201 protein-coding genes, 4 tRNA genes and 20 pseudogenes (1 of these 225 only partly in view) are annotated in these 230686 nt (G+C 72.3%); 152 read left to right on the forward strand and 73 right to left on the reverse strand.

Going from position 1 to position 230686, the window contains the following annotated elements:
* Together FF36_RS35800 and FF36_RS00020 are read left to right on the forward strand one after the other, a co-directional pair.
* Window positions 1-694, forward strand: a 694-nt coding sequence (locus tag FF36_RS35800) for a tetratricopeptide repeat protein (RefSeq protein ID WP_044883026.1), incomplete at its 5' end; no start/stop codon positions are given.
* A 383-nt stretch (window positions 695-1077) separates the two neighbouring features.
* Window positions 1078-1626 carry an HD domain-containing protein gene (locus FF36_RS00020; protein WP_044882853.1) on the forward strand — a complete coding sequence of 183 codons (549 nt, stop codon included), beginning with the start codon at window positions 1078-1080 and terminating at the stop codon, window positions 1624-1626.
* Here FF36_RS00020 and FF36_RS00025 read toward each other — a convergent pair.
* Together FF36_RS00025 and FF36_RS00030 are read right to left on the reverse strand one after the other, a co-directional pair.
* The gene (locus FF36_RS00025; protein WP_044882854.1) at window positions 1614-2084 is read right to left on the reverse strand and encodes an NUDIX hydrolase; all 471 of its coding nucleotides are present in this window, start codon (window positions 2082-2084) and stop codon (window positions 1614-1616) included. The genes FF36_RS00020 and FF36_RS00025 overlap by 13 nt on opposite strands.
* A 6-nt stretch (window positions 2085-2090) precedes the next feature.
* Entirely contained in the window at window positions 2091-2939 is an 849-nt protein-coding gene (locus FF36_RS00030; RefSeq protein ID WP_242422201.1) for a helix-turn-helix domain-containing protein, read from the reverse strand.
* 227 nt (window positions 2940-3166) lie between these two features.
* Here FF36_RS00030 and FF36_RS00035 point away from each other — a divergent pair, with 227 nt between their 5' ends.
* Entirely contained in the window at window positions 3167-3451 is a 285-nt protein-coding gene (locus tag FF36_RS00035) for a hypothetical protein (protein ID WP_242422203.1), read from the forward strand.
* 122 nt (window positions 3452-3573) lie between these two features.
* A complete protein-coding gene (locus tag FF36_RS00040) occupies window positions 3574-3918 on the forward strand; it encodes a hypothetical protein (RefSeq protein WP_242422205.1) in 345 nt (114 codons plus the stop codon).
* A 52-nt stretch (window positions 3919-3970) separates the two neighbouring features.
* Here the strand turns inward: FF36_RS00040 and FF36_RS00045 are convergent, their stop codons facing one another.
* On the reverse strand, window positions 3971-4438 hold the full coding sequence (locus tag FF36_RS00045) for a helix-turn-helix domain-containing protein (protein WP_044882857.1): 468 nt from the start codon (window positions 4436-4438) through the stop codon (window positions 3971-3973).
* Window positions 4439-4623: 185 nt separating this feature from the next.
* Here FF36_RS00045 and FF36_RS36610 point away from each other — a divergent pair.
* The 9 genes and pseudogenes from FF36_RS36610 to FF36_RS00080 form a co-directional block, all read left to right on the forward strand.
* A pseudogene (locus tag FF36_RS36610) lies at window positions 4624-4693 on the forward strand (plasmid replication, integration and excision activator); the annotation flags it as partial.
* Window position 4694: 1 nt separating this feature from the next.
* Window positions 4695-4791: pseudogene (locus FF36_RS39820) on the forward strand (plasmid replication, integration and excision activator); the annotation flags it as partial.
* 1 nt (window position 4792) lies between these two features.
* Window positions 4793-5034 (forward strand): annotated as a pseudogene (locus tag FF36_RS36615) (plasmid replication, integration and excision activator); the annotation flags it as partial.
* The gene (locus FF36_RS00055; protein ID WP_044882859.1) at window positions 5031-5345 is read left to right on the forward strand and encodes a hypothetical protein; all 315 of its coding nucleotides are present in this window, start codon (window positions 5031-5033) and stop codon (window positions 5343-5345) included. The pseudogene FF36_RS36615 and the gene FF36_RS00055, both read left to right, overlap by 4 nt.
* A 121-nt stretch (window positions 5346-5466) precedes the next feature.
* Entirely contained in the window at window positions 5467-7038 is a 1572-nt protein-coding gene (locus FF36_RS00060; protein WP_044882860.1) for an FtsK/SpoIIIE domain-containing protein, read from the forward strand.
* Window positions 7039-7161: 123 nt separating this feature from the next.
* Window positions 7162-8747 (forward strand): annotated as a pseudogene (locus FF36_RS00065) (replication initiator); the annotation flags it as partial.
* A 31-nt stretch (window positions 8748-8778) separates the two neighbouring features.
* On the forward strand, window positions 8779-8964 hold the full coding sequence (locus FF36_RS00070) for a helix-turn-helix domain-containing protein (protein ID WP_044882862.1): 186 nt from the start codon (window positions 8779-8781) through the stop codon (window positions 8962-8964).
* Window positions 8965-9108: 144 nt separating this feature from the next.
* Window positions 9109-9405, forward strand: a complete 297-nt coding sequence (locus FF36_RS00075) for a hypothetical protein (RefSeq protein ID WP_044883028.1) — start codon at window positions 9109-9111, stop codon at window positions 9403-9405.
* Window positions 9406-9558: 153 nt separating this feature from the next.
* On the forward strand, window positions 9559-10836 hold the full coding sequence (locus tag FF36_RS00080) for a tyrosine-type recombinase/integrase (RefSeq protein ID WP_044882863.1): 1278 nt from the start codon (window positions 9559-9561) through the stop codon (window positions 10834-10836).
* Between the two features lie 119 nt (window positions 10837-10955).
* On the opposite strand, the gene FF36_RS00085 is transcribed toward FF36_RS00080, so the two are convergent.
* Window positions 10956-11028, reverse strand: a tRNA-Arg gene (locus FF36_RS00085).
* A 223-nt stretch (window positions 11029-11251) separates the two neighbouring features.
* Window positions 11252-12154 carry an aldo/keto reductase gene (locus tag FF36_RS00090; protein ID WP_044882864.1) on the reverse strand — a complete coding sequence of 301 codons (903 nt, stop codon included), beginning with the start codon at window positions 12152-12154 and terminating at the stop codon, window positions 11252-11254.
* A gap of 409 nt (window positions 12155-12563) precedes the next feature.
* Between FF36_RS00090 and FF36_RS00095 the strand changes: the two genes are divergently transcribed.
* The gene (locus FF36_RS00095) at window positions 12564-12767 is read left to right on the forward strand and encodes a single-stranded DNA-binding protein (protein WP_044882865.1); all 204 of its coding nucleotides are present in this window, start codon (window positions 12564-12566) and stop codon (window positions 12765-12767) included.
* Window positions 12768-12925: 158 nt separating this feature from the next.
* On the opposite strand, the gene FF36_RS00100 is transcribed toward FF36_RS00095, so the two are convergent.
* Entirely contained in the window at window positions 12926-13216 is a 291-nt protein-coding gene (locus FF36_RS00100; RefSeq protein WP_044882866.1) for a hypothetical protein, read from the reverse strand.
* A gap of 111 nt (window positions 13217-13327) precedes the next feature.
* A complete protein-coding gene (locus FF36_RS00105; protein ID WP_044882867.1) occupies window positions 13328-13546 on the reverse strand; it encodes a hypothetical protein in 219 nt (72 codons plus the stop codon).
* A gap of 342 nt (window positions 13547-13888) precedes the next feature.
* Here FF36_RS00105 and FF36_RS00110 point away from each other — a divergent pair, with 342 nt between their 5' ends.
* The 4 genes and pseudogenes from FF36_RS00110 to FF36_RS31300 all read left to right on the forward strand — a co-directional run bounded on the left by FF36_RS00110 (window position 13889) and on the right by FF36_RS31300 (window position 17167).
* The gene (locus FF36_RS00110; protein WP_044882868.1) at window positions 13889-15319 is read left to right on the forward strand and encodes an NsdA family TPR-like regulatory protein; all 1431 of its coding nucleotides are present in this window, start codon (window positions 13889-13891) and stop codon (window positions 15317-15319) included.
* 65 nt (window positions 15320-15384) lie between these two features.
* Window positions 15385-15576 (forward strand): toll/interleukin-1 receptor domain-containing protein (locus FF36_RS40535; protein WP_422615055.1); only part of this gene is annotated, 192 nt, incomplete at its 3' end.
* Between the two features lies 1 nt (window position 15577).
* Window positions 15578-16425 (forward strand): annotated as a pseudogene (locus tag FF36_RS40540) (pentapeptide repeat-containing protein); the annotation flags it as partial.
* Between the two features lie 118 nt (window positions 16426-16543).
* The gene (locus FF36_RS31300) at window positions 16544-17167 is read left to right on the forward strand and encodes an endonuclease VII domain-containing protein (RefSeq protein WP_082121553.1); all 624 of its coding nucleotides are present in this window, start codon (window positions 16544-16546) and stop codon (window positions 17165-17167) included.
* 441 nt (window positions 17168-17608) lie between these two features.
* Here FF36_RS31300 and FF36_RS00120 read toward each other — a convergent pair whose 3' ends face one another.
* Entirely contained in the window at window positions 17609-18412 is an 804-nt protein-coding gene (locus FF36_RS00120; RefSeq protein ID WP_128423231.1) for a hypothetical protein, read from the reverse strand.
* A gap of 565 nt (window positions 18413-18977) precedes the next feature.
* Window positions 18978-19262 (reverse strand): hypothetical protein, encoded by a 285-nt coding sequence (locus tag FF36_RS35260; protein ID WP_157866953.1) that lies wholly within the window; start codon window positions 19260-19262, stop codon window positions 18978-18980.
* Between the two features lie 146 nt (window positions 19263-19408).
* Between FF36_RS35260 and FF36_RS00130 the strand changes: the two genes are divergently transcribed.
* Together FF36_RS00130 and FF36_RS00135 are read left to right on the forward strand one after the other, a co-directional pair.
* Complete coding sequence (locus tag FF36_RS00130; protein ID WP_044882871.1) at window positions 19409-19744, forward strand: PadR family transcriptional regulator; 336 nt, start codon at window positions 19409-19411, stop codon at window positions 19742-19744.
* The gene (locus tag FF36_RS00135) at window positions 19741-20202 is read left to right on the forward strand and encodes a hypothetical protein (RefSeq protein WP_044882872.1); all 462 of its coding nucleotides are present in this window, start codon (window positions 19741-19743) and stop codon (window positions 20200-20202) included. The genes FF36_RS00130 and FF36_RS00135 overlap by 4 nt, the downstream gene beginning before the upstream one ends.
* Window positions 20203-21401: 1199 nt before the next feature.
* On the opposite strand, the gene FF36_RS31305 is transcribed toward FF36_RS00135, so the two are convergent.
* The 4 genes and pseudogenes from FF36_RS31305 to FF36_RS00155 all read right to left on the reverse strand — a co-directional run bounded on the left by FF36_RS31305 (window position 21402) and on the right by FF36_RS00155 (window position 26804).
* On the reverse strand, window positions 21402-22994 hold the full coding sequence (locus FF36_RS31305; RefSeq protein WP_052680866.1) for a DUF3987 domain-containing protein: 1593 nt from the start codon (window positions 22992-22994) through the stop codon (window positions 21402-21404).
* 141 nt (window positions 22995-23135) lie between these two features.
* Window positions 23136-23684 (reverse strand): annotated as a pseudogene (locus tag FF36_RS40545) (hypothetical protein); the annotation flags it as partial.
* A gap of 485 nt (window positions 23685-24169) precedes the next feature.
* On the reverse strand, window positions 24170-24466 hold the full coding sequence (locus FF36_RS00150) for a hypothetical protein (protein ID WP_128423232.1): 297 nt from the start codon (window positions 24464-24466) through the stop codon (window positions 24170-24172).
* A gap of 868 nt (window positions 24467-25334) precedes the next feature.
* Window positions 25335-26804 (reverse strand): recombinase family protein, encoded by a 1470-nt coding sequence (locus tag FF36_RS00155; protein WP_199865291.1) that lies wholly within the window; start codon window positions 26802-26804, stop codon window positions 25335-25337.
* Window positions 26805-26840: 36 nt separating this feature from the next.
* Here FF36_RS00155 and FF36_RS00160 point away from each other — a divergent pair, with 36 nt between their 5' ends.
* Together FF36_RS00160 and FF36_RS00165 are read left to right on the forward strand one after the other, a co-directional pair.
* Window positions 26841-27416, forward strand: coding sequence for a single-stranded DNA-binding protein (locus FF36_RS00160; RefSeq protein WP_082121555.1), 576 nt, complete (start codon window positions 26841-26843; stop codon window positions 27414-27416).
* Window positions 27417-27442: 26 nt separating this feature from the next.
* Complete coding sequence (locus tag FF36_RS00165; protein WP_206778957.1) at window positions 27443-29794, forward strand: DUF7846 domain-containing protein; 2352 nt, start codon at window positions 27443-27445, stop codon at window positions 29792-29794.
* Here FF36_RS00165 and FF36_RS00170 read toward each other — a convergent pair.
* Window positions 29728-31062, reverse strand: coding sequence for a DUF1254 domain-containing protein (locus FF36_RS00170; RefSeq protein ID WP_044882876.1), 1335 nt, complete (start codon window positions 31060-31062; stop codon window positions 29728-29730). The genes FF36_RS00165 and FF36_RS00170 overlap by 67 nt on opposite strands.
* Window positions 31063-31257: 195 nt before the next feature.
* Between FF36_RS00170 and ettA the strand changes: the two genes are divergently transcribed.
* On the forward strand, window positions 31258-32940 hold the full coding sequence (gene ettA / locus FF36_RS00175) for an energy-dependent translational throttle protein EttA (RefSeq protein ID WP_044882877.1): 1683 nt from the start codon (window positions 31258-31260) through the stop codon (window positions 32938-32940).
* Between the two features lie 110 nt (window positions 32941-33050).
* Here ettA and FF36_RS00180 read toward each other — a convergent pair whose 3' ends face one another.
* The 3 genes and pseudogenes from FF36_RS00180 to FF36_RS36625 form a co-directional block, all read right to left on the reverse strand.
* Window positions 33051-33485 (reverse strand): globin, encoded by a 435-nt coding sequence (locus FF36_RS00180; protein WP_044882878.1) that lies wholly within the window; start codon window positions 33483-33485, stop codon window positions 33051-33053.
* A gap of 19 nt (window positions 33486-33504) precedes the next feature.
* Window positions 33505-34146, reverse strand: a 642-nt coding sequence (locus FF36_RS36620; protein WP_479686760.1) for an alpha-amylase family glycosyl hydrolase, incomplete at its 5' end; no start/stop codon positions are given.
* A 7-nt stretch (window positions 34147-34153) separates the two neighbouring features.
* Window positions 34154-35265: pseudogene (locus tag FF36_RS36625) on the reverse strand (alpha-amylase family glycosyl hydrolase); the annotation flags it as partial.
* A 485-nt stretch (window positions 35266-35750) separates the two neighbouring features.
* Here FF36_RS36625 and FF36_RS00190 point away from each other — a divergent pair.
* On the forward strand, window positions 35751-38015 hold the full coding sequence (locus FF36_RS00190; RefSeq protein WP_236705698.1) for an ATP-binding SpoIIE family protein phosphatase: 2265 nt from the start codon (window positions 35751-35753) through the stop codon (window positions 38013-38015).
* 79 nt (window positions 38016-38094) lie between these two features.
* Here the strand turns inward: FF36_RS00190 and FF36_RS00195 are convergent, their stop codons facing one another.
* Entirely contained in the window at window positions 38095-39741 is a 1647-nt protein-coding gene (locus FF36_RS00195; protein ID WP_044882880.1) for an SDR family oxidoreductase, read from the reverse strand.
* A gap of 53 nt (window positions 39742-39794) precedes the next feature.
* On the reverse strand, window positions 39795-40310 hold the full coding sequence (locus FF36_RS00200) for an HNH endonuclease (protein WP_009739884.1): 516 nt from the start codon (window positions 40308-40310) through the stop codon (window positions 39795-39797).
* 402 nt (window positions 40311-40712) lie between these two features.
* Between FF36_RS00200 and FF36_RS00205 the strand changes: the two genes are divergently transcribed.
* The 7 genes from FF36_RS00205 (at window position 40713) to FF36_RS00230 (ending at window position 48073) form a co-directional block, all read left to right on the forward strand.
* A complete protein-coding gene (locus FF36_RS00205) occupies window positions 40713-42002 on the forward strand; it encodes a mechanosensitive ion channel family protein (protein WP_044882881.1) in 1290 nt (429 codons plus the stop codon).
* Window positions 42003-42181: 179 nt separating this feature from the next.
* A complete protein-coding gene (locus tag FF36_RS00210) occupies window positions 42182-42913 on the forward strand; it encodes a response regulator transcription factor (RefSeq protein WP_044882882.1) in 732 nt (243 codons plus the stop codon).
* A gap of 59 nt (window positions 42914-42972) precedes the next feature.
* The coding region (locus tag FF36_RS36630) for a histidine kinase dimerization/phospho-acceptor domain-containing protein (RefSeq protein ID WP_242422206.1) at window positions 42973-44133 on the forward strand (1161 nt) is incomplete at its 3' end.
* 99 nt (window positions 44134-44232) lie between these two features.
* Complete coding sequence (locus FF36_RS36635; RefSeq protein WP_339325584.1) at window positions 44233-44721, forward strand: sensor histidine kinase; 489 nt, start codon at window positions 44233-44235, stop codon at window positions 44719-44721.
* On the forward strand, window positions 44718-47189 hold the full coding sequence (gene malQ, locus FF36_RS00220; protein ID WP_082121573.1) for a 4-alpha-glucanotransferase: 2472 nt from the start codon (window positions 44718-44720) through the stop codon (window positions 47187-47189). The genes FF36_RS36635 and malQ overlap by 4 nt, the downstream gene beginning before the upstream one ends.
* Before the next feature lie 58 nt (window positions 47190-47247).
* Window positions 47248-47640, forward strand: coding sequence for a hypothetical protein (locus FF36_RS00225; RefSeq protein ID WP_082121557.1), 393 nt, complete (start codon window positions 47248-47250; stop codon window positions 47638-47640).
* Window positions 47627-48073, forward strand: coding sequence for a DUF5130 family protein (locus FF36_RS00230; RefSeq protein ID WP_044882884.1), 447 nt, complete (start codon window positions 47627-47629; stop codon window positions 48071-48073). Before FF36_RS00225 ends, FF36_RS00230 begins: the two co-directional genes overlap by 14 nt.
* A gap of 326 nt (window positions 48074-48399) precedes the next feature.
* On the opposite strand, the gene pepN is transcribed toward FF36_RS00230, so the two are convergent.
* Entirely contained in the window at window positions 48400-50949 is a 2550-nt protein-coding gene (gene pepN / locus FF36_RS00235) for an aminopeptidase N (protein WP_044882885.1), read from the reverse strand.
* Window positions 50950-51988: 1039 nt separating this feature from the next.
* Here pepN and FF36_RS00240 point away from each other — a divergent pair.
* The 7 genes and pseudogenes from FF36_RS00240 (at window position 51989) to FF36_RS36645 (ending at window position 62057) form a co-directional block, all read left to right on the forward strand.
* Complete coding sequence (locus tag FF36_RS00240) at window positions 51989-53191, forward strand: AI-2E family transporter (protein ID WP_044883036.1); 1203 nt, start codon at window positions 51989-51991, stop codon at window positions 53189-53191.
* Between the two features lie 46 nt (window positions 53192-53237).
* Complete coding sequence (locus tag FF36_RS00245; protein WP_044882886.1) at window positions 53238-53888, forward strand: DsbA family protein; 651 nt, start codon at window positions 53238-53240, stop codon at window positions 53886-53888.
* A gap of 19 nt (window positions 53889-53907) precedes the next feature.
* Window positions 53908-54396 (forward strand): ribose-5-phosphate isomerase, encoded by a 489-nt coding sequence (locus FF36_RS00250; RefSeq protein ID WP_044882887.1) that lies wholly within the window; start codon window positions 53908-53910, stop codon window positions 54394-54396.
* Window positions 54397-55715: 1319 nt separating this feature from the next.
* Complete coding sequence (locus FF36_RS32155; protein ID WP_236705724.1) at window positions 55716-57086, forward strand: dolichyl-phosphate beta-glucosyltransferase; 1371 nt, start codon at window positions 55716-55718, stop codon at window positions 57084-57086.
* Window positions 57087-57448: 362 nt separating this feature from the next.
* The gene (locus tag FF36_RS00265) at window positions 57449-61426 is read left to right on the forward strand and encodes a DUF3367 domain-containing protein (RefSeq protein ID WP_044882889.1); all 3978 of its coding nucleotides are present in this window, start codon (window positions 57449-57451) and stop codon (window positions 61424-61426) included.
* A 64-nt stretch (window positions 61427-61490) separates the two neighbouring features.
* Window positions 61491-61772 (forward strand): annotated as a pseudogene (locus tag FF36_RS36640) (RyR domain-containing protein); the annotation flags it as partial.
* A gap of 42 nt (window positions 61773-61814) precedes the next feature.
* The gene (locus FF36_RS36645) at window positions 61815-62057 is read left to right on the forward strand and encodes a RyR domain-containing protein (protein WP_242422216.1); all 243 of its coding nucleotides are present in this window, start codon (window positions 61815-61817) and stop codon (window positions 62055-62057) included.
* Between the two features lie 12 nt (window positions 62058-62069).
* Here the strand turns inward: FF36_RS36645 and FF36_RS00275 are convergent, their stop codons facing one another.
* Entirely contained in the window at window positions 62070-62717 is a 648-nt protein-coding gene (locus tag FF36_RS00275) for a hypothetical protein (RefSeq protein WP_236705696.1), read from the reverse strand.
* A 539-nt stretch (window positions 62718-63256) separates the two neighbouring features.
* On the opposite strand from FF36_RS00275, the gene FF36_RS00280 reads away from it, so the two are divergent.
* A complete protein-coding gene (locus FF36_RS00280) occupies window positions 63257-64702 on the forward strand; it encodes a condensation domain-containing protein (protein ID WP_242418861.1) in 1446 nt (481 codons plus the stop codon).
* Window positions 64703-64758: 56 nt separating this feature from the next.
* Here the strand turns inward: FF36_RS00280 and FF36_RS00285 are convergent, their stop codons facing one another.
* Window positions 64759-66492 (reverse strand): glycosyltransferase family 4 protein, encoded by a 1734-nt coding sequence (locus FF36_RS00285; protein WP_044882893.1) that lies wholly within the window; start codon window positions 66490-66492, stop codon window positions 64759-64761.
* 143 nt (window positions 66493-66635) lie between these two features.
* Here FF36_RS00285 and FF36_RS00290 point away from each other — a divergent pair, with 143 nt between their 5' ends.
* Together FF36_RS00290 and FF36_RS40295 are read left to right on the forward strand one after the other, a co-directional pair.
* Entirely contained in the window at window positions 66636-68084 is a 1449-nt protein-coding gene (locus tag FF36_RS00290; RefSeq protein WP_044882894.1) for a lipopolysaccharide biosynthesis protein, read from the forward strand.
* Between the two features lie 304 nt (window positions 68085-68388).
* Entirely contained in the window at window positions 68389-70812 is a 2424-nt protein-coding gene (locus FF36_RS40295) for a hypothetical protein (protein ID WP_422615056.1), read from the forward strand.
* Window positions 70813-70829: 17 nt separating this feature from the next.
* On the opposite strand, the gene FF36_RS00300 is transcribed toward FF36_RS40295, so the two are convergent.
* From FF36_RS00300 to FF36_RS39825, 3 genes and pseudogenes are all read right to left on the reverse strand, one after another.
* Window positions 70830-71318 carry a GNAT family N-acetyltransferase gene (locus tag FF36_RS00300; RefSeq protein WP_173667257.1) on the reverse strand — a complete coding sequence of 163 codons (489 nt, stop codon included), beginning with the start codon at window positions 71316-71318 and terminating at the stop codon, window positions 70830-70832.
* A gap of 60 nt (window positions 71319-71378) precedes the next feature.
* Window positions 71379-71567 (reverse strand): type II toxin-antitoxin system TacA family antitoxin (locus FF36_RS00305; protein WP_242422207.1); only part of this gene is annotated, 189 nt, incomplete at its 5' end.
* A gap of 1 nt (window position 71568) precedes the next feature.
* Window positions 71569-71648 (reverse strand): annotated as a pseudogene (locus tag FF36_RS39825) (type II toxin-antitoxin system TacA family antitoxin); the annotation flags it as partial.
* A 75-nt stretch (window positions 71649-71723) separates the two neighbouring features.
* Here FF36_RS39825 and FF36_RS00310 point away from each other — a divergent pair.
* On the forward strand, window positions 71724-72569 hold the full coding sequence (locus tag FF36_RS00310; protein ID WP_044882897.1) for an aldo/keto reductase: 846 nt from the start codon (window positions 71724-71726) through the stop codon (window positions 72567-72569).
* A gap of 20 nt (window positions 72570-72589) precedes the next feature.
* Here FF36_RS00310 and FF36_RS00315 read toward each other — a convergent pair whose 3' ends face one another.
* A complete protein-coding gene (locus FF36_RS00315; protein WP_044882898.1) occupies window positions 72590-73375 on the reverse strand; it encodes an ABC transporter permease subunit in 786 nt (261 codons plus the stop codon).
* Window positions 73372-74550 carry an ABC transporter ATP-binding protein gene (locus FF36_RS00320; RefSeq protein ID WP_052680868.1) on the reverse strand — a complete coding sequence of 393 codons (1179 nt, stop codon included), beginning with the start codon at window positions 74548-74550 and terminating at the stop codon, window positions 73372-73374. Before FF36_RS00320 ends, FF36_RS00315 begins: the two co-directional genes overlap by 4 nt.
* A 518-nt stretch (window positions 74551-75068) precedes the next feature.
* Here FF36_RS00320 and FF36_RS00325 point away from each other — a divergent pair.
* Both FF36_RS00325 and FF36_RS00330 read left to right on the forward strand, forming a co-directional pair.
* Complete coding sequence (locus tag FF36_RS00325; RefSeq protein ID WP_044882899.1) at window positions 75069-76895, forward strand: PP2C family protein-serine/threonine phosphatase; 1827 nt, start codon at window positions 75069-75071, stop codon at window positions 76893-76895.
* A 48-nt stretch (window positions 76896-76943) separates the two neighbouring features.
* Entirely contained in the window at window positions 76944-77648 is a 705-nt protein-coding gene (locus FF36_RS00330; protein ID WP_044882900.1) for a DUF4230 domain-containing protein, read from the forward strand.
* Window positions 77649-77787: 139 nt separating this feature from the next.
* On the opposite strand, the gene FF36_RS36655 is transcribed toward FF36_RS00330, so the two are convergent.
* Both FF36_RS36655 and FF36_RS36660 read right to left on the reverse strand, forming a co-directional pair.
* Window positions 77788-79102, reverse strand: a 1315-nt coding sequence (locus FF36_RS36655) for a thioesterase domain-containing protein (RefSeq protein WP_242422208.1), incomplete at its 5' end; no start/stop codon positions are given.
* Between the two features lies 1 nt (window position 79103).
* Window positions 79104-80619 (reverse strand): annotated as a pseudogene (locus tag FF36_RS36660) (AMP-binding protein); the annotation flags it as partial.
* Window positions 80620-81630: 1011 nt separating this feature from the next.
* On the opposite strand from FF36_RS36660, the gene FF36_RS00340 reads away from it, so the two are divergent.
* Complete coding sequence (locus FF36_RS00340; protein WP_044882902.1) at window positions 81631-82233, forward strand: Hsp20/alpha crystallin family protein; 603 nt, start codon at window positions 81631-81633, stop codon at window positions 82231-82233.
* Between the two features lie 88 nt (window positions 82234-82321).
* Here FF36_RS00340 and FF36_RS00345 read toward each other — a convergent pair whose 3' ends face one another.
* Window positions 82322-83203 carry an exodeoxyribonuclease III gene (locus tag FF36_RS00345; protein WP_044882903.1) on the reverse strand — a complete coding sequence of 294 codons (882 nt, stop codon included), beginning with the start codon at window positions 83201-83203 and terminating at the stop codon, window positions 82322-82324.
* A gap of 59 nt (window positions 83204-83262) precedes the next feature.
* On the opposite strand from FF36_RS00345, the gene FF36_RS00350 reads away from it, so the two are divergent.
* The 5 genes from FF36_RS00350 (at window position 83263) to FF36_RS00370 (ending at window position 88419) form a co-directional block, all read left to right on the forward strand.
* Window positions 83263-84087, forward strand: coding sequence for a RibD family protein (locus FF36_RS00350; RefSeq protein WP_044882904.1), 825 nt, complete (start codon window positions 83263-83265; stop codon window positions 84085-84087).
* Between the two features lie 101 nt (window positions 84088-84188).
* Window positions 84189-85058, forward strand: coding sequence for a DUF1206 domain-containing protein (locus FF36_RS00355; protein WP_082121574.1), 870 nt, complete (start codon window positions 84189-84191; stop codon window positions 85056-85058).
* A 195-nt stretch (window positions 85059-85253) separates the two neighbouring features.
* Window positions 85254-86675, forward strand: a complete 1422-nt coding sequence (locus tag FF36_RS00360) for an MFS transporter (protein ID WP_044882905.1) — start codon at window positions 85254-85256, stop codon at window positions 86673-86675.
* 185 nt (window positions 86676-86860) lie between these two features.
* Window positions 86861-87118, forward strand: coding sequence for a hypothetical protein (locus FF36_RS00365; protein ID WP_055867264.1), 258 nt, complete (start codon window positions 86861-86863; stop codon window positions 87116-87118).
* Window positions 87118-88419 carry an NAD(P)/FAD-dependent oxidoreductase gene (locus tag FF36_RS00370; protein WP_044882907.1) on the forward strand — a complete coding sequence of 434 codons (1302 nt, stop codon included), beginning with the start codon at window positions 87118-87120 and terminating at the stop codon, window positions 88417-88419. The genes FF36_RS00365 and FF36_RS00370 overlap by 1 nt, the downstream gene beginning before the upstream one ends.
* 178 nt (window positions 88420-88597) lie before the next feature.
* On the opposite strand, the gene FF36_RS00375 is transcribed toward FF36_RS00370, so the two are convergent.
* Both FF36_RS00375 and FF36_RS33865 read right to left on the reverse strand, forming a co-directional pair.
* A complete protein-coding gene (locus FF36_RS00375; protein WP_044882908.1) occupies window positions 88598-89194 on the reverse strand; it encodes a helix-turn-helix domain-containing protein in 597 nt (198 codons plus the stop codon).
* Window positions 89195-90316: 1122 nt separating this feature from the next.
* Window positions 90317-91660, reverse strand: a 1344-nt coding sequence (locus tag FF36_RS33865; protein ID WP_242422209.1) for a hypothetical protein, incomplete at its 5' end; no start/stop codon positions are given.
* A gap of 344 nt (window positions 91661-92004) precedes the next feature.
* Between FF36_RS33865 and FF36_RS00385 the strand changes: the two genes are divergently transcribed.
* Window positions 92005-92742 carry an Hsp20/alpha crystallin family protein gene (locus tag FF36_RS00385; RefSeq protein ID WP_044882910.1) on the forward strand — a complete coding sequence of 246 codons (738 nt, stop codon included), beginning with the start codon at window positions 92005-92007 and terminating at the stop codon, window positions 92740-92742.
* Window positions 92743-92867: 125 nt separating this feature from the next.
* Window positions 92868-95570, forward strand: coding sequence for an ATP-binding cassette domain-containing protein (locus tag FF36_RS00390; protein ID WP_110431402.1), 2703 nt, complete (start codon window positions 92868-92870; stop codon window positions 95568-95570).
* Here FF36_RS00390 and FF36_RS00395 read toward each other — a convergent pair.
* Complete coding sequence (locus tag FF36_RS00395) at window positions 95506-95907, reverse strand: DUF962 domain-containing protein (RefSeq protein WP_044882912.1); 402 nt, start codon at window positions 95905-95907, stop codon at window positions 95506-95508. The two genes, FF36_RS00390 and FF36_RS00395, sit on opposite strands and share 65 nt — an antisense overlap.
* 136 nt (window positions 95908-96043) lie before the next feature.
* On the opposite strand from FF36_RS00395, the gene FF36_RS00400 reads away from it, so the two are divergent.
* Window positions 96044-97426 carry an MFS transporter gene (locus FF36_RS00400; protein ID WP_044882913.1) on the forward strand — a complete coding sequence of 461 codons (1383 nt, stop codon included), beginning with the start codon at window positions 96044-96046 and terminating at the stop codon, window positions 97424-97426.
* Window positions 97427-97460: 34 nt separating this feature from the next.
* Here the strand turns inward: FF36_RS00400 and FF36_RS00405 are convergent, their stop codons facing one another.
* The gene (locus FF36_RS00405; protein ID WP_044882914.1) at window positions 97461-98873 is read right to left on the reverse strand and encodes an aminotransferase-like domain-containing protein; all 1413 of its coding nucleotides are present in this window, start codon (window positions 98871-98873) and stop codon (window positions 97461-97463) included.
* A 74-nt stretch (window positions 98874-98947) separates the two neighbouring features.
* Between FF36_RS00405 and FF36_RS35265 the strand changes: the two genes are divergently transcribed.
* The 3 genes from FF36_RS35265 to FF36_RS00415 all read left to right on the forward strand — a co-directional run bounded on the left by FF36_RS35265 (window position 98948) and on the right by FF36_RS00415 (window position 101715).
* Entirely contained in the window at window positions 98948-99124 is a 177-nt protein-coding gene (locus FF36_RS35265; RefSeq protein ID WP_157866954.1) for a hypothetical protein, read from the forward strand.
* A gap of 332 nt (window positions 99125-99456) precedes the next feature.
* Window positions 99457-100704 (forward strand): glycosyltransferase family 4 protein, encoded by a 1248-nt coding sequence (locus FF36_RS00410; RefSeq protein ID WP_044882915.1) that lies wholly within the window; start codon window positions 99457-99459, stop codon window positions 100702-100704.
* A 39-nt stretch (window positions 100705-100743) separates the two neighbouring features.
* On the forward strand, window positions 100744-101715 hold the full coding sequence (locus tag FF36_RS00415; protein ID WP_044882916.1) for a beta/alpha barrel domain-containing protein: 972 nt from the start codon (window positions 100744-100746) through the stop codon (window positions 101713-101715).
* Between the two features lie 91 nt (window positions 101716-101806).
* Here the strand turns inward: FF36_RS00415 and FF36_RS00420 are convergent, their stop codons facing one another.
* Window positions 101807-102367, reverse strand: a complete 561-nt coding sequence (locus FF36_RS00420; RefSeq protein ID WP_044882917.1) for a DUF3291 domain-containing protein — start codon at window positions 102365-102367, stop codon at window positions 101807-101809.
* A 49-nt stretch (window positions 102368-102416) separates the two neighbouring features.
* The gene (locus tag FF36_RS00425; RefSeq protein WP_242418867.1) at window positions 102417-103247 is read right to left on the reverse strand and encodes a L,D-transpeptidase; all 831 of its coding nucleotides are present in this window, start codon (window positions 103245-103247) and stop codon (window positions 102417-102419) included.
* 395 nt (window positions 103248-103642) lie between these two features.
* Between FF36_RS00425 and FF36_RS00430 the strand changes: the two genes are divergently transcribed.
* Window positions 103643-104002 (forward strand): peptidylprolyl isomerase, encoded by a 360-nt coding sequence (locus FF36_RS00430; protein ID WP_339325583.1) that lies wholly within the window; start codon window positions 103643-103645, stop codon window positions 104000-104002.
* Window positions 104003-104250: 248 nt separating this feature from the next.
* Here the strand turns inward: FF36_RS00430 and FF36_RS00435 are convergent, their stop codons facing one another.
* Both FF36_RS00435 and FF36_RS00440 read right to left on the reverse strand, forming a co-directional pair.
* Window positions 104251-106197: a class I SAM-dependent methyltransferase gene (locus FF36_RS00435; protein WP_044883041.1), complete on the reverse strand. Its 1947-nt coding sequence runs from the start codon at window positions 106195-106197 to the stop codon at window positions 104251-104253.
* 401 nt (window positions 106198-106598) lie between these two features.
* Window positions 106599-106669, reverse strand: a tRNA-Gly gene (locus tag FF36_RS00440).
* Between the two features lie 47 nt (window positions 106670-106716).
* On the opposite strand from FF36_RS00440, the gene FF36_RS00445 reads away from it, so the two are divergent.
* The 7 genes and pseudogenes from FF36_RS00445 to clpX all read left to right on the forward strand — a co-directional run.
* Window positions 106717-106789, forward strand: a tRNA-Pro gene (locus tag FF36_RS00445).
* Window positions 106790-106844: 55 nt separating this feature from the next.
* The gene (gene tig, locus FF36_RS00450; RefSeq protein WP_044882920.1) at window positions 106845-108368 is read left to right on the forward strand and encodes a trigger factor; all 1524 of its coding nucleotides are present in this window, start codon (window positions 106845-106847) and stop codon (window positions 108366-108368) included.
* Window positions 108369-108647: 279 nt separating this feature from the next.
* The gene (locus FF36_RS00455; RefSeq protein ID WP_011603085.1) at window positions 108648-109289 is read left to right on the forward strand and encodes an ATP-dependent Clp protease proteolytic subunit; all 642 of its coding nucleotides are present in this window, start codon (window positions 108648-108650) and stop codon (window positions 109287-109289) included.
* An 82-nt stretch (window positions 109290-109371) separates the two neighbouring features.
* Window positions 109372-109762: ATP-dependent Clp protease proteolytic subunit (locus FF36_RS36665; RefSeq protein ID WP_242422217.1), on the forward strand; the 391-nt coding region annotated here is incomplete at its 3' end.
* 2 nt (window positions 109763-109764) lie between these two features.
* Window positions 109765-110025: pseudogene (locus FF36_RS36670) on the forward strand (ATP-dependent Clp protease proteolytic subunit); the annotation flags it as partial.
* 426 nt (window positions 110026-110451) lie between these two features.
* The coding region (locus tag FF36_RS36675) for a ClpX C4-type zinc finger protein (protein ID WP_277912811.1) at window positions 110452-110723 on the forward strand (272 nt) is incomplete at its 3' end.
* Window position 110724: 1 nt separating this feature from the next.
* A pseudogene (gene clpX, locus FF36_RS00465) lies at window positions 110725-111750 on the forward strand (ATP-dependent Clp protease ATP-binding subunit ClpX); the annotation flags it as partial.
* 75 nt (window positions 111751-111825) lie between these two features.
* Here clpX and FF36_RS00470 read toward each other — a convergent pair.
* On the reverse strand, window positions 111826-113118 hold the full coding sequence (locus FF36_RS00470) for a bifunctional folylpolyglutamate synthase/dihydrofolate synthase (RefSeq protein WP_044882923.1): 1293 nt from the start codon (window positions 113116-113118) through the stop codon (window positions 111826-111828).
* 154 nt (window positions 113119-113272) lie between these two features.
* Between FF36_RS00470 and FF36_RS00475 the strand changes: the two genes are divergently transcribed.
* From FF36_RS00475 to FF36_RS00520, 10 genes are all read left to right on the forward strand, one after another.
* Window positions 113273-114730, forward strand: a complete 1458-nt coding sequence (locus FF36_RS00475) for a folylpolyglutamate synthase/dihydrofolate synthase family protein (RefSeq protein ID WP_044882924.1) — start codon at window positions 113273-113275, stop codon at window positions 114728-114730.
* A gap of 104 nt (window positions 114731-114834) precedes the next feature.
* Entirely contained in the window at window positions 114835-115248 is a 414-nt protein-coding gene (gene ndk, locus FF36_RS00480) for a nucleoside-diphosphate kinase (protein ID WP_044882925.1), read from the forward strand.
* 602 nt (window positions 115249-115850) lie between these two features.
* A complete protein-coding gene (locus FF36_RS00485; RefSeq protein WP_009739818.1) occupies window positions 115851-116882 on the forward strand; it encodes a rod shape-determining protein in 1032 nt (343 codons plus the stop codon).
* A gap of 280 nt (window positions 116883-117162) precedes the next feature.
* The gene (gene mreC / locus FF36_RS00490) at window positions 117163-118176 is read left to right on the forward strand and encodes a rod shape-determining protein MreC (protein WP_044882926.1); all 1014 of its coding nucleotides are present in this window, start codon (window positions 117163-117165) and stop codon (window positions 118174-118176) included.
* 6 nt (window positions 118177-118182) lie between these two features.
* Complete coding sequence (mreD, locus tag FF36_RS00495; protein WP_044882927.1) at window positions 118183-118725, forward strand: rod shape-determining protein MreD; 543 nt, start codon at window positions 118183-118185, stop codon at window positions 118723-118725.
* A complete protein-coding gene (gene mrdA / locus FF36_RS00500; RefSeq protein ID WP_044882928.1) occupies window positions 118722-121070 on the forward strand; it encodes a penicillin-binding protein 2 in 2349 nt (782 codons plus the stop codon). The genes mreD and mrdA overlap by 4 nt, the downstream gene beginning before the upstream one ends.
* A 124-nt stretch (window positions 121071-121194) precedes the next feature.
* The gene (gene rodA, locus FF36_RS00505) at window positions 121195-122430 is read left to right on the forward strand and encodes a rod shape-determining protein RodA (protein WP_044882929.1); all 1236 of its coding nucleotides are present in this window, start codon (window positions 121195-121197) and stop codon (window positions 122428-122430) included.
* A 186-nt stretch (window positions 122431-122616) separates the two neighbouring features.
* A complete protein-coding gene (locus FF36_RS00510) occupies window positions 122617-124662 on the forward strand; it encodes a TIGR03960 family B12-binding radical SAM protein (protein ID WP_044882930.1) in 2046 nt (681 codons plus the stop codon).
* A complete protein-coding gene (locus FF36_RS00515; RefSeq protein ID WP_044882931.1) occupies window positions 124646-125407 on the forward strand; it encodes a TIGR03936 family radical SAM-associated protein in 762 nt (253 codons plus the stop codon). The genes FF36_RS00510 and FF36_RS00515 overlap by 17 nt, the downstream gene beginning before the upstream one ends.
* Before the next feature lie 115 nt (window positions 125408-125522).
* A complete protein-coding gene (locus tag FF36_RS00520) occupies window positions 125523-129572 on the forward strand; it encodes a ribonuclease E/G (RefSeq protein WP_044882932.1) in 4050 nt (1349 codons plus the stop codon).
* Window positions 129573-129704: 132 nt separating this feature from the next.
* Here the strand turns inward: FF36_RS00520 and FF36_RS00525 are convergent, their stop codons facing one another.
* Window positions 129705-130301, reverse strand: a complete 597-nt coding sequence (locus FF36_RS00525; protein ID WP_242422210.1) for an MFS transporter — start codon at window positions 130299-130301, stop codon at window positions 129705-129707.
* Between the two features lie 444 nt (window positions 130302-130745).
* On the opposite strand from FF36_RS00525, the gene rplU reads away from it, so the two are divergent.
* The 5 genes and pseudogenes from rplU (at window position 130746) to proB (ending at window position 134312) form a co-directional block, all read left to right on the forward strand.
* Entirely contained in the window at window positions 130746-131063 is a 318-nt protein-coding gene (rplU, locus tag FF36_RS00530) for a 50S ribosomal protein L21 (protein ID WP_041939020.1), read from the forward strand.
* A 5-nt stretch (window positions 131064-131068) separates the two neighbouring features.
* Window positions 131069-131338: a 50S ribosomal protein L27 gene (rpmA, locus tag FF36_RS00535; protein ID WP_009739808.1), complete on the forward strand. Its 270-nt coding sequence runs from the start codon at window positions 131069-131071 to the stop codon at window positions 131336-131338.
* A 188-nt stretch (window positions 131339-131526) separates the two neighbouring features.
* Window positions 131527-132091 (forward strand): Obg family GTPase (locus FF36_RS36680; protein WP_479686762.1); only part of this gene is annotated, 565 nt, incomplete at its 3' end.
* Between the two features lie 12 nt (window positions 132092-132103).
* Window positions 132104-133191 (forward strand): annotated as a pseudogene (gene obgE, locus FF36_RS00540) (GTPase ObgE); the annotation flags it as partial.
* An 8-nt stretch (window positions 133192-133199) separates the two neighbouring features.
* Window positions 133200-134312 (forward strand): glutamate 5-kinase, encoded by a 1113-nt coding sequence (proB, locus tag FF36_RS00545; protein ID WP_044882934.1) that lies wholly within the window; start codon window positions 133200-133202, stop codon window positions 134310-134312.
* A gap of 43 nt (window positions 134313-134355) precedes the next feature.
* Here proB and FF36_RS00550 read toward each other — a convergent pair whose 3' ends face one another.
* Both FF36_RS00550 and FF36_RS00555 read right to left on the reverse strand, forming a co-directional pair.
* Complete coding sequence (locus FF36_RS00550) at window positions 134356-137571, reverse strand: AAA family ATPase (protein WP_044882935.1); 3216 nt, start codon at window positions 137569-137571, stop codon at window positions 134356-134358.
* Entirely contained in the window at window positions 137571-138746 is a 1176-nt protein-coding gene (locus tag FF36_RS00555; protein ID WP_044882936.1) for an exonuclease SbcCD subunit D, read from the reverse strand. The genes FF36_RS00550 and FF36_RS00555 overlap by 1 nt, the downstream gene beginning before the upstream one ends.
* Window positions 138747-138939: 193 nt before the next feature.
* Between FF36_RS00555 and FF36_RS00560 the strand changes: the two genes are divergently transcribed.
* From FF36_RS00560 to FF36_RS00570, 3 genes are all read left to right on the forward strand, one after another.
* Entirely contained in the window at window positions 138940-140199 is a 1260-nt protein-coding gene (locus FF36_RS00560) for a glutamate-5-semialdehyde dehydrogenase (RefSeq protein WP_044882937.1), read from the forward strand.
* A 163-nt stretch (window positions 140200-140362) separates the two neighbouring features.
* Entirely contained in the window at window positions 140363-141250 is an 888-nt protein-coding gene (locus FF36_RS00565) for an AAA family ATPase (RefSeq protein ID WP_044882938.1), read from the forward strand.
* 78 nt (window positions 141251-141328) lie between these two features.
* Window positions 141329-142759, forward strand: coding sequence for a vWA domain-containing protein (locus FF36_RS00570; RefSeq protein ID WP_044882939.1), 1431 nt, complete (start codon window positions 141329-141331; stop codon window positions 142757-142759).
* Between the two features lie 7 nt (window positions 142760-142766).
* On the opposite strand, the gene pgm is transcribed toward FF36_RS00570, so the two are convergent.
* Complete coding sequence (gene pgm, locus FF36_RS00575) at window positions 142767-144434, reverse strand: phosphoglucomutase (alpha-D-glucose-1,6-bisphosphate-dependent) (protein WP_044882940.1); 1668 nt, start codon at window positions 144432-144434, stop codon at window positions 142767-142769.
* A 310-nt stretch (window positions 144435-144744) separates the two neighbouring features.
* Here pgm and nadD point away from each other — a divergent pair, with 310 nt between their 5' ends.
* From nadD to nhaA, 9 genes are all read left to right on the forward strand, one after another.
* The gene (nadD, locus tag FF36_RS00580) at window positions 144745-145317 is read left to right on the forward strand and encodes a nicotinate-nucleotide adenylyltransferase (protein ID WP_173667258.1); all 573 of its coding nucleotides are present in this window, start codon (window positions 144745-144747) and stop codon (window positions 145315-145317) included.
* Between the two features lie 264 nt (window positions 145318-145581).
* Complete coding sequence (gene rsfS, locus FF36_RS00585) at window positions 145582-146049, forward strand: ribosome silencing factor (RefSeq protein ID WP_044883044.1); 468 nt, start codon at window positions 145582-145584, stop codon at window positions 146047-146049.
* Window positions 146046-146747, forward strand: coding sequence for a histidine phosphatase family protein (locus FF36_RS00590; RefSeq protein WP_044882941.1), 702 nt, complete (start codon window positions 146046-146048; stop codon window positions 146745-146747). Before rsfS ends, FF36_RS00590 begins: the two co-directional genes overlap by 4 nt.
* A 79-nt stretch (window positions 146748-146826) precedes the next feature.
* Window positions 146827-146900 (forward strand) — tRNA-Ala (locus FF36_RS00595).
* Between the two features lie 457 nt (window positions 146901-147357).
* Window positions 147358-147558 carry a hypothetical protein gene (locus tag FF36_RS00600; RefSeq protein ID WP_199865292.1) on the forward strand — a complete coding sequence of 67 codons (201 nt, stop codon included), beginning with the start codon at window positions 147358-147360 and terminating at the stop codon, window positions 147556-147558.
* A gap of 251 nt (window positions 147559-147809) precedes the next feature.
* Window positions 147810-148223, forward strand: a complete 414-nt coding sequence (locus FF36_RS00605) for a hypothetical protein (protein WP_044882943.1) — start codon at window positions 147810-147812, stop codon at window positions 148221-148223.
* A gap of 379 nt (window positions 148224-148602) precedes the next feature.
* Complete coding sequence (locus tag FF36_RS36685) at window positions 148603-148932, forward strand: hypothetical protein (protein WP_236706250.1); 330 nt, start codon at window positions 148603-148605, stop codon at window positions 148930-148932.
* 140 nt (window positions 148933-149072) lie between these two features.
* A complete protein-coding gene (locus FF36_RS31315; protein WP_052680869.1) occupies window positions 149073-149300 on the forward strand; it encodes a hypothetical protein in 228 nt (75 codons plus the stop codon).
* Window positions 149301-149325: 25 nt separating this feature from the next.
* Entirely contained in the window at window positions 149326-150675 is a 1350-nt protein-coding gene (gene nhaA, locus FF36_RS00620; RefSeq protein ID WP_479686764.1) for a Na+/H+ antiporter NhaA, read from the forward strand.
* Here nhaA and FF36_RS39830 read toward each other — a convergent pair.
* The 6 genes and pseudogenes from FF36_RS39830 to FF36_RS00645 form a co-directional block, all read right to left on the reverse strand.
* Window positions 150672-150754, reverse strand: an 83-nt coding sequence (locus tag FF36_RS39830; RefSeq protein WP_277912814.1) for a hypothetical protein, incomplete at its 5' end; no start/stop codon positions are given. The two genes, nhaA and FF36_RS39830, sit on opposite strands and share 4 nt — an antisense overlap.
* Before the next feature lies 1 nt (window position 150755).
* A pseudogene (locus FF36_RS00625) lies at window positions 150756-151613 on the reverse strand (acyl-CoA thioesterase); the annotation flags it as partial.
* Between the two features lie 196 nt (window positions 151614-151809).
* Entirely contained in the window at window positions 151810-153309 is a 1500-nt protein-coding gene (locus tag FF36_RS00630) for a class I adenylate-forming enzyme family protein (protein WP_044882946.1), read from the reverse strand.
* Between the two features lie 12 nt (window positions 153310-153321).
* Complete coding sequence (locus FF36_RS00635) at window positions 153322-153636, reverse strand: hypothetical protein (RefSeq protein ID WP_011603124.1); 315 nt, start codon at window positions 153634-153636, stop codon at window positions 153322-153324.
* Window positions 153637-154404: 768 nt separating this feature from the next.
* Window positions 154405-156948 (reverse strand): sensor domain-containing protein, encoded by a 2544-nt coding sequence (locus FF36_RS00640; RefSeq protein WP_044882947.1) that lies wholly within the window; start codon window positions 156946-156948, stop codon window positions 154405-154407.
* Window positions 156949-157100: 152 nt separating this feature from the next.
* Window positions 157101-158099 (reverse strand): NADPH:quinone oxidoreductase family protein, encoded by a 999-nt coding sequence (locus FF36_RS00645; RefSeq protein ID WP_044883047.1) that lies wholly within the window; start codon window positions 158097-158099, stop codon window positions 157101-157103.
* 118 nt (window positions 158100-158217) lie between these two features.
* On the opposite strand from FF36_RS00645, the gene FF36_RS00650 reads away from it, so the two are divergent.
* From FF36_RS00650 to FF36_RS00660, 3 genes are all read left to right on the forward strand, one after another.
* Entirely contained in the window at window positions 158218-158463 is a 246-nt protein-coding gene (locus FF36_RS00650) for a DUF2630 family protein (RefSeq protein WP_041939026.1), read from the forward strand.
* Between the two features lie 73 nt (window positions 158464-158536).
* The gene (locus FF36_RS00655; protein ID WP_044882948.1) at window positions 158537-159316 is read left to right on the forward strand and encodes an SDR family oxidoreductase; all 780 of its coding nucleotides are present in this window, start codon (window positions 158537-158539) and stop codon (window positions 159314-159316) included.
* Between the two features lie 26 nt (window positions 159317-159342).
* Window positions 159343-160680 carry a glycosyltransferase gene (locus FF36_RS00660; RefSeq protein ID WP_044882949.1) on the forward strand — a complete coding sequence of 446 codons (1338 nt, stop codon included), beginning with the start codon at window positions 159343-159345 and terminating at the stop codon, window positions 160678-160680.
* A gap of 17 nt (window positions 160681-160697) precedes the next feature.
* Here the strand turns inward: FF36_RS00660 and FF36_RS00665 are convergent, their stop codons facing one another.
* A complete protein-coding gene (locus tag FF36_RS00665; protein WP_044882950.1) occupies window positions 160698-162179 on the reverse strand; it encodes an ATP-binding protein in 1482 nt (493 codons plus the stop codon).
* Window positions 162180-162222: 43 nt separating this feature from the next.
* Complete coding sequence (locus FF36_RS00670) at window positions 162223-163941, reverse strand: NAD(P)/FAD-dependent oxidoreductase (protein WP_199865293.1); 1719 nt, start codon at window positions 163939-163941, stop codon at window positions 162223-162225.
* 417 nt (window positions 163942-164358) lie between these two features.
* On the opposite strand from FF36_RS00670, the gene FF36_RS00675 reads away from it, so the two are divergent.
* On the forward strand, window positions 164359-165375 hold the full coding sequence (locus tag FF36_RS00675) for a CE1 family esterase (protein WP_236706247.1): 1017 nt from the start codon (window positions 164359-164361) through the stop codon (window positions 165373-165375).
* Here FF36_RS00675 and FF36_RS33870 read toward each other — a convergent pair.
* A complete protein-coding gene (locus FF36_RS33870) occupies window positions 165289-165978 on the reverse strand; it encodes a helix-turn-helix domain-containing protein (RefSeq protein ID WP_052680870.1) in 690 nt (229 codons plus the stop codon). The genes FF36_RS00675 and FF36_RS33870 overlap by 87 nt on opposite strands.
* A gap of 67 nt (window positions 165979-166045) precedes the next feature.
* Between FF36_RS33870 and FF36_RS00685 the strand changes: the two genes are divergently transcribed.
* The 3 genes and pseudogenes from FF36_RS00685 to FF36_RS39835 all read left to right on the forward strand — a co-directional run.
* Window positions 166046-166759, forward strand: a complete 714-nt coding sequence (locus FF36_RS00685; RefSeq protein ID WP_044882952.1) for an MBL fold metallo-hydrolase — start codon at window positions 166046-166048, stop codon at window positions 166757-166759.
* Window positions 166760-166782: 23 nt separating this feature from the next.
* Window positions 166783-167518: nitrilase-related carbon-nitrogen hydrolase (locus FF36_RS00690; protein ID WP_242422211.1), on the forward strand; the 736-nt coding region annotated here is incomplete at its 3' end.
* 1 nt (window position 167519) lies between these two features.
* Window positions 167520-167670, forward strand: a pseudogene (locus FF36_RS39835) (carbon-nitrogen family hydrolase); the annotation flags it as partial.
* Window positions 167671-167812: 142 nt separating this feature from the next.
* Here the strand turns inward: FF36_RS39835 and FF36_RS00695 are convergent.
* Entirely contained in the window at window positions 167813-169015 is a 1203-nt protein-coding gene (locus FF36_RS00695) for an ammonium transporter (protein ID WP_277912812.1), read from the reverse strand.
* Between the two features lie 271 nt (window positions 169016-169286).
* On the opposite strand from FF36_RS00695, the gene FF36_RS00700 reads away from it, so the two are divergent.
* Window positions 169287-169706 (forward strand): pyridoxamine 5'-phosphate oxidase family protein, encoded by a 420-nt coding sequence (locus FF36_RS00700; RefSeq protein WP_044882953.1) that lies wholly within the window; start codon window positions 169287-169289, stop codon window positions 169704-169706.
* A 54-nt stretch (window positions 169707-169760) separates the two neighbouring features.
* Here the strand turns inward: FF36_RS00700 and FF36_RS00705 are convergent, their stop codons facing one another.
* Entirely contained in the window at window positions 169761-170495 is a 735-nt protein-coding gene (locus tag FF36_RS00705; RefSeq protein ID WP_044882954.1) for a TetR/AcrR family transcriptional regulator, read from the reverse strand.
* Between the two features lie 322 nt (window positions 170496-170817).
* Here FF36_RS00705 and FF36_RS00710 point away from each other — a divergent pair, with 322 nt between their 5' ends.
* Window positions 170818-172386 (forward strand): DHA2 family efflux MFS transporter permease subunit, encoded by a 1569-nt coding sequence (locus FF36_RS00710; protein WP_044882955.1) that lies wholly within the window; start codon window positions 170818-170820, stop codon window positions 172384-172386.
* A gap of 44 nt (window positions 172387-172430) precedes the next feature.
* On the opposite strand, the gene FF36_RS00715 is transcribed toward FF36_RS00710, so the two are convergent.
* Complete coding sequence (locus tag FF36_RS00715; RefSeq protein ID WP_220386700.1) at window positions 172431-173534, reverse strand: sensor histidine kinase; 1104 nt, start codon at window positions 173532-173534, stop codon at window positions 172431-172433.
* Between the two features lie 327 nt (window positions 173535-173861).
* Here FF36_RS00715 and FF36_RS00720 point away from each other — a divergent pair, with 327 nt between their 5' ends.
* Window positions 173862-174275, forward strand: a complete 414-nt coding sequence (locus FF36_RS00720; protein WP_044882957.1) for a DUF7715 family protein — start codon at window positions 173862-173864, stop codon at window positions 174273-174275.
* A gap of 281 nt (window positions 174276-174556) precedes the next feature.
* Here the strand turns inward: FF36_RS00720 and FF36_RS00725 are convergent, their stop codons facing one another.
* Entirely contained in the window at window positions 174557-175495 is a 939-nt protein-coding gene (locus tag FF36_RS00725) for a PAC2 family protein (protein WP_011603149.1), read from the reverse strand.
* A 399-nt stretch (window positions 175496-175894) separates the two neighbouring features.
* Between FF36_RS00725 and FF36_RS00730 the strand changes: the two genes are divergently transcribed.
* Both FF36_RS00730 and FF36_RS00735 read left to right on the forward strand, forming a co-directional pair.
* Window positions 175895-176968, forward strand: coding sequence for a hypothetical protein (locus tag FF36_RS00730; RefSeq protein ID WP_044882958.1), 1074 nt, complete (start codon window positions 175895-175897; stop codon window positions 176966-176968).
* 10 nt (window positions 176969-176978) lie between these two features.
* Window positions 176979-177947, forward strand: coding sequence for an NAD-dependent epimerase/dehydratase family protein (locus FF36_RS00735; protein ID WP_044882959.1), 969 nt, complete (start codon window positions 176979-176981; stop codon window positions 177945-177947).
* Window positions 177948-178054: 107 nt separating this feature from the next.
* Here the strand turns inward: FF36_RS00735 and FF36_RS00740 are convergent, their stop codons facing one another.
* Window positions 178055-178966, reverse strand: a complete 912-nt coding sequence (locus tag FF36_RS00740; RefSeq protein WP_044883052.1) for a 2-hydroxyacid dehydrogenase — start codon at window positions 178964-178966, stop codon at window positions 178055-178057.
* Window positions 178967-179897: 931 nt separating this feature from the next.
* On the opposite strand from FF36_RS00740, the gene FF36_RS40550 reads away from it, so the two are divergent.
* The 3 genes and pseudogenes from FF36_RS40550 to FF36_RS00750 form a co-directional block, all read left to right on the forward strand.
* The coding region (locus tag FF36_RS40550) for a hypothetical protein (RefSeq protein WP_422615059.1) at window positions 179898-179955 on the forward strand (58 nt) is incomplete at its 3' end.
* Window positions 179956-180013: 58 nt separating this feature from the next.
* Window positions 180014-181085: pseudogene (locus FF36_RS36690) on the forward strand (LCP family protein); the annotation flags it as partial.
* 397 nt (window positions 181086-181482) lie between these two features.
* The gene (locus FF36_RS00750; RefSeq protein ID WP_082121577.1) at window positions 181483-182433 is read left to right on the forward strand and encodes a phosphotransferase enzyme family protein; all 951 of its coding nucleotides are present in this window, start codon (window positions 181483-181485) and stop codon (window positions 182431-182433) included.
* Here the strand turns inward: FF36_RS00750 and FF36_RS00755 are convergent.
* Window positions 182430-183839 carry an NsdA family TPR-like regulatory protein gene (locus tag FF36_RS00755; RefSeq protein ID WP_044882961.1) on the reverse strand — a complete coding sequence of 470 codons (1410 nt, stop codon included), beginning with the start codon at window positions 183837-183839 and terminating at the stop codon, window positions 182430-182432. The genes FF36_RS00750 and FF36_RS00755 overlap by 4 nt on opposite strands.
* A gap of 138 nt (window positions 183840-183977) precedes the next feature.
* Window positions 183978-184328, reverse strand: a complete 351-nt coding sequence (locus FF36_RS00760) for a helix-turn-helix domain-containing protein (RefSeq protein WP_052680871.1) — start codon at window positions 184326-184328, stop codon at window positions 183978-183980.
* A 503-nt stretch (window positions 184329-184831) separates the two neighbouring features.
* Between FF36_RS00760 and FF36_RS00765 the strand changes: the two genes are divergently transcribed.
* From FF36_RS00765 to FF36_RS36700, 27 genes and pseudogenes are all read left to right on the forward strand, one after another.
* On the forward strand, window positions 184832-185263 hold the full coding sequence (locus FF36_RS00765) for a hypothetical protein (protein WP_128423233.1): 432 nt from the start codon (window positions 184832-184834) through the stop codon (window positions 185261-185263).
* Window positions 185260-185457 (forward strand): DUF6284 family protein, encoded by a 198-nt coding sequence (locus FF36_RS35270; RefSeq protein ID WP_044882963.1) that lies wholly within the window; start codon window positions 185260-185262, stop codon window positions 185455-185457. Before FF36_RS00765 ends, FF36_RS35270 begins: the two co-directional genes overlap by 4 nt.
* 70 nt (window positions 185458-185527) lie before the next feature.
* On the forward strand, window positions 185528-185866 hold the full coding sequence (locus FF36_RS00775; RefSeq protein ID WP_044882964.1) for a hypothetical protein: 339 nt from the start codon (window positions 185528-185530) through the stop codon (window positions 185864-185866).
* Between the two features lie 73 nt (window positions 185867-185939).
* A complete protein-coding gene (locus tag FF36_RS00780; protein ID WP_044882965.1) occupies window positions 185940-186173 on the forward strand; it encodes a hypothetical protein in 234 nt (77 codons plus the stop codon).
* Complete coding sequence (locus FF36_RS00785; protein WP_128423235.1) at window positions 186170-186697, forward strand: Pycsar system effector family protein; 528 nt, start codon at window positions 186170-186172, stop codon at window positions 186695-186697. Before FF36_RS00780 ends, FF36_RS00785 begins: the two co-directional genes overlap by 4 nt.
* On the forward strand, window positions 186694-187797 hold the full coding sequence (locus FF36_RS00790) for a hypothetical protein (protein ID WP_044882967.1): 1104 nt from the start codon (window positions 186694-186696) through the stop codon (window positions 187795-187797). Before FF36_RS00785 ends, FF36_RS00790 begins: the two co-directional genes overlap by 4 nt.
* A gap of 38 nt (window positions 187798-187835) precedes the next feature.
* Window positions 187836-188117 carry a hypothetical protein gene (locus FF36_RS00795; protein WP_044882968.1) on the forward strand — a complete coding sequence of 94 codons (282 nt, stop codon included), beginning with the start codon at window positions 187836-187838 and terminating at the stop codon, window positions 188115-188117.
* Window positions 188117-188362: a hypothetical protein gene (locus tag FF36_RS00800; protein ID WP_044882969.1), complete on the forward strand. Its 246-nt coding sequence runs from the start codon at window positions 188117-188119 to the stop codon at window positions 188360-188362. The genes FF36_RS00795 and FF36_RS00800 overlap by 1 nt, the downstream gene beginning before the upstream one ends.
* Complete coding sequence (locus tag FF36_RS00805) at window positions 188359-190506, forward strand: cell division protein FtsK (RefSeq protein ID WP_044882970.1); 2148 nt, start codon at window positions 188359-188361, stop codon at window positions 190504-190506. The genes FF36_RS00800 and FF36_RS00805 overlap by 4 nt, the downstream gene beginning before the upstream one ends.
* Before the next feature lie 222 nt (window positions 190507-190728).
* Window positions 190729-190947: a hypothetical protein gene (locus tag FF36_RS00810; protein ID WP_044882971.1), complete on the forward strand. Its 219-nt coding sequence runs from the start codon at window positions 190729-190731 to the stop codon at window positions 190945-190947.
* Window positions 190948-190992: 45 nt separating this feature from the next.
* Window positions 190993-191250, forward strand: a complete 258-nt coding sequence (locus FF36_RS00815; protein WP_044882972.1) for a hypothetical protein — start codon at window positions 190993-190995, stop codon at window positions 191248-191250.
* A gap of 42 nt (window positions 191251-191292) precedes the next feature.
* Window positions 191293-191628, forward strand: a complete 336-nt coding sequence (locus FF36_RS00820) for an NUDIX hydrolase (RefSeq protein ID WP_044882973.1) — start codon at window positions 191293-191295, stop codon at window positions 191626-191628.
* 68 nt (window positions 191629-191696) lie between these two features.
* Window positions 191697-191819, forward strand: coding sequence for a hypothetical protein (locus FF36_RS39840; protein ID WP_277912813.1), 123 nt, complete (start codon window positions 191697-191699; stop codon window positions 191817-191819).
* Window positions 191820-191954: 135 nt separating this feature from the next.
* Window positions 191955-192122: a hypothetical protein gene (locus FF36_RS35275; protein WP_157866937.1), complete on the forward strand. Its 168-nt coding sequence runs from the start codon at window positions 191955-191957 to the stop codon at window positions 192120-192122.
* A gap of 63 nt (window positions 192123-192185) precedes the next feature.
* The gene (locus tag FF36_RS00825) at window positions 192186-192563 is read left to right on the forward strand and encodes a RapZ C-terminal domain-containing protein (protein WP_044882974.1); all 378 of its coding nucleotides are present in this window, start codon (window positions 192186-192188) and stop codon (window positions 192561-192563) included.
* Window positions 192564-192641: 78 nt separating this feature from the next.
* Window positions 192642-192821 carry a hypothetical protein gene (locus FF36_RS00830; RefSeq protein ID WP_044882975.1) on the forward strand — a complete coding sequence of 60 codons (180 nt, stop codon included), beginning with the start codon at window positions 192642-192644 and terminating at the stop codon, window positions 192819-192821.
* 35 nt (window positions 192822-192856) lie between these two features.
* Window positions 192857-193312 (forward strand): hypothetical protein, encoded by a 456-nt coding sequence (locus tag FF36_RS00835; protein ID WP_044882976.1) that lies wholly within the window; start codon window positions 192857-192859, stop codon window positions 193310-193312.
* A gap of 20 nt (window positions 193313-193332) precedes the next feature.
* Entirely contained in the window at window positions 193333-193698 is a 366-nt protein-coding gene (locus tag FF36_RS00840; protein WP_052680872.1) for a hypothetical protein, read from the forward strand.
* A 654-nt stretch (window positions 193699-194352) separates the two neighbouring features.
* On the forward strand, window positions 194353-194562 hold the full coding sequence (locus FF36_RS00850) for a hypothetical protein (RefSeq protein WP_044882979.1): 210 nt from the start codon (window positions 194353-194355) through the stop codon (window positions 194560-194562).
* Window positions 194559-194933 carry an RRQRL motif-containing zinc-binding protein gene (locus tag FF36_RS00855; RefSeq protein WP_044882980.1) on the forward strand — a complete coding sequence of 125 codons (375 nt, stop codon included), beginning with the start codon at window positions 194559-194561 and terminating at the stop codon, window positions 194931-194933. The genes FF36_RS00850 and FF36_RS00855 overlap by 4 nt, the downstream gene beginning before the upstream one ends.
* A gap of 21 nt (window positions 194934-194954) precedes the next feature.
* Window positions 194955-195047: pseudogene (locus tag FF36_RS36695) on the forward strand (single-stranded DNA-binding protein); the annotation flags it as partial.
* A gap of 13 nt (window positions 195048-195060) precedes the next feature.
* A pseudogene (locus FF36_RS00860) lies at window positions 195061-195437 on the forward strand (single-stranded DNA-binding protein); the annotation flags it as partial.
* 83 nt (window positions 195438-195520) lie between these two features.
* Complete coding sequence (locus FF36_RS35280; RefSeq protein ID WP_044882982.1) at window positions 195521-195922, forward strand: hypothetical protein; 402 nt, start codon at window positions 195521-195523, stop codon at window positions 195920-195922.
* Window positions 195919-196793, forward strand: an 875-nt coding sequence (locus FF36_RS32190) for a bifunctional DNA primase/polymerase (RefSeq protein WP_131669448.1), incomplete at its 3' end; no start/stop codon positions are given. The genes FF36_RS35280 and FF36_RS32190, both read left to right, overlap by 4 nt.
* Window positions 196794-197017: 224 nt before the next feature.
* Window positions 197018-198522, forward strand: a 1505-nt coding sequence (locus FF36_RS00870; RefSeq protein ID WP_277912816.1) for a YfjI family protein, incomplete at its 3' end; no start/stop codon positions are given.
* A 314-nt stretch (window positions 198523-198836) separates the two neighbouring features.
* The gene (locus FF36_RS00875) at window positions 198837-199061 is read left to right on the forward strand and encodes a helix-turn-helix transcriptional regulator (protein ID WP_044882983.1); all 225 of its coding nucleotides are present in this window, start codon (window positions 198837-198839) and stop codon (window positions 199059-199061) included.
* Window positions 199058-200557 carry a tyrosine-type recombinase/integrase gene (locus FF36_RS36700; protein ID WP_044882984.1) on the forward strand — a complete coding sequence of 500 codons (1500 nt, stop codon included), beginning with the start codon at window positions 199058-199060 and terminating at the stop codon, window positions 200555-200557. The genes FF36_RS00875 and FF36_RS36700 overlap by 4 nt, the downstream gene beginning before the upstream one ends.
* A 99-nt stretch (window positions 200558-200656) precedes the next feature.
* On the opposite strand, the gene FF36_RS00885 is transcribed toward FF36_RS36700, so the two are convergent.
* The 4 genes from FF36_RS00885 to FF36_RS00900 form a co-directional block, all read right to left on the reverse strand.
* Window positions 200657-201820 (reverse strand): acyl-CoA dehydrogenase family protein, encoded by a 1164-nt coding sequence (locus FF36_RS00885; RefSeq protein WP_044882985.1) that lies wholly within the window; start codon window positions 201818-201820, stop codon window positions 200657-200659.
* A gap of 109 nt (window positions 201821-201929) precedes the next feature.
* Window positions 201930-202817: a 3-hydroxybutyryl-CoA dehydrogenase gene (locus FF36_RS00890; protein WP_044883056.1), complete on the reverse strand. Its 888-nt coding sequence runs from the start codon at window positions 202815-202817 to the stop codon at window positions 201930-201932.
* Between the two features lie 301 nt (window positions 202818-203118).
* Entirely contained in the window at window positions 203119-204021 is a 903-nt protein-coding gene (locus tag FF36_RS00895) for an AEC family transporter (RefSeq protein WP_044883057.1), read from the reverse strand.
* Between the two features lie 121 nt (window positions 204022-204142).
* Complete coding sequence (locus tag FF36_RS00900) at window positions 204143-204364, reverse strand: hypothetical protein (RefSeq protein ID WP_044883058.1); 222 nt, start codon at window positions 204362-204364, stop codon at window positions 204143-204145.
* Window positions 204365-204581: 217 nt separating this feature from the next.
* Here FF36_RS00900 and FF36_RS00905 point away from each other — a divergent pair, with 217 nt between their 5' ends.
* Window positions 204582-205745, forward strand: a complete 1164-nt coding sequence (locus FF36_RS00905) for an alkane 1-monooxygenase (protein ID WP_044883059.1) — start codon at window positions 204582-204584, stop codon at window positions 205743-205745.
* Here FF36_RS00905 and FF36_RS35285 read toward each other — a convergent pair.
* The 4 genes from FF36_RS35285 to FF36_RS00925 all read right to left on the reverse strand — a co-directional run bounded on the left by FF36_RS35285 (window position 205742) and on the right by FF36_RS00925 (window position 208979).
* Window positions 205742-206278, reverse strand: coding sequence for a hypothetical protein (locus tag FF36_RS35285; RefSeq protein WP_052680873.1), 537 nt, complete (start codon window positions 206276-206278; stop codon window positions 205742-205744). The two genes, FF36_RS00905 and FF36_RS35285, sit on opposite strands and share 4 nt — an antisense overlap.
* Before the next feature lie 129 nt (window positions 206279-206407).
* On the reverse strand, window positions 206408-207064 hold the full coding sequence (locus FF36_RS00915; RefSeq protein ID WP_052680874.1) for a hypothetical protein: 657 nt from the start codon (window positions 207062-207064) through the stop codon (window positions 206408-206410).
* A gap of 66 nt (window positions 207065-207130) precedes the next feature.
* On the reverse strand, window positions 207131-207706 hold the full coding sequence (locus FF36_RS35290; RefSeq protein WP_044882986.1) for a hypothetical protein: 576 nt from the start codon (window positions 207704-207706) through the stop codon (window positions 207131-207133).
* Window positions 207707-208247: 541 nt separating this feature from the next.
* Entirely contained in the window at window positions 208248-208979 is a 732-nt protein-coding gene (locus tag FF36_RS00925; protein WP_044882987.1) for a lysophospholipid acyltransferase family protein, read from the reverse strand.
* A gap of 268 nt (window positions 208980-209247) precedes the next feature.
* On the opposite strand from FF36_RS00925, the gene FF36_RS00930 reads away from it, so the two are divergent.
* The 3 genes from FF36_RS00930 (at window position 209248) to FF36_RS00940 (ending at window position 212056) form a co-directional block, all read left to right on the forward strand.
* On the forward strand, window positions 209248-209940 hold the full coding sequence (locus FF36_RS00930; RefSeq protein WP_095212088.1) for a M50 family metallopeptidase: 693 nt from the start codon (window positions 209248-209250) through the stop codon (window positions 209938-209940).
* A gap of 120 nt (window positions 209941-210060) precedes the next feature.
* The gene (locus tag FF36_RS00935) at window positions 210061-211065 is read left to right on the forward strand and encodes an SOS response-associated peptidase (RefSeq protein ID WP_052680875.1); all 1005 of its coding nucleotides are present in this window, start codon (window positions 210061-210063) and stop codon (window positions 211063-211065) included.
* A gap of 283 nt (window positions 211066-211348) precedes the next feature.
* Entirely contained in the window at window positions 211349-212056 is a 708-nt protein-coding gene (locus FF36_RS00940; protein ID WP_277912818.1) for a tyrosine-protein phosphatase, read from the forward strand.
* 109 nt (window positions 212057-212165) lie between these two features.
* Here FF36_RS00940 and FF36_RS00945 read toward each other — a convergent pair whose 3' ends face one another.
* The 3 genes from FF36_RS00945 to FF36_RS00955 all read right to left on the reverse strand — a co-directional run bounded on the left by FF36_RS00945 (window position 212166) and on the right by FF36_RS00955 (window position 213731).
* Window positions 212166-212729 carry an HdeD family acid-resistance protein gene (locus tag FF36_RS00945; protein ID WP_044882989.1) on the reverse strand — a complete coding sequence of 188 codons (564 nt, stop codon included), beginning with the start codon at window positions 212727-212729 and terminating at the stop codon, window positions 212166-212168.
* A 120-nt stretch (window positions 212730-212849) separates the two neighbouring features.
* A complete protein-coding gene (locus FF36_RS00950; RefSeq protein WP_044882990.1) occupies window positions 212850-213044 on the reverse strand; it encodes a ferredoxin in 195 nt (64 codons plus the stop codon).
* A 126-nt stretch (window positions 213045-213170) separates the two neighbouring features.
* A complete protein-coding gene (locus FF36_RS00955; protein ID WP_044882991.1) occupies window positions 213171-213731 on the reverse strand; it encodes a YceI family protein in 561 nt (186 codons plus the stop codon).
* Window positions 213732-214120: 389 nt separating this feature from the next.
* Between FF36_RS00955 and FF36_RS00960 the strand changes: the two genes are divergently transcribed.
* The 4 genes from FF36_RS00960 to FF36_RS00975 all read left to right on the forward strand — a co-directional run bounded on the left by FF36_RS00960 (window position 214121) and on the right by FF36_RS00975 (window position 219194).
* Window positions 214121-215236 carry a ComEA family DNA-binding protein gene (locus FF36_RS00960; RefSeq protein WP_095212089.1) on the forward strand — a complete coding sequence of 372 codons (1116 nt, stop codon included), beginning with the start codon at window positions 214121-214123 and terminating at the stop codon, window positions 215234-215236.
* 436 nt (window positions 215237-215672) lie between these two features.
* Window positions 215673-217823, forward strand: a complete 2151-nt coding sequence (locus FF36_RS00965; protein WP_242422225.1) for a ComEC/Rec2 family competence protein — start codon at window positions 215673-215675, stop codon at window positions 217821-217823.
* Window position 217824: 1 nt separating this feature from the next.
* Window positions 217825-218835, forward strand: a complete 1011-nt coding sequence (holA, locus tag FF36_RS00970; protein WP_044882993.1) for a DNA polymerase III subunit delta — start codon at window positions 217825-217827, stop codon at window positions 218833-218835.
* A gap of 80 nt (window positions 218836-218915) precedes the next feature.
* Complete coding sequence (locus FF36_RS00975) at window positions 218916-219194, forward strand: hypothetical protein (RefSeq protein WP_236706243.1); 279 nt, start codon at window positions 218916-218918, stop codon at window positions 219192-219194.
* Between the two features lie 167 nt (window positions 219195-219361).
* Here FF36_RS00975 and rpsT read toward each other — a convergent pair whose 3' ends face one another.
* On the reverse strand, window positions 219362-219631 hold the full coding sequence (gene rpsT / locus FF36_RS00980) for a 30S ribosomal protein S20 (protein WP_044882995.1): 270 nt from the start codon (window positions 219629-219631) through the stop codon (window positions 219362-219364).
* A gap of 324 nt (window positions 219632-219955) precedes the next feature.
* Here rpsT and lepA point away from each other — a divergent pair, with 324 nt between their 5' ends.
* Window positions 219956-221803, forward strand: coding sequence for a translation elongation factor 4 (lepA, locus tag FF36_RS00985; RefSeq protein ID WP_044882996.1), 1848 nt, complete (start codon window positions 219956-219958; stop codon window positions 221801-221803).
* A gap of 84 nt (window positions 221804-221887) precedes the next feature.
* Here the strand turns inward: lepA and FF36_RS00990 are convergent, their stop codons facing one another.
* Together FF36_RS00990 and FF36_RS40555 are read right to left on the reverse strand one after the other, a co-directional pair.
* A complete protein-coding gene (locus tag FF36_RS00990; protein WP_173667334.1) occupies window positions 221888-222052 on the reverse strand; it encodes a hypothetical protein in 165 nt (54 codons plus the stop codon).
* A 63-nt stretch (window positions 222053-222115) separates the two neighbouring features.
* Window positions 222116-222163, reverse strand: a pseudogene (locus FF36_RS40555) (zinc finger domain-containing protein); the annotation flags it as partial.
* A gap of 118 nt (window positions 222164-222281) precedes the next feature.
* On the opposite strand from FF36_RS40555, the gene hemW reads away from it, so the two are divergent.
* From hemW to era, 10 genes and pseudogenes are all read left to right on the forward strand, one after another.
* Window positions 222282-223517, forward strand: a complete 1236-nt coding sequence (gene hemW / locus FF36_RS00995) for a radical SAM family heme chaperone HemW (protein ID WP_044882998.1) — start codon at window positions 222282-222284, stop codon at window positions 223515-223517.
* A 276-nt stretch (window positions 223518-223793) separates the two neighbouring features.
* Window positions 223794-224813 carry a heat-inducible transcriptional repressor HrcA gene (gene hrcA, locus FF36_RS01000; protein WP_044882999.1) on the forward strand — a complete coding sequence of 340 codons (1020 nt, stop codon included), beginning with the start codon at window positions 223794-223796 and terminating at the stop codon, window positions 224811-224813.
* Window positions 224813-225952 carry a molecular chaperone DnaJ gene (dnaJ, locus tag FF36_RS01005; protein ID WP_044883000.1) on the forward strand — a complete coding sequence of 380 codons (1140 nt, stop codon included), beginning with the start codon at window positions 224813-224815 and terminating at the stop codon, window positions 225950-225952. Before hrcA ends, dnaJ begins: the two co-directional genes overlap by 1 nt.
* Window positions 225953-226023: 71 nt before the next feature.
* Window positions 226024-226779 carry a 16S rRNA (uracil(1498)-N(3))-methyltransferase gene (locus FF36_RS01010; RefSeq protein WP_242422212.1) on the forward strand — a complete coding sequence of 252 codons (756 nt, stop codon included), beginning with the start codon at window positions 226024-226026 and terminating at the stop codon, window positions 226777-226779.
* A gap of 148 nt (window positions 226780-226927) precedes the next feature.
* Window positions 226928-227358, forward strand: a 431-nt coding sequence (locus tag FF36_RS36705; RefSeq protein ID WP_479686763.1) for a PhoH family protein, incomplete at its 3' end; no start/stop codon positions are given.
* Between the two features lies 1 nt (window position 227359).
* Window positions 227360-227977: pseudogene (locus FF36_RS36710) on the forward strand (PhoH family protein); the annotation flags it as partial.
* 28 nt (window positions 227978-228005) lie between these two features.
* Window positions 228006-228551 carry an rRNA maturation RNase YbeY gene (ybeY, locus tag FF36_RS01020; protein WP_044883065.1) on the forward strand — a complete coding sequence of 182 codons (546 nt, stop codon included), beginning with the start codon at window positions 228006-228008 and terminating at the stop codon, window positions 228549-228551.
* Between the two features lie 19 nt (window positions 228552-228570).
* Window positions 228571-229932: a hemolysin family protein gene (locus FF36_RS01025; RefSeq protein ID WP_044883066.1), complete on the forward strand. Its 1362-nt coding sequence runs from the start codon at window positions 228571-228573 to the stop codon at window positions 229930-229932.
* Window positions 229929-230333, forward strand: a complete 405-nt coding sequence (locus tag FF36_RS01030) for a hypothetical protein (protein ID WP_044883002.1) — start codon at window positions 229929-229931, stop codon at window positions 230331-230333. The genes FF36_RS01025 and FF36_RS01030 overlap by 4 nt, the downstream gene beginning before the upstream one ends.
* Window position 230334: 1 nt before the next feature.
* On the forward strand, window positions 230335-230686 hold the 5' portion of the coding sequence (era, locus tag FF36_RS01035; protein WP_199865294.1) for a GTPase Era. The gene runs 593 nt beyond the window's last position; the window shows 352 of its 945 coding nt (coding positions 1-352); the start codon lies at window positions 230335-230337; the stop codon falls past the right edge of the window.

The following is a 230686-nucleotide window of genomic DNA, read 5'->3' on the forward strand; positions in this document are numbered from 1 at the left end:
CCTGGCCTGGGTCTTGCAAGCCCTGGGCCGGGCCGGGGAGGCGCTGCCGCTGGTCCGCCACGCCCTGGCCATCGGCGAAGCCGTCTACGGACCCAACCACCCCACGGTCGCCACCCGGCTGAACAACCTGGCCTGGGTCCTCCAAGCCCTGGGCCGAGCCAATGAGGCACTGCCGCTGATCCAGCGTGCCCTGGCCATCGGTGAAGCCGTCTACGGACCCGACCACCCCGAGGTCGCCAAACATCTAGACAATCTGGCCTTGACCCTACGAGACTTGGACCTGGCCGGTGAGGCGTTGCCGCTGTTCCAGCGTGCCCTGGCCATTGACGAGGCCGTCTACGGACCCGACCACCCTGAGGTGGCCAAACAGTTGAACAATCTGGCCTTGACCTTGTGGGACCTGGGCCGGGCCGGTGAGGCACTGCCGCTGATCCAGCGTGCCCTGACCATCGACGAAGCCGTCTACGGACCCGACCACCCCGAGGTCGCCACCGACCTGAACAGCCTGGCCTCGGTACTGCACACCCTGGGCCGGGCCGGTGAGGCACTGCCGCTGTTCCAACTTGCCCTGGCCATCGACGAAGCCGTCTACGGTACCGACCATCCTCGCGTCATGACCATCAAGAACAATCTCGCCGCTGCCAGGGCCAGTCCGAGACAGCGCGGATGGCTGGGTAAACTTCTCCGCCGGTGACCACGAAAGGTCTCGCCGCTAGCAGGCCGGACGGGTCGGGCTGCCCGGGGAGCGGAGCGACCTGGTCAAGTCTCCTGGCCGTGCGCAGGCGTGCCCCCTACTCGTTGTTCATGCCACCCGGCGTGCGCGACGGCACGTCCGGGGTCGGGTTCGTCTTGCCATGGCTGCCCTCCCCCGATGCTGTCGACCGGCAGCGCTCCCTCGAACATCCGGAAGTCGCCTGTGCGGTGCGGGCTGGCGACGCACCGGCGAGCACGGCCGTCCACGGCCGCGCGCAGCCGTCGCGCGGCGCGGCCCGCGCCGCGTCTTGATCCTAAAACGGGGGATTCGGCAGTCTGCGGCACTCGCTGACGGTCTGGGGCTGGGCGCCGTACGGTGATCTGGTGGAGGTAGCGGCTGCTGAGCGGTTGGCGAGCGAGCTTCTGACCCCGTTGGGGGATCGGTGGCGGCATGTGCAGGCGGTGGCCGCTGCTGCTCGCGAGGTTTCGGCAGCAGTCGACCCGGGAGATCGGGATCTGCTGGTGGCGGCGGCCTGGCTACATGACATCGGCTATGCCCCGCCGATCGGCCACCTGCGGTTCCATCCGGTCGATGGTGCGCGCTTCCTCGAAGCCCAGGATGCGCCGGGACGGCTGTGCGCCCTGGTCGCGCACCACTCCTGCGCCCGGTACGAAGCCGAGGAACGGGGGCTGACGGCGGAGCTGTCCGCCTGGGAGCTGGAAGTCTCGCCTGTGATGGACGCGCTGTGCACGGCGGACATGACGACCGGTCCGCAGGGCCAGCGGTTCAGCTTCCCCGACCGCATCGCAGAGATCCTCTCCCGCTACGGGGAAGGATCGATCGTCCACCGGTCGATCAGCCGGGCACGGCCCGACCTACAGGCGTCGGTCGACCGGACCTCCTCCCGGCTGGCGCTGGTTCAGCCGAGATAGGGCGTCGCCCGCCCCTCCAGGTAGTGATCGATGCGCAGGCGCATCGACGGATGGATGTTCAGCCGGTCAAGGTCGGCCGGGGCGACCCACTGGACCTCTTTCGTCTCGCTGGACGTGCGCAGCTCGCCGCCAAGTAGGCGGGTCGTGAAGCAGAGCGAGAACTGTTGGCGGACCTCGCCGTCGTCGTAGGCCAGGACGTGCCGCGGGTTGGTGTAGACGCCGATCAGACCGGTGACCTCGATGTCGATGCCGGTCTCTTCCTTCGTCTCCCGGACAGCGGCGTCGGTGATGGACTCGCCGAGGTCCATGCCGCCACCGGGGAGCGCCCACAGGTCGTTGTCGGTCTTGTGGACCATCAGGATGCGGTCGGAGGCGTCGACGACCACGGCCGTGACCGAGGGGACGACGCTGTTCGCCTTGGGAGCGTTCGGGTCGTTGAAGTAGTCGATCCGCGCCACGAGGTATCAGGCTCCTTCGGTGGTGGCCCAGACCCGCTCGAAGCTCGCCGCGTAGTGGTCGAACAGCCCGCCGGGCTGCTCGCGCAGGTGCAGAACGGGCGAGTGGGCGGCGGGGGCGCCGTAGACGTGAGTGTTCACGAGCATGTCGCCGTCGAACCGGTAGATCGAGTTGTAGAGCGTGGTGCTGTGTAAGCGTAGATCGATCCCGGGGGCGTCCCGCAGGGCAGCGAGGTAGGTGAGGGTGATCCGGGTCCGGGCGGCCAGGCCGTCCCCGATGCCCTCCTCGTCCCCGCGCAGGGCGATGACGGGAGATTCTGGGTTCCCGAGCGCATAGCGGATCTTCACCCCGCTCGCGCCCTTGCGCCGCAGGACGGCCGTGAAGTCGGCGTGTCCGTCGGGCAGGAACAGGCCGGCGATCACGAGGACATCGACCTGATGCGTCGCCTCGGCAAACAGGGTCCGCCACAGATCGCCCGGCACGGCGGTGCGGCTCGGGTAGACCCGAACCATCTCGGCGGGTATCTCCGCGGCCGGCACGCCCGGGGGTCCAGTTCGGGGCTCCGGAACGCTGCCCGGCTTGTCCGCCAGGCCGATGCGTACCCGCGGAATGCCGATGCCGTCGGCGATCCGCTCGAAGATCTCCAGGCTGGTGACCTGGCGGCGGCCGTTCTGGATCTCGCTCACATGCGACTGCGGGACCTCACAAGCGGCGGCTATCTGCGTCTGCGTCGCTCCGGTCCACTGGCGGTAGATCTTGAAGACGGCGCCGATGTCGCGGCGGGCGAGCGCCTCGGACATGTCGGGCCGGTCCCACAGATCGGCCGGAGCCTGCGGGAGGGGGCGGCGGACGGACACCACAAGCGCCTCCGGACGGTAGGAACAGGACCGTCAGTCCTCGATCGACTGCGAGGCAGCATATCCGGTCTCCGTATAGATCGGAAGTCTGGGCGTATACGTCCGGCGGCCTTCCGTGACAACTGTCCCGGCTGGACGGTGGATGGGCACCGGTTCCGCCTGGCGGCGTTCATCCCCCGGCGGCTCCTGGCATCCACTGCACGTTGCCGAGCACGGGAGGGCAGATCGTGATCACATTCGATGCAGGTGGCGGTGAAGACCCGGGCAGGCCGCTGTTCGGGATCGTCCGATTCGACCCCGGCGAGGAACCGCGGGTACGCGACACGCTGATCTCCTTCGACACAGCCACCGCGGCTGACCTCCTCGTGATCCGTGAGCGGTGGACGGACGACTACCAGGTGACTCCGCTGCGGTTCGTCGTCCCCGAGGAGCTGCGCCCACCGGCCGGCGCCCGGCTACCTCTCAACGACATGGCGGCCCGCTTCCCGACCCGTCATCGGCGGCGGGCATGACCTCGTCTGTTTCGCCTGATCGGTCAAGGTCCGCCGCTCCGGTCACCGCCAATGGCGCACAGGGCGACCAAGGCCATCCGCCTGCCGTCGCGCTGCTGCCGTGGGGCGCCGCGGAATGGGCGGTGATCGTTCAGCCGGGCTCAGACTCCGCGGACATCCTCCGGGCGGTGGCCCGGATGCCGGCCGGGCTGACGTTCGCCGAGTCCTTCGGGGACGTGGATATCGTGCTCGTCTACCGCGCGCCGCCCGAGCTGGCCGGCGACATCGACAACGACGACCCGGGGCCGTCCCGACGGGGCTGCGCGGGCGCCGCGCTGCGGATGGCTCTCGACCTCCATCCATGCCGGCCGGATTCGCGGTGGATGACCGGTGGGGAGCGTGCGGCGTTCCAGGCCGGTCAGGTGGAGGCACTCGAATCGGTCCGCCGGGCCATCCTGCATGCCCTCGGTGTCCCACCGGTCTCGTGAGCTGAGCACATCGAACGGTTTCTGATCGGGAACGGGCCGGTCTCGGCGAGTACTACTCCGCCGGGTCCGGCCCGTTGTCGTTGGCCTGTTCCCCGGTGCGGCCGACCCCGGGCACGATGCGTTCCGCGAGGTCGGTGAGCCGCTGCTCGATGCGGAGCAGGACGGCGAGGATCTGGTGGTCGGTGCCCGCGCTTGCAGGGTCGCTCCCCGGTGGTGCTTGTTCCGCCGCGTCGCGCTCCTGGTCCTGGTCCTGGAGCAGGACGCGGATGAGGTGGTCGTGCGGCCAGTCAAGCGCGCTGGCCACGGCGGTGAGCGTGGCGTTCTGGACTCGGCGCCGCTGGGCTCCGTGCTGGAGCTGCCGTATCGTCGCGACCGACACCCCGGATGCGGTGGCAAGCGCCTGCTGCCCGATCCGCAGGGCGGCCATCCGCGCGTTGAGTGCGTCGGCCACGGCCTGCCAGTCCTCGCCTTCCACCCGCCCACGGGCGGTGTATGGCGGAACTCCCCGTCTGTTTGCCACTCGCAAAATTTAGCGTGACACTGAACAGATACTCCAGCCGGTCAGTGGATATTTTCCATACCACGCCCGTATACATCGGCGCGAAAGTACTTGGCGAGCGGTTAGTGAGCGGTTCAGAGTGGGTTCTGCCCGACAGCGGCCGGAACACCGGCGGCGGGGCTGAACCCCACGGAGGATGATCGCCAATGGCGTTGCCGTCGCGTATTCCGGTGCGTTTCGAGGATGTCTTCCCGGCGGGTGCGTTTGTGCTGGGGGNGGAGGCGTCGAACGACTACGACAAGGTGAAGGCGAACCTGCCGGATGTGCAGGCGCGGGACAAGGACACCGGCGAGCGGGTGTGGGTGGTGCGGGTGNTGGACGCGGACCCGGCGGCCCGGCAGGCCGAGGTGAAGGTGAAGATCACGGGTGAGGTGCAGCCGGTTCCGCCGGAGGTGATGCCGGGGACGCCGTTTCGGCCGGTGGTGTTCGAGGGTTTGACGGTGACGCCGTGGGTGGACACCAACGGGTCGCGTCCGCGGCAGGGGTTCGCGTTTCGGGCGGCGGCGATGGTGGCCGTGGGCCAGTCGGGCCGGCGGGCTGCGGCGGTGGCGGCATGAGCGGCGAGGAACGGAAGCCGTCGTACCTGTCGGTGGGTCTGTCTGTCGGCGGGGACTGGCGGGTGACCTGCCATACCTACCCGGACCGCGGGCCGATCCTGGCCGTCGATGCCGCCGGGATGTCGCTGGTCGTCTCGGCTAAGCAGAGCACCCCGGACGCCAATCACCTCGATTTCGCGTACGCGCTGCTGGCCGCGGTGAACGACTATCTCATCGCCTGCGAAACCCACCGGTTCGACGCCGAGGAAGCAGCGAACGCTTCGACTGACGTTACCGAAACGGCGGCTGCGGTGGAGAACCGCGCCGCATAGCACCACCCTTCCCCTTCCGGCCGGCGGCCCGGACCTCTGTTTCCGCTCCGGGCCCGCCCGCCGTTTTCCCCACTCGCATATCCCTGTGGTTCCGTGCGCTCGAAAACAGGTGGTATTTGTCATGTCCAGAATCAGCGGCGACAAGGCGTCGCCGCGCATTCCCACCCGCAACGACAAGATGCGGGTGCCGCTGTGGATGCTGCTGCTCGCCGTCGCCGGGAAGGGCCTGTGGCTCGTCGTCCGCTGGGGCTTCCGCCACCGGGTCGCGGTCGCCGTCGTGGTCGGGCTGCTGCTGTTCGTCCACCGGTTCGGGCTGCTCGGTCTCGCCGCGCTGGCCGGCGGGCTGCTCCTGGTGACCCTGGTGTGGTCGCGGCTGCACCCGCGGTCGTGCGCCTGGGCGGGCCGCTGGCTGTGGGGCCGGACCCGACTCGCGTTCATCTACCGGTGGCGGTGGCGGGCGGCGATGGTCCACACCGACCTTGCCATCCGGATGCCGATGTCGACCGGCGATCAGGTGACGTTCGACGAGTACTTCCCGCGTATCCGCACGATCCGTTCCACCCGGGCTGTGGACGTGCTGCGGGTGGAGCTGCTGCCCGGTCAGACCCCGGAGCAGTGGGCGGAGCAGGGCGAGGCGCTGCGGCATGTCTTCCGGGCCCGGCGCTGCCAGGTGCAGGCCGAGACGTTCCGGTTCGTCCGGCTGCACTTCCACCACCGTGACACCCTCACCCGCCCCGTCACCCCCGCAGACCTCGACCACGCGGATGCCGGTCCGGGCGACGCCGACCCTGACCCGGCCGGCGTCGACCCGGACCGCGGACCCGTCCACGCCGCCTACGCCCGGCTCGTCGCCGGACTGTCGGCGGTCCCGGTGGGCCGCTGTGAGGACGGATCGGCCTGGACGCTGCCCGTGCGCGGGACGCATCTCCTCGTCGCCGGTGCCACCGGCGCCGGTAAGGGCTCAGTGCTGTGGTCGCTGCTACGCGGTCTCGGCCCGGCGGTGCGCGCTGGACTGGTGGAGCTGTGGGTGTGCGACCCGAAGGGCGGGATGGAACTGGCCTTCGGCCGGGCCATGTTCGCCCGCTTCGCCACCACGACGGACACCATCGCCGATCTCCTCGACGACGCCGTGGGCGTCATGCAGGACCGGACGGCGCGGCTGTCCGGCGTGACTCGGCTGCACACCCCGACCACCGAGGAGCCGCTGATCGTTCTGGTCGTCGACGAGATCGCGTCCCTCACCGCCTACGTCACCGATCGTGATCTCAAGAAGCGCATCGGCGCGGCGCTGCCGCTGCTGCTGTCGCAGGGCCGGGCACCCGGGGTCGTGGTCCTGGCCGCGGTGCAGGACCCGCGCAAGGAAGTCCTGCCGTTCCGGGACCTGTTCCCGGTCCGGGTGGCGCTGCGGATGACCGAACCCGACCAGGCCGACCTTGTCCTTGGTTCCGGTGCCCGGGACCGCGGCGCCCGCGCCGACGAGATCCCGCTGTCGCTGCCCGGGGTCGGCTACGTCCTGCACGACGGCAACCCCGACCCGATCCGGGTCCGGGCCGCGTTCATCGACGACGACGAGATCACCCGCACCGTGCACACCTACCGACCCGTGGTGGCCGGCGGTTGGGTGCCTGACCTCGATGCCTTCGCCGGTCACGACCCCGACGACGCCCCCGACCGACTCGACGATGCCGCGTGACCGCGCCATCCCTCGGACCTGACTCGGACGTTCCCGTCCCTTCCCCTGGGGGCGGTGAGCGTCCGGGTTCCCGGGCCGCCCGCATGCGGATGCCCCTGGCTCGTCATGTCGTCGAGGCCGTCNCGGTGGAGAACGGGGTGTGTATCCGGCCGATGCCGATGCGCCGGACGAACCTGGACACAGGCGAAACGCAGATCATCCCCGTGCCCTGCGGGGCCACTTTGGCATCGAAATGCCCTCCGTGTGCGGAGCGTGCACGTCGGCTGCGGATGGCGCAGTGCAAGACCGGCTGGCACCTCGACGACGAACCGGTCCCCGACCCCGACCCGCCGACCGACGACGCCAAAGCCCTGGCGACCCTGCGCGCGGACCTCGAAGCGGCCCGCGCCGACGTCCTGGCGGCCGGCGACACCGGGCAGGCCGGGGAGATCGACGAGCTGATCGGCCAGATCGACGACGAACTCGCCGCGCTCGGCGTCCGCGGCAAGGCCGCCCCCGACAACCGGGACCGGCCACGCCGCGTCCGTTCGACCCGGCGGCGCCAGGATGCCCCCGACCTGCCCCGGCTCCCCGTCGACCGGCGCACCGTCGGGCGGACCTTCACCGCGGCGGACGGGACGGTGTGGCGGCCGTCGATGTTCCTCACCCTGACCTGCGACACCTACGGCCACGTGCACAAGGACGGGACCCCGGTAGATCCTGCGTCGTACGACTACCGGCGTGCCGCGCGGGACGCGATCCACTTCCCGAAGCTGATCGACCGGTTCTGGCAGAACCTGCGCCGCGCGGTCGGCTGGGACGTGCAGTACTTCGCCGCGTTGGAACCACAGAAGCGCCTTGCGCCGCATCTGCACGCGGCGATCCGCGGCACCGTGCCCCGGGCGATGCTGCGCCTGGTCGCGGCAGCGACCTACCACCAGGTCTGGTGGCCGTCGGCCGACCAGCCGGTCTACGACGACCACCGGCAACCCGCCTGGAACGACACCGCCGGCGGCTACGTCGACCCCGACACCGGCACGCCGCTGCTGTCCTGGGATGACGCCCTCGACGGCATCGGCGAGGACGACGAACCCGCCCACGTCGTCCGCTTCGGCCCGCAACTGCGCGCCGACGGGGTCACCGCGAACACGGCCACCACCGGCCGGATGATCGGCTACCTGACCAAGTACCTGACCAAAAGCCTCGACGCCTGCCACGACATCGCCAGCGACCCGCAACGCCGCCACGTCGACCGGCTCGCCGACGCCCTACGCCACGAACCGTGCTCCCCGACCTGCGCGAACTGGCTTCGCTACGGCATCCAACCCCGCAACACCCGCCCCGGACTCGTCCCCGGACGGTGCAAGGGCAAGATCCACCGGAGGGAAACCCTCGGCTTCGGCGGCCGACGCGTCCTGGTCTCGCGACGCTGGTCCGGCAAGACCCTCACCGACCACCGACACGACCGGGTCGCATTCATCCGCGCCCAGCTCGAAACCCTCGGCGCCGTCGGGACCGGCCCGGCCGCACCCGACGGCGAGTCTGACCCGGCCCGGATGGTCTGGCAGCTCCTGCGGCCCGGCGACCCGGCGGCGCCTCGTCGTGAACATCTGCTGTTGCACGCGGTCGCGCAACGCCACGCCTGGCGGGCCCAACTCGACGCCGCTCGTGCTGCGGCCGGCGGCGGCCTGCTTCCGGCAACCGGCCCACCGCTCCCCGACGCCGCCTGAAGCCCTGCCCCGCGAGTCCTCGGAGAGACCCGTGCACAAGCTCTTGCTGACCGTCAATGAAGCTGCGGCCCTGCTCGGCGTCGGCCGGACCACCGTCTATGACCTGATCCGGGCCAACCGCCTTGAGGCAGTCCAGATCGGCCGGTCCCGCCGTGTTCCCCGCGCCGCGGTCCTCGCCTACGTCGATTGGCTGCGCGGCGAAGGAGAAGCCGCGTGACCGGCAAACGACGCCATGCGCAGGCTCGCGGACCACCATCAGCGCGCCCATCCGCTCGGCAATCGAAGCGGTCCCGGTCGGGTGCTACCAACACCCGGCCGGGACCTGAGACCCCACCCTGACATCACCAGGAGCGAGATCCTGATGTCCATCTTCTCGTCCGGCCCACACGGCTCATGGCGCACCCCCGACGACGACCATCCGCTCATCTCCGCCCGGGTCGACCACAACGGCGAACATGAACTCACCCTCCGCCCCGGCGCGGACATCGGCGACTTGGTGGCGCTGCTCACCACCCTGCCGCCGGCGGCCTTCTTCACCGAGCACTTCGGCGACGTCGACGCGATCCTGATCTTCCGTCCGGTCCCCGGACATCCGGCAACCGTCCCGGCCGGCGAGACGAACCCGCCCGACCCTGCGGCGGCACACGCGACGTCGTAACCCACCGTCGCTCTCCCCGTTCCTCCGTCGCGGCCGGAAGACCATCGCCTCGCCGGAGGAACGGGGGGCATCTCGTCCTGGGCCGACACCGCACCCCGCGACCGGCCCCGGCGGCGAGCCCAGCCCATCTCTCGGCAAGGAGCCACGCTCACCATGCCCGCCAACGACGACGCCCCCACGAACGGCCGGCGCAAGACCCGCAAGGAACGGACGAAACGCGCCAACGGACAGGGCTCCATCTACCAGCGCGCCGACGGTATGTGGGTCGGCGCCGCCTACGTCCTCATGCCCGACGGCACCACCAAACGGCGTCCGGTCTACGGCAAGACGGAAGAGATCGTCCGCGGCAAGCTCACGGAGCTACAGGCCAACTCCGACCAGGGCATCCCCGCGGACGCGACCGGGTGGACGGTCGGCCGGTTCCTGCTGGCCTGGCTGGACGGCACGGTGAAGCCAAACCGGCAGCCGAACACCTACGTCGCGTACGAGAAGGCCGTTCGGATCTACCTCGTGCCGGGGCTCGGCAAGAAACGGCTTAACAAGCTGACGGCGGCAGAGGTCCGGCAGTTCATCCGGCGACTTGAGAGCACCTGCCTGTGCTGCGAGCGGGGGAGAGATGCCGCCCGTCCGGCGGGGGAGCGGCGTTGCTGCGCGGTCGGCCGGTGCTGCGAACGACGTCCCTCGAAGCGTCAGGTTCAGGTCGTTCACGCGGTGCTGCGCAACGCGCTGCAAGCGGCGGTCCGCGAGGAACTGATCCGGCGCAACGTCGCCAAGCTCGTGCAGGTTTCGACACCGCGCTATGGCATCGACCGGGGCCTGACCGTGGGCCAGGCTCACATGTTGCTCGACGCTGCGGCCGGCGACCGGCTGTACGCCCTGCTGGTCCTGGCCCTGTTCCTCGGAATGCGCCGTGGGGAACTGCTCGGACTCCAGTGGTCCGACATCGACGAGGAACGGCAAACGCTCACCATCCGCCACACCCTGCAACGGGTCGGCGGGGAACTGCGGCTGCTCCCGCCGAAGACGGACGACTCGGAACGAACCCTTCCGCTGCTGGGTCTGGTGGCCGACGCGTTGACGGAGCACCGCAAGCTCCAGGATGCCGAGCGGGAAACGGCCGGCACGCGGTGGGTGAATACCGGTCACGTCTTCACCACGAAGATCGGAACCCCGATCGAACCGGACAACCTCCGCCGGTTCTGGATGCCGCTACGACGGGCGGCCGGACTCGACAGCGTGGTGTTCCACGGGCTACGGCACACCTGCGTCACACTGCTTCTCGACCTCGGCGTCCCGCCGCACATCGTTCGCGACATCGCCGGACACTCGGCGATTGAGGTCACGATGACGATCTACGCCCATGCGTCCATGGGCGAGAAGCGCCGCGCCCTCGGCAAGCTCGACGGCCACCTGACCAACCCGCGGCCCTGAACACACCCGATGCCCGTTGCTACACGCGTTGCTACACCCGGGGGGTCTCGGGGGGCTCTGCCCCCCGGCAGACATGACGAGGGGATCAAAAGGCGCAGCATATGGGCCCGATCCCCGTGTGCGCCCGGCAGGGATCGAACCTGCGACCTGGTGCTTAGAAGGCACTCGCTCTATCCACTGAGCTACGGGCGCGTTGGTACAGGATGGGCCTACCGGGAAGCTCCACCCAGGGTAGCAAGCCCTGACCAGGTACTGGACACGCGGGGACACGTCGCCGGCCGGTGAGTCGGGGCGACCACGTGGGGGTGCGAGGGAACGGCAGAGGAGTGGCCGCGCCCCGGTTCGCTGGTCCGATCGGGCTATGCCGGGGCCGAGATACCGGGGCGCGGGGTGTTGCGGTGCGGGTGGCCGGGGGTCAGGAGGCGGCCAGGCGGGACAGGTCGGCGAACTCGTCGTCAGTGAGTTCGACTCCGGCCGCAGTGATGTTCTCCTCCAGATGGGCCACTGACGACGTACCCGGAATCGGCAGTATCACGGGGGAGCGGCGCAGCAGCCAGGCGAGGGCGAGCTGGGCCGGGCTGGCGCTGTGGTGCTTGGCGGCGGCGTCGAGGACGCTGCCGGGAAGGGCGAGCCGGCCGGTGTCGACCGGGTTCCACGGAATGAAGCCGATGCCCTCACGGTCGGAGTAGTCGAGGACGTCCTCGGCGGTCCGGTAGGCGAGGTTGTAGCGGTTCTGCACGCTGACGATCGGAACCAGGGTGCGGGCGTGGGCCAGTTCGGCGACGCTGACCTCGGACAGGCCGATGTGGCGAATCTTCCCCTCCTGCTGCAGCGCACGCAGCTCACCGAGGGATTCCTCGACGGGGGTGGCGGGGTCGATGCGGTGGAGCTGGTAGAGGTCGATCCGCTCCAGTTTCAGTCGGCGCAGGGACATCTCCACCTGCTGGCGAAGGTAGGCGGGGCGGGCGACCGGAGCCCACCGGTTCGGACCCTGCCGGGTCAGGCCGCCCTTGGTCGCGATGACGAGCCCCTCGGGGTAGGGGTGCAGCGCCTCGGCGATCAGTTCCTCGCTGACGTGCGGGCCGTAGGAGTCGGCGGTGTCGATGAAGTTCACGCCGAGTTCCACCGCGCGGCGCAGCACGGCGCGGGCCTCGGCCGGATCGGCGGGGGGACCCCAGATGCCGGGGCCGGTGATGCGCATGGCGCCGAACCCGAGCCGGGTGATCGGCAGGTCGCCGCCGAGCAGGAAGGTTCCGCTGCCCGTGGCCGTGGGGGTGCCGTCCGGGCTGGTGGTCGAGCTGGTCGTGGTCGTCGACATCGCTGTCCTCCGGGTACGACGGTGCTGGTGGGGAACCACGTCGGCGAGACGTGGTCGCCGGGCGTCGGGTGGGGCGGGCGAACGCCGGACCGGGCGCCGCATCGTCCGATCGGGCCATGGCCTGGCATCTCGCCGACCCATGGATCGGCAACCGGGCGTCCAGGGATGGTGTTCCCGCTCCGGTCGTCCGTATTGCTCGCCTGGCCCGGATGGGTCCGGGCGGGTCCGGGCGGGTCCGGGCGGAGTGGTCCGAAACGGGGAGGCCTGGGATGGGGAGGGGTGTGGACGGACGCCGGTTATCCACAGCCGGATGGTCGGGGCTTCCGGAGCCGTCCCTGGCGGCCCACAGTGAAACGACGCCGGCGCAACGCCGCGCCGGCACCTTCCTCCCTGACCCGAGGAGCACGCGATGCTCGACACGACCATCACCCTCGTCGGCAACCTCGTCGAGGACCCGGAGCACCGGACGACGACGAACGGTGCCTCGGTGTGCAGCTTCCGCCTGGCCTCCACGCCGCGCCGCTTCGACCGATCCGAGAATCGATGGGTCGACGGCGCGACGTCGCATCGCTTGTATCACTCTTCGGGCAGTTCGCCCTACGACGTCCCCTAACGCAAGATTCACTCGCCGTACGTCGACCTCAGGCGCTCCCGTGACGTGTCGACGTCGCACGCGCGACGTCGCGCGTGCGACGTCGCATCGATCACGCGCCACGAAGCCCCGACCCGATCATGTCGGGTGGGGCTCATGGTCGAAGCGTGATCGATCGGCTACACTGTGACGGGTTCCTCGGCATCAGCGCTCGGAGCCTCGGCGAGCTTCGCCCGGTCCTTGCGGCACTTCGCACGGGCAGCCTTCGTCCGTTCGTGGCTGCAATCCGCGTGGCTGAAGTTCTGCCGCTTCGGCTTGACCTCTTCCACACCACCCCCAGTCGGCGTCTCATCGACCTCGGCTGCCTCGGCAATGTCCTCGTGGGGTGTGGAAACGACGTCCTCGATCGACGTCGCCTCTTCCTCGGCAACGACGGTGACGGGCTTAGGTGCGCGTTTCGTGGCGGTCATTGTTGGGCTCCTCATATTCGGTGGTGGGATCACCGTATAAGACGACGGATGACGATCTCAAGGCGGTTCCATGAGCGGTATTCTCATGCTCCGTCAAGCCCGAACCAGGTCTCACACCACGACCTCCCCCTCCACCACGTTCATGTTGTCCGTGTCGACGTCGGGCGTCTCCTGGCTTTGCCTCTCGAAGACCTGCACCCGACGAGCGTGTGGGAGCGCCGCCAAGATCCGCGCGGCCAGGTGCAACACGTCGCGTCGGTCTAGGGCCTCCCGAGACACGTACGTTCGGGACACGATCCCCGTCGTGTAGTGGATCACTACCACGGACATGGGTGGGCCTCTCTGCTGTCACCGGGGCCCCTGGCGCACCCGCGTTGAGCAGAAGTGCACCAGGGGCCGATAGGGGGCGCTCCGGTAGTTGGTCGCGAGGGAACCGGAGCGCCCAACACAAGTGCACCGGAAAGCTACGGGTCGTTCCACCGTCAACTTCTTGGTAAATCGCAAGGCCAGGGCGGTAGTCCTGCCTCGTCCATAGATACTTTCCATGGTCGTTCGGCCACGTGTTAGGAAAGTGTTAGGTGCGGTCGACAAGACCACATACAAAAGCCCAGATTGGCGTGAGCGATCCGTTACGCTGCCCTCTGTCGACAAACACCGTCCGAAGGGTTCGCGATGCCCCCGCAGAGCAGGTCTACCAAGGTCGAGGAGGCACGAAGCATCGGGCTACGCGCCAAGCATCCCGATTGGAAGCCGGAACGGCTGACCGCCTACCGTAAGTCTCTCGGTTGGAGCAGGGCGACGCTCGTCCGCAAGATCAGGGAGATTGATCCGGCCTCGGTGTCGTTCACGCCGCCCATGGCCGCCGAGGTCCAGATCATGCGCCACGAACGCGGTTGGACCTTCCCCGGAGAGGACTGGCAGGCAGCGTACGGCCACGTCACCGGGGCGACCCGTGTTGACCTGGGCTTTTGCTCCCGACTTTCGCGGGGTGAGGCGACAGTCACCGCAGGTGTCTTGCCGTCCGGGGTGCCCCTCGCGGACGATGGGCTACGCGAGCTCTGGACCTCGCAGGGCTTGACCACCGCGTGGCAGGAGGTGACGACCCTGGAGCGGAGACAGTTCCTCGCCCTCAGCGGCGTTGCGTTGTCCGCCGCTGCGCATGAGTGGCTCGTGGCTGACCCCGCGAGGCTCGCCGCAGCTCTCGACGGGCAGCGTGTGGATGCGGGCGTCGTGGCGGACCTGAACACCGCCACGGACACCCTGCGGCGTCTAGATGACAAGCTGGGCGGCCAGGCAGTCTTCGGGATGGTCACCGAACAGCTCAAGCTCGTGGTCAACCTGCTCCGGAACACGTCCTACAGCCAGGTGGATGGGCAAGCACTCCACGGCATCGCCGCGGAACTGGCTCGTCTCGCCGGGTGGACGAGCTACGACGCCGGACGAAACGGCACCGCCCAGCGGTTCTACCTCGTCGGTCTCAGGGCTGCTCACGAGGCAGACACGCCCGGTGTGGCGGCCAACATCCTCCGGTGCATGGCTCACCAGGCGCGGTCGGATGGTGACCCCCACACCGCCATCGAGCTTCTGCGTTCCGCTCGTGCGGGCTCACGAGGGCGTCTGAGCTTCACCGAACAGGCTGTACTCGCCGCGGGCCTTGCCAGCGCGCACGGCGTCGCTGGAGATCGATCCTCAGCGCTCAGCGCATCCGACACCGCCTATGCCGCGATCGAGCAGGCGAAGACGGATGAGGACCCCCCGTACGTCTACTGGGCTGGCCCCTACACGATCGCCCAATCCGTCGGGGCGTCGCTCATGAGCACCGGCGACCCTGCGGGAGCGATCCCGCACTTCAGGTCCGCAATCGACCTGATCGGTACCGACCTACCTCGTGACCGCCTCGGCTTCGTGCTTCACCTGGCCCTTGCATACACCCAGGCCGGCGACCCCGACACGGCAATCAGCCTGACCCACGACGCGATCACCACGACGGCTGTTCCATCGTCGATCATGGGCGGTCGGATCGCCGACGTCTGCCGAGCGATCTCAGCTACCGGTCATCCCGGAGCAGCCGAGCTAGCAGAACACGCCCGCGACGCGGTCTGAACCTGGCCCCACACCCCGCGAGTCTGGGCGACAAGTTCCGCCCGGGAGAGTCTTAGACTCAACCCATGGCGTCGGGGGATTCCTTCGTGTTCGTGTCGTACACGGCCGCAGACGAGCCGTGGGCGACCTGGGTTGCCACGGTTCTTGAGAGCGCCGGGCTGACTGCTCGCATCCAGGTGTGGGACTCACCTCCCGGCACGAACTTCGTCGAGTGGATGAACAACCAGCTAGCCGGGGCTCGGTGGACGGTCGCGCTCNACTCCGAGGCTTACTTCGCGTCGAAGTGGTGCACAGCAGAGTGGACCGCTTCCCTCGCTCGTCAGACTTTGCTGCCCATCCGGCTCGAACCTGTAGAGCCTCCCGCGGTTCTGCAGATGGTCACGTGGGTAGACCTGTTCGATATTGATGAGAGCCGAGCTAAAGAGAAGATCCTCTACGCGGTCGGTGCGCAGGTTATGCCTCGCCTTGCGAAATTCCCAGGAAAAGCTACCGACCAGGCTTGGCCGCCGTCCACCACCGACGCCATCATCACTAACGGTAGCACCAACTTCTACAGCGCCGTCTCAGAGCCCGATCTCACAGATGCGATAAAGCTACTCGGCTCCGACATGCGCCCCGTTCGCCTTGGAGCCATCCGGCTTCTCGCTCGAATTGCTGACACCTACCCGGACGAGCAAGAGGCCATCATAGGAATCCTATCCTCGTTCGTCTGCGAGCAAACCGAGACGATTCGAAGTCAACACAAAATCGGTCATACAGAAATGGAAATTGGCGTTGACGTGCAGGCTGCCCTCACTGCTCTCGGTCAGTTTCCAGATCAACCAGGGGTCAGTCGAGCAGACCTCCGCAACTCCTATATCTTCGGCGCCAATCTGTGTAGATTGAATTTTAGCCATGCCGATCTGAGCGGCGCAGATCTCACCCACACCCAACTGCACAATACGGATCTTACTGCCACCAGATTTGCTGGCGCAAACCTTTCGAAAGCGATCGATCTGGACGATGATCAAATTAGTGCCGCCTCGGGCGACTACAAGACTCAGCTACCCAAGCATGTCACGCGTCCGGGATTCTGGCCGCCTTATCAGCCAAACTTTCCCTTTTAGTGCACCTATTAAGAAGAAATCGGGCTCCCGACTGAAGATCTTGACCTTTGAGCTTCCCCTCTTCTGGCTCATAGCGTGAATTATCACGCCAGCCCATTAACAAGGAGAGGGGCTAGAAATGTCCCGGCGACTCGACTGCTCATTCTCGTACACCCGGCACTTCACCTCAGAAGCGTTGGTGGCGACCGGTCGGGAACTGCCGCCTACCGATAAGTACCCTTGGACCGAGTGGTGTGACCGGGGTGTGTGGCTGGCAAAGAGGGGCGAGGACTTTGGTGTCGACGTGGAGACTCTCCGCGACATGCTGAGGGTTCGTGCGTTCCGAAAGAGCCTCGCCGTCCGAACGCGCGGTTACTCTGATGCGGTGGTGTTCCAGTTCGAACCGAAAGAGTATAGCGCCAGGCGTCGGAGAGCGAGGCAGGTCTACCAGGCAAAGAAGGCCGCAGACCCTCGGGTTCACCTGGCGAAGAATCTTATGAGTCACTACGGAATTACACTTGAGGAGTGGGACCGGCTACTCCTCGGTTCCTCGGGACGGTGCACCATCTGCTTGCGCCCGTTCAAGAACAGCACCCATGAGCCACACGTGGACCATTGCCACAAGACGGGAATGGTTCGGGAGCTGCTCTGCCGGCGGTGCAACCAAGGCTTGGGGTTCTTCGAAGACGCGGAATTCCGGCGAGGAGTAACGGCCTATGTGCTCCGCCATCGCACGCGGGGAATCGTCGAAATCGCCGATTAAAATGCCGAGAGGTGGCTTTCTGACGCAGTGTAATCAAACGTTATCGTGCGTTAAAGCCCAGATTTAAAGTTGGCTCTATGCATCGTGGGAGCCCCGAGCCCAGGGCGCGTCAGGGTCAAAGGGAGCCTCCGCTAGGCCCTCGCGGCGGATAAGAAGCGCCTGTTCCGATGCGGTGAGGTAGTGCCCATCGGTGGACCGTTGAGTCAGTCCGCCTCGACCACCATACTCGGACGGTTCCATCTCCCGCTTGTTGCTAACCTGCGGTCCAGGGCTGATATCGGGCTTCGGTCGTTCCATGGGATCCTCCTATTGGGGTTGTCGCTATGCGTCGCGCGTCGTGTGCACGTCAGGCGTGAATCAGAGGTGTCCAGCGTCGTCCCTCGGTGAGTGGACAACGCCCCGCGTGTGTCGACTAAGGTGCGTGTCCGGCACAGCCTGGGGTCACCTGGGAGACGGGGTCTTCCATAGCCCCTGGTACCTCTGCATGAGCTTGGCCCGCTCTTCGGCGGTCAGGTTGACCGGGCTGGGCTCCACCCACGGCTTCACCTCGTAAACCGGACGCTTGGGCATCTTCCCCATGTGACGGGGATCTTCGACGTAACCCCTGAGATTCGGATACCGCTTGTGTAGCTCAGCCTCGGTCAGCGGCTTCTCCGGGTCGGTGTCGTCCTCGTCCTCCACACCCGGCTTAACGTAGTGCGTCGTCCCCTGGCTCTTAACCCAGTGAGGTTTCCGCTTCGCCAGGTCAGCTAGGGCTTCTTTCACGCCGGTAACGGTGCCGGTCTCGGGGTCGAACTCCACACCCCCCGCAGACCCGATAGCGCCGAGCACGTCTTCCGTATCGTGCCACTCGTAGCCGCCGGTCTCGAAGATCGCCAGGCGGAACGCTCCCGCTCGAATTCTGGCGTTCAGATCGGCGAGCTTTGTTCCCCGGTCGGCCAACTCGTCGGCGAGCTGCTGTTTCCGGGACTCGACCTCGTCCTGTAGGTTCTTTAGCGCCCGTTCGGCTGATCCAGCCCGCTTATCCGCGGCACGCATCCGAGACCTCATCAGCTCAAGTTCAGCCCTGGTCGCGGGACGGTCGTCCTCGTCGTCGTCGGAATTGACGGCATTGTGGTCGACGTCCTCGGGTGCTCCGCCTCCGATGGGGAAGACCGGGCGACGGGCCTTTCCCACACCCACCCAGCCAATAGGGGTTGACCAATGTGGGTGTGTGGGATCGGTAAGGGGCAGCTCGATACTCATGAGCCCTCGCTCTGTAGGGTCGCGCGCACTCTGTGGGCGCAAAGGTAAAGTCCGAACGCGACTTTGTCGCGATGGCTTTATCGTAACACTCCGTAACGATTCCCACACCTCACGAATAGTGGGCGAGCCTGGCCCGGAACGAGAAGCGCTGAGCGCGTCCCTGACGTTCCCGCAACGCGCTGCATCTGATTCATCGTCTGCGATATGACAAGCGCCCTACGGCGCCGCTAGAGTGCTCTAACGCTGCCCCTCGACTCGACACGTGCGACGTCGTGCACGTTCGACGTGACCGGCGAAGGGGCTCCCCGGACGAGCAGTGCGGCCGACGGGTCGCGTGAGAGTGGCGGGACGGTGAGATCTACCCCACACCCGCAGACAGGACCACTTCCCGACGCCCGGAATCGTCGGACCCGTGGTGAATGCTCGCGCCATGTCACCAACCGGCGATGCTCGCCCACGGAAGGCTCCTCGCAGGTCGAGGTCCGACAGCGATGAAGCGTACGTCCTCGACCTCTGCGGCGAAGTGATCGGAGAGGCCGGCCAGCGTCAGCACCGCTTCGCCTGGCTACTCGGCGACCCAGGCAAGTCGGGCCGGAGAGTCCGTCTGCCGGTCGATGCCTACTGGCCGGACCACGGCCTCGTGGTCGAGTACCGCGAGATCCAGCACGACCGGCCGACTCCCCACTTCGACAAGCCCGACAGGTTGACGGTGAGCGGTGTCCATCGCGGCAAGCAGCGGGCCATCTATGACCGCCGCCGCGAGGAGCTCGTACCAGCCCAGGGTCTTCGGCTGGTCATCCTGCGTCCGGCGGACCTTGTTGCTGACGCCCGCGGCCGGCTCAAGCGTCACCGTGCCCCGGACCTTGAGGTCATCCGCGGCCGACTGGAGTAGTTCCCACACCCCCGAGGGGCGACACGGAGCGCTCCCGGCCTCCAGCTCCGAGGACCTAGCCGGATTGCTCGACATATGTAGGCGACATATGTAGTCTGGGCTACGTGAAGTTGACCAATGTCCTGGAGCGGGTGCTGCGGGTGTTCCTGGAGGACCCGCAAGCCGACCGCTACGGCTACGACCTGATGAAGGCGGCCAAGGTCGCCAGCGGGACGCTGTACCCGATGCTCGCCCGACTGCAAGACGAGGGCCTGGTCACCTCCGCGTGGGAGCAGGCTCGTCCGGACGCCGGCGGTCGACCACCCCGCAAGTACTACCGGCTCACCGGCGAGGGCGTCCGCGTCGCCCGGCTCGAACTCGCCCAAGCGTCCCTCGACCACTCCACCGCCCCGGGAACTCGACGCACCACGGGCCGCCCCGCCACGGGTAGCGCCCAGTGACCCCCGGCTCCCTGATCCTGGGCCTAGCCGAGCGGATGATCCGCCTTGCCTGCCGGCGTCTACCCGAGGACGCTCGCGATGAGCGCTACCGAGAGTGGACGGCCGAACTCCCGGCGATCCTCCACGACCCCGACATCCGCTCAGCTTCTCGCCGTGCACTTCGCGTCCTGCTCTTTGCCGCCGATCAGCACCGCGGCATCCCTTCGGGCCGGGTCTTCATTATCCTCGTTGCCGCCAGCCAAAGTCGCGCCGTCCTCGCCATCCTCGCCGGCGACGCCATTCTCGGACTCATCGGCCTAACCGTCCTTCTCTGGGTCTTCCACCCCGGCCTCAGTTTCGGCCTCGGTGTCCTCTGCGGCAGTGTCGGTGCCCCGATCTTCATGCTCGGCTTCGTCCTAGGCTTGCGTTCCGAGATGCGTGCTCACCGAGGCCGTGGCGGTAAGGCGGATTCTCCGTGAGTACCGCCCTCGCGCTCGCGGGGGGCGCCCCCTGGTGGGCGTACCTGCTCCTCGGTCTCTCCGGACCCGTTGCCTACATATATAGGCTCCACGGGCTATACCGCCTCGCAGGCAAGGCCCTGGACAAGGCCGAAAGCGATCAGGTGGCCGCGATCATGACCACTGTCACGGGGCACTCCGCGCAGGCTCCACCCGACCCCTCGCCGCCCCGTCGTCGTGCTCGACGCCAGGCACGAGGACACTCGTCGGCATCAGCCTGACCCGCTTCCCGCAGGGTCTTCGGGGTCCGGGTCAGCCTCCTGTATCACGACCGGGTGAGCGTCGGTCCCGTCAGACATCACCATGGCGCCGGCGAGAAGCCCGAAGGCGCCCTCGGTGGCATCTACCTCGACCCGGGTCGTGGCCTTGCCGACGATGTTCTCGAAGATGAACTTCGCCGCGTCCAGCTTCACCGAGGGCGGGACGATCGGCTTACCGTGGGCGTCGGTCTCCTCGTTGGTCATGAGCTTGGCGAAGGTCTCGATCGCCTGGCCCAGGTAGCCGGCGAGCTTCTGCTTACCCAGTGTAATCAGTCGACGCTCGGCCTCACGCTGAACCACCGGGGTGAGCCAGGTCGGCACCATGGCATCGAAGCCGCCGTCTCGGGTCCTGGGCCTCCCTCGGGTCAGCTCCTCCCAGTCCCACTGTTCGACCGGCTTATAGAGCTCGGCGGCAACCTCGGCCGCCCGGTCCACGTCACCTCGTGCTGCGGCACGTCGGCCGACCCCTCGCAGGTTCTTTCGGTTCTGGCCGTCGTCTTCCATTACTACCTCCACANCCGCCGGCTGTGTTGCCGGTTCAGCTCTTCTACGTTCGGCCTGGTCAATCCATCACGTGGCCGTATCGGTCCTTCGGGTCGCGCACACAAGGGCTGCCCCTTGCACGGTGTACACTCCGGACGGGGCGCAACATCTGAATCCTCGTTCCACACCCCCCTTTTGATCTCAAGACGCAACCCGAATCGCGAGTCGCAACACGAGTCGCAAGACGCAAGACGCAAGACAGCGCGCGACACGCAACGTCGAAATGTTCCTACGTACGAATGATCAATTCTTTCTTTTTTACTGTGCGTATATGCCTTTTGGCTTTTTCGTCACATTCTGTAATTCTGATCATTCTTGCGCGTTGCGTGTCGCGCGTTGCGTCTTGCGTCTTGCGTCTTACCGTGGCTCGGTCAGCGTCCAGATCAGGCTGTCTTTACGGCTGCCCGGCTTGCGTTCGATCTGCCCCAAGCCTGCGAGCTTCTGCAACGCCGCCTCGCGGTGGTGCTTCATTCGGCTCGGTAGCCTTCTCTTGATTTCACCGTCGGTGATCTCTTCGTCGGCCAGCTTGGCTTTGATCCACTCCATCGTGGCCTCGAAGGCGGCCAGCTCGTTAGACTCGGCCACGCGCTCGATCGCGCGGCTTTTGCCTCGTGCCTGCGCCACGCTGGTCTCTGTGGACGCCAGCACTTGGATTACCCCTTGGCGGGTGTGGTCGGACATGTCGAGGACCCGGCCGGCGAGCTGCCAGTCTTCTTCGTCGACCTCGGTGCGCTTGTCGAGGAGACCCAGGATCGCCGCGATCTTGAGGCGGGACAGGTTCCGGTGGGCATCGAGCGGGGAGACGGTGCGCCGACCCGCGACCCGGTCATGGTGGGTCCGCCGGATCTCGATCTCGATGGGGTGGGCCACGCCGAGTGTGAGGGTCAGGTCGTCCCGGTCGAACGGCGTTCTCCAGGACAACGCCGGGATCGTGGTGGGTGTGGACGGGTCGAACGGCAGTGCGTCGGGGTCCGTCGCGGGCAGCCACAGGAAGCGCTGAGCGAGGCCGCTACCGGCCGTGTCGAGCAACGACCGGGCCCGCTCGGGCTGGACGCCACAGACGAGCGTGAGGCGGTAGGTGTGGGCCTCCATCGGTAGCCGCTTCGACTTATCGACGTAGGCGAAGCCGAGGGGCTCCCCCACCCAGGCGGAGCACAGCGTCGGGACGATCGTCGACCCGGAGCGGGTCTGTAGCGCGGTCAAGCTGTCGACCTCGCTCACGACGAACATCACGGCGGACTCGTACTGCTGGACCCCGCCGTTCGTCCGCTCCATGTACTGGTGGGTGACGCCTTCACCAGAGCCCAGGTTCACTGTCTTGATCTCGACTGGAAGATCAAGACAGTCTCGGGCGGACGACATCGCCGAGCCCTTTCCGCCCCCGGATGGGTCGACGATGTTGATGTACATGTTCAGGCTGGCTTTGCTGCCGATGAGCGGGGGGAGAGTGATGGTTGGGGGAATGGCGGTCGCGACGCGCGCCAGGACGACGCCGAACATCGCCCACGGCGATACGACCCGGGCCCTGGCGAAGTCGCGGATGTGGGAGAGCACTGGCCGCGCGTCCCAGAACTCGCCGGAGGGCACAGCCTCGGTGAGTGTGGGCTCGTCGGACACCGCAGCCACCCGGGCTCGGATTATCGCGCGGTCCTCGTTGACGCTGCGAACCGCGTCGGCGATCTGATCTTGAAGTGCCGCGGGCCGTACGCTCTTGCCGTCGCCGCCGCCGAACTTCGAGATGCCGAGGCCCGAGGCCCAGACGACGGCGAAGACTTCTTCCTTGGTGCATCCGGCCTTGAGCAACTCCTTCTCAGCCGCCCATAGGGCCTTGTGGCGCCCGATGCCTTCGAAGTCCTCTTCGTCTACCTGGCGCACGGGCAGCCGGAGCCACCGCACGACGTTCGCAGGCAGCTTCCCGTTCAGCCGGCCCCAGACGATGTCTGCATCCACCTCGGACGGGTTCCAGGGGCCGACCTCAGAGGGGGGTGTGGGTAGAGGGAGCCCAGCCCAGGCCGGTGAGGTCAGGTCGTGTGTCGGACCGTCGTCCCACAGCAAGATCCCCTCGGCGCCGCCCGGTCCGTACTTGCCCTTCCGGTTCCGTCGCCCCGGTACCCGGATGAAATGGCACGGAGATCGCGCATCTTTAACCCGGAGGTGCTTTTGTAGCCGCGTGTTCCACCTCCGGTGCTCGTCGACCGAAAGGGCATCACCTTCGAGCAACCAGACCGCCTGATATGAGCCCGGGGACGTCTGCCATGCGATCGTAGGCTTGAGTTTTGCAGAAATACGCCAGGGCTTGACTGTATCGAGATCTTGAAAAAGGACGCGGGATGGTAGGACGTCAACGTCCCTCGCGCTCGCTCGACCAAAGAGATTGGGCGTAAAGAACCTATCCCGCGTCCGGCTGCTTAGCCGAAATTCTAGCTCCTGCGTGGTGGGCGGAAAGGGTAGGAACTCTTGAGTTGGCGAAGCACCGGTGCCGGCTTCACCCTTTTCATGCCATGGGATATATAGATAAGCTTCTCCCGCGATCGGATGATTACTCCAGATCCGGAGGAGGATTCGAGCCTGAGCGCGGGAATCGAGCGTACCAAGCCAAGACTTAGAAAAGTCAAGGTAGGTCGGTGTCGGTCGCGTCATTGTGATATGATTCCTTCACTCTGGTTCCACCTGGTAGTTGAATGACCTCGTGTCTGCCCCGGCGCGAGGTCATTCTTTTGGACTCGCTGGCTCTCCTCGGCACGATTCGCACGTCCCGATGACCACAGTCATGGGTCCGCCACCGTTGAATAGCCCGGCTACAAGCTGACCGGGTCGGTGCTTCCGGCAGACATCGCACGTATGCGCCTCAGCCCCTTCCGGGACGGGGATACGCCATGTGCAGCGACCGCAGACGATCAGCGTGGGATCCCAGGCAGCCAGGAAGACCGGCTGTGGTGCATCGCCTCGAAGATGGGAGCAGCCCCGAAGCGGCCGGGTGGGCATCGCTGTCTCGATCGACCTGATAAGCCGACGGATCGGCTCCGTGATCTCCCCGCTTCTGAAGCCCGGAGCCCGGTTCATCCGTTCCCGCATCTCCGCTGCGGCTGCCCGACGCTGATCCTCAACGTGGTTCGGTAGGGGGGTCATGCCTCGTCCTCGTCAGTGTCCCTAGCCGGGCAGGGCACGTAGCCGGGCAGTGTCGCCCCGTCCACACCCTCCACGGGGATGCGGTACTTACCCATGTGCTCCTCGGCGTAGCCGTTCTCAACGCCGACACGAAGTTGCCGCTTCACCCCGTGGGGGCTGGCTGTGCACGACATTCCCCGATTCTTGATCCTCCAAAGCTGGATGGAGGGAACGTCGAACCACTGATCCTTTCCGCCCATCGCTTCCAAGTCGTGTACTGCTTTTGGCACGAGGTTCGGTCCTCCTGCGGGCATGAGAATCTTCCTTCTCTGCGACTGATATGACGTGCGCGAATGCGCATTACAAATATATTGTTCAGAAATGCCGATGTCGAATTTTCCGGCGTCGATGTAGTTGGGTCTGCGGCATTGCTTTCATCCGCCCTCCAACCCCGCGCGTCACGTCACTCACGACGCGCGGGGCGGTGCATTAGGGCGTGCCAGGGTCGACGCTGACGAGCCGAATCACGCCCCGAATGTCATTCGACGTGCGAGTGACTATGGAACGCCGGCGGCGATCTCAAGCGCTCGTTACGCTGCGGGTGCCTCGCGCGATGGGGTGACGTCATCACGTCGAGGCGTTATCGCTGGTCGCCGTGGGTCGATCTGGGACGCTCGACCGTGGACGTTGATAGGCCCCACCACTGACCGCAGGAGGTCAACGGTGCCAGTGGCGATGGGCTTCTCAGCTACCAGCTCACGAGCACGACGCGCGGCAGCCTCGGCAATTTCAGCCGCGAGGGATGGCGCGACCATGCGGGACGCGATGAGAGGTCGAATATCGACCGGCTGATCGGGGGGTGTGGATAGAGACACGGGGAGCGCTCTCCAGGGCGCGCAAATGGTCCACCGCTACGTGCGGTGTACCGGCCCGTTTTGATAGCGCTCCTGGCGTGAGCGATCTCTACCCGTTCCGATGGCGGAACGTGCGCCCCGATATGCCGCGAGGTCGGCCAAAGATGATCCGCAGCCCTCCGTAGGGGATGCGGCCCTCGATAAGCCCCGAGGTGTGGCGGTCGATCGGTCTCCCGATCAGTTGTATCGGTTACCCGATCGCGATGAACGTACGTGTCCGGCCCGGACATCGTCAAAGTGACCCAGCCCACATCCGCCGGGGGGTGCCCTACCTGCGCTCGATCAGGATGTGGTCGGTCGTAGCGGTCCGCCCCTTGCCGACCGGCAGTAGGACGACCCTCAGGAGTGCTGCGACCACAGCGCGCTTCTGAGCCAGGGTCATGACGTACTGCCAGTGGTAGGCGATGTCTTCAACGCCGAGCAGGCCCGCAGCAGCTGTGGCGTTACTCATAGCCGTCTGGCGCTGCCGCAGCGCGTCGAGCTCGCCCCGGATCTTGTCGAGTGCAGACTTCCGTGCGATGGCAAGGATCTCGTCGTCCGGGTCGTCATCTGCCATCTGCTCACCGATGCGGGCCGCTCGGGCTTTGCAGGCTTCGATGCCCTGGGCGATCTTGAGTACCTCGTTGGCGTCGGGTGTATCCGCCATCAAAAGATCTTCGATAACCCCTGCCTCGCCCAGCATGCGGACCACGGTCTCTTCGACGTAGGCGTCCACTGGGTCGCCGTGTCTGCTCAGGCGATTACATCCGCCGCCCAGCTTGCCGGGGCAGAGGTAGATGCGTTTCTTGATCTTCGAGTCGTTCCGGCAGACGACCGGGATGTCCTTGCCATCTGCGAGGCACCTCCCGCACAGCATGATCCCGGAGAGCAGGTGAACGTGCCGGTTCGACCACCCGTGAGGTCTCGACCTCGCGTCCATGAGGGTGATCAAGATCGCCCACTTGCCGGGGTCGATGATCGGTTCCCACGTCGCGGTGCCCACGACCTTGCCCTTGTACCGTCGCTGTCCCGCGATGCCTGGGTTCCTCAGGACAGCCCTGAGTGCCGCCGTCGTCCACACCCCCCCGTGCTGTGTGCGGATGCCTCGCTCGTTGAGCTCCAGGACGATCGAGCGGTACGAGTCGCCCCGCATGACGCGGTACACCATGCCGCACACCACGGCCGACTCCTCCGGGTGCATGAGTCGTTGCTTGTGGTGCTTGGGAGCGAGGGGATCGGAAACGTAGCCGTACGGTCGACCGCCCGAGGGGCGTCCCTCCTCGGCTGCCTGCTTGTGCGAGTCGGATACTCGGGTACCTGCTTGCTCGACCTCGTAGGTATCCGTCTCGCCCAGGATGTTGGCGACTAGTCGACCTGCGGGTGTGGAGAGATCGAGGTCGGTACCCCCGGTGCAAACGATCTTTACCCGGTGCGTCGCGAGCAGCTCGTAAGTCTCCAACCGCTCACGACGGTTCCGCACCAGGCGACCAGTCATGTAGCAGACGATCACCTGGATGTGACCCGCGCGCACGGCTGCTAGAAGGGCCTCGAACCGGGGCCGCTTCACCTTGCCCGTGGTGGCGCTTAGGTCGTTGTCAACGAACTCGCCCACCATGAGCCAGCTCGGATGACGGGCGACCTCGTTCCGCGCGTCCTGGATCTGCCTCGTGACGCCTTTCTGATCATTCCCCGGGTCACGGCTGATCCTCCCGTACGCAGCCACGCCAACCCGGATGACCTGGGCATCTTGCTCGCTCATGCTCAATAATGACATAAGCGATGCGACGTCGCGACCCTGTTTCTTCGCGTGTCCTGCTGGCGGCAGCTTGCCGACAACGTCGCCGCGAGCCTCGTGCGCGGGGACCGGGCGCTGGTCTACGGCCGGCTGCGGCAGCGCTCGTTCGAGACGAGCGAGGGGGAGCGGCGCGTCAGCTACGAGATCGACGCCGATGCCGTCGGCACGGAGCTGACCTGGCACGCGGCGCGCTCCCAGCGGCTTACCCGGCGGCCCGCAGCCGCACCGGTCGAGGCCACCGGGCTCAACCTGCCCGGCGGCGGGCCGCTGGTCGACCTGCGAGAGTCGGCCGAGGTCGGTCCACCGCAGCCGGAGCACGTCGCGTCGGTCGCGGTCACCGGCGGAAGGGAGGAGCTGGCGCACGCCCTGACGAGGGACATGCAGCCGATCGGCGTCGCCGCGATCGGGTCGACAGCGGCCGGCCTGGTGCCGGGGGTGTCGGCGCCGCTGGCTACGGCGGCACCGCGGGCCGACGCCCTGGGCGGAGGGGGAGCGGGGGCGACGCCCTTCCCGTCCGGCTCGGGCGTGGACGGCTCGCCCTGGCGCGCGTTCTCTGCCGCCGCCGAGCAGCACTGATCATCTCATGGCCAACGATGACGGCAATGCGTAAAGGTGGGGTGGACCTGCCGCCGACGCCGTCGGCGGCGCTGGGTAGCGTGCCGGGGGTGAGTAGCCGGCACGAGAGCAGGCGGCGCGCACCCGCGCCCGCCGAGCCGGACTCCGGTCCGGTGCTGCCGGCCGTCCCGGCGCAGCGGGCAGTTTGGGGAAGGGCCCCCACAGGCAGTCCCGCGGGGCCGGGTGAGGACGCCCTCGGTCGGCGCCTGAGGGGGCGCCTCGCCGCTGCTCCGGCGGCAGCGCGGTACGTCGCGGTGCTCGCCATGCTGAGCGCCGCCGCTGCCGTCGTGCTGAGACACACCGTCTTTCCCCTGCTGTCGGTCAACAACGACGAGGGCATCTACCTGTTGCACGCTCGGACGCTGGCCGAGGGCAGGCTGTTCCCGCCCGCGCCGCATCCCGCGCAGTCCTACCTGCCGTGGCTCGGCACCGTCGTCGACGACCATTACGTCCTGAAGTACACGCCCTTCGTGCCCGCGGTCTTCGCGGCCAGCCTGTTCGTCGCCGGCAGCATCGATCCGGCGCTCGCCGTCATTGCGGCGGCGGCGGTCGTCGTCACCTACCTGCTCGGCGTCGAACTGTCGGGCAGCCGCAGGGTCGCGGCGCTGGCCGCGACCCTGCTCGCCCTTTCCCCGCTGGTGCTTCTGCAGAGCGCCATGGTGCTCAGCTACCTGCCGGCACTGGTCCTGCTCCAGGCGACCATGCTCGGGGTGCTGCGAGGCCGGCGGTTACACCGCGCGCCGCCCGTGCTGGGTGCCGGGGTCGCGCTCGGCGTCGCCGCGGCGGTGCGGCCGTACGACGTCGTGCTGTTGCTGGCACCCCTCGCGGTCTGGCTGCTGGTGACCTCGGCCGGGCGGTGCTGGTGGCTGGTGCGCTGGCTGGTGTGCGGCCTGGCCGCGCCGGCGGTGATCGTGCTGCTCACCAACGCGGCGGCGACCGGGAGCCCGCTGCGTCTGCCGTTCGCGCTGCTCGAACCCGACGATCGGATCGGCTTCGGGCTGCGCAAGCTCTACCCGGCCGACGGGCGGCACGACTTCGGCCTCACCGACGGACTGAGCTCCGTCGGGGACCATCTCTGGCTGCTCGGCGGCTGGGCCTTCGGCGGCGTCGTGCTTGCGGCGGCGTCGCTCGCCGCCGGAGTGCGGCGGCGACTGTCCGCGCCCGCCGCGATGCTGGGCCTCGGCGGACTGCTGTTCCTGATTGGGTATGTCTGCTTCTGGGGAGCGTGGAACGCCGCCGAGCTGTGGGGCGGCATCCGCTACCTCGGCCCCTTCTACATGGTCGCCGTCCTCATCCCGCTCGTGCACCTCGGCGCGACCGGATGCGCGTGGGGCGCGGCTGCCCTGGTCGCCCGTGGACGCCGGCTCGGGTTCGCCGTGCTCGTCCCGGTCGTGGCGGCCGTCGTCACCCTCACGGTCGTGGTCCTCACCGGTGCGGTGCGCGACAACCTCGTGTTGACCGGCAACGACCGGGAGCTGCGCGCCATGCTGCGCCGGCTGCCGGATCGCCCGCTGGTGTTCGTCGCGGCGAACCCGGCGTTCCTCGGCCATCCCACCCCCGTGACGGCCAACGGCCCGGATCTCGACGACCCGGTGCTGTATGCGGTCGCCCGCGGCGTCGACGACCTCACCGTGGTCGCGGACCATCCCGACCGGCCTGCCTACCTGCTGCGCCTCGCCCCGGCGTACGACCGGTCGCCCGGGTCGCCGTCCACGGCGCGGGTCGAGCGACTCGCGGTCCGCGCCGGGGACCGGGTGGCGGCGACGGTCGCCGTCCCGGCCGGCGCCACGCCGCCTCGGAGCCGGTCCGCCCGGCTCGTGCTCACCGCCGGCCGCGACCGGCTTTCCATCCCGGTCGACCCGCGGGCGGCGACGTCGCTGACGTTCACCGTCGACGACGACGGCCTCGGCGTGGACGATCTCGCCCTCGATGACGACACGGGGTCGGCTCGCCCGGGCGCGGCGCGTAAGCCGGCCGTCCGCCCGACGGCGACCGTGGTCCGCGGCGGCCGCGGCACCTCCGTCGCCGTGACGCTGTATGCGACGGACCGCCGGGGGCACGAGCACGCCGTCGACCAGCAGATCCTCCCCGTGCGGCTCGCCGCGGGCCGCGCTGCGCCGGATCGGGGCGGGCCCGCGGTCACGGTGCTCGGGTCGGTGGGGCAGGTCGACGAGGTCGGCACGGGTGCCCGGCCGCCGCTGCGGGTCAGCCTCGCGGACGCCGGTGCCGCCCGGGGGGGCGACGTCACGGACAGGCGAGGGGGCGAGGTGACTCAGTCGACGCGGCGGATCGGTGGCGGTGCGTACGTGCCGTCGAGCACGTCCTCGCCAGGGCCGTAGATCCGCAGCGTGGGACGGAAGTCGCCGGTCGCCGCGGGCAGCCAGTTGGCCTGCTCGACCTCGTCGGACGGGGGATCGCTCTGGATGAGGACACGGACCGAGCCGTCCGGGCCGCGGCGCAGGTCGCGGGTTCGACTGCCCAGGGAGAACCGGTGCAGGGAATTGTCCACCAGGTAGTACTCGGGAGCGTCGTACATCGTCACCGACCATTCCGCCGCGGGGGGCGGCGGCGCCAGGTCAAAGATGTAGCGGTGGGCGCCCGTCAGGCGGCGGCCCTCAACGTCCACCAGGCAGGTCGCCTCGATGCTCTCGTAGCCGTGGGTCGCGCCGATCGGCTGACGGGCCGCCATCGCCCGAGCCAGCCGGGCCTGGTCGCGGTCGGTCATCCGCCAGGCCGGCTCGTCGCGGGTTCCCGGCCCCAGGCGGTCGAGGTTGAAGTCGAGGGCGTGCGGGGTGCTGGACCAGCCGTTGCTCAGTGCCCGCCCGGCGTGGGCGACGCGTTCGAGCCCGTCGCGGCCGGCGCGCAACCCGCCGCGCAGCGACCAGGTGAGCGCCGGATCGGGATCGACGTACGGCGAGGGATCGTCGAAGATCCCGAGCGGGGCGAAGCGGCGGGCATAGTCGGCCTCGGCCGGCGGCGGGGGGCAGGCCCGCTGCCAGATCCGCAGCTCCTCCCAGAACCGCAGGTCGTCGCAGACGCTCTTCGAATGCTCCGGCGGTCCCTCCGCTCGGCGCGCGCCCGGATCCAGGGGATGCAACCGGAGCTCGTCCTGAAGCCGGTGGACCGGGCGGGCGTCGGCCGGGTCGTCGAGGCCGAAACGGCCGATCACGGTCAGCAGTCGGGTCGGGACCTCGATGCGGATCAGGTCCGACGGCGTCGGCTCCGTCCAGCCGGGTGGCACGAGCACGTACGACCCGCCGCGCCCGGTGCCGGTCCGTCGCCCCGCGTAGGCGAAGTTGTTGCGCCAGGCGTCGACGAACAGCAGCAGGCTGTACCGGTCACCGCAGTCCGGGACGGACAGGACCAGCGGGCCCGGTGCGAGGTCGACCTGCGCCACCGAGTGCAGCACGTCCGCGTTGACGCTGACGAACGGCGAGCGTGGGCCCGGAAGATCACGCATGTGGGCGAAGGCGTTGAACCCGGCGGGTGCGAGCAGCCCGATCCCCTCGCCCGCGAACCGCCCGCTCAGCCGGACGTTGCTCACCAGCGGGTAGCCGAAGACGTACGCCTCGGCCGCCAGCCCGAACCGGTGGTCATTCGCCCGCATACCTGCCCGCCCGCCACCTCTCGCCGTCTGGTGACGGCTCTCGTACCGTCCGTGCCCGCGATCCGGTGGAGGTATCCCACCGAGGCCGTGAGGGCCGGTGCGGCCGGCGGGAACAGACCGCGAAACGGTGGTGGACGGTCACGCCACCGATCACCGCCGCGAGGGTGGTCGCCGCGATGCCCTAGGGTTGACGACATGGCGCAGTACGTCTTCCAGTTGCGCAAAGCGCGCAAGGCCCACGGTGACAAGGTCATCCTCGATGACGTGACCCTGGCTTTCCTGCCCGGAGCGAAGATCGGGGTGGTCGGTCCCAACGGGGCGGGGAAGTCGTCCCTGCTCAAGATCATGGCTGGGCTCGACCAGCCGAGTAACGGTGAGGCGATCCTGAGCCCCGGCTACTCCGTGGGCATGCTCGCCCAGGAGCCGGCGCTCGACGAGACCAAGGACGTCCGCGGCAACGTCGAGGACGGGGTGCGCGAGATCCGCCGGGTGCTCGCCCGCTACGAGGAGATCAACGAGAAGATGACCGCGCCCGACGCGGACTTCGACTCGCTGCTCGCCGAACAGGCCGAGCTCATCGACAAGATCGAGGCCGGCAACGCCTGGGAGCTCGACAGTCAGCTCGATCAGGCGATGGACGCGCTGCGGCTGCCCCCGGGTGACGCCGACGTGTCGCTGCTGTCCGGCGGTGAGCGGCGCCGGGTCGCCCTGTGCAAGCTGCTGCTCGAGGCGCCCGACCTGCTGCTGCTCGACGAGCCGACCAACCACCTCGACGCGGAGAGCGTCGCCTGGCTCGAGCAGCACCTGGCCCGCTACGCCGGCGCCGTGCTCGCCGTCACCCACGACCGGTACTTCCTCGACAACGTCGCCGGCTGGATTCTCGAGCTCGACCGGGGCCGCGCGCACGCCTACGAGGGCAACTACACGACCTACCTGGAGGCCAAGGCGGCCCGGCTCAAGGTCGAGGGCCAGAAGGACGCCAAGCGGCGCCGGGTCCTCGCCCAGGAACTCGAGTGGGTCCGCTCCAACCCGAAGGCCCGCCAGACCAAGAGCAAGTCACGCCTGTCCCGCTACGAGGAGTTGGCCGCCGAGGCGGACCGGGCTCGCCCGCGCGACTTCGAGGACATCCAGATCCCGCCCGGCCCACGGCTGGGCAACCAGGTCATCGAGGCCAAGGGGCTAGCCAAGGGGTTCGACGGCCGTCTGCTCATCGACGACCTGTCGTTCACCCTGCCGCGTGGCGGCATCGTCGGTGTGATCGGCCCCAACGGGGTCGGCAAGACCACGCTGTTCACGATGCTCACCGGGCAGGCGACTCCCGACGCGGGCAGCCTTGTCATCGGTGACACCGTCGACATCGCCTACGTCGATCAGTCCCGGGCCGGCCTCGACCCGAAGAAGAACGTCTGGCAGGTCGTCTCCGACGGCCTCGACCACATCGTCGTCGGCAAGGTCGACTTCCCCAGCCGGGCGTACGTGTCGTCGTTCGGGTTCAAGGGCCCGGACCAGCAGAAGCCCGTCGGCGTGCTGTCCGGCGGTGAGCGCAACCGGCTCAACCTCGCCCTGACCCTCAAGCGCGGCGGCAACGTGCTGCTCCTCGACGAGCCCACCAACGACCTCGACGTGGAGACCCTGCGGTCGCTGGAGGACGCGCTGCTGGAGTTCGCCGGCTGCGCCGTGGTCGTCTCCCACGACCGCTGGTTTCTCGACCGGGTCGCCACCCACATCCTCGCCTGGGAGGGCACCGACGAGGACCCGGCCCGCTGGTTCTGGTTCGAGGGCAACTTCGCCGACTACGAGGCCAACAAGATCGAGCGGCTTGGCCAGGAGGCCGCCCGCCCACACCGCGTCACCTACCGCAAGCTCACGCGCGACTGACGTTCCGCCGCCGCCCGGGCTGGGAGACCAGCACGGGCGGCGGCGTCGGGACGGCCTTGTCGTCGGACGGCCTTGTCGGCGAACTCAGGCGGCGAACTCAGGCGGCGAGCTCAGTCGGCGCGGTTCTGCAGCGAGTTCGCCGCCATCTGCAGGTAGTCCCAGAGCGTCTTGTACTGATCGGGCGGCAGGTTCAGGGAGTCGACCGCCGCGCGCATCACGACGAGCCAGGCGTCGCGCTGTACCGGGCCGATCGCGAACGGCACGTGCCGCATCCGCAGCCGCGGGTGGCCCCGCAGCTCCTGATAATCGCTCGGGCCGCCCCAGTACTGGATGAGGAACAGGCGCAGGCGATCCTCCGCCCCCGCCAGATCCTCCTCCGGGTACAGCGGACGCAACACCGGATCGTTCGCCACCCCCTGGTAGAACCGCGCGACCAGCCTGCGGAACGTCGGCTCTCCGCCGACCGCATCGAAGAAGGTCGTCGTGGGCTGGGCCGGTGTGCGGGGCTGGCTCACGCCTCCATTGTGCGTCACATTCGCCTGCATCCGGGCCGCCGATGCGCTCTCAGCCCGTACGGGGTGCGACCCACGCCGTGGTGTCCGGTGGCAGGGTCAGCGTCGCGCCGTCGTAACCCACAGGTCCGCTCGCGAGCACCAGTCGGCCGCTCAGGTCGATTGTCACCTCCCGTCCCATCGTCGTCACGCACGTCATACGTGCCGGCCCCACCGAGGTGGGCGCCCCCGGGGTCGCCCGTTCGGCGGTCGTCGGGTCCGCGGTCGTCCGGTCGAAGGCAAGACAGCCCGCGGGTGCGTCGTCGCGCCAGTGCAGCTCGTCGCCGCGCAGGTGCGGCAGGGCCCGGCGCAGCGCGAGCGCCCCGCGGATGAGCAGCCACGTCGACATCGGATCTTCGGCCTGGGCGAGGATCGCGAACCCGGCCCAGTCGGCCGGCTGCGGCAGCCACGGCTCGACGCCGTCCGCGGTGAATCCGTACGGCGGCGCGTCGCCGGACCAGGGCAGCGGCACGCGGGCGCCGTCCCGGCCCGCCACCGTGCCCCCCGAACGGGTCCACGCCGGGTCCTGGCGCGCCGCCGGCGGCACGTCGGCCTGCGGCAGCGCCAGCTCGTCGCCCTGGTAGAGCACGGCGACGCCGGGCAGCGCGAGCAGGGTCAGCAGAGCCGCCCGGGCGCGGCGGGTGCCGACCTCCCCNCCCCCNTAGCGGGTCACCGGACGCACCACGTCGTGGTTGGCCAGCACCCAGGTGGCCGGCGCGCCGACCGCCGTGAGCGCCGCGCGTTCGGCGTCGATCACCGTCCGCCAGTCCGGCGCCGACCACGGGATGGTCAGCAGGGAGAACGAGAACGTCAGGTGCAGCTCGTCGGGGCGGACGTACCGGGCCAGGCGCGCCGGGTCGCGTACCCAGGTCTCCCCGATCAGCACCCGGGGCCGGCCGTCCCGGCGGGTGTACTCGTCAGTGATCGCCCGCCAGCTCCGGTAGATCTCGTGCACGCCGTCCTGGTCCCAGACCCGCGGTTCGCCCTCCTCCCGAAACCCGCTGTCGTCGATCATCCGGCCGGGTGGGTTGTCGCGCAGCTCGCCGTCCTTGACCAGGCCGTGGCTGACGTCGATGCGGAAACCGTCGACGCCCCGGTCGAGCCAGAAACGCAGGGTCGCCTCATGATCGGCCCGCACCGCGGGATGGTCCCAGTTCCAGTCGGGTTGCTCGGCGTCGAACAGGTGCAGGTACCACTGGCCGTCGGCAACCCGGGTCCAGGCCGGACCGCCGAAGACGGACATCCAGTTGTTCGGGGGCTCGCCGCCGTCCGGTCCCCGCCCGTCCCGGAAGATGTACAGCTCCCGCTCGGGTCCGCCCGCCGGGGCCGCCAGCGCCGCCTGGAAGGCCGGGTGCGCCGAGCTGGAATGGTTCGGAACCAGATCGACGAGGACGGCGAGACCGGCGTCGGCGGCGTCGGTGAGCAGCGCATCGACGTCGGCGAGGCTGCCGAACAGCGGGTCGACCTCGCGGTGGTCGGCGACGTCGTAGCCGTGGTCGGCCATCGGGGACGGGTAGAAGGGTGTGATCCACAGGGCGTCCACGCCCAGCTCGGCGAGGGCCGGCAGGTGCTGGCGCAGACCGGTGAGGTCGCCGACGCCGTCGCCGTCGGAGTCGGCGAAGCTGCGCAGATACACCTCGTACAACACGGCCCGCCGCCACCATCCGGCATCCCGGTTGCCAACGCGGGCCGGAGACGAACGGGGGGTTTCCCCCCTGTTACCAGAACTCGATCCAATCGTGGAATAGTCAGTGCTGGAATGATGTATCCCCATGTGATCCTTTCTAAGGCCCCTGGTCCCGCAGTGACCGATACCCACCAGGGCGCCGTCGCCGACGTCGGGACGTTGACAGATCTGCCGGCCGTCCCGGCCTCCGGCGGCGTACCTAGCACCTCGGCCCCGCCCGGTCTGTCCCGTCCGGACCTACCGCCCCGCCGGGACTCGATGCCCCGGGCTGCCCCACCGTCGCGGCCTTCCGGACGCGGGCGGTCGGACGGCCGCGCTGGTGCGACACATGCTCCTCCGGCGACGGCTCGGTGGCGGCAAACCCGGCTCGAGTGCGCGAAGGGATGGCGATGGGGTACCGCTCCCGGCTCGGGTCGACGTTCTCGCGATGCGCGATATCCGGTTACCGAACTAGACTTCCGCGGGTGGACCAGGTGACTGGCCGTTACGGCTCGGTCCCGGTAGTCGGATTCGATCGGGGGCGGGGGGATCCAGCCCCGACGCCCGAACCCGCCACCGGGGCTTCGTCCGGCATGTCCGCTATCGCTGCCGCGGCGGACGCCGGGATCGCCCTGAGTTCGCAGGCGGCAGCCCGGATGTCGCAGCAGGTGCGCCGCTCGGCGTCAGCGGGGCTGCGCGGTGCCCGGGGGATCGCCCGCGTGCTGTGGGGCGGCCCGGGCGGCGACGGCCGGGGCGGCCCGGACGGCTCGCCGGCGTCGTTCCTGGCCGACGCCGGGCTCGTCCTCGGTGGCACCCTCGATCCTGAGCACGTCCCCGACCTGTTGGCCGGGCTGGCGGTGCCCCGCTTCGGCACCGGCGCGATGGTCTGGGTGCGCGACGGCGACGACGTGCGGCTGGGCGCCACCGTCTTCATCGACCCGAAGGTCGACAAGATCATGCGGGCGATCGTCGCCACCCGCCCGCCCACGCTCGCCGACGACTTCCCGCCCGGCGTCGTGCTGCGCAACGGGCAGACCTACTGCCTGCCCGACTTCGACAGCCTGCGAGCCACGCTGTCGTTCCCGCACGAGCTCGCCTACCAGCAGTTCCGCCGCATCCAGGGCGGCCCGACGGCGAACGTGCCGCTGTCGGTGCACGGGCGGATCCTCGGCGCCATCACCGTCGGCCGCCGCGAGGGCTTCTACACCAACGCCGAGGTCACTCTGCTGGAGGACCTGGCCCGCCGCGGCGCCCTCGCGTTGGAGAACGCCCTGCGCTTCAAGGAGGCCCAGGAGTCCGCGTTGACCCTGCAGCGCTCGCTGCTGCCGGCCCATCCGCCCGCTCTCGAGGGCGTCGAGATCGCCATGGAGTACCGGCCGGGGACGGCGGGCACCGAGGTCGGCGGCGACCTCTACGACGTGATCCCGCTGTCCGGTGGCAGGGTGGGAGTAGCCATCGGCGACGTGATGGGCCGCGGGCTGCGGGCCGCCGCGGTGATGGGCCAGCTTCGCGCGGCGCTGCGGGCCTACGCGCTGGAGGACTGGTGCCCCGCGGAGGTCCTCACCCGGCTGGATCGGGTCGTCGGCCTGCTGCCCGGCCTGCAGCTCGCCACCTGCATCTATGCGGTCTACGACCGGCATACCGGCCGGGCGACCATCGCCAACGCCGGGCACCCCGCCCCGCTGGTGATCCTGCCCGACGAGGACCCGGACTACCTCGTGCTCGACCCCGGCCTGCCGCTCGGCGTCGGCGAGGGCGGCGGCTTCAGCGAGACGACGGTGACGCTGCCGCCGGGCTCGGCGTTGGTGATGTTCACCGACGGCCTGGTGGAGTCGCGGCGCCGGCCGCTGGTCGACGGCCTGGAGAACCTGCGGCGCGGATTGACCGAGCAGCGTGCCCGGGTGGCCGCCGCGCGGGCCGGCCAGGCCGCGGCAAACGGCAACCCCGGCGACGCTGCGCGGGGGGGTGCGGCGGAGGGCGACCCGGCCGGCGGCTCTGACAGGCCCGGCGAGGCGTCGACCGGCGCGTGGGTCGACCGGCGGGCGCCCGGGCCCTCCCTCGGCCCGCCGCGGGGCATGGCCGACCGGCGCAGCGGCCGGGACCGGCGCACCGGCCCGGACCGCCGCGCCGGGGGCGAACGTCGCGCCGGGGGGGCCGATCGGCGCCGCCGGGCCCGCGGTGACAGCTTCGCCGCGCGGAGCTGGTTCGGCCCGGACACGGTTGCCGGTACCGGCGAGGGCCCGGCCGAGGAGACGGCCCGGTCGCTGCTCGAACGGTGCCTGATCGCCGCCGACCTGCCGGCCCGCACCGACGACGACACAGCCATGGTGGTGCTGACCACCCAGGCGGTGAACCCGCCGCTGCTCGAACTGGCGCTGCCCGCGGTGGCCGCCTCGGCCGGGCAGGCCCGGATGGCGATGCGCGACGTCATGCTCGACTACGGCATCACCTCGGTCGAGGACGCGACCCTGCTGGTCAGCGAGGTGGTGACGAACGCGGTCCTGCACGCGCGCAGCGACCTGGTGCTGCGGGCGTCGCTGGAGCCGGGCCGGCTGCGGATCAGCGTCGAGGACCGCGAGGGCGGCCACCTGCCGCGTCCGGGCGCGGCGGCGGCGAACAAGCCCGACCCCGAGTCGGGCTGGGGCCTGCTGCTGGTGGAGGCGCTGTCGCTGGCCTGGGGAGTCGAGACGACCCCGGGCGGCAAGCGGGTCTGGTTCGACATCGAGATCCCCGACGTGCCGGGACGTGGCGTCGGGGGCCGGCTGCCAGCCGGATCCGAACCGCCGCCGCTGATGGATCCCCCGGGGCACGGACCGTTTCCCCCCGACCCGCCGGCCCAGGGCCGGGGCTGGACCTGACCCCCGGGCCCGCCTGCCCCCGGGCCCGCCTGCCCCCGGGCCCTCGCTGCTGTCCGGGCTCTCGCTGCTGTCCGGGCTCTCAGCGGCGGGCAGACGCTGCGGGGGACACCTGCGTCGCCTCGGCGGTGCGCACGATGTTGCGCAGCATGCCGCCGAACACGGCCGCATGGAAGGGACTGATCGCCCACCAGTAGAGCTGGCCGGGCAGCCCGCGGGGCAGGAAGATCGCCCGCTGCCGGTAGACCGTGCCGCCGTCGTCGCCGACGGCGGCACGCAGCTCCAGCCAGCCGTCGCCGGGCATCTTCATCTCCGCGCGCAACCGCAGCAGCCGGCCGGGCTCGATCTCCTCGACGCGCCAGAAGTCCAGCGCCTCCCCGACGTGCACCCGCTGCGGGTCCCGCCGGCCGCGGCGCAGGCCGACGCCGCCCAGCACGATGTCCAGCCAGCCGCGAGCCGACCAGGCCAGCGGCCACGAGTACCAGCCGTTCTCGCCGCCGATGCCCTCGATGACCCGCCAGAGCCGATTCGGTGGGGCGGCCACCGGCATGCTGCGCTCGTCGACGTAGAGCGCCCCGCCCGTCCAGTGCGGGTCCGTGAAGGTCGGCTCGCCGGGCGGCCGGGGAGCGCAGGCCACGCCGCCGCGTCCCGCCGCGGTCCCCAGGACCGACGGCGGCAGGGTCCCTGCCGTCACTGCGGTCCCTGCCGTCACTGCGGTCCCTGCCGGCTTCGGCGAGCCGGCCCGCCGCCTGGTTCGGGCGGGTGAGCGGGTCGGCCAGACCGCCGTCGACCAGCGGGTCTCGACGCCGCGTTCGCGGACGCGGGCGAGAGCGTAGGCGGCCGCGGTGTCGAAGGGCATCAGCCCGTCCGGCGGGTCCGGGATCCACCGGCGGACCGCGTGCTCGTCGCGGACGACGACCTCGGTACGCAGCGACCGGACCAGGGGCTTCGCGATGGCCTTGGGTACCGGGGTCACCACGCCGACCCACAGCGAGGACAGCCCGGGGGACAGCACCGGTACCGGAATGATGATCCGTCTGCGCAGCCCCTCCACCGCCGCGAAACGTTGCATCATCTCCGCATAGGTCAGGATGTCCGGGCCACCCACGTCGAAGGACTGGTTGACCTCCGGAGGCACCCTGAGCGCGCCGATCAGGTAGTACAGCACGTCCCGGACCGCGATCGGCTGGATGCGGGTGCGCACCCAGCGGGGGGTCAGCATCACCGGCAGCCGTTCGGTGAGGTAGCGCAGCATCTCGAACGACGCGCTGCCGCTGCCGATGATGACCGCCGCCCGTAGCACGATGGTGGGGATCCCGGAGTCCAGCAGGATCCTCGCGACCTCCTGGCGGGAGCTCAGGTGCGCGGACAGGCCCTCCTCGCCGCCCGCCGGGCTCAGCCCGCCGAGGTAGACGATGCGCCGTACCCCGGCCATGCGGGCGGCGGCGGCGAAGGCGCTCGCCGCCTGGCGGTCCACCGCGGAGAAGTCGCCGCCCGAGTCGATGGAGTGGATGAGGTAGTAGGCGACGGCGACACCGGCCATCGCCGCCGGCAGGGAGGCCGGGTCGCGGGCGTCGGCCTGGACCACCTGCGCCCGGGCCGCCCAGGGGACGCCGCGCAACCGCGCCGGGTCGCGGGTCATCGCCCGCACGTCGTGCCCCTGGTCGAGCAGGCGGGGGGCCAGCCGGCCGCCGATGTAGCCGGTCGCCCCGGTCACGAGGATGCGCACACCGGCTACCTGCCCAGCGCCGACAACGCGTACCCGGGACCGGGTCGGGTGCCTCAGGCCGAGGCGGCCTCGGTCACGTCCGTGCTCAGGTAGGCCGACCAGCGCGGATCCATCCGCCGGGACCCCAGAATGCGCCAAGCGGCTCCGCTCGGCGCTCGGGGAGCCGTGCGGAGCCGCCAGCCAAGATCAGCCACGGCGCGGTCGGCTTTGACATGGTTGCAGCGACCGCAGGCCGCCACGACGTTCTCCCATACGTGAGCGCCCCCACGGGAGCGCGGAATGACGTGGTCCAGCGATGTTGCTGGCGCATTGCAGTACACGCACCGGTGATGATCGCGCGCCAGCACCCCCTTGCGGGTCAGTGGGACCTGCGAGCGGTATGGCACCCGGACGAAACGCGCTAACCGGACCACGATCGGGACGTCGACAGACGTCGTCGAGGACCGAAGAACCTGGCCCGCCGATTCGACCATCACAGCCTTGTCGGTCAGGACCAGGACGAGCGCGCGCCTTTGCGACACCACGCACAGAGGCTCGTACGTGGCATTGAGAACCAGCGCCTCTGCCACGCGCCGACCTCCTGCCCACCGAGGGCCCTTTGCGGGCCGTTCTGCCCAAGCGTCTCCGGTGACAATGGACAGTCAACCGTCTTCGGCGGCAGAACGCGAGCCTGTTTGCATGGTCATCGGCTTTCGTGCCGTGGCGCTGCACATATCTGGTGGCCTTTGTCACTCTCCGCCCATCAATCGGTGAACTTTTAGTCACTCTCCGTCGATCCAATGTGAGCGGGGTCATCATGGCGGCGCGTGGTCGCCCGCCGGCCACGTCCGGGGGCGGGCACCGATGGGCCGTCCCCATGGGCGAGACTGATCTCTGATCGTCGCCCCCCCGGGGTCGTGGGCGCGCCACGCCGCGAAACGGCCGCCTCGGGGGTGTCGCGACCGCCATGACCGACGGAATCGACAGGAAGGATGACCGACGTCGTGACGCCCGCCCCGTCCCTGCTGGCCCAACCGCTCATCCCCGGCCTGGGGATGCTGCTGTCCGCCTCGCCGTCGCCCACCGCGTCGCCGGGCCCGCTGTCCGCCGCCGCGGCGGCCACCCCGCCACCCTCGCCGAGTCCATCGGTGACCACCGATCCGCTGGTCTCGCTCGAGGGGGTCGCGAACGCGCTGCGCGACGCCTGCGGGACCAGCCCCGGGCTGCTCTGTCGCACCGTCTATAACGCTACGCACAGTAACTATCTTGCCTCCGGCGCGGAGGTGTTCCTGGGCACCCCGATCAGGATCATCCTCATCCTGCTGATCGCCCTCGTGGTGCGGGCGCTGCTGCACAGGTTCATCCGGCGAACCACGGAACGAGCTGGTTCCGGCGGCGGTGGGCTCTTCCGCGGTTCCCGCGCCGGGACGCTGCTGGGCGCGTTCGGGGATCCGACGGTGCTGATGGAAAGGCGCCGGCAGCGGGCGGCGACGGTCGGTTCGCTGCTGCGCAGCGTGACCTCCATCTTCGTCTTCGGGTTGGCATTCCTGAGCATCCTGGGCGAGCTGGGCATCAATCTCGCGCCCATCGTCGCCAGTGCGGGCGTACTGGGAATCGCCGTCGGTTTCGGGGCGCAGAACCTCGTCCGCGACTTCCTGTCCGGGATGTTCATGCTGCTCGAAGACCAGTACGGCGTGGGTGACGTCATCGATGTCGGCGCCGTCTCGGGCACCGTCGAGGCGGTGAGCCTGCGGATGACGAGGCTGCGCGATGTCGAGGGGACCGTCTGGTACGTCCGTAATGGCGAGATCACCCGGATCGGCAACAAGAGCCAGCAATGGGCAAGGACCGTGCTCGACGTCCCGCTCGACTACGACACCGAGGTCGGCGAGGCCAAGCGGGTGCTCGGCCGCACCGCCGACGAGCTGTGGGCGGACCCCCGGTGGAGCAGCCTCATCCTCGCCGAGCCGGAGGTGTGGGGTATGGAGACCATGACCGCCGACGGCTACTCCCTGCGTCTCGCGGTCAAGACCCAGCCGCTGAAGCAGTGGGAGGTGGCCCGCGAGCTGCGGGAGCGGGTGCGCACGGCACTCAGCGACGCCGGCATCGCCCTCGGCACCGTCCAGCGCAGCGAGGTGACCGTGGTCGACGACGACGAGGAGGAGCGCAACGACGACGAGGCCGAGGACGACGGCTCGGGGACGGGACTGCCGGGCGGCTCGATCACCGAGGACCTGCCGCGGCCGCGGCTGGACCCGCCGAGCCCGTCGCGCTCCGGGTGAGCCCGTCCGGGGTGCTCGCCGTGCGCCGCCGGCCCGCCGCGCCACCAGGCGGAACCCCGTCGCAGCCGGGGATCCGGGGCCGGCGGCCTGGCTGAAGCTGGCCTGAAGATCGCGGTAGGTGTTCCTGAGACGGCCCGGCGACCATCCACCTGTCCACTGCGCACAGGCAGACTGGAGCCGTGCGGGTACTGGTGGTGGACGACGACGCGGCTGTCCGGGAGTCCCTGGAGCGCTCGCTCCGGTTCGAGGGCTACGAGGTGACGACCGCGATCGACGGCGTGGAAGCTCTCGACGCGGTGTGCCGCAACCAACCGGACATCGTGGTCCTCGACGTGATGATGCCCCGCATCGACGGGCTGGAGACCTGCCGCCAGTTGCGGGCCCGTGGCGACGACGTGCCGGTGCTCATGCTGACCGCGCGTGACGGTCTGGCCGATCGAGTCAGCGGCCTCGACGTCGGCGCCGACGATTACCTGGTCAAACCGTTCGCCCTGGAGGAGCTGTTCGCCCGGCTGCGGGCGCTGACCCGCCGGGCGGCGCTCGCAGCCCGGGCCGCCGGGGCGGGCGGCGCCGGCGGGTCGGGCGCGGTCGCCGACTCGGTGCTGCGCTACGGCGGCGTGAGCCTGGATCAGGCCAGCCGCCAGGTGACCCGGGGCGAGCGCGAACTGACCCTGACGAAGACCGAGTTCGAACTGCTGGAGCTGTTCCTCAGCCATCCGCGGCAGGTGCTGTCCCGCTCAATGATCATGGAAAGGGTCTGGGGCTACGACTTCGGCCCCACCTCCAACTCGCTGGAGGTCTTCGTGAGCTACCTGCGACGCAAGCTCGAAGCGGGCGGCGAACCCCGGCTGCTGCACACCGTGCGCGGCGTCGGCTACGTGCTGCGTGAGCCGGCGGGGGACCGCGGGTGACGCGAGCCGGCGCAGGACCGCCGGCAAGCGGTGCGGCGCCGCCGTCCTGGGGGCGGCCGATGCCGGCCTATCCGGTGCCCGCCGGTGCCGGTGCCGCCGGTGCCGCCGGTGCCGCCGGCGCTGCCGGTGGTGGTGCCGGTGGTGGTGCCGGCGCCCCCGCCGGCGGCGAGTCCGGCCCGCCGAGGGGCGCCGTCCGGCGCGACGGTTTCGCCCGGCGGGTCGGGTCGAGGCAGCGGTCCCGGCTCAGGTTCTCCTCGCCGCTGGGCCGGCTCACTCTGCGGGCGCGGCTCGCGCTGCTCGTCGGCATGGCGGTGGCCGCCGCCGTTGCGGTGGTCGCCGGGGTCTCCCTCGGCGCCACCAGCATCGTTCTCAACCAGGCCATCGACGACCAGCTCATCGAGCAGGCGGAGGCGTCCGCGGACACCATCCAGACCAACTCGCTGGGCCTGGGACTCGGCCTGCAGGCCTTCAGCTTCGGCCTGGAGGGTCAGTTCCTGGATGCCACCGGCAACCCGCTGCAGAACGCCGTGTCGTCCTGGAACAGCGTGCGGATCCCGGTCGACGCCGCCGACGCCGAGGTCGCCCGCCGGGAACGGACCCAGAACCTGCGCACGATCACCGTCGACGGCCAGTCCTACCGACTGGTCACGGTCCCGCTGCAGCGTCCGGCGTCCGGCGGGGCGCTCCAGCTCGCCCGGCCGACCACCGACGTCGACCGGACTCTGCGCGACCTCGGGCTGGTGCTGCTCGTCGTCGGGGTCGCCGGGGTCGTCGGCTCGGCGCTCGCTGGCCGGATCGTGGCCCGGGCGGCACTGAAACCCGTCGACGCCGCCGCCGCGGCCGCCGAGGAGGTGGCCCGCACCCAGGACCTCTCGGCGCTGATCCCCGTCACCGGGGCCGACGAGATCACTCGGCTCGCGGAGAGCCTCAACAGCATGCTGCGCGCGCTGGAAGCCTCCAGAGCCCGTCAGCGCCAGCTCGTCGACGACGCCAGCCACGAGCTGCGCACCCCCCTGACCAGCCTGCGGACCAACATCGAGCTGTTGCTGCGCGCCGAGGCGAACCCGCACCGCGCACTGCCCGCGGCCGACCGCGAGGCCCTGCTGCGCGACGTGGACGCCCAGATGCGCGAGCTGTCCGGGCTGGTCAGCGAGCTCGTCGAGCTCGCCCGGGACGAGCTGCCCACCGAGGACGTGGAGCGGCTCGACCTGGCCGAGATTNTTGCCGCCGCCGCGGAACGCGTGCGTCGACGAGCCACCGGCAAGGGCATCCGGATCGAGGTCGACGCCGCGGGCTCCCCGGTCGACGGCCGGGCGAACATGCTCGAACGAGCCGTCACCAATCTGCTCGACAACGCGGTGAAGTTCTCCCCGCCGGCGTCGGTCGTGCGGGTGCGCACCCGCGACGGCGAGGTCACCGTCGCCGACGACGGGCCGGGCATCGCTCCGCAGGAGCGGGCCCAGGTCTTCGATCGGTTCTACCGGGCCACCTCGGCGCGTGGGCTGCCGGGATCCGGGCTCGGCCTCGCGATCGTCGCCGACGCCGTGAAGACCCACGGCGGCACCGTGACCGCGGAGGGCTCGCCGAGCGGCGGGGCCCTGCTGCGGATGCGGCTGCCGCTGGCGACCCCCGACCCCTCGGACCCCCGGGATGCGCTGACCCTGGCGGGCGGCGCCCCGGGCACGGACGCCGACCTGGTGTGGCGCCCGCCGCCGGCCGGCGCCTCTCCTACCACAGGCTCTCCGGCCCCCACGCCGGCGGACGGTGTGTCCCGGCCGGGTCTCGCGGCGGAGAATCCTGGTCCGTGAGCCCAGACGATCCCGCCCGGTCCGAGCCGTCCCAGCATTCCGTCAGCGCGGTGCCTGGCACGGCGGTGCCTGGTGCCGTGGCGCCTGGTGCCGCGGTCATCGGCGTCGCTGCGGCTGTCGCGGAGCCTGCGGACCCGGCCGGGGATTGGACGGCGCCGCCCGCCCGGGAGCTCGCCGAGCTTGCCGAGGCGTCCGGAGTCGCGACCGCGTACCGCGACGCCGAAGGGGCGCTGGTGCGGGTCGCGCCGCAGACCGTGCGGGCGGTCCTGCGCCTGCTGGGGATCGACCCGAGCGACCCCGCGGCGGCCCTCACCGCGGCCCGGGAGGCGCCCTGGCGGCGTCGGCTGCCGGCCTGCGCCGTGGTTTCGGCCGCCGCGCCGCGCCCGATCATCGTGCACCTGCCGGCGGGTGCCGTGGTGCAGGCCGAACTGGAACTCGACACCGGCCGGCGGATCCTCCTCGACCCGCCGGGCGAGCCCGCCGAACGCCGGACCCTCGACGGCGAGCCGTGGGAGGCCCGGCCGCTCGCCCTGCCCACCGGGCTGCCGCTGGGCGACCACGTGCTGCACGTCGCGGTGGGGGCACAGCGCTTTCGCTGCGCGCTCGTCGCCGTACCGGACGCGGTGCCCGGGCCCCCGGCGCTCGCCGAACCGGCGCGGGCCTGGGGCTGGATGATCCAGCTTTATGCGCTGCGGTCGGCGTCCTCGTGGGGCATGGGCGACTACGCCGACCTCGCCGATCTCGCGGACTGGTCCGGCCGGGCGGGTGCGGATGTGCTGCTCGTCAATCCCCTGCATGCCGCCGCCCCGACGCTCCCGGTCGCCGCGTCGCCCTACTCGCCCGTCAGCCGCCGCTTTGCCGCGCCGCTCTACCTGCGGCCCGAGGCGACGCCCGAGTACGCGCGGGCCGACGAGCGGACCCGGGCCGCCGTCGACGAGCTCGCCCGCGAGGCCCGCCGGGACGGCCGGCCGGACGGCCTGCTCGACCGCGACGCTGTGTGGCGGGCGAAGTCCGCCGCGCTGGAGCTGCTGTTCCGGGCCGCACGCGGCGCCAGCGGCCCCGAGGTCGGCGACCCGGATGGCGGTGCCGGCGGGCCTGGCGGTGCCGGCGGGCCTGGCGGTGCCGGCGGGCCTGGCGGTGACGAGGACACGGCCACCCCGGGGCTGGTCGACTTCGCGACCTGGTGCGCGCTGGCCGAGCGGCACGGGCCGGACTGGCGGGCGTGGCCCGCGCAGCTCGCGCATCCCGGCACACCCGCCGTCGCGGCCGCCCGCGTCGAGCTGGCCGACCGGATCGCCTTTCACACCTGGCTGCAGCGGCGCTGCGACGACCAGCTCACCGCGGCACAGGCCGCCGCCCGAGGCGCCGGGATGGCCGCGGGGATCGTGCACGATCTCGCGGTCGGGGTCGATCCGGGCGGGGCGGACGCGTGGGCCTTGCAGGACGTCCTCGCCGTCGACGCCACGGTGGGGGCCCCACCCGACACGTTCAACCAGCAGGGCCAGGACTGGGGACTGCCGCCGTGGCGACCGCAGGCGCTGGCCGACATCGGGTACGCGCCGTTCCGGCAGATGGTGGCCGCAGTGCTGCGCCGCGGCGGGGGGCTGCGGGTCGACCACATCCTCGGCCTGTTCCGGCTGTGGTGGATCCCGCAGGGTGCCGGGGCGGCGAATGGGACCTACGTCCGCTACGACGCCGAGGCGATGCTCGGGCTCGTCGCCCTGGAGGCCGCGCGGACCGGTGCCGTCGTCGTGGGCGAGGACCTGGGCACCGTCGAGCCGTCCGTGGCGACGACGCTGGCGCGTACGGGGGTGCTCGGGTCCACGGTGCTGTGGTTCGAGCAGGACGACTCCGGCCGTCCGCTGCCGCCGGCGCGGTACCGGGCGGCGACGATGGCCAGCGTCACCACGCATGACCTGCCCACCGCGGCGGGTTATCTCGAAGGCGAGCACGTGCGGCTGCGGGCCGGGCTGGGCCTTCTCGGGCGGTCCGAGCAGGCGGAGACCGCCGGCTGGCGCGCCGAGCGGGACGCGCTGCTCGACCTGCTGCGAGCCGAGGGACTGCTGGCCGGGCCGGTGGGCGCCACCGAGGGCGGCGGCGTGCAGTTCACGCCGGCGGCCCGCACCGAGCTCGCCTTCGCCCTGCACCGGCTGCTGGTGCGCTCACCGTGCCGCATCGTGCTGGCCGCCCCCGGTGACGCCCTCGGCGACCTGCATCAGCCGAACCTGCCGGGCACGGTCGACGCCTATCCCAACTGGCGCCTGCCGGTGCGCGACGCCGACGGCGGGGAGGTCACGGTGGAACGCCTGCGCACCGACCCCGCGGTGGCGCGCCTCGGCGCGCTGCTCGACGAGGTGCGTGGCGTCGACGAGGTGCGTGGTGCATCCGTTGCCGGTGGGGTCTTTCTCACCCCCTCGCGGGGACCGTTGGCACCCCTGAAAGAGGACCCTAGACCCACTTCCCGGTAACCTTCGCTGCGTGACTCCTCGTCAACCGCGCTGGTCCCGCTGGCTGCCTCTCGCCGGTATGATCCATTCGTCGCGAGGGCCGGGCGGGCGCCCGGCGTCGCGGCGCGGCACCTTCCTGCGCCGGGCGCTGACCGTCGGCGGCCTCACGCTCTTCACGCTGCCGGTGTTCGCGGCGGCCGCCTCCGCAGGGGAGATCGGGACCAAGTACAACCCCGATCCGCTCTCGGCCCTGCAGACCTGGGGGATCTACGGTGGCACGATCGTCGGTGGGTTCCTGATCGCGATCCTGCTCGCCGCCTGGTCCAGCCGCAAGAGCGGGCCGGCGCGCTACCGGCCGGGTCAGCCCTGGGAGCACGACGAGGTCTGGATCGGCACCAAGCCGGAGGAGATCGAGGGCGAGCGGGCGCAGAAGGCCGTCCCCGGCGCGGGTGGTGCCAGTGGCAACTGGTGAGGCGTTCACCTCGGAGCAGCTTGAGCGGCTGAACCGGGCGTTGGAACTCGCCCAGAAGCACAGCGGCGTCCGCTTCGGCGTCCGGCTCGGGTCGGTGCGCGGCGACGTGCGGCTCGCCGCGGAGCGGATCCTGTCGACCCTCGTCGAGGACCCGGCCCGGGATCCCGCCGTGCTCATCCTCGTCTCGCCGGGGCAGTGCTTCGTGCGGGTAGCCACCACGCCGGCCGCCCGCAAACGGATCAGTGACTCCGCGTCCGGGCTCGCCGCGCTCACGATGACCTCCAGCTTCTCCCTGGGCGATCTGGTCGGCGGACTTACGACCGGCATCCGCCAGCTCGGCGAGGCGGCCGGCCCGGCCGCCCCCGGCACCGCCGCCCTCGGCAGTGGTGCTCCGGCCAGCCCCAGCTCCGCAGGCAGCCACGCGACCCACTGACGCGGCGCACCTTCGGCGGGCGAGTCTCGAGAGTCGGCCGGCAACCGCCGGTCCGCAACTCGCGTACGCGGATTCCCGCATTGCCGGATGACGCCGTCTTCTGCGATCCGGCGGGCACGGGGAACTGCAGGAGGTGGGTGCCATCCGCAGCGGCGAAAACCGTCATCAACCTCCTGTCACTGGCCCACGCCGGTCGGAGCGGGGTTGACAGGTTGGCGAGGCGGCTCGTGGCGGCCGTGCCGGCGATTCACCGTGACGACTCATCTTGACGACCGACCGGCACGCCCTCGATTCGGACGTGCCGGTCGTAGCGCCGAGCCCGGAGCCTACGCGGCTGCGGCGGCGTCCTTGGTGCGGGCGGCCAGCGCCCGGACGAGCCCGTCGCGGCCCTCGAGCAGGGCGCGGCGCAGCGGCGGCGTCGGGTTGCGGTCGGCGAGGTACGCGTCGACCCTGGCCACCGTCTCCGGCTCGATGACGGAGGACGGGAAGAGCATCTGGGTGATGGTCGAGGCCGTGTCGAAGCTGCGGGTCTCCCAGATCCCGCCGATCTCGTCGAAGTAGCGGGCGACGTAGGGCCGGGTCAGCTCGATCTGGTCGGAGATCCAGAAGCCGCTCATCGTCGCGACGGCCAGGTGGTTGGACAGCTCGTCGGAGTCCATCACCGCGGACCACGCGGCGGACTTCGCCTCGGCGCTCGGGCGGGCGGCCCGCGCGGTGGCCGCGCGCTTCTCGCCGGTGGCGGTGCGGTCGCGGGCGAGCTCGGCGTTGATCTCGGCGTCGCCGTAGACGCCCCGCGCCACGAGCTGGGTCAGCAGCGTCCAGCGCAGCTCGGTGTCCAGGACGAGACCCTCGATGACGTCGGTGCCCTCGAACAGCGCCCGCACCCGGGCCACCTGGTCGGCGTCCTCGGCCCGGGCGAACGTGGTCGTGTAGACGAGCTGCACGTCGCTGCCGGGCGGCGCGGACCGGGCCAGCTCCTCGGCGCGCTCGGTCAGCGCCCGCAGCGCCGGGGTGCGGTTCGCCGGCTCGCCGTAGGCGTCGATGGTGAGGTCGGCCTTGGCCAGCAGCGACTGCACCACGCCGATGTCGTCCTCGGCGGTCACCCCGGACAGCACGAGCCGGACGTACTCCCGCGCGGCGAGCTCCGCGTCGCGGGTCATGTCCCACGCCGCCGCCCAGCACAGCGTCCGCGGCAGCGACTGGGAGATCGCGCCGATCGACTCGACCAGGGTGGCCAGCGACCGTTCGTCCAGGCGGACCTTGGCGTAGGTGAGGTCGTCGTCGTTGAGCAGGACGAGGTCCGGCTGGCGGGCGCCGACGAGCTTCGGCACCTCGGTGAGCTCGCCGGTCACGTCCAGCTCGACCCGCTCGCGGCGGACCAGCGCGCCGGTGGTGTCGCGGTCGTACAGGCCGATCGCGAGCCGGTGCGGGCGCAGCGCCTTCGACGCGGTCGGCGGGGCGCTCGGCGGCTCCTGCACCACGTCGAACGAGGTGAACAGGCCGGAGGAGTCGGTGAAGAAGCGCGGGCGCAGAGTGTTGACGCCCGTGGTCTCCAGCCACTCGGCGGACCAGGTCGTCAGATCCCGGCCGCTGGCGTTCTCCAGCTCGTCGAGCAGGTCGCGCAGGGAGGTGTTCGCGTACTCGTAGCGGCGGAAGTAGGTCCGCAGCCCGGACAGGAACTCCTCCTGCCCGACCCAGGCGACAAGCTGCTTGAGTACCGACGCGCCCTTGGCGTACGTGATGCCGTCGAAGTTCGTGCGCACCGCGTCCATGTCGGGGGCGTCGGCGACGATCGGGTGGGTGGAGGAGAGCTGGTCCTGACGGTAGGCCCAGCCCTTCTCCGCGTTGGCGAAGGTCGTCCAGCCGTTGGTGAACCGGGTGGAGCTCACCTGCGCCAGCACCGACATGTAGGTGGCGAACGACTCGTTGAGCCACAGGTCGTCCCACCAGCGCATGGTGACCAGGTCGCCGAACCACATGTGCGCCATCTCGTGCAGGATCGTCTCGGCGCGGCGCTCGCGGCGGGCCTCGGTGACCTTGGCCCGGAAGACGTACTCCTCCAGGAAGGTCACGCAGCCGGCGTTCTCCATGGCGCCGGCGTTGAACTCCGGCACGAAGAGCTGGTCGTACTTGCCGAACGGGTACCGGTAGTCGAACACGCGATGGTAGAAGTCGAACCCCGCCTTGGTGATCTCGAAGATCTCCGCCGGGTCGAGGAACTCGGCCAGCGAACGCCGGCAGTACAGCCCCAGGTCGATCCCGTCGTGCTGGTCACGGACCTCGTGGTAGGGACCGGCGACGAGCGCGGTGATGTAGGTCGAGATCACCGGCGTCGGGAGGAACCGGATGATGCGCACGCCGATCGCGGCCTCGGCGACCGCCGCGACCGCACCGTTGGAGATGGCCGACCACTCCGCCGGCACCGTCACCGTCAGCGTGAACGTCGCCTTCAGATCGGGCTGGTCGAAGCAGGCGTACATCCGGTGCGCGTCGTACGTCTCGAACTGGGTGTACAGGTAGACGGCCTCGTCGACCGGGTCGACGAAGCGGTGCAGCCCCTCGCCGGTGCGCGAGTACACGCCGTCGCCCACCACGGTGAGCCGGTTGGACTCGGCGAGGTCGTCGAGCCGGATGCGCTCGCCGTCGAACACGGCGGCGGGGTCCAGCGACCTGCCGTTGAGCACGACCTCGTCGACCTTGGCGGCGGCGAGCTCGATGAACGTCGACGCCCCCGGCTCGCGGGCGGTGAACGTGACCGCGGTCGACGTGCGGAAGGTCCCGGGGCCGGTCGTCAGGTCGAGTTCGACGTCGTAGGACGCCACGTTGAGCAGGCGGGCGCGCTCGCGCGCCTCGTCGCGGGTGAGGTTGTTGGGCACCCGGTTCCTCTCGGCAGGCACGGACTTCTCGGCTGGCACTGCATTCCCGCGAAACGTACCCGGGAACGGGTGCGTTCGGCGTGTTGTCGGGCACGCGACCGCGCTGGCCTGGGCCGGCCCGACGCGGCCGCCCGCAGCCCGGGGCCCGCACCCCCGCGATGCGCCGCCGCGCGGAACCCACCGCCGCACGGACTCATCGGCGCCGGTCGGACTCGTCGGCGCCGGTCGGCCCGGGTGGCCGCGGCACGGTCGTTGCCGTCGGCCCAGTCTCCCACGTGACGGGCGGGGTCTCCCACGTGACGGGCGGGTCCGGACGCCGTCGGTGGAGGTGGTCCGCCCGGGCCAGACCGGGCGGCGGTTCACCGAGGCAAGCTCCGGATTGTGGCGATTCGCGCGGGGTAGGTCCTCCGTCCGCGGGGCCGGTGCGGCACGATGGCGACATGTCCCGCACGCGCGGGCGGCGCGGGCGGCGACGTCCGGACAGTCCGGCGCGGCGTCGTGGCCGTCAGGCCGCGTTGGCCGTGGTCGATGTTGGCCGCGGTGGGGTGTGGGGGCGTCGGGATGTGCCGGCGTCCGACGTGTCGGCAGTCGGGACGCCGTGGGTGTCCGGGACGCCGTGGGTGTCTGGGACGTCTGGGTGTCGGAGCCGGAGGGGGCGCGGGTGAGGCGGGTGGCCGGGTTGGGCCGCGTGCCCGTGCGCCGGCGTTCGGGCGGGTCCGGGACGGGTGCCGGGGGAGCGCCGGCCGGCCGGCCGGACCTGGGCGCCGGCGGTGCGCCACCGGACCCGGGTGGGAGCGCAGGCGTCGGCAAGGACGGCGGTCCTGGTACCGGCGGCGGGGCGGCGGCGCACCCGGACGATGAGCCGGGCCGTTCCTCGGCGCATCCCGCCCATCCCACGACGCACCCGGCGGGCCCTGGGACGCACCCGGCGAGCCCTGGGACGCACCCGGCGAGCCCTGGGACGCACCCGGCGAGCACCACGACGCACCCGGCGATCGAAGCTGCGGGCGACCCCGGGTCCGGGGCCACCGTGGCCGGGGTGGGCAGGGGCCCGCGGCAGGGGATCGTCCCGCGCCGGCTGCGGATGCTGCGGGCCGCGCGGGCGGCCGGGCTGGATGAGCCGGGCGAGACCGTACCGCCGCCCGCCCGCGACGCCTCCGACCCGGGGCAGTCGCCCGCGGCCCGCGCCGAGGAGCACATCCCGGTCTCGTTGCGGGTGTCGGCCGGCTGGTCCTGGCGCCTGATCATCATCGGCGCGGCGATCTACATCCTGCTGATGGCGATCGGCCGGGTCCGGGTCGTGGTCATCCCGATCATCGCCGGGCTGCTCATCTCCGCGCTCATCCACCCGCTGGCCCACCGGTTCCAGCGGCTGGGCCTGCCGCGCCTCGGTGCGGCGTTCGCCGCGCTGTTCGTCTTCTTCGCCGTGCTCGCGGGGGCCGCCGTCGCCGTCGGGTTCAACGCCGCCAACGAGATCCCGACGGTCAGCGACCAGGTGAGCGCGGGTGTCGAGCAGATCCGCGGCTACCTGACCAACGGGCCGTTCCACCTGTCGCAGAGCCAGATCGACAATCTCGTCGACGACATCCGCCGCAACCTGGCGAACAACCGGGGGCGGCTGGTCTCCGGGGTGATCTCCGGCGCGTCGGTCGCGGCCGAAGTGATCACCGGTCTGCTCGTCGCGCTGTTCTCGACGTTCTTCTTCCTCTACGACGGCGACCGGATCTGGGACTGGATAGTCACCCGCTTCCCCGAGGGTGCGGAGGAGCGGGTGCGCGGCGCCGGCCGGGAGGCCTGGCTCACGATCACCGGCTACATCCGGGGGACCGTCTTCGTCGCCGCCGTCGACGCCTTCGGCATCGCGATGGGGCTGGTCGGTGTCGGCGTGCCGCTCGTCGCGCCACTGGCGTTGCTGACCTTCTTCGGCGGATTCGTGCCGATCATCGGGGCGACGGTGGCCGGCGTGGCGGCGGTCCTGGTCACGCTCGTTTCGGGCGGGGTGACCGACGCGCTGATCATTCTGGCGGTCGTGCTGGCCGTGCAGCAGATCGAGGGGCACCTGCTGCAGCCGCTGGTCATGCGTCGGGCCGTGCGGCTGCACCCGCTCGCGATCGTGATCGCGCTGTCCGCCGGCGGTGTGCTCGCCGGCATCCCCGGGGCGATCGCCGCCGTGCCGTTCGTCGCCGTGGTGAACCGGGTGGCCGGATATCTCGCGGCGACCGGGAAGCGTCCACCACCCTGATCGGTTCTAGCTGGGCAAACGGAGCTGTCGTTCGAGGAGGCCGTGCATGAGCACCGAGACCCTGTCCACCCCGGCGGTGGCCGAGGACGACCCCGGCACGGTCGTCGCCGACCTCTGGTTCGACCCGCTGTGCCCGTGGGCGTGGCTGACGTCGCGCTGGCTGCTGGAGGTGGAGAAGGTCCGCCCGGTCCGGGTCCGCTGGCACGTGATGAGCCTCGCCGTGCTCAACGAGGGGCGCGACCTGCCCGAGCAGTACGCGGCCATGATGGCGAAGGCCTGGGGCCCGGTGCGGATCTGCATCGCCGCCGCCGAGCGGCACGGTGAGGGCGTCCTCGCCGCGCTGTACACCGCACTCGGTCGCCGCCGGCACCTGGAAAAGGCCGAGTTCGACGAGGCGACCCTCACCGCCGCCCTGACAGAGGCGGGCGCCGATCCCGCGCTCGCGGCCGCGGCGACCTCGACCGAGTGGGACGCGAAGCTGCGGGCCAGCCACGCAGACGGCATCGGCCGCGTGGGCATGGACGTCGGCACCCCGGTGATCGCGGTCGGCGAGAACGCGTTCTTCGGGCCGGTCATCACCCCGGCACCCAAGGGCGAAGACGCCGGCCGGCTGTGGGACGGAGTGCTGCTGGTCGCCGGCACACCCGGCTTCTTCGAGCTCAAGCGCTCCCGGGATGTGGAACCGATCTTCACGTGATCAGGCATGATGACGCATCATGCGCGTCCATCTAGGTTCTGACCATGCAGGCTTCCACCTGAAGGCGGCGCTCGCCGAGCGCCTGGTGGAGCTGGGCCATGCGCCCGTCGACCATGGTCCCGTCGAGTACGACCCCGACGACGACTACCCGCCGTTCGTCCTGGCGGCGGCGCGGGCCACCGCGGCCGAGCCGGACAGCCTCGGCATCGTCATCGGCGGTTCCGGCAACGGCGAGGCGATCGCGGCGAACAAGGTCGTGGGGGTGCGCGCGGCGTTGGCCTGGAGCGAGCAGACCGCCACGCTGGCCCGTCAGCACAACGATGCCAACGTGCTCAGCCTCGGTGCCCGCATGCACACCGTCTCCGAGGCGCTGGCGTTCGCGGAGGTCTTCCTCACGACGCCGTTCAGCGGCGAGCAGCGGCACGTGCGCCGGCTGCGGATGCTCTCCGCCTACGAGCGGACCGGCGAGGTCCCCTCGGCGTCCGGCACGGCGTCCCCGGCGTCCTGACCGGCCGGCCGGTCCGGCGGGGCGGGGGCTGACAGGCGGGGCGCGGGCGCGGGTCGGCGAGGTCCGGCGGACCGCCCATCGGGTCGCCGCGGTGGCCGCGGCCGGCCGCCTTCGCCCCGTCCGTCCGCCGTCGTCCGTCCGTCTGTCGTCGCCTGTCCCTGTTCCGTCGCCTGTCGGTGTTCCGGAGCCTGTCGGTGTTCCGGAGCCTGTCGGTGTTCCGGGGCCGAACCCAGGTCCGTCGCCCGGCCGTACCGCGTCGTAGGGAGATCGGGGTCGGCGGCCGGGGTGATGCGCTGGCCGCGACGCAGCACCATCACCCGTTCCGCCTCGGCGAGGTCGTCCGCGCTGGGCCGGGCGGCGTCGCGCGCCCGCATCGCCGTCGCCGGAGGCAGCCGCGAGCGTCCGGCGCCGACCAGGCCGCGTAGCTGAGCATCGGGATCGCCGGCCTGGGGTGGTCGCATCCGCGGGCGGGCGGCGCGTTCGGATCGCGGCATGTGCCCTCCTTCGGCTGCCGTTCCTGCGGCGCCGCCAGCCGGGCGCGGCGGAGTCGACAAGCGTCGTCCGCCGTCGGCGTCGCGATCGTAGCCCGTGGCGGGTTGATACACCGGTCACATGTGCCGGATCGGGGTCCGATCTGGTGACCCGAATTGATGACGCAGCGCGATTGCACCCGCCGTATTGCGTCCCTTTGCGGGAGTCCCGGCTTACCTCGTGGGTGTCCGGATGCCCGCGCAGGAGACCGCGCCGCAGTCGGGTGCAGCCGGCGCGATCGGGCCGAGTGGCGTCGGTGGAACGGCCGTCCGCGGCCGGCGTCGACGCTGGCCGCGCCGGTCTGCCGGCAAACGGGGCGCCCCGCTGCTGCGGGGGGTGGACGTGGGAGCGGCGGATTCCACAAGCCCCGTCGCCGTGGCGAATCGGGGCCGGAGGAATGCCCGCATAGTGCTCCTGGTGGTCTTTCCTTGTTGTTCGCGAGACCGGGCGGATATCTGACCGTCGGGAGCCCGTCGCTTTCCGTGGTTGATCATTCCCGTCCGCCCGGCCGGTCGCCGTCCACCCGCTGTCCGATCTGTTCCTCGGTGTCCGTATGCTGGGCCCGCCGGGAGAACGTCCGATAAGCCAATGTATGGCCAATAAGTGCCTGCCGCGGAGTAAGGGGACGAAGGTCGGGATGGCGGACTTTGGTGCACTTACATTGACACTCCTGGTGAATCGCCTGAAACTGCATGCTGATCTCGTCCAGCCGTCACCAACCGCTGCGCCCTCGTTGGCGTCTGTCACCGGTCCCGCCGTCGCAGCCTAGGAGTTGAGTCTTGGACAGCGTGCCCGTGAGCGTCATCATCCCGGCCTACAACGAGGCGATGCGCCTGCCCGGTTCGCTGCCCCCGCTGGTGTCGATGATGCGCAAGATTCCCGACGCCGAAGTGATCTTGGTTGATGATGGGAGTACCGACGGCACCGCCGCCGTCGCGGAGGAGCATCTCGCCGGGTTGCCGGGCGGCCGTGTGCTGCGGTTGCCGTGGAACTCGGGCAAGGGCGCGGCGGTGCGTGCCGGTGTGTCGGTCGCGCACGGTGCCTCGATCGTCTTCATGGACGCCGACGGCGCCTCGGACGTCAACGATCTGCCGTTGTTGCTGGCCGCGCTGGAACATGCCGAGGTGGCGCTCGGCTCGCGCCGCATCGGTGGCGGTGCGGTGCGTAGCAGCAGTCGCCGGGTCGGTAGCTGGGCGTTCAACCAGATCACCCGATCGCTGGCCAGCCTGGACGTCGCGGACACCCAGTGCGGATTCAAGGCGTTCCGGGGCCAGGAGGCGAAGCTGCTGTTCAGCCTCGCCCGCTCATCGGGATTCGGCTTCGACGTCGAGGTGCTCTCGATCGCCCGCTCGATCGGATACCGCATCGCCGAGGTCCCGATCCACTGGGCGGAGATCCCCGGCGGCACGTTCCGGGTGACCCGGCACACGCCGGCGATGATCGTCGACGTGGTGCGGGCCCGTCGCTACCTGGGCCGCGCCGCGCCCGGCCTCGTGGTGCCCGCCAGCCCGGTGCCGTCCGTCCAGGCGGTGTCCGCCGTCTCGTCTGACCCGCTTGCCCCGTCTGACCCGCTTGCCCCGTCTGACGCCGCTGCCCCGCCTGACCTGGCTGTTTCACCCGATACGGCGCTCCCGTCCGACTCGTCCGCTTCGCCGACGCGAGGGGGTCCGGCGGGCAGCCCCGACCGCGCCGGAGGGCCTGTCCGGTCGGTTGTCGGCGCAGTCCCGCGGACTCCGCTGTCGCCGCCGCGCCGCCCACGGCCCGAGGCGGTCCAGCCCGCCGCGGCCCGCCGGATGGACCCGGTTCCGGGCGCCTCGGGCGCCGGGCGCTCCCTGGCGGACCCGGTCGTGCGCGGGCCGGCCGCGGCGGCCACCAGCGCGGGCCGCACCTCGGACGCCGGGGGTGCGGGGTTGATCCTTCCGGGTGCCACGATCAGCCTCCCGAACCCGGGTGTGAGCCGGCTCGCGAGCCCGGGGGTCGCCCGCGCGCAGCCCGGGGGGACCGCCGACGAAGCCGTCGTGACCATCCCGTCGCCGGGTGGGGAACCGACGCCGACGGCCACGGCCGCGCTCGCCGCGGTGCTGGCGACGGCGGTGGGCGGCGCCGAGGTGCCGGCGCGCCCCGCACCCGAGCGGGACGGCGCAGCCCGCTCGTCGTAGCGCTCGCCCTCCCGGCCCGCGGACCATGGGCCGCCCGGCCGCCCGGCCGCCCGGCCGCCCGGCCGCCACGTCGGTCGGCGGCTCGTGACCGGACCGGTGTGGCCTCCTCCGGCGGTGGGACGGGCGGGAGGGGACGCATGGGGTGCTATCAGCCGGGGAGGGGTGAGACATCCCGGTTCCGGCACTCTAGGTAAGGTCTGGCGTACCTGTTCTCGACCCTGGAGCCAGCGATCTTCTCCCCCGCCCGCGGTCCCGTCGCGACGGCGACCGGCCCGCGTGTGGCCCGGTCATCCGCCGCATTCACCTCCGCCCCCGCCTCCTCACTGCGTACCCGCCGGACCTCGCGGTGGCCGTTGCTCGGGATGGCGGTGGGGTTCGCGGTGCTCTACCTGCTCCAGGCGCCCGGCCGGCTGACCGCGGACACCAAGCTCGACGTCCCGCTCGACCCGTGGGGCTTCATGGGTCGCGCCACCCATCTGTGGAACTCCCTCGCCGAGTTCGGTTACGTGCCGAACCAGTACGTCGGCTACCTGTTCCCGATGGGGCCCTTCTTCGGCCTGGCCAAGCTGGTCGGCCTGCCGCCCTGGGCGACGCAGCGGCTGTGGATGGCGTTGCTGCTGACCGTCTCCTCGTGGGGCGTCGTGCGCCTCGCCGACGCGCTGCGCCTCGGCGTGCCTGTCACCCGGGTACTGGCGGGGCTCGCCTACACCCTGTCGCCGATGTTCCTCGGCAAGGTCGGGGCGACCTCCGTCGCGCTCGCCGGCGCGGCGATGCTGCCCTGGATCACCCTGCCGCTCATCCTCGCGTTGCGCCCCGACGGTGCCCTCGGCGCGGACACCGGCACGGCGGCGTCCCCCGGCCCGCCGGACGACTTTGGTTGGCGCGAGGCGCACGACCCGGCCGCCGATCCGGCGCGGCGGCTGTCCCCGCGCCGCGCTGCCGCGCTGTCGGGCCTCGCCGTCCTGGGGACCGGCGGCATCAACGCCACTGTCACGCTCTGCGTGCTGCTGTGCCCGGCGGTGGTGCTTGTGTTCGCGGGCGGGACCCGCCGGGCGTGGGCGCTGCGGGCCTGGTGGGTGGTGGCGGTCATCCTCGCCTCGACCTGGTGGCTGCTCGCGCTGATGGTGCAGGGTCGCTACGGGCTGAACTTCCTCCCGTACACCGAGACCGTCCAGACGACGACGGCCACCACGTCGGTCGCCGAGGCGCTGCGCGGCGCGACGGACTGGATGGCCTACCTCCAACTTCCGCGCCCCTGGCTGCCGGCGGCGACCGAGTACGTCTCCCGGCCGGTGCCGATCGTCGGCTCCGCGGCCGTCGCCGCGATCGGGCTGTGGGGGCTGTCCCGGCCGGACCTGCCCGCCCGCCGGTTCCTGCTGGTGACGCTCGCCGTCGGGACCGTCTCCATCGCTGCGGCCTACCCGGGCGATCCGGGCAGCCCGTTGTCGGGCGTGGCGCGCGATCTGCTCCGCAACCAGCTCGGCTTCCTGCGCAACGTCTACAAGTTCCAGCCGGTGGTGCGGCTGCCGATCGCGCTGGGCGTCGGGCATGCGGTGGTCGCCCTGCCCGTCCGGGTCCGCCGCGCGCCCTCGCGGCTCCGCCGCGCCGCAGGCCGACGGGGCTGGGCGCGCCCTCGGGTCGGCGTGACGACGGCGGCCGCCGCCGTGACGGCGGTCGCGCTCGTCTGCGGCATGACTCCCGCGCTGTCCGGCCGCGCGTTGCAGCCCCGCCCGTTCACGCAGGTGCCCGACTATTGGGTGCAGGCCGCCGACTGGCTCGGCGGGAACCCGCAGGGCGGCCGGGCGCTGGTCCTGCCCGGTTCACCGTTCGCCGAGTACGACTGGGGCCGTCCACTCGACGAGCCGTTGCAGTGGCTGGCGAAGACGCCCTGGGGGGTGCGTAGCCTCATCCCGCTCGGCGGAACCGGGGTGACCCGGCTGATGGACGGCATCGAACGCGAGCTGGCCACGGGCTCCGCGCCGGGGCTCGGTGACGCGCTGGCCCGGGCCGGCATCGGCCAGATTCTGCTGCGCAACGACCTGGAGCAGAAGGACTGGGACATTCCCCCGTCCACCGACGAGCTGCACCGGGCGCTGCGATCCTCCGGGCTGACGCTGGCCGCGTCCTTCGGCCCGCAGGTGCCCGCGCGCGCCTCGGCGAAGGAACGGCTCGTCGCGGAGCTGCGCAACCCGAAGCAGAAGGTGCCGGCGCTGGAGATCTGGACGGTGCCGACAGGCGCGAAGCTGGTCCAGTCCTACGCCGCCGACAGGGCTGTCGTCGTCTCCGGCGGGCCCGAGGCGACGGTGCAGCTCGCCGCGCAGGGCCTGCTCGGCGCGGACCGGCCCGTCGTGCTCGCCAGCGACCTCGCCGACCCGTCGGCCTCGGCGACGGCGGCGTCGACGAGCCCGAACGCGATCAAGGCCGCGCCGCGGGAGGTGATCGGCCCGTCGACCGCCTGGGTCGACACGGACACCTTCACCCGCCGGGACAGCACCTTCGGCATCGTCCACGACGCCAACTCCTACCTGCTCGGGCCGACCGGCAACGCGGTGGGCAGGACCGGGGAGCCCAACCAGTGGGCCGAGGACGACGTGGCCGGTCACCAGACCGTCGCCGGCTTCGTCGGCGGCATGTCGGTCACCGCCTCCTCCTACGGCTACGACCTGCTCGCCGCGCCGGACCTCGCGCCCCCGGCCGCCGTCGACGGGTTCGCCGCGACGGCCTGGACGGCCATGCGCAAGAAGGGCACCACCTCCGCCGGCCAGTGGATCCAGCTCGACGTCGGCCGCCGGATGACCGTGCCCTACATCGACATCAGCCTGCTGTCGGAGGGCTCCTGGCGACCGGCCGTGCGGGCGATGCGGGTGACCAGCGAGACCGGTGCGGTCGTGACCGAGGTGTCCCCGGTGGAGGACATCCAGCGCCTCGCCGTCCCACCGGGGGAGAGCCGCTGGTACCGGCTCACGTTCGAACGGGTCGACCGGGAGAACGACGACACCCTCGGTGCCGGCATCCGGGAGATCACCATCCCGGGCGTCGCGTTCCAGCACTACGCGCAGCTCCCCGACGACGTCGGCCGGCTGTTCGCCGGAGCCGACCAGGGAGACGTCGCATTCTCGCTGGCGCGGGAGCGGGTCGACCCGGCGCAGCCGTTCGGCGGCTCGGAGGAGCTGGCGCTGTCCCGCCGCTTCGACGTGCCCCGGGAGATGACGTTCACCGTCAACGGCACGGCGAGCTTCCTGCCGCCTCCCCGGGGTACCCCGCCGGCGGACGACGCGCCGCTGGTCGTGCCCTGCGGCAGCGGTCCCACCCTGGTCGTCGACGGCGAGCGCTACCCATTGCGGATCATCGGGCGCAACAGCGACGTCACCTCGGTGCTGCCGGTGCAGGCGTTGCTGTGCTCCGAGGGCAGCCGCCTGACGCTGCCGGCCGGGACGCACCTGCTTCGCGTCGACCAGGGCCCGACCTCGATCCTCGTCGACTCACTGGCGCTGATGGGTGCCGGGCGTCAGCCGGCCGCGCCGGCGGCGCGCGCGACGGTGGTGGGCCAGTGGGGTGCTGAGCGTCGGACCGTCCAGATCGGCGCGGGCGAGCGGGCGTTCCTCGCCGTCCGGGAGAACGCGAACTCCTCGTGGACCGCGAAGCTCGGCGGCACCACGCTGACGCCGGTGCGCCTCGACGGCTGGCAGCAGGGCTGGATCGTGCCGGCCGGCGCCGGCGGCACCGTCGTCATCGACAACATTCCCGGCGCCGAGTACCGCCGCGGCCTGATCGTCGGGCTGCTGCTGGTGCTCGTGCTCGTCGGGCTGGCTGTGCTGCCGGAGCGCTTCCGGCTGCGGCGCCGCTCCGACGAGAACGGGTACCCGGTCTTCCCGCGGCTGCCGCGGGCGAACCGGTCGCCCGGGGTGGCGCGGCCGGGGGCACCGCCGTCGGGCCGTGCCGTGCGGGTGCTGTGGACCGGGCTGGCGACGGTCGCGCTGGTCCTGGTGGCCGGCCCGGTCGCCCTGGTGGTGCCGGTGTTCGTCTGGCTCGGGCGGTCGCGGCCGCAGGTGCTGGGATGGCTCGCCGCGATCGCGATGCTCGGCGCCGGCATCGGGGTCGCGGTGGAACCGAACAGTCAGCCCGGGTCGGGGCACGGGGCGTTCGGGGTGCCCGTGCAGGTGCTCGGTTCGCTGGCGTTCGCCGCGGTGCTCGCCGCGCTGGCCGTCTGGGTCTGGGAACGGCCCGCGGATCCGGAGATTCCTGAAGCCGACGGTCGTGGTTCCGGCGGTCCTGATTCCCGTGTCGGGCGGCGGACTTCCGGTGGCGGCATGCGGACCGCAAGCAAGAGACTCGACTAGCGGCGCCGCGACACCGGCAGTTCGATCCTTGGCCGCCATCCGTTTCAGAAGGAGTCACCGGGCCATGACAATGGTTGTGAGCGGATCCTCGACCCGGCAGTCCGGAACGGCCCCCGCAGCCGCGGCGGGCACCGCGCCGCTGCTCGACCCGGGGTGCGTCGAGCGGATGGCGCAGGCGATCCACCGCCGCTACCTCGACCACGAGCTCGGCAAGCGGCACGAGGCGGGGTCACGCCCGGGGCTGCGGCCGTGGGCGGAGCTGGCCGAGCCGCTGCGGGAGGCCAACCGTGCGCAGGCCGCCCAGTACGCGGCGATCGTGCAGGCCCGCGACTGGTCGATCGTCTCCNCCGGGCCGGACGGTGACCCGTTCGCCTTCACCGACGCCGAGATCGAGAAACTCGCCCGCGACGAGCACGTCCGGTGGCGCCGGCACAAGGAGCGCCAGGGCTACTCCTACGGACCGCTGCGCAGCGACGCCGAGCCGGACAAGCGGCACCCGTCGATGGTGGACTGGGAGGAGCTCACCGAGGAGGACCGCGACCGCGACCGCGACGTCATCCGCAACATGCCCGCCGTGCTGGCGCAGGCGCGGCTGAGGGTCACCCGCAGGCAGGCCGCCGACGCGAGCTGAGCCGCGCCCGCGTCAGTCGAAGCCGTTCTCGCGCAGCCACCGGCGCCGCTGGCGGGCGGACAGAAGCCGGATGATGCGGGGCCGGCGGGCGTAGTCCTCCTCGAGGATGCGGCGACGGACGGTCGCGTCCCTGACGTAGCGGAAGCCGTCCTCGTCCGCCGACTCGCGAAACCCCATCTCGACCAGATCCTGCAGGTCCGGGGTGCGGTCCACCCAGCCCAGCAGGAACTCGGCGGCGGCGGGGAGTTCCGCCGCCGCGGCGGTGAACTCGTGGGATGGGTCAAGGCGCAGCAGGCTCGCCGTCCGCCAGAGCGGGGCGAGCGCGCCTAAGTCGTCGCGGCGGTCCATGCTGCGCAGGCTGGCGAGGGCGACGGCGAGCAGCCCCAGGCGCAGCAGGTCGGGGTCGGTTCGGCGAACGGCCAGTGCGGCCATCCGGAACCCGAAGGCCCGCAGGGTCTCCGCCTCCACCTCCGGGCGGATCAGGTCCAGTAGCTGTTCGAGACCGCCGCCGCGCCGCGCCTTACCCAACAGTTCGACGATGGCAAGGTCGCGTTCATGGGGAATCGTTTGATCGGTGTAGTGTATTGATGATTCGCCCGTGAGGCAGACGAGGTCCGCGAGTTCAATCCGGCCCGACGGGCACCTCTCGTTGCCGGTCATGGCGCTCCTCTCCGAAACTGGCCGGTCGGCGCAGTCCTCTGGCGCCGTGGCCGAGCGCCCCGATCGCGCAGAGTGTCGTCACGATGACCGGGAGGATCATGGGGGCATCCTCTCAGGTCCCGACGATGCCGACCAGTGGGTAACACTGGGTGACAGGGTGCCCGTTTCGGGACGGGGGGTAGGACGACGGTGCGGGGCGCGGGCGACCTTTGGGATTCGTTACGCCCACAAATTGGCTACTTTGCGTGAGTAGCGGCCCGGTGTCCGGGTGGGTCGTATGCCCCGACAGACACCGTTTTTATGGCCTCTGCCTGCCATATCCCTGTTCGGGGTGACCTTGCGGGGGCGGGTCCGGACGGGCCGGCGGCGGGTGACCTCTCTCCCGAGCAAGCGATTTTCCCTGGTTACGCTGGACCTGCTCCTCGACGGCGACGCGCGCCATCGCCGTGAAAACGCGAAATCCCCTGCAGAGAGGCCGGCCTACGACAATGGGATTGGCGCAGGACGGCGGGGCTCCGGCACCGCCGATACCCGATCGGGTGTTGACTCCGGGTGAGCAGATTCTCGCCGCGTCGGACCGGGCGAGTGCGCCGCTGACCTGCGGGCTATTCGTCCAGACGACGGGGCGGCTGGACCCGGCGCGGCTGCGGGCCGCGGTGTGGACAGCGATCCGTCGTCATCCGATGGCCCGCGCTGTGCTCTACGGATCCCGCCAGCACGCCTGGCGGTTCCCCGCCGAACCCACGGCGGATCCGGTCGGCTTCGTCGACGACGGAACCGACGGGTGGCGCATCCACGAGATCCTGTCCTCGGCGCCGTTCGACCTGCACCGCTACCCGCCGATCCGGGTGGCGCTGATCCGTCGGGCCGACGGCGACCAACTCAGCGTGGTGGCCCATCACCTCGCCTTCGACGGGCTGCGGCTCGCCGCGCTCGTCGCCGAGATCCTCGACCACTATCGCGCGACGGCTTACGCCGCCGACCGCGACGGTGCCGTCGCACCGGGCGAGGGACACCGCGGCGTGCCGGCGGGCGTGCAGCCGCTCGCCCGGGCCGGCGCGCCCGGCTGGGCCACGCTCGTCCGCCACTCCGGGCGCTACATCACGCCGCTGGCGGCGGGGGGCGACGGCTACGGCTTCCATCCGCTGACGCTGCCGGCGCCCACCGGCCGGCGGACGCTGCCGGACGGCCGGCCGATGACCATCAACGATCTGCTGATCGGCGCGGCGCATCTGGCGGTCGACCGGTGGAACTCCCGCCGGGGCGGGGGGTCCAGCCGGCTGCGGATCCGGATGCCGATCGCCCTGGCGTCCTCGCCGTCGTCGGCCGCGGCGCCGTCGGTCCCCGCGCCGGGCGAGATCGGCGGCAACCGCACCGGTCTGACGATCATCTCGAGTGAGGTCGCGGACCGGGTCGACGCACTACAGCTCGCCGTCCGCGTGGTGGAGCAGACCGACCTGGCCAAGCAGGCCATCCCGCCGGTGGTGCCGGGGCTCTCCGGGGCGCTCGGGGTCGCTGCGGCGCGGTTCGTGCCCGGCCCGTGGCGCAGCACGCTGCTGCGCTGCGGAGTGGCCGCGGGGCGCCCGGTGCTCGCCCCGACCGCCGCGGTGAGCAACCTCGGTCGCTTCGACGACCTGGCCGGGGCCGCTGGGCTGCCGATCAGCGCCGTGTACTTCACCGGGACGGCCGGGATGCCGCAGGGGCTGTTCATCGGCGTGCTCGGGATGGGCGACAGCCTGAACGTCACGTTCGGTTACCACCGCCATCTCCTCGGGCCCGGCTCGGTGCCGGCCTTCGCGGATCTGTTCCGAGCCGCCTTCGTCGAGCTGGGCGCCACCGGCGCCCCCGGTGCCACCGTGCCGACGCCGGTGACCGTGCCCACGCCCGCCGTGCCCACGCCCGCCGTGGCCAGGGCCCCGCGGCCGGACCGCGCGGCGTCGCCCGCGGTGACCACCCGCCGCGGCGGGGCCGTTCCGTCGCGTTGACGCGAGGCTGGGCGGCGCGCCGGTGGGCCGCCGCAGGCACCGCCCGCCCGGGGCCCTCACCCGCGGGCGGGCACCCCGGCGGCCACCCGCGAGAAGCCGGGGGCCGGCGGCGCGTCGGCCCCCGACACCAGCTCGCGGCTCGTGGCGAGCAGCAGGTCCTCTCCGGTGCCGGGACGCAGCCGAGGCTCGGCGGACACGCCCGCTCGAGCCAACGCCGCCCGCGCGGCGGCCTCGCCGGCGCCGTAGAGGACGGCGACCACCTCGCCCCCGTGGGGATCCGGCCGGTACACCAGGTCGGTGCGGCGCAGGGCGGGGCGGGGCGCGCCGGCCGGCAGCGTGAACGTGGCGTGGGTGAGCGCGTCGTCGACTCGGCGGCGATCGCGCGCCGCCCTCCCTCCGCGGCCCGAGCCGACCGGCCGCGCCAGCCGGTCGATCTCGGCGGTGACCACCCGGGCGAGCAGCTCGGCGCTGGCGTCCCAGGTGAATCCGGCCGCCCAGGCGCGCGCGGCCGCGCGCAGCCGGGCCGCGGCGGGCGGATCGGCCAGCGTCCGCAGCGCCTTGCCGATCGTTCCCGCCAGCGGCACGCCCTCGTCGACGAGCCAGCCCGTCGTCCCGTCCCGGACCGCGTCGCGCAGCCCCGGCACCCGGAACGCCACCGCCGGCACCCCGAGGGCGGCCGCCTCCAGCACCGACAGCCCCCACCCCTCCCCGTGCGAGGGGTTCACCGTCAGCCAGGCCGAGGCGAGCAGCCGGTCGCGGGTGGCCGCGTCGGTGTAACCATGCCACCGAACCACGTCGCCGCCACGGGAGTCGCCGCCACGGGCGTGGCCGCCCTCCCCGAGGGGGCCGTCCCCGGAGACGGTCGTCAGGCCGAGCGCGACCGCGCGGGCGACCAGCCGCTGCCGATCGGGGCCGTCGCCGACGACATGGACGGTGAGACCTGGATGAGCGGCGACCAGCGTCGGCAGCGCGTCCAGGAGCAGGTGCAGCCGCTTGTGCGGCACGAGCCGACCGACGCACACGATCGTCGGCGCCGCGGCCGGACGCCCCGCCGCCGGGTCCGCCGCATCCCCCGAGGACGCCATGCCGGCGGCGGTCATGGGGGAGGAGACGGCGGCGGTTGCGGGGGAGGGGACGGCGGTGGTTGCGGGGGAGGGGACGGCGGCGGTCACGCCGTTGGGGACGAGGAAGCGCGGGCCGGGCAGGCTCAGCACCTCGCGTGCCTGCGCCCGGGTCGAGGGGGAGACGACGACCACCGGGCGGCGCCGGTAGACCAGCCGGCTGCCCGGTGCCTCGAGCAACTGCCCCACCTTGGCCACCGGACCCGGGAAGTACAGCGGGAACTGCTTCTGGTGGACATGGTGCAGCACCTGGACGATCGGTGTGGACGCCGGCAGCACCAGCGGGCTGAAGAACGGGATCCCGTTCTGGCAGTCGACGACCGCGTCGACGCGGTGTCCACCCCGCCCGAGGCCCGCCAGCCGGCCCAGCACGGACGGATAGACCCCGAAGGTGCCACCGCCACGGCGGACGTCCACCCCGGCCACGTGCTCGGCCACCGGCAGCGCCTGTCCCCCGTCCCCGGCCGGCCGGGAGGTCAGCAGCGTCACCCGCGCGCCGGCTGCGGCGAACCGCTCGGCGATCGACTGGCAGAACAGCTCGGCCCCCCCGGCTTGCGGGTGGTCCTGATCACGCCAGTTGAGGAACACCACGTGCCGGCCGGCGAGGGTGGGCAGGTACCGGTGCTCCCCGAGCCCGGCGGGGTGCGGCGTGCTGGGGCTTCCGATCACCGGTGGCGTTCCTCTCGGTTCGATCGACAGGGCTTAGCATGTTCGCCTGCAACCTACAGATGTCGGAAAAATCGGCGGGCACATACCATGGCCGGTGTTCCGCCACGGGTGATCGACGTGTTCCGTTCCCGATGGGGAGACTGATGGCGAAGCCCTCGCGAGAGGCTGTGTCCGGCCTGCTGGCCGGCCCGGCAGCCCTGGCGGTCGCCGGCATGCTCGTCAACGGCTGTAACCTGCTGATGAACCTGATCGTCGCGCGCGCTCTCGATTCCGATTCCTACGGCGCCGTGTCCGTTCAGGTGAGCATCTTTCTGATCCTGTCGGTCGCCGGGAACGCCCTGCTCATCGCCGTCGTGCAGCACGAGACGTCCGGGACCGGGGACACCCGCCGCGAGCAGTGGTCCTGGATCCGTCGGCTGCGCGGGGCCTGCGGCGTCGGAATCGTCGTCGCCACCGTCGCCGCCCTGGCGCTGTCCCGCCCGGCGGCGGCGCTGATGTCCTACCCTCACCCGGTGGCGATCGCCGAGGCCACGATCGGGGCCGCGCTGTGGACGCTGCTGTGCGTGGAACGCGGCCTGATGCAGGCCCGTGGCGCCTATCAGCGGCTGGCCGTGAACTTCGTGGTCGAGGGCTTCGTCCGGATCGGCCTGGTGATCGTCTTTGTGGTCTCGGGCATGGGGGTCAACGGCGCGGGGCTCGGCATCGTCATCGGCGTGATCGTGGGCGCCGAGCATGCCCGTTGGGCGGTCGCCCGCACCCCGCGGCTACCCCGTCCGGCCGCCGTCCGCACGTGGTCGGCGCCGCTGCCCGACGACGGCACTCCGCCGGCCACCGGCCCGATCCCGATTCCGATCCCGGCCCCGCGCGCCAGCGCCCGCCAGAGTGTCATCGCCGACACCACCGTGGCGCTCGGTGCGCTCATCCCGCTGGCCCTGCTGCAGAACATGGACGTCGTCATCGTCGGCTGGCTGGGCACGGACGGGGTGGGCGGCTACGCGGCGATCTCGACAGCCTGCAAGGTGCCGGTCTTCATCGGGCTGGCGGTGGCCAACTTCCTGCTGCCCGAGGCGGCGCGGCGGCGCAAGGAGGGCCGCTCGGCCGGGGCGACCCTGGCGGTGGCCCTCGCGTTCGTCGTCGCGCCCGGCCTGTTTCTCGCCGCGATCGGCCTGGTCGGGGCCAAGTGGCTGCTGGGCCTGGTATTCGGGCCCCACCTGACCGGTGCGGCCCCCGCCCTGTGGGTGCTGGCGCTGAGCATGACGCTGCTGGCCGTCACCCTCATGTTCACCACCTACCTGCTCGGCGCGGGGGTCCGCCGGGTGGTCGGGGTGCTGGCGGTCGCCACGGTGGCGACGGCGGCGGCGCTGGTCTCGGCGGGCGGCGGCTCGATGGCGACGGCCACGGCGGCGCTCGCCGCCGAGTCGGTGACCGCGCTCGCGGTCGGGCTGCTCGTGGTCCAACTCCACCACGCCGACCGGCAGGCGGCGGGCAGGAGGGTCAGGGACGACGGGCGCGGCGGCGGGGACGCGCCGCCGCTCGGCGCCGCGTCGATCAGCGACGCGCGGCCCGAGGAGGGCTTCCCCGCGCCGGTCTAGGCGCCCCCGGACGGGCGTGGTCCAAAGGCCTTGTCCGATATGTCGTTCTAATCCGTCGGGTACGGTCGTCCTACTCGGCCGGGGCCCCCCACCCTCCGGCCTCGAGAGGGCCCACCGGCGTTGAGAGGCGAGGCCACCGCACATGCCAGCCAAGATCCGTTCGGATGCCGACGGCGGTGAGCGCGGGCGCACCACAGTCGGCAGACATGGCCGTCGTCGCGGCAGGGACACCCCCGACGGTCATGACCGAGCAAGCCGTCCCGACGCCGCTTCTCCGGACGCCCCTGACCCGGACGCCGCCGCTTTGTACACCCCTGACCCGTACACCCCCGACCCGGGCACCCCTGACCCGGGCACCCCTGACCCGGACGCATCTGACCCGGACGCATCTGACGACCCGGCCGCCGCTGCCCCAGGCGCCACCGTTTCGCACGCCACCGTTTCGGGTGCCACTCTTGCGGGTGCCGCGGCCCCGGACAGGCGCGCCTCGGACACCGGCGTCCCGGACCCCGCGACCCGGGACCCCTCGACCCGGGACGGCGCGGCCCCGGACCCCGCGACCCGGGATGGCGCGACCCGGGATGGTGACCTCACCGGTCGGGGCGGTGCCCTCGGCGACGGCACTGATGATCATGAAACTCTGCCTGGCCGCAGCAAGCAGGTCCGGATCGGCAGGCAGGTCCGCTTCGGAAAGGGCCATGCCCCCGACGGCGGCCATGCCCCCCGCGACAACCATGCCCCCCGAGACAGCCATGCCCCCCGCGGCAGCCACACCGCCAACGACGGTGATGACGGCGGCCCCAGCAGCGACGACCACGACACCCTGCCGGGTCGTGCCGGTGCCTTCCTCGGCGGGGACACCGACCAGACCGAACGCGGTCGCCGTGCCCGCCGCCGGGACCGCGCCGGCCGGCGTGACCGTGCCGCCGAGGCCACCTGGATCGGGGCCGCGGACCTGCCCGGCGCCGACCAGCCGGAGACCCCCCCCAAGCCGGCCGCGGAGGACGACAGGGCCGCGGGTGCGCAGCACACCCGGCTCAGTCGCCGCCGGCTGCTCGTGACCGCCGTGGGACTGGGCGCGGCCGCGGGTGGCGGGCTCATCGCCGGGCGGCTGCTGTCGTCGGAGGGGTCGGTGCCCGGCGGCCTGCCCCAGGGCCAGCCGTCCACCCCGGTCGGCGGGGTCACCGCCGGCCCCTCCGTGCAGGCCGGCTCGGTGACGAAGCTGCCCGAGAACCTGCTGACCATCTACGGCGCGCCCGGCAGCTTCGGCAACTTCGACGGCGGCCAGACGACCGTCCGGGTCACCGAGGTGCCCGGGTGGGGCTTCGGCCCCGGCCAGGCCGCGTTCAATTCTGCGGTGTCGGCCGACGGCACCGTGTTCATGACGACCACGCCGTTCTCCGACGACCAGTCGAAGCTGACCGGTACCGACATGGAGATCGAGATCTTCGAGCCGGACATCGAGCGGTTCACCCGGCTGGTGATCCCCTCGACGAAGGGCCGCCTGAGCCTGCCCCGGCTCGATCCGAACTACCGCGGCGTCGGCGGCGGGGACACCTCCGACGTGATCGTCGTGCCCGGCCCGGACGGCGCCCAACGGGTGCTGTTCACCTCGCTGATGCCGTACTACGGCTGGAACACGGCCGTGGACGGGGAGCTGCCGAGCGTGGGCCAGCTCCGCCGGGACCAGCCGACCGCGCGGTGGGTCTATGACCCGCAGGTGTCCTGGACGGCGGAGCAGCTCGCCACGACGGCCTCGCCGTCCCTCGCCGCACAGGCCTTTCCGCCGCTCACGCCGTTGCAGCCGCGTTCCTCGCGCGGGCCGGCGTCCATCGCCCGCCTGCCACGCAGCGGGCACCTGGTCATCGCCCAGTACCTGGGCGCCGGCGGCGGCGGAACCGACAACGGGGCGCTGCTCGTCGTCGACTCGGCCGGCCGGGTCCTGGCGCACTGGCAGTATCCGCAGGTCCGGCCGTTGGGCATCGCGCTGGTCGTCAACCCGCGGGAGGTCGTCGCAGATCCGACCAGCGAACCGGACGACGAGCGGTTCGTCCTGATCAGCGATGTGCGGGGCCTGGACTACAGCACGCAGCCGTTCCCGATCCAGGAGTTCTCCTACTCGGCGTCCCGCGGCACCATCACCCCGTGCAGCACCGCGGTGCGCGCCGTGCAGGACGGTTCCCGGATGGAATCCGCCGTCTTCGGCGCGGACGGCACGCTCTACGTGGCGCGGACGAAGAGTGACGGCCTGCACGCCGAGACCGTGGCCGTCTACCCGAAGCTCGGCCGCGAGCGCGGCCTGGTGACCCGCGCGCCGGCGACCGGCAACTGGCCGACGGACACCTGGGGCATCGCGAACCAGCCCGACTATCTGGTGGCCGGCACCGACCAGGGCGGGCTGGTCCGCAGCATCACCCTCGACCCGCGGACCGGCGCCGTCCTGCTCGCCGGCCTCGACGGCCTGGTGCAGGTCGTGCGGCCGGCGGGGCGCGGCGCACGGATGACCTTCCGCACCGAGCCGCCCATCGACGTGGGCCTGAACATGCTGCGCGGTCCGTCGACCCGCTACGTCGGGGTGCGCCGCGGCGCGGTCGACCCGCTGCGGCGCAGCCTGTGGCTGCCCGTCAACCAGATGGTGCTCGACGGTCTGCCCTGGCCGTACCCGCCGTTCAAGCTCGACCAGTGGCTGATGCGGGTCGACCTGGACGTCCTGCTGGGCGACGACTGAGGGCGACGGCCAAGGGTTCAGCCGCCGGCCACAGCGCGCAGCGGCAGCGCCAGCAGGTAGGGATCGAACCGGGCGTCGCGGAAGCCGACATGGCGGTAGAAGGCGCGCCCGGGTTCCCGCATCGCATGGGCGAGCAGCAGGGGTAGCCCGACCATCCGGTGTACGGTGAGTGAGCGCATCACCGCGTCGCGGACGAGCCGGGCGCCGATCCCACGGCCCTGGTAGCGCAGATCGACGGCGAGCCGGCCGACGAACATCGCCGCGACCGGCTCGGTCGGCCGCCGCGAGCGTCGGCGCGAGCCGGGGATGCGTTCCACGGCGGCCGTCGCCAGGCAGTAGTAGCCGGCGATCCGGTCGGCATCGAGGATCACGAACGTGTTCGTGGTCCGATCCTGCTGATGTTCGAGGGCGCGATGCCGCAGCCAACCGTCAAGCAGGTCGTCCCCGCTGTTGAAGGTCGTGCGATCCATGGCCTCGGTCAGGGCCGCGGGTTTGGTCAGGGGCACTGCGTGACATCCTTCTTGCCGGGTCGGGGACGCGGTCGGGAGGCGGTGGGCGGTGGCGGACTACTCCGCGCCCGGCTCGTCGTCCAGCAGCCGGCGCAGCCTCGGGGTGTCGGCCGGCGGCTCGTTGAGCAGCGCCTCGAACGCGCCCCAGTCCGTGTCCGGCACGCGGAACAGCCGCCGGTCGGCCAGCACCTCCTGGGCGTACCGCTTCATCGCCTCGACGGCGAAGTCCTCGAGGGACAGGCCCTCNCCCTCCGCGGCGGAACGGATGACGCCCGCCGAGTCCTCGGGTAGCTGTACGGCGAGTCTGTCGTCCCTGGCGGCACTCATGCTGGCAGTCTGCTCCCCGCGCGTCCGGGCCCGCTCGCTGGGTCTGCCTCATCGTGACAGAAAGGTCTGCGCGCCGTGCCGCCTTCGCCCGTTCCCACCGTCCCCCTCGCGCACGGCGCCCGGATGCCCCAGCTCGGGCTCGGGACCTGGCCGCTGGACGACCGCGCGGTCCAGGGCGTCGTGGAACAGGCGATCGGGCTGGGCTACCGGCTGATCGACACCGCCCACAACTACGGCAACGAGAAGGGGGTCGGCGCCGGCCTGCGCGCCGCCGGGGTGGCCCGCGAGGAGCTGTTCGTCACCACGAAGTTCAACAAGCGCTCACACAGCGTGCGGGGAGTGCGCCGGGCGGCCGCGGAGAGCACCCGGCGGATGGGCCTCGACTACGTCGACCTGTTGCTCATCCACTGGCCCAACCCGTGGCGGGACCGGTACGTCGCTGCCTGGAAGGGCCTCGTCGACCTGGTGAAGGATGGTCAGGTGCGGGCCATCGGCGTGTCGAACTTCAAGACGACCCACCTGGACCGGCTGCTGGCCGAGACCGGGGTGGCCCCGGACGTCAACCAGATCCAGCTCGATCCGCGGCTGGGTCGGGGCGCGGTCCGCGCCTACCACGCCGAGCACGGCATCGTCACCGAGGCCTGGAGTCCGCTGGGTGCCGGCACCGGCCTGCTCGACGAACCCGTCATCACCCGGATCGCCGCCGCGCACGGCCGCACACCCGCGCAGATCGTGCTGCGTTGGCACGTCGAGCTCGGCGTGGTGGCGGTGCCGAAGTCGGCCAGCCCGGCCCGGCTGGCCGAGAACATCGACGTGTTCGGCTTCAGCCTGACCGCGGAGGAGATCGCGGCCATCTCCGGCCTGGACCGCGGGGCCGCCGGCGAGGCCGACGCCCTGGACTCCGACGTCTTCGGCCACTGACGTCTTCGGCCCCTGACGTCTCAGGCGGTCATGTCTCGCCGCCGGAAGACCATCAGGGCGAGCAGCACCATGACGCCGGCGTAGACCACCCCGCGCAGCAGGGCGTCGGCGTAGGGCATGGGGTCGGCGGCGCCGCCGGTGGCTATCTCCTGCATGAGCTGCACCGGCAGCCACGAGCGCGCCGGGCGGTAGATGCGCGCGATCAGCATCTCCACCGGAAGCGCGTAGGCGAGCGCGACGGCGATCGCGGCCGCCGGCCCGCGTAGCAGGATCGCGGCCAACGCCCCGATCGCCGCGTACCCCAGCGAGCCGAGGCACAGGTTGACGAAGCCGGTGCCGAGCTCGACCAGTCCCGCCCCACTGCTCCAGGCGGCGGTGGACACCCCCCGGGTCGGCGCGAGCAGGAACGACAGCCCCACCGAGACGGCCGTGGCCGCTGCGACGATCAGGACGACGAAGGCCGCCAGGGCGAGCAGCTTCCCGGCGAGCAGCCGGGCCCGGTGGGGCCGGGCGACGAGCTGGTTGCGCAGGGTGCCGTGACTGTGGTCACCGGCCAGCGAGGCGGCGACGACCGACAGCGCCACCACCCCCAGCAGGATGCTGACGGCCTGCACGCCCTGGAGCAGGCCGTCCGGCCGGGACAGGGCGGCGGCGGTGACCGGATCGCCGTCGAAGTCCCGGTGCCCGACCGAGAAGAAGGTCAGCACGGTGCCGAGGAGGGCGCACGCGACCACGGCACCGAGCGTGCCCAGCAGGAACCGGGGCCGCAGCAGGGGCACCCATTCGGCCCGAAATGCCGCGATCATGTGGCACCCCCGCGGCTGTGGGCCGGGTCGAGCCCGGCGCCCACGGGCGGCGGCACGCTCCCATCCGGCTCCTGCCCGGCCTGGGCGGTACGGACCAGGTCGCCGTCGATCTCTCCGGTGACGCGCAGAAAAGTCTCCTCCAGGTTGGGTCGGTGGGTGCGCAGCGAGCGCAGGGTGATGCCGGCGCGCATCGCGAGCCGGTTGAGGTGGGCGGCCAGTCCCTCCGGGGCGTGCGCGGTGACGACCGGCCGGCGGCCCCGGGTGGCCGAGGCGTCCGGAGGACCGTTGCGCAGATCGATCTCGACGCGCAGTCCCTCGTCGCCGAGCAGCCCGGCGAGCCGGCGCGCGTCGGCATCGTGCTCGGGGATCATCACGATGCGGGGATCCTCGGCCGCGAGCAGGTCGGTGACGTGGCCCTGGAACAGCATCCGCCCGCCGTTGATCATGACGAGGTGGTCGCAGATCTGCTCGACCTCGGTGAGCAGGTGGCTGGAGACGAAGACGGTCATCCCCCCGCCGGCGAGCTGGCCGAGCAGCGCCCGGATCTCCCGGATGCCCGCCGGGTCCAGACCGTTGGTCGGCTCGTCCAGGATGAGCAGGCACGGGTCGGGTAGCAGGGCGGCGGCGATGCCCAGGCGCTGCTTCATGCCGAGCGAGTACGTGCTGAACCGGTCGTCGGCCCGCTCGCCCAGGCCCACCTGCCCCAGCACCTCCTCGACGCGGCGCTGTCGGAGGGCCCGTTGCCAGCCCCCGATGCCGCGCAGGATCGCGAGCTGATCGAGGTTGCGCCGGCCCGACAGGCCCGGGTGGAAGGTCGGGCCCTCGATCATCGCGCCGACCCGGTGCAGGTAGCGGTCCGGCTCGGTGATCGGCTCGCCCAGGACGTGGCCGTGGCCGGCCGAGGGCCGGATGAGGCCCAGCAGCATCCGCAGCGTGGTGGACTTGCCGGCGCCGTTTGGCCCGACGAAGCCGGACAGGGCCCCGCGGGGCACCTGGAGGTCGAGATGATCCACGGCGCGCCGGGCGCCGTAGCGCTTGGTCAGCCCGCGGGTCCAGATCGCCGTGTCGGCGCGGGCCAGGCCCGCCGTACCGTCCATGACGGTCGGCGAGGCGGCCGTCCCGTGGGCCGGGTCGTGGTTCGCGTGGGCCGGGTCGGTGGCCGAACCGGAAGTCATCGTGGTGCTGCTCCCACCCTGGGTGTCGGATGCCCGCCGCAGGGGGCGCCCTGCAACGGCGAGCGTCGGGGAGTGCGACCGGGGCAGTCCGTGAGCGCTCGCGGCCCGGTCGGGTGACGCGCACCCGCGAAAGTCAGGGGGCGGCACGTCCACGAATGTCAACGACCAGCCTGTGGGCCGGGTTCCAGCTCCGCGGCTTCAACCTGTGTTTTCCCGCCGGTTGACCTCGTCACGCGCCGAGGCTCGGCGTGGACGAGCAAATCAGCCTTTTTAGCTGGATTTCCTGACCGACTTCGTTTTTCGTACCGCCAGTGACCTGGCCGCCTTTTTGGACGCGACGTGGCGGTACCGCCGGCATGTTCCGGTCGCTCGGATCGCTTTCCTTCGGCTGGCGGGCGCGCCGGACCCGTCGGGTTGCAGGCCGGGGCTGCCCGCCGGACGACCGACAGGACACCAGGGACGCGGGACGCCCGTCACCCGACACAACCCGCCCCCGACGAGTGGACGACAATCCTGGCGTGGGCGAAACGGCTGGCCTCCGGCGCGGCATCCGGACGCTGACGCTGCTTGCCAGCATCGCGATCATCGTGATGCTGGTGCTGGCCGTGGCCTCCGCCCTGCGGTCGCGGCACGCCGCCTCCGAACGGGGAAAGCACCTGGACCCCGCGGCCACGACCACCGCGATGCTCCTCGCCGACTTCGTCGATCAGGAAAGCGCGTTGCGTGGCTACATCGTCACCCGCGACCGCGGCTTCCTGGAGCCGTTCGACGACTCCCGGCGTTCGGTTCCCGCGCTCAACGCGCGGCTGGACGACCTGCTGGCCGACTTCCCCGACCTGCGGGCGCAGCGGACCCGGGTCGACGTCGCCTACGGGACCTGGCGGCGCGAGGTCGTCGAGCCGGAGCTGGCCGCGATGGCCCGCGGCGACGTGGCCGGGGCCGCCGGCATCGTCCGCGCGAACGCCCGCCGCGACTTCGACGAACTGCGCCGCCAGGCCGCCCGCCTCGCCGGACAGATCGACCGCGAGCAGGTCGAGGCGTCCGGCCGGGTCGAGAGTTCGTCCGTGCTGCTGCTGAGCTCCCTGGCCAGCGCGATGTTCGTCATCCTCGGTGTCCTGGTGACGATCATGATCGTGCTGCGGCGCTGGCTGCTGCGCCCGATCGGCGCCCTGCAACGCTCGGTCAACTCCGTGGCGGCCGGGCGATACGACACGCGGATCCCCTCGGTGGGCCCGGCGGAGATCGTGGCGCTGGCGGCGGACGTCGAGACGATGCGTGCCCAGCTCGTGCGCCTCGTGCGGCAGAACGAGCGGTCCTGGGAGGCCCTGGCGCAGCAGGGGCCCGCCGTTATCGCTCTGCGCGACGCGCTCACCCCCTCACTGCTGCGAGCCCGCGGGCTGATGTTGCACGGACGGGTCGATCCGGCCCAGGGGGAGCTTGCGGGGGACTGGTACGACGCCTTCGAGCTGCCCGACGGACGCGTCGCCGTGGTCGTGGGCGACGTCTCGGGCCACGGCGCCGCAGCGGGCGTCTTCGCCCTGCGACTCAAGCAGCTCCTCGACGCCGCGCTGTCCACCGGCGCTGGCCCGGCCGCCGCGGTGGAATGGGCGGTGGAGAACCTCGGCGAGACCGAGGAGATGTTCGCCACCGCCATCATCGCCGTCGTCGATCCACGCAGCGGGGAACTGCACTACGTCAACGCCGGCCACCCGGACGCGCTGCTGCTGCGCCGGGCCGGGCCTGCCTGGGCGATGGCCGCGCCGGCCGCCCCGCCGGCCATTCCCCACCCCGCCGCGCCGCCCGCCCCGCCGGCCGGGGCCGTCGACGATGCCAGGGTCGACGCGGTGGTCGACGCTGCGGACCCGGCCCGCAAGCGGGACGCCGGCGTCGCGGGGCCCCGGCCGTCGGTGAGCGTCAGCGCGATCGTGGGGCCGGCGGCCGGCGCGCGCCGAAGGCCGACGAACCAGGCGCCCGCGCCGAAGGGGAACCGCCGGCACCCCGCCGCCCAGATCGTGCGGCTGCCCCCGACGGGGCCGCTGATGTCGGGCCTGCTCGCCGCGCCCGGCGCGTGGGAGATCCGGACGTTGCACCTCGAACCGGGGGACGCGCTCATCGCCTACACCGACGGGCTGGTCGAGGCGCGCGACGCCGCCGGTCGCCAGTTCGGCGCGCACCGGCTGATCGCGGAGATCCTGCGCGACCCCGGCCGCACCCCGGTGGGCCTGCTCGACGCCGCCTTCGACGCCGTGCGCCGGCATGCCCCGGGCCGGCAGGGCGACGATCGCACCGCGATCATCCTGGCGCGCACCAGCGAGCCGGCGGCGATCACCGGCGGGCGGTCGTAACGCCGACAATCGGCGTGGTTACCGGGGTTTTCGGGTACATCTTGCGCCATGAACGACGAGCCCGGCACGGACCGGCCCACCCGCTCGAACCGGACCCTGCGCTCCCTGCCGTCCCGCTTCAGCCCGCTGCGGCTGATCGCCACCATCCTGCTCGCCGTGCTCGTCGTCGGCCTGATCGCGGTGGTGGCCGGGTGGCGGCCCAGCCTCAACCCGTTCAAGGAGCGGACGATCGACCGCAGCTCCCCGGCGGTGCTGCGCTCGCTGGAGGACCTCAGCTCCTACCACGCCGCCGGCGCCCACTTCGAGGTCGTCGTCGATCTCGAGGACGACACCAGGTGGATCCCGGCGGCGCTGAAGGGGGAGCGCACACTGTTCGTGGGGGTCGGCACGGTCGACTCGACGGTCGACTTCGGCCACCTCGACGCCGACGCCGTCACCGTCTCGCCGGACCGCCGATCGGTGACCATCGAGCTGCCGAACCCGACCCTGTCCACGCCGGTGCTGGACCTCGACCACAGCTACGTGGTCGCCCGCCAGCGCGGTGCGCTGGACCGGGTTGGCGGCCTGCTCGGCGGGGTCAGCAGCGACAAGGGGCTGTATCAGAAGGCCTCGTCGAAGATGACCGACGCGGCCAGGACCGACGGTCAGGTCATCGAGCTGGGCAAGAAGAACACGACCGCCATGCTGCGCGGTCTGCTCGGGGCGCTGGGTTTCACCGACGTCCGCGTGACCTACGCCGCCGACCGCCGCTAGCCGGGCGGCTGGCTGGTGGCCTCCCGGCACCGCCCGGCCACGGGCGGTGCCGGGACCTGGCCACCGGGTGCGGCCGGGGGACACGGCCGGAAGGACACGGTGGTCCCTGACCGTCGCCCGGACGGGCGAGACCGACGGCTCAGCGCCGAGCCGCCTGCTCGGCCACCACTCGGTCGATCTCCGCCTGGAAATGCTCGGAGATCTTTATGACATGCGGTTCCCGAAGCAGATAAAAATGTTCACAAGGGACATAGTGCGTGTCGTGGCTGCCGGTGAGAAAAGCCGACCAGGCGTCCTCCGAGTCCGGATTTTCGGCCGATCGGTAGACGAGGGTCCGGCCGGCCCACGGCTGCGGCCGGTAGAAACGCTCGAGTAGCCTGCCGTGATTGAAGAAGACGTCGAACTGCTCCATTCCGCCGAACTGCACCACTCCGGTCAGCGGAATCTGCACCATTTTCTTCAGCGTCGCGATGTTGGTGAAGTTCGCCCGCTGCTCCGGCAGTAGCCGCTGGGTGAAGCGCGTCAGCCGGTGGCGGTAGGTACGGGCGTGCTCCTGCGCACCGCCGGGCGTCACCGGCGCGCCGGCTCCGTTCGCGGTGTCGGCGGCCGGCGCTGCGCCGTCCTCCTCGCCGGGCGTGATCCGCAGGGAGGACGGCATGTAGGTGTCCATGATCGACAGAAAGCCGACCTCGTCACCGGCCGCGGCGAGCTGCTGGGCGATCTCCATCGCGATCAGACCGCCGAGGGAGTGCCCGGCCAGCAGGTAGGGGCCCCGCGGTGCGATGATCCGGATGATCTCCAGGTGGCGGCGGGCGGTCTTCTCCACGCTCCAGTCGGGGAAGCCGCGCCGTTCCAGACCGTGTGCCTGGAAGGCGTAGACCGGCTGGTCGTCGCCGAGCCGGCGGGCGAGCGAGTGGAAGCCGAGCGCGAGCGCACCGGCTCCGGCGAAGCAGAACAGCGGCGGGCGCGAGCCGGTGGTGCGCAGCGGCACGACGGTCGGGTGGCGGGGGCCGGCCTGCTGGGCCAGCGAGACCGTCCGGGCGAAGGCGCCGAGCGTGGGGGAGTCGACCAGGGCCGACGACGGCAGGGAGACCCCGAGCTTCTCGCCGACGAGGGTGAGCAGCTCGTTGGCGGCGAGCGAGTCGCCGCCGAGCTCCATGAAGTCGTCCTCGATCCCCACCTCCTCCAGGTCCAGGACCCGGGTCCAGATGTCGGCGACGACGATCTCCCACTGGGTCCGCGGCCGGGCGGACCCGGCGGGGGCCGCGGGCGGGGGCGGCAGTGCGCCGCGGTCGACCTTGCCGCGCTCGTTGCGGGGCATCTCCGCCAGCGCCACGATCGTCGTGGGCACCATCCAGACCGGCAGCCGCTCGCGCAGCGCTCGGCGGATGCGCACCGGGGACAGCGTGTTGCCGTTCACCGCTGGGACGACGTAGGCGACCAGGCGGTTCTGTNCCCCGGTGGTCACCGCGGTGACCACCGCCTCGGCGATCTCCGGGGAGTTCAGCAGGGCCGCCTCGACCTCGCTCGGCTCCACCAGGTACCCACGGATCTTCACCGCGGCGTCGCGCCGGCCGAGCAGCACCATCGTGCCGTCGGGCTCGAACCGGCCGAGATCGCCGGTGCGGCAGGTGGTCCGGCCGTCCGGGCGCGGGGTGAACTTCTCCGCCGTCAGCTCCGGGCTGCCCCAGTAGCCCGCGGACAGGTACGCCGAGGTCACCTCGACGTCGCCCGACTCGCCGGGCCCGGCGATGGTGCCGTCCTCGCGGCGGAACACCACCTCCTTGCCCGGCGCGGGCAGCCCCGCCGGCACGGTGCCCGCGGGCACCGGCGCGTCCGGCGCAATCTCGAAGAAGCCCAGCGAGGCGATCTCGGAGGCACCAGACCAGTTCACGTAGGTACAGGACGCCGGCACGTGCGGGCGCAGCGCGGCGATGTCGCGGCCGTACGCGGCCTCCCCGCAGGTGGTGACGATCCGCAGGTCGGCGAGGATCTCGTCCGGTTCGAGCGCGCCGAGCAACGCCCGCAGCAGCGACGGGGTGGTCTGCAACGCCGTCAGGTGCTGGGCGTTGATCCAGTCACCGAGACCGGGCAGCCCCGCCGACCGTGGGTCGTAGGCGTAGAGGCCCGCGCCGTTGAGCAGGCCGAACACGACTACGGTGATCCCCGCCGCGAACGAGTACGGCAGCACCAGCGCCAACCGGTCGCCGGGCCCGAAGCCGAGGCGCTGCGCGCCGGCATAGGCATCGCACAGGAATGTGCCGTGCGTCCAGACGACGCCCTTGGGTGCGCCGGTGGAGCCGGAGGTGAACACGATGCAGGCCGGGTCGGTGAGCTGCGGCTCGGGCCACCAGACCGCGTCGGCCCCGTTGGCGGCGATCCACTCGGCGCCGTCGCCGGCCGCGGCCGCGAGGTCCAGCACCAGCCGGGGACCGTTGCCGGCCAGCAGCTCCAGCAGCGGTTTCGGATCGACCGTCGCCACGGCGGCCGCCTGCGCGTCCGGCGACCCCACCGGCCGCAGGCCCACCGTGGAGCGGGCGACGGAGCCGTCGCTCAGGTCAGTGATCAGCGCGACGCAGCCGGCCTGACGGATGATCTGAGCCATCCGCTCGGCCGGCACCATCGGATCGAGCGGGACGACGGGCCGGCCGGTCTTCATCGCCGCCAGCACGCCGAGCAGCCCGGGGACCCCGTGCGGAAGCAGCGTCGCCACCGGGCCGTCCTCGGTCGCGTCGAGGCGCCCCAGCACGGCCACCGCGATGTCGTCCGTGCGGCGGTCGGTCTCGGCGAACGTCATCGTGACGCCCGGGGACACCACCGCCGGGGTGTTGGGCAGGTGCGTGGCGACCTCGCGGAACCGGCTGACCACCGAGGCCGGTAGATGATCGAAGTCCAACGCGGGGAAGGGGACGTCACCTCCGGGCGTCGCGACCGCCAGAGCCGCGCGCCGATCGCTCTCGTTCAATGCCACTCCTTGTCCTCTGTGCTGCCGGCGCCATCGGTCCGTGCCAGATGACCCTCGACCACGTGACTCTCGCCGATCGTGGGATCGTCAGTCGCGCGCGACCAGGCGGTCCGTCGGAAACGCCCCGAAGGGCCGTCGCCGCGGCGACGGACGGGCGGGGCTGTCGGCGGGATGCCGCCTGACGGGAGTGGGTCGTTCTGGGCGACTCCGCCAACGAAACACGTGCGGCGCTGCAACCGTTCGCTCGAGGTACACGAACAGCCTCCCCAGCATGCAGTCCGGTATAGCGTGGGACTTTATACCACGATGGTGTGGCTTACTTGTCGCCACCCCTCGTAACCTTGACGGAAGTGTCGGTTTACCCGCTCGTAATCGGGGTCGACGTTTCTCCACTCCGTAAGGATTTGCTGGTCTTGCCGGGTATTCCGGCTACGGCGCGAACCGGTCACCCGGTGCTGATCTGCGCTCGTCGGGCATTCTCCCGATGGGCGCGTCACGGCACCCGGGGCCGCCCGGTCGGGGCCTGGCGCTCCAGCCGGTCGGCGTGTCCGCCGGTCGGCGTGTCCGCCGGTCCGGCTCCTTGGAGTCCACCGGCGGCGGGTGATGGGCTTCCGCGCGCCTGACCGGATGCGCGGGTTGTTCCGGGTACGCGGGCCGCGCCGGCGTCCCCTCGCCGCCCCGCCCCCGCCCGGGGGAGGGGCGAGCACTTCTCGGGCAGCCCGAACGGGCCGGGCGCGATGCCGCAGCGGCGGGGTCCGGGTACCCCCGCGGACGATCGTGGAGGTCGCCCCGGCGACCGCGGCCGCGAGATCGCAGCCTCGCTGTCACCTGTGTCACTCTGCACCAGAAGTGCTGCCGAGACTTGCATCCCGAAGCTTGAGCGTCCTAGACTCATGAACTGTGAACGACGGACGAGCTGAAAGCCGAGGCCTCACGGCGAAGGATCGCCGGGATGTGCCTCGGGGCGGCCCGGCCCGCCGTGACACCCAGAGATCGATCAAGACGAGGGAGGCCCTTGTGAGCACCTACCTGTGGGACCCGTTCGCGGCGCTGGGGCGGATGGACCGGGAGTTCGACGAGATCGTTCGGCGCGCGTGGGGTACCCGGCGCCCGGCGCTCGCCGGCCGCTCCCAGAGCGCGGAGCTCGCCGTTCCCTCGGCCGACGTCGTCACCGAGGGCGAGGACGTGCTGATCAACCTCGAGCTGCCCGGGGTAGACGTGGAGCACGACGTGGTCGTGGAGATCGACCGTGGCCGCCTGGTCGTCCGCGGCCGGCGCGGTGGGCAGCACGAGCGGGAACACGCCGGTCGCGTCCACCGCGAGAGCTGGTCCGGCAGCTTCCGCCGGGAGTTCCAGCTCCCCGAGCGGGTCGACGCCTCGCGGATCTCCGCGGGCTACGACCGGGGCGTGCTGACCGTCCGGCTCGCGGGCGCGGCGGTCGAGCCGAAGGCGACCCGCATCGCGGTCACCGCGGCGAGCGGCGGCCACGCGCCGGCCGCCGTCGCGAAGCCGGTCGAGGTCGCGCCGGCCCAGCCGAGCGAGGTTCCGGCCGTGTCGGCGCAGCCCACGGCGCAGAGTGAGGGCGGGCGGGCCGAGTCCGCGAACACGCCGGCCGCGTGACGGCGCACCCGGGGTGCGAGTCCCTCCGCACCCCGGCCCGCCGCGGCGTCGGGCCCGGGGCGCATGACCTCCCGGGCCCGCGTCGGCGTCAGCGGCGCAGCGAGTCGCCGGTGGACGACGAACGGCCGCGGCCCGTCGAGCCGCGGCTCGACGGCGGCGGCACCATGGGGCCCACGTCCCCATCCGGGGCGACATCCAGGTCGACGATGACCGGCGCGTGGTCGCTGGTTCCGGTCCCCTTGCGGGCCGCCCGATCCACCCACACCGCGCGCACCCGGCCCGCGACGTCGGCGGACGCCAGCGTCAGGTCGATGCGCATGCCGAAGTTCTTCGGGAAACAGAGCTGGCGGTAGTCCCAGTAGGTGTAGACGACGTCGTCGGGCCAGCGGGTACGCAGGACGTCGACGAGACCGGCGTCGACGAGCTCCCCGAGGGCGGCGCGTTCGGCCGATGTGACGTGCGTGGCGCCCTCGAACTGCGCGACGTCCCACACGTCGGCATCCGTCGGGGCGATGTTGAAGTCGCCGAGGGTCATCAGCGGGCCCCGGGCCACCTCCGCGGTGACGACGTCGCGCAGCGCGGCCAGCCAGGACAGCTTGTAGGCGTAGTGCGGGTCGTCGACGGTGCGCCCGTTCGGCACGTACAACGACCAGACCCGGATGCCGTCGCAGGTCGCGGCGATCGCGCGAGGTTCGGGGTCGGGGAAGCCCGGCCCGCCCGGCAGGCCCCGCACGACGTCGTCGAGGCTGCCCCGCGACAGGATCGCCACGCCGTTCCACCGGCCGTCGCCGTGATGGGCGACCCGATAGCCACGCCGGAACAGATCCTCGTCGAAAAGCTCGAGGAAGGCGTCGTCCGACAGCTTCGTCTCCTGCAGGCACACCACGTCCGGTCCGGCGCGGTCCAGCCACTCGATCAGCCGGGCCTGCCTGGCCTTCGCGGAGTTGATGTTCCACGTCGCGATCCGCACAGCAGGTCACGGTAGTCCCGTGCCGCGGCAGGCCCGCGGCCGCTCCCGACCGGCATGCCATGCTGACGCGCGTGGACGGCGAGCGCACGGCGGTGGGGCGCCCCTACGTGATCTGTAGCTGCGCGATGTCGCTGGACGGCCGGATCGACGACTGCTCGGATGCGCGGCTGATCCTCTCCGGGCCGGCGGACCTCGATCGGGTCGACGAGGTGCGCGCCGGGTGCGACGCGATCCTCGTCGGCGCCGCGACCGTCCGGCGGGACAACCCCCGTCTCGCCGTGCGCGCCGAGCATCGTCGCGCCGCGCGGGTCGCCGCGGGCCTGCCGCCGACGCCGGTCAAGGTGGTGCTCTCCGGCGGCGGCGACCTCGATCCGCGTTCCCGCCTGTTCGGCACCGACCCGGTCGACACGCTCGTCTACCGGCGCGCCGGCAGCGCCGCACCGCCGCCATCCTGGTCCGTGGCGCCGCCCGGCGCCGCCATCGACCACACCCGAGTCCTCCCGGCGCCCATCGCCGATGGGGCGGCGGGGGCGGGCGGACCTGGTCCCGGCGGGCGGGTGAGCGTCGTCGACCTGCCCGGTCGGCCGCGGGTGGACGTTGCCGAGATAGACGTTGCCGAGATGCTCGCCGACCTCGCCCACCGGGGCGTGCGCCGCCTGCTGGTCGAGGGGGGAACCTCGGTGCACACCGCCTTCCTCACCGCCGGCCTCGTCGACGAGCTCCACCTCGCCGTCGCCCCGTTCTTCGTCGGCGAGCGGGACGCGCCGGCGTTCGTCGGCCCTGGGGCCTTCCCGCAGAACGTCCATTCCCCGCTGCGGCTGGCCGAGGTCCGACAACTCGACGATGTGGTGCTGCTTCGGTATCTGGTGCCGACGTCGGCCTGAACGCGCCTCGTCCGGTTTTGTGCGCACCGGTTTTGTGCGCCCCCGGCCGGGCATCGCTCCACCCGGATCAACCGATCCCATGGTCCGAGGGAGTGATCACTGTGTCGGTGCAGACCGGCGGCCGGCTGCGGCACGCCGTCACCAGCGGCGGCGACGCTGGCAGCCAGGCGAAGGGCGCGGCGCGCCGGGCTCGCCACAGCCGGACGGTCGACATCACGGCCCGCATCGGACTCGCGGGGCGGGGCCTGGTCTACGTCCTCATCGGGGTGCTTGCCCTCCAGGTGGCCTTCGGACTGAGCAACGCCCAGACGAACCGCAACGGTGCGCTCGGGGAGATCAAGGACAAGCCGTTCGGGTCCACGGTCCTGGTCATCATGGTCATCGGCTTCCTCGGGTACGCGGCCTGGCGGCTGCTCGAGGCCGCGGTCGGTGTCCAGGACGAGAACGGCGAGAAGAAGCGGACCGCGAAGCGGGTGGTCTCCGCGGCACGTGGCGTCATCTACCTGGTGATCGCCGGTAGCACGATCAGCTTCCTCGTCTCGGGCGGCGGCGGGTCCGGCGAGCCGGCGCCCTGGACGGCGCGGGTCATGCGCAACGACGCCGGCCGGGTGCTCGTGGGCATCGTCGGCCTCGTGGTCGTCGGCATCGGCATCGGCATGATCATTCGTGGGGCGAAGCGGAAGTTCGAGGAGAAGCTGAAGACCGGGGAGATGGGCGCGCTCGCCCGTAAGATCGCCAAGCCCGCGGGTCTCGTCGGCTACATCGTGCGCGGCATCGTGTTCGGGCTCGCCGGCGTGTTCGTGACCAAGGCGGCGATCGAGTTCGACCCGAAGGAGGCCAAGGGCCTCGACGGCACGCTGAAGACCCTCGCCGGGCAGGCGTACGGCCAGTGGCTGCTCACCGTGTGTGCGATCGGCCTGGCGCTGTTCGGCGTCTACTCGTTCTTCGAGGCCCGCTACCGCAAGCTCTGACCGTCGACGGTCCGCGCGACGGCGGCCCCGGTCGGTGCCCACGGGCGGCCGGCCGGGGCCGTCCTCGCACGCCCGGAACCATGGGCGGCTGACCAACCGGGCACGGTAGCGTGCGTGCTGCCCGGACCGGCGGCCGCCGAGCTGCGGATCGGCGGATCGGCTGAGCGGCGGATCGGCTGAGCGGAGGGGACGCGGGTGCGCGCTGGCCGGTCGTCGGACGGGGCGTCCCCCCGACGGCCCCCGCGCCCGGCCACGCTGCTCGCCGACATCTCCCCCCTGCGTGAGTACCCGGCCTACCGCCGGTTGTGGGTGGGGGAGACGATCTCCGCCCTCGGTTCCCAGATCACGGCCACCGCGGTGCTGCTGCAGGTCTTCGCCGTCACCCGCTCGTCGTTCCAGGTCGGCCTGGTCAGCCTGGTGGCGCTGGTGCCGCTCGTCGCCGGCGGGCTGTTCGGCGGCGCCATCGTGGACGCGGTCGACCGCCGCCGCCTCGCGATGATCACCTCTGGTGGGCTGGCGGTGGTCTCGGCGGCGTTCCTGCTGCTGACTCTCGTCGGCGCCGTCGACGACGCCGCCTGGCCGCTGATGTGCCTGGTCGCCGTGCAGTCCGCGCTGCTGGCCGCCGATCAGCCGGCACGCCGGGCGATGACGCCCAACCTGATCCCGCTCGAGCACCTGCCGGCCGCCAGCGCCCTGGCCCAGATCGGCGGCACCGCTGCCGGGGTGTTCGGCCCGCTCATCGCCGGCGTGACGGTGGCCGCCGGCGGCTTCTCGGTTGCCTATGCGGTCGATCTGGTCACCTTCGCCGCCCCCTTGTACGGGCTGGCCCGGCTAGCGGCGATGCCACCGCGCGGCGGCGGGCGCGGCGCGGGGGTGGCCAGCGTCGCCGAGGGGCTGCGATTCCTGCGCGGGCAGCCGGTGCTGTTGATGACCTTCGTGGTCGATCTCATCGCGATGGTGTTCGGGATGCCGCGGGCGTTGTTCCCGGCGCTCGCCGAGGGCCGCTTCGGTGGGGGGAGCGCGACGGCGGGCGCGATGTACTCGGCGGTCGCGGTCGGCTCCCTGCTCGCCGCCGGGCTGTCCGGCCCGCTCGGCGGGGTCCGCCGCCAGGGGCTCGCGGTGGTGGTCTCGATCGTCCTGTGGGGCGGGGCGATCGCCGGCTTCGGCCTGGCCCATGACATCGCGCTCGGCCTGGCGCTGCTGGCGCTCGCGGGCGCCGCCGACATGGTCAGCGCCATCCTGCGCAACGCGATCCTCAACGTCGCCACCCCCGACGAGATGCGCGGGCGGCTGCAGGGCGTGTTCCTCGTCGTCGTCACCGGCGGGCCACGGCTCGGGGATCTGGAGGCCGGCAGCGTCGCGGCGGTCACCTCGCCGGCGTTCTCCGTGATCAGCGGGGGGCTGGCCGGCATCGGCTGCCTGCTGCTGGTGACGGCTGCGGTACCCGCGCTGATCCGCTACGACGCGAAGGCCGCCCTTGCGCAGGCCCGGGAACGATCCTCGCAGCCGCCTGCGTCCGCCGCAGCTGCGTCCGCTCCGCATGACCGGACCGAGGCGCCGGTGGTACCCCGTCCCTCCGGTGGCACCTCGCGGGACACCCTCGATCCGAGCGCCTAGACCGCGCCCAGACCGGTCAAGGGGCGCAGGGGGCCTGCGCGTCTCGCCGTCGTCCGTCCCGCAGTGTTCCCCGGAGCGGAACGTTACGGGATCGTTACTGCGGCGCCGTTCCTCCGACATCGTTCTCTCGTCGAATGTCAGTTGACGATGGTTCATGTGGTGAGACACATCGGGGGTGGTCGACCGTGACCGGCACGTCGGGCACGTCGGGCACGTCAGGCACGTCGCCTGTGGCCACCTACCTGCGAGCGCTGGCGATGGAGACGACGATGCTCGCCCGCGCCTGCGGCAAGAGCGACGTGCGCCGCCTCGAACCCGAGGACCTCGTCGCGCTCACCGTCGAGGCGGCGGCGCTGGCCGAGGTGCCGCTGGCCGAGGTGCCGCTGGCCGAGGTGCCGCTGGCCGAGGTGCCGCTGGCGGGGACCGACTGGGTCCCCGGATGATGACCGTGCAGGCGAGCGCTGACGTCGTCATCGTCGGCGGCGGCATCGAGGGGGCTGCGATCGCCTGGGCGCTGACCCGCAAGGGCGTGTGCAACGTGCTGGTCCTCGAACGGGCCACCATCGGCTCGGGCGGGACGGGTCGGTCCAGCGGCATCATCCGCTGCCACTACGGAGTGCCCTCGCTGGCCGTGATGGCCTGGCACGGCGTGCAGTTGTTCACCCACGCCGCCGAGATCCTCGGGGTGGCCGACGGGGTCGGCTTCGAGCAGGTCGGCTACATCGTCGGCGTCGGGCCGGGTGATGCCGCGGCGCTGGCGGCCAACGTCGAGGCGGCGGCGGCGGTCGGCATCGACACCCGCCTCGCCGATCCCGCGGAGGTCGCCGAGCTGTGGCCGGCGGCCGACCTCGCCGACTTCGCCGCGTTCGCCTACGAGCCGCGCGGCGGCTACGGCGACGCCTACCGGACCTGCCACGCGTACCTGGCTGCGGCCCGCCAGGGCGGGGTCCGGGTGCGCCAGGGTGCCCCGGTGGCGCGCATCCTGACCTCGGGCGAACGAGCAGGTGGGGGCGAACGAGCAGGTGGGGGCGAACGAGCAGGTGGGGGCGAGCGTGCCGATGGGGGCGAGCGCTTCGATCGGGGCGCGGGGCCCGGCGGGCGGGCGATCGGGGTGGAGCTCGCCGACGGCAGCCGGATCGCCGCCGGCACGGTGGTGCTCGCGGCGGGCGTGTGGTCGGCGGCGCTGGCCGCCGGGGTCGGCGTCGACCTGCCGCTGCGGGCCCAACGGGAGCAGATCCTGCTGGTGGCGCCAGGCGCGCCGGTCGGGAACGTACCGGTGCTGTCCGACCTGGTCGGCCTGCAGTACGTGCGCCCGGAGCGCTCCGGCGACCTGCTGGTCGGCAACAGCGACCACAGCCGCCCGCAGTGGGTCGACCCCGACGCCTACCCGGGCGCCGCGGACCCGCAGTACGTGGAGCGCGCCGTCGGCCGGTTCGCCCATCGCTTCCCGGGTCTGCCCGAGGTGGCGCTGTCGTCGTCCTACGCCGGCTGCTATGACGTCACCCCCGACTACAACCCGATCATCTCGGCAACGCCGGTCGACCGGTTGTTCGTCGCGGCGGGGTTCAGCGGCCACGGGTTCACGATCTCGGTCGCGGTCGGTGAGCTCGTCGCGGACCTCGTCGTCGACGGGGATTCCAGCCATCCGCTCATCCCCGCCGCCGACTTCCGCCTCTCCCGCTTCGCCGAGAACGCCCCCCTGGTCAGCCCGCACCCCTACGCCGCCGCCGGCCAGATGCGCTGAGCCAGGCCGGCTGCCTGAGAGCGGCGCCGCCTGTCTCTTCCGCAGGGATAAATCGGACATCGAATCCTGTGGAAGGACCATGGCGGCTCGCTCCCGCGCATCCGCCGCTGTCCAGGCCCGTCCGCTGCCACGCCACGTCCCGCGAGGACCTCGGCGCCCCGTGATGCGTGGCCGGGCGTCAGGGGCCGTCGTGGGAGCCGTGGGCGGTGACGGACAGGAAGCGGATCGGCAGCTCCAGCAGGCGGACCGGGCCGTGCGGCCCCTGGCCGTCGAACATCAGCGCGTCGCCGGGGTGCAGCACGTAGCGGGCCTCGCCGTGCCCGTACTCCAGCACGCCGTCGAGGACGTAGAGGAACTCGGTGCCCTCGTGCTGGAACAACGGGAAGACCTCGCTGGCCTCCGTCAGGGTGACCAGCAGCGGCTCCATCCGCTTGGCTCCCCCGCGCAGGGTGCCCAGCAGCTCGTAGAGGTGGCCGACCCGGCTGCCGCGGCGCACGATCCGGGCGCCGTGCCCGGCGGGCACGAACACCGCCTCCCGCTCGTCGTCGACGCCGCGGAACAGCGCCGTCACGGGGACGCCGAGCCCGGCGGCGAGCCGGCCGAGGGTGGACAGGCTGCAGGAGGTCTGGGCATTCTCGATCTTCGAGAGCATCGCCTTGGACATCTCGGTGCGCCGCGCGAGCTCCGCGACCGACAGCGCGGCGGCGAGGCGGTACTCGCGGACCCGGGCGGCGATGACCCGTTCGAGGGCCTGCTCGCCCGGCTCGGTGGACACAGCATGCAGCGTAGGGCGTCGAGACCGGGGCACGGTCGGCCCGGCATCGACGTCAGGCCCCGCGGGGACGGCTCGGCCGGGCAGCGCGCGGCGGGCAGCCGTCCCGCGGCCGACGCTCGGACTGGCAGATTCTGCCGGCCGCACCGGTCAACTCGGCAGTCCACGGGAGTCCGTAAGCGTGGCTCGGCCGGCACGCTCGGGACATATGGAACAAATGACGTTCGCGGCCGCCGTCCGCGCGGTCAACGACACCCTGTCCCGCCGGTCGGCCCGCCATGGCGGGATGCCCTGCCCCGCCGGGCCGCGAGCGATCCAGGACGACGTCCTCGCCGCCTGCGACCTCGGGTGCTTCGACGACGCCGTGCCCCTGCTGGAAAGGATTGTCGACCGCCTGGGCCGGCGGGGTCCCGCCGCCCCGCACGGCTACCTCGTCCGGGTGGTGCGCTCGGCCCTGGGTGAGCTGCACCGCGACCGGCGGCGCGCCCACGGCCTGCAGCAGCGGCCCGAACGCGTGCCCGACGCGGCCTGGGCGCATGAGGCGCTGCCCGACCCCGCCGACCGGGCCCTGCTGGCGCACCTGATGACATGGCTGGGCAGCGATGTGCCCGCCGTCGCGGGCACCGGCTGGCCCCTGTCGGCCTGGGCCGACCGCTACGGCACCACCCCGGCCGAGATGGCGGCCTGGATCCGTCGCGTGATGGCCGCCGTCGAGGCGACCTCGCCGCGGCGTCACCGGCGCTACCTCGCGGGGCCGCTGGCCGACAAGGCGCCCGTCGTGCCGCCGGTGAGCGCCTTCACCGGCCGCGACGCGCGGCTCGACGGGCTCGCCCGGGAATCCGGCCGGTGGGACGGCAGGGGTGAGGGTCGTGGTGACGGGCGTGCCGGGCTGGCGTCGGCCCGGCCGCTGTGGCCGACGGCCGGGGGTGCGATGCCGGCCGCCGAGACGGTGCGGCGGGAGGTCGCCGGCTATCGGATCGTCGGGCTCACGGCGACCGTCGCCGGCCTGCACGGCACGGGCGCCGTCGCGGTGCGCGCGCTGCGCGCGGCGCTGGTCGAGGCCTTCGGACCGACAGCCGCGCGGGCCGCCGACGACGACCTCGCCGACGCGCTGCGGCGCGCCGCTCAGCCCGCGGCGCCGATCGCCGACGGGACCGGGCCCGCCAGCGGGACCGGACCCGCCGACTGCGGTGCGGGTGCCGATAGCGGTGCTGGTGCTGGTGCTGGGGGCGGGGTCGTCAGTGCCACCGGTGCCCGCGCCGCGGGATCGCTGCTGCTCGCGGCCTGAGCGCCGCCCGCGACCAGGGCCGCGAACGGGTCGCTCAGCCGGGCCTGCGCCGGGACGAGCGTGCTGACCGGCCGGTCGCCCGCGAGCCGGCGCAGGGCGTCGAACGCCGCGTCGACGGAGGCGTCGAAGTAGGCGTCGAGGAAGCGGGGATCACCGGCCCGTAGCACCGAGCCGTCCGCCGCGCGCGGGGCGGACGCGGGCACGTGCAGCAGCCGGGAATGCGGCGCGAGCAGTTCACCCCAGGCCCGGCACTGCGCGGCCAGCTCCATCGGCGCCGTCCCCGACAACGCCGCGATGATCTCGATGAGCTCCGGCTCCGGCACCACCATGACCACCCGCACGTCGGGCCCCGCGTCCCCGAGCAGCCGCGCGCTGGGCGCGCTCGGCTCCGGTGGCTCGGTGAGCACGTGTGCCCAGACCCGGCGCGGGGAGTTGTCCGGGCGGCGCAGCCAGTCCTGCATGATCTCGTCGGCGAGGGCGAAGTCGAGCTGCGCCCCGCCGTGCACCGACCGGGCCGCGCGGGCGAAGCTGCCCAGGCCCCAGCCGAGCGCCTTGGCCAGCAGTGCCGCGACCGTGTAGGAGCCGGTCCACTGCAGGCCGGTGACGACGATGCCCTGCGCGCCGACCCCGGACGCGTCGGTGGGGGCATGGTGGGCCGTGGGCTCGTGCGGAGCCGTGAAGCGGTGGACGATCAGCGGCGGCAGCGGGCCCGCGGGCAATCCCTCGACCAGCAGCGGCGTGGCGTCCCAGCTCGCCGCGGTCCGCTCGAAGACCTCGGCGAAGTCTCGTTCGGCGTCGGCCCGCTCGCTGATCGCGTCGACGCGTTCGAGCAGCACATGGTCGGCGAAGTGGCAGCGGTGGCGCCGGCCTCGCCAGTGCGGCCGCACGGTCACCGACCACCGTCCGTCGCGGGCTGCCGCCGCCGCGAACAGGGCGCCGCCGGTGGTCCGGCCCTCCTGCGCGGAGCGGGCGCGAAGCTGCCGCTCCCGCTCCTCGGCCTCCTCGGCCCGGCGGACGAGTTTGCTGATGGAGGGACTGCGCAGGCCGTAGGCGGCGAGCATGTCGCTCTCATGGCCACCGACCGCCCGGGCCAGCTCGATGATCGCGTGTGCCGGGATGGTCGTCTCGTTGCTCAGCCAGCGGCGCAGCTTGTGGGTGCCCTGCAGATCGAGCGGTCCGGCNACCCGTTCGGCGAGCGCGGGCAGGCTGATCTGCTCGCGGTTGAGCACCGTCTTCATCGCGTCCGCCCAGCGGGCCTGGCGCGGATCGTCGCCGATCCGCGTCGGCAGACTGTGCGGCTGGAACCGGCGCGCCTGCCGGGCGGAGCCGCGCTGCGGCGCGCCTCTGCCGCTCACCGACCCCGCCCCACCGCTCCCGGCCACCCCACCATTCCCGGCCACTCCTCCCTTCCCGGCCACGCCACCATCGTGACTGATACCACCGGTTTGCCGGCCTGGAGTCGCCGGGTAGCAACCAAAGGGTAGTTAGTCATAATCATTCTGCGATGATGATGGAGGTGGGAGTGATGGCGCTCTCCACCCGAGGCACGCCCGACAGCGGGGTCACCCTGGGCCGCTGGGACCCCTTCCGCGAGATCGAGGAGGCCTGGAGCCGGATGGGCAGCCTGCTCGGCGACGTCGCGGGCGGCTCCGGCCGGCCGCTCGGCGTGCTGGCCGGGGCGGTGCTGCCGGTCGACATCGAGGAGACCGACGACGCCTACGTCGTCGAGCTGGAGCTGCCCGGCGTCCGCCGCGGGGACGTCTCGATCGATCTGCGGGACGACGAGCTCCACGTCACCGGGGAGATCAGCGAGCGTGAGCGGACCGGTGTCGTGCGCCGCCGGTCCCGACGGATCGGCCGGTTCGAACATCGGATCGCCCTGCCCGGCGAGGTCGACATCGAGGGTGTCTCGGCGAACCTGGCCGACGGGGTCCTCACGGTGACCCTGCCCAAGGCGCGTCGCAGCCGGCCACGGCACATCGAGATCACCGTGGGTGACCGGGGTGAGGTCGGGGCTGGTCGCGAGGCCGCTCCGGCTGGTCTGGAGGCGGGCTCGGCTGGTCGGGAGACGGGCTCGGCTGGTTTGGGGACGGGTTCGGCTGGTTCGGAGACGCGGGAGACGGGTTCGGCTGGTCGGGAGACGGGTTCGGCTGGTTTGGAGACGGGTTCGGCTGGTTCGGAGACGCGGGAGACGGGCTCGGCTGGTCGAGAGGCTGGGTCACCTGGCCGGGAGGCCGGTTCCGAGGCGAGGGAGTTCCGCTGATCCGTCGCCCGACGGCTCTGACGGGCGGATGACGGTCGGCTTTCGGACATGTCGCGGAAGGAGGCGGGAAAACGACCCTCGCGCAGGCACACTATGGTGCGTCTGGCGATCGAGGGAGAGTGCTGGTGTCTGGGACCCCGCTGCGCGTCCACACCCCGGCCGGGGAGGTGACGCTCACCGGCGACGAGCCCGCCGTGGTGGGGCGGGCCCGGTCCGCGGACATTGTCATCAACGACGGACGGGTGTCCCGTCGGCATCTGGTGCTGCACCCCACGGCGGTCGGCTGGCGGGTCGAGGACATCAGCGCCAACGGGTTGTGGTGCGACGGTCGCCGGCTGGGCGACGTCGACATCGTCGGTGAGCTGCGGCTACGCCTCGGCGCCGCGGACGGCCCGGAGGTGGTGCTCCTGCCCCGGCCTGCTCGGCCGGTCATCCCAGCGACGGCCCCGACCCGCGGGCCGGACGCGGCGCCCGTCTCCATCGAGGACCTTGCGGCCTTCGCGCCCACCCCAGTGACGTCTGCGCCGGTGGGTCCTGGCGGGAACGGCGGTGTGCCTGGGAACGGCGGTGGGCCCGGAAACGGCGGTGTGCCCGGGAGCACGGAGCCGCCGGTGCCGGTCGGGGCCGGGGTGCCGGGGCAGCCGTCGGGGGCGGCCGGCATCGCGCCGGGGGTTTCGGGGGGCCTGTCGATCGATCCGGCGACCGCGCAGAGTGCGGTCGTGCACGACCGGCGCCGCGTGCATCCCCTCAGGCCCGGCCGGATGCGGATGGGGCGCTCCCGCGACAACGAGATCAACGTCGGGGATCTGCTCGCCTCCCGTCACCACGCCGAGCTGCACATCTCGCTCGGCGGGGTGGAGCTGGTCGACCTCGCGTCGGCGAACGGCACCTTCGTCAACGGCCACCGGATCAGCCGGGCCCCGGTGATGCAGCGCGACGTCATCGCCATCGGCCACCATCTGTTCCAGCTCGAGGGCAGCTCGCTCGTCGAGTACGTCGACTCCGGGGACGTCGCCTTCGAGGTCCAGGACGTCTCCGTCTGGGCCGGCACCAAGCAGCTCATGCACGACATGACCTTCCGGCTGCCCGGCCGGTCCCTGCTCGGCGTGGTCGGCCCCAGCGGCGCCGGCAAGTCCACCCTGCTCAACGCGCTCACCGGCTTCCGGCCCGCCGACCGCGGCTCGGTGCGCTACGCCGGCCGAGACCTCTACGCCGAGTACGACGAGCTGCGTCGCCGCATCGGCTACGTGCCCCAGGCCGACCCGCTGCACGACCAGCTCACCGTGCGCGAGGCCCTGCTCTACGGCTCGGAGCTGCGCTTCCCGGCCGACACCACCGCGGCCGAGCGCCGCGCTCGGGTCGAAGAGGTCATCGGCCAGCTCGGGCTGTCCGCGCACGCCGACACCCGGGTCTCCCAGCTCTCCGGCGGCCAGAAGAAGCGCACCAGCGTCGCGCTCGAACTGCTCACCCGACCGTCGCTGCTCTTCCTCGACGAGCCGACCTCCGGCCTCGACCCGGCCAACGACCAGTCGGTGATGGAGACGCTGCGCGGCCTCGCGAAGGGCGGCGGCGCCGGGTCCACCGACGAGAGCGGCCGGACCGTCATCGTCGTCACCCACAGCGTGCTGTTCCTGGATCTGTGCGACTTCATCCTGGTGCTCGCCCCCGGCGGCCACGTCGCCTACTTCGGTCCGGCCGATGGGGCATTGCGCTTCTTCGGCAAGCAGGACTTCCGCGAGTTCGCGGCGGTCTTCCGGGAGCTGGAGGCCACCCCGGGCGAGCAGATGGCCGCCCGCTTCCGGGCGTCGGAGTTCTTCGTGCCCTCCGCGGTCGTGGCGCCGGCGGTCCGCAAGGCGCCGCCAGAGCTACCCAGCGTCCGCCAGCAGCCGGTGACCGCGCAGCTGTCGACGCTGACCCGCCGGTACTGGCGGGTCGTCCTCGCCGACCGGTCCTACCTGCGACTGATCATCGCCTACCCGTTCCTGCTCGGCATCGTGCCGCGGGTGCTCAAGGCTCCCGACGGACTGGGCCCGCTGCCGCAGTCGCCGAACGCCGACGCCACCAAGGTGCTCGTGGTGCTGGTGCTGTGCGCCTGCTTCATGGGGATGGCCAACTCGATCCGGGAGATCGTCAAGGAACGCGCGATCTACCGGCGGGAGCGGACGATCGGCCTGTCCCGCACCGCCTACCTCGGTTCCAAAATCATCCTGCTGACCGCGATCACGACCGCGCAGTGCCTGGTCTTCACGCTCATCGCGGTGGTGGGCCGCACTCCGCCGCAGGCCGCCGCGCTCGGCTCGCCGCTGCTGGAGTGCCTGCTGGCGGTGATCGTCGCGGCGCTGGCGTCGATGATGATCGGCCTGTTCGTCTCCACCCTGATCGACAACGCGGACAAGGCGATGCCGATCCTCGTCCTGGTCACCATGGGTCAGCTCGTGTTCTCCGGCGGCCTGACCTCCATGACCGGGCGGCTCGTGCTGGAGCAGGTCAGCTACCTCGTCCCAGCCCGGTGGGGGTTCGCGGCGCTGGCCTCCACCGACGACATCAACGTGGTGAGCAAGCTCGGCAACCCGACCCTGCGCACCGACCCCCCCGACCGGCTCTGGGAGCACAGCGCGGGCACCTGGGCGCTCGACATCGTGATCGGCATCGCCATCGGCGTCATCGCGCTGGCACTCACCACGCTCATGCTGCGCCGGATCGAACCCAAGGTCACCCGAGCGGCGGATGCCGCGCCGGCGCAGGGCACAGGGCTGCCCGGGTTCAGGCCCGACCGGGTCCACGGCCAGCCGCAGCCGCCCAAGGGCCGGATGTCCCTGCGCGGCTGAGGAGGTCGGTGACCTCCTCGCACCAGAAGGCCAGACCGCAGAGCTGGTAGGTCAGCGGGCCCTCGGCGAGCGCGGGGCGGTTGTGCTCGAACAGCACGTGCCCGGCGATCTGCACGGCCCAGCTCGCCGCGAACACCGGCAGACCGATCCTGGGTCGGACGAGCACCACCGGCAGCGCGAAGGCCACCCCCGGGATGCCGACGAGATGGGTCAGCCGGATGGCCCGGCCGGTGTGCTGGGACCGGTAGTACGCCATCTTCTCGGCGAACGGGGCCGAACGGTCGGGCACCGCCCCGCCGGCCGTCCCGGATCCGCGCGCCCCGCGTCGGATGTTCATCGCCGCCCACCTCCCGCCGGCCGTGGCACCGAGGTCAAGGTCCCCGCCGGGCCCGGGCCGGCTCGCCCGTCGGTCGTTCGATCGTTCGGTCGTATCCACGTTGCCAGGCGCCGCGCCCGCGGGGTAGGATCCAGGGATGGGCAAGACGAGCGAATCGGTGCAGGCGGGCACGTCCCGCCCGGGTCGCCTGCTCGCCGTCCTGACGGCCGCGACGCTGCTGCAGTGGCTCGGTTCCTTCGCCATCGCCCCGCTGCTGCCGCTCTACCTGGCCGACCGGCACATCTCCGCCGCCGGCGTCGGGGTCGTGATGGCCGCGTTCTTCCTCGGGGCGCTGCTGTCGCAGTATGCCGCCGGGCGGGCGGCGGCGGCCCGCGGTCACCGCGGGGTGCTGCTCTCCGGGCTCGCCGCCTACGCTGCCGGCTGCCTCGGCCTGTTCGCCTCGACGGGGGTCGGGATGGACGCAGTCATGCGTGTGCTGCAGGGCGCGGGCGCGGGCGCGTTCGAGGTCGCCGCGCTGACCGCCGTCGCCACGACGGTCGCCCCGGGCACGCAGGGGCGCGCGTTCAGCGCCATCTACACCGGGCAGCTTCTTGGCGTCGCGCTCGGTCCGCTGCTCGGCGGCTTCGCGGGCGAGCACCGGATGGATCTGGTGTTTCTGGGCAGCGGCGCGGCCGCGGTGCTGGCGTCGTTGCCGGTGCTGTGGCTCCTGCCCGCTACCGTCCGCGCCGGATCGGTTCCCGCCGCTTCCACGGTTGCGGCCGCTTCCACGGTTGCGACCGTTTCCCCAGTTGCGACCGATGCCGCGGGGAGCAGCGCCCCGACGGGTCCGGCCGGTGGTGCCCCGCCGGCCCGGCTGCTGCTGCGCCGCGGCGTCCTCGGGCTGTTGCTGGTCGCCGGCTGCGACGGGCTGATCGCTGGCGTCTACGAGACATGCTGGAGCCTGCTGATGGAGCGCGACGGCGCGTCCACCACGCTGATCGGCCTCACCTTCACCCTCTTCGCGTTGCCATACCTCGTCTTCGCCTGGCCCGCCGGCTGGCTCGCCGACCGGTGTGACCGGCGCCGACTGATCGGGGCGACCACGCTCGTCCTGTCGGTGACGGTCGCCAGCTACCCTTTCCTGCACTCGATCCCGCTCATCATCCTGTTGAGCTGCCTGGAGGCGGCGGGCCTCGCCGTCGCCTACCCCGCGGCCCAGTCCCTGCTCGCCCAGGAATGCGCCGCCGGTGACGGCACCGGCCGCGGTCAGGGCCTGTTCGCGACGACACAGACCGCCACGACCGTGTTCGCCGCGCTGGCCTCCGGGGCGCTGTTCGCGGCGGATCCGCGGTTGCCGTTCGTGCTGGCCGCGCTCGCCGCGCTGGTCACCGCCGCCCTGCTGCCGCCGCTATGGCGGGAGGTCGCCGGCACCGTGGCCCAGGTCCAGGCGCGGTCCGCTGCCGGGGGGGCGGGGGTCGGGCCGGGCACGGGGCGGGAGGCTGCGGGGCGGGAGGCTGCGGCGACGCCCGGCCGGCCGTAGGCCTCGGGTCGGTTCCGCGGGAGGCGCTGGCGGATCAGTTCGCGAACCCGGGCGCCCGTTCGGCCACCGCATGCAGGGCCTCCGCGAGCAGGCTGACGGCGGTCGGGATGTCCTCGGTGCGGATGCCCGCGTAGGACAGGCGAAGGTGGCCCGCCTCCTGCTCGCCGATGGTGAAGAACCGGCCCGGGGCCACCGCCACCCCGAGCCGCCCGGCGCTGGTCGCCACCGCGAGGTCGTCGATTCCACGGGGCAGGCGCAGGAAGAGGTTCACCCCGCCGCGCGGCGGGGCGAAGGAGCATTCGGGCAGCTCACGGGCGAGCGCCGCACCCAGGGCCGCGGCCCGCTCCCGCAGGGCGCCGCCCACCGCCCGGACCTGCGCCGACCAGGCCGGCCCGCTGACCAGCTCGATCGCCGTGTGCTGGACCGGGCGGGCGACGAAGGAGTCGTCGACGATCCGCATGGCCGCGATCCGGCTCATCACCGGCCCGCGGGCGATGACCGCGCCCACCCGCAGGCTCGGGGCGAGCACCTTGGTCAGGGAGAGGATCGTGATGACCTGCCCGTGGTCGTCGTCCTGCCACAGCGGGGGCGGCGGCGTCACGGCGGCGAAGCCGAGCCAGCGGGCGAAGTCGTCCTCGACGATGAACGCCCCGGCCCGCCGGCAGATGTCGAGCACTTCACCGCGGCGCTGCGCCGCGAGCACGCTGCCGTCCGGGTTGGCGTACGTGGGCTGGATGACCAGCAGCCGGGCCGACGTCCGCGCGAACGCGTCGCGCAGCAGCTCGGGCCGGATTCCGTCCCGGTCGCCGGGCACCGGGATGGGGATGTGCCCGGCGCTGCGGGCGACGGCGAGCGCGCCGGGGTAGGTGGGGGTGGCGAACAGGACGGGATGGCCGGCGGGCAGGATCGCGCGGAACGTCGCCGACAGCGCGCCCTGGCTGCCCGGGGTGATCAGCACGTTCTCCGGCTCGGCGCCGATCTGCCGGCCGAACCAGCTCCGCAGCTCCGGGATGCCGGCCGTGGGGGAGCTGGCCCAGGCGTCCGGCCGCCGTGCCGCCCGGCTGGCAGCGGCGGCCAGCCGGGTGTCCGCCCGCAGCCCGGGATCGAGGTAGCCCGCCCCCAGCTGGAAACCCGGGCTGCCCATGAGCTGGAACAGCACGTCGAGGCCGGAGGTCTGCACGGGGCTCGGACCGAGCGCGACCTGCTGCCAGTCGGTGTCGCTGGCCTGGACGGTGCGCCGCGCCGAGACGAACGTGCCCGCGCCGGGCCGGGTCACCAGCCGGCCCTCGGCGACCAGCCGGCCCAGCGCCCGCTGCACGGTCACCGGGCCGACGCCGAGCCGCTGCTGCAGCGTCCGCGTGCTGGGCAGCTTCTCCCCGACGGCCCCGCTGTCCGCGAGCCGGCGAAGCTCCCCCACGACCCGGTCGATACTGCTATCGTTGACCATGACGTTAGACGATAGCGCTATCGTTTGCCGGTCCGCGGTGCTTTCGCGTCTCGACCTTCTCGGGCGGGTCCACGATGCCTGAACTCCTGCTGCTGGGACTGTTCGCGGTGCTGATCGGACTGGCCGCGGTGTTCGGGCCGGATACCCGGGACCGCGGCTACGGCCTGCCCGCCCCGCGTCCCCGCCGCCGGGTGTTGCGGCCGAGCTCTGCTCGCCGGGCAGCCGGCCTCCGGCTGGTGTCGTCTCGCTGATCCGCCGCTGTCCGGCGGGTGCCCGTCACCGTCCGGTAGGTGCTGTGCTGTCCGGGTGGCGTAGTGGCTGTCCAGGTGGTGCTGTGGCTGTCCGGGTGGTGCCGCCTGCGTGTCCGTGTGCCTCCGGTCGGCCCGCAGGGGAAGGCGTTCCGGCCTAGTGGCTTTCTGTTGGGCTGCGTGTCAACGCGCAGGTCAGACCGTGTCCGGGCATCGCTTCTCTTACGTTAAGGTTAAGATCCTCAGCGTTTGCTGATGGCCGAAACCCCTCGTGGCCGCTCGATAAGCTGGCGCTATGGTGAGCCGTCCGGAGTTCGCCGCCGTGGGGGATGGGTATGGAGATCGTCTTCTTGTGCGAGCAGTATCCGCCGATCATTTGGGATGGGGCGGGTGTCTACACGCACGACATCGCTCACGCGTTGGCCGCGCTCGGTCATCAGGTCCATATCCTCTGTGCGCAGGGTCGTCGCCGCACCGACGAGGACCATGACGGCGTCAAGGTGTACCGGCGCCCGTTGCTCCGTTTGCCGGTCAGCAGATATCTGGGCCCGCTGGGGCGGTCGTTTCAGGGGAAGAACTATCCACGAGATTCCCTGTCCCTGCGGGTGGTCCTCGCCGTCTCCTACGCTTTCTGGCTGCGCCGCCTCGGGCTGCACCCCGACGTCATCGAGACCCAGGACGGCGAGACCCGCGGTTTGCGTACCGCGGTGCGCCGCGACGTTCCCCTCGTGATCCACCTGCACACGCCGACGATGATGGACGTCCGCCTGCGCGAGGGTGAGCTGCACGGCCGGGGCGCGCTGGCGGACCGGATCGACCGGTTCTCCGCGCTGCGCGCCGACGCGCGGACGGCCCCGTCCGAGCTGATCGTCACCACTCTGCGTGGCTTCGGTTGGCTGAAGAAGAACACCGACGCCGACGTCATCCCCTACCCGTTCGACCGCTCCCCGTACACCGCCGTGCCGTCGCCGCAGCAGACCGACCCCACGCTGCTCGTCGTCGGCCGGCTCGAATGGCGCAAGGGCCTCGACGTGCTGATCGAAGCCGCCGCGCTGCTCGGGGATCGCGGCGTCAAGCCGACAGTGGTCTTCGCTGGCCAGTCGTCCGGCCTCATCGACGACGTCCCGACCGGCACCTGGCTGGCGCGCCGCGCCGCCGAGCTCGGCGTCACCTGCCGCTTCGCGGGCCACCTCACCCGGCCCGAGCTCGTCAAGGCATACGAGGAGGCGCGGGCGGTCGTCGTCCCGAGCCGGTTCGAGAGCTTCTCCATCGCCGGCCTGGAGGGGATGGCCTCGGGTCGGCCGGTCGTCGCGACCGCGACCACGGGCGTCGCGACCTGGGTGGCGAAGTGGGAGGGCGGAACGGTCGTCCCGCCGGAGGACGCACCCGCGCTCGCCGACGCGCTGGAGCCCTTCCTCACCGACCCGGAACTCGCCGCCGCCGTGGGCGCCCGCGGCCGGGTCGGCACCGAGGAGCTGGAGCCGAAGCGGATCGCGGCCCTGCGCGTCGCGGTCTACCAGAAGGCCATCGACCGCCACCGGACGCGTCGCCGCTTCGGTAGGAGGCCGGCGGCCGTTGCCTGACCGGCGGGTGCCGCGGCGCCGGCCCCTAGGCTGGCGGGCATGAGTGCTCTGGCGGGCGTCGCCCTGGAACACCCGGTCATGAACGCGGCAGGCACGTGCAAGTCGGTGGAGGACGTCGACGTCTTCGCCCGGTCCGCGGTCGCGGCGATCGTCGTCGGCTCGATCACCCGCCAGCCGCGGACCGGCAACGCTGGCAACGTCTACTGGCCCGGTCGGGTCTACTCGATCAACGCGCTCGGGTTGCCCAACCGCGGCCTGGACTACTACGGTGCCCATCTGCCCGGGATGGTCGAGCGGGCGCACGAGGCGGGCAAGCCGCTGATCGTCAGCGTCGCCGGGTTCGACGTCGGGGAGTACCGGGAGCTCGCCGAGGTCGTCGCCCAGGCCGGCGTCGACCTCATCGAGCTCAACCTGGCCTGCCCGAACGTCTGGGACGGCGGCGCCCAGAAGCGCATCGCCTGCTTCGACCCCGGCCAGACCGCGGCGATCTGCACCGCGGTCGGCGACGCACTGCTCGCGCGGGCCGGCGGTGATCCGGCCGGCCGCGTTCCCTATGGCGTCAAGATCTCGCCGTTCTCCGACCCGGCGGCTCTCGCCGAGCTCGCCGCGGTGCTCGCCGAGCTCGCCGGGCGGCCCGGCGGTCCGCGCTTCGTCACCGCGGTGAACACCTTCCCCAACGCCCTGGTCATCGACGCCGACCACCGTCCCGTCGTCGACGTGGAGCTGGCCGGGATGAGTGGCCTTGCGCTCAAACCGGTCGGTCTCGGCCAGGTGCGCCAGCTACGCCGGCTGCTGCCGGACACCGTCGACATCGTCGGGGTCGGGGGGGTCGGCGAGGGACGGGACGTCGCCGAGTACCTGCAGGCGGGGGCTGCGGCCGTGCAGGCGGCGACGGCGTTCTGGAACCGCGGTGAGGATCCGTCGGTGTTCGGGTCGATCCTCGCCGGCTGGATCGACGCTGGTGGGATCGACGCCGGTGGGATCGACCACGTGGACTCGGCGGTCCACTGACCCGCGCGGCGGGCCCGGCTCGTCACGCACCGTCGATGAGTCCGTGGCCCCGACGCGCGCGGCGGCCGTGGCCTCGGTGCGGTGAGCGGACTCAGCCGCCGGCGGCCAGACTTCTCGGCACCTCGACGTCGGCGGGACTCGCGGGCTCGGCGGCCGGCTCTGGACCACTTCCCGGCACCAGGGAGATCCGCCGATCCGGCGGGGGAAACGTCAGCCGGAAGGTGAACGCGGTCGCGGTCGGCCCGTGCGTGCGCAGGTGCCGGACCCGCTCCTCGGCCTCCGGCGTGCCGGGCCGGTGCCCGGCGGGCACCCACCACAGGGCGTTGGTGGCCCGGGCGGTCGGATGGAACCACTCCCGCCGGCGCCGCAGGAACGCGCCCTGATCGTGGCGGAAGACGAAGTCGGCGAGCGCGTCCGCCGACTCCCACACCGTCAGGTTCACGATGACGGTGAGGTCGGTCTCGGCGTCGAGCCGGAACGTGTGCACGGCCGCAGCGCCCTGCGCGGGTTGTAGCCGCCAGACGAAGCCGGGCTGCCCGTCGCCGAGGTCGTTCACCGGCGTGAGGCCGGCCAGGATGTCATCCGGCGCGGGGGAGTCGAGCGGGGCGAGTACCCGGGCTATGTTCACCTGGGCCAGATGGTAACCCGTCATGAAAGTAGCCTAGGGACGTCGCCCCGCATCCGCCAGGAATGACGCGCCATCACCCCCTGATGGAGATCGGTGTGCCGATGGGGAGGATTCCCGCCAGTTTTTCGATGTCGGCGTTGCGTAGCCGGATGCAGCCATGGCTGGCGTCCGTCCCGACCAGGTCGGGGCGGTTCGTGCCGTGCAGCCCGATGATCCCGTTGGCGCCGTTGAACTGGGTAATCACGTCCGAGAAGCCCGACAGACCGAAGGCGTAAGGGCCCCACGGCCCGTTCGGATCCGCGGGTCGCAGCAGTTCGGTGAGGTAGAACCGGCCGGACGGCGTGGGGGTGCCGCCGGTTCCGATGCCCACCGGGAGGCGGGCGATGACCGCGCCGTCCCGCAGCACGGTGAGCCGATGCGTGGAGCGGTCGACCTGCAGGTCGTAGGGGGTCTCGGTGACCCGGGTGTCCTCGGCCCGCAGCCATCCCCGCGACCCGTTGGGCCGGACGGGCAACTGGACCAGCAGCCAGCGAGCCCAGCGTTCCTCCACCGCGAACACCAGCGGCACGCCCTCCCGGTTGGGGTTGGCGAGCTGGCCCCGCGGGGCATCGGTGTCCGGGGTTGCGAACCAGGTGATCTCGGGTACCACGGCCTGCGCGACGAGGTGCCGCCTCTTCGCGGGGCCGGCGGTGCCGGTACCGGCCGGGGAAGGCGTCGCTCGGGTCTGCGGCGCCGGGGCGGCGGGGCGCGTCGGCGTGACCCGACCGGAACAGGCGCCGAGTAGGCAGCCCGCGGCCAGTAGCGGCGTAGCCAGGAGCAGGAGGCCGGCCGGGCCGGGGGTGCGGCGCCGAGGCGTCCGACCGAGGCTTGCCGCCGGCGGGCGGGTCGTGTCGGTGCTGCGCATCCAAACCTCCTTGGTCATACGTCGATTACCCTATGTAGTTTCAGGGGGGCGTGCCGGCGCCGGCCGGGAGGGCGCTGAGACGGCCGCCGACCATTCCCGGCGGACCGGGGCAGGCCAGATCCATCCCGGCGGATGGCCGCGTCGCCCCCGGCGCGCACCCCTACGGGCGCGACGGTGCGCCGCGGGGCCGATGCATCGAAATATCTTCCCGGTGATTCTCCGGTCTTTTTCCGGGGCGCGCGAGAATGCGGGAGGAAACGTGAAAAAAGCCGAGGGTGGGCGGCTGGATTTGCAGTCCACGACGGGCCGGATACGCTTTCCCGTGACCTTAGTTGGTTGCTTTTCCGAAACCGTAGGGGAGAACTGTGCGGAGATCAATGAGGACCCGGGCGGCAGTGGTCGCGCTGTCGAGCATGGCGACCATTTTCGTCGCGCTGGGACCAGCGGCTTCGAGCGCCTGGGCGTCCGACGGCGGGGACACGGTCAAGCAGGCTCAGAACTGGGGCGGCGACGACTGGCACAAGGACGGCTGGCGCAAGGACGACTGGCGCAAGGACGACAAGCGCAAGGACGACTGGTTCGATGACGACTGGTTCGGCGACAAGGGCAAGAACGATTGGCGCAAGGACGACTGGTTCGGCGACAAGGACGGCTGGCACAAGGACGGCTGGCACAAGGACGGCTGGCGCAAGGACGACTGGTTCAAGGACGACAAGCGCAAGGACCGGTGGAAGGACGACGGCTGGGACTGGTGACTGAGCCGTCGCACCGGTTGCTCCGGTCGGTGGGGCGCCCACCGTGCAGACGGTGAGCTGATCGCACCCCGGTGACCTGCCTGCCGGCGATGGTGCCGGTCGTCAACGTTGACGACCGGCACCATCGGGCCGGCGTCCGGTCCTCCGGGCGACGTTCACTCCGCCCGGGATCGCGGCATCGGCACGATGCCCACGAACCCGGGCGGAGTGGCTCGGACCCGAGCGGAGCCGGTCTCCGCGCTGCACGGCTAGAGCCGGCGGGCGAGGATCCGGTAGGCGTTCGCGCGCGAGCCCGACGTCAGGTAGGGCCGGCTCACCTCGTCCAGAACCAGACCGCCCGCGAAGGCCGGCACCAGCGCCGCCGCGGTCAGGGCCCGCGCGGCCCACGCCCGGCGGGGAACCGCGGCGGTGCGCCAGGCGGCCGACGGCGACGGCGCGAGCCGTTGCAGCAGGCCGTACAGGGCCATCACCGGGTCACCCTTCTGGTGCACCTCGCCGAAGCGGGTCTCCTGCACGGCGAAGCCACGTTCCTGCAGCGCCACGGCCACGTTGGCGGCGGGCATCAGGTGCTGGTGCTGCGGGATCAGCCAGCCCGGCCACAGCGCGCCGTACAGCCGAGCCGCCGGACTGTCCGGATTCGGCACCTCGATGAGCAGATGACCGCCCGGTTCCAGCACGGCCGCAGCCGCGTCCAGCTCGGCCCGCGGATCCCTCGTGTGCTCCAGGTAATGGAACATGCTGATGACGTCGTAGCGCCCCTTGACCTCGGCGGCGAGTTCGGGGAAGAAACCGCGGTAGGCGTGGTCCACCCAGCGCCGCCGGGCGGCCTCCTCGATGCCGGCGCCGATGTCCAGGGCGTCGAACCGGGTGCCCGGCCAGACGGTTCTCGCCACATTGCAGAAATGCCCGTGGCCGCCCCCTACGTCCAGCCAGTTCCGGGGAGTCGGAATGGCCTGGCGGGCGCGGTCGAGGTAGGGCTCCGGGCTGAACCCGAACACCTCCTCCAGTGCCGTCGCGCCGAGCCCGTCGTAGAAGTCCCGGTAATAGAACTCCAGCCCGGCGAGGGACAGCCGCGGATTCTGGAAGACATGGCCACAGCTCGCGCACCGGTCGTACCGGAACTCTCCCGGCTTGCCCTGCGCCACGTCGCGGCCGAGCAGGCGCGCGCTGAGCTCGCCGCCGCCGCACCACGGGCACGTGTTGCGCGGCCGCTCGAAGAAGCGGTCGAGCCCGCCGGCGAGGTCCGCCCGGTAGCCGGCGCGCCGGCGGGCGAGCTCGGCCGGGTTCGGCCGCCTGGGCGAGGGGCCGCCAACCGGAGCGGCCGCGGCGGTTGGTCTGGCCGACGGGTTCGGGGGAGCGCCGAACAGCTCCCGCAGGCGGCCACCCGATCCCCGCAGCTGGGCCGCCGCGGCCCGGCGGCGGGTGAGCGCGCTGCGGCGCAGCGTCCCCGAGGTCACCCGCACCCGGCCCCCACCGACGATCACGGGTTGCAACCAGGACATCCCGAGCGCGGCGAGGGCGGCCGGCGGATTGCTCGCCGCGCCGAGCAGGATCGCGCCGTCACGCAACGCGGGCAGGACGCGTCGGGCGGGCTCCCAGGCGTAGGCGGCCCGTTGGACGGGCAGCCGGGTGGCACCGTCGTCCCGCACCCGCCCGGCCAGCCCGGGCAGGACCGCGAGGTCGGTGCTGGCGGCGGCGTGCCGCTTGCAGACCTGGATCACCGCGACGAGCTCGGCATCGGCGAAGTCGGTGAGCTCCGAGCGTTCGACGAGCCGGGGATCGGCCGCTGCCGGGAGCCCGGTGCGCGCCAGCACCCCGCGATCGACGAGCACCGCCTGGAACGCCCCGCGGCCACGGGCGAGGCGGGCCGCCCGGTAGGTCGCCGGCTCCACCATCCGGGCCAGGTCGAGGACCCGGTGCGCGGCCAGCTCCGCCGGGACGAGGTCGAGCACCTCCAACCCGTGCCGGTGGGCGTGCGCCTCGGCGGCGCGGCGCTGCCCCGGGGTGAGCGCCAGTCCGGGCGCGCAGAGCAGGACATAGGGGGAGCTCCGGGCGGTGCCGGGCGCGGCCTTCTCGCCCGCGTCGATCTCGACCGCTTCGATCACCTCGAGGGCGTGCAGTCGGGCACGCAGCCGGACGGTGTTCAGCCCGATCCCGATCCCGACCGCCACCGGTAGCCAGCCGCGGCGCCTCATCACCATGTGCACTCCTTCGGATGGTCCGGTGGTGGTCACGGGCCGGTGTCGGGGGAAGCTCCCGAAAATACGCCCGGCCATCCGGCGCGCCTCGGCGCGAACCTCGATTGATCCGTCGCCGGACGATGACCGCCGACGTCGTCCCCGGCCACGCGACATGCCGGCCGACATGCCAGCTCGGCATGTCGGTGGGTGCAGGTCGAGCCGAACTCGACGCCGACTCCGGCCGGGCGCGCGGGCGTGATCGTCGCCGATCCGGTGCGGGGGTCTCACGGGCGGGGGATCCGACCTCGGACACCCGCATGTGGGTGGGTTGGTGTGGATCCCGGGTTCCGCCGTTCGCCGCGGCGCAGGGCGCCTGACGCAACGCCGACCACCACCGGGGCGGGGGAGAGGTGAAGAGCGGGTGACCGGGATCGAACCGGCATGGCCAGCTTGGAAGGCTGGGGCTCTGCCATTGAGCTACACCCGCGAGGTGATCGATGCGAGCTTACCCCGTAGGATAAGCGGGCAACGCCTCGGGGCGTAGCGTAGTGGCTAGCGCGCCTGCTTTGGGTGCAGGAGATCGGGAGTTCGAGTCTCCCCGCCCCGACCGATAGCCTCGGCGCGTCATCCCGTCCAACGTCGTACCAGGAGACCGCCGCGCCGTGAAGGCCACCAAGGAGACCCTCAGCCCGACCCGGGTCAAGCTCACCGTCGAGGTGCCCTTCGACGAGCTCAAGCCCTCGCTCGACGCCACCTACCGCAAGCTGGCCCGCCAGGTCCGCGTCTCCGGCTTCCGGCCGGGCAAGGTTCCGCCGCGGATCCTCGACCAGCGCCTCGGTCGCGGCGTGATCCTGGACGAGGCGGTCCAGGAGGCGCTGCCGCAGCTCTACTCCGAGGCCGTGCAGGCCGAGGAGGTCGACGTGCTGTCGCGCCCCGAGGTGGACATCACCGAGTTCGCCGACGGCGGCCAGCTCGTGTTCACCGCCGAGGTGGACGTCCGTCCCGAGGTGGTGCTGCCGGAGTTCGCCGACCTGTCGGTCACGGTGGACGCCGTCGAGGTCACCGACGAGCAGGTCGAGGAGCAGCTCGGCGCGCTACGCGACCGGTTCGCCCAGCTTCAGCCGGTCGAGCGGGCGGTGCAGACGGGCGACTTCGTCTCGCTCGATCTGTCCGCGCAGGCCGACGGCAAGCCGATCGAGGGCGCCGAGGCGACGGGGCTGTCCTACGAGGTCGGCAGCGGCAACCTCATCGAGGGCCTGGACGAGGCGATCATCGGTGCCGCCGACGGCGAGTCCCGCACGTTCACCACGGAGCTGCTGGCGGGGGAGCAGGCGGGCGAGCAGGCCGAGGTGACCGCGACGGTGCGCGGGGTCAAGGAGAAGGAGCTCCCCGCCCTCGACGACGACTTCGCCACCACCGCCAGCGAGTTCGACACGCTCGACGACCTGCGCGCCGACGTGCGCAGCCGGTTGGAGCAGTCGCGGCGTACCGAGCAGGTCGGGCAGGCCCGGGAGAAGCTGCTGGAAAGCCTGCTGGAGCGGGTCGAGGTGCCCGTCCCGGACTCCCTGCTCGAGGGCGAGATCGAGGCTCGGGAGCACCGCCTGTCCCACGAGCTGGAGAACATCGGCACTGACCGCGCGACCTACCTGGAGACGCTCGGCCAGTCCGCCGAGGAGTTCGACGCCGAGGTCCGCGAGACCGCGGGCAAGGCGATCCGCTCCCAGTTCATCCTCGACGCGGTCATCGACGCCGAGTCGATCGGCATCGACCAGGGCGAGCTCATGGAGCAGGTGATCTACCGCGCCCAGCGCTCGGGCCTGCAGCCCGACGTCTATGCCCAGCAGCTTGCCCAGGGTGAGGGGCTGCAGGCGCTGATGGCCGACGTCCTGCGGACCAAGGCGCTGTTCCTGTTGCTGGAGAACGCCAAGGTCGTCGACGGGGAGGGCAACCCGGTGGAGCTCGCGCTCCCGGCCCGCCCGGCGCCGGACGCCGACGAGGACGACGATCACGAGGACGACGATCACGAGGGCCACGATCACGAGGGCCACGATCACGAGGGCCACGATCACGAGGGCCACGACCACGAGGGCCACGACCACGACCACGTCGGCGGCGATGCTGCGGCGGAGCCGGTCGAGACACCGGCCGTGACCGCGGCGGCCGACAGCGGGGACCGCGACATCTGACCTCGCGGCAGGCCTGGGTGGGGGGGCGGCTCGCGCCGCACCGATCTCGGCTCTCCAGACGGCCCCCGGACTCGGTCCGGGGGCCGTCTGGCGTTGCCTGCGGGCCCTCAGAGGATCCCTGCCCGGAGGCCGGCGCACGGTGTCGCGCGGGCGTCCGGACTGGCCGGTCCTCACGCCCAGCGCGAACATCGAGCCTGAAGGGCATGAACTTGCGCGTGTCACAGATAGTGTCGAGCCGGTCAATCAGCCGCCCCATGTGAGGAAGCCGAGGAGCTGACCGTGAGTAACCTCGCAGTTCCGCGCCTACCAGTTCCGGGTCCGGAGCTCCGTTCGCCCGGCCAGGGTGGACCCGCCTTCGACGACCAGGTGTTCAACCGCCTGCTGGCCAACCGGATCGTCTTCCTCGGATCGGTGGTCGAGGACTCGATCGCCAACGCGATCTGCGCGCAGCTACTGCTGCTCAACGCGGAGGACCCGACCCGGGACATCTTCCTCTACATCAACTCGCCGGGTGGGTCCGTGAGCGCCGGCATGGCGATCTACGACACCATGCAGTTCGTCGAGAACGATGTCGCGACCGTGTCCCTCGGCCTCGCCGCGTCGATGGGCCAGTTCCTGCTCTGCGCCGGGGCGCCGGGCAAGCGCTACTCGTTGCCGCACGCGCGGATCATGATGCACCAGCCGTCGGGAGGGATCGGGGGCACCGCCTCCGACATCGCCATCCAGGCGGAGCAGATGCTCTACACCAAGCGGATGATGCAGGAGCGCATCGCGTTCCACACCGGGCAGCCGATCGAGCAGATCGAGCGCGACTCCGACCGGGACCGGTGGTTCACCGCGGAGGAGGCCAAGGACTACGGGTTCGTCGACCACGTGGTCCAGCAGGCTCGCCAGGTTCCCAGCGAGGGGCCGGTGAGCTGAGCGGGCAGCCCGCTCACCGGACCGAACCCGTCATCCGTCCCCGGAGGCAGCCATCATGTTCCACGAGACGCGCTACCAGCAGATGAGGTCTGAGCAGGCCCGCCAGGCCGCCGGCCAGCCGCAGGGCCGCTACGTCCTGCCGAACATCATCGAGAAGACCTCCCGCGGCGAGTACGGCATGGACCCGTACTCGAAGCTGCTCAAGGAGCGGATCGTCTTTCTCGGCGTGCAGATCGACGATGTGTCGGCGAACGACGTGATGGCGCAGTTGCTGTTCCTGGAGTCGGAGGATCCGGACCGGGACATCTCGATCTACATCAACTCGCCGGGTGGGTCGTTCACGTCGTTGACGGCGATCTACGACACGATGCAGTTCGTGCGGCCGGACATCTCGACGATCTGCATGGGGCAGGCGGCGTCGGCGGCGGCGGTGCTGCTGGCGGCGGGGACGCCGGGCAAGCGGTTCGCGCTGGNNAACAGCCGGATCCTGATCCATCAGCCGTCGGCGCAGGGGGAGGGCCAGTCCAGCGACATCGAGATCCAGGCCCGCGAGATCCTGCGGATGCGGTCGCTGCTGGAGCGGATGCTTGCCACCCACACCGGCAGGAAGGAAGAGGACATCCGCAAGGACATCGAGCGGGACAAGATCTTCAGCGCCGACGAGGCCAAGGAGTACGGCCTGATCGACGAGGTCATCAAGACCCGCAAGTCCTCGCGGCTCGCCACGACGCGCTAGCGGCGGGTCCCGGACGCGTGCCGGACGAGGGGCGCTCACCGGACTCCCGGCGCGGGCCGGGGCGCCGGTCGGGCGCCTCGCGCGCCCAGCGGCCGACGCCTCGCGCGGCACGATGCCGCGCGAGGTCGGCGGCGTGGCGCGGGGCCATCGGGGGCCGGTTCGCGCGACGCGCCGACGGGTCGAATGCGGTCAGCTTCCTGATGTCCGTGACGCGTTGGCCTTATGGGACTGCGCGGACGCGCGAGGACGGCCATGGTGACCGTAGGCTGACCGGTATGAGCCGAGCGATAGGGCACTCACCGGGCCGCTCGGCGGGGTACCGTCCCCACGGGGATGGTTGCAGGCAGACACGCGACGACCGGGCGGTGTCAACCGCCCCTGACACGCAGGCGACACCATCGTCTGGACGAAGGGACTGAGTCCTCGGTGGCACGCATCGGTGATGGCGGTGACCTGCTCAAGTGCTCGTTCTGCGGTAAGTCGCAGAAGCAGGTGAAAAAGCTCATCGCCGGCCCTGGCGTCTATATCTGTGACGAGTGCATCGATCTGTGTAATGAGATCATCGAGGAGGAGCTCTCCGAGTCCTCCGAGCTGAAGTGGGACGAGCTCCCCAAGCCCCGCGAGATCTACGAGTTCCTCGACAGCTACGTCGTGGGGCAGGAGACGGCGAAGAAGACCCTCTCCGTCGCGGTCTACAANCACTACAAGCGGGTGCAGGCCGGCGGCTCGGGCGGGGGCGGCGGCGCCGAGGGCGGCAAGGTCGAGGTCGAGCTCGCCAAGAGCAACATCCTGCTGCTCGGACCGACCGGGTGCGGCAAGACGCTGCTGGCCCAGACCCTGGCACGGATGCTCAACGTCCCGTTCGCCATCGCCGACGCGACCGCGCTGACCGAGGCGGGCTACGTCGGCGAGGACGTCGAGAACATTCTGCTCAAGCTGATCCAGGCCGCCGACTACGACGTCAAAAAGGCCGAAACCGGGATTATCTATATCGACGAGGTCGACAAGATCGCCCGTAAGTCGGAGAATCCCAGCATCACCCGGGACGTGTCCGGCGAGGGCGTCCAGCAGGCCCTGCTGAAGATCCTGGAGGGCACCACCGCGAGCGTGCCGCCGCAGGGCGGCCGCAAGCATCCGCACCAGGAGTTCATCCAGATCGACACGACGAACGTCCTGTTCATCGTGGGCGGGGCCTTCGCCGGGCTGGACCGGATCATCGAGTCGCGGATCGGCAAGAAGTCGCTGGGCTTCCGCGCCGTGCTGCACGGCAAGGACGACCCGGACGCCTCCGACGTGTTCGGCGACATCATGCCCGAGGACCTGCTCAAGTACGGCATGATCCCGGAGTTCATCGGCCGGCTGCCGGTCATCACCAGCGTGTCCAACCTGGACCGCGAGGCGCTGATCCGGATCCTCACCGAGCCGAAGAACGCCCTGGTCCGGCAGTACAAGCGGCTGTTCGAGCTGGACAGCGTCGATCTCGACTTCACCTCCGACGCGCTGGAGGCCATCGCCGACCAGGCGATCCTGCGCGGCACCGGCGCCCGCGGCCTGCGGGCGATCATGGAGGAGGTGCTGCTGTCGGTGATGTACGACATTCCGAGTCGCAAGGACGTCGCTCGAGTCGTCGTCACCCGCGAGGTCGTCCTGGAGCACGTCAACCCCACGCTCGTGCCGCGGGACGTCGCCTCGAAGCGGGCGCCCCGCCAGGAGAAGTCGGCCTGAGGCCGCAGCCGGGCCGGGGCGGGACGGGACTCCAGCGCCCGCCCCGCCCCGTCCCGGCTCCGGATCAGCGCGCGATCACCCCGCCAGCGCCCGCCGAGCCTCGGTGAGGTGGTAGAACGACCCGGTCACCAGGATCGCGCCGGTCGTCCCCGCCCGTCGCCGGGCGAGCCGCACCGCGGCCGCGACCCCGGGGGCGCTCTGCGCGGGGATCGCCCACCGCCGCGCCGCCCCGGCGACCTGCTCGGCCGGGATCGCCCGCGGGGACGCCGGTTCGCAGCAGATCAGCGAGTCGATCCGCTGCGCGCGCAGCTCCGCCAGGGTGGCGGCGAAGTCGTGGCCGCGTAGTGCGCCGTAGACGACCGTCCAGCTCCGGTCCGGGAACTCCTCGGCGAGCGAGCGGGCCAGCGCCGCCGCCGCCGCCGGATTGTGGGCGCCGTCGAGCACGCACAGGGGCGCCGCCCCGACGATTTCCAGCCGGCCTGGCGCCCGCACCGACCCGAGCCCTGCCCGGACCGCCTCCTCGGGCAACGGACGACCGAGGAAAGCCTCCACCGCCGCCAGCGCGCACGCGGCGTTGGCCTCCTGGTAGGCGCCGTGTAGCGACAGAAGGACGTCGTCGTAGCGGGCGGCGGGGGTGCGCAGATCCCCGCGGCGCCCGGCGGGGTCGGGGCGTCCGCCGGCCATGGCGAAGTCCCGGCCCAGGCGCAGGACCCGGGCCGCCGGCGTCCGGGTGAAGACGTCGTCGAAGCGGGCGTCGACCTCGCCGAGCACGAGATCCGCACCGGGCTTGACGATGCCGGCCTTCTCCCGGGCCACCCCGGCCAGGCTCCCCGCGTAGTCCAGATGGTCCGCGCCGATGCCGGTGACGACCGCGACGCGGCCGTCGGCGATGTTCGTGGCGTCCCACCGGCCGAGCAGCCCGACCTCGACCACCGCGGCATCGACGGCCCGGTCGGCGAACCAGTGGAACGCCGCGGCCGTCAGCAGCTCGAAGAAGGTCGGGCGGTCCGCCATCGGCGCGGCCGCGTCCACCGCCGCGCCGACGCAGCGGGCGAACTCGCTGTCGTCGATCGGCCGGCCGTCGACGACCAGCCGCTCGTTCGTCCGCTCCAGGTGCGGACTGGTGTACTGGCCGACGCGCAGGCCCGCGGCGCCGAGCAGGGCCGAGGTGATCCGCGCCGTCGACGTCTTCCCGTTCGTGCCGGTCAGATGGATCATCGCGCCCCGGTTCTGCGGGTCGCCGAGCCGGCGGGCCAGCTCCCGCATCCGGTCCAGGCTCGGCACCGGCGGCTCGGCCGTGATCGCCTGCTTCTCCAGGTCCACCGAGCTGGCCAGGGCGGCGCATGCCGCCTCATAGGTCCACGTCACCTGCTGTTCCCGCCTCCTTCACCCGCGCTCGACAGTAGCGACCCGCGCAACCCGGACGAGTCGGCCGTGCGGCCGGCGCCGGTCGACGGGCAGGTCGGTGGGCCGCCGGGGTGCCCGGGGACCGCCGGTCGTCCGGACTCGTAGGATCGGGGCCGTGACAGGCGCCGCGGCGAACGCCGGCACCACCTCGACGTCCGGCGATGCCGCCTGGGCGGGTCCTGCGCCGTTTGCGGCCGCGTACGCGCAGCGCGCCGCCGTCGCGGTACCACCGGGACTGGCGCGGCTGCGCCGCCTGCTGGATCTGCTCGGTCAGCCGCAGCGGGCCTTCCCCAGCATCGTGGTCGCGGGGTCCGTCGGGAAGAGCTCCACCGTGGCCGCCATCACCGTGCTGCTCGACTCGTTCGGCATCCGCGCGGGCTCCCTGCGGTCGCCTGGCTGGCTCGGCAGCGCCCAGCAGGTGGGTCTGGCCGGTGCGGCGATCTCGCCCGACGTGCTCGAGGCGGCCTTCGACGACATCGCGCCGTACCTGCCGCTGATCGAGGATGACGGCCCGCTGAGCGCCTTCGAGCTGCTCACCGCCGTGGCCTTCGCCGCGTTCGCGGACGCCCCGGTCGACGTGGCCGTCGTCGAGTCGGGCTGGGACGGTTCCGCGGAGCTCGGCGACCTGGCCGACCTGCTCGACGCGCCGGTGGCCGCGATCACCCCGGTGACGGTCGCCGGCGCGGACGGCGTCGCCGGGGTGAGCCCGCTCGACGCCTTCGACGCCGCCGACGCCGTTGACGCCGCCGTGCTCGCCGGGGACACCGACGCCGCCGAGGCGCAGCTCGCCCGGATCGCCGCGCCGGTCGGCTCGGCCATCCGGGCGGACACCCTCGTCGTGCTCGCCCAGCAGGCCCTGCCGGCCGCGCAGGCGCTGCTGCGGCGGGCCGCCGGCAGCGGGGCGACGGTGGCGCGGGAGGGCATGGAGTTCGGCGTGCTCGGCCGCCGCATCGCCGTCGGCGGGCAGATGATCACACTGAAGGGGCTCGGTGGCACGTACGACGAGCTCTTCCTGCCCCTGCACGGCGCCCATCAGGCGCACGCCGCCGCCGTCGCGCTCGCCGCCGTCGAGGCGTTCCTGGGCGGCGGTCGCAGCGCCCTCGATCTCGACGTGGTCCGGGCGGGCCTTGCCCAGGTGGACGCCCGGGGCCGGCTGGAGGTCGTGCGCCGCTCACCGACGATCGTGCTCGACGTCGCCCAGGACCCCCTCGGTGCGGCGGCCCTCGCGGGCGCGCTCGACGAGGCGTTCAGCTTCGACGTGCTCGTCGGCGTGGTCGCCGTCGAGGGCGACGAGACGCTCGCCGCCCGGATCCTGGCCGCGCTCGAGCCGGTCCTCGCCACCGTGGTCGTCACGACCGGGGCGACGGCGGCGGCGCTGGGCGTCGACGACCTCGCGGCCGTGGCGACGGGCGTGTTCGGCGCCGACCGGGTCGAGGTCGCCCCCCGGCTCGACGACGCGGTCGACGACGCGGTCCGGCTCGCCGAGGAGGACGCCGACCTGGGCGGAGCCGGGGTGCTGGTGACTGGTTCGGCCCCCGTTGTGGGTCGGGCGCGGGCGTTGCTGCGGTCCTGAGTTGGCCCGGTTCGGCCATGGTGATGGCGCGGGCACCCTGTAAGTTGACACCGGGCCCGCGGGCCCGTCGAGGACGACGATGTCGATGATCGAGAAGGAGTACCGTGTCCGCCGAGCGCACCCTCATCCTGGTCAAGCCCGATGGCGTCAGCCGTGGCCTCGTCGGTGAGGTGGTCGGCCGGCTGGAGCGCAAGGGGCTCACCCTGGTGGCCCTGGAGCTGCGCACGCTGGAGCGCTCCGTCGCCGAGACGCACTACGGCGAGCACGCCAGCAAGCCCTTCTTCGGTGAGCTGGTCGACTTCATCATCTCCGGCCCGCTGGTCGCGCTGGTCGCCGAGGGCCCGCGGGCCGTCGAGGCGTCGCGTGGGCTGATCGGCGCCACCGACCCGGTGAAGGCCGCCCCCGGCTCGCTGCGCGGCGACTACGCGCTGGAGATCGGCCAGAACCTCGTGCACGGCTCCGACTCGCCGGAGTCCGCCAAGCGCGAGATCGACCTGTTCTTCCCCGGCCTGAGCTGACCTGCGTGGGCTCGTCAGTCCCCAGCCGTCCGACGGGTGCGGACTGACGGGCGCCCATCCTTACTGGCACGGATGGGTGAGTGGTCGCGGCGTGGTCCCGGGCGGACCGGACCACGCCGTGCGCTCACCGGATTCGGGTGAGTTCCCGGGCGCCGCGCGGCCCGGGGCGTACTCGCCCGCGGAGCCGTGAACCGGAGTCCGCCGATCGCGGCCGGCCATTTTGTGCCTGCATCGCGTCCTTGGCCGTCCGTCGAGGCCTCGTTGAGGCGCGTTGCGTACCGGGACTGTTACCCATTGATGCCCGCTGGGTCGATCTGACCCAAGGGTGACACGAGCCGCCTCGCGACCGGCCGGGGCGGCGGGGGGCTGCCCGGCGGTCTACCCTTCAAGTACTTGCCCGGAGCGTGTCCGGTGGGTCGCAGTGACCGGCTGTGACGGTTGGTTGCTGCGATCGTTTCCGCGTGGGGCGCTCCGGGTCGTCCTGCCCGATCTACGAACCCTGTACGTGTTCCACGCGCTTCTCCGGCTCCCTGGCTGGCCGTGCCGTCGGTCGCGCCGGAGGCGGCCAGGACCGCATCCCCCGGGAAGGTCGGTACCCGACGATGTCCAGTTCGCTGTCGTTCCTCGGTCGTGACATGGCCGTCGATCTCGGTACCGCCAACACCCTGGTGTACGTGCGCGGCCGAGGGATCGTCCTCAACGAGCCGAGCGTGGTCGCCATCAACACCACGACCTCGGGCATCCTCGCGGTCGGCACCGACGCCAAGCGGATGATCGGCCGAACTCCCGGGAACGTGGTGGCCGTGCGTCCGTTGAAGGACGGCGTCATCGCCGACTTCGAGACGACCGAGCGGATGCTGCGGTACTTCATCCAGAAGGTGCACCGGCGACGCCACTTCGCCAAGCCGCGGTTGGTGGTCTGCGTGCCGTCGGGGATCACCGGGGTGGAGCAGCGAGCCGTCAAGGACGCCGGTTACCAGGCCGGCGCCCGCAAGGTGTACATCATCGAGGAGCCGATGGCCGCCGCGATCGGCGCGGGCCTGCCGGTGCACGAGCCGACCGGCAACATGGTCGTCGACATCGGCGGCGGGACGACCGAGGTCGCCGTGATCTCGCTGGGGGGCATCGTCACCAGCCAGTCGATCCGCACCGCCGGCGACGAGCTGGACGTCGCGATCATCTCCTACGTGAAGAAGGAGTACTCGCTGATGCTCGGCGAGCGCACCGCCGAGGAGATCAAGATGGCGATCGGCTCGGCGCACAAGGTGCCCGACGAGCCCAGCGCGGAGATCCGCGGGCGCGACCTCGTCACCGGCCTGCCGAAGACGATAGTGGTGACCGCGGAGGAGATCCGCAAGGCGATCGAGGAGCCGGTCAACGCCGTGATCGACGCGGTGAAGGTGACGCTGGACCGCTGCCCGCCGGAGTTGTCCGGCGACATCATGGACCGCGGCATCGTCCTGACCGGTGGCGGTGCCCTGCTGCGCGGGCTCGATGAGCGGCTGCGGCACGAGACCGGCATGCCCATCCACATCGCCGAGAACCCGCTGCACTCGGTGGCCATGGGCTCGGGCAAGTGCGTCGAGGAGTTCGAGGCGCTCCAGCAGGTACTGATCTCGGAGCCGCGGCGGTAGCGCGCCGCGGCCGCAACCCCCGGCGCGCCCGTTCCCGGGCGCTGTCCGGGACGTTCCCACCGGTGGGGAATTTCGTGTCAGATCCGGGAACGTCGTGGCGATGTGGATCGTCCGACCTCAGCGACGGACCGTGCGCGGCGGCCGGCTCCGGCCGGCGCCACCGGCCCGTCGCCACCCGGCCGGTGCCGTGCCCGCTCCGCGGTGAGCGGGCAGGTGCCCCGTGCCGCCCGGCGCCTGCCGTGCGGCGGCGCGGGGCCTGAGAGCTTGTTCGGAGGCTGCAGTGGGGCGTGACACGAGGCGATCCCGCCTGGTGATCGTCGCCCTGCTCATCGTCGCCTTCACCCTGATCACCCTCGACTACAAGACCGGCCGCTCCGCCAGCGGAGCCCGCGGTGTCGTGCACTCGGTCCTCGGCGGTGTCGAGGACGGCGTGACCGCGGTGACCCGGCCGATCGGCCGGACCGCCTCGTCGCTGGCCCACCCGAACCGTTACCACGACCGCGCCGACCGGCTGGCCCAGGAGAACGCCGGGCTGCGTCGACAGCTCGCCGACAACGCCGAGATCGGCCGGATGTCCAAGCAGCTCGGCGATCTGCGGCTGATCGCGGACAAGGGCCAGTACTCGATCGTGCCGGCCAAGGTCATCGCGGTCGGCGACGTGAGCGGCACGGACTGGACCGTCACCATCAACGCGGGCCGGGACGACGGCGTCGACGTCGACAAGACCGTCCTCAACGCCGACGGGCTCGTCGGCACGGTCTCCTCGGCCACGGCACACACCGCCGTGGTCCGCCTCGCCTGCGACCCGGGCAGCCGGGTCGGCGCCCGGCTGGAACGCACCCAGCTGCTCGGCGCCGTGGCCGGCGGCCAGGGGCCGAGCGCGTTGACCTTCACCCTGTACGACGCCTCCTACCGGGTGCAGAAGGGCGACCGGTTGGTGACCTTCGGCAGCATGGACTACGTCGCCGGCGTGCCGATCGGCGTCGTCACCAAGGTCACCGATGTCGGCGGGCTGTCCCGGACGGCGGAGGTCAAGCCGTACGTGTCGGTCGGGACGCTCGACCTTGTCGGCGTGGTCGTCGGCCGGCCGGCGGCAGACCCGGGCGACCGCCTGCTGGCGCCGCAGCCGGTGCCGACCCAGCCGGCGCCGACCCAGCCGGCCGCCCCCGGCACCGCCACTCCCGGCACCGCCACTCCCGGCACCGCCACTCCCGGCACCGCCACTCCCGGCACCGCCACTCCCGGCACGACCACCTCCGGCACGATCGGCGCCGGTCAGGGCGGGACGGGCTGAGCCGGCATGTGGGACATCGTCGGCTCCGCGGACACCCTGCGCGCCCGCACCTTCGTCGCCGCGATCGCGCTGCTGTCGGTCGCGCTCGTCGTGCAGGTCTCGATCGTCGCCCGGTTGGGCCTGCCCGGCGGCCGGCTGGATCTCGTGCTCGTCCTGCTGGCGGCGATCTCGCTGATTGAAGGTCCGCTGGTCGGGGCAGTCAGTGGGTTCGTGGTCGGGGTGTTGGCCGATCTGGCGTCAAGTCACGTTCTCGGCCAGTCTGCTCTCGTTATGTGTCTGGTCGGTTACGCTGTTGGTCTGGTGATGGATGCGACGGAGCGGTCGGTGGCGGTGCCCCTCGCGGCGATCGCCGGGGCCTGCATGGCGGGCACCCTGGGCTACGCGGCGACGACCTCGATCTTCGGCGAGGCTGCGCTGACCGGCGGTGAGGCGGTGGTCCGCGCGCTGGCTGCCGGCATCTACGCGGTGCTGCTCACCCCGTTCCTGTTTCCGTTGCTGGCCGCGGGCTCCCGGCGGTTGTCCGGGCGCCCCCGGCGGGGCGGCCGATGAACGATCGGATGCGGATCCGCGTCCTGCTGCTGCGTGTGCTGGTCCTGTCGCTGCTGGCGACCCTGGGCGCACGGCTGTGGGTGCTGCAGGTCCTCGACGGGGACCACTACCGCCAGGTCGCCGAGACGAACCGGGTGCGCGAGGTCGTGACCCCGGCGACCCGCGGGATGATCCTCGACGACCGCGGCCAGCCCCTGGTCCGCAACCGCACCTCGCTGGTCATCTCGGTGAACCGGTCCGCGACGGACCGGCAGGCCGACCACGGCAAGGCGGTCCTCGCCCGGCTCGCCGGCGTGATCAACACGCCGGCCGACGAGCTGACCCGGCGGATCAGGTTCTGTACCGCCCAGGTGAAGCCGCCGTGCTGGAACGGCTCGCCCTACCAGCCGGTCCCGGTCGCCAAGGACGTGAGCCCCCAGCAGGCGCTCGCCGTCATCGAGCATCCGGATCGCTTCCCGGGCGTGTCGGCGGATCTGCAGGCCGTGCGCGAGTATCCGCACGGCTCGCTGGCCGCCCACGAGCTGGGGTACCTCGCCCCGGTCACCCAGGACCAGCTCGACAAGCAGGGCGACGAGAAGGGCTACCACCTCAACAGCCTGATCGGCGTCGCCGGCCTGGAGAGCACCTACGACGACGAGCTGCGCGGCACCGACGGGGTGGAGCGCCTGGAGGTGGACCGCTTCGGCCGGGTGGCCGGCACCGCGTCGACCACCGCGCCGGTCAGCGGCGACCACCTTGTCCTCAACCTCGACCTCGGCGTCCAGCAGGCGACCGAGCAGGCGCTGCAGGACACGATCAACCAGCTCGGCGGCGGCAACCGGACCGCGTCGGCGGTCGTCCTCGACGTGCGCACCGGCGGCGTCGTCGCGATGGCCAGCCTGCCCTCGTACAACCCGTCGGTGTTCGTCGGTGGCGTCTCCGAGCAGGACTACCGGGCCCTGTCGGACCCCGCCAACGGCATCCCCCTGCTCTCGCGGGCCTACCAGGGCTCGGGCGCGGCAGGTTCGACCTTCAAGGCCATCTCCACTGCCGTCGCGATGCAGAACCTGGGCGCCAAGGGCGACCAACGCTACGACTGCGCCCCGACGCTGCAGATCGGCGACCAGGTCTTCCACAACTTCGACGGCGAGTCGGCCGGGCCGATCACCCTGCACCAGGCGCTCGTCATCTCCTGCGACGTCATCTTCGACCAGTTCGCCTACGACTCGTGGCTCGCCGACGGCGGTCTGCGCAACGGCCGCGGGCCCTACTCGCCGCCGAAGGAGTACTTCGTCCGGATGGCCCAGGCCATGGGCTTCGGTAAGGCCACCGGCCTGGACCTGCCCGGGGAAGCCAAGGGGTCCGTGGTCGACCGCGCCGGCGCGAAGGCGATCTGGGCGGAGCTGAAGGACTCCTACTGCCGGCGGGCGAAGAACGGCTACCCGGAGGAGTCCGACCCGGTCAAGGCGGAGCGGTTCCGCAAGTACGCGGCCGAGGCGTGCGTGGACGGCTACCTCTACAACGCCGGCGCGGCCACCCAGTTCGCGATCGGCCAGGGGCAGTACCTGTCGGTGAGCCCGCTGCAGCTCGCCACGGCCTACGCCGCGATCGCCAACGGCGGCACCCTGTGGAAGCCCACCCTGGCCAAGGCGGCAGTCGCCCCGGACGGCCGGGTGGTGCAGACCTTCCCGCCGCGCAAGGCCGGGACGCTGCCGGTCTCCCCGGAGATCCTCGCCTACATTCGCGGCAGCCTGGCCGGCGTCACCACCGAGGGCGGCGGCACGGCGACCGGCGTCTTCGCGGACTGGCCGAGCACCATCGTCCCGATCGCCGCCAAGACCGGCACCGCCGAGGTCGAGGGCAAGGGCGACACCTCGTGGTTCGCCTCCTTCGCCCCGGCCAACGACCCGCGGTTCGCCGTCGTGGTGACGATCCCGGACTCCGGCACCGGCGCCGAGTACGCCGCCCCGGTTGCCAAGCGGATCTACCAGGCCATCTACGGCGTCGGCCAGGCGGCGGCGATGCCGGGCGGACAGCCCCCGGCCGCCCTGCCGAAGATCAACCGAGACGGGACGATCGCGGCGACGTCGCTGCGGGTGCCGCCGGTCGGGACCATCGTGGCGGCGCCCGTGTCGGCGCCGGGTCGAGGGCCCGTCGTGGGAGCACCGGCCGGCAGCCCGCTCGCGGTGCTGCCCGCGCTGTCGACGACCGCCGACGTCGCCCGCACCGGCCCCGGGCTGGCGACCGGTGCGACCGGCCCGGCCGCCTGGCATCCGCCGCCCGGGAGCGCGGGGCCGCCCGCCGCCGTCGGCGTCCTGTCGTCGGCGCCGAGCCGAGCCCCGCCCGCGGGCACCGCGCGCCCGTGACCCGCCCCGCCGGACCGCCCGGCGTCGGCGTGGTCCCGGGCGCGCGCGGACGGCCGGGCGATGTTCGGGAGGGCGGTGTCCGGCCGGACGGCGTTCGGGAGGGCGGTGGATGGGAGGAGGCGTTGTGAACCAGGAGGCGGGACCGACCGCGCTGCGTTCGTCCCCGGTACCCGTCCGAGGGCGGATCGGGCAACTGCGGGACCGCGCCTCCGGGCGCCACTCGCCGTTGCGGCGGCTCGACTGGACGTTGCAGCTCTGCGTCATCGGCCTGTCCGTCGTGGGCGCGCTGCTGGTGTGGTCGGCGACCCGCCAGCGCCTCGGCGAGGCTGGCGGCGATCCGCAGACGTTCCTCAAGCGCCATCTGCTGAACCTCGCCATCGGGCTGGTGCTCGGCGCGGTCGCGACCGTCGTCGACTATCGGGTACTACGCGCGTACGCACCGTTCGTCTACCTCGGCTCGCTCGTCGGGCTCGTGGCGGTGCTGCTGTTCGGCTCGACGATCAACGGCGCGCACTCGTGGATCGTGCTGCCCGCCGGCTTCCAGCTCCAGCCGTCGGAGTTCGCCAAGGTGGCGCTGGTCGTGGGCGCGGCGATGCTGCTGGGGGAGCAGCACGAGGATCGCCACACCGGGATCCGGCACAGCGCCCCCGGTCACGGCGACGTCCTGCTCGTGCTCGGGCTCACCGTGGTCCCGATCGCACTGATCATGCTCCAGCCGGACTTCGGCACGGTCATGGTGCTGGTCTTCACCACCCTCGGCATGCTGGCGGTCAGCGGGGCGCCGCGGCGATGGGTGCTGGGACTGATCCTGTGCGGGGTGCTGTTCGGCGGCGCGATCCTGCAGTTCCACCTGCTCCAGCCGTACCAGGAGGCCCGGCTCACCTCGTTCGTCTCCGAGAACAAGGCCTCCTCGGGCACGGGCTACAACGTCGCCCAGGCCATGATCGCGATTGCCAACGGCGGCATCCACGGCCGCGGTCTGCTGCACGGCCAGCAGACTCAGGGGCAGTTCGTCCCCGAGCAGCAGACCGACTTCGTGTTCAGCGTGGCCGGCGAGGAACTGGGTTACCTCGGCGCGGGCGGGATCATCGTGCTGCTCGGCGTCGTGCTGTGGCGGGCGCTGTCGATCGGTTTCGCCTCCCAGGACTCCTTCGGCGCGCTGATCGCCACCGGCGTGGTCTGTTGGTTCACCTTCCAGTCGTTCGTCAACGTCGGCATGTGTCTGGGGATCATGCCGGTCACCGGCCTGCCGCTGCCGTTCCTGTCCTACGGCGGCTCGTCGATGTTCGCCAACATGATCGCCGTCGGCCTGCTCCAGAACGTCCGCCTACGCTCGCGTTCTGACCCCTACGCTCTGTAGCCGCCGCCCGTCGTTCCCTGCTTATCCCAGGGACGAATCGGGTGCGGAGTCCGCCGGATAAGCAGGGAGTCTCCGTCCAAAGAGGCAACTTGGGCGTACGGGCCGGTGGCTGGGCAAAGGAGTCGCCGAGGTCCGGCGATCGCGCGGGCCCGTGGCGGGGTGCCGCCGTGCCGTAGGCTCGCCTGCATGTCCGGACAGTCGCTGTTCGCTCGCCTGGAGCCGCTGCTCCCGCGGGTGCGAAGGCCCGTGCAGTATGTCGGCGGCGAGGGGAACTCCATCGTCAAACCCTGGGACGCCGCCGCGGTGCGCTGGGCCCTGATGTATCCGGACGCCTACGAGGTCGGCCTGCCCAACCAGGGGCTGCAGATCCTGTACGAGATCCTCAACGAGCAGCCGGACGTGCTCGCCGAGCGGACCTACTCGGTGTGGCCCGACCTGGAGGCGCTGCTGCGCGAGCATGGCCTGCCGCAGTTCACGGTGGACGGCCACCGGCCGGTGGGTGACTTCGACGTGCTCGGCGTCAGCTTCTCCACCGAGCTCGGCTACACCAACATGCTCACCGCGCTCGACCTCGCCGGGATCCCCCTGTACGCCGAGCGCCGCGGCGAGTCCGCCCCGCTGGTCGTCGCGGGCGGGCACGCCGCGTTCAACCCGGAGCCCATCGCGCGGTTCGTCGACGCCGTGGTGCTCGGCGACGGCGAGCAGGCCGTGCTCGGCATCACCGACGTGATCCGCGCCTGGAAGGCGGCCGGCGCCCCCGGCGGGCGCACCGAGCTGCTCGCCCGGCTCGCCCGTCGACGGCTGGTCTACGTGCCGGCGTTCTACGACGTCGCCTACCGGCCCGACGGCCGCATCCAGGCGGTCACCGCCAACCGCGACGACATCCCGGCCCGGCCGACCAAGCACACGCTGTCCGACCTCGACTCCTGGCCGTACCCGAAGGCGCCGCTGGTCCCGCTCGCCGAGACGGTGCACGAGCGGATGAGCGTGGAGATCTTCCGCGGCTGCACCCGGGGCTGCCGGTTCTGCCAGGCCGGGATGATCACGAGGCCGGTGCGGGAGCGGAACATCGAGACCATCGGTGCCATGGTCGAGGCGGGGCTGCGGGCCACCGGCTTCAACGAGGTCGGCCTGTTGTCGCTGTCCAGCGCCGACCACACCGAGATCGGCGAGATCGCGACCGGTCTCGCCGACCGTTACGACGGCGGCAACGTCTCGCTGAGCCTGCCCTCGACGCGGGTCGACGCCTTCAACGTCACGCTCGCCAACGAGTTCTCCCGCAACGGCCGGCGCAGCGGGTTGACGTTCGCCCCGGAGGGTGGCTCGGAGCGGCTGCGCAAGGTCATCAACAAGATGGTCAGCGCCGAGGACCTGGTGCGCACCGTCAGCACCGCCTACGCCCACGGCTGGCGTCAGGTGAAGCTCTACTTCATGTGCGGCCTGCCGACCGAGACCGACCAGGACGTGCTGGAGATCGCCGATCTCGCCCGGGAGGTGATCCGGGCCGGCCGCCGCGCCAGCGGCCACCGCGACATCCGCTGCACGGTCTCGATCGGCGGCTTCGTCCCGAAGCCGCACACTCCGTTCCAGTGGGTGGGCCAGGCGTCGCACGAGGTCACCGACGCGCGGCTGAAGCTGCTGCGGGACACCGTGCGGGCCGACAAGGAGATCGCCCGGGCGGTCGGGTTCCGCTACCACGACGGTCGTCCCGGCATCATCGAGGGCCTGCTGGCCCGCGGCGACCGCCGCGTCGGCGCGGTGATCGAGCGGGTCTGGCGCGAGGGAGGTCGGTTCGACGGCTGGAACGAGCACTTCTCGTTCGGGCGCTGGGAGTCGGCGTGCGCCGCCGAGCTCGAACCGCTCGGGGTCTCCCTCGACTGGTTCACGACCCGTGAGCGCGACGAGCGCGAGGTGCTCGCCTGGGACCATCTTGACGCGGGCCTCGACCGGGACTGGCTGTGGGCCGACTGGCAGGAGGCGCTGCGCGAGACCGAGCTCGACGACTGCCGGTGGACCCCCTGCTACGACTGTGGCGTCTGCCCCACGATGGGGACGGACACCCAGATTGGCCCGACCGGCCGATCGTTGCTGCCGGTGGTGGGCGTGTCGGCGGGTTCTCCGGTGGTCACCGGCCCGGTTGCGGCCGAGGCCGCGGAGGCCGGCGCCGGCGCCGGGCCAGCCGGCGACCTTCGGCTCGACCCCGCGGCGGTGGGTAGTGGCACGCCGGCCTGAGGGGCCGCCGCCCCCGCCGGTGGTCCAACGGGTTCGCCTGCGCTTCGCGAAGCGGGGCCGGCTGCGATTCCTGTCACATCGGGATGTGGCCCGCACCTTCGAACGGGGGCTGCGTCGGGCGGCGGTGCCGATGGCGTACTCGGCGGGTTTCAGCCCGCACCCCCGGATCTCCTGGGTGGGCGCCGCGCCCACCGGCGCCGCGAGCGAGGCCGAGTACGTCGAGCTGGCGCTGGCCGCGACGGTGGAGCCGGCGCGGCTGCAGGCCGCCCTGGACGCGGCGTTGCCGCCCGGACTGGACGTGGTGGGCGCCGTGGAGGCCGAGGGAGCCGGGCTCGCGGAGCGGATCGACGCCTCCCGGTGGGTGGTGCGGCTGCCGGGGGTCGCGGAGCCCGAGTTGCGCGGCGCGGTGGCCGAGCTGTTGAGCCGTGACGTCGTCGAGGTCGAGCGGGCGACCAAGGACGGCCGGCGCCGGTTCGATGTGCGTGCGGCCATGGTCTTGGCCGTTTGTCGTGCAGGGAACGACACGTGTGCGATACTGGAGATGGTCGTGCGGCACACGACGCCCGCTGTGCGACCAGACGACGTGCTGACCGCCCTTGGCGTGGTAGCCGGTCTGCGCCCGTCGGTGCCGCCCGAGCCAACCCGGCTGGAGCAGGGCCGACTGCGCGAGGATAGGACGCTGGCGGACCCGCTGGCGCCGGACCGCAACGACGCTGGCCGGCTAGCAGGTCGGTCATCAGCGTGATGCAGGGCGTCGCAGGCTTTCCCGGCAGCACCCGAGCCGGACCGAGACATTGGCTTCTGCGCGGCCGCGACTGCACCAGGCAGCGCGCCCGGGAGCCCGAGAGGCTTCTTAACCCGTGCCCGACGATGATCTGACCACCCAGACCGAATCCGAATCCACCCGCCCGGCGCCGCGTCGGCGCAGGGCCGCAGGGCGGGCCGCCGGTCCGCCCCCCGAGCACCCGGACGGGTCCGCTCCCGACGGCGCCGTGGCAACCGCCGCCCCGAGCGTGACCAACGACGCGGCCGGCCCCCCGGCCCCCGCGGCCGTTTCCGGTGAGGACACCACCCCCTCCGGGGAGCCGCCCTCGGCCGACGCGCCGGCCACCACCCGGCGGCGGACGAGGACCAGCTCCACGACGCGCACCCGCTCGACCCGCGCAACCAGGGCAAAGGCGGACGACGCGAGCGATGCGGCCACGGTCGACCCGGCCGCGGCTCAGGTGGCTGCCACGGCCGATCCGGCCGTCTCCGGCGCCGTCCCGCCCGTCGACCTCGCCACGTCGCCGGCCGCCGCGCCCGCCGACGCCGCCACGGCTGCCGGTGGCGGCGCGACCGAGGGTGTCGAGCCCTCGGCGCCGGCCCGGCGTACCCGTGCGACCCGCAGCCGCCGTGCCGTCCGTGACGTCGCTGCGGCGGAGATCCCGACCCCGGTCGAATCCGTGATCGGTGCCGACGCGACAGCGGCAGGATCGTCTGCCGCCGCCGGCACCACGCCGGCCCCGGCCGTCGCCGCGGGCACCGCCACCGCTGCCAGCACCGAGTCCCGCTCGGCGCCGGCCCCGATCTCGCCTGTCGCCGGGGCGCCGTCCGGAGAGACCGCGGCTGCGCCGCCCGTCGAGGACACGCCGAAGCCCAAGCGGACCCGTGCCCGCCGAGCCGCGTCCGGCCCGGTGACGGCACCGGTCGCACCCCCCGCCGCCGAGGCCTCCGCCTCTACCACCGAGGCCTCTGCCACCGAGCCGTCCGCCGTCGAGCCGTCCGCCGTCGAGCCGGCGCCGGCCGTCACCGCGCCCGCCGAGGCCGGGGGTGGCGAGCCCACCAGGACCCGAGCCACGCGTACCCGGACCACCAGGCGTCGCGCGACGGCTGCCAAGGGTGCGCCCGCCGAGGCCGCGTCCGGTTCCGCGCCGGCAGCCGAGGTGTCGGCCGCCGGATCTTCGGCCGCCGACGCTCCCCCCGGCCCGGCCCCGGCGAGCGAGGTTCCGGCCGACGAGGTTCCCTCGGCCGCCGTCGCCGAGCCGTCCGCGGTCACTGAGCTGTCGGCCGGTGCCGAGCCGCCTGTCGTCGACGCCGCCGCCCAGCCGTCCGGCGTCTCCGAGCCGCCGGCCACGGGCACGCCGCTCGGCTCGACTCCCGTCTCCGCACCCGCCGGAGGTCAGGCACCCGCCGAGGGCGAGCCGGTGCAGCCCGAACCGGCTGCCGCCGAATCGGCGTCGGCCGGCACCCGCACCCGGACGAGGACCCGGCGGGTCACCGCCCCGACCTGGGCCGGCATCGGCGACGAGCCGCCCGTCGAGCCCGTCTCCCGCCCGGCGGCTCGCCGCCCGGTGGCGATGGTGACCTTCCAGGCGCCGGAGCCGGCGGCCGTCGAGGCCCGCTGGCGGCGCGCCGACGCCGCGGACGAGGCGGGATCCGCCGCCGAATCGGCGCCGACCGCCGTCGCCGAGCGGCCCGCCGAGCCGGAGCTTGCCGACGAGGACACCGACACCGACATCGTCACCGAGGAACTCACCGCCGTTGACGAGGACGGGGAGTTCGACGACGACGACCAGGGCGGCGGGTCGGGTTCCACCCGCCGCCGCCGTCGTGGCCGCCGGGGTCGTGGCCGGGCCCGCGGAGACGAGGACGGCACCGAGACCGACGTCGAGGACGGCGTCGGCGAGACCGACGAGGCCCCGCGCGCCGCGGACGCCACCGATCGTCCCGGGCGCGGTGGCGAGCTGGAGCCGGCCGCCGCGGACGGCGGCGAGGCGGCGGAGCGCGCCGACGACGGCGACGACGAGGACGAGGACGATCGAGCGGGCGGTTCCCGGCGCCGACGCCGGCGGCGCCGGCGTGCCGGCGGTGACGAGCCGGCGGTGGTCGACGACCCGCCGAACACGGTCGTGCACGTGCGGGAGATCCGCCGGGACGATGACCTGGTCCGCGGACTGAGCGGCTCGACCCGGCTGGAGGCCAAGCGGCAGCGGCGGCGGGAGGGCCGGGACAGCGGTCGGCGCCGCCCGCCGATCGTCACCGAGGCCGAGTTCCTCGCCCGCCGCGAGGCGGTCGAGCGTCGCATGATCGTGCGTCACGCGGGCGACCGCACCCAGATCGCCGTGCTCGAGGACAGCGTGCTCGTCGAACACTTCGTCACCCGGGCGAGCTCCGCGTCCTACGCGGGCAACGTCTACCTCGGCCGGGTGCAGAACGTGCTGGCCAGCATGGAGGCGGCGTTCGTCGACATCGGTAAGGGCCGCAACGCCGTCCTGTACGCCGGCGAGGTCAACTACGACGCCTCCGGGCTCGACGGCCGTCCCCGCAAGATCGAGCAGGTGCTCAAGTCGGGGCAGTCGGTCCTGGTCCAGGTCTCCAAGGACCCGATCGGCCACAAGGGCGCCCGGCTCACCAGCCAGATCAGCCTGCCGGGCCGCTACCTCGTGTACGTGCCGGACGGCCAGAACGCCGGCATCAGCCGCAAGCTGCCCGACACCGAGCGGGCGCGGCTCAAGAGCATCCTCAAGAAGATCACGCCCGAGGACGGCGGCGTCATCGTGCGCACCGCCGCCGAGGGTGCCAGCGAGGCCGAGCTCGAACGCGACATCGAGCGGCTCGCCGCGCAGTGGGAGGACATCGAGCGGCGGGCCAAGAAGGCGTCGGCGCCGGCCCTGCTCTACGGCGAGCCGGACCTCGTCGTGCGGGTGATCCGCGACATCTTCAACGAGGACTTCACCGAGCTGGTCGTCCAGGGCTCCGGCGAGGCCGCGACGATCGAGGAGTACATCGACGCGGTCGCCCCCGACCTGCGTCCGCGCATCCGCCGCTACACCGGGTCCGGGGACGTCTTCGTCGACTACCGGGTGGACGAGCAGCTCGCCAAGGCGCTGGACCGCAAGGTCTGGCTGCCGTCGGGCGGGTCGCTGGTCATCGACCGCACCGAGGCGATGACGGTCATCGACGTCAACACCGGCAAGTTCACCGGCAAGGGCGGCAATCTCGAGGAGACCGTCACCAAGAACAACCTGGAGGCCGCCGAGGAGATCGTCCGCCAGCTCCGGCTGCGGGACATCGGCGGGATCATCGTCATCGACTTCATCGACATGGTCCTGGAGAGCAACCGGGAGCTGGTCCTACGCCGGCTCACCGAGTGCCTCGGCCGGGACCGCACGCGGCACCAGGTCGCGGAGGTGACGAGCCTCGGCCTGGTCCAGATGACCCGCAAGCGGGTGGGCCAGGGCCTGTTGGAGGCGTACAGCGAGCCGTGCGTGCACTGTAACGGCCGTGGCGTGCTCATCCACCTCAACGGCGGCGGTGGCGGGCACGCCCACCCGGCGGCCGGTTCGGTCGCCGCCGGGTCCGGCGCCGGCCAGTCCGAACCGGCCGCGGTCGGGTCCGGGTCCGGTGGGTCGGGCCGGCGCTCGCGCGGCGCCGCCACCCGCGCTGCCGGCGGCCCCGCGCTCGTCGCGGCTGCCTCGGTCGGCGCTCCCGCCGGGGACACCGAGGTGGCGGGTGGCGCCGTGTCGGCGGCGGACCTCGTCCAGCCGGCCGCGGCGGACAACGACGACGCCGGCATGGCGCTCGGCGATGCCGGGGGCGCCCCGGACTCGCCGTCGGCACCCACTGGCGTGGTGGCGGACGCTGCCGCTGCCGGGCCGATCGTGGCAGTGAACGGCAACGGCCATGTTCCCGCGGGGGCGGTTGCGGTGACCGCCCCGACGGCTCCCCTCGCGCAGACCGGCGGCGGGGACTCGGCGCCGCCCGTGTACGCGAACTCCGACGACCCCGACAGCCTCGCCACCGCCGACAGCGGTGTGGCTGCGGGCAAGCCCGTCCGGAGCCGGCGGCGCCGGGCGTCCCGTCCGGTGTCGAAGCCGGCCGAGTCACTGGAGTCCGTGCCGCCCTCGGCCGAGTCCACCGGCACCTGACCGGACCGGCGGCCGGCAGGCGTGCCGCCGCCGAAGTGGCACAGGCATGCGAGCCCAGGTAGGTCGCCCTTCCCCTCCGGATCCCTCCGGGCGGGAGGGGCGGCCACCGGGTGACGCGGCCGGGAGGCAGCCTCAGGCGGCGGTTGGACCGGCCGGAGTCTGGGACGTGGCCGGGCCGGAGCGGACGAACCCGCGGCCCGGGTTCTCCCGCATCAGCAGATCCAGGGTGGCCCGGGAGCGGGACAGCGCGACCTCGACGGCCTGATGGGCCCGCCCCGGGTCACCCATCTGCAACGCGTACGACGCGATCGTCAGCGACTGGACGAGATCGTCCTGATCGGCGAGGTCGGGACTCATCCACTGGCGCGGCGAGCCGTCCTGCCCCGTCTCCCCACCTACCGGCTGCGTCACGGGCACTCCCCAGGCGGCAGGATCCCGGCGCCGCAGCGCGATCCACCCCGCCGCCAGCGCGGTCCCCACCAGCCAGCAGGCACCGGCCCAGGGCGGCACACCGGCGAAGGCGGTGAGGGCCAGGCCGACCACCACCAGCGCTGCCAGGGCGCCGGTCGCGGCCGGCACCGTGCCGGGAACCGAGCCGTGGCGGCGGGCCGCCTCGGCCGCTGGGCGGCATGCCACGGCGAGCGCCATGGCGGTTCCGGCCCCCGCGGTCCAGACGAGCAGTTGCCAGACCATCCCCATCACCCCCGGCGCGACGTTGTCTCCCGCCATGTTGTCTCCGGCGTCGAAGCCTCACGATCCATCGTGGAACTGCGCCATGCGGACGATCCATGCTTCTCCTTCCTCGGCCCGCTCCACCATGGCCCGTCCGGGTCATCCAGAGATATGGCCCGCGTGCGGGGGACGGTGGGGTGCGACCGGGGTGACCGGTCCGGTGGGGATCCGGCCGGATCCCCACCGGGAAACGCCGACCTCGCCGTCTCCGTCGGCCCGTCCGGCACCCGGCGGGCACTGCCGTCGCGGCTCCCGGTCGTCACCCCCGCGGCGATGACCTGTAAGGTGGAGTCCGCGCGTTCATCCGGACTGGGCCCGGCCCACCGGAAGAGCCGCCTGACGGCTGCTGTGCGGCCGTCGGCGGCGGGGGGCGTACCCAAAGCTCCGCGGGGAACGTAGTTCCGTGCGGTCACAGCGGTTCAACAACAGCAGGGAGATCTGGTGTACGCGGTCGTTGCCAGCGGCGGCAAGCAGCACAGGGTCGCCGTCGGCGATGTCGTCGACGTCGAGCTCCTTTCCGGGAAGCCGGGCGCGGCCGTGAACCTTCCGGCGCTCCTGCTCGTCGACGGCGACTCGGTCACCCACGAAGCCGGCGCGCTCGCGTCCGTCGAGGTGACCGCCGAGGTGGTCGGCGTCGTCAAGGGTCCGAAGATCCGGATCCACAAGTTCAAGAACAAGACCGGCTACCACAAGCGTCAGGGCCACCGCCAGAAGCTGACGCGTCTCAAGGTGACCGGCATCGAGACCGGGAAGGCCTGAGCGAGATGGCGCATAAGAAGGGCGCGAGCTCCTCGCGCAACGGTCGGGACTCCAACGCCCAGCGGCTGGGCGTGAAGCGCTTCGGCGGCCAGTTCGTCAAGGCCGGCGAGATCATCGTTCGCCAGCGCGGCACCCACTTCCACCCCGGTGAGCTGGTCGGCCGAGGCAAGGACGACACGCTGTTCGCGCTGTCGGCCGGTCACGTGCAGTTCGGCCACCGGCGTGGCCGCCGCGTCGTGAACGTGGTCGAGCAGGTGGCGGCGCCCGCCGCCTGACTCGATCGGGCGGTGATGCCGACCGGCTGAGCCAGGCCTGGCTCAGCCGTCCCGGCGCTTGCCGCCTCGGAGACCCGAGCACACAGCCGCGCGCATCATCCCGCCTGGGTTTGGTGCGCGCGGTTTTGGCATGCATGTGACGACGGTCCGCAGACCGTACGAGATGGACCAGGGAAGAGGGAGCAGCGATGCCGACCTTCGTCGACCGGGTGGTGTTGCACGCGGCGGCCGGCGACGGCGGCCATGGCTGCGCCTCCATCCACCGGGAGAAGTTCAAGCCGCTGGGCGGTCCGGACGGCGGTGACGGCGGCCGCGGCGGCGATGTCCGTCTCGTCGTGGACCCGAGCGTGACCACGCTGCTCGACTTCCACTTCCATCCGCACCAGCGGGCCTCGCGCGGCCGACCCGGCCAGGGCTCGAACCGGAGTGGCGCGGACGGGGAGGACCTCATCCTCCCCGTGCCCGACGGCACGGTGGTCCTCACCGGCGACGGCGAGCAGCTCATCGACCTGGTCGGGGCGGGCAGCGCGTTCGTGCTCGCTCGCGGCGGCCGTGGTGGTCGGGGGAACGCGGCGCTGGCCTCCGCCCGCCGCAAGGCCCCCGGATTCGCCGAGCTCGGCGAGCCCGGCGAGTTGCTCGACGCCGTCCTGGAGCTCAAGACGGTGGCCGACGTCGCGCTCGTCGGATTTCCCAGCGCGGGGAAGTCGTCCCTGGTGTCGGTGCTGAGCGCCGCCAAGCCCAAGATCGCTGATTNCCCGTTCACCNCCCTCGTGCCCAACCTCGGGGTAGCCCAGGCGGGGGATCACCCGCCGTACACGGTGGCGGATGTCCCGGGCCTCATCCCCGGGGCGAGCGAGGGGCGCGGCCTGGGCCTGGAGTTCCTCCGGCACATCGAGCGCTGCTCGCTGATCGTGCACGTGCTGGACTGCGCGACCCTCGAGCCGGGACGCGACCCGCTGTCCGATCTCGACGTCATCGAGGCCGAGCTCGCGGCCTACTCCGCCGACCTGTCCGACCGTCCCCGGCTCGTCGTCCTCAACAAGATCGATGTGCCCGACGCCGCCGATCTCGCCGACCTGGTCACCGCCGATCTGCGGGCCCGAGGGCTCGACGTGTTCGCGGTGAGCAGCGCCACCCGGCGGGGAGTGCATGCGCTGTCGCTGGCGTTGGCGGAGCGGGTCGCGGCGCTGCGGGCGGCGGCGCCGAGCCGGTCCGCGACCCGCGTCGTCCTGCGTCCGCGGGCGGTGAACGAACCCGACTTCACCGTGACGTCTCTCGGCGACGGTTTTCTCATCACCGGGGCGAAGCCGCAGCGGTGGGTGCGCCAGACCGACTTCACCAACGACGAGGCCATCGGCTTCCTCGCCGACCGGCTCGCCCGGCTCGGGGTGGAGAAGGAGCTCGCCCGCCTCGGCGCGACCGCGGGCGTCGAGGTCACGATCGGCGACGTCACCTTCGACTGGGAGCCGACCCTGAGCGGCGGCGGGCTGGGCGGCGTCGGGCTGGTCGGCGGCGGGAACGCCGCCGAGGATCGGCTCGGCGTCGACGAGCCGGGCGCGGGTGCCCAGGCCGTGGCGGTGGGGGAGCGGCACCCGGACGTCCCGACCGTGCCCCCGCGCCCCGCGGGTCGCGCGGCGGCCCCGGTGGCGGCGTCCCTCGGGCCCCGCGGCAGCGACGACCGGCTCAGCAGCTCGGTCCGGCTCACCCGGGCCGAGCGGATGGCCCGGGCACGGCGCGCCCGCCTGGGCGACGCCGACGCCGTGGGTGCCGACGCCGTGGGTGCCGACGCCGTGGGTGCCGATGCCGCGGGTGCCGACGCCCGGACGGGCGGCGCCGTCGACGCGGACGCGTAGGCGCCGACATGCGGGCGTTCGTGGCCGACGCGCAGCGGGTCGTCGTCAAGGTCGGGTCGTCCTCGCTGACGACGGCGGCGGGCGGACTCGACGTCGCCCGCCTGGAGGGGCTCGTGTCCGCGCTGCTGCCCAGGGCCGGGCAGCTCGTGCTCGTCTCCTCCGGGGCGATCGCCGCCGGTCTCGCCCCGCTGGGGTTGGCCCGCCGGCCGCGTGACCTCGCCACCCAGCAGGCCGCGGCCAGCGTGGGGCAGAGCTCCCTGGTCCACAGCTACGCCTCAGCCTTCGGCCGGGCGGGCTTCCGGGTCGGCCAGGTGCTGCTGACCGCCACCGACGTCATCCGCCGCACCCACTACCGCAACGCGCGTACCGCGCTCGACCGGCTCCTCGAACTCGGCGTCGTTCCGATCGTCAACGAGAACGACGCGGTGGCCACGCAGGAGATCCGCTTCGGCGACAACGACCGCCTCGCCGCGATCGTCGCCCACCTGGTGTCCGCCGACCTGCTGGTGCTGCTGTCGGATGTGGACGGTCTCTACGACGCCAACCCCCGCCACGGGCCGGCGAACCTGCTGCGCGAGGTCCGCTCGGACGCAGATCTCGCCGGGCTCACCGCCCGCGGGACGGGCACCGCCGGTGTCGGCGTCGGCGGCATGGCCACCAAGATCGAGGCCGCCCGCATGGCCGCGTCCGGTGGCGTTACCGCGATCATCACCTCGGCGGCGAACGCCGCGCCCGTGCTGCGCGGCGAGGAGGTCGGGACGGTGTTCCATCCCACCGGCCCGCGTCGGGCCTCCCGGCTGCTGTGGCTGGCGCACGCCACCGCGCCGGAGGGGCTGCTGCGCCTGGACGACGGGGCCGTCGCGGCCGTCGTGCGGCGGCGGGCGTCGTTGCTGCCCGCCGGGGTCACCGGCGTCGAGGGCGACTTCGCCGCGGGCGACCCCGTCGACCTCGTCGCTCCCGACGGGCGTCCGGTGGCCAGAGGGCTGGTGGCGTTCGACGCGGTGGAGCTGCCGGCGATGCTGGGGCGGTCCACCGCCGAGCTCGCCGCCGAACTGGGCCCCTCCTACGAACGGGAGATCGTGCACCGGGACGACCTCGTCCTGCTGCTGCCGACCCGCTGATCCACCGCGCCGCGCCTCCGCGCCTCCGGGCCGGCCGGACGGTTCAGGGAGTGGTCTCGACGCGGCTGCCGTTCGTGCCCTTGACGACCCGGATCTGGTTCGGGATGCGCTGGCGCAGGTCGGCGACGTGGCTGACGACCCCGACGAGCCGGCCGCCGGAGCGCAGCTCGTCGAGGACGCCCATCACCTCGTCCAGGCTGTCGGGATCCAGCGTCCCGAACCCCTCGTCGATGAACAGCGCATCCATCCGCCGCCCGCCGGCCTCGGCGGTCACGACGTCGGCGAGCCCGAGGGCCAGCGACAACGCGGCCTGGAAGGTCTCGCCGCCGGACAGCGTCCTGGTGTTGCGTCGCCGGCCCGTCCACGCGTCCTCGACGAGCAGACCCAACCCCGCCCGGCGCCGCCGGTCGCGCCGCTCCTCGGTGTCATGGACGAGGGTGAAGCGCCCGGCGCTCATCGCGGCGAACCGCCGGCTCGCAGCGGCCGCCACCTCCTCCAGCCGGGCCGCGAGCACGAAGCTCGACAGCGGCATTCCCTCGGTGTTGCCGCCGCGGCCCGCGGCGAGCTCGGCGAGCTGATGCAGCTCGTCGGCCTCGGCGCGCAGGGGACCCAGGGCGGTGAGATCCGCGGTGAAGGAGGTGCGGAGGGCTGCGAGCTCGGTGGCCCGCCCGCTCGCCCGCGCGAGCGATGCGACGGCCGACTCGTGTGCCTGCCGAGCCGCCTCGGCGGTCGCCTCGTGCTCGGCGAGGGGCACGGTGGTGTCGGGGTCGACGGCGAGATCGTCGCCGGCCAGCGCCGCGGCGACCGCGGCGGTCTCCTCCCGGTACTCCTGGACCTCCTGCTCGGCGATGCGTTGCCAGTCCCCGTCGCGGACGGCGGCGGCGGCATCGTCCAGGTCGGTGAAGCCGGCCTGGCGAACGAGGTCGAGCGCGGTGAGACCGGCCCGCACGTGCTCCGCGCGGGCCCGCTCGGCCGCCAGTTCCGCCTCGTGCGTGGCCTCCTGGTCGGCGGCGAGCGCCGTCACCGCGTCCAGTCGGGCCGTCAGGGCCTCAGCGTCGCGCAGGTCGGCGGGAACCGCGGCGAGCCGTGTCGCGGCCAGCCGGCGCATCTGCGAAGCGCGCAGCCGGGCCGCCTGCTCGCTGGACCGCGCGCCCGCCAGCCGGGCAGCGGCGTCCTTCTCCTCCTCGTACGCGGCGAGCAGGGCTACCTCGGCGGGAGCCAGGTCCGCGGCGGCCCGACCGCGGGCAGCCACCAGGTCGTCCACGCCGGCGGCGAGCTCGGCGAGCCGGCGCGCCGCCGCAGGTGCCCGGTCGTCGAGCAGCTCGACGAGATCGAAGCGTCGCACCTGCGCCAGCGCGTCCGCGGCGCCGTCCGGTGCTGCCGCTGTCCCGTCGGGTGCCGCTGTCCCGTCGGGTGCTGCTGTCCCGTCGGGTGCCGCTGACTCGTCCGGCTCTGCCGAGTCGTGCGCGGGCGGGAGGTCGGGCGAGCCGTCCGTGCTCGGGCCCGGTGGGGTGGGCGAGTCCGAGGGATCGGACGGCTCGCGGGCCAGCTCGGCATGCAGCGTGCGGACCTGCGTCTCCCACCGGTCGGCGGCGCGCAGTGCGGTCGCCGCGCCGGCCGCGCGCCGGTCCGCCTCCTGCTCGGCGGCGGTCTCCTCGTCCTTGCTCACATGATCGGCGCGGACCCCTGCCGGATCGGGGTGTTCGAACGCGCCGCAGACCGGACAGGGCGTGTCGTCGACGAGCGCCGCGGCGAGTTCCGCGGTGATCGCGTCGAAGCGCTGCCGGCGCACGTCCCCGGCGCGCGCCCGGGCCTCGGCGGCGCGGTCGCGGGCGGTGTCGGCATCCCGGCGGGCGCGGTGCTGCTCGGCGACCGCATCGGCCAGTTCGCGGGTCCACCGGGCCCGTTCGGTCAGAGCCGGCAGCGCGGCGCCGGCTCGGCGTGCGGTGGCCACCCGGAACTCGGCGGCCGCCCGGACCGCCGGCAGTTCCGCGTCGAGCCGGCCGGCGAGCGCCTCGGCGTCGCGCCGGTGCTCCTCGGCCTCGCGCTCGGCCTCCCTCGCGGTCCGGTCGTCGTCCTCCGCCTCCGCCCGGGTCCGTGCCAGTCCCTCGAGCCGGCCGACCTCGACGTGGGCGAGCCGGACGAGCCCGCCGAGCTCCTCGACGCCTGGGGGTCCGCCCGGCCCGCCCCCCGGGTCGGCGCGCAGCAGGCCCGGGGGGTGAGCGGCCAGACGCTGCCAGGCCGCGTCCGCCGCGACGCGGGACTGCTGGGCGGCCGCGGTGCGCCGGCGCAGCTCGGTCAGCGCGGGGGTGACGACCGCGGCCCGCCGAGCGGCGTCGGCGTCGGCGGCGAGCTGATCGACGGCGACTCGGCGATCGTCCAGCTCGTCGCGGCGCGCCGTGAGCGCGCGGCGCCGCTCGATGCGGCGGATGAGGTCGCGGGCGTCGGCGAGCGCGGCGTCGGCGGCGGTGCGGGCCTGGCCGGCGGCCTGGTGCGCCGACTTGGCCGCGGCCGCCGACGCGTCCGCCTCGCGGGCCAGCTCGGTGGCCCAGCCGGGATCGTCCGTCGGGTCCGCGGGCTCGGTCACCCCGGCGACCTGGGCGATCCGCGCGGCCACCCGACCGAGCTCGGCCGTGGCGACCGCCAGCCCGTCGCGGCCGGTCTTGGCCCGGTCGCGCAGCCACTGCTCGGTGAACTCGAAGCGGCTGACGTGGAACAGCGTCTTGAGCAGCTTCTCCCGGTCGTCGTGCCCGGCCTGGAGGAAGTCGGCGAACCGTCCCTGCGGCAGCATGATGACCTGGAAGAACTGGTCGTGGGTCATCCCCAGCAGCAGGCCGATCTCATGCCCGACGTCCTGCGGCCGGGTGGCGAGGGTGTCCCAGCCGTCGGCGGTGTGCCGGTCCAGCCGGGCGGTGGGATGGGTCCGGGTGGTGCCGCCGCCACGCTTGGGCCGGTCCCACGCCGGGCTGCGGGTGATCCGGTAGCGCCCGGCCGAGACCGAGAACTCCAGGCTCACCTCCGGTCGGACCGAGGCGTCGGCGTGGTGGGACCGCAGGTCCGGGCCACCGGCGATCTTGCCACGCATGCCGGGGACCTCACCGAACAGCGCGAAGCCGATCGCGTCGAGCAGGGTCGTCTTGCCGCCGCCGGTCTCGCCGCACAGCAGCAGCAGGCCGCCGCCGCTCACCCGGTCGACATCGACATCGACGCGGCCCGGGAAGGCCCCGAACGCCTCCAGGCGCAGCCGGTGGGGCCGCATCAGGCCGCATCCTCGGCGATCCGGGCCGCGTCGAGGGCCTCGGTGAGCAGCGCCCGTTCCCGTGGCGACGGGTCGTTGCGCACGTGCGCCACGAACGCCGTGGCGATCTCCAGGTCGGTCCGGCCGCGGGTCCGTTCGCCGAAGCTGCGCTCGTCGGCCGCGCCGGGCGGTGGTTCGTGGGCGAGGCGCAGCGCGTGGGGGAAGCGTCGTTGCAACGTCGCCATCGCGTCGCCCGGCCGCACCGGATCCGTCAGCACCGCCGAGACGAAGTCCCGTTCGTGGGCGGCGAAGGTCGCGGCGGTCAGCAGCTCGTGCAGGGTGCCGCGCAGCACCGCCATCCGCCGTTCGGTGGGCACCTCCACGCCGCGGACCGCCCGGACCCCGTCGCGGCCGATGTCCACCAGCAGGGAGGTCTTGCGGTCGGCGGCCTCCGAGAAGGAGAAGGCCAGCGGCGAGCCGCTGTAGCGCACGGCGGGCGTGATCGCCTGCGGGCGGTGCAGGTGGCCGAGCGCGGTGTACGTGATGCCGTCGAACAGGCTCGACGGCACGTTGCCGACCCCGCCGACGGAGATGTCGCGTTCGCTGTCGCTGCCCGCGCCGCCGGTGACCCAGGCGTGCGCGAGGACGACGCTGCGGGCGCCCGGGTGGCCGCCGAGGTCGGCCCGCACGGCGCGCATCGCGCGGCGCATCGTCGCCGCCTGCGAGTACTCTGCCGCGGCGGCTGCGCCGGTAGGACTCTCGGCCTCCGCGGCGGGCAGCAGGGCGTTCGCGGTCGTCGGCTCCAGATAGGGGATCGCGTAGATCCGCACGGGGCCGTCGGCGTCCTCGACGACGACGGGGACGCCCACCGCGGCCGGATCCGTCCTGATCCGGATCCGCGGGTCGAGCAGGCCGGACTTGTCTCCCAGACGGCGCGCGGCGTCGTGGTTGCCGCTGATGGCCACGACCCGGGTGCCCGCGTCGCGCAGCCGCGACAGCGCCTCGTCGAACAGTTCCAGCGCGCGCACCGGCGGGATGGCGCGGTCATGCACGTCGCCGCCGACGAGGACCACGTCGACGGACTCCGCCCGGACGACCTCGACGAGGTGGTCGACGAACGCGGCCTGGGCCGGCATCAGGTCATGGCCGTGCAGGCCGCGGCCGAGATGCCAGTCGGAGGTGTGCAGGGCGAGCATGCGAGCACGGTAGGCAGGCGCCCGTGGCCGACTGGCACGGGGGTCCGGCGTGGTCGTGGCGTCGGGCCGTCGGGCAGCCAGAACGCCCGAATCGTCACCCGGTCCGCGCGGGCGGCCGCGAGTGTCGCCCGGCGCCGGTAGCCTCAGGACAGTGGGCTGCGCCGCGGCGCCCGCACTTACGGAGGATCCGGAAATGATCACCTCTGCGGAGGCTGTCCGAGACGTAGCAGTGCGCGCGAAGGCGGCGGCGGCCCTGCTGGCCCCGGTCAGCCGCGGCGAGAAGGACCGGGTGCTGCTCGCGATGGCCGAGGCGCTCCTCGCCCGGTCCGCGGGGATTCTCGCCGCCAACGCCGAGGATGTCGCGGCGGCGCAGGCGGCGGGAACGCCCGGTGCCATGGTCGACCGGCTCACCCTCACCGAGGCCCGCCTGGCGGGCATGGCCGACGGGCTGCGTCAGGTCGCCACGCTGGACGACCCGGTCGGCGAGGTCGTGCGCGGGCGGGTGCTGCCCAACGGCATGGAGCTGCGGCAGGTCCGCGTCCCGCTCGGCGTCGTGGGGATCATCTACGAGGCGCGGCCGAACGTCACCGTGGACGCCGCGGGGCTGTGCCTCAAGAGCGGCAACGCGGTGCTGCTGCGCGGCAGCGCCTCCGCGGTGCGGTCCAACATCGCTCTGGTGGAGGTCCTGCGCGACGTCGCCGCGGCGGGCGGCCTGCCGGTTGACGCGGTCCAGCTCGTCCCCGGCCTCGACCACGACTCCGTCAAGCACCTGATGCGTCTGCGGGGGCTCGTCGACGTGCTCATCCCCCGGGGCGGGGCCGGGCTCATCCGGGCGGTGGTGGAGGAGTCGACCGTGCCGGTCATCGAGACCGGGGTCGGCAACTGCCACGTCTACGTCGACGTCGACGCCGATCTCGACCAGGCGCTCGCGATCACCGTCAACGCCAAGACCCACCGGGTCTCGGTCTGCAACTCGGCGGAGACGCTGTTGGTCCACCGCGCCGTGGCGGATCGGTTCCTGCCGCGGGTCCTGGCCGCGCTGCACGACGCGGGCGTCGCCGTGCACGGCGACGAGGCCGTGTGCGCGGCGGACCCGCGCGCCGTGCCCGCCACCGACGACGACTGGGCCGCCGAGTACCTGTCGCTCGACATGGCCGTGCGCGTCGTGGACTCGCTCGACGACGCGGTGGCGCACATCCGCCGCTGGGGCAGCGGGCACACCGAGGCGATCGTCACCCGCTCGCTCGGCGCCTCCCGGCGCTTCATCACGAGCTGCGACTCGGCGGCGGTGATGGTGAACGCCTCGACCCGGTTCACCGACGGGGAGCGGTTCGGCATGGGCGCCGAGATCGGCATCTCCACCCAGAAGCTGCACGCGCGGGGGCCGATGGGCCTGCCCGAGCTCACCTCGACGACGTGGGTCGGCGTCGGCGACGGTCACCTCGTGAGCTGACCGATCCCGGCGGCGGCCGGGGGTGCTGCGGTCCCCGTACGCACGCACGGCGTTCGCCCGTCAGGGCCGGACCAAAGCCGCGGGCGGGGCGTAGTCGCCCGTCTGGGGCTTCATCCTGGCACTATGGACGTGGCGATGCTTGACACGGGGACGGAAGGTGGCCATGTCGCTTCAGGAACACGCTTTCGCCGACGTCGCGGACGTGCAGGAACGCCTCCGCGGGACCGGATACCTCGCGGACGAGGCGATCGCCACCACGGTCTTCCTCGCCGACCGGCTGCGTAAGCCGCTGCTTGTGGAGGGCCCGGCGGGAGTCGGCAAGACCGAGCTCGCCAAGGCCCTGGCCACCTCCGTCGGCGCCGAGCTGATCCGCCTGCAGTGCTACGAGGGCCTCGACGAGGCCCGCGCGCTGTACGAGTGGAACTACAAGAAGCAGCTCCTGCGCATCCAGGCCGGTTCCGGCGACGGCGGCACGGAGGGCTGGCAGCAGGCCCACGACGACATCTTCAGCGAGGAGTTCCTGCTGTCCCGGCCGTTGCTGACGGCGATCCGTCGCGAGGAGCCGACGGTGCTGCTCATCGACGAGACCGACAAGGCCGACGTCGAGGTGGAGGGCCTGCTGCTGGAGGTGCTGTCGGACTTCCAGGTGACGATTCCCGAGCTGGGGACGATCAGCGCGACCCAGCGCCCGTTCGTCATCCTCACCTCGAACGCGACCCGGGAGCTGTCCGAGGCGCTCAAGCGGCGCTGCCTCTACCTGAACCTGGACTATCCCTCGGCCGAGCGGGAGAAGGAGATCGTGCTCTCCCGGGTTCCGGACCTGCCGGAGAAGCTCGCCGAGTCGCTGGTCCGGATCGTGCGCGCGCTGCGCGCGATGGAGCTGAAGAAGGCGCCGTCCATCGCCGAGACCATCGACTGGGCGCAGACGATCCTCGCGCTCGGCTTCGACACCTTCGACGAGGCGGCCGTCGCCTCCACCCTCGGCGTGGTGCTCAAGCACGCCAGCGACCAGGCCCGCGCCATCGGCCATCTCAAGCTCACCGCGAACTGACCTGCGCGCACCGACTACCGCCGAACCACAACCGCGGCGGCCATCGCCACGGCCGCCCGTCCACAAGGGGGCGCCGGCATGAGCCTGCTGGACCGCACCGTCGAGTTCACCGCCGCCCTGCGCCGGGCCGGCGTCCCGGTCAGCAGCGCCGAGACGGTGGACGCAGCCCGCGCCGTCGGGGCCCTGGGCTGGGCCGACCGCGACGCCGTGCGGGCGTCGTTCGCCGCGACCCTGTGCAAGCGGCCGGTGTACCGGCCCGCCTTCGACACGCTGTTCGACCTGTACTTCCCGCCTCGCATCGGCGACGGCGTCTCGCTGGACGACCTTGTCGACGACCCGGCGGCCACGGGCGACGGCGCGGCCGGCGACGGGGAGCCGGATCCCGGCGACCTGACGCCGGAGGAGCTCGAGGCGCTGCGGCAGGCGCTGCGCGACAAGCTGCTCGACGCCCTGCGCGACGGCGACGACGAGGCACTGCGCCAGCTCGCCCGCCAGGCGGTGAGCGCGTTCGGTTCGGCGCGGGGCAGCGCCGGCCGCTCCTGGTTCCTCTACCGGGTACTGCGCGCGATGTCCGCGGAGACGCTCATCGCCGACCTGCTCTCGGCGCTGCTGGGCGATTCCGAGCGCGGCGGCCTTGCCGAACGGGCCGCCCGCCAGACGATCACCGACCGGATCCGCGAGTTCGAGGAGCTGGTGGGCGCGGAGGTGCGGCGCCGGATGGCCGAGGAGCGCGGCATCGAGGCCGTCGAGCGCACCGCGGTCAAGCCGCTCAGCGACCAGGTCGAGTTCCTGCGCGCCTCCCAGCGCGACCTCGTCGAGCTGCGCCGGCAGGTCCACCCGCTCGCGCGGCGTCTCGCGACCCGGCTGACCGCGCGGCGCCGCCTCGGCCGCACCGGCCGGCTGGACTTCCGGCGCACCGTCCGCGCGTCGCTGGCCACCGGCGGCGTGCCGGTGGACACCAAGCACCGTCCGCACAAGCCGCACAAGCCCGAGCTCGTTGTGCTGTGCGACGTCTCCGGTTCGGTCGCGTCGTTCGCGCACTTCACCCTGATGCTGACCCACGCGCTGCGCGAGCAGTTCTCCAAGGTCCGCGCGTTCGCCTTCATCGACACCACCGACGAGGTGACCCGCTACCTGCGCGGCCTTGACCTCGGCGACATGATGGCGCGGATCTCCGGCGAGGCCGACCTCGTCTGGTTCGACGGGCACAGCGACTACGGCCACGCCATCGAGGTCTTCGCCGAGAAGTACCCGGAGGCGGTGGGGCCGAAGACGTCGCTGCTCATCCTCGGCGACGCGCGCAACAACTACCGGCCGACGTCGGCGGCGGTGTTCCGGCGGCTGTGCGCGCAGGCCCGGCACTCCTACTGGCTCAACCCGGAGCCGCGCACCTACTGGGGTTCCGGCGATTCGGCGACCGACGTCTACGCCGAGCTGGTCGACGAGATGGTTGAATGCCGCAACATCGACCAGCTCCAGGTCTTCATCGAGCGCCTCCTGCCCTCCTGACGGTCGGTCAGCCGCGGGCGAGGGCCGCGTCCACGATCACCTGGGCCTGTGTGATCACCTCGTCGAGGTGCTCCGGCCCGCGGAAGCTCTCCGCGTAGATCTTGTAGACGTCCTCGGTGCCGGACGGGCGGGCCGCGAACCAGGCATCGCCGGTGACGACCTTCACCCCGCCGATCGCCGCGCCGTTGCCGGGCGCATGCGACAGCGCGGCGGTCACCGGGGAACCGGCCAGCGTGGTCGCGTCCAGGCTCGCCGGAGTGAGGGCCGCCAGGATCTTCTTCTGCGCCGCCGTGGCGGGCGCGTCGACCCGCCGGTACGCCGGCGCGCCGTGCAGTTCGGTCAGCTCCCGGTACAGCGTCCCGGGATCCCGGCCGGTGACCGCCGTCATCTCCGCGGCGAGCAGGCAGGCGATGAGGCCGTCCTTGTCCGTCGTCCACACCCCGCCGCCGCGGCGCAGGAACGACGCGCCCGCGCTCTCCTCCCCGCCGAAGCCGAGGGTGCCGTCGGTGAGGCCGTCGACGAACCACTTGAAGCCGACCGGTACCTCGACGACGGCGCGGCCGATGCCCGCGCCGACCCGATCGATCATGCTCGAGCTCACCAGGGTCTTGCCGATCGCCGTGCCCGCGGGCCAGCCGGCGCGGTGGCCGAACAGGTAGGCGATCGCCGCGGACAGGTAGTGGTTCGGGTTCAGCAGCCCGGCGCCGGGGGTGACGATGCCGTGCCGGTCGGCGTCGGCGTCGTTGGCCACCGCCACGTCGAAGGAGCCGGCGAGGCGAAGCAGGGAGGCCATCGCGTAGGGCGACGACGGATCCATCCGGATCTTGCCGTCCCAGTCCGTCGTCATGAACGAGAAGGTCGGGTCGACGGTGGTGTTGACCACCTCCAGGTCGAGCTTGTACCGCTCGGCGATTGCCTGCCAGTAGACCAGGCTCGCGCCGCCGAGCGGATCGACGCCGATGCGTACGCCGGCGGCGCGGATCGCGTCGAGGTCGATGACGTCGCCCAGGTCGGCGACGTACGCGCCGACGTAGTCGTGCACCACCGCGGCCGCCCGCGCCTGCGCGTAGGGCACCCGGGCGACGCCGGCGAGACCGGCTTCGAGAAGGGCGTTCGCACGGTCCTGGATGACCTTGGTGGCGGCGGTGTCGGCGGGTCCACCGTGGGTCGGGTTGTACTTGAAGCCGCCGTCGGCCGGCGGGTTGTGCGACGGCGTCACCACGATCCCGTCGGCGAGCCCACGTACGGATGGCGCGCCCGCCGCAGCGGCGCCGCGGTCACGGTTGTGCCCCAGGATGGCGTGCGAGATCACCGGGGTCGGCGTCGCCTCGCCGTCCGGGGCGATGCGCACCGCCACGCCGTTCGCGACGAGCACCTCCAGGGCGCTGGCCAGCGCCGGGGCGGACAGGGCGTGGGTGTCGATCCCGAGGAACAGCGGGCCGTCGACGCCCGCCGCCGCGCGGAAGTCGCAGATCGCCTGGGTGGTGGCGAGGATGTGGTCGGCGTTGAAGGAGCCGCGCAGCGCCGATCCGCGGTGCCCGGAAGTCCCGAACGACACCCGCTGAGCAGGATCCGTGGGATCGGGATGGACGTCCTGATACGCCGCAAGCAGGGCGTTGACGTCGATGAGGTCCTCGGGGGCGGCGGGCTGCCCCGCGCGTGGGCTGATCGGCATGGGCGGCGCCTCCTCGCGGTGGGACGGGGGTGGCCGGCGGCCTGCCATCAGCCTAGCCGGGTCGTCCCCCGCGGGGCGGGTTCGTCCCGGCGGCCCCGGCAGCGGTCGCCGAGACGGAGGCCGCCGGGTCGTCCCCCGGCGGGACGGGGAGCGCGGGGGTGGGGGCGCGGTGGGATCCGGCCGGGCGGCGTGCGGTGTGGGGATGTGCGGCCGCTGACGGGAGGCTTTGTGGGACATCTCCCGTCCGGCCGGGCGCTGCGCGCGCGTGCCGGTCATGCAGCGTTACTGTCCCGTCGTGCGTCTCGGCGTGATGGGTGGGACCTTCGATCCCGTCCACAACGGCCACCTCGTCGCCGCGAGCGAGGTGGCCGCCCTGTTCGACCTCGACGAGGTCGTGTTCGTGCCGAGCGGGCAGCCCTGGCAGAAGGTCCACCGCGTGGTCTCGGACCCGGAGGACCGCTACCTGATGACCTTCCTCGCCACCGCGGGGAACCCGCAGTTCACCGTCAGCCGGGTCGAGATCGACCGGGGCGGGGCGACCTACACCATCGATACCCTGCGTGACCTGCGCGGAGCCCGGCCGGACGACGAGCTGTTCTTCATCACCGGCGCCGACGCGCTCGCCCAGATCTTCACCTGGCGGGACCACCGCGAGCTGTTCGAGCTGGCGCACTTCGTCGGTGTCAGCCGCCCCGGCTACCAGCTCGCCCTGGACGCCGCGCTGCCGGCGAACTCGGTGAGTCTGCTGGAGGTGCCGGCGCTGGCGATCTCGTCCTCCGACATTCGCCAGCGGGTCGGACGCGGCGCCCCGATCTGGTACCTCACGCCGGACGGCGTGGTGCGCTACATCGCCAAGCGGCACCTCTACCAGCCGCCGGCCTGACCGCTTCCCGTCGCCGGCCTGGCCGGTAGGAGCCACCGACCTTCGGCGGCCCCAGCCCCGGCCCCAGCCCCGGCCCCGGCGCCGGACCGTCCCGAACCGTGGCCGGTGCGGCGATATCACGGTTTTCGGGCCGTCGCCGGCCTGATGGGTGCACTGCCCGGGCGGGGATGTGTCACGCTGGACTCAGCCGCCCGACCACGGGCGGCGCGCGGGGCGACCGGTGGTGGCCGTCCCGTGGACGTCGCCACCCTGGAGACCCTCAGCGTGACCGCTTCCCCGCGAGCCGTCGAACTCGCCCTCGCCGCCGCGCAGGCGGCGGCCGACAAGCTCGGCCACGACCTGCTCATCCTCGACGTGAGCGAGCGGCTGGCCATCACCGACTGCTTCGTCATCGCCTCCGCAGGCAACGAGCGGCAGGTCAAGGGCATCGTCGACGAGGTGGAGGAGCAGCTGCGCCGGCTCGGGGCCAAGCCCCTGCGGCGCGAGGGAGAGCGGGAGGGCCACTGGGTCCTGCTCGACTTCGTCGACGTCGTCGTGCACGTCCAGCGGGACGAGGAGCGCGTCTTCTACGCCCTGGAACGGCTGTGGAAGGACTGCCCGGTGATTCCGTTCACCGACGCGACCGTCGGGGTCGGGGCCGGTGCAGGAACCTCGGCGCCCGGGTCCTCCTCGGTGCCCGGGTCCTCCTCGGCGCCCGGCCCGCTCGGCGGCGGCTCGGTGAACGCCCTGTGAGGCTGCTGCTCTGGCGGCATGGCCGGACCACCTGGAACGATGTCGGCCGCTTCCAGGGGCACGCGGACCCGCCCCTGGATGCCACCGGACAGGCCCAGGTTGCCGCGGTGGCCCCGATCATCCGGGCGATGCACCCGGACCTGGTCGTCTCGTCCGATCTGCAACGCTGCCGGGACACCGCGGCCGGGCTTGACCTGCCGTTCCGCTCCGACGCGCGGCTGCGCGAGATCGATCTCGGGCTGTGGTCCGGACTCACCGGCGCCGAGGCGGCCGACCGGTTCCCCGAGGAGGACCGGGCCTGGCGCCGCGGCGACGACGTTCGCCGCGGGGGCGGCGAGACCTACCGGGAGGTCGCCCGGCGCGCCGGGGAGGTCTTCGACGAGATCCGCGCCGACGGGCTGCCGCCCGGGCCGGCCGGGCTCGTCGTGTTCGTGCTGCACGGCGGCACGGCGCGCTCGCTGATCGGCCACGTGCTCGGCCTGCCGCCGGAGCTGTGGTGGCACTTCGGGCCGCTGGCGAACTGCCGGTGGTCGGTCCTCCGCCAGGTCGAGGGCGGATACCGGCTCGCCGAGCACAACGCGGGTCCGCTGCTGACCGGTAAGATCGGCGTCGCCGGATCGGGTCTGTCCGAGCGCCTCCTGCCGAGCCAGGGGGCCCCGACAGAGTCCGACACGGAGCCTGTACACTTGCCGAAGTAGCCCGCCAGGCGCGGCGGTATCGGTGCCAGGGGGGCAACACACCGAGGTTCGCTCGGTCTGATATAAATGAACAGCAGTTGGGGCTGTGGCGCAGTCTGGTAGCGCATCACACTGGCAGTGTGAGGGTCAGGGGTTCGAATCCCCTCAGCTCCACAAGACTTTGGGCGTCTTGTTTTCTCCCTTTTGGGGGGAGAAACGGGGCGTCTCTTTATTTTGCCGGGGGGGCCGAGCCCCCCCGAGACCCCCCACGAACTTGCCCGTGGTTTTGGGGTGGGGGTGGGGGGTGATTTTGGGGTGGGTGGGGCCATCTGGTTTGGGGTGGGTGGCCTTGGCGGGCGATCGCTGCGGCGGGTTGGGGGCGCGGTCTCGTGCCTGATCCCGGTTGGGTGAACGGGGGGTGCCTTCCTCGCTGTCGGAAGCCGTTCGCCTCTACCGCGCCGAAGACTGTGCAGCCGTGGCCGCAGCGGTTCGGGCGCCGCGATACGCAACAATCGGCGAGACTCCGCCGATGAATGCTGGCCGTGGTGGTCACCGTCGCGCAGAGCCACCAGCGATCGTGGGGCCAGAAAATTCGCCCAGGACGACGCGGCTATCACGTCACGTGGTGGCCATGATCCCGCGGAGCGGGAAGTACCACAGCTTCCGCCTCATCCATCTCGGCGACACCTTGGTCACGGTCGACCCCGACAGGTTGCCGGCCCGACTCGCCGCTGCCGGCTTCGACCGGACGGGCATCGCCATGGCGGCAGGCAGCTTCCGCTTCCAGGGAACCCGGCCGCCGGTGGATTCCACGGTGGCACCGTCCGGCTGACGACCCAGACGAGCACGTCCGACGGTCCGCGGCGCGGACTCGCCCGACCGTCGGCAAGTATCAATGCAACGAGTTGCTTGAGGGTGCTGGTGGTTGCCGCCGCGCGAACCGTCATCGACCTCCAGCGCTCACAGATCCCTACGCCTGCCCGACCGCACCCGGTCGCAACCGCCCACGCCGATGGGGCGTACTCGGCTGGCCGGCCTCGCGATCCGGTCGGCCAGGGATTCCCGCTGGGCTAGCCTGTCCGCATGGCCACCCTCCAGCACCGGCGCCTGCGCGCCGCCTGGGTGGCCTTGCTGCTGCTCGGCCTCATCGCCGCCAGCGGCGTCGGCGGCGTCGGCGGGCGGCCGGCGCGCCTGCAGGCGGCCGAACGGGCGCTGCCAGCGGTCACTGCGGTGGCCGTCCCGATCGGTCCCGGGGAGACCACGACCCCCCGCCAGGATGCGCGAATCCTGGTGACAGGGCCCTGGTCGCCGGGCCATCCCACCACCTTCGTCCTCGCCGCGGCCGCCGTGGCCCTCGCCCTTCCCCGGTTCGGCCGCTGGCGATGCATGGCACACCGCGGCCGCCGTTGCGACGGCCCCGCCGAGCACCAGGCCGCCCGCGGGCCGCCGCGGCCCTCCCGCCCACTTCCGAGGCAGGCCCGCGCCGGGATCGCCTGATACCCGCAAGGCCCGCGGGGCCGCCGCGCGGCGATCGCGTGGCCTGTGCCGCGGCTGCCCGGCGTTCCTGACGCCTGTGCCGCGGCTGCCCGGCGCCCACGAGGTTCGTGCCGGGATTGGTTCGTGCCGGGATTGGCTCGTGCCGGGATTGGTTCGTGCCGGGATTGGCCGGTGGGGAATGCTGTCGCCGGCGCTTGCCCGGTCGCGTGCTCTCGGCCGCACCGCCGGTCCGCGCTTGTGGACCCGCATTCCCGTTTCGGGACGTCTGTCCGCTGGATGCGGCTTCGGTGACCTGCGGTGGCGGCAGACGACCGGCCTTGGAGTTCGGGCTTTCGGAGACTGCCCGTCGTAAGACGATCATTGACCGAAGGGGCGAACCGTGGATTCCGGGTTCGAATGGGATCGCATACTTCTCGCCGTCGCGCTGTTGGCCGCGATGTTCCTCCTGCCCGCCCTGGTGATCTGGCGTGACCAGGTCCGGGATCGACACCGCTTCGGGGCGCAGGCGCTGTCCCGCCCAGTCCGGTATGCGCCCGACGGCCAGAGCTACCGGGAGGGCGCGGCACGCGCGGCCGCTCCCGAGTGGACCGCGGGGGATGGGGCCGCGGGGGATGGGGCCGCGCGACAGCGGGCCGAGGCTGTTGCCCTCGACGGGGTGGTGGGTGAGGCGCCCTCGCCGTCGGTGGTCTCGGGAGGGCGTGGGCGGTGACCCGCGGTGGCTGACGCGTCGGGCGGGCCGCCGCCGGGGACCTGCTGCGCGGTGCCCTGGGGGCGACCGCCGTCGTCGCCCTGCTCGCCGCGCAGTTCGGCGACCGCTGGGGGACCCTCGCCCCGATCGCGCTGCCCGCGGTGCTGATCGGGTCGATCCTGCCCTGGCGGTCGGCCGCCCGGCTGGCCGGGTTCACGGTGGTGGCCGCGGTGCTGGTCGGCTGGGTGCAGGTGGGGAGCGTGGGGGCGGACCGCGGGTGGCGCTGCGGCCATCCGGTGCTGCTCGCGATGGTCAGCGTGGGGGCGGCGACCGTGCGGGGGCGGGTCGCCGGGCGGCACGCCGCCGGTTGGGCGGCGGCGGACGGCTAGACTCGACCGCGGTGTGCCGGGAAGTCTGGTCGGCGGTGATCCACCCGACCCCGGACGCTGGGAGACCGTTCTGAACCCGCCGACGCGACGTGCCCTCCTGTTCGCCCGCGGCTCCTGGGCGGAGACCCGGCGGATCGCGGGGATCCTGCGCGAGGAGACGATCGGTGGGGCGCTGCTGCTCGCCGCCACCGTCCTGGCCCTCGGCTGGGCGAACTCACCCTGGTCGGGCACCTATGATGCGTTGCTGGCCACCGACTTCGGCCCGGCGGCGCTGCACCTGGACCTCTCGGTCCGCGAGTGGGCGGCCGACGGGCTGCTGGCCGTCTTCTTCTTCGTCGCCGGTCTCGAACTCAAGCGTGAGTTCGTCGCCGGGGACCTGCGCGACCCGAGCCGGGCGGCGGTGCCGGTGGCCGCCGCCGCGGGCGGAGTCGCCGTCCCGGCCGTGTTGTACTCGCTGGTGAACCTGCACAGCGGGGCGTTGCGGGGATGGGCGATCCCGACCGCCACCGACATCGCCTTCGCTCTGTCGGTGCTCGCGGTCGTCGGCAGGAGCCTGCCCACGGCGCTGCGGACCTTCCTGCTGACCCTCGCCGTGGTTGACGACCTGCTGGCGATCGCGATCATCGCCGTCGCCTACACGGGTGAGCTGTCCGCGGTGCCACTGGTCGTCGCCGTCGTCCCGCTGGCGGCTTTCACGGTGCTGGTGCAGCGCCGGGTGCGGGCGTGGTGGCTGCTGCTGCCGCTCGCGGTGCTCACCTGGACGCTCGTCCATGCTTCCGGGGTGCACGCCACGGTCGCCGGGGTGCTGCTCGGCTTCGCGGTGCCGGTGGCGCGCAGCGAGGGGGGCGGGGGACCGCAGGCGGGCCCGGGGCTGGCGGAACACTTCGAGCACCGGTGGCGGCCGGTGTCGGCGGGCGTCGCTGTGCCGGTCTTCGCCTTCTGCTCGGCGGGGGTGACCGTCGGTGGGTTCGGGGGCCTCGCCGACGCGCTGTCCGACCGGGCCGCCCTCGGCGTCGTCGTCGGCCTGGTCGTCGGCAAGGCGGTCGGGATCTTCGCGACGACCTGGCTCGTCGCCCGGTTCACCGGGGCGAGCCTCGACGGCGGCCTGGCCTGGATCGACGTCGCGGGGCTCGCGCTGCTCGGCGGGATCGGGTTCACGGTGTCGCTGCTCATCGGGGAGCTGGCGTTCGGACCCGGCAGCGCCCGCGACGATCACGTGAAGGTGGGTGTGCTGGCCGCTTCGGTCATCGCTGCCCTGCTGGCGACGATGGTGCTGCGGCTGCGCAACCGCGTCTACGCGCGGATCCACCAGCTCGAGACGGCCGATGACGACCACGACGGTGTCCCGGACATCTACCGGGCGGCGCGGTCCTAGCGCGTCGGCGGGCGCTGCTCGCCGACGGCGCCGGCCGGCGGGCGGATGAAACCCTGCTGGGCGGTCGTCGCGACCAGGGNGCCGTCCCGCCGGAAGATCTTGCCGGTCGAGTATCCGCGTCCGGCGGAGGCGGTCGGGGAGTGCTGGTCGTGCAGCAGCCACTCGTCGGCCCGGAACGGGCGGTGGAACCAGATCGCGTGGTCGAGGCTGGCGAACGACACCCCCGGGCTGGCCGACGCGATGCCGTGTGGCCGCAGGGAGGTGGCGAGCAGGTACAGATCGGACGCGTAGGTGATCGCCTGCAGGTGGACGCGGGGATCGTCCCCCAGCGCGGTCCTGACCCGGAACCAGACCTGCTGGCTGGGGGGATACGCCCGCGGCGCGAGCGGGGACACGACGCTGACCGGCCGGAAGTCCAGCACCGCGAAGTGCGGGGGCAGCGGGCCGTCGAACCCCCAGGCGGCGAGATGGCTGGGCAGGTCGGCGACCGACTCCGGATCGGGCACATCGGGCGGGGCCGGATCGGCGTGGTCGAGCCCCTCCCTGGGGATGGTGAACGACGCCATCACCTCGAACAGCCGGCGGTCGTGCTGGCGGGCGACCACGCGGCGCACCGCCGACGAGCGGCCGTCGCGTAGGCGCTCGACGTGGTAGCTCACCGGGATGTCCGGGTCGCCGGACTGCAGGAAGTAGCCGTGCAGCGAGTGCGCCGGGAAGTCCGCGGTCTGCTGGGCCGCCGCGAGTGCCTGCCCGGCGAGCTGCCCGCCGAAGATGCCGGCGCGGGCGCGCGCGCCCCGGGCACCGACGAAAACGTCGGGCTCGGTCTCCCGGACCCCGAGGACGTCCTGCAGGGGCAGGGCGAGATCCGCGGCGCCGGCTGACGCGGCGCCAAGCGCCGGCTCCCCGACGGGACCGGGACCGGTGGGAACGACAGTCATGATGAGCTCATCCTCGCCTCGTCCTCGCCGACGCGCGTCACCGGACGGCGGCCGGTCCGCGGCACACCCGATGCCGGCCTGCGGGCCGCGTCGCGGGCGCCGCACGCGGCGTCCCGCGCNCCCCGCACNCCCCGCGTCCCGCGCNCCCCGCGCCCGCCGGTCGCAGCCGGCCGGCGGGCGCGCGATGCGGAACCGATCAGGTGAAGGCCTCGGACAGCTCGGTCCGAAGCACTCGGCGCAGCAGCTTGCCGCTCTCGTTGAACGGCAGCTCCTCGCGGAACTGGATGTGGTCGGGGGTCCGGCTGGAGCGCAGCCGGGAGCGGACGTGCGCCTTGAGGTCCTCCTCCGTCACCCCGCCGGAGGTGACGACGGCGGCGACGACCTGCTCGCCCCACTCCTTGTTCGGGATCCCGACGACCGCGGCCTCGAGCACGCTCGGGTGCTCCAGCAGCACCGCCTCGATCTCGCCCGGCGACAGGTTCTCGCCGCCGCGCACGATCACGTCGTCGAGCCGGCCGTGGACGAACAGGTACCCGGCCTCGTCGAGGTGGCCCTCGTCGCGGGTCGGGAACCAGCCGTCGGAGTCGAGCGTCGTGCCCCGGCCGAGGTACTCGCCGGAGACCTGGCCGCCGCGCACGGAGATCTCCCCGCGCTCGCCGGTGGGCACCTCGACGCCGGCCGCGTCGCGGATCGACACCTCGAGCGTCGGTAGCGGCTTGCCGACGGAGGCGAGCCGGGCGCGGACCGCCGGGTCGTCGCTGGCGAACGCCGCCTGATGATCGTCGGGGCCCAGCACCGCGATGGTGCTGGAGGTCTCGGTGAGCCCGTAGGCGTTGACGAAGCCGACGTTCGGCAGCAGGCCGACCGCCCGCTCGATGACCGGCAGGGGCATCGGGCCGCCGCCGTAGGACAGCGACCTCAGCGAGGGCAGGCCCTTGCCGTCCTTCTCCACGATGTCGAGGATGCGGCCGAGCATCGTCGGGACGACCATCGCGTGGGTGATCGACTCCTGCCGGACGATGTGCACCCAGGCGACCGGGTCGAACGCCTCGAGCTGGACCACCCGGCGCCCGGAGTAGGTCGACGACAGCACCGCCGAGATGCCCGCGATGTGGTACGGCGGCACGCTGACGATCGCGGCCTCGTCCTCCGCGGAGCCGGCGAACTCGACGGTGGAGATGATGTATTCGGTCAGGTTGCTGTGCCGCAGCACGGCGGCCTTCGGCTCGCCCGTGGTGCCGCTGGTGAACAGCAGGACGGCGATCTCGTCGGCGTCGCCGCCCCAGCCGTCCTTCTCCTTGCCCTCGGGGTCCTCGGCGAGCGCCAGGGCCTCGGCCCGGCTGAGGAACTCGACGCCGTCGACCGGCCCGACCCGCTCGACGACACCCTCACCCACGATGATCGTCGCCGGGGCGGTGCGGGCGACGATGGCGCGCAACTGCGGATCCGCCAGGCGGTAGTTGATCGGCACGAACGGCTTGCCGGCGATCGCCGAGCCGAACAGTGTCAGGGGAACCGCGGGGGAGTTCAGGTCGATCAGCCCGACCCGCTCGCCCGGCCGCGCCTCGAGCGCGGCGCCCAGGCGCCGGGCTCGGCTGGCCAGCTCGGCGAAGGTCAGACCGGAGGCCAACGGGCCGAGCGCGACCCGGTCGGCCATGCCGTCCGCGGCCATTTCGAGAAGCATCCCGAGGTGCATCGTGGCTACCCGTCAGTCAGAGGAGGGCAGGGGCTTGGCGTCCTTCTGGGCGAGGATGACCTCCCCGATGGACAGGGAACCGGTGCCGCCCTTGGTGCACAGCAGCTCGAGACCGGTGTCGGTGTCGGCGAACCGCTTGCCCAGCGGCGTGCCGGCGGAGAACGCGGGGTCCAGAGTGAGCCCGGTGGGGGCCTCGGTGCCGATCGCCACGACCGGATGGCCGCCGCACCGCAGATCGATCGGTCCCTTCGCGGGTTTCACCACGATGATCTCCGTCTGGTCGACGGCGGACCGGTAGCGGGTACCGGGCTTGGTGACAAGGCTCACGTTCTCGACCTCCTCGCTCGCGCGTGTTCCTCTCGCAGAGCGGAGGGAGTCACGCCTTTCCTGATTTCTACTGCCCGGGGGGATCAGGCGCCACCGCCCTGGGCGGGAGCGACAGCGCCACCCGTATCTGGATCGAGGGCGGACGCCGGTGGGCCCCGGCGGGATCTCGCCCGCAGCCGTCGGCCCAGGGCCGCCGGACGAACGCACCCATGCCAGCCGCCGGAACCGCTGCCGGGGCGGCTGCCCGCACGCGGCGGCGCCTCACCTAAGCATACGAGGCTACCTCGATTTCTAACAGCGATGTCACGTGACGCAGGGTGTGGGCAGGCCCCGTTTGCAGGTGTATGTCCACGGCGCGATCCCGATCGCGCCGGAACCCGCCGTACATCTCATGTGCGAAGTTAGATGTTTCATCGCTCATTGAACCTCAGATTCGGACCCGGGGCAGCCGATGCACCGGTGCCCGGCCGGAGCGGCCGTCACCTGCTGCCCGGTCCGCTGATGGCCGCTGCTGAAGGGCCCGTCGGGCCGCCGCGGCGCGCGGACGCACCCGCCGGACGCTGGGCCGGCGCCGACGGTGACCCGGTGGACCCGTCGGTCGCGATGTCCTCGGTGCTCGCCGCAGCGGCGGTCGCCGCGGGCGGCCAGGGGACGCCGGGTGGCTCGCGGCGGCTTGTGATCGAGGCAGGTCTGACGTCGTCGTCACCAATCCGCGGGGGTCGCTGTCGCCGACCGTCACCATTCGGAGTCGGCCGCCGCGCGGGGTCGTCACCGTCCGCGAGACGGGGCCGCGGGGCGGCGGGCGGTGTCCGGCTCGTTCCCGCGTCCGGCCAGCCGCGGCAGCCCCGCCGTGCTCGGACCGATCACCGGGCCGAGAAAGAGGTCGCAGCGCAGCGCCCGCAGCGTCTCCCACTGCGAGGCCGTCCCGACGTCGCCGGCCATCGTCCGGATGCCGAGCTCGTGGGCGAAGTGCATGAGGGCACCCGAGGCAGCGTGGCGCACCGGGCTGCGGTCGACGCCGTCGACGAACGTCCCGTTGAGCCGGATGTAGCCGAAGGGCACCCGGTTCATGGCGGAGGCCATCGTCCGGGCCGACCCGTAGTCGTCGACGCAGAGGTCGACTCCCAGCCGCCGCAGCTCGCCGAAGACGGCCGACAGCGCCGTCTCGTCGTCGGCGACCTCCCGCTCGGCGATCTGGAGGCACAGCCGGTAGCGGAGGTCCCCACCGGTGGCGGCCAGCAGCACGTCCAGCTCGGGAACGAACCGCGCCTCGACGAGGCAGCGGCTGGAGACAGCCACGGTCAGCAGCGGTGGTGGCGCGCCGTCCGCGCGCTCGTCCGCCCACCCGGCGGCGGCCCGGCAGGCCCGGCCCACGGCCCAGCGGTCGATCGGCACCCGCAGGCCGACGTGCGCGGGATCGGGCAGGAACTGCGCGGGCGGCACCAGCCCCCGGTGCGGATGTCGCCAGTGCGGCAGCGCCTCCGCGCCGGCCACCTCCCGGTCGATGTCCTGGATCGGCCGGTAGCGCATGACCAGCTCGTCGGCGGACACGGCCCGGCGCAGCTCGTCGTTCTCGGTGATCTGAGCCATCAGCCGGGTGCGCATCACCTCGTCGAACGCCAGCCGCCGCCCCGGCCCGCGACGCTTCGCGGCGTACATCGCGATGTCGGCGGCGTTGAGCAGATCCTCGCCGTCGGCGGTCTCCGGCTCGGACAGGGCGATGCCGATGCTGGCCGACAGCACGACCGTGCGTTCGCGCAGCACGCAGGGCGTGTCCAGGGTGGCGAGCACCCGGTCGGCGATCGCCTCGATGACGGCGGGAGAGTCGACGTCCTCGCAGAGCACGGCGAACTCGTCACCGGAAAGCCGCCCGACGACGTCGGCGGGCCGCACGGCGTGCTCGAGCCGGTCCGCCGTCAACCGCAGCAGGTGGTCGCCGGCCTGGTGGCCTAGGGTGTCGTTGACCGTCTTGAAGCCGTCGAGGTCGATGAACAGCACGCCGATGCGGGTCCCGTCGCCCCGCGCCCGCTGCAGCGCCCGGTCCAGCCGGTCGAGCAGCGCCGTCCGGTTGGGCAGCCCGGTGAGCCCGTCGCGCAGGGACCGACGGCGGATCTCGTCCTCCATCCGGAAGCGCACCGCGGCCGCGCCCAGCACGGCGCCGACCGAGCGGACGAACTGCACATCCTGCTCGCTGAACGCCGGTGCGGGTGCGGGGCGGCTCACCTCGATGACCGCCGACGGCCGATCACCTCGGCCGGTCGACACGACGAGCTCGTGGCCGCCGATGACGGCCCCGGCGGGGGGCTGCGGCGGGCACCAGGCCCCGTCGGTCCCGCCGTCGGCTCGGGCCAGGTCGGCTCGGGCCAGGTCGGCGGGGGATCCGGTGTTGTGCGGGGATTCGGTGTCGTGGGGGGATTCGGCGGCGGGGGAGACGTCGGCGAGGGTACGGGTGCGCCGACCGGTGTCGTCGAGTTCGTGGATCCGGACGGTTCCAGCCGCGAGATGTTCGGCGAGAATCCGGGCGGCCCGGGTCCACATCGAGGCGGCGTCGAGGCTCTCCAGCGCCTGCTGGCCCAGGTCGGCCACCATGGCCTGCTCGACCGAGCGGGTTCGCAGGGTGGCCAGCGCCTGCTGGTGTTCGGTGACGTCCGTCGCGACACAGGTCAGGTAGCTCACCTCGCCCTCGGGTCCCTCGATCGGCATGAGATGCAGGTCGAAGCAGCGGCCGAACGCCTCGATGACGTTGTGCAGGGGACGTCCGGCGAGCGCGGCCTGCAGCAGGCCGAGGGCGTTGGGCAGGTCCTCGAAGAGCGTGAACACCGAGATGTCGGGATGCTCGGCGAGACGCGACAGCGTCGCGTCCATGAGGCCCTCGCTGGCGAGGACGAACCCCGCCCGATCCACCAGGAACATCGATACCGGCGTGTTGTCCAGGATGAGGCGCAGCCGGTCGTTTGCGGTGATCTCGTCGGAGACGTCCTGGAGCTGGCTGAGGATCTCCCATCCCGCGGGTCCGGGCACCGTCGCCGAGGTGACGAGGACGTGGACGGTGCTGTGGTCCGGGCGCCACAGGCGGACCAGCCGCCGGGACGGCGGGTCGTGCTGGCCGGGCCGGTGGATCTCCTCGTGCCACAGCGCGCGCTCCTCGGGCACGGTGACGTCCTGCCAGTACGTGCCGATCAGCTCGTCCTCGGAACGGCCGAGCAGGTCGCAGGCCGCCGCGTTGGCCCGGCGCAGGCGGCCGCTGCGAAGATCCGTCACGGTCACCGCGAGGTTCAGGAGCTCGAAGAGGTCCGGACGCTCCTGTACCAAGACTCCTCACCCACCCCGTGCGGCCCGACGCACCCCGTGCAGCCCGGTCCTGTCCATACCCGGGCGGCCGTGCCCCCATGCGGTGCCGACACCAGCGAATGGTGACGGAAAGTAGTCATCCGGTCCGGGGTGGCAGGAGTGGGGCCATGACCTCAGGCCTCGACGCCGGTGTCGTCGCCGTCCGTCATCTCCAGGACGACCTTGCCGATCGCCTGCCGCTCGGCGACGTGGGTCAGGGCGGCACCGGTGGCGGCCAGCGGGAAGCGCGCGCCGATGAGGGGGGCGACCCGGCCGGCGCCGAGCAGCTCGGCGAGCTCGGCCCGGTCCCGCGCCGCAAGCTCCGGCTCGAACTGGGGGAAGGTGCGCAGCTCGAAGCCGCGCACGATCATGCCCTTCAACAGCAGCAGGTTGAGGGGGATGCGCGGGATCTCTCCGCTGGCGTAGCCGACGGTGACGAACCGCCCGCCCCAGCCGAGGGTGCGCAGCGCCGCCTCGGCGAAGCGTCCGCCGACGGGGTCGACGACCACGTCCGCGCCGCCGGCCGCCGCCCGGATCGCGTCGCGTAACGGCGTGCGCTCGTAGTCGATCAGGTGCTCGGCGCCGCGCTCCTTGCAGGCCGCGAGCTTCTCCGGGCTGGAGGCCGCGGCGATCACCCGCGCGCCGAGCAGCGCGCCCAGCTCCACCGTCGCGAGCCCGACGCCGCCGGCGGCCCCGAGCACGACCAGCCGCTCCCCGGGCGCGATGTCCGCGATCGAGCGCAGCGCGTGGTAGGCAGTGAGGTGGCAGACCCAGCTCGCCGCGGCGGTGGCGAGATCCACCCCGGCCGGCACCGGGATGAGCGACGTCGCCGGCGCGGCGACGTACTCGGCGAACGCGCCGCTCATCGCCGCGCCGGCCACCCGGTCACCGACCCGGACGCCTGTCACCTGCGACCCGACGCCGACGACGACCCCCGCGAACTCGCTGCCGGGGGTGAACGGCGGTGGCACCGGCACCTGGTAGCGGCCCGCGGCGATGAGCACGTCCGGCAGGTTCACCGCCGCCGCGTGCACCCTGATCAACGCCTCGCCCGGCCCTGGCTCGGGTCTGGGTACCAGCTCGGTCGTGATCTCGTCCGGCGTGCCCAGCCGATGGCAGACCGCGGCTCGCATCATCGCGATTTCCACCCGCGCAGTATGCCAGGTCACATCCCGAGAATCGCGTTCCGCGAAGGTCTTCCGCTTTGCGGTCCGATCCCACGGCCTCGGGCTGGCGTGATTGAGTGGGCGGGTGGACGACGAGCGGATCTACGCCCAGGTCAGCGCCCTCGTGGCCGAGGAGCACGAGCTGCGGGGCCGCCGCGCCCGCGGCGAGATCGACGCCGAGACCGAGCACGAGCGCCTCGAGCGCCTGGAGCAGGCGCTGGACCAGTGCTGGGACCTGCTGCGCCGCCGCCGCGCCCGGCGCGACGCCGGCCAGGACCCGCAGGGCGCCGAGCCCGGCAGCGTCTCCCAGGTCGAGCACTACCTTCAGTAGGACGGCCGGCTTCCGGGACGGCCGGCGTCGGTGGGAGGGCCGGCAGGGCGGCGGCCTGGAGTAGGGGAGCGGGATGGATCTGCAGCTTTCGGGCCGGGTCGTGCTGGTGACCGGCGGCTCGGACGGCCTCGGCGCCGCGCTGGTGCGGACCCTGGCCGCCGAGGGGGCCAGGGTGGCCTTCTGCGGCCGGGACGCCGCGCGGCTGCGGTCGGTCGCCGAGACGGCGGGTGGCTCGGCCGGGGAGGTCCTGCCGGTGGTCGCCGACGTCCGGGAACCGGCCGACCTCGATCGGTTCGTCGCCGCTGCCACCGAGCGGTGGGACGCCGTCCACGCCCTGGTCAACAACGCCGGGGCCAGCTCCGCGGGGCCGTTCGAGCGCCAGACCGACGAGGCCTGGCAGGGCGACCTCGACCTGAAGCTGCACGCGGCGGTGCGGGCGTCCCGGCTCGTCCTGCCGCACCTGCGCCGGGCGGGCGGCGGGAGCATCGTGAACTCGCTGTCGATCAGCGCCCGGGCGCCGGGCGCGGGCTCCATGCCGACGTCGGTCACCCGGGCCGCCGGACTCGCGCTCACCAAGGCCCTGTCCAAGGAGCTCGGCCCGGACAACGTCCGGGTCAACGCGATCCTCATCGGCATGGTCGAGAGCGGTCAGTGGGACCGGGCCGCGGCCGCGCAGGGCATCGGGATCGACGAGCTCTACGCGCGGATGGGGCGCGACTCCGGCATCCCGCTGGGCCGGGTGGGCCGGGCGCAGGAGTTCGCCGACCTCGTCGCGTTCCTGCTCTCCCCGCGGGCCGCCTACATCACCGGCACGGCCGTCAACCTCGACGGCGGACTGAGCCCGGTGGCCTGACGGTCCGGCCGAAAGGTGACCTTCCCGTGGCCCGTTTCCTGTTCGCCACCACTCCCGGCGTAGGCCACACCGCCCCGGCCTACCCGGTCGCCCGGACCCTGGTGGGGCGCGGCCACAGCGTCCGGTGGTACGCCGGTTCGGCTTTCGCCGACGCCATCACGGCCACCGGCGCCACCTTTCATCCCCTCAGCGAGCACCACAACGACTTCAGCGTCCTCGACCTGAACGAGCGGTTCCCCGGTCACCAGAAGCGGACCGGACTGCGCAAGCTCCAGTTCGAGATGGTCCACGGGTTCGCCCTTCCCCTGCTCGGACACGTTCGGGATCTGCGCGCCCTGCTCGAGCGGGAATCCGCGGACGTCATCGTCGGCGACACCGCCTTCATCGCTGCGGCACTGATCCAGGAACTCGGCGGCCCGGCGTTCGCCGGTTTCGGCATCACCGTGCTCGGTTTCCCGAGCCGGGAGCTGGCGCCCTTCGGCCTCGGGCTGGCCCCGTCCGCCGGCCTGGTCGGACGGCTGCGCAACCGCGCGCTCGACCAGCTCATGCGCCGGGTCGTGTTCCGGCCGATGACCGCCGCGGTCAACGACGTCCGCGGGCAGCTCGGCCTGGCGCCCACCGCCCAGATGGTGTTCGAGTATCCGCTGGTCTGCCGGCTGTACCTGCAGTTCAGCCCGCCCGGCTTCGAGTATTCCGTTCCGGATCTGCCGCCCCAGGTGTGCTTCGTCGGCCCGCCGCGCCCGTTGGCCGACCCGGCCTGGCAGCCGCCGGCCTGGTGGCCCGAACTGACGGCGGGCCGCCGGGTCGTGCTGGTCAACCAGGGCACCGTCGCGACCGATTCGGCCCAGCTGATCCGTCCCGCGCTGGACGCGCTCGCCGGCGAGGACATCCTGGTGGTCGCCGTGACCGGCGGCGCCGACCCGGCCGAACTCGGGACGCTGCCGGTCAACTCCCGGGTCGAACGCTTCATCCCCTTCGACGAGCTCATGCCGCACATCGACGTCTTCCTCACCAACGGCGGGTACGGCGGGACACAGCTCGCGCTCTCGCACGGCGTGCCGATCGTCGGCGCCGGCCGCACCGAGGACAAGAACGAGGTCAACGCCCGGGTGGCCTGGTCCGGCGTGGGCATCGACCTGCGTACCCAGACACCGACCGCGCAGCAGATCCGCACGGCCGTCCGTCAGGTGCTGGCCGACCCCCGCTATGCGACGCAGGCGCGCCGCCTGCAGGCCGAGATCGCGCGCGCCGGCCGCGAGGAGAAGGCCGCCGACCTGCTGGAGCAGCTCGCGGACCCCGCCGGCGCGGGTCCGGCGGCTCCTGTGCTCCCTGTTCAGAATTCAGGTCTGGCACCGAAAACGTGAAATCTTGGTGGGCGAATTCACGTCTGCTTGGACTGCGGCGGGCTGGCGGGCGGGTCCTCGGCTGGGCTGTCGGTGGCGGAGGCGGAGGGGGCGACGAGGGGAAGGCGGACCTGGAAGCGGGTGTCGCCGGGGACGGAGGTGACCCGCAGGTCGCCGTGGTGCTTCTTCACCACGATCCGCCAGGAGATGTCCAGGCCGAGACCGGTGCCCTCGCCGACCGCCTTCGTCGTGAAGAACGGCTCGAAGATCCGGTCCCGGATGGCGGGGTCGATGCCGGGGCCGCTGTCGCCGATCTCGACGACGCCGAAGTCGTGGTCCGCGAAGGTACGCACCGTCAGCGTGCCGCGGTGGTCCATCGCGGCGACGGCGTTGTCGATCAGGTTCGTCCAGACCTGGTTGAGCTCGGCCGCGTAGGCGGGGATCGCCGGCAGGGACCGGTCGTAGTCCCGGCGGATCTCGACGTCGTCGCCGATCTTGCGGCCCAGCATGACCAGGGTGCTGTCGAGCAGCTCGTGGAGGTCGACGGTCTGGTACGGCGCCCGGTCCATCTGCGAGTACTGCTTGGCGGCGGTGACCAGGGTCGAGATCCGGGTGGTGGAGTCCTCGATCTCCCGCATGAGCAGTTCGCTCTCGACCGTGTAGGTCAGCCAGCGCACGGCGCCGTCGAGCACGCCCGCCGGCACCGAGTCGGCCACGTGGTCGAGCCAGGCGACGTCCAGGCCGGCCTGCACGAAGATCGGCGCGACGTCCCAGGCGTCGCCGATGTCACGTTCGTCCAGCCAGTCGCCGATGAGGTCCTCGCGGTCCGAGACCTCGATCGGGGTGAGCGTCGGTGCCTTCGCCACCCGCTCCACCGCCTCTTCCTGCAGGCGGATGAGCACCTCCAGCTCGGTCCGCTCATACGGACCAGCGGCGATCATGCCGAGCTTGTGCCGCATGCCGGCGACCCGCTCGCGCAGCGCCGAGGTGGCCCGCACGGCGGCGGCCGCCGGGTTGTTCAGCTCGTGGGTCAGCCCCGCGGACAGCGAGCCCAGCGCGAGCAGCCGCTCCCGCTGGCCGACCACCTGCTGGGTGTTCTGCATGCCGAAGAACAGGCCCTCGAGCATGTGCAGGGCCATCGGGAACCACTCGCGCATCACGGTCGCCACGTCGTCGGCGTCGAGGACGAAGAAGCGGCTGGGCTCGGTCACCCGCATCGAGTTCTTGTAGAGCTGGGGCACCCGGTCGCCGAGATAGGCGTGCCAGGCGCCGGCGTACACCCCCCGCTGGGAGGAGCGCACAACCTCGATGTCGTCGGCACCCACCCGGGTGGACATCACCAGCGCGCCGGAGATGAGCACGTAGAAGCAGGTCGCGGGCGCGCCCTCGCTGTAGACCGGGCCGGGTTCGAGCAGTTCGGCGTGCCCGCGTTCGCACAGCCAGTGAAGCTGGTCGTCGGTGAGCTTCTCGAACAGGAACAGAGTGCGCAGCTCGTCGACGTCGCAGGGAACCGTCTTCATGANCGCCCTCCTGGTCGGGCCGTCTTCGCTCCGGCGAGGCACATCAATGCTTCTCCAGGTAGCGGTGGACGAGCGCGATGGCCATGGCGCCCTCGCCGACCGCCGAGGCCACTCGCTTCACCGACTCCGCGCGGGCGTCGCCGGCGACGAAGACCCCCGGCACCGACGTCTCCAGGTGGTAGGGGTCGCGGTCGAGCGACCAGCCCGGCGGGCGGCGGCCGTCGACGACCAGGTCCGGCCCGGCCAGGACGAACCCGCGCTCGTCGCGGGTCAGCACGCCGTCGAGCCAGCCTGTGCGCGGCGCGGCGCCGATGAAGATGAACAGCCACTGGGTGTCGACCGTCTCGGTCTCGCCGCTGGCGTTGTCGCGCAGCGTGAGCCGTTCGAGGTGGCCGTCGCCCTCCGCCGAGACGATCTCGGTGCAGGTCCGTACGGTGATCGCCTCGACCCCGGCGATCTGCTGGATCAGGTAGTGGGACATCGACGCCTCCAGCGACGACCCGCGCACGACCATGGTGACCCGCCGGGCGTGCCGGGCGAAGTGCATCGCCGCCTGGCCGGCGGAGTTCGCCCCGCCGACGATGTAGACGTCCTGCCCGGCGCAGGAGGGCGCCTCGGTGAGCGCGGAGCCGTAGAACACCCCGCGGCCGGTGAACTCGTCCAGGCCGGGGGCGGTGAGCTGCCGGTAGGACACGCCGGTGGCGAGGACGACGGCATGCGCGGAGATCTGCCGGCCGTCGTCGAAGTGGACCGTGCGCGCCGGGCCGCAGATCTCCAGCGCGACGGCGTCGCGCGCGGTGAGGACCTCCGCGCCGAACTTGACCGCCTGGCGGCGCGCGCGGTCGGTGAGCTGGGCGCCGGACACGCCGTCCGGGAAGCCCAGGTAGTTCTCGATCCGCGAGCTCTGGCCGGCCTGCCCGCCGGTGGCCGTGCGCTCGACGAGGACGGTGCGCAGCCCCTCCGAGGCCGCGTACACCGCCGAGCCCAGTCCCGCCGGGCCCCCGCCGATCACCACGACGTCGTAGAAGTCCGCGGCGGGGGAGGTGGTCAGCCCGACCCGGCCGGCGAGCTCGGCGTCGGTGGGGTCGGTCAACGTCACCCCGTCGGGAGTGATCACGACCGGCAGCGTGTCGGGGGACGCCTCGGCCGCGACCAGCAGCCGCGCGCCCTCCGGCTCCTCGGACAGGTACCAGCGGTAGGGCACCTGGTTGCGGGCGAGGAAGTCGCGCACCTCGTAGGAACGCGCCGACCAGCGGTGCCCGACCACGCGGGTCTCGGTGACGGGGCTGTGGTCGGCGGCGAGCCAGGCGTCGAGCAGACCGTCGACGACCGGATAGAGCTTCTCCTGCGGCGGGTCCCACGGCTTGAGCAGGTAGTGGTCGAGATCGACGATGTTGATGGCGTCGATCGCCGCCGTGGTGTCGGCGTACGCCGTCAGCAGCACGCGACGCGCCGTCGGGTACAGGTCCATCGCCTGCTCGAGGAACTCGATGCCGTTCATCGCCGGCATCCGGAAGTCCGCGAGCAGCACGGCGACCCGATCGCCGCGCAGCTTCATCTCCCGCAACGCGTCGAGCGCCTGCGCCCCGGACTCGGCGCGCACGATCCGGTAGCGCTCCCCGTACTGGCGCCGCAGGTCGCGGGCGACCGCGCGGGAGACACTCGGGTCGTCGTCGACGGTGAGGATCGCCGGGCGGGCCGGCGGCCTCGAACCGGGCGCCGCCGCGGCGCCGGGCGTGGGCGGAGCCGATGCGGACGTCATGGTTGCCCCCCGGGGAGATCGGTGGCTGGCGCGGTGCCGGTGTGTCGGACGCGGAGCGGTCGAGCGCGGGCCACGGGCCGCCAGGCCAACGCCTCGGAGAGGAGGCGGGTGGGCGCGGGTGAGCCGGTGCCGTCGGTGCGCCGCCGCCTTCCGCCAGTCTATGGTTCTGTCCCCCGCCGCGTTCGTACGTGCGGGAAACCGCCGCAGACCGACCCGTTCCGCAACGATCGCGACGATGCCGCGGCTGTCGGCCGCCTGGTCGGCGGTTCGCCACGCGGGGAGGACGCCGAGCCTCGTCGGCGAAGGTCCGCTGCCGGGCGCCTGTCCCGATGCGGACAGTCGGACAGGCGTCCGTGGCCAGACGTCATATTTCCCGGGCCTTGTTCGTACCGTGGTCAGATGTTCCGTGCTGGGAGTGTGCCGAGATGGCCGCTCGCCGTGATGGGCATCGCCGTCATGGCGGCGGTCATGTCGCTGGCCGTGGCGGTGTTGCCCGGCCGCTCCGAGACCACCATCGGCCAGGTTGCCGGCGCACCGCCACTGCGGCTGGCCGCGGGCTCGTCCCGCCTGACGGCCGGCGACGGGTGTGCGGCGTCCGCCGGACGCGTTCCGCTGTCCGGCGGGGTGCACGTTCTCGTTCACGACGGCGTCCGGCGTTCCTACCGGTTGGCGGTGCCCGCGGATTACGACGGGCGATTCTCCTATCCCGTCGTCTTCGACTTCCACGGTTTCAAGGCGGACGCGGCGCTGGAGGATCAGCGGTCTCGCCTGGGTGCGGCCGGCGCCGGGCGCGGCTTCGTCGTGGTGACTCCCGACGCGCTCGGCACGCCGCGCCGGTGGAACACCCTGAGCGAGCCGGGCAGGGCCGACGACGTCGGCTTCGTCGGTGCCCTGCTGACCGACCTCGCCTCCCGGTTCTGCCTCGACGGCCGGCGGGTGTACGCCACCGGGCATTCCAACGGCGCCGAGTTCGCCGCCGCGCTGGTCTGCCGGTCCGCCCGGTTCGCCGCCGTGGCCATGGTCTCCTCGACCTTCGAGGCCCGTTGCCCCGCCGGGCGCGCGCCGGCGACGATGGCCGTGCACGGCACCGCCGATCCGTCGGTGCCCTACGGTGGCGGCGTGGTGGCGGGCTCCTCGACCCGGGTGCCCGCGGCGCCGGAGGTGGTCCGCGCCTACGCCGATCGCTACGGCTGCGACCCGACCCCGCTGACCACCCGGCCCGCCGCCGAGATCGTCACCCGCCGCTACGTCGGCTGCGCGGGCGGCGGCGAGGTCCTGTTCGACACGGTCCTCGGCGGCACCCACCTGTGGCCGGCGAGTCCCGAGGCCCGCCGCGACCCACACGACTCACCCGCCGGGCGCACCTTCGACGCCACCGGCGCCATCCTCGATTTCTTCACCGCCCACCGGGCACCCCGGCCGGTCGCCGGATGACGCGACGGATTCCCGGTCCTGCGGGGGTTCCGGGTCCTGCGGGGGTTCCGGGTCCTGCGGGGGTTCTGGGCGATCCTGTGGGGGTTCTGGGCGGTCCTGGCGGGCGAGGAAGCGCCGGATCGCCTCGACATCGGCCGGAACGATCGGGCCCGGCGAGCGGATGGGGGGCGCCGGGCGGGTGACGACCGCGCGCGCCGGGCGAGCGGATGGTCCGGACACAAGCGCGACGTCGACCGGGTGCAGGGGCAGCGCCTCGTCGAGGACGAGCTGGCCCGGGCGGCGGTCGCCTTCCCAGCTTCCGTCGGCGTGCTGGACGTACAGTTCGTCCGCATACACGGCGTAACGCCGGAAGTCGTATCCGGAGTCGTGCGTTGTGGGGTCGGCACGGGTGGCCGCGCGGTCGAAGGCAGCGCGGATGCGGCCCAGGCTGATCCCGGCCCGCCACAGCGTCCCGATCATCCGGAGCTGGGCCAGGTCACGGCCGCCGTCGCGGACCAGCCCGGAGCGACGCCAGCGCGCCACCTGGCGGGGAGTGACCCGGGCGTCGGGCGGCTGCGGGGGGCCGGTTGCCGGCGTCCGCGACGTGGGTTCATCCCCCGTCATGTCGCCGAATGTAGCCCCACGTCGCCGGCTCGTCCCACCTCGGGGCGGACCTTCATAAGCTGAACGGATGACCGAGCGTCTGTACTTCCGCCAGCTTCTGTCCGGCCGCGACTTCGCCGTCGGCGACCCGGTCGGCACCCAGATGGTCAACTTCGTCTACCTCGTCGGGGATCGGGAGACCGGCGAGGCGGTGGTCGTCGACCCCGCCTACAAGGTGGACGACCTGCTCGCCCTGGTCGCCGCCGACGGCATGCGGCTCACCGGCGCGCTCGTCAGCCACTACCACGCCGATCACGTGGGCGGCTCCGCGTTCGGTTTCGAGATCGAGGGCATCCGCGAGCTGCTCACCCGCGTGCCCGTGCCCATCCACGTCAACCGGGCCGAGGCCGAGTGGGTGCGCCGGGCCACCGAGGTCTCCGCCACCGACCTCGTCGAGCACGACGACGCCGACGTGGTCACGGTCGGGGAGATCCCGATCCAGCTCCTGCACACCCCGGGTCACACCCCCGGCAGCCAGTGCTTCGTCGTCGACAACCGGCTTGTCGCGGGCGACACCCTGTTCCTGGAGGGCTGCGGCCGGATGGACCTGCCCGGCGGCGATGCCGGGCTGATGTACGACAGCCTGCGCCGGCTGGCCACCCTGCCGGACACCACCACCGTCTTTCCGGGCCACCAGTACTCGCCGCAGTCCTCCGAGGACCTGTCGGTCGTCAAGCGGATGAACCACGTCTTCCGGCCGACGAGCGCCCAGCAGTGGAAGTCGATGCTCGGCCTGAGCTGATCGCGACATGCTGGAGACCCGCCATGAACCCGACGACACCGGCACCGCTTTCGGCACCAGCACCGGCACCGGCGTCGGCGACCGCTCCGGCGGCCGGCCGCATCCGCACCGTGTGCCTGCAGATCGACTGCCCGGACGGCGAGAGCGCCGCGGACCGGGTGCGCCGGGTGCTGGCCGAACTGCGCCGGACCGACGCCGACCTCGTCGTGCTCCCCGAGCTGTGGGCCACCGGCTACTTCCATTTCGACGCTTACCGGGCGCAGGCGGAGCCGCTGACCGGCCCGACGCTGACCGCGCTGCGGGAGGTGGCCCGGGAACGCCGATTCCACCTGGTCGCCGGCAGCCTGGTGGAGCGGGCCGACGACGGCCGGCTGTACAACACGACCGCCCTGATCGGTCCCGGTGGCGACATGCTGCACACGTATCGGAAGATTCACCTGTTCGGCTACGAATCCGACGAGGCCAGGCTGCTCACGCCGGGAACGACCGCCGACGCCGTGCGCACCGAGCTCGGCTGCATCGGCCTGGCCACCTGCTATGACCTTCGTTTCCCCGAGCTGTTCCGGCTGCTCGGCGACGCCGGTGCCGATCTCGTCGCGGTCGTGTCGGCGTGGCCCGCGGCCCGGCTGGAGCACTGGCGCGTGCTCACCCGGGCCCGCGCGATCGAGAACCAGGTCCACCTCGTCGCCTGTAACCTCGCGGGCCGGCACGCGGGCCGCGACATGGCGGGGGCGAGCGTCGTCGTAGACCCGTGGGGGGNGGTGCTGGCCGAGGGTGGCCAGGGCCCCGCCCGGGTCCGCGCCGAGCTCGACCCGGCCCTCCCGGCCGCCGTCCGCGCCGAGTTCCCGGTGCTCACCCACCGCCGGCTCGGCGTCACCATCGTCCCGGACGCGGACGGCGTGCGGCCCTGACGCCCGACCTGCGGCCAGTTCGCGACCCTCGGCTCCCGCGGCCGGGGTCACCGGGGATGGGAGGCTCAGGGTCAGGGTCATGGTCGGGCTCAGGGTCAGGGTCGGGGTCGGGGTCAGGATCGAGGTCGCCAGCGGCTGGAGGTCACCAGAGCCGGTAGGCGACCTCGCCGTGCTGGGTGGTGTCGAGACCCTCGGCCTCCTCGTCCGCGGTCACCCGCAGCCGGTGGACCAGCCGCACCGCCCCAGCGATGATCAGTGAGACGACGAACGAGTAGGCCACCACCGCCGCGACGGCGACGATCTGCTCGCGTAGCAGGCGGCTGCCGCCGCCGTAGAACAGCCCGTCCCTGCCGCCGATGTCGCTGCTACCCAGCAGTCCGATGAGCAGGGCGCCCAGCGCGCCGCCGACGAGGTGCACGGCGCCGACGTCCAGGGCGTCGTCGATGCCGACCTTGCCCTTGACGGCGGTGGCCAGGGCGCAGACGCCGCCGGCGAGCAGACCGATGACGATCGAGCCGACCGGGGTGACGTACCCGGCCGCGGGGGTGATCGCCACCAGGCCGGCGACGGCGCCGGAGGCGGCGCCGAGCGTGGAGGCCATCCCGTCGCGCAGGCGCTCCATGAGAATCCAGCCCAGCATGGCGCAGGCGGCCGCGGTGTTGGTGTTCACGAACGCGCTGCCCGCCAGCTCGTTGGCGTGCAGCGCGGAGCCGGCGTTGAAGCCGAACCAGCCGAACCACAGCAGGCCCGCGCCGAGCAGAACGAACGGGACGTTGTGCGGGCGGAAGTCGCCGCTGGGCCAGCCACGGCGGGGACCCAGCACGATAGCCACCGCGAGTGCGGCGGCGCCGGCGTTGGCGTGGACGACGGTCCCCCCGGCGAAGTCCTCGGCGCCGTGCTCGTAGAGCCAGCCGGTGGGGGAGAAGACCCAGTGTGCGACCGGGCCGTAGACCAGCACCGACCACAGCGCGATGAACAGCGCGAAGGCGCTGAACCGGAACCGGTCCGCGCTCGCCCCCGTGATGAGCGCCGGCGTGATGACGGCGAACATGAGCTGGAAGCAGACGAACACGACCGGCGGGATGGTCTGCCCCGCCGCGCCCGTGTAACCGGCGACCTGGACGTTCATATGGGCGAGCCCGACGTGGTCGAACCCGCCGACGAACCCGTTCGCCCCGCCGAAGGCCAGGCTGTAGGTGACCAGGACCCACAGCACGCTGACGATGCCCATGCAGAAGAAGTTCTGCATGATCATGCTCAGGACGTTCTCGACCCGGACCATCCCCCCGTAGAAGAACGCCAGGCCCGGCGTCATGAGCAGGACGAGGGCGGCGCTGGCCAGCACCCAGGCGGTGTCCCCTGTGTCGATCGTCCCGAAGTCGAACGGCGTGTCGCTCCTAGTCCCTGCGCCGCCGTTGTGCGTGTCCCCGTGGTCCGTGGGCGAGCGTCGGACCAGCGAAGATGCGTCGTGCGACGAGGGTCGGCAGCGGTGCTTTCCGGCTCGTGTCGTGTGGGTATCGGGTTGGTAAAGGTGCTGTTTTGGGTGCGTATCGTGGCAGTGCTCTCCGGTTGCGTGGCTGCCGGACGGCCCCGCCTGTCCGTGGCAGGCTGGCGGCATGTCGAACCAGTCCGCCCGGCCGCCCGACCTGACCGGTCGTGGCGGGGAGTTCCTCGACTTCTGGCGGGAGCGGCACCTGTGCAGCCTGACCACGGTGCGCGCCGACGGCAGCGCGCACGTGGTCGCCGTCGGCGCGACCCTCGACCCGGCGGCCGGGCTCGCCCGCGTGATCACCTCCGGCCGGTCCCGCAAGGCGCGGCTGATCGCCGCGGGGCCCGCCGCGGGAACCGCGGTCGCGGTCTGCCAGATCGACGGGCGCCGCTGGTCGACGCTGGAGGGGCTGGCCGTGGTACGTGACGATCCGGCGAGCATCGCGGAGGCGGAGCGGCGCTACGCGCAGCGTTACCGCGAGCCGCGGGCCAACCCGCTGCGGGTCGTCCTGGAGGTGCGGATCACCCGGGTGCTGGGCAGCGTCTGATCGCGGTGGGCGCGGGTGGGCACATCGGGACGGTGCTGGTCAGGGCGGTGCTGGTCAGGACGGTGTCGCGCCGATGGCGGCCGCGATCCCGGCCAGCAGCCATTCCAGGCCCTCGGCGAAGCTCTCTCGGGCATCCTCACCGACCAGGACGAGGTCCTGGCTGTGGAACTGGGCCAGGTGCGGGTACTGGCCGCTCTCGAGCACGCCGGTCAGATAGCGCTGCACCCCCGCCCGGTCGGCGCCGCCGAGATAGCCCTGGCGCTCCCGCAGTTCGGCGGTGACGTGCCCGAGGGTGTAGGTGTCGACGGCGCGCAGCAGCGCACCTCGCCGGCGGGGCGGTAGCGGCAGGGCGGACACCGCCGCCGCGGACTGCTCGGCGTGGCGCAGCCCGTTCGGGCCGAGGCGAGGATGGCAGGCGAGCGTCTGCAGGACCCAGGGATGGCGCAGGCTGCTGTCCCGGGTGCGGTGGGCGATGGCGCGCAGGGCGTCCCGCCAGTCCGCCGGCAGCGGCTCGGGCACGATCACCTCGGCCGCCACCTGGTCGTTCATCAGCGCGAGCAGGTCGTCCTTGCGGTCGAAATGGGAGTACAGGCTCATCGGCCGGGCGTCGAGCGCCGCCGCGACCCGGCGGATCGAGACCGCCTCGAGCCCCTCGGCGTCGGCCATCGCGACAGCCGCGTCCACGATCGCCTCCCGGGTCAGCCGCGGCCGGCGGCGTTCGGCCGGCCGGGCCCAGACGATCCCGGACGACCCCCCCGCCGGCGCCGGGCGGTCTGCCGCGCCCGTCACCCCGGCGAGCGTCGGGCTCGTGGGGGTCGGGCTCGTGGGGGTCAGGTTCGTGGGTGTCGGGCCTGCGGGTGCTGCCGGGCGGTGTGCGGGGGCCGGGGGGACGAAGGCCGTCGGTACCGCCGGGAGTCTCTCCGCGCGGGTGTGGTCACCCATACCTCGAGGTTACGTGGTCCGACGACATCGTTACGGTGTACGAGTCACGATGCGCCGTAGCGAAAGCGAGACGGTGTATCGTTCAGGCGTGGGTTGGCGAGTGCCGGTTATCCGCCGCGCTGGTGGCGCCGTGACGTGATCCCCTGAACCGTTCCGGAGGTGTGGGCCCATGGCTGTGCAGGCCGAGGTGTCGACGGCGGATGGCGCCGGCGCGGGCAGTGGCGACCGGTTGGATCCCGAGCTCGTCCGGCTGGCGCTGGTCGTTCTCGTCGGAGCGGTCGTGGTGCAGCTCGACGCGACGATCGTGTCGGTCGCGCTCGACACCCTCGCGCGGTCCTTCGACGTCGGCGTGTCGACAATCCAGTGGGTCAGCACCGGCTACCTGCTGGCCCTCGCGGTGGTGATCCCACTCACCGGCTGGTCGGTCGAACGCTTCGGGGGTAAGCGGATGTGGCTGGCGTCGCTGACGCTGTTCCTGGTGGGCTCCGTGCTCTGCGGGATCGCCTGGTCCGCGAGCAGCCTGATCGCCTTCCGGATCGTCCAGGGCGCGGGGGGCGGGCTGCTGCTGCCGCTGATGCAGACGATCCTCGCCCAGGCGGCCGGTCCCGCGCGGTTGGGCCGGCTCATGGCGACGGTGGCCGTCCCGGCCCTGCTCACCCCCGTGCTCGGCCCCGTCGTCGGCGGTGTGCTCATCGACGATCTCGGCTGGCGGTGGATCTTCTTCGTCAACGTGCCGGTCTGTGTCGTCGCCATCGCGCTGGCCTGGCGCCTGATGCCCGAGATGCGGGTAGCGCAGCGCCACCCGTTCGACGGGGTCGGGTTTGCCCTGCTCTCGCCGGGGCTCGCCGTCGCGATCTACGGCTTGTCCGAGGCGGGTCGGCGCGGCGACTTCACCGACCCGAGGGCGCTGGTGCCTCTGCTCACCGGATTGGCGATGATCGCCGTGTTTGCCTGGCACGCGTTGCGGACCAAAATCGTTCCGTTGATCGATCTGCGCCTGTTCCGCTTCGCGTCGTTCTGCGGCTCCGCGGGGATGATGTTCCTGTTCGGGCTCTCGCTCTACGGCGCGATGTTGTTGCTTCCGCTCTACGAGCAGCAGGTGCGGGGGCGCAGCGCCATCGAGGCCGGGCTACTGCTCGCGCCACAGGGGCTCGGCATGATGCTTGCGATGATTCTGGTCGGCCGGCTGGTCGATCGGACCAGCCCGCGGCTGCTCGTCCTGATCGGGATCGTGCTCAGCGTGCTGGGCTCGGTGGCCTACACCCAGGTCGGCGCGGACACGAGCGAGGTCCTCCTCGGGGGCTCCCTGGTGCTGCGGGGAATGGGCCTCGCGGCCGCGTCGATCCCCGTCATGTCGGCGGCCTACCATGGACTACGTCCCACCGACATTCCCCGCGCCACCTCGGCGGTGCGCATCTTCCAGCAGATCGGCGGCTCTCTCGGCACCGCCGTGCTCGCGGTGGTTCTGGCCCATCAGCTACGGGGGACGACGTCGGGTGGCGCCGCGGTAGACCTCGGCGCGCAGGCGCACGCCTACGCGGTGGCGTTCTGGTGGACGCTGGGGTTCTCCGTACTCGCCGTTCCGATGGCCCTGCTGTTGCCGGGTCGGGCGGCCGGCAGTCCGCGGCCTGCGGCACCACGGGACGGATCGGCTGCGGCGGAGTCGGCTGTCGGACCTGACCCGGGCACGCCGGGTCTCGTACCTGGCGAGACGGGCCCGGTGGCGCGGCCAGTCTGACGGTTTCGCCCGAGCGGTGCCCTGGCGGCGGACGGCACCGAAGATCAGTGCCCGGAGCCGGGGTCGTCGGTGGCATCCCGCCAGGGCAGCGCGACGCTGACCAGCGTCGGGCCGCCGGGCGGGCTGTCGACGACCAGGGTGCCGTCGATGGCGTCCAGGCGCCCGGTCAGACCGGCGAGACCCGTACCGCAGCGGGGATCCGCGCCGCCGACGCCGTCGTCGCTGACCCGCAGCAGCAGGCTGGCTCTGTCGGGGCGGCGCAGCTCGATCGTGGCGGCGCTGGCCTGGCTGTGCTTGCTGATGTTGGTGAGCAGCTCCGACGCGGTGAAGTAGACGATGCCCTCCAGGGCGGGGGCCGGCCGGCTGCTCAGCTCGACGGCGGCCCGGGTGGGCACGGTGCACCGGGCGGCAAGCGAGGTCAGGGCCGCGGGCAGGCCGCGATCGGTGAGGATCGCGGGATGGATGCCGCGGGCGAGGTCGCGCAGCTCCTGCAGGGCGAGTTTCGCCTCGCCGTGCGCCTCGGCGACCATTTGGGCGGCGGCGTCAGGATCGTCGGCGAGCTTCTCCTTCGCCAGCCCCAGGCCCATGGCCAGCGCGACGAGCCGGGCCTGCGCGCCGTCGTGCAGGTCGCGTTCGATCCGCCGCAGGTCGGCGGCGGCGGAGTCGGCGAGCGCGCCCCGGTCCGCCTCCAGCTCCCGGATCCGTCGCTCCACCCCCTCCGACGGGGAGAGCAGTCCGCGGATCATCGCCCGATCGACCGCGACGAGCCCGCGCGTGGCCGAGGGCAGCACCACCCAGCCCACGGTGAGCAGCAGCACCGCCGCCACAAAGCTGATGATGCTCCAGGGCAGGCGGATGAACAGGTACAACGCGGTACGCCAGGACACTGGATCGGCCAGCGCGGCGAACATCGAGCCGAGCCCGCCGGCCCGGCGGCGCGGCCGCCGCGACGGCGCGCCGATCCGCAGGCCGAGCAGCCACCGCGCCCGGACCCGCTCGATGGTGCCCAACACGCGGCACAACTGCAGGCCGAACGCGAGCACGGGTATCCCGATCACCGTGACCACCAGGCCCGCACCGAGGGCCAGCGCCGTCGTCACGCAGACGAAGCCGATAATGCCCAAAGGGAGGTTCAGCAGCAGGAACAGAACACCCCGCCAGGTCGCGGCGCCCGCGGCGAGCCGTNGTTGGCGGGGCGCGGCGGCCTCGGCGGATCCGGCACCTTCGGGGGCCGGGGCGGGGTCGGCCGTGGCGGCGACAGGCGCAGTCACCGGCTGCCGTCCTCCCACTGGATCTTCCCACCGGAATCGTCTCGGGCCGGTCCCCGCGGCCGGTCCGGGACGTGCGTCGAGAGTACCCCGATCATGGCTAAGCCGAGACTTTTGTCGGTGGGGGATGGTTGTCTTCTCGTAGATCCGGAGGGCATCCGCTTCCCACCCGGAAGCGGTCGGGCGACCACGAGGAGCTTGGGAGTCATGAAACTTCTCACGGCCACCGCGTACGCGCAGGGCCTGCGTGTCGACGATTTCCACTGGGCGGTGGAAGGTGAGCTCGTAACCCTGCGTGCGTTCTGTGACATGCACCTGGACCGGCCGCATGGCCGGTGTGAGTGCGGCCGGGTCTTCGTCGGCCTGGGCTCTTTCTACGGAACGACGACGGCGATGGTCCGAGACCTTCCCGGAATTACGGAAACGGATTACCTGGAGGCATTGCGTAATAGTCTGGACGCGCAGGGGTGGGACGCCCGCCACGCCGACGCGGAGGCATCGCGCCTGCTCACAGAGGTCGACCGCTGGCCGGTGGGGGCGATCGTCGAGCGGTTCGTCGACGGGCTGTCGGTCCGGGCGCTGTCGGACGCGAGCATCGGCCGCGTGCCCGACCGTCGCTGAGACCGCCCGGATCGGGTTCGGGTCTCCCGCCGTCGTGGCGGCGGGAGACCGATGCAAACCGGGGTGACGGCGTGCCGGCGAAAGGGTGACTCTCGCCGGTGGCGAAACGGAATAGTGGTATTTCGCGGATGTCGCCAGGAAACAGCAGAAACCGGAAGGTCGTGCGCGCTCAGGGATTTGCAGAGTTCCTGCACGATGTGCGACAAGAGGTACAACCGGTCGACGCCGGGTCTGCTGGTTCCGAGCGGCCGGTTCCGAACGGCCGGTTCAGAGTGTCGGATTCAGGACAGCGGGTTCGGACCGCCCGGCTCGGACTGTTCGGCGAGGAAGCGTTCGAGCGCCTCCCCGAGCTCATCGGCGGTCGGCAACTTCTGCTCGGCGTCGATCGTGGGCAGGCTGGGGCCGCGCCGCCCCCGCTGGTAGGCGTCGTACTGCTCCTCCAACGCGTGGACGAGCGCCGCGGCCTCCCCGCCCTGGGCGATCTGGCTGTTGACCTCGTCCTGGACGGCGACCGCCGCGGAGCGCAGCCCGTCCAGCGGAAGCATGAGGCCGGTCGCCTTCGATACGGACGTCAGCAGCACCTCGGTGGCTGCGGGGTAGGTCGTCTGGGCCAGGTAATGCGGGACGTGGACGGCGAAGCCCATCGCGTCCCGGCCGTCGCGGCCCAGCTCGTACTCCAGCAGGTGCCCGGCGCTGCCAGGGACCTGGAGCCGGCGCAGCCACGGCTCGTAGCCGACGACCAGCTCCTTGCTGCTCCCGTGTGCCGTGATCGTCGCGGGGCGGGTGTGCGGAACCGCCATCGGCACGGCGTTGAGCCCGACGGTGAGGCGGACGCCGAGCCGGGCCACCAGCCCGCGGACGGCCGCCGTGAAGCGCTTCCACTGCAGGTCCGGCTCGGGGCCGGTGAGCAGGAGGAACGGCGTGTCCGACTCGTCGCGAAGCTGGTAGAGCGCGAGCACCGGGTCCGTGTAGCTCTCCCAGTGGTCCTCGGAGAAGATCATGGTCGGCCGGCGGGACCGGTAGTCCAGCAGTTGATCGACGTCGAACGTCGCGACGATGCGATGGTCGAGCGCGGTCAACAGGTGCTCGCCGGCGAGGCTGACCGCGTTGCCGGCGTCGACGACGCCGGTCAGCGCCTCCAGCATGATCGGGCGATGTGCGTCGATGGGGTCGTCGGACGCGTCCTCGGTGAGACTGTAAAGCTCCTGCGGATCAAGCACGATCGAGGTCCTCCTTACACCACCGGTCGCTTCCGTCACCTGAAAAGAAGCGCGGCAGACGCCGCCGGCATTCCGCCGGGGCCGGGGACCACCGGACGACGGGCGTCGCCCGCCTCGGCCGCGCACCGGCCTGACGCCGCCCGGGTCTCATGCGCGATTTTACCCGCTTCCCGCCTTCGGTAGGGAGCTGATAACGAAGCCGTCACACGCTGCCGCTAGGCTCCCGGAAAAGTTTCGGCGCCCACCCGGATGCCTGCAGCAAGCCAGCCGGCTCGGTGCGGGGGCCCGGCCCTGACGACCAGGACCGCGGCCGCCCCACCGGTCCCGGTCCGGGACCGGTCCGGGACCGGACCGGCGCGCCCGATCGGGCCCGCGCCGCGTGGCGAGAGGCGGCACGTAATGACGGACACGCCGACGGGAACCGGGCCACAGCGGGGGCCACTACGGGGCTCACGGGGGGGCGCCGTCACCGGACGAGGCGCCCCCACGGCCATCGACGAGGTCGACGTCCGCCGCATCGAGGCCGTCTGCGTGCCGTTGCGGTCACTGAACACCGAGGGGCTGCTCGCCGGCCTGTTCGATGGAATCGACGGCTCCGCCGAGCTGGTCGCGCTCGTCGCCGCGTACTGCGTGCTCGACCACGCGGCTCTGCTGATCGCCGTCGACGACTTCGACGCTGCCCTGGCCGCGCTGGCCTCGCTCGGGCTTGAGCCCAGCGCGCTGGTCCCGAGCGTCATCGTGCGGGCCCGGCTGGGCGAGCGTTACGGCGTGCGGCCGGACCTGCTCGACGTGCGCCTCACCCATGCGTCGCTGCGCTCCGACGCCGGCGCCGGCCGCACGGTCGAGATCTTCATGGTGCGGCGCACCCCCGAGCTGCCGCCCGGCCTCGTCGAACAGGAGCGCGCCTTCGAGCTGGAACGTCACTTCGCGATGCGGCTGCCCCAGCCGAACCCGATCATCATCGAGGGGCTGCGCTGGGTGCTGCGGACCCGCGCGGAGTTCCACTGGGATGGCGGCGGTTACAACCCGCACGACCGGGCCGCCGCGGGCGGGACCAGCGTGCTGTACTTCCTGCGCCTCATCCCGGACGGGTCGGGCAAGATCCGCCGGGAACGCCTCGAGGTGAAGTTCTTCGGCGACTATTCGGCGATTACCAGCACCCACACGACCACCCCGCCGGCGGGCGCGGACCTGCTGCTCGGCCTGCCCCGACCGCGCGCCGCACAGGGCCGACCGGGGCCCGACGCCACCGCCGTGGTGCGCACCGGCTGGTCCCCCACCTCCTGGTACCGCGCCGGCTGGTACCGCGCCGGCTGGTACGTGGCACGCGGGATGGTCGAGGCCAGGCGCACCGCCGCCGGCCGCTCCCGGCTGGTCGGCCGGGGCCGGCGGGACCCGGCCGACGGCTCGGGAGGCGGCTGGGGCGGCCGGGGCGGCGGGTCGTGGCCCGGCCCGGGAGACGACCCGACGTAGGCTCGCGCCGGTGAGGGTCCTGGTCACCGGCGCGACCGGCAAGGTCGGCGGGGCGGTCGTGCGGGCCGCACTCGAGGCCGGCCACCAGGTGCGGGCCCTGGTCCGCGACCCGGCCCGGGCGTCCGGCCTGCCCCGGCCGGTCGACGTCGTCGTGGGGGACGTCACCGACCCGGCGACGCTGCCGGCCGCCGTGGCCGGGATCGAGATCGTGTTCAACGCGATGGGCGTTCCCGAGCAGTGGCTACCCGACGCCGACGAGTTCGACCGGGTCAACGTGGCCGGTTCGGACAACGTCGCACGGGCGGCGGCGCAGGCCGGCGTGCGCCGGCTGGTGCACACCAGCACCATCGACGTGTTCGACGCCCCACCGGGCGGCCGCTTCGACGAGACCGCACTCGCCGCCGCCCCGAAGGGAACTCCGTACGAGCGTTCCAAACAGCGCGCGGAACGGGCGGTGCTCGCCGCCGCCGGTGGCATGCAGGTGGTCATCGTCAACCCGGCGACCGTCTACGGCTTCCCGCCCTACGGGCCGACCTCGATGGAAAGCCGGATGTTCCGCCCGGCGCTGCGCGGGCTGCTGCCCGCCGTCCCGCCCGGCGGGTTCGGGCTGGTCTTCACCGAGGGACTGGCTCGCGGTCATCTCGCGGCTGCCCGCGCGGGCCGCCCCGGCGCGCGGTACATCCTCTCCGACATGCACGTCGGCCTGCGGGAGCTGACCGCGGCGGTCGTCGTCGCCGGGGGACGCGGTCGCCCGCCGGCCGTCACCATCCCGGCCGCGGCGGCCTCGGCGCTCGCCGCGGGCGGCGAGGCGGTGGCCCGGCTGACCCGCCGCCCGCCGCCGCTCGCCCGCGGCCAGCTCCACTACCTGCGTTGGAACGCGATCCCGGACGCCACCCGGGCCCAGACCGAGCTCGGCTGGGAACCGACTCCGCTGGCCGAGGGCCTGCGTCGCACCCTCGCGGAGCTCGACCGCGCCTGACCGGATCCCGCGCCCACCCGTGGCCGGTCGACGAGGTCCTCCGGCCGGTCGGCGAGATTCTCCGATCGGTCGGCGAGATTCTCTGGTCAGCCGACGAGGTTCTCTGGTCAGCCGACGAGGTTCTCCGGTCGGCCGTCGCGGACGTACTGGTCGAGCTGACGGGCGATCACGCTCCAGATCCGCTGCGACACGCCGGTGGTCAGTCCGCCCACGTGCGGGGTGAGCAGCAGGCCCGGGGCCCGCCACAGCGGATGGTCGGGCGGCAGCGGCTCCGGATCGGTGACGTCCAGCGCCGCCCGCAGCCGCCCGGACTCCAGCTCCGCCAGCAGCGCCGACGTCACGACATGGGCCCCCCGGGCGGCGTTGACCAGGATCGCGCCGTCGGGCATGCGGGCGAGGAAGGCGGCGTCGACCAGGCCGCGCAGCTCGTCGGCGAGCGGCAGCATCACCACCACGGCGTCGTGGTCGGGCAGCAGGCCGGGCACCTCGTCGAGGGTGTGCACGTCGGGCCGCGGTCGCCGGGCCACCATGGTGACCTCGGTCTCGAACGGTTCGAGCCGCCGGCGCAGCGCGGTGCCGAGATCGCCGGCGCCGAGGACGAGCACCCGCCGGCCGGCGAGGGTCCCGGTCTGGTGTGGCTCCCAGCGGCCGGCTGTGGCGTCGGAGAGGAAGCGCGGGATCTCGCGGTAGAGGGCGAGCAGCGCGCCCACCGCCCATTCAGCGGTGGAACCGCCATGCGCGCCCCGGGCGTTCGACAGGGCCACCCCCGCCGGCAGCCGGCCGTGCCACTGGTCGGTGCCGGCGCTGATGGTCTGCACCAGACGCAGCTTCGGCAGTTCCCGCATCGCGTCGAGCTGGCGCTGCACCGTGCTCGCCGCCACGACCAGCACCTCGGCCTCGCGGGCCGCCGCCGGCAGGGGCGCGTCCGGGTCGTACCGCAGCGGCTCGATCCCGGGGACCGCCGACAGCGCCGTGACACCGCCGTCGGTCGGGACGAGGACGAGGACCGATCTGGACAAGAAGCCTCCCTGCACCGCGCCGCTTTGACCCTTCTGTCGTACCAGAGCCGCGGGCCGGACCCGTGCCCGCGGCCGTGCGTTACGGGCGCGCATGCCCGGCCCCTCCCTTTTCCCTGGAGGAAAGCCGCGCCGCCTGTAGGGACAAAACGGACACAGAGGGAGTGGGAGGACGGAGATGAACGCGGCTGCCCGTACCGGCGGGCCGGGNGGATCCGCCTGGGTGGCCGGCATGATGCGGCCGGTGCTGGATTTGCCCAGGTAAGGGCGGCCGTCGTCACATAGCGCGGTCCAGGTTGCCGATGACCGGGAAATACCGCTTATTGTGGTAGGTCTATCCGGTCATTTCGCCGGCATCATCGCGGGGAGGGGCGGCGACGTGAAGCGACCGGTGCCCGCCTCAGCTTCCCCTGACGTTCCGCCCGCGGAAGGCCGGTCCCATCCGCCCGCTGCTCGCGGGAAGGCCGGGCCCGCCGCAGCGGGGGCGGACGGTCCTCCGGTGGCCGCCGAGCCGAGACCGCCAGCCACCGGTGCGGCGGTCGGCACCGACGACGCCACGGCGCCGATCTACCGCGGACCCTCGGCCGCGTCCACCCGACCCGTCGCGTCGCCGTTGTCCGCGGTTCCGGGCGGGCCGGTCGCCGGCGGACCCGGCGATCCGGTGGGTGGTTCGGGGGATCCGGGCGGCGGGTCCGGGGCCGAGCCGGCCGCGCGGGGTCCTGGCCGCCGCCGCGGCGTGGGCTCCCGGATCACGCTCGTCCTCGCGGCCGTGCTGAGCGTCACCGTCCTCGCCGCGACGGTGTCGGGCTGGGTGGTCCTCACCGTCTACGACCGCAAGATCGCGCGGGCGAGCATCGCCCTGCCGCACGTCGACGTCTCCCGGCCCCCGGCGGTGCCGGCGGGAACGGAGAACTGGCTGCTCGTCGGCTCCGACGTGCGGACCGGCACGGACGCCGCGAAGGTCGGCGGGGCCCGCTCGGACACGATGATGANCGCGCACCTGTCATCGGACGGCACGNCCCAGATCGTCNCCNNCCCGNGGGNCCTCTNCCTGCCGATCCCCGCCTACACCGACGGCGACGGCGGCACCCACCGCGCGCGCCGGGACCGTGTGAACAGCGCCTTCAACAGCGGCGGCCCGGCCCTGCTGGTCGCGACCTTGGAGCAGCTCACCGGGGTGCGCATCGACCACTACGCCGAGATCGACTTCGGCGGATTCCAGCAGATGACGACCGCCATCGGCGGGGTCGACGTCTGCCTGACGGCGTCCCCGTACATCGAGACGGTCACCCTCGACAACGGCCGGCGGGTCCACGCGACCAACCTCGACGATCCCAGCTCCGGGTTCGTCGGGCAGCCGGGCAACAACCACCTCGTCGGCGCGCAGGCCCTCGCCTTCGTCCGCCAGCGCCACGGCTTCATCGACGGCGACCTGTCCCGCATCCACCGCCAGCAGGCGTTCCTGGCGGCGGTGTTCCGCAAGGTGTCCTCCGGCGACGTGCTGCTGCGCCCCGCCAAGCTCGCCGCGTTCCTCGGGGCCGTCACCCGGTCCACCGTCCTCGACGACGCCACCGACCCCGCCGACCTGCGCCGGCTCGCCAGCCGGCTGCACGGCATGAACAGCGGCACGGTGACCTTCGCGACGATCCCGGTCACCGGGCAGGTCGCCCACCCGGCGTTCTACTTCCTCTACGATCCCGACGCCGTGCGCGCCTTCTTCGCCCGCACGATGGGCGACGGCGACAGCGCGTCGGCCACCGCGGATCCCGCAGCGTCATCGGGCACCGACCCCGTGGCCTCGCCAGGCGTCACCCCGCAGCCCGGGCCGAGCCCCTCGGTCACCGTCCCGGCCGCCGGCACAGCCGGGACCGCCCCGACCGCGACCGTCTCCCCGGAGGCACCGGCGTCGGCCGGAGCCGCACGCGCCTCCGGCCGGGTCAGCCTGGCGGGCTCCAGCCTCATCGTCGCCGGGCCGTCTCTGCCGGGCGCTGCCATCACCCCCCAGATCACGACGCCGGACTCCGCCCCGACCGCCAAGGCCGCCGAGCTGGGAGGCACGACCGCGACGGCAAGCCCGACGGCCGTGCCGACCACCACGGCCGCAGCTTCCTGCATCCAATGATCGTGCCCGCCAGGGGAGACGGCGGCTGATCTAGCCCTTGAGCAGCGCGCGGGACATGACGACGCGCTGGACCTGGTTGGTGCCCTCGTAGATCTGCGTGATCTTGGTCTATGTCGACCGATCATGCCGTCTACCTGCACTGACGTGCCGTCGCGATCGGATGGCCGGCATAGAATCCACGCCACGGCCATAAGGCTTGATCAAGATGGTTGCCGGCGCAGCGACAGAGCGATCTTCTGGCGTCCGTCGGAGACCTGGTCGCCCCGCCAGGTCAGTCGGTCGTGGTCGGCTGAGGTGGTCGCCGAGCCAGCTCCAGCCGGGCCCCCTCGGGCCTCTGCGCTGTCGCTCCGAGGGTGAAGGCCGGCGGTAGGACCACTGGACGGCGAGGATGGTGGTCATGACGAACGCGACTCCAGGGCCGGCGGCAAACGAGCCGATAGGCATCGAAACCGCTGGATCACGGTCTGACCTTGGTGTGGAATCCAGTCGCCTTACCTTAAGGGCCGTTTGCCGGCGGGTCGGACTGAGCGACGAGGATGCGACCCTCATCCGGTTGGGTGAGAATGCCTTGTACCGCCTCTCCGTCGTCCCCGTGGTCGTACGTATCGCAAGAAAGGGTTATTGGGACGATGCGGTTAAGGAGGTGCGAGTCGCTCAGTGGTTCGCCGAAACGAATTATCCGGCCGTCAGGCTATACGACCTTCCGCAGCCTGTAGAGGTGGCAGGTCACCCCGTGACTTTCTGGTACCTGATCGATGGGCGCGATGGAACGGAATCGGAAGGTGATGTCGCACATCTCGGATTCCTGCTTCGCCGCCTACATCACCTCGATGCGCCGGCTACTTTTCGATTGCCACACGAGAACATTCTTGGACGCGTCGAAGGCAGAATTGCGAACGCGCCGACACTGGCGGCCGATAGAGAATTTCTCCTTGATAGGTGCCGGAGGATTCGAGCAGAGCTTTCGGACCTCGTCTTTCCGCTGCCCCCGGGGCCGACCCACGGCGACGCTCATGTGGGCAACATAATGATAAATGGCCGCGGTCCGATCCTCATCGACCTTGAGAGGGTCGCATGGGGACAGCCCGAATGGGATCTCTCAATGACCGCGACCGAGTACAGGACGGCAGGGTGGTGGAGCGACGCCGAATATGCGAGCTTCGTCGACGCCTACGGCTTCGATGTGACCGAATGGAGCGGGTTCGAGGTGCTTCGCCGCGCACATGAGATCAAGATGACCACATGGCTGATGCAGAATATACGAGAGTCCCGGGACATCGCGGTCGAGTATGAGCGCAGGATGCATACTCTGAGGACTGGGATTGCTGGCGGCTGGAAGGCATTCTAGCCCGATCTCATTCCGGTGGGTTTGAGGTTCGGGTAGTGGTTCTGAACTTTCTCGACAAAGGAGACTGTTAGAGGATCTTGGGGGTAGTCGGCGCGGAGTTGGCGCTGGAAGTCGACCAGGTAACGGAGGTAGCGCTTCGACTGGAGTGAGATGGCGTAGTCGACAGCCTCGGACGCCAGGGCTACGGCTTCGTCTAGACTGCCTCCGCTGAGGGCGCCTGCCGCGTTCACCATGCCAATGAACGCGCGAGTCCGCGGTGGGGTGTTCGCTGGATCAAGTGCCATTGCCCCGAAGATTCGGGTCTCCCGGGCGCGGCCCAGGTCTCTGTAGCAATGTGCCGCCTCGCCGGCAAGCTCTTCGGAATTGAAGAACGCGATCCAGGGCGGATCGTCGTTCGGAGTTTGACGCTCAAAAAGCTGTTCTGCCTTGTGAATGGCTCGAGTGCATCCTTGAGCTTCGCCTAGGCTTGCGAGTGCGCGTGCTTCCATAGCCAGCGAAAGGCATCCGGCCGTGACGTTGGACTTGCCCACGGTCGAGTATGAGGCGCGGGCGAGCTGAACAGCGTCATTGTATCGACCAAGATAGTTCGCCTGGTGGCTCAGGCTGGCGAGCATCCAGCCGCCTAGAAGGTCGTCCGCAGCCTCTCGTGCGAGTCGGAGCGCTTGGGCGTAATAGCGTTGAGCGGCTCCAAATCGACCGGCGTCGTAGGCGCTCCACCCTAATAGTTCTATAACTTCGGCGGCAGCTCGAAAGAGCTCACGCCTCGTCGGTTCAGAGTGATGTTTGCGGAGTAGAGGTAGTACTTCTGAACGGAAGTAGAAGAGTAGGAGGCGTCTGACGTGACCGCCGCCAAATCGAAAATCCAGATCCATCAAACTTGCCGCCGTCGCCCGAATTGCGTCGGCGGGACCGCCGGATGTTGTTGATGGCATCCCACCATCATCCGATATCGGTTCGGTCGGAATTTCGCCGAACAGAAATCCGGTAATCAAACCCGGAGTCGCATCGGTCCGCCAGGGCGCCTGAATGGCGGCAGGGTCATCATTGAGATCGGCCCCTGAAAGTTTCGTCAACAGGTCGACCGATGTTGCCCACTCAGTCGGATACCGAGCACCGTCTCGAGGCAGGTCGTCTAGCTTTGCAGAATCACCTCGATCAAGCCCAATGTCGCTAACGGTGATCGGGTACCCCAACTTGTCGCTCAGGGCCAGCGCAATGTAGTGGGGTGTCCTGCCCTGCGGAACCACGCCGTCCAGCCATCGCCGAACCGAGACGTGATCAGGAGAGATCGCCTGGCCGTCGCGGCGAGCGAGGGCCGCTACGCGTGCGGCAAGGCTCTTGTTGCTCACTCCGGCCGAAGCCATCACCGCAGCTAGACGGTGGTTCGGCTGCTTGATCGACCCCATCGACTATCACCTCGGCACTCAGTAAAGCACCCGGGGTGCACCCCCATGCACCCCCAGTTGCACACATGCACCCCACCGTGCACACTTCTCGGCCACGGTCACTGCGGGTTTGCTGATGACATGCACCAGCAGATGAGCTCACTTACTAAGGCGCGTCTCGATGCGCTCGAGGACGTCGCGGATCGCCCGCAGCTCCGTGAGCAATGCGTTCTCTTCGGCGTTCGCCGGCTCGACCTCGGTCGACGCAGTGTGCCGAGCGATCCCGAGCAGGTACCCGGTTGGCCAACCGAGAGCATCCGAGACCTTGGCCAGGGTTGCGCTGCTGCGCTTCCTGTCGCTGTCCAGCTTGGTCAGCTCCCTGAGGGTGGCGGTCGACAGCCCCGTCCGGTCGGAGAGCTCCTTCTGTGAGATCCCGGTCGAGTCCATCCGCTCTTTGACTGCCTTCGCGACCGCTGACCAGTCTTCCACGTCGCCGCCCTTCGGGATCACCAGAGATCTACAAGCCTACGACCACGCTCCACCAGCAGAACGCTCATCTCTGTCACCGCGATCCCAAGATTGGCGATCGTTAGCGCTTGACTAGCGCTCGTTGGCGCTGTTGCATGGGTCTCGCACCAGCAAGCAGACCCCCGGGGCTCGCCGGCAAGCCCGCCCCAGGGGTCCTAGATCCGCCCCCCACTGGAGGTAGACCTTGTTCAAGCATGCCTTCTCCCGCCCGCTGGCGGGTTCGGATGGCGACTGGCCGTGGCCGGTGTTGCCGAACGACCCGGAGCCGAAGCGGTGGACTGTGATCCTCGACGGCCGGCGTACGTCGGGCGGTGGCCGCTGATGTCGCGCTTCGCTCGGGTTCGCTGGCAGACGTGCAACCGGTGCCACGGCTCCTACACCTCCGAGCAGGGCCACCGCTGCCCGCAGGGCCGCCGGCCCGCGCCGATCGTCCGCGCAACGCCCGAGCCGAAGCCGTCCGCGGGTTCCGCGGACGAGTCGGGTCGGTGAGCGCCATGACCGCCCCCACCGCCGAGATGGTCAGCGAACGGCACGCCGCCGCGTTGCGCGCGGCCCTGGTCCTGCTCGACCGGGTCGGTGACGCCGCCGTCTTCTACCTCACCTTCCACGCGCCCTATCCCGACCAGCCGCCGGCCGCGAACGCGATGGTGTGCGCCCGCGGCGGTCGGGGCGAGACCACCGGGCCGGACACGGATGCCGTCCGCCTGGCGGACCTGCGCGCCGCCGTGGCCGCGGCGAACGCGACCTTCACCGAGTTCCACGAGTACGACGACCGCGCGAGCATCACCGCCCGTGTCGTGATCGACGGGGTCGAGATCGACCTGTGGGCCCCGCTGGAAGACCTGGAAGACCGGGAAACGATCGCCGCGGCCCGCGTCCTGGTCCCGGCCGCCGAGCCGACGGGAGCGGCGGCATGACCGCCGACTACCTCGCCGGGCTACGCGGGCCGACCGCCCGGGAGTTGCGCGCGATCGACGCCGAATGGCCGGTGATCGCCGCCGGCCTCGCCGACCTGGACCGGCTCATCGGTCATCTCCTCGACGCCCCCGCCGTCCCGGCCGCCCGCCGGCCCGCGGCGCAGAACCCCGCCGGCTTCCCGGCCGCCGCCTGATCTTCCCGTTCCAGGGATCCGGGCGGTCGTTCCCGCCCCGGGTCCCGTGTTTCACGCGGAGGAACCCGCCATGAGCAAGCCGAAGATCTGCCCCCGGTGCAAGGGCACCGGGAGGAAAGGCAAGAACCTGTGCCAGGCCTGCAACCCGTCCGGTGCGATCGGCGATCGGGTCGTCGGGGCCGGGCAACGCCTGGCCGACCGGCTCACCGGCACCTCGACCCGGCTGACCCCGATCGGGGTGGTGCAGACCCGCCGCGGCCGGCAGACCGTTTCCGCCCTGCCCGACGGCCTCGCCCCACCCGACACCACCGGCATCAACCCGCAGGCCTGCGACCGGTGCGAGAGCACCGCCGGGCCGTTGCGGCTGACCCGCAAGGGCGCGTTCTGCGCCGACGGCTGCCCGTCCTGACCCTGCCCGGGGTGCGGCAACACCCACCAAGACGGCGCCGCACCCCGGCTTCCTCCACAGAGGAGACACCATCATGACCGACCCTGCCGACTTCCGTACCGAAGCCACCCACCTGGCCAACCAGGCCCGCGCCTGGGTCGACTGGCTGGGCGAGCCGAAGCTCACCGAGCAGTTCGCCGAGCGGGCCCAAATCGCCGCGTTGACGTCGATCGCCCTGTCCCTGGCCGCCTTGGCCGCCACGACCCTCTCGCCGACGGGACCGACTCCCTACGCCACCCCGGTCCACCTGTCCTGGGAGTCCCGGTGAGCGCCCCCCGGTCCGGGTGGGTGACCGCGGCCGGTGTCGGGACCCGGATGCGCACCCGCATCGACCTGGTCGCCTCCATGCGCGCCGAAGCGGCCCGCAGCGACAGCCAGATCGGGATCACCCTCGCCGGTGCTGTCGCGGCCGTCGGGTTCCTCGCGACGACCTGGCCCCCCGACCGGCTGCCCACCGCGGCCGCGGTGCTGTGGTGGCTGGGCATGGCCGCGGCCGCCACCGGCATCGCCGCCCTGGGCAGGAGCCTGCGCCCCTCGATCCCCCGCGGCAGTGGGGTGCCGGTGGCAGCGTGGCACTGCTGGGACGTCACCCGCGCCGCCCGCGCCGGTGAGCTGACCGCGGTCCTGGACCGCACCGACAGCGACATCGACGCCGCCGACCGGCAGACCGAGCACCTGGCCACCGCTGTGGAAGCGAAATGGGCCTGGAACAGCCGCGGCCTGCACGCCCTGGGCGTGGCCCTGGCCGTGTTCGCGCTCACCGGGATCGTCGGTCAGGCGGTCGGAGCATGAGCACCTGGGCGGAGCAGCGCCGCGCCGAGCGGGCCGATGCCCGGGCGCAGGCCCGCCTCGACGACGACGCCGCGGCCGCCCGGGCCCGCCAGGACCGGGCCGCCGCCGCCGACCTGGCCGACCGGGCCCGCCAGCAGCGCCGCGCCGACCGGGACCGGCGCCGCGCCGCCGGGCGGGCGTGGCGGGCGGCGCACGCGGTCGACCTGTTCATCTACCCGCTGGCCGTCGTAGCGGCCGCGATGGCGATCCCGGCCATGGCCGCGTTCGGCCTGCACATCTTCGGGGCCACCGGCCTTCTCCTGCCCGTCCTGAGCGAACTGGGCATGTGGGCGTTCGCCGGGGCCGTCACCACCTCCCGCCGGCAGACCCCTGACCGGCCGACCGGCTGGCTGACCGCTGGCATCGGCGTGTTCGCTGCGGTCGGCTTCGGGTTGAACTTCGCCCACGGCCTCAGCAAGAGCGGAATCGTCACCGGCCTGGTCATGGCCGTCGTGTCCGTCGCCGGGGTCGCCGCCCACCAGCTCGTCACCGCTACCGCCCGCCTCACCCGCGCCGAACGGGCCGCGGCCCGGCTGGCACGGGCCGCGGCCCGCCGGGAACACACCGCCCGGCGGATCGCGACCCGCCGCGCCGTCGTCGCCCTGGCCGCGGACGGCACCGCGACCCTGCTCTACACCCCCGGCACCTACCAGCCCCGCCGCCGCCGCCTGGTCCCGACTGTCGTGCCCGGCCTTCCCGTCACCGACGGCTGGGACGCCGCCCTGGTCGACCTCGACCCCACCGGCGGACCGGCCGAACCCGACCTGTGGGCCGACCCGATTACCGAGCCCGACCAGCACGAATCCGCATCCGAATCGGGTGGGATCGCTGTCGCCGACCCGCCCGCACCCCCGCCGGCCGGCTGGGCACCGCGGCGGCCGATCGACCCGAAGGCCCGACAGAAGACCAGCCCGACCGACGCCGCGAAGGCCGCCCGGCGCATCGCGAAGCGGCAGGGCCGGCCCCTGACCGCCGACCAGCTCCGCACCGCCCTGCAGATCGCCCCGAAGCTCGCCCGCGAACTACGCGACCAGATCAACAGCGAACTGTTCGGTTCCTGAACCACCCGACCACACCCGACAACAGGAAGAAGACCGCCATGGCCATCGGGATCTGCGACCAGATCGACTGCACCGAAACAGGCCCGACCGTCGTCGAGGCAGGCAACCAGTTCACCCGCGTCTGCCACTCGCACACCAAGACCGCGATCAAGCTCCTGAAAGGCATGCACCCCGGCAAGCGGGTCACCCTTCACGAGAGGGACTACGACGGCCTTATCGAGGAGTGGCTGATCGCCCGCGGCGCGCAGTCCCTCACCGACCCGCGGCCCGCCCCGACGCGCGCCACCCCGTCCGGCCGGCGCCGCCTCGGACACCACTGATGGCCACCGGCGTCCGTGCCGACCTACGCCGCCTGCCCTGGTGGGCTCTCGGCCCCGTCATCGCCCTCGCTCTGATCGTCCTGGCATTGCGCGCGGTGGGCCTGGCCGTCGCGCTGGTCGTGGACATCGCCGAACGGATCGATGTCGCGGTCGGCACGGCCGCCGGGATCAGCCCCCTCGGCGCCTCCACCGTCCTGCTGCCCGCCGACGTTCCCGCCCCGGCCTGGCAAGGAGACCTCCGATGAGCGAACAGCCCACGTTTGACCAGGCCGACCCTGACGGCACGGTGCTGGCCGGCCCCTGGGTGCCTCTCCGCGACCTGGACGACTTCGACGAGACCCGCGTGGTCGAAGGCGAGACCGTCGACGCCGCCGCACCGGTCGACGCCGGTGTGGTGGGCCGGGCGTTGGAGCCGCGCCGGCCGGGTCCGCTGGTCCGCGCTGACCGGGTGCGGGCCGTGGCCCGGCCCGTGGGCCGGGTGGTGGTGCAGGTCGGCTATGGGCATGCGGTGTGGGCGCGCCGGGCCACCGACGCGGCGACGCATGCGGCGATCCGGGAGCAGATTCGCGCGGCACGCGCCCGGGGCGACGCGGTGGAGCTGGCGGAGTGGTTGGACCGGTTGCAGGCGGCGAAGAACGCCCGCCGGGCCCGGCTCGCGAGCCTGCCTGAGGTACTGAAGGCCACCGCGATCACCGCCGCCGCCGGGGTGCTGGTCGTGGCCACCGGCCTGGTCGCCGTCGGCATCATCGTGGGGGTCGTGACCCCGCTGGGGATCGGCTGGGATGCCTACTGGACGTTCCTCGGCTGGCTGCTGGGCACCCTGGTTGCCTGGGCCACCGTCCTGATCCCCTTGGCCGCTGCCGGTCTGGTGCCCGCGTGGTTGCTGGCGGCCTGGCGGGCCGGCCGGGACGACGCCCCGGGATGGGTCGCGACGTCCGGGGAGACCGACGTCGACATCGTCGTCGACGAACGCAGCCTCACCCAGGCTCTCGCCGCGCTACGGATCAAGCAGATCACCGACTATCTTAAGATCGCCCCGTTGCAGTACGTGGTGCCCGCCCGCAAGGACGGCCGCGGCACCTACGCGCTGATCCGGATGCCCGGCGGCCTGGCCGCCAGCTACATCACCGCGCAGACCCGCCGCGAGTCGATCGCCTCCAGCCTGCGCCGCCGCGTCGGGGAGGTGTGGCTGCGCACCGGCGACGACGCCGGCCTGCTCGACGTGTGGATCGCCGACCCCGGCGCGTTGAAGGAAGGCGCCGGCCCCTACCCGCTGCTGTCCGACGGGTTCGTCGACGTGTTCAAGGGCGTGCCGTTCGGCCGGACCCTACGCGGGGACGGCCTGACCGCCCCGGTCATGGAACGCAACACCATCACCGGCGGTCTGCCAGGCCAGGGCAAAAGCTCCTCCGCCCGCACGATGCTGGCCGGGGCAGCGCTGGACCTCACCGCCGAGCTGCGGATCTGGGTACCCGACACGAACTTCGACTTCGAGTACTTCAAGCCCCGCGCCAGCCGCTACGTGATGGGCGCCGAAGACGACAAGATCCGCCAGATCCTCGAAGACCTCCGTGAGCTCTACGCCGAGGTCCAGGCCCGCGGTCAGCTTCTCGTCGACCACAAGATTCCCGCGGTCACCCGGAAGATCGCCAGCCAGGGGGTGGGGCTGCACCCGCTGTTCTGCCTGCTGGAAGAGGCCCACCTCGCGATCCAGCACCCCGAGTACGGCGCGGAAATCTCCCAGCTTCTCGTCGACATCGTCAAGCTCGGCCGCAAACGCGGCATCCACCTGATCGTGTCCACGCAGGCACCGACGAAGGACTCGATGCCCCGCGATGTCACCCGCAACTGCTCCAACGGCATCGCCTACGCCGTTGGAGACCACGTCGCCAACGACGCCCTGTTGGGCCAAGGCGCCTACAAGGCCGGCCACCGAGCCACCGAACTCATCCCCGGTACCGACAAGGGCACCGCCGTGGTCAAGGGCTTCACCGGTGAACGCTCCGTCATGGCCCAGACCTACTTCATCCACGTCGACCAGGTCCCCGCCCTCATCCGCCGCGCCCTGGACGAGCTGGACCGCAAGGGCCTGCCCGTCCCCGGCTCCACCACCCCCCGACCCGCCGACCAGACCGGCAACCGCGATCTGCTCGACGACCTCGACCAGGTCCTCGGCACCGAGGTCCTCCCCGTCGCGAAGGCCGCCGCGCTGCTGCAGAACCTCGCCCCCACCTGGCCGGCGTACAAGGCCCTCACGGGCGCCGCCCTGGTCAAGCTCCTCGCCACCGAAGGGATCAAGGTGCCGTCGACCGGGAACCGGTGGCCCCTCGACCCGCTCACTGTCCGTGAGGAAATCAACCGGAGGTCCACCGCCGACCTCGACGAGTGAGTGACCCCCCACCCCCGTCCGAACCCTGCCCCGCAGCCCCCGCCGACACCCCCGAACTCACCGCCTCACCAGGCCTCACCCCGCTAACACCCCGCAGACCAGCACCCATATCGATCATCCAGGACCGTCCGGTTAGAGATCTAACCCGGTTCCCGTGATCTCACCGGCCGCGGCCACCATCCCCCACCCCCACGTCCGACTACCCACGGCAAGGAGACCCTGATGGGACTTGGCAGGCGGCTCGTCGACCGGATCGTCGGCGACACCAACCGGACCAAGCCATCCAACGGCACGCACTGCGGCGCCTGCGGCCACCCCTACACCGACGCCGACCCGGCCAAGAAGGTCTGCTGGGACGGCTACGGCGGCACGCGCGGCACCCACAAGGTCCACCTCAGCCACACCACCGACCCGGCCAGCGGCTACTACCAAGCTCGCTGATCGCCTGACCCACCCCACCCGACCGGCACCGAAGGGACATCCGCCATGCCGAAGCCGATGTACTCGATCTACTGCACCGACCAGGACCACGGGGTGATGGGCACCCGCCGGGTCCGCAGCCAGGCCGAGGCCGAGCAGTGGGCCGAGGAGCACGAGCAGGAACACCGCGACCGCGGCGACCACCGCAACAACGTCACCCCCGTCGAGATCCGCCTCCTGCCCCGCACCCCACGCGCCCCCGCTGACGCGCCCCCCGCTGCCCGCCGTCGCAGAGCCGGGCCCGGACCCGCGGTCCGCTCCTGACCGACCCGCCCCCACACCCCTGCGAACCGGAAGGACCTTCCGATGCCTCACACCACACCGATCCTGACCGCCGACATGGTCCTGTTCTCCCAGACCGACGCCGGCACGCAGGTCCTGCTCATCCAACGCGGCCACAACCCGTTCCGGGGCCGGTGGGCCCTGCCCGGCGGCTACGACGCCCCCGGCCGCGACCCCCGCGGCCCGCTGGTCAGCCACGCCTTCACCGCCCTGGTCGGCCGAACCCCGAAGGCGACCGCTGGCGACGACGCGGCCGCGGCCCGCTGGCGTCCGCTGGCCACCGTGCTCGCCGAGGGCCGCCTGGCCTTCGACCACGAACAGATCATCCGCGACGCCGCCGCCCTCTACGGCCTCGGCTGACCACACCCGAGCCCGCCGGCAGGCAACACCGACCCCCACCCCGAACGATCACGTCGAAGGAGAACACCGTGGGCCTGTTCAGGTTGGAGAACCCACCGAAGGAGAAGAAGACCACCCCCGCGGCTCCCGTCGCCCGCAGGGAAGGGCAGCCCGCCAATCAGAACAGCCCGAAGAAGGGCCGCCACTCCTAACATCGCCGGGCACCGCCGTATCCACCTGACCTTCACCACACGCATTCCCTGACTACACCCCAAATCCTTTTCGTACCGAGCCCGCGCTACCCCCATGCCGAAAACAGGCCGGGAACCGAGGAAAGGAACGCATTCATGGGCCGGAACAAGGACGACCAGCGCACCTCCTGGGGCGACAAGCCCGGAAAGCCGATCACGTCCAGCAGACTGACCCGCCGCGACCTCGGAAAGATCGTGCTCAAGGCCACGGTCGGCACTATCGCCCTCAACGGACAGAACCCCGACCTCGAGATCAGGGACTGAGCGCACCAGCCACCGCCCCCCTTCTTTTCTCGCCCGACCGTGACCCCGGTTCAGGAGACCGCCATGCCCCGCAAGATCCGCATCACTTCCTTCGGCTACCTGCACAACACCGCGCCGCCGGCCGACGTCGTTGTCGACCTGCGCCCCTACCGGGACCCGCACATCTCACCCGAGCTGCGTGACCTGACCGCGAGAGACCCCCAGGTCCGCCAGGCGGTCATGAGCACCCCCGGTATCCGCGAACTCGTCGACGCGACCGTCGCCGACCTGCGCACCCGTGCTCGTCGCCGCCAGTCCGAGCCCCTGCGCGTCGCGATCGGCTGCGCCGGGGGACGCCACCGCGCCCCCACCGTCGCCGACGCCATCGCCGACGGCCTCCACACCTTCGCGAAGGTCCGCGTCACCCACCGCGACCTGCGCAAACCCGTCGTCCGCCGCTAACCCCCTGTTGACCCCGTGGTGCGGCGGGGTGCCGATCNCCCCGCCGCACCACCCCCCTCAGAAAGGACCCGATCCCACGTGAGGTTCACCCCGCCCGCCCGCCGGAACCGCTGGCCGTTCCTGGTCGCCCTCGCCGCCCTGGCCTTCCTCGCCTACGCCGCGCACTCCCCCCAGCCCGCCGCCACCGCCGCCGGCACCCTCACCGGCCACGCCCTGCACGCCGCCCACGGCCTGGCCACCTTCGTCCACGCCCTCTAACCCGCACACCGCGACCCCGTTGGAAAGGGACTCCCATGGCACACGAAGACCTCATCGCCGACGTCGTCAACCTGGCCCGCAAAGTCCGCGCCGGAAAGCCGGGCGCCGCCGATCTCGCCGAAGCTGCCCGCGAACTTCAGTCCTTCACCGGCATCCGGCCCGGCTACTTCGCCGGAATCCCGAACAGGCGGTCTCCCGATCCGATGGTCAACATGCGGTGGGACGTCGCCCGGGAGGGACGCGGGTACCTCGCCGTGACCGCCGAAGCGGTCCGGCGAGCATTCCCCGACAGCAGGACGACGTCGACTCTCGACTGGATCAGCATTCACGGCCTCGGCGTTCTGCCCGGAAAGCTCCCCGACCGGGACACGGCCACGGTCGTGCTCTACGACTACAAACTCCCCGTCGGCAGCCTTCTCAGCGCCATCCACGACGGCAACGAACCGAAAACCACCGCCGCTATCCGCCGACTCGCGGTGACCGGACCATGACGAAATTTTCGATCCGGAGCATGCCGCTTCAACCGGAGGGCCGGGTCGCCCGCCGCGGCAACCTTGTCGCACTGGTCAGGAAGGCACCCGGCTACCGCGGGCGTCCCCCGGGTGCCGTCGAGGTCACCCTGGCCCGGATCACCGGCCTGACCCGCGACGGCGAGATCCGCAGCTACCGGCCCGTCGCCCCCGCCCAGGACTACGACGTCCCGGTCGAGCGGTACTGGCAGGACATCGAGGGCTTCACCGACGCCTCGAATCTCGACCCCGACCGGGCAATCGAGATCGCCCGCGCCCACACCTGGCCCGGCCACCCCGACGCGCCGCGCCCGTGGGAGTCCCTCGAAGACGCCCGCCGCGCCCTGCGCGCCGCCCGCCGCAGCTAGCCGACCCACCCCGGCCGATCGGCACCCACCAGCCGGACCTACCGATCACGACCAGCAAGCCGAGCAGGCGGGCCGGGCCTTCATGTCCCACCAGACCTCGAACCCGGCCCNCCTACCCACCCGCCACCCGCATCCTCACCGCCCTGGAGCACTCGTGACCACCACCGAACCCGCCACCGGCCCGGTCGGCATCCGCCACCACATGACCACCGCCCGGATCCTCACCGTCAAGAACGGGACCGGCCAGCCCCCACGCATCGCCGCCCTGGCCCTCACGCCCGGGCTGTACCTGGCCCGAGGCCACCGCTACTGCCCGGTCATCCTCACCGTCGATGAGCACGAGTGGTTCACGACCTGCGAAGACGACGTCGACTGGCCGGCGTCCTGCCCCCACCGGCCCCACTGGGCCTGGCGACTCATCACCACCGCCGGCCTCGAGCTGAGCCCGTTCGCCTTCGAGCAACCGGTCGCCGCGGTCCGCGCGGCCGCCGCCGACCTCGCCCGCCTGCCCATCCCCTGGACCGACACCAACCCCGGCCGCCAACGGGCCGCCGTCCTCGGCTTCGTCCGCGACCAGGCCCTCGACATCCTCCGCAGGCTCGACCGCGGCGCCTACACCACCGCCCATGCCACGCCTGGCGAGCGGGAAGCCGCATGACCACCGCCCCGGGCACGCCCGACGCTGCCGGCCCTGTCGGGATCCGCCTGCACGGCGCTCCCACCGACGTCGCCGCCGTCCTGGCCGTCCTGCGCGCCGCTCTGCTCACCGGAACGGCGAGCCGCCCCTACCCGGACCGGGCCGGCGGCCGGATCCGCATCTATCTCACCGTCCCACCCGGCAGCCCCGCGCAGGAACGCCCGTGAGGTTCTACGACCCGGCCGGCCGCCGGTACGGCCTGCCGACCTTCCCGTTCCGGATGGCCCCCGACCATCTCGCCACCCGCGCGCAGCTCGCCGCGATGGGCCTACGACCTGTCGGCGACCCGGTGGCCCAGCTCGCGTGGGCCGGCCGCCCCGGGCGGCGCCGCGGCGCCGGCTACCGCACCGCCGCCCTCTACCACCTCGCCCACACCGTTCTGCGCGACCCGCCAAGCCCGGCCCGGCTGGTCCAGCTCGCCGCGGCCCGCGCCCGCCGCCGCTGCTGCCCGACCTGCCATGCCGACGTCGGCTACGTCATCCCGGCCCGCTACGGCCAGTGCCTCGACTGTCAGCAACCCCAGACCACCGCCGCATAACCCCCGGAAAGGACATCTCCGATGGCGAACGAAACCCCGATCACGATCAGCGGGAATTTGACCGCCGACCCTGAGCTGAAGTTCACCCCCGCCGGCGCGGCGCTGTGCCGGTTCNCCGTCNCCNCCNCCCCCCGCCGCTACGACAAGGACACCGGGAAGTGGGTCGACGGGGAGGCGCTGTTCCTGACCTGCACCGCGTGGCGGACCGCCGCGGAGAACGTCGCCGAATCGCTGACCAAAGGCATGCGGGTCGTGGTCACCGGCCGGCTACGTCAGCACCACTGGGACGACCCCGAAACCGGCCAGCACCGCTCCATGTTCGGCCTGGACGTCGACGACGTCGGCGCGTCGCTGCTGTTCGCCACCGCCAGCGTGCGCCGCGCCTCCCGCGGCACCACCACGGCCGGGGACGACGCCTGGGCGACCGCCACCGGCCAGCGGCCCGCCGCCGCCGGGGCGACGAACGAGACGGACCCCGCCTACAGCACGGAACCGCCGTTCTGACCTGCCCCGCCCACGGCGGAAGACGGGGGCCGGCCGGGCCGGCCCGGCCGGCCTGCCCCGCCCGCATCTCGATTGGAGGTCCGATGCCCGCCGCATCCGGTGCCCCTGCTCCCGGTGGTTTCACCGTCGGGGAATGGGCCCGTGACATCGACGCCGCCCGCTGGCAGGTCCTGCACGACGCGATCGACGAGCACGGCCACTGGCGCCCCGGCCACACCACCGCCTACGCCGACGCCCAGGCGGCGGCCACCGCGGCGCTGCGCACCGTCGCCCTACACCTCGGGGTTCCCCTGGCGCAGGTCGGGCCGTGCGGGTCCTGCGCCGCCTTCTGCCATCTCTACGGCCCCAGCGGGAACCCGCTGTGCCCACGCTGCCTCGCCGCCGCCCGCGCCGCCGCCGCCCGCGCCGCCGCCCGCGCCGCCGCCGCCCGCGCCGCCGCCGCGCGCGTCGAAGCGGCCCGGCCGGAGCATCGGAGGGCGGCATGAGCGGCGCCGCGGGCCGGCTGCATGCCGCCCGTGGGTACGCCGCCCGCGGCTGGCATGTGTTCGTCCTCGGCCGCACCAAACGACCCGTCGCGAACTGCCCGCGGTGCGCCGCCGCCGGCCCCGACCACGACCCGCACGCCTGCCCCTGCCTGACCTGCCACGGCTTCTACGCCGCCACCATCGACCCCGACCGGATCGCCGCCATGCTCACCGCGCACCCCGACGGTCTGCTCGCGATCCGCACCGGCGCCGTGTCCGGGCTGGCGGTGGTCGACATCGACCCCCGCCACGGCGGCCGCCTCGACCGGACGCTGATGACCCCCACCGCAGCCGTGGCCACCCCCGGCGGGGGCTGGCACCTCTACTACACCCATCCCGGCCGGCCCCTGCCCGCGAAACTCCCTGGCCGCGACGGCATCGACATCAAAACCGATGGCGGCCTGGTCGTCGCCCCACCGTCCACCCCCGCAGGCGCCCCACGCGGCTACCGGTGGACCGTCCCGGCCCGGCCGGTGGGAGAGATGGCCCCCCGCCTTCTCCAGGCCTGCCGGACCCGTCCGGGGCCGGCGGTCCCAGCGTCGACCGTCACTCCCACGCCCAGACCAGCCCGCCGCCAGGGCGGGGGGGCCATCTCCCACCCTGACGCGCTGCTCGCCGCGACGCTCGCCGCCGTCGACCACGCCCCCAAAGGCCGCCGCCGCGTCACCCTCTACGGCGCCGCCCGCGGCCTGGCCCGCATGGTCGCCGCCGACGCCCTCACCGCCCCCGACGCCGTCGCCGCCCTCACCGCCACCGGTGAACGCAACGGCCAGACCCCCCGCGACATCCGCGGGGCGATCAAAGGCGGTTTCGAAGCCGAAGGCATGCCCACNCCCGTCTANCCCCCGCCCGGCGGCCCGCCGCAGGCCCCCGCACATCGAAGGAGGTGCCATGAGCCCACCACCATCCGGCAACGTCTGGCCGATCCGCCCCGACGACCCGACCCTGACCCCACCGATCGGCGACGGGCCGATGTGGGAACTTCCCGTCCCGCTCGCCCGCGCCGCGCCACCGCAGCCGTTCCCGCTGGAGGTGTTCCCCGGCTGGCTGGCCGACATGGTCCGCGCAGTCGCGACGTTCACCCAGACCGACCCCGCCATGGCCGGCGCCGTCGCCTTAGCCGTCCTGTCGACCTGCGCCGGGGGCCGGCTACAGGTCGAACCCCGCCCCGGCTGGCGGGAACCAGTGAACCTGTTCCTCGCCGCCGTCGCCGACCCCGGGGAACGCAAAAGTCCCGTCCACGGCGCCCTGGTCGCCCCCCTGCTCGCCGCCGAACACACCCTGATCACCCGCGTCACCCCCCTGGCCGCGGAGAACGCCGCGCTGCGCGACATCGCCGAACGCACCGCCGAACAGGCCAAGAACGCCGCCGCCCGCGCGGCGAAGGACAAGCGCAAGGGTCTGACCGACGACGCCGTCGCCGCAGCCCTGGAAGCCGAAGCCATCACCGTGCCCACCACACCCCGGCTCCTCGGCGACGACGCCACCCCCGAAGCCCTCACCACCCTCATGGCCGAACACGGCGGACGCATCGCCCTGATCAGCGACGAAGGCGGCATCTTCGACGTCCTCGCCGGCCGCTTCTCCTCCGCCCCGAACCTCGACCCCTACCTCAAAGGCCACGCCGGACGGCCCATGCGCGTCGACCGCAAAGGCCGGCCCTCGGAATTCATCGCCACACCCGCCCTCACCGTCGGCGTCATGATCCAACCCGCTGTCCTGCGGAAGTTCGGTCAGAACGATGACCTCGCCGGCCGCGGCCTGGTCGCCCGGTTCCTGTTCGTCCTGCCCGCGTCCCTCGCCGGCTGGCGTGACGTCGACGCCCCACCCGTCCCCGAACCCGTCGCCGACGTCTACGCCCGCCGCATCCACGACCTCGCCGCGACGCTGGCCGAATGGACCGACCCCGCCGTCGTCGCCCTCACCGACGACGCCACCGCCCTACGGGTCGCGCACGCCGAACGCATCGAGACCCAGCTACGCCCCGGCGGCACCTACCGCGACATGCGCGACTGGGCCAACAAGCTCGCCGGCACCACCCTGCGCATCGCCGGCCTGCTGCACATGGCCCACCACCCCACCGACGGCTGGCGCCGCCCCCTGCAAGCCGAGCAGATGGCCGGCGCGATCCGGCTCGCCGACGTCCTCGCCGCCCACTACGCCACCGCCCTGCACACCGTCACCGCCGACCCCAACAGCGGACCCGCCGGCCGGACCCTGCGGTTCCTCATCGACAAGAAGATCACCGACTTCACCCGCCGCGACCTCCACCGCCGCCTCATCCGCCAACTCCCCAAAACCGGCGACGTCGCCGCCGTCCTCGACACCCTCAGCGCCCTCGGCTGGACCCGCCAACGCCCCGACGGCCGCTACGAACTCCACCCCCGCGCCGCAGACCTCGCCGACACCGTTGACACGTTGACAACCAACATCAACAGCGCCTTCACCGCAGGTCAGGACACCGAAACCAGTGTCAACACCCCCGCCGACACCCCGTTGACAGCCGTTGACGCCCAAGGCGAGACGGGCGAGGTGTCAACACCTGTCAACGCCCTGTCGACNCCCCCGTTGACNCCNAAAANCCCGCCATGAACCGCAAGAACGCTCCCATGCGGCCCGACTGTCAACGTGTCAACGCCTCCCGCGCCCCACCACCGCCAGGACGCCAACCCGCACCCCCGACCGACCGCTCGAAGCGGCCCCGACGACCAGCCGACCAAGCAACCCGCCGGGACCGCACCCCAACCCACCCGAAGCAGGACGGAGCAACCCCAGCATGACCCCGAGCGCCACGCCGTCGACCCCAGTCACGGACGGGACCACACCAAGACACCCAACCCGTCGAAGCTCGCCGACCACACGGGCCAGGAAGGCAATGGCACCGCCACCGCAACCCGGCCCCCGCGAGCTCCTGCCGCTCGCCCAGGTCCTCGCCGAGCTCGGCGACGAGCGCGGCCCGCTCGCCCGCAGCACCTTCGACGACTGGCGCGCCCGCGGCGCCGCCCCCAAGGTCATCAAGCTGCCCAACGGGCAACTCCGCATCGACCGCGCCGACCTCAACGCCTGGCTCGACAGCCGCACCCAGGACCCCGCCGTATGACCACCCCGCACGACGCCGGCCGCCCCCACCAGGGCGGCCGGCCCACCACCTTCGACGTTCGCATCTGGGCCATCAAGACGATCAGGAACAAGTCGCGGCCGGACACCTACCAAGTCCGCTGGAGGGTTGCAGGACGCCCAAAGCCCAACTCGAAGAACTTCGCCACGCTGCCACTCGCCAAGGCCCGTCATGCCGAGCTATTTGCCGCGACGAAGAAGGGCGAGGCCTTCGACGTCGAACTGGGAGTCCCGATCGGTGAGGTCCGCGCTGCACTGGCCGCGGAGGTGCCTACACGTCCGCGAACCTGGCTGGAGCACGCCCGCGACTACGCCGATGCCCGATGGGACGAGCGACAGGCCCCAGGCACCCGCCGGGCGCTCGCCGACGCCCTGGCGACGGTCACACCAGCCCTTTTCTCCGAGAGACCACCGGACGAGATCTCTAACCTGGTGCGTGAGGCACTGTTCGGCTGGCTGTTTCAGAGCGGATCCCGCCGGTCGTCGACCGACGACGGCACGTGGGCGGAGAACCCGCCGCCGGCCAAACTGACGCAGGCCGTGGCCTGGCTGGAAGAACACACCATGCCGCTTCCGGAGCTGATGGATCCCGACCTCATGCGTGCCTGCCTGACCCTTCTGGGACGCAAACTTGCCGGCGGACCCGCTGCGCCGAACACCGAGCTGCGCAAGCGGATCGCGTTCGGAGCCTGCCTGAACTTCGCCGTCGTCCGTGGCGACCTGCCGGCCAACCCTCTGCCTGCGTTGGACCGGGCCGCACCGAAGACCCGGGACCAGGTGGACAGACGAGTCGTCGTGAACCACATGCAGGCCCGTGCACTCCTGGAGATGGGGGTGCGGCCGGTGGCGCCGGATTTGGTCGCCTGGTACGGCGGGATGTACTACGGGGCGCAAAGACCAGGGGAGATGCAGGAGCTGCGTTACCCCGAGAACCTGACGCTGCCACCACGTGGGTCCGGTCGGTGGGGAGAGATCGTCTTGGTCGGCAACAACCCGGAGATGGCGCCCGGATGGACGGACGAGGGGGAGCGGAGAGCCCGGGAGCTTAAGCACCGCGCGCCCGGCGAGACCCGGGAGATGCCGGTTCCTCCACCGCTGGTCGACCTGTATTGGGCGCACCTGGACAAGTTCGGCACTGCGCCGGACGGACGGCTGTTTCGCGGCTTGAAAGGCGGCCCGGTCACCTCAGTCCGCCATCGGGAGGTATGGGCGAAGGCACGCCAGCGAGCATTGACCCCCGCTGAAGTAGCCTCACCGCTTGCGCGCCGACCATACGACCTTCGACACGCTGCGGTGTCGACGTGGCTGAACGCCGGCGTAGCGCCCACCCAGATCGCGGAGTGGGCGGGGCACTCGGTAGCCGTCCTGCTGCACACCTACGCCCGATGCATCGTCGGCCAGGACGAAGCGGCCCGCAGGCGCATCGAAGCCGCCTTGCTACTCGATGCGCCTGCCGATGAGTCCATGCCACGTCCATAAACGATCGGGGTCGGTCGCCACCGGTCGGGAATAGTCGGGACCGTCGCGAGCGGACAGGGAGAACAGATCATGGCTCCTGACAGGGGAAACGACTTGAGGTCAGCCCTTGAGCAGCGCGCGGGACATGACGACGCGCTGGACCTGGTTGGTGCCCTCGTAGATCTGCGTGATCTTGGCGTCGCGCATCATTCGTTCGACCGGGAAGTCGCGGGTGTAGCCGGCGCCGCCGAAGAGCTGCACCGCGTCGGTGGTGACCTCCATCGCCACGTCGGAGGCGAAGCACTTGGCGGCGGCAGAGACGAAGCCGAGGTTGGGCTCGCCGCGTTCGGCCCGGGCGGCGGAGACGTAGACGAGGTGGCGGGCCGCCTCGATCTTCATGCCCATGTCGGCGAGCATGAACTGGACGGCCTGGTTGTCGGCGATCGCCCGGCCGAACTGGCGGCGCTGCTTGACGTAGGCGATGGCGGCGTCGAGCGCCCCCTGGGCGATGCCCACGGCCTGCGCGCCGATCGTCGGCCGGGTGTGGTCAAGGGTGGCGAGCGCCGTGCGCAGGCCGGTGCCCGGCTCGCCGATGATGCGGTCGGCGGGGATCGTGCAGCCGGTGAGGTGGATCTCCCGGGTGGGGGAGCCCTTGATGCCGAGCTTGCGTTCCTTCGAGCCGACCTCGAAGCCGGGGTCGTCGCGGTGCACGACGAAGGCGGAGATGCCGTCGGCCTTCTTCGTCGCGTGCGGGTCGGTCACGGCCATCACGGTGTACCAGGTCGACACGCCGGCGTTGGTGATCCAGGTCTTGGTGCCGTCGAGGACCCAGTGGTCGCCGTCGAGGCGGGCGCGGGTGCGCATCGAGGCGGTGTCGGAGCCCGCCTCCCGCTCGGAGAGCGCGTAGGAGATCATCGCCTCGCCGCTGGCCAGGGAGGGCAGCACGAGGCGCTTGAGCTCCTCGGAGCCGGCGAGGATGATCGGCATGCTGCCGAGCTTGTTCACCGCGGGGATCAGCGAGCTCGACGCGCAGACGCGGGCGACCTCCTCGATGACGATGCAGGTGGCCACCGAGTCCGCCCCCTGCCCGCCGTAGCTCTCCGGGACGTGCACCGCGGCGAAGCCGGCCCGGTCGAGCGCCTCGCGCGCCTGGTCCGGGAACCGTTCGTGCTCGTCGACGTCGGCGGCGAACGGCGCGATGTCCTTCTCGGCGAGCGTGCGCACCGCCTCCCGCAGCGCGGTGTGCTCCTCGGCGAGCTGGTAGAGGTCGAAGCTCGGGTTCACAGCAGGCCGCCTTGGTCGTCGGGTCCTCGGATGGCACGAGGGGTCAGGCCGCGCACGGGATTCAGTCCGCGTCGTTGTTCAGACCGTGTCGGTCAGTCCGCGTCGTCGGTCAGGCCGCGTAGTTGTGGAAGCCGCGGCCGGTCTTCTTGCCGAGCAGCCCGGCGTCGACCATGCGCATGAGCAGCGGCGGCGGCGAGTACAGGGGCTCCTTGAACTCCTCGTACATCGATTCGGCCACCGCCTTGATGGTGTCGAGGCCGATGAGGTCGCACAGGCGCAGCGGGCCCATCGGATGGGCGCAGCCGAGCACCATGCCGCGGTCGATGTCCTCCGCGACGGCGAAGCCGGACTCCAGCATCCGTACCGCGGCCAGCAGGTAGGGAACGAGCAGCGAGTTCACCACGAAGCCGGCCCGGTCCTTCGAGCGGATGACCTCCTTGCCGAGCCGGCCGGTGACGAAGCCCTCGGCGGCGGTCTCGGTCGCCGGCGCCGTCAGCAGGGACGGGACGATCTCGACGAGCTTCTGGACGGGCACCGGGTTGAAGAAGTGGATGCCGACGACCTGCTCCGGCCGGGACGTCGCCATGCCCAGCTTCATGATCGGAATAGACGAGGTGTTGGAGGCGAAGATCGCGTCCGGCCGCGTCACGACCTTGTCGAGTGCCCCGAAGATGTCCGCCTTGAGCTGCTCGTTCTCGGCGACCGCCTCGATCACGACGTCACGGTCGGCGAAGTCGCCGAGATCGGTGGTGAAGGTCAGCCGCGCGAGCACCGCGTCCCGGTCCGCCTCGGTCAGCTTGCCGCCGCGGACCCCGCGGTCCAGCGAGGACGTCAGCCGCGTGCGACCCGCGCTCAGGGCCGGCTCGTCGATCTCGCGGACGGCGACGTCCAGGCCCGCGCGGGCGGCGACCTCGGCGATCCCGGAGCCCATCAGCCCGCACCCGATCACGCCCAGGCGGGTGAACGTGGAACCCGAGTCGGCCTCGGCGGCAGTCACCTCGGCGGCAGCCGCCCGGGCGACGGGGTCCGCTGTCTGCACCGCATCCACCGAAGTCACTCCTCGCGCTCGCCTGATCCCGAATCTGCTGGGGGACATCGACGGTGCCGGAACCGCGGCAGCCACGACGATCGGCCACGCGGGCGCGGCACGTCAACCGCAGGCGGCGCGCGACGGATCTCGGCCCGCTTCCACGAGGCGTCGGGCGGCTGGGGGCGACGGCTCCGGACACCGCTTCCGTGTCCACGTCCAGCCTAGTCCGTGTGCCTGTTCCGCTCATCAGATCGGACGTCGGCCCAGGTCAGGACTTCAACAGCAACGACCAGATGGGCAGCGTGGCAAACGACAGCGGCACCCCGACCCCCACCAGCAGGCTGGGCAGCGGGGTGGCGAGATCGTGCCGGGCGGCGATGAGCGCGCCCGCGACCATCGGTGGCATCGCCGCCTCGAACAGCGCGATCGTCACGTCGTGGTCGCCGAGCGTTCCGGTCAGCGCGTAGACCCCCACCACCAGCGCGGGGGCGACGACCAGCTTCACACCGAGGCCGAGCGCCAGCTCGCGCCACCACTGCCGGACGGCTCGCACCTCCAGTTGCAGGCCGATCGAGAACAGGGCGAGCGGGGTGAGGGTCGCGCCGAGCGAGGCCAGCGCCGAGTCCAGCCAGTCGGGGAAGGCCAACGGCCGCAGCGCCAACGCGGCCACCAGGGCGCACAGCGCCGGCGCGGTCAGGACGCGGCGAGCCAGCTCCGCGCGCGGCAGGGACGCCCCGGCGATGATCGTGACGGCGCCGAGCACCACGGTGTTGAGCAGCAGGAACGAACCAAGCTGGTCGACGAGCACGGCGATGGGCACCGACGACGCCCCGAAGAAGACCGTGACCATCGGAAAGCCGACGAAGCTGGTGTTGGCCACCGCCGTCGCGGCGACCAGGGCCGTCACCGTCGGGCGGGACAGCCCCATCGGCCGCGCCGCGAGCAGGTACAGCGCCGTGGACAGGACGAACAGCAGGTAGGGCGCGGCCACCACGAGCGCGAGGTTGCCCGGGAAGGTCACGGTATGCATGGCGCGCAGGACGAGCGCCGGCAGCGCGATGTCGAGCAGCCAGGTGTTCACGACCGCGGCGGCCTGGGCGGGCAGCCGCTGCCGGCGCCGGACCACGATGCCCGCAACCAGGCCGACAAGCAGGACGACCAGGGCGGACATCCGGCCATCGTGGCAGTCGGCGCCGCCGTGCAGGGCCGCACGTGGGCCAGCCCACGTCACGGTCTGCGACAGCTCGGCCGGTCGGCGGGCAGCTCAGCCGGTCAGCGGGCAGCTCAGCCGGTCAGCGGCGCTCCGCCCGGCGTCGGCGCGCCCGACGCACCCGGCGCAGCAGCCGGGGGAACGCGATGTTCGCGGCGAACAGCGCCGCGGCGAGCAGGTAGTTACCCTCGCCCAGGCGTTCCTGACCGGGTAGGGGCAGCAGTGTGTAGGTGATCAGGACGAGGGCCGCCAGCAGCAGGGTGCCCACCATCACCCCGCCGATCCAGGGCGGCGAGTCGCTCATCGACCGCGACCGCCGGCCCGCCGGCCGGGAACGCGCACCGTCCATCGCCACTGCCGAGTTACTCCTCACGGGTCGTTGTGGCGGACATCCTGTTGTCATTGTGGAGGACGGATGGCAGATTGACGGATCAGTTCTGCCGAACCGTCGGATGCCCGTTTCGTGCCTGCATTGGCCCGGTCGGTGACCTGCCGGTCGGCCCGGCGGATCGGAGGTGCCGGTGGCGGCTCCCGTGCTCACCGCGCCCGGTGGGATTGCCTGGCGTGACGGTAAACGGTATATGTGGCTGACCGCCATCATCGTGCCACTGCTCGCCATCGTGAGCTACGGGTTGTGGCACCGTACGGGCCTCGGGGTGCATTGGTGGATCACCCCGCTGTTCGTCTTCGTCCTTGTCCCGCTGCTGGACATATCGACGCCCGCGGATTCGGTGAATCCTCCCGAAGAGATCCGGGCCGCTCTTGAAGCGGATCGTTTCTACCGCCGGTGCACCTACCTCTACCTGCCGCTGGCCGGCATCGGTCTGGTCCTCGGCGCCGCGGCCTGGGCGGGCGGCGAACTGTCGCCGGCCGCCCGCGTCGGCGTGGTGGTCTCGGTCGGCACGGTGACCGGGGTGGGCATCACGACGGCCCACGAACTGGGCCACAAGCGGGCTCGGCTCGAACGGTGGCTGGCGCGGCTGATGCTCGCGCCCACCTGCTACGGCCACTTCTACGTCGAGCACAACCGGGGTCATCACGTGCGGGTCGCGACGCCGGCCGACCCGGCCAGCGCCCGTCTCGGGGAGGGCTTCTGGCGCTTCTGGCCGCGCACCGTGGTGGGTAGCCTGCGGTCGGCCTGGTCGTTGGAGAGCCGCCGGCTGCGGCTGCGCGGCGCGCGGGTGGTCTCGTTGCGCAACGAGGTGCTGCTTGGCTGGCTGCTCACCGCCGCCCTGTTCGGCTCGCTGGCCGCCGCCTTCGGACCGTCGGTGCTCGTCTTCCTCGCCGCGCAGGCGGTGTTCGGGTTCACCCTGCTCGAAGGCGTCAACTACATCGAGCACTACGGGTTGGCCCGGGTCCGTACCGCCGACGGGCGTCACGAGCCCGTCACCCCGCGACATAGCTGGAACAGCGACGCGGTAACCAGCAATCTGGCGCTCTACCAGCTCCAACGACACAGCGATCATCACGCCCATCCCACCCGGCGCTACCAGGTCCTGCGTTCGTTCGAGGAGTCGCCGCAACTGCCGGCGGGATACGCCACGCTGCTGCTCGCCGCGTACCTGCCCCCGGTGTGGTTCCGGCTGATGGACGACCGCGTCGTCGCCCATTACGGCGGCGACCTGAGCCGGGCGAACGTACATCCGCCGCGGCGGCGCGCTCTGGCGGCCCGTTACCGCGCTTAGCGGATCCCGTCCCACATCGCACCCGCCGGCGCGATCCGCGACCGGGACGGTTCCATCGGGATGGGCGTCCGGGGCCGTTCGTCGTCCGAGGCCGGCCGGGCCGGGGCGGCGGCCGACGGTCGGGCGTCGGCGGCGGGATCGGCGGCGCCGTTCGGCCCGGCGGCGGCCCGGCCCGCGTCCCGCGCCACCACCGACGTCGACCCCGCCGGGGCGAAGCTGCGGGACTCCCCGCGGTCGTAGGCGAGCAGATCCTGGCAGAGATCGCGGTAACCACGCAGCGCCATGCGCAGATCCTCCGTCGACGCCTCGCCGCGGGAGCGCCAGGCTTCGCGCAGGTCGCCGCGCTGCGCCTCGATCCGATCCTGCAGGGCGCGCACCGCCTCGTCGACCAGGCGGTCGGCCTGCTCGACCGCGGCCCGAGGATCGTCGACGAAGCCGAGCAGGATCTCCCGCCACCGGTCGGCGTCGCGCCCCTGGCCGGGCCGGGAGTTCGCCGCGGGGCGGCGGTCGTGCCTAATGCCGTCGAGGCTCATGACGGTCCTTCCTGTCGTGCTACGAGGGGGGCCGGCCACAGGGCGGCGTCGGTGCCGTCGGCGCGGTGACCGCGGAGGTCACCCGGCCGAGAGACGGGTTCTGGTGGACGAATCCGGGTTCGCGGGGGTTCACGCCTCCTGCTGACCGGGCGTGGCGGCGAGGCCGGCGGCAGGCCGGTCCTGCCGGTCCTGCCGGTTCGTCCGGTCGCCGGTGGAGCCGGCGTGGCTGCCGGCGCCGGCGGTCACGCCGACAAGCTGGTTGAACACCTCGCGGTAGCGCACGAAGGCCGCGCGCAGGCTCTCGGTGTCCCGCCGGCCCGCGGCACCTTTCCCGTCCGGCTTGGCCGTGGTCTGCTTATGCGCCTCCCGGTAGCCGGCGACGACACGCGGATGGTCGGCGGACAGCAGCTCGGCGCGTTCGGTGAAACTGCCGGCCGGATAGCCCCGGGCCCGCATCACCTCACCGACGAGAGCGTCCGCCAGGCTGGTTGCCTCGGCGGGATCGTCCACGAAACGGGTCTGCAGCGTCTCCCAGCGGGCCGTGTAGGTCGCCCGGTCGGTCTGGGTCAGCGGGTTGATGGTGAGCGCGTCGCGCCGGTCGGCGATCTGCCGGAGCTGGCGTTCCGCCGATCGCCGGTCCGCGTGCTCGGCGAGCACGCGGTCGTACTCGGGACCGAATCGCCGCTGCAGCCCTGCCCGTCGGCTGTCACGCTGCCCGAGGAGCATGACGCTGGCGAGGACGGCGACGGCGCAGATCACCAGTAAAATCCAGCCTACGGTGAGCACGGGAAAACCTCCGCCTGACGTCCCTCTTCCGCATCATGATCCGCCCGGTCGGGTACCCAGGTGCCTTCACGGTAAACGCGGGGAAAGCGGAACCGGGCGTACCAGGGCCCCGATAGTGCCGTCGGGGGCGTGGCGACGCGCCTCGTTCCGCCTCGCCGCATTCCAGGCCAGGGCGAGTTCGGCGAGTTCGGCGCGCAGGATCGTCCGCCCCGGCTTCGGCGGGAACGACGTGTCGACGGCCGACCGGATCGGCGCGACCAGGTGCGCCCGATCAGGCCGAGCACCTGCAGGCGGACAGGTACGCCCGGCGCCGATCCCGATCCCGATCCCGATCTCGATCCCGATCCCGATCTCGATCCCGATCTCGATCCCGATCTCGATCCCGATCTCGATCCCGATCTCGATCTCGATCTCGATGACGGTTTCGTGGCCGAGAGTCAGCGCGAGTTCCATGGTGCGCTCCGCCGCGACGCGCGGCTCGCCGGCGCGGGCGTCCGGCACTCCGGCGAGCCGACGGAGCTGGATGCCCGTTTCGTCCTCGCCCGCGTGCCGGCCGCCGTCGAGGGCGGCGAACAGGGTCGCGGGCTGAAACCCCCGATGGAGGTAGGTCCGGGGGACGACGGTGATGTCGGCATAACGCACCCGCTGATCGGCCAGGAGCAGGGCCGCGCCCTGAGCAAGGAAGGAAGAATATCCCCGTCACCGGATGCAGGAACCTCAGCCGGCGTTACCGCCTCAGCCGGTGTTACCAGCCGCCGGTGCTCCCATCCCGCCCGGTCTGAATGGCGGGATCGATGCGGATTACCGGGCGGGCGGCCGGGGTCGGCGGGAGAGGCTTCGCAGGTCGATGCGGGCTCCAGCCGGATGTGCGGATCGACCTTGGGTGGCGCGTCGACGAACATCTTGTCATCGCCGGTCTGGAACACCTCGATCGCCATCGCACCCCGCCGTCGCCCGCTCGGCGGTGCGGAGCCCGAATTCCTCGGCTCGAGATTTCCGGAGGCACGTGCCGGTGGTCAAGAAAGCTGACGAGGAGCTGCCGGCCCCGGATGATCCGCTGCGACGCAGGCCGCGGCCGGTCAAGGCTGCGGGCCGTGTCGCCTGCCCAGGGTTGGCAAGCCTGCCCAGGGTCGGTATGCCTGCGCGGGTCAGGGCCAGGCGCCGGTCCGGGGCTGTGGGCCGCTCACGCCTCCGGGTCGTCCGGCTCGGTGGGCGGCCACGGGGCCGACCCGCCAAGGTGCGCGGGCACCCACCAGTCGGGCTCGCCGGGCGCGGGGCGCGGATAGCTTCGCTGCGCCTCGTCGAGCAGCTCCGTCATCACCTTGTGCAGGACGTCCGTCCCAGTCCGGCGGTCGGTGAGCTCGGCCGGGGGGACCGGGCGGCCCACCGTGATGGAGATCGGGGTGCCGATCGCGTCCCGCAGCGTGAACGGATGCCCCTTCGTGAGGACCCGCTGGCTGCCCCAGAGGATCACCGGGATCACCGGGACGTTCGTGTGCGCCGCCATCCGGGCCGCACCGGACTTGAACGAGGCCAGGCAGAAACTCGGGCTGATCGTCGCCTCGGGGAAGACCCCGACGAACTCGCCGGCGCGCAGCGCCTTCAGCGCGTCCCGCAGCGACGCGGCCCCGGCCTGCCGGTCGACCGGGATGTGGTGCATCCCGCGCATCAGCGGACCGGAGATCCGGTGGTCGAAGACCTCCTTCTTGGCCATGAAACGGACGAGCCGCCGCCGGGCGGTCCAGAACGGTAGGCCGGCGAGCGCGAAGTCGAGATAGGAGACGTGATTGATCAGGACTATGCCGCCACCGGAGGCGGGAATGTTCTCCGCACCCCGCATGTCGAGCCGCAGGCGCAGCGCGCCGAACAGCCCCCTCGCCACAGTGATAACCGGCCGGTAGACGTATTCCGCCACGACGGGCCACTCCTCAGCTTGTCCTCGCGGTCTCCCCCAGGCACCCAAACGCGTTCCCGACCCTACCGCCGCCCCCCGACCACGGGGGCGCCTGACAGGGGAGCGCTCGCCCTTTCGAGGACCCCCGCCGGCACCTTCGCGCTCCCCCGGCCCGAGGATCGATGATGTCCGAACGGGCGCCGTCGGCCGGTGTGGGGCCAACGGCCACGTATCGGAAGAGGTGGCGACGCATCGGGCGACGCGCACGTATCTGGGAGGGAGCGGCCGGATGGAGATCCTGCGGCGCAGCATCGAGGCGCAGGCGGCGCCGCCGCAGTGGGTGTTCGTCGTCGCCGCGGTCCTCGCGGCCGTGACGGTACTCAGCGATCGGCTGTGGCCCGTCGCCCGACACGTCATCACGATTGCGCACGAGGGCGGGCACGCCCTGGCCGCGGTCGCGAGTGGCCGTCGCCTGGCAGGCGTCCGCCTGCACTCGGACACCTCCGGGGTCACCGTCTCCTCCGGGCGACCGACGGGCCCCGGCGTGATCGCCACGGTCGCCGCCGGCTATCCCACGCCCTCGCTGATCGGACTCGGCGCCGCCGCCCTGCTGGCCACCGGCCGCACGAGCCTGGTGCTCCAGCTCTGCGTGGCGATGCTGCTCGCGATGCTCGTCGTGATCCGAAACGGCTTCGGGGTGATGTCGCTGCTGGTCAGCACCGCGGCGATCCTGGCGGTCTCCTGGTTCGCGCCGCCCACCGCGCGCGCCGGGTTCGCCGCCTACGTCGCCTGCTTCCTGCTGTTCGGGGCGCTGCGGCCGGTGGTCGAGGTGCAGCGGCAACGGCGGCGTCGCCGGGGGAGGGATTCGGATCCGGATCAGCTCGCCCGGCTGACCGGGCTTCCACCGGGCTTCTGGGTGGGCCTGTTCGGCCTGACGGGGCTCGCGTGTCTCGCCGGCGGGGGCGGTCTGCTGTTCGGCTGAGCGCCAGGACCCCGCCGGGCGTGACGGCGTCGGCGGGCGTCGGCGTCACCGGCGCTGGGGATCAGGGGCGCTGGGGATCAGGGGCACTGGGGATCATGGGGTGCTGGGCGCTGCCAGGAAATGTCGGACCCGGCTGCCACACTGGTCGGCATGTGCGGTCGTTACACGCAGAAGTTGAAGGCCGACGATCTGGTCGCCGCCATGTCTGCCCGCGACGAGACCGGCGGTGGGGTCAGGGAGAGCTACAACGTTGCCCCCACGTCGACGATGCCGATCGTCGTTGCGGAGCCGCCCGCGGCCGGCGGCGGACCGGGTGGCGCGGCCGGCGGCGACTCGGGGGCCCCGTCGGGTGACGATCGGTCGGGACGGGCGCCGGCCGGCCGGGTCCTGCGGCTGGCCACCTGGGGGTTGGTGCCGTCCTGGGCCAAGGACCGCGCGATCGGCACCAAGATGATCAATGCCAGGGCGGAGACGGTGGCGACCAAGCCGGCGTTCCGCGCGGCCTTCGCGGCCCGGCGCTGCCTCGTGCCCGCCACCGGCTTCTACGAGTGGTTCCATCCGGGCGGCGGATCCCGGCGCGGGCAGCCGTTCTACATCTACCCGGCGGGTCATCCGGAGAGTGGGGGGATCTTCGCCTTCGCCGGCCTCTACGAGGTGTGGCGCAAGGGGGAGACGCCGCTGGTGACCTTCACGATCCTGACCACCGGGGCGGCCGAGGGCCTGGCGTTCCTGCATGACCGCTCGCCGGTGATCCTGCCCGCGGCGGCCTGGGACCGGTGGATCGATCCGGCGGCCGACCCTGCCGCGCTCGCCCCGTTGCTGCGTCCGGCGCCGGTCGGGGTGCTCGCCGCCCATCCGGTGGGCGCGGCGGTGGGCAACGTCCGCAACAAGGATCCCCGGCTGACCGACCCGGTCGACCTCGATCCGGCGGTGGCGGAGGCAGTGGAGCTGGCGGGCGGTCCCACGGTGGCGGCTGTGGACCTGGCCACCGGCAGCGGTGCCGCGAGCAGCCGAGCGGGATCGGCCGAGGCGCGCCCGGCGGGGGCCGCCGTGGACCTGTCGCTGTTCGAACTCGATCCGGCCGACGCGGTGACCGGCGACGTCACCGCCCGCGGCGAACGGTGAGTGGACGGACGCATCATGTGATTGCAGGTTCATCCGGCGGAAATCCGCGAGGATGGGGGATGCCGCCGGCGGCGGCGTCACGGGCGGACGGGCCCGCCGTCTGGGTCCGATGCGACTCGGGCCGGCGGCGGTCCAGCCCGACCGGCGCCGACCGGCCATGACCATGACCAGGCACGCACGGCCGGAGGAGAACCCGATGACGTCCCTCACCGATCCGACCGACGCGGCGGGCGCCGGTTCCGCCCCNCCGCTCGAGGCGCCGGCGCCGGCGGACGTCGCCGGGCTGGTCAACCTCCGCGACGTCGGAGGCATGACGACCGCAGACGGCCGTCGCACCCGCCCTGGCGTGCTCTACCGCAGCGAGATGCCCAAGGTCGGGGACCGCCCGCCGCCGGAGTCGATGACCTGGCCGCCGCGCACGGTGATCGACCTGCGTTCGGCCGTCGAGCGCGGGCCCGATCCGCACCCGCTCGCCGCTCTCGGCGCCGAGATCAGGGTGTTCCCGCTGCTCGGCGACGAGGCGGCGCCCGGCCGCCACACCGCCACCTCGGGGGCGATGGAGGGCGGCCTGCAGGCGCTCTACGTGGCGATGGTCGAGCACGCCGCGCCCCAACTCGCCGCGATCGTCGATGTCGTGGGGGAGGCGCCGGGCCCGGTGCTCGTGCACTGCGCCGCCGGGAAGGACCGCACCGGTGTCACGATCGCCGTGCTGTTGCGCCTCGCCGGCGTCGTCGAGGAGAACGTCCTCGCCGACTACGCGGCCACCGAGCAGAACATGCGCGGCGTGGTCAGGCGGCTCAAGGGGCACGCCCTGCTGCCCGGCGTGAGCGACCCGAAGCGGGGCCGCGAGCTGGTCAAGACGTCGCTCGCCGCCGCGGAGGCGGTCATCGCCACGACCGACGCTCATCCCGGCGGGGTGGCCGGCTGGGTCCGGGCTCACGGCGCCGGCGAGGAGTCGATCCGCCGCTGGCGCGACCGCCTCCTCGCCTGAGCGGGCCCGGCAACGCCTGAGCGGGCCGGCAACCCGCGAGTGGTGGCCCGTCTACCGACGGTCCGGCCGGCGCCGGCCGGACCGTCGGTAGCAACCCGCCAGACCCACGTCAGGCCGGCGTGCGCGGCCGCAACGCCAGCCCCAGCGCGATCTCGGTGACTCCGGTGACGACGAGCTGAATCCCGAAGATCACCGCAAGCGCCACGATCGTCGCGTCCGGCCAGGCGAGGGCGAGCACACCCAGCACCACGCTGACAGCCGCCACCGCGTAGCTGGGCACCGTGCTGCGGGCACCGGCCTCGGGCGACTGCAACGCCCGGGTCACCAGCGCCCGCGCGACGCCGGTGATGATCAGGATGGCGCCGACGAGCAACGCCAGCACCCGCAACGTCACTCCCGGCCACAGGAGGACGACGACGCCGCCGAGGGTGAGCAGGATCCCGAAGAAGGCGGTGCCCGCGGAGTTCTCGGCCCTGGCGGCGGCCAGCGTCTCGCCGATCCCGGACAGGACCAGAGACACCCCGGCAAGCACGGCCAGGGTGCCGGCCGTCGCGAACGGATTGAGGATCAGCAGAAGTCCCAGCACCGTGACAGCCAGACCGACGACGAGTAGCGCCGGCCATACGGCGCTGGGCGTCTGCCGGTGTCGCTGGTGCCGGTAGATCGTCGCCATCGAGGCACCTCCTGTACCGACCCGCACCACCCGTGCGGATCCGTACCGAGTTCCTACCCGGTGTTGGCCCGACCGCACCGCTCGGCGGCCCCTCGACCGCCCCGCGGTCCGTCGGGCCCGTCAGCCGTCGCTGATGCTGATCGCCTCCGTCGGGCAGGAGTCGGCTGCCTCCTGAAGGTCGTCCCACCGCGCGTCGTCCGGCTCCTCGATCAGCAGATAGAGGTAGCCGTCGTCCCGAATCTCGAAGACGTCCGGAACGAGCTGGACACACGTGCCGCTGCTGGCGCAACGGTCGAAGTTGACGGTCACGTGCATCGGCGCACCTCCCGTGATGCTCCCAGAATGTCGGCGTCGCGTGGACCCTACCGCTGGGCCCGGTGGAGGAACAGAAGTGTCACCTCCGCAGGCCACAGTGGCAATGCGCCGCTCCCAGGTGGGCCGTCAGGACGCCTTGATCGCGGAGATGTCCAGCTCGACCTTGACCTTGTCGCTGATGAGGACGCCGCCGGTCTCCAACACCGCGTTGAAGGTCAGGCCGAAGTCCTTGCGGTTGAGGGTCGTGGTGCCGGTGAAGCCGGCCCGGACGTTGCCGAACGGGTCCTTGGAGCTGCCCTCGAAGGCGATGTCGAGGTCGACCGGGTGGGTGACGCCGCGGATCGTCAGATCGCCGGTGAGCACGTACTCGTCGTCGCCCTTGCCGGCGACCGCGCCGGTGCTGACGAAGGTGATCGTCGGGTAGGTCGCGATGTCGAGCAGGTCGGCCGACTTCACATGGCCGTCGCGGTCCGGCACGCCGGTGTCAAAGGAGCCGGTCTGGATCGTCACGGTGGCGGTGGACGCCGTCGGCTCGGCACCGTCCAGGTTCAGGGTGCCCTCGATGGCGGTGAACTGCCCCCGCACGGTCGTGACCATGGCGTGCCGCGCGGCGAAGCCGATCCGCGAGTGGGCGGGGTCGATCGTCCAGGTGCCGGTCAGGTCGGTCAGGGCGGTGGTCGTGGTCATCGCGTCCTCCAGAGGGAGCCGCCGGACATGTCGGTTGCCCGGCGACGGAGTGGTGTGGCGTGCTTGACCGGTCGGCAGGTTCCGCCGCCAGGTCGTTGCAGGCGCAACTTACAGCTCGGGTCAACGTCCCGGCGGGAGACGTATTCCGGGCGCTGCCTGCTGATCTGTGACGACCGTAACGAGATCTCGGTCGTCCGCCCAGAGCCCCGGGCCGATCTGTGGATAACCCGCCGTTGTCCACAGATCGCCATCTGGCCCGGCGCATGGACCGCAGATCGATCTACGGTCCGGTCATGGTCACAATCACCCCCGGTCCCGGGTGCCCGTCCCCATCCCCCCTTCTCGCGGCTCGGTTCCCCGAGCCCTTCCCGCCCGATCCGCCCCCACCGGTGTCCGCCGGCGAACCGCATCCACCCGGTGGGGTGCGCGAGGGCGTCTTCGCCGATGACGAGGAGTGGCTCGACGCCATCGCCGACGCCGCCGTCCCAGGCCGGGTTGACCGCCACGACGGCGATGCCGACGGGAGACCCAGCTCGGGTGGCACCGATGGTGGCGTCATCGCCGGCGAGACGGACCTGGACGCCCGTCCGGAGACGGGACACGACGGCTCGTTGCGCGCCCCGGACCGGTCGGCCGCCCGTCCTTCTGCGGCGCCGGTCGTGGACGACGCGGCCGGTTGGACGGGGAGCGCTGCGCTACCGGAAGGTGGCTGGCGGGCGGTTCGAGAGCGACTGGCGCGGCGGTTCCCGGCCAGCCTTCGCGGTGTGGTGACGGCGCCGGCCGCGAGCGCGACGCTGGTCCTGGCCCTGGTCGCGCTCGTCGCCGCGCTCCTGGCGACCTGGTTCGCCTGGCAGCACCGGCCGGTGTCGGTCGCCGCGCCGGTCGGCCGGCCCTCGGCGGTGGTCGTCGCGTCGAGTGCAGCCGCGGACGGCGGTTTCGTCGACGCTGCCAGGACGGACGCCGGCCGGACCCCAGCGGCGGGTGCGGCCGTGGGTGTGGCGGCCACCCCGGCCCTCGCCGGCGCCGCCGGTGAGGTGGTGGTCGACGTTGCCGGCCGGGTGACGCGGCCCGGTGTTGTCCGGCTGCCTGCCGGTTCTCGGGTGGTCGACGCGATCGACCGGGTCGGGGGAGTGCTTGCCGGCACCGACACGACGGGTATCGGTCTGGCCCGGGTGCTGGTCGATGGTGAGCAGATCCTCGTCGATGGCCGCCCCGGGCCGCCGCCCGCCGTGGCCGCGCCGGCGTCCGTCGCGGGCGCGTCCCCCGCCGCCGGTGGCGGTGGTGGCGGTGGCGGTGGCGGTGGCACACAGAACGGCCCGATCGATCTCAACAGCGCCAGCTCCGAGCAGCTCGACGGCCTGCCCGGGGTCGGTCCGGTGCTTGCCGGGCGCATCGTCCAGTGGCGCACCGAGCATGGGCCCTTCCGCTCCCCGGAACAGCTTGGGGAGGTCACCGGCCTCGGCGACAAGCGACTGGCGGACCTGCTGCCGCTGGTGAAGGTGTGACGCGGCGATGGTCGCCGTGGGCATGGAGACCGGCCTCGCGCTGCCTCAGCGGCCGTCGCCCGCGGCTGCGCCGGCCGATGCCCGGCTGGTCACGCCCGCGCTGGCGGCCTGGGGCGGCGCGGCGGTCGCGGTCCACTGGTCGTTGCCGGACGCCGCACTCGTCCTCGCCGCCGCGGCAGTCCTGACGGTGCCGGCGGGCCTGCTGACCCNGGCCCGCCGCCGGCGCCATACCGGCAGCGGGCGCATCGCGGCGCCGACGCCGATCGGCGACGGCGATGCCGACGGCGACGGCGATCAGGATGGCATCCTGCCCACGGCTGCCAGGGTGGTTCTGACAGCCGTGGTGTTCCTCGCCGCCGGAGTCCTCGCAGGCGGGTTGGCGACGCGTCCCGGTGACCGAGGCCCGCTCGCCGACCTGGTGCGGCAGGGGGTACCGATGACCGCCCAGGCCGTGGTCACGGACGATCCGCGGCCGGCCGCCCCGGCCGCGCCCGGAGTCGGTCCGCCGACGGCTACCCCCACCACGTTCGTCGTGGCCGTCCGGTTGGAGCGCGTCATCGCCGGGCCCGTCGTGGTGCGGCTGCGTGCCTCGGCCATCCTGCTCGGGCGGGGCGCCGGCTGGGGTGATCTGCTGCCCAGCCAACATCTGGAGGTCGTGGGCCGGTTCGCCGTTCCCCGAGCGGGCGACACCGTCGCCGCGGTCGTGCTGGCCACCGGAGCGCCGCGTCTGAGGGGCGATCCCGACGCGTTGCAGCGCTTCGCCGGGCGACTGCGGGCCGGCCTGCGCGATGCCTCCGCCGGCCTGCCCGAACCGCGGCGCGGCCTGCTGCCGGCGCTCGTCGTCGGGGACGTCTCCGGACTCGACGAGGACCTGCGCGCCGACTTCCGCAGCGCCGGGATGTCGCACCTGACCGCCGTCTCCGGCGGCAATGTCGCCGTCGTGACCGCGTCCGCCCTGGTCGTGGCGGCGCGGGCGCGGCGTGGTCTGCGCGGGCGGGCGGCGGGCGGCGCGGCCGCACTGGTCGGGTTTGTCGTCCTCGCCCGACCCTCCGCCAGCGTCCTGCGCGCCGCCGTGATGGGGCTCATCGGGCTGGCAGCACTCGCTGCCGGCCGACCTCGCGCGGTCCTGCCGGCCCTGGCCGCGAGCGTCACCGTGCTCGTCCTCGCGCAGCCCACCCTCGCGGTCTCCGTCGGCTTTGCCCTGTCCGTCCAGGCCACCGCTGGAATGATCGTTTTCGCGGCGGGCTGGCACGCCGCCCTCGCGCGGTGGCTGCCCGACCGGCTCGCTGAGGTGCTCGCGGTGGCGGCGGCCGCTCAGCTTGCCTGCATGCCGCTGCTGGCGTGGATCGGCGGGGGCCTGAGCCTGGTCGCGATCGGCGCGAATGTCCTCGCCGTAGCAGCGGTGCCCGCGGCGACCATGCTGGGCGTCCTGGTCCTGGTCGTCGCCGCCGTGTCGCCCCCGCTGGCCCGGATGCTGGCGCACCTTGCGGACCTGCCCTGCTGGTGGTTGGTGACGGTCGCGCGCCGCTGCGCCCACCTTCCGGCGGCCACGGTTGGCTGGCCCGCAGGGGTGCTGGGCGCCGGCGCGGCGGCGCTCGCCGCCCTCGTCGCGGTGGCGGTGCTGCGCCGGCGGTGGGGGCGCCGGGTGGCCACCGCAGCCGTCGTCGGCCTGCTCCTGGCGCGCTGCGCCGTCGTCGAGCGGTTCGCCTCCTGGCCGCCCGCCGGCTGGCGGCTGGTGGCCTGCGACGTCGGGCAGGGGGACGCGCTGGTGCTGTCGGCCGGGCCCGGCAGTGCGGTGCTGGTCGACGCGGGACCGGATCCGGACCTGCTTGCCCGCTGCCTCAACGAGCTCGGCGTGCGCCGCCTGCCCGTGATCGTCCTGAGCCATCTGCACGCGGATCACGTCGACGGGCTCCCCGGCGTGCTCGGCCGGCTGCCGGTGGGGGAGGTGCTGGTCGGCCCGTTGCGGGAACCGGCGGGTCAGTGGCGTTCGGTCCGTCGATGGGCGGACCGGGCGCGCGTGCCGCTGCGCACCATCGGCGCGGGTGCCTGGGGCCGGGCGGGCGCGGTCTGCTGGACGGTGCTGGCGCCCCGGATCATCCTGCACGGCACGGACAGCGATCCCAACAACGACAGCCTGGTGCTCTCCGCCCGGGTCGGCGCCGCGACCATCCTGCTCACGGGGGATGTGGAGGCAACCGCCCAACGGCTGTCGCTCGGCCGTCCGCAGGACCGGGCCGGGCTACGGGCGGACGTCCTCAAGGTTCCGCACCACGGGTCCGCCAACCAGGACCCTGGATTCCTCGCGGCGAGCGGGGCCCGCTTCGCGCTGATCAGCGTCGGGACGGGCAACGACTACGGTCATCCGGCGGCATCGACGCTGCGCGCGCTGAACCGGGCCGGGATGGCCGTCGCCCGGACCGATCGCGACGGGGCGCTGGCGGTGGTCGCACCCGCGGCGCCGCCCGGGGCCGGTCAGCCCGGTCAGCGTTGCCCCGAGCCTGGGACGGATCGGCCGGACCGGCCCGGCGCGCCGGCCCGCAACCCGGTCTCGGTGGTGCGCCGCCGGTCGGGGGAGGGATCGTGACATGCTCACCCGCGTGCCAGCTTCTCCAGCACCCCCGCTCGTTCTCGTCTCCGGCGACGAGGACCTGCTCGTGGGGCGAGCCGTCCGCGAGGTCCTCGACGCGGCCCGCGCCCGAGATCCCGAAGTGGAGATCGTGGACCGGGCAGCCGCCGAGTTCAGCGAGGCGGACATGGTGGACCTCGGTGCCACGTCGATGTTCGGCGGTGGCCGGGCGGTCGTCGTCCGGGGGGTCCAGGACCTCGGGGAGGAGCTGCGCGACGCGCTGCTGGCCTACATCAGCCATCCCCTCGACGACGTCGTGCTCGTGCTCGTGCACAGCGGTGCGGTGAAGAACCGCAAGCTGGCCGACGCCATGAAGGCGGCGGGCGCCCGTGTCGTGCCCGCCGCGAAGATCACCAAGCCCCGGGAACGGCACGACTTCGTGGTCGCCGAGGTCCGTCGCCTCGGTGGGCGGATCAGCGACGGTGCCGTGCGGGCCCTGCTCGATGCCGTCGGTGGCGATCTGCGTGAGCTCGCCGCGGTGTGTGACCAGCTCGTCGCCGACACCGAGGGCGGCATGCTGGACGAGGCCGCGGTGGCCCGGTTCCATCGGGGGCGCGCCGAGGCCACCGGGTTCGCCGTCGCCGACGCGATCATCGGGGGTGACCTGCCGCAGGCGCTGACGCTGCTGCGCCAGGCCATCGAAGGGGGGACCGCGGCCGTGCTGATCTCCAGCGCCGTCGCCGGCGGCCTGCGGGATCTCGCGCGGGTGTCCTCGGCCGGCCCGGGGACGAAGTGGGACCTCGCCCGCGCACTCGGCATGCCCGACTGGAAGGTCGAGAAGGCGCAGCGTTCCGCGCGCGCCTGGTCCGATCCGGGCCTGGCGCTCGCGCTGCGCGCGTCGGCGACGGCGGATGCCGGTGTGAAGGGGGCGTCCGTGGACGCGGGCTATGCGCTGGAGAAGCTCCTGCGTGAGGTGGCCGTGGCGCGGTCCTTCCCCCGGGATCGCGCCCACCGCGGCGGGCTTCGATGAGCGGGACGCAGCGGCCGGAGGGGTCGTCCCCGGCGGGCGGGGCAGGTGGCCGGCCAGAGCCGGCCAGGGGGCACGACGCCGTGGATCCCGACGAAACCGATGCGCCGCCGCCGGGAGGCTGGTTCGGGCTGCAGGTTCTGCCCGCCGGCTGGATGCGCGGGCTGCTCACGACCGTCACAGGGCTGGTCACGGTGGTCGTCGCGCTGGGAGACCTGGCAAGCGCCTGGGTGGTCGGCGTCCTGCCGGTGACCGTCGCCGCGATGGTCGCGTACCACGAGGTGCTCGAACGGCTGATCCAGCCGGCGCACACCGATCCGGCGGGTGCGCAGAAGCCGCCGGGCGACCCGGCTACCCGCTAGGACCGCTCCGATCCGCTGGGGACCGCTTCGGTCGCACCCGCACCGCACCCGCACCGCACCCGCGACGGGCGGTAGGCAGACGGGCAGGGAATCGAGCGGGCCCGCGGGCAACGTGGACACGCAGAAAAGCCGGAGCACCCCTGGCGCCCCGGCTCCGCCGCGCGGTTTCAGCCAGCCGTCAGGCTCGCGTGCGCGCGAGCCAGCGCCGACTTCTTGTTGGCGGCCTGGTTCGGGTGGATGACGCCCTTGCTGACAGCCTTGTCCAGCTTGCGGGAGGCGACCCGCAGGGTCTCGCTGGCGCGCTCGGCGTCGCCCGCCTCGACCGCGTCGCGGAACCGGCGCACGTGCGTCTTGAGCTCGGACTTGACAGCCTTGTTGCGCAGCCGCCGCTTCTCGTTGGTGAGGTTGCGCTTGATCTGCGACTTGATGTTGGCCACGCGGAGGAACCTCTGGTTGTCGAGTCGGGATGGTGCGGACACGTCATCATACGGACGCCGGCCGCGCGCGGCGGGCTCGGAGTACCGGCGCCTCGGAGGCCGGCCACCTGCGCCGAACCCGGTGTCACGCGGGGTCGGAGGCGGCCGGACCGCTCGGGTTGGCGACGCGGCCCACCAAGGCGGCGCCCAGAATATCAAACCGCTGCCGGCCGGTGCACCGGCGCAACCTCCGTGCCGGCTCCTGGCACGATGAAGGGAGGTCGACCCAGATCCCGGCACGGGACGGCTCCCGTGACCACCGCGAGCGAAACGAGAACTCTCCGCGTGTCCGCAGCCCCGCACCTGGCGCCCGGCGCCGACCCCGCGATGATTCGCAACTTCTGCATCATCGCCCACATCGACCACGGCAAGTCGACCCTTGCCGACCGGATGCTCGGTGTGACCGGAGTCGTGGAGGCGCGCAACATGCGCGCTCAGTACCTCGACCGGATGGACATCGAGCGCGAGCGTGGGATCACCATCAAGGCCCAGAACGTGCGGCTGCCCTGGCGGGCGCAGGACGGGCAGGACTACATCCTGCATCTCATCGACACGCCCGGCCACGTCGACTTCAGCTACGAGGTGAGCCGGTCGCTGGCCGCGTGCGAGGGCGCGGTCCTGCTGGTCGACGCCGCGCAGGGGATCGAGGCGCAGACGCTGGCGAACCTCTACCTCGCGATCGAGAACGACCTGACCATCGTCCCCGTCCTGAACAAGATCGACCTTCCGGCCGCCCAGCCGGAGAAGTACGCCGAGGAGATCGCGGCGATCATCGGCTGCGACCCGGGTGACGTACTGCGCGTGTCGGGCAAGACCGGCCAGGGCGTGCCGGAGCTGCTCAACGAGATCGTCCGGCAGGTGCCCGCGCCAGTCGGCAACCCCGCCGGACCCGCCCGGGCAATGATCTTCGACAGTGTCTACGACATCTACCGCGGCGTCATCACCTACGTCCGGGTCGTCGACGGCACCCTGACCACCAGGGACCGCTGCCTGATGATGTCGACGGGTGCCAGCCACGAGACGCTCGAGGTCGGGGTGATCTCGCCGGATCCGCATCCGACGGGCTCGCTGTCGGTCGGCGAGGTCGGCTACGTCATCCCCGGGGTCAAGGACGTCCGCCAGGCCCGCGTGGGTGACACCGTCACCACCGCCCGCAATCCGGCCACGGAGATGCTCGGCGGCTACCGCGACCCGCTGCCGATGGTGTATTCGGGGCTGTACCCGATCGACGGCAGCGAGTACCCGGCGCTGCGCGAGGCGCTCGACAAGCTCCAGCTCAACGATGCCGCGCTGACCTACGAGCCGGAGACATCGGCGGCGCTCGGCTTCGGCTTCCGCTGCGGCTTCCTCGGCCTGCTGCACCTGGAGATCGTTCGGGAGCGCCTGGAACGCGAGTTCAACCTGACCCTCATCTCCACCGCGCCGAACGTCGTCTACCGGGTGGTGATGGAGGACGCCTCCGAGGTCACCGTGACCAACCCCAGCGACTGGCCCGGCGGCAAGATCGCCGAGGTGTACGAACCGATCGTCGACGCGATGCTGCTGCTGCCCACCGACTTCGTCGGCGCGGTCATGGAGCTCTGCCAGGGGCGCCGCGGCGTGCTCAAGGGGATGGACTACCTGTCCACCGACCGGGTCGAGCTCAAGTACACCCTGCCACTCGGTGAGATCATCTTCGACTTCTTCGACGCGCTGAAGTCCCGGACCCGGGGGTACGCGAGTCTCGACTACGAGCCGGCCGGCGAGCAGCTCGCCGACCTGGTCAAGGTCGACATCCTCCTGCAGGGCGAGACGGTCGACGCCTTCTCGGCGATCGTGCACAAGGAGAAGGCCTACTCCTACGGCGTGGCGATGACGGCCAAGCTGCGCGAGCTGATCCCGCGCCAGCAGTTCGAGGTGCCGATCCAGGCGGCGATCGGCAGCCGGATCATCGCCCGGGAGAACATCCGGGCGATCCGCAAGGACGTGCTGGCCAAGTGCTACGGCGGTGACATCACCCGCAAGCGCAAGCTGCTGGAGAAGCAGAAGGAGGGCAAGAAGCGGATGAAGACCATCGGACGCGTCGAGGTCCCGCAGGAGGCGTTCATCGCCGCGCTGTCCACCGACACCGGGAAGCCCGCGACGAGCAAGTGACCCACCCCCGGCCGGGGAAGACCGGGCGGGTTGACCCGGGGGGAGACCGCCGATCACGGCCACCCCCCGGGGGGTCCCGCGTCGTCAGCTCGTCGGTAGCGGACTCGCCGGCAGGCGGATCGGTTCGGTCGCCGGTTCGGCGAGCGAGAGGTCCCCGGCGGGCGCGGCGGCGTTGGAACGATACACGGTGGTTCGGGGCGGGAGCAGTTCGGAGATCTCCTCGAGAACGGCCCTGACGTCATCGTCCATGGCCGGATCTTTTCGCACCGGGCTCGACCGGTCGACGATGCTCCGCCCATATCTGATCTTCCGTCAACAACGGGGGCAAAACGTGCTCGACCTCTCGTCGGCGCCGACGGGGACCCCCGTTTCCGGTGCTTATCCCGGCGTGGTCCCGGTGTGGCCATCTTCGGCCCGCTCGTGCGCTTGACAAACGTGGCGTTGCTGTAACCCCATCCGTTGGGGGCACACTGGGGGCATGCCACAAAAGCCTCCCGACGGGTCACCTCCGCCCGACGACGGCGCTCTCCCGCCGGCCGCTCTGGCCGAGCTGACCGAGCGCGCGTTCGGGGCGTACGTGCACGTGCCCTACTGCGCGGCACGCTGCGGCTACTGTGACTTCAACACCTACACGGCGGCGGATCTGGGCGGCGCCCTGATCTCCTCGGTGGGCCTGACGACCTTCGTCGACATCGCGACGAAGGAGATCCGGTTGGCCCGGGCGGTGCTGGGCGACACCGACCTGCCGATCTCCACCGTGTTCGTCGGCGGCGGTACGCCGACCCTGCTCTCCGCGGACGACCTCGCCCGACTGCTGCGCGCCCTGGACACCGAGTTCGGACTCGCCACCGACGCGGAGGTCACCACCGAGGCGAACCCGGAATCGGTCGACCCGGCCCAGCTCGAGCAGTTGCGGGCAGCCGGTTTCACCCGGGTCTCGTTCGGCATGCAGAGCGACCGGCCGCACGTGCTGGCGGCGCTGGACCGGCGGCACACCCCCGGACGGGTCTCCGAGGTGATGCGCTGGGCGCGCAAGGCCGGGTTCGAGCAGGTGAGCCTCGATCTGATCTACGGGGCGCCGGGCGAGTCCGAGTCCGACTGGGCGGCGAGCCTGCGGGCCGCGGTGCAGTTGGGGCCGGACCACGTCAGCGCCTACGCGCTGACCGTCGAGGAGGGCACCAAGCTGTCGCGCCGGGTGCGCCGCGGAGAGCTGCTCGAGCCCGATGACGACCTGCTCGCCGACCGGTACCTGCTCGCCGACGAGATCCTCACCGCCGCCGGGCTGACCAACTACGAGGTCAGCAACTGGTCACGCGGTTCGGCCACCCGCTGCCGGCACAATCTGGGCTACTGGCGGGGCGACCACTGGTGGGGCTTCGGCCCGGGCGCCCACAGCCACGTCGGCGGCGTGCGGTGGTGGAACGTGCGCCACCCGGCGGAGTACGCCGCCCGCCTTGCCGCGCAGCGCAGTCCGGCCGCGGCGCGCGAGGAGCTCGACGCATCCACCCGCCGGGTCGAGCGGGTGATGCTGGGCGTGCGACTCGCGGAGGGGCTCGGGGTCGCCGAACTCGACGAGGCCGGGCTGGCGGCGTGCGCGGATCTTGCTCGCTCTGGCCTGGTCGAACCGGGCGCGCTCGAGTCCGGCCGGGTGCGATTGACTCGCCGCGGTCGCCTGCTCACCGACACGGTGGTCCGGGCTCTGCTGCCCGACTGACCCCTGCCCAACCGGCTCTGCCCGGCCGACCGGCCCTACTCGATCGGGCGGGCCGCCGCGGCGCGGAACCCGGGTGCCCCGGTGGCCGTTCTGTTGGAAGGATGTCGCCGACTCCTCACCAGCCATTCGTGGGGCGGCTCATGTTGTGTGCTTCATGCCTGGCCGACGGCTACACTTGGCACTCACTGCGGCCGAGTGCCAGGCCTGGTGTCCGTCGGTGCAGGTGCACGCACCGTGGCCCGGCCACGTCCCGCTTGGTGAAGGGGGTGCGACCGCGTGCTAGAGGATCGGCGGCTCGAAGTCCTTCGGGCGATCGTGGAGGACTTCGTCCTGAGCAACGAGCCGGTGGGCTCCAAGGCGCTGGCAGAGCGTCATAATCTCGGTGTCTCGCCGGCTACTGTCCGCAACGACATGTCCGCGCTGGAGGAAGAGGGCTACATCACGCAGCCCCACACCAGCGCCGGGCGGATTCCGACGGACAAGGGCTACCGGTTGTTCGTCGATCGGTTGTCCGGGGTCAAGCCGCTGTCCCGGGCCGAGCGTCGGGCCATCCAGAGCTTTCTGGAGGGCGCGGTCGACCTCGACGACGTCGTCCGCCGCTCGGTCCGCCTGCTCGCTCAGCTCACCCGCCAGGTGGCGGTGGTGCAGTACCCGTCGCTGTCGAGCAGCAGCGTCCGGCACATCGAGGTGGTGACCCTCGGTCCGCGCCGCATGCTCATGGTGATGATCACCGATACCGGTCGGGTGGAGCAGCGGATCATCGACAGCCTGACGCCGGTGGACGACGAGATCGCGGGCGAGCTGCGGGCGACCCTCAACTGCGCGCTGGCCGGCCAGCGGCTGGCCGACGCCCCCGAGGTCGTCGCCACCCTGCCCGACCAGGCCCGCCCCGAGCTGCGGCCGTGTCTGGCGACGATGACCGGGGCGGTGCTGGAGTCCCTGGTGGAGCGCCCGGAGGAGCGTCTCGCCATGGCCGGCACGGCGAACCTCACCAGGGCCTCGGTCGACTTCGCCGACTCGCTGCGGTCGATACTGGAGGCGCTCGAGGAGCAGGTCGTGCTGATGAAGCTCATCGGCTCGGCCCGCGAGACCGGTACTGTAACGGTACGCATCGGTCGAGAGACGGACGTGGACGCCCTGCGGACGACCGCAGTGGTGGCCACCGGCTATGGCCGCGGTCCTTTCGCCCTGGGCGGAATGGGAGTGGTCGGCCCGATGCGCATGGACTATCCGTGGACGATGGCGGCCGTCCGGGCCGTCGCCAAATACGTGGGTGAACTCTTGGGTGCCGACTGATGGCCGTGGACTACTACGCAGTTCTTGGCGTACGCCGAGACGCGTCGAACGACGAGATCAAACGGGCCTACCGCAAGCTCGCCCGGGAACTGCACCCTGACGTCAACCCCGACCCGGAGGCGCAGCAGCGCTTCCGCGGGGTGACCGCGGCCTACGAGGTGCTCTCCGACCCGGAGAAGCGCCAGATCGTCGACCTGGGCGGCGACCCGCTCGCGCCTGGCGGCGGGGGCGCCGGCTCGCCGTTCGGCGCCGGCTTCGGTGGCCTCGGCGACATCATGGACGCCTTCTTTGGCGGCGGGACGACCCGTGGGCCCCGCTCCCGGGTCCGGCGCGGCAACGACGCGCTGCTGCGGATCGAGCTGGAGCTGGCCGAGACCGCCTTCGGTGCCACCCGCGAGATCACCGTGGACACGGCGGCCGTCTGCTCGACCTGCACCGGCGCCGGGGCGGCTCCCGGCACCCATCCCTCGACCTGCGGCACCTGCGGCGGTCGGGGAGAGGTCCAGCAGGTCACCCGCTCCTTCCTCGGTCAGATGGTCACCTCTCGCCCCTGCCCGCGCTGCTCGGGTACCGGCACGGTGATCGAGCACCCCTGCCGCGACTGCGGCGGGGACGGCCGGGTCCGCAAGCGTCGCACCCTGACGGTGAAAATCCCTTCCGGAGTCGAGGACGGGATGCGCATCCGGCTGTCCGGGGAGGGCGAGGTCGGTCCCGGCGGCGGGCCGCCCGGCGATCTCTACGTCGAGGTCTCCGAACGCCAGCATCCGGTGTTCACCCGTGAGGGCGACGACCTGCACTGTGAGTTGCCGCTGCCGATGACCTCGGCGGCGCTGGGCACCTCCGCCACCCTGGAGACCCTCGACGGCACCGAGACCATCGCGGTGAAGCCGGGCACCCAGCCGGGCGAGGTCATCAAGCTCGCCGGCCGCGGCGTCCCGCACCTGCGGGCCGCCGGGCGGGGGCACCTGCACATCCACATCAACGTGGAGACGCCGACGAAGCTGGACGCGGAGCAGGAGCGGTTGCTGCGGGAGCTGGCGAAGATCCGCGACGAGGAGGCGCCCGCGGTCGTGGGCGGTTCCACCGGCGGCGGCGCGAGCGGGCTGTTCCGCCGTCGCGGGTCGCGGCGCGGGCGCTAGCCCGTCGGCACGGCCGGTCCCCGGTCCGTCCGGCTCGTTCTCCGCCGAGAGGATCCCCACTGACCAGCGCGTTGTTTCGGCTGTCCCCGCTACCCACCGCGGACGTGTTCACTCTGTCCGGCCCGGAGGGGCACCATGCGGCGACGGTGCGCCGGCTGCGCCCCGGCGAGCCAGTGGACGTCACCGACGGTCGCGGGGCGGTGTTGGAATGCGCCGTCGTCGCCGTCCGGCGCGACGAGATCGACTGCGCGGTGCGCCGGCGGGTCGGCGCGACGGCGCCGCATCCGCGTCTCGTCGTCGTGCAGGCGCTGGCCAAGGGCGACCGCGGCGAGCGGGCGGTGGAGATGCTGACCGAGGTCGGCGTCGACGAGATCGTGCCGTGGTCGGCGGCGCGTTCGGTGGTCCGCTGGGAGGGCGAGCGCGGCGGGCGGGCCCGGGAACGCTGGGTCCGGGCCGCGGCGGAGGCGTCGAAGCAGTCCCACCGCCTGCACTGGCCGGTGGTCGGCGACCTCGTCGGGACGGCGGAGCTGACCCGGCGGGTGGCGTCGGCCGCCCTCGCCGTGGTGCTGCACGAGCAGGCCGGCGACCCGCTGGTGGGCCTGGCCCGCCGCCGCGCCGCGACCCTCGACGGGGCGGCGGAGATCCTGCTGGTCGTCGGGCCCGAGGGGGGCATCGCCGACGCCGAGGTGGACGCGCTGCGTCAGGCCGGCGCCGCGGTCGCACGCCTGGGTCCGACCGTGCTGCGCACCTCCACCGCCGGCGTGGTCGCGTCCTCGGTCGTCCTTGCGGATCTCGGCCGCTGGGACGCTCGGCGTGATGATGGATAGACTGGCGGGGTAGCGCCTGCGGCTGACGTTCGGTGGGCGGCTCCTGCCCCGGCAGGGCGCTGACCCGAATGCCCGTCCTCCACGCGCCGCACCACCCACCACGGTCATCGATCCTGAGAGGTGCCGCGGCCGTAGCTGGTCGCTCTCTATGCCCGAATCCGTCACGCCACCTGTCGCGTCAACCGCCCCGGCCACGACGCGCATCGTCGTCCCCGGCCCGCACAGCATGGTGAGCCTGCTGGGCCACCAGGACGAGTTGCTGCGCACCGTCGAGCGGGCCTTCTCCTCGGACATCCACGTGCGCGGCAACGAGATCACCATCACCGGCCCGCCGGCGGAGAACGAGTTGGCCGCGAAGCTGTTCGCGGAGCTCATCGCCCTGCTCGACGCGGGTACCGAGCTCAGCCCGCAGCACGTCGACCATTCGCTGGCGATGCTGCGCTCCGGTTCGGAGGAGCGGCCCGCCGAGGTCCTCACCCTCAACATCCTGTCGAACCGAGGCCGGACGATCCGACCCAAGACGCTCAACCAGAAGCGTTACGTGGACGCGATCGACCAGCACACGATCGTGTTCGGGATNGGGCCCGCCGGTACCGGCAAGACGTACCTGGCGATGGCGAAGGCGGTTCAGGCCCTGCAGGCCAAGAAGGTCAACCGGATCATCCTGACCCGGCCGGCGGTCGAGGCGGGGGAGCGGCTCGGCTTCCTGCCGGGCACTCTGTACGAGAAGATCGATCCGTACCTGCGTCCGCTCTACGACGCGCTGCACGACATGATCGACCCGGACTCGATCCCGCGGCTGATGCAGGCCGGGACGATCGAGGTCGCCCCACTGGCCTACATGCGCGGCCGAACCCTGAACGACGCCTTCATCATCCTCGACGAGGCGCAGAACACCTCGCCCGAGCAGATGAAGATGTTCCTCACCCGGCTCGGCTTCGGAGCCAAGATCGTGGTGACGGGTGACGTCACCCAGGTCGACCTGCCCAGCGGCACCCGCAGCGGGCTGCGGGTCGTTCGGGAGATCCTCGACGGCGTCGAGGACGTGCACTTCGCGTCCCTGACCAGCTCCGACGTCGTTCGCCACCGGCTGGTGAGCGAGATCGTCGACGCGTACGCCCGCTGGGACGCCGCCGGGGACCATGCGGGTGCCGCGGCCGCGGCACCCGCCCGGCCGGGCCGCCGCGAGCGCCGGTGACCGTGCCGGAGCTCGGAGAGGACTGCTGATGGCCGTGTTCGTCGCCAACGAGTCGGGCGCGAACGACGTGGACGAGGTCCGGCTCACGGCGCTCGCCCGCTTCGTGCTCGACGCGATGAAGGTGAACCCGCTCGCGGAGCTGTCGGTGATGCTGGTCGAGGAGAAGGCCATGGCCGACCTGCACGTGCGGTACATGGGCGAGGAGGGCCCGACCGACGTGCTCTCCTTCGCGCAGGACGACGCGTTTGACGCCTCCTGGTCGGAGTCGGTCGACGACGACCCCACAACGCTGCTCGGCGATGTCGTGCTCTGCCCCGACGTCGCGCGCCGCCAGGCGGAGCAGGCGGGGCACTCCTACGAGCGCGAACTGCACCTGCTGTGCACCCACGGCATCCTGCACCTGCTCGGGTACGACCACGCCGAGCCGGACGAGGAACGCGAGATGTGGAAGATCCAGAACAAGCTGCTGGCGTCCTGGGACGTCGCGGTGAAGACCGCCGGCGGGAAGCGTCCCGCCGGCGGTGCGGACGGTGCGGACGGAGCTGGAGAGCCCGGCCCCACCGCCGCGCGCTGACCCCGGCCGGGGGGAGCCCATGAGCTCCGGCGATCTTCTGCTTGTCTTCATCACGGTGGTCGCGTCCCTCGCCGCCGCGGGTCTCGGCTGCGTGGACGCGGCCCTGACCCGGGTGTCGCGGGTGTCGGTCGAGAACTTCGCGCGCCAGGGACGCGCGGGCGCGGCGAACCTCGCGACCGTCGTCGCCGACCCCGGTCGCTACCTCGCGTTGCTGCTGCTCCTGCGGGTGGTCGGCGAGATGCTCGCCGCCGCCTGCCTGACGATCCTGTTCGCGCACGCCTACGGGACGGGCTTCGCCGCGATCGGGCTGGGCACCCTGGTGGCCACCCTGATCGCCTACATCCTCGTCGGGGTGATGTTCCGGACGCTCGGCCGCCAGCACGCGCCGGCGGTCGCGCTCGCCACCGCGGGGCTCACCGTCCGCCTCGCCCGGATCTTCGGGCCGCTGCCTCGGTTGCTCATCGCGCTGGGCAACGCCGTCACCCCGGGACCCGGGTTCCGGGACGGGCCCTTCGCCTCCGAGGCGGAGCTGCGTGATCTGGTCGATCTCGCCGAGGAGACCGAGGTCATCGAGCGCGAGGAACGCGACATGATCGCGTCGGTGTTCGAGCTGGGGGACACCCTCGTCCGGGAGGTGATGGTGCCGCGGCCGGACATGGTGTTCATCGAGTCGACGAAGACCGTCCGCCAGGCTCTCGCGCTCGCCCTGCGCAGCGGCTTCTCCCGGATCCCGGTGATCGGCGAGAGCGTCGACGACGTCGTGGGGATCGCCTTCCTCAAGGACATGGTCCGCCGCGAGCGCGAGGGCGACGAGGACGGCCCCGTCGCCGAGATCATGCGCGCGCCCGTGCTCGTGCCGGAGAGCAAGCCCGCCGACGACCTGCTGCGGGAGATGCAGGCCTCGCGGACCCACATGGCGATCGTCATCGACGAGTACGGTGGGACCGCCGGGCTCGTGACCATCGAGGACATTCTCGAGGAGATCGTCGGCGAGATCACCGACGAGTATGACAGCGAGGTGGCACCGGTGGAGTGGCTCGATCCCGACACGGCTCGGGTCACCGCTCGGCTCGACGTGGACGACCTCGCCAAACTCTTCGACTTCGACGTCGAGGCGCTGCCCGGCGCGGACGACTCGGTGACCGTCGGCGGCCTGCTGGCCACGGCCCTGGGCCGGGTGCCCATCCCGGGCGCCACCGTGACGGTCGGCGGCCTGCGGCTGTCCGCGGAGCGGGCAGCCGGCCGGCGCAACCAGATCGGCACGATCGTCGTCAGCCGCCCGCCGCGCCCGCCGGCCGACGCCGACGACCCGGCCCCGGGCGGCGCAGACGGCGGTGAGCCGGCCGGGCGCTCACCCCAGCACGGAAAGGTGATCTCGTGACCGCTGACCCGACCCCGCAGGCGACGGAGTCCGCCGCGGCGGCCCTCGACCTGGCCGCGGAGGACGCGAAGCTGCTCGTCCTGGCCCGCTCGGCGCGGCTGCGCGCCTACGTGCCCGACGGCCGGGCCGCCGAGGGCGCGGCCCTGCGCGACACCGACGGCCGCACCTACGCCGCCGCCACCGTCGGGCTGAGCCGGCCGGAGCTGGCGATCTCGGCGCTGCGGGCGGCCGTGGCCGCGGCGGTCTCCAGCGGGGCGCGCCGCTTCGAGGCTGCGGCCGTCGTCACGGAGGGTGATGTGATTACGAGGGATGATCTTGCCGCTCTCGCCGAGTTCGGCGCCGGCGTCCCCGTCTTCCTCGGCGGCACCGACGGCGTGGCTCGCAGCAGGACGACCAGCTAGCGTGCCGACTCCGAGTCCCGCCCCCGGCGGCACGACCCCGCTGGAGTTCCGGTCCGGGTTCGCCTGCCTCGTCGGCCGGCCCAACGCCGGCAAGTCGACGCTGACGAACGCCCTCGTCGGTACCAAGGTCGCCATCACCAGCGGTCGGCCGCAGACGACCCGGCACGCCATCCGGGGCATCGTGCACCGCGCCGACGCCCAGCTCGTCCTCGTCGACACGCCCGGGCTGCACCGGCCGCGCACGCTGCTCGGGCAGCGCCTCAACGACGTCGTGCGCGCCACCCTGTCCGAGGTCGACGTCGTCGGGTTCTGCATGCCCGCCGACGAACCCGTGGGACGGGGCGACCGCTTCA

The organism is Frankia torreyi (genome assembly GCF_000948395.1).
In the GTDB taxonomy this organism is placed as follows: Bacteria; Actinomycetota; Actinomycetes; order Frankiales; family Frankiaceae; genus Frankia; species Frankia torreyi.

What these genes read in the sequence shown, in the direction of transcription:
- ybeY (WP_044883065.1), top strand. Translation starts at nt 228,006, where the DNA reads ATGGCCGTGTTCGTCGCCAACGAGTCGGGCGCGAACGACGTGGACGAG.
- FF36_RS31300 (WP_082121553.1), top strand. Translation starts at nt 16,544, where the DNA reads ATGTCCCGGCGACTCGACTGCTCATTCTCGTACACCCGGCACTTCACC.
- FF36_RS00320 (WP_052680868.1), bottom strand. Translation starts at nt 74,550, where the DNA reads ATGACTTCCGGTTCGGCCACCGACCCGGCCCACGCGAACCACGACCCG.
- FF36_RS00410 (WP_044882915.1), top strand. Translation starts at nt 99,457, where the DNA reads ATGGAGATCGTCTTCTTGTGCGAGCAGTATCCGCCGATCATTTGGGAT.
- FF36_RS00510 (WP_044882930.1), top strand. Translation starts at nt 122,617, where the DNA reads ATGTCCGGACAGTCGCTGTTCGCTCGCCTGGAGCCGCTGCTCCCGCGG.
- FF36_RS00415 (WP_044882916.1), top strand. Translation starts at nt 100,744, where the DNA reads ATGAGTGCTCTGGCGGGCGTCGCCCTGGAACACCCGGTCATGAACGCG.
- FF36_RS00930 (WP_095212088.1), top strand. Translation starts at nt 209,248, where the DNA reads ATGGAGATCCTGCGGCGCAGCATCGAGGCGCAGGCGGCGCCGCCGCAG.
- FF36_RS35275 (WP_157866937.1), top strand. Translation starts at nt 191,955, where the DNA reads ATGGGCCGGAACAAGGACGACCAGCGCACCTCCTGGGGCGACAAGCCC.
- FF36_RS35285 (WP_052680873.1), bottom strand. Translation starts at nt 206,278, where the DNA reads ATGAGCCTCGACGGCATTAGGCACGACCGCCGCCCCGCGGCGAACTCC.
- FF36_RS00370 (WP_044882907.1), top strand. Translation starts at nt 87,118, where the DNA reads ATGACCGTGCAGGCGAGCGCTGACGTCGTCATCGTCGGCGGCGGCATC.
- FF36_RS00665 (WP_044882950.1), bottom strand. Translation starts at nt 162,179, where the DNA reads ATGAAGACGGTTCCCTGCGACGTCGACGAGCTGCGCACTCTGTTCCTG.
- FF36_RS00835 (WP_044882976.1), top strand. Translation starts at nt 192,857, where the DNA reads ATGGCACACGAAGACCTCATCGCCGACGTCGTCAACCTGGCCCGCAAA.
- hemW (WP_044882998.1), top strand. Translation starts at nt 222,282, where the DNA reads ATGCCACAAAAGCCTCCCGACGGGTCACCTCCGCCCGACGACGGCGCT.
- mreD (WP_044882927.1), top strand. Translation starts at nt 118,183, where the DNA reads ATGTGGGACATCGTCGGCTCCGCGGACACCCTGCGCGCCCGCACCTTC.
- FF36_RS00730 (WP_044882958.1), top strand. Translation starts at nt 175,895, where the DNA reads ATGACGGACACGCCGACGGGAACCGGGCCACAGCGGGGGCCACTACGG.
- FF36_RS00775 (WP_044882964.1), top strand. Translation starts at nt 185,528, where the DNA reads ATGAGCAAGCCGAAGATCTGCCCCCGGTGCAAGGGCACCGGGAGGAAA.
- FF36_RS00400 (WP_044882913.1), top strand. Translation starts at nt 96,044, where the DNA reads ATGGGCAAGACGAGCGAATCGGTGCAGGCGGGCACGTCCCGCCCGGGT.
- FF36_RS00685 (WP_044882952.1), top strand. Translation starts at nt 166,046, where the DNA reads ATGACCGAGCGTCTGTACTTCCGCCAGCTTCTGTCCGGCCGCGACTTC.
- FF36_RS00420 (WP_044882917.1), bottom strand. Translation starts at nt 102,367, where the DNA reads ATGACGGGTTACCATCTGGCCCAGGTGAACATAGCCCGGGTACTCGCC.
- proB (WP_044882934.1), top strand. Translation starts at nt 133,200, where the DNA reads ATGCGGGCGTTCGTGGCCGACGCGCAGCGGGTCGTCGTCAAGGTCGGG.
- FF36_RS00950 (WP_044882990.1), bottom strand. Translation starts at nt 213,044, where the DNA reads ATGCACGTGACCGTCAACTTCGACCGTTGCGCCAGCAGCGGCACGTGT.
- FF36_RS00105 (WP_044882867.1), bottom strand. Translation starts at nt 13,546, where the DNA reads ATGTCCGTGGTAGTGATCCACTACACGACGGGGATCGTGTCCCGAACG.
- FF36_RS00250 (WP_044882887.1), top strand. Translation starts at nt 53,908, where the DNA reads ATGCGCGTCCATCTAGGTTCTGACCATGCAGGCTTCCACCTGAAGGCG.
- FF36_RS00150 (WP_128423232.1), bottom strand. Translation starts at nt 24,466, where the DNA reads ATGCCCGCAGGAGGACCGAACCTCGTGCCAAAAGCAGTACACGACTTG.
- FF36_RS00720 (WP_044882957.1), top strand. Translation starts at nt 173,862, where the DNA reads ATGAAACTTCTCACGGCCACCGCGTACGCGCAGGGCCTGCGTGTCGAC.
- FF36_RS35265 (WP_157866954.1), top strand. Translation starts at nt 98,948, where the DNA reads ATGCCTGAACTCCTGCTGCTGGGACTGTTCGCGGTGCTGATCGGACTG.
- FF36_RS00170 (WP_044882876.1), bottom strand. Translation starts at nt 31,062, where the DNA reads ATGCGGGCGAATGACCACCGGTTCGGGCTGGCGGCCGAGGCGTACGTC.
- FF36_RS00095 (WP_044882865.1), top strand. Translation starts at nt 12,564, where the DNA reads ATGCTCGACACGACCATCACCCTCGTCGGCAACCTCGTCGAGGACCCG.
- FF36_RS00810 (WP_044882971.1), top strand. Translation starts at nt 190,729, where the DNA reads ATGGGACTTGGCAGGCGGCTCGTCGACCGGATCGTCGGCGACACCAAC.
- FF36_RS00655 (WP_044882948.1), top strand. Translation starts at nt 158,537, where the DNA reads ATGGATCTGCAGCTTTCGGGCCGGGTCGTGCTGGTGACCGGCGGCTCG.
- FF36_RS00780 (WP_044882965.1), top strand. Translation starts at nt 185,940, where the DNA reads ATGACCGACCCTGCCGACTTCCGTACCGAAGCCACCCACCTGGCCAAC.
- FF36_RS00225 (WP_082121557.1), top strand. Translation starts at nt 47,248, where the DNA reads ATGATCCATTCGTCGCGAGGGCCGGGCGGGCGCCCGGCGTCGCGGCGC.
- FF36_RS00755 (WP_044882961.1), bottom strand. Translation starts at nt 183,839, where the DNA reads ATGGGGTCGATCAAGCAGCCGAACCACCGTCTAGCTGCGGTGATGGCT.
- FF36_RS00790 (WP_044882967.1), top strand. Translation starts at nt 186,694, where the DNA reads ATGAGCACCTGGGCGGAGCAGCGCCGCGCCGAGCGGGCCGATGCCCGG.
- FF36_RS00550 (WP_044882935.1), bottom strand. Translation starts at nt 137,571, where the DNA reads ATGCGGCCCCACCGGCTGCGCCTGGAGGCGTTCGGGGCCTTCCCGGGC.
- FF36_RS00700 (WP_044882953.1), top strand. Translation starts at nt 169,287, where the DNA reads ATGTCGAACCAGTCCGCCCGGCCGCCCGACCTGACCGGTCGTGGCGGG.
- FF36_RS00075 (WP_044883028.1), top strand. Translation starts at nt 9,109, where the DNA reads ATGTCCATCTTCTCGTCCGGCCCACACGGCTCATGGCGCACCCCCGAC.
- FF36_RS00815 (WP_044882972.1), top strand. Translation starts at nt 190,993, where the DNA reads ATGCCGAAGCCGATGTACTCGATCTACTGCACCGACCAGGACCACGGG.
- FF36_RS00955 (WP_044882991.1), bottom strand. Translation starts at nt 213,731, where the DNA reads ATGACCACGACCACCGCCCTGACCGACCTGACCGGCACCTGGACGATC.
- rpmA (WP_009739808.1), top strand. Translation starts at nt 131,069, where the DNA reads ATGGCGCATAAGAAGGGCGCGAGCTCCTCGCGCAACGGTCGGGACTCC.
- FF36_RS00485 (WP_009739818.1), top strand. Translation starts at nt 115,851, where the DNA reads ATGTCCAGTTCGCTGTCGTTCCTCGGTCGTGACATGGCCGTCGATCTC.
- FF36_RS00875 (WP_044882983.1), top strand. Translation starts at nt 198,837, where the DNA reads ATGGCACCGCCACCGCAACCCGGCCCCCGCGAGCTCCTGCCGCTCGCC.
- FF36_RS33870 (WP_052680870.1), bottom strand. Translation starts at nt 165,978, where the DNA reads ATGACGGGGGATGAACCCACGTCGCGGACGCCGGCAACCGGCCCCCCG.
- FF36_RS00405 (WP_044882914.1), bottom strand. Translation starts at nt 98,873, where the DNA reads ATGGTCAACGATAGCAGTATCGACCGGGTCGTGGGGGAGCTTCGCCGG.
- FF36_RS00935 (WP_052680875.1), top strand. Translation starts at nt 210,061, where the DNA reads ATGTCGGACCCGGCTGCCACACTGGTCGGCATGTGCGGTCGTTACACG.
- FF36_RS00155 (WP_199865291.1), bottom strand. Translation starts at nt 26,804, where the DNA reads ATGAGCGAGCAAGATGCCCAGGTCATCCGGGTTGGCGTGGCTGCGTAC.
- mrdA (WP_044882928.1), top strand. Translation starts at nt 118,722, where the DNA reads ATGAACGATCGGATGCGGATCCGCGTCCTGCTGCTGCGTGTGCTGGTC.
- FF36_RS00900 (WP_044883058.1), bottom strand. Translation starts at nt 204,364, where the DNA reads ATGAGCGACTCGCCGCCCTGGATCGGCGGGGTGATGGTGGGCACCCTG.
- FF36_RS00120 (WP_128423231.1), bottom strand. Translation starts at nt 18,412, where the DNA reads ATGAGTATCGAGCTGCCCCTTACCGATCCCACACACCCACATTGGTCA.
- FF36_RS00945 (WP_044882989.1), bottom strand. Translation starts at nt 212,729, where the DNA reads ATGGCGACGATCTACCGGCACCAGCGACACCGGCAGACGCCCAGCGCC.
- FF36_RS01025 (WP_044883066.1), top strand. Translation starts at nt 228,571, where the DNA reads ATGAGCTCCGGCGATCTTCTGCTTGTCTTCATCACGGTGGTCGCGTCC.
- ettA (WP_044882877.1), top strand. Translation starts at nt 31,258, where the DNA reads ATGGCGCAGTACGTCTTCCAGTTGCGCAAAGCGCGCAAGGCCCACGGT.
- FF36_RS00350 (WP_044882904.1), top strand. Translation starts at nt 83,263, where the DNA reads ATGCTGACGCGCGTGGACGGCGAGCGCACGGCGGTGGGGCGCCCCTAC.
- FF36_RS00190 (WP_236705698.1), top strand. Translation starts at nt 35,751, where the DNA reads ATGTCCGCTATCGCTGCCGCGGCGGACGCCGGGATCGCCCTGAGTTCG.
- FF36_RS00750 (WP_082121577.1), top strand. Translation starts at nt 181,483, where the DNA reads ATGACGAACGCGACTCCAGGGCCGGCGGCAAACGAGCCGATAGGCATC.
- FF36_RS00245 (WP_044882886.1), top strand. Translation starts at nt 53,238, where the DNA reads ATGAGCACCGAGACCCTGTCCACCCCGGCGGTGGCCGAGGACGACCCC.
- FF36_RS00055 (WP_044882859.1), top strand. Translation starts at nt 5,031, where the DNA reads ATGAGCGGCGAGGAACGGAAGCCGTCGTACCTGTCGGTGGGTCTGTCT.
- FF36_RS00395 (WP_044882912.1), bottom strand. Translation starts at nt 95,907, where the DNA reads ATGAACATCCGACGCGGGGCGCGCGGATCCGGGACGGCCGGCGGGGCG.
- holA (WP_044882993.1), top strand. Translation starts at nt 217,825, where the DNA reads ATGCTCACCCGCGTGCCAGCTTCTCCAGCACCCCCGCTCGTTCTCGTC.
- FF36_RS00895 (WP_044883057.1), bottom strand. Translation starts at nt 204,021, where the DNA reads ATGTCCGCCCTGGTCGTCCTGCTTGTCGGCCTGGTTGCGGGCATCGTG.
- FF36_RS00265 (WP_044882889.1), top strand. Translation starts at nt 57,449, where the DNA reads ATGGCGGTGGGGTTCGCGGTGCTCTACCTGCTCCAGGCGCCCGGCCGG.
- FF36_RS36635 (WP_339325584.1), top strand. Translation starts at nt 44,233, where the DNA reads ATGCTCGAACGAGCCGTCACCAATCTGCTCGACAACGCGGTGAAGTTC.
- FF36_RS00560 (WP_044882937.1), top strand. Translation starts at nt 138,940, where the DNA reads ATGATCACCTCTGCGGAGGCTGTCCGAGACGTAGCAGTGCGCGCGAAG.
- FF36_RS00825 (WP_044882974.1), top strand. Translation starts at nt 192,186, where the DNA reads ATGCCCCGCAAGATCCGCATCACTTCCTTCGGCTACCTGCACAACACC.
- dnaJ (WP_044883000.1), top strand. Translation starts at nt 224,813, where the DNA reads ATGGCCGTGGACTACTACGCAGTTCTTGGCGTACGCCGAGACGCGTCG.
- FF36_RS00965 (WP_242422225.1), top strand. Translation starts at nt 215,673, where the DNA reads ATGACCGCCCAGGCCGTGGTCACGGACGATCCGCGGCCGGCCGCCCCG.
- FF36_RS00110 (WP_044882868.1), top strand. Translation starts at nt 13,889, where the DNA reads ATGCCCCCGCAGAGCAGGTCTACCAAGGTCGAGGAGGCACGAAGCATC.
- FF36_RS00090 (WP_044882864.1), bottom strand. Translation starts at nt 12,154, where the DNA reads ATGTCGACGACCACGACCAGCTCGACCACCAGCCCGGACGGCACCCCC.
- FF36_RS00840 (WP_052680872.1), top strand. Translation starts at nt 193,333, where the DNA reads ATGCCGCTTCAACCGGAGGGCCGGGTCGCCCGCCGCGGCAACCTTGTC.
- pgm (WP_044882940.1), bottom strand. Translation starts at nt 144,434, where the DNA reads ATGCCGATCAGCCCACGCGCGGGGCAGCCCGCCGCCCCCGAGGACCTC.
- FF36_RS00425 (WP_242418867.1), bottom strand. Translation starts at nt 103,247, where the DNA reads ATGCGCAGCACCGACACGACCCGCCCGCCGGCGGCAAGCCTCGGTCGG.
- FF36_RS00645 (WP_044883047.1), bottom strand. Translation starts at nt 158,099, where the DNA reads ATGCGAGCCGCGGTCTGCCATCGGCTGGGCACGCCGGACGAGATCACG.
- FF36_RS00060 (WP_044882860.1), top strand. Translation starts at nt 5,467, where the DNA reads ATGTCCAGAATCAGCGGCGACAAGGCGTCGCCGCGCATTCCCACCCGC.
- FF36_RS00630 (WP_044882946.1), bottom strand. Translation starts at nt 153,309, where the DNA reads ATGCACCTCGGGATGCTTCTCGAAATGGCCGCGGACGGCATGGCCGAC.
- FF36_RS00820 (WP_044882973.1), top strand. Translation starts at nt 191,293, where the DNA reads ATGCCTCACACCACACCGATCCTGACCGCCGACATGGTCCTGTTCTCC.
- FF36_RS00315 (WP_044882898.1), bottom strand. Translation starts at nt 73,375, where the DNA reads ATGATCGCGGCATTTCGGGCCGAATGGGTGCCCCTGCTGCGGCCCCGG.
- FF36_RS36700 (WP_044882984.1), top strand. Translation starts at nt 199,058, where the DNA reads ATGACCACCCCGCACGACGCCGGCCGCCCCCACCAGGGCGGCCGGCCC.
- FF36_RS00850 (WP_044882979.1), top strand. Translation starts at nt 194,353, where the DNA reads ATGACCACCGCCCCGGGCACGCCCGACGCTGCCGGCCCTGTCGGGATC.
- FF36_RS00525 (WP_242422210.1), bottom strand. Translation starts at nt 130,301, where the DNA reads ATGGCGGGAGACAACGTCGCGCCGGGGGTGATGGGGATGGTCTGGCAA.
- FF36_RS00290 (WP_044882894.1), top strand. Translation starts at nt 66,636, where the DNA reads ATGGCGAAGCCCTCGCGAGAGGCTGTGTCCGGCCTGCTGGCCGGCCCG.
- FF36_RS00180 (WP_044882878.1), bottom strand. Translation starts at nt 33,485, where the DNA reads ATGCAGGCGAATGTGACGCACAATGGAGGCGTGAGCCAGCCCCGCACA.
- FF36_RS00385 (WP_044882910.1), top strand. Translation starts at nt 92,005, where the DNA reads ATGGCGCTCTCCACCCGAGGCACGCCCGACAGCGGGGTCACCCTGGGC.
- FF36_RS00710 (WP_044882955.1), top strand. Translation starts at nt 170,818, where the DNA reads ATGGCTGTGCAGGCCGAGGTGTCGACGGCGGATGGCGCCGGCGCGGGC.
- FF36_RS00570 (WP_044882939.1), top strand. Translation starts at nt 141,329, where the DNA reads ATGAGCCTGCTGGACCGCACCGTCGAGTTCACCGCCGCCCTGCGCCGG.
- FF36_RS00205 (WP_044882881.1), top strand. Translation starts at nt 40,713, where the DNA reads ATGACCGACGTCGTGACGCCCGCCCCGTCCCTGCTGGCCCAACCGCTC.
- FF36_RS00805 (WP_044882970.1), top strand. Translation starts at nt 188,359, where the DNA reads ATGAGCGAACAGCCCACGTTTGACCAGGCCGACCCTGACGGCACGGTG.
- FF36_RS00555 (WP_044882936.1), bottom strand. Translation starts at nt 138,746, where the DNA reads ATGCTCGCCCTGCACACCTCCGACTGGCATCTCGGCCGCGGCCTGCAC.
- nadD (WP_173667258.1), top strand. Translation starts at nt 144,745, where the DNA reads ATGGGTGGGACCTTCGATCCCGTCCACAACGGCCACCTCGTCGCCGCG.
- FF36_RS00435 (WP_044883041.1), bottom strand. Translation starts at nt 106,197, where the DNA reads ATGAGGCGCCGCGGCTGGCTACCGGTGGCGGTCGGGATCGGGATCGGG.
- FF36_RS00330 (WP_044882900.1), top strand. Translation starts at nt 76,944, where the DNA reads ATGAACGACGAGCCCGGCACGGACCGGCCCACCCGCTCGAACCGGACC.
- FF36_RS35270 (WP_044882963.1), top strand. Translation starts at nt 185,260, where the DNA reads ATGACCGCCGACTACCTCGCCGGGCTACGCGGGCCGACCGCCCGGGAG.
- FF36_RS00100 (WP_044882866.1), bottom strand. Translation starts at nt 13,216, where the DNA reads ATGACCGCCACGAAACGCGCACCTAAGCCCGTCACCGTCGTTGCCGAG.
- FF36_RS00795 (WP_044882968.1), top strand. Translation starts at nt 187,836, where the DNA reads ATGGCCATCGGGATCTGCGACCAGATCGACTGCACCGAAACAGGCCCG.
- FF36_RS00605 (WP_044882943.1), top strand. Translation starts at nt 147,810, where the DNA reads ATGGCCACCCTCCAGCACCGGCGCCTGCGCGCCGCCTGGGTGGCCTTG.
- FF36_RS00165 (WP_206778957.1), top strand. Translation starts at nt 27,443, where the DNA reads ATGCGTAAAGGTGGGGTGGACCTGCCGCCGACGCCGTCGGCGGCGCTG.
- FF36_RS00990 (WP_173667334.1), bottom strand. Translation starts at nt 222,052, where the DNA reads ATGGACGATGACGTCAGGGCCGTTCTCGAGGAGATCTCCGAACTGCTC.
- FF36_RS00080 (WP_044882863.1), top strand. Translation starts at nt 9,559, where the DNA reads ATGCCCGCCAACGACGACGCCCCCACGAACGGCCGGCGCAAGACCCGC.
- FF36_RS35280 (WP_044882982.1), top strand. Translation starts at nt 195,521, where the DNA reads ATGCCCGCCGCATCCGGTGCCCCTGCTCCCGGTGGTTTCACCGTCGGG.
- FF36_RS00800 (WP_044882969.1), top strand. Translation starts at nt 188,117, where the DNA reads ATGGCCACCGGCGTCCGTGCCGACCTACGCCGCCTGCCCTGGTGGGCT.
- FF36_RS00600 (WP_199865292.1), top strand. Translation starts at nt 147,358, where the DNA reads ATGATCCCGCGGAGCGGGAAGTACCACAGCTTCCGCCTCATCCATCTC.
- FF36_RS00670 (WP_199865293.1), bottom strand. Translation starts at nt 163,941, where the DNA reads ATGACGTCCGCATCGGCTCCGCCCACGCCCGGCGCCGCGGCGGCGCCC.
- FF36_RS00565 (WP_044882938.1), top strand. Translation starts at nt 140,363, where the DNA reads ATGTCGCTTCAGGAACACGCTTTCGCCGACGTCGCGGACGTGCAGGAA.
- FF36_RS00275 (WP_236705696.1), bottom strand. Translation starts at nt 62,717, where the DNA reads ATGACCGGCAACGAGAGGTGCCCGTCGGGCCGGATTGAACTCGCGGAC.